The following is a 172,011-nucleotide window of genomic DNA, read 5'->3' as shown; positions in this document are numbered from 1 at the left end:
CCGCCGCGCCGGCCGGAGCGAGGGCCGGCCGGCCGGTGAGCGTGGGGGACGCCGCCGAACACGCGCTGACCGTGGCCGAGGCGTGCGTGTCGCTGGGCGGGCCGCTCGACGCGGGGCGGCAGATCCGGGCCGCGCTGCTGACGGCCGACGCCCATCTCGCCGCCGACCGGCCGGGGGACGCCGAGCGGGCGGCGCGGCTGGCGGCGGGGCTGTTCGCGGTGCGGCCCCGGCCGTGGTGGGGCGGCGCGGACCCCGGGCGGCCGTGGGTGGTGATCGCCCGGTCGGGGGCCCGGGCGGACGCCGCCGGGCACGCCGCCCGGGCCCTGTCGGAACGGTCCCGGTGGTACCCCGCAGACAGTCTCCGGATGGTGGAAGTGACCAGACTTCTGCACCTGCTCGACGGGCGCTGATGACAGGAGAGCGTATTCCCGCAGCTCAGCGGTGCTGATAGTTGTTCACACGGTGAATTAATTCGGAAACTTTCCTATTGACAAGGGTCAGTGGGAGGGTGTTCCATCCGAGTTAATTTAAGGGGAAGAGCATCCCGGCCGGGCTCTCCTCTTGCTTCGCTTCCGTGTGAGAAAGAGATCCCCATGCGCCTTCGATTACTGCTGCGCGCCGGAGCCGTGCTGAGCGCCGCCGCGCTCGTGCTCACCGGTGTCGTCGCGGCCCCCGCCCAGGCGGCGGTCGGCCAGATCACCGGGTTCGGCGGCAAGTGTGTCGACGTCGCCGCCGCCAGCTCCGCCAACGGCACCGCGATCCAGCTCTACACCTGCAACGGCACCAACGCCCAGCAGTGGACGACCGGCCAGGGCCAGACCATCCGGGCCCTCGGCAAGTGCCTCGACGTGGCCGCGGCCAGCTCGGCCAACGGCACCCGCGTCCAGCTCTACGACTGCAACGGCAGCGCCGCCCAGAACTGGACCGCCCAGTCCGACGGCACCCTGCGCGCCCTCGGCAAGTGCCTGGACGCCACCGGCAACACCTCCGCCGACGGCACCCCGCTCCAGATCTGGGACTGCTTCGCCGGCGCCAACCAGCGCTGGACGCTCCCGACCGGCACCGGCAACCCCGACCCGGGCAACCCCTCCAAGTTCCCCGGCACGCCCTACCTCTACCTCGGCTGGGGCAGCCCGCCCAGCGCCACCTCGATCATGAGCCAGACCGGTGTGCGCTCCTTCACCATGGCGTTCATCCTCTCCGGCGGCGGCTGCGTGCCGCGCTGGGACGGCTCCCGCCCGCTGACCGGCGGCACCGACCAGTCGACCATCAACGCCATCAAGGCCGCGGGCGGCCAGGTCCAGATCTCCTTCGGCGGCTGGTCCGGCAACAAGCTCGGCCCGAACTGCTCCACTCCGGCGGCCTTCGCCGGCGCGGTGCAGCAGGTCATCAACGCCCACGGTCCCAACGTCGTCGACTTCGACGTCGAGAACACCGACGAGATGGGCAACTACACCGTCCAGGACCGCATCCTGAACGGCATCAAGATCATCAAGCAGAACAACCCGAACACCAAGGTCGTCGTCACCATCGGCACCAGCCAGAGCGGCCCCGCCGGCGCCGAGGCCCGCTTCCTCCAGCAGGCCCGCGCGCTCAACGTGCCGATCGACAACTACACCCTCATGCCGTTCAACTTCGGCGCCTCCAACATCTACAACGCCACCGTCAGCGCGTCCGAAGGGCTGAAGAACCAGCTCAAGTCCCTGTGGGGCTACACCGACGCGCAGGCCTACGCCCGCATGGGCATCTCGGGCATGAACGGCTACTCCGACAACAGCGAGGTCACCACGGTCGCGACCTGGACCCAGATCCGCGACTGGGCCAAGGCCCGCGGCCTCGGCCGGCTCGCCTTCTGGTCGGTCAACCGCGACCGTCCCTGCTCGGCCGGCCTGAACGAGACCTGCTCGGGTGTAAGCCAGGCCAACTGGGACTTCACCCGCATCACGGCCGGCTTCTAGCCCGGCGTCCACAGCGCGGGGTCCGGAACCCGAGTCGCCAGGCCCGGACCCCACGTCGGGGACGGCCCCCCTCGTCCACGGAACGAGGGGGGCCGATCCGCGTCCACGGCAGGGGGAAGCCCCCCTCGCCCGCAAGACGAGGGGGGCCGCTCAGGTGTTCCTAGGAGCCGTAGACGTCGAACTCCCAGAGCGAGTAGCCCCAGGCGGTGGCGCGCTGGGTGCCGTGGATCCGGACGTAGCGGCCGGTGCCGGTGACCGTCAGGTCGTCGACGCCGCCGTCGCTCGCGGTCTGGGTGGAGACGGTCGTCCAGGTCGCGTTGTCGGGCGAGGTCTCCACGCGGTACTGGCGGCCGTAGGCCGCCTCCCACTGGAGGCGCACGCGGGTGATGGAGCGGGACTGGCCGAGGTCGACGGTGATCCACTGCGGGTCGGCGTAGGCCGAGCCCCAGCGGGTGCCGGTGTTGCCGTCGACCGCGTTGGCGGCCACGTGGGCGCTGCCGGGTTCCACGCTGGAAGCGGTCACCGGGCGGCTCCGGGAGAGCAGCGCCGGGCCGCCGGAGGCGGGGGTGCCGTAGACGTTCAGGTCCCACAGCGAGTAGCCGTAGGCGGTGAGGGCGCGCTGGGTGCCGTATATCCGGACGTAGCGGCCGGTGCCGGTGACCGTCAGGTCGTCGACGCCGCCGTCGCTCGCGGTCTGGGTGGAGACGGTCGTCCAGGTCGCGTTGTCGGGGGAGACCTCGACCCGGTACTGCCGCCCGTAGGCGGCCTCCCAGTTCAGGCGCACCCGGTTGAGGGTGTACGACGCGCCCAGGTCGACGGTGATCCACTGCGGGTCGGCGTAGGCCGAGCCCCAGCGGGTCGTGGTGCTGCCGTCGACCGCGTTGGCGGCCACGTGGGCGCTGCCGGGCTCGACGCTGGAGGCCGTCACGGTCTTGCCCCGGGCGAGGTCGGTCGCGGGCGGCTGGCCGGTCTCGCCCTTGACGCGGATGTTGCGGTAGTTGATGTCCAGGCCCGCGCCGTCGTTCTGCACGCCGATGTGGCCGTTCTGGATCGCCCGGGTGCTGGTGTAGTCGTTGATCCTGACCCCGTTGAGGAAGATCTCGACGCGCTGGCCGGTGACCTTGACCTCGTAGGCGTTCCAGGAACCCGGCGGGTTCAGCGCGGCGTCCCGGAGCGCGGTGTCGGGCGCCCGGAAGCTGTAGACGCTGCCCGTCGTGCGGGTCGGGTCGGCGTCGGTGGCGTCGATCTGGATCTCGTGGCCGGTGTCGACCGGCTTCCACGGGTCCCCGGCGGGGTCGGGGAAGCCGATGAAGACGCCGCCGTTGTCGTCGCCCGGCATCATCCAGTCGAGCCTGAGCGAGTAGTTGGAGAAGGGGGTGACCGGATACCAGAGCAGGCCCATGCCGCCGAACGAGGTCAGGGTGCCGTTCGCCAGGGTGAAGCCGCCCGGTCCCGCCTGCCGCCACTGGTCGAGGCTGGCCTGGGTGCCGTCGAAGAGGGGGGTGTAGCCCGATTCGGGACGGCAGTCGGCCGCCCGGGACCCGGCCGCGATCTGGATGCCGCCCAGCAGCATCTGGCGGAAATTCGCGTCGGCGAAGGTCTCCTGGGTGTGGCCCATGCCGGTGTACCAGCTCCGGCCGCCGCCGTAGTTCTGGCACCAGGTGATGGGGTGGTCGCCGCCCATCGAACCGCCGCTGTACGTGGTCTCGTCGAGCGAGGCCAGGACGCGGGCCACCGACCGGGGGTTGGTCCGGTAGTTGTACCACTCGTCCAGGCGGGTCCAGGTCTGCGGCAGGTGGGAGGTCGACACGTTCGACCGGTCCTCGACCTTGACCACGGCGTTCTGGTTGGCGGGGTGGCTGGCGAAGTAGGCGCCGACCAGGCCGCCGTACCAGGACCAGTCGTACTCGGTGTCGGCCGCCGCGTGGACGCCGACGTAGCCGCCGCCCCCGGCGATGTAGGACTGGAACGCCGTCTGCTGGGCGGCGTTGAGCACGTCGCCGGTGGTGGAGAGCCAGATCACCGCCTGGTACTGGGCCAGGTTCGCGGTGGTGAACTGGGCGGCGTCCTCGGTGGCCGTCACGGTGAAGCCGCCCGCCGCGCCGAGCTGCTGGATCGCGGTGATCCCGTTCGGGATCGAGTCGTGCCGGAAACCGGCGGTCTTGCTGAACACCAGGACCTTCGTGAGCGGTGCCGCGCTCGCGGCCGTGGGAACGGCGGAGAGCGCGCTCCCTAACAGGACCGCCCCGAGCAGCGCCATGAGTAGTCGGCGCATGCGGTGACTCCTAACTGTGCTCGCAGGAGCGCGCGCCGACCGCTGCCTCGGTGGATGGGAACGTCCGCCCGGACCCGCGGAGCCACTCGCGGCACCGGGCGTTTCCGAAACAGTCGCACAGTCGCCCGGACACCGTCAACGGATGATAACGATCGCGAGACATCGGAGGTATTTAGGACCGGTCCCGTGGAGTTACGTGGCGTACCCGACATAAAAACCGGCTGATAGTCGGTCTGTACGGGGACTCCTGATCGGTTTTGAGGATTCGGTGAGCCTTGATGGGCCTATTGACGCCTGAAGACATCCAATGTTAACTGCGCCTGACAGTCCTGGCTTAGTAACAGTGAGTCGGGCCTGTGCCTGTGCAGAGGGGCCGTCGGGCTGTCCCCATACCGGTCGCCGATCGCCGGTAAGGGGGCCCGGCGGCCCCCCTGCCAGAGGGACGCACCCCCCAAATCTGCTGTGGTGACCAGGAGTTCGATGACATGAGATTTCTGAGAGCGCTCCCCGCCCTGGCGCTCGTCGGCGGGCTGGCGGCCGCGGGAGTGGTGACGGCGCCCGCGCTGGCGTCGACGACCGACCACGCCTTCGACCAGTCGGCCGGCGCCCTGAACGTCAACCGCGCGGGTTACCTGTCCAAGCACGACGTCGTGTACAACCGGCCGAACACCAACCCCAACTACGGGCTGACGGTCGGCAACGGCAAGACCGGCGCGATGGTCTGGAGCCAGAACGGCATCACGATGCAGGTCTCCGGCGCCGACCTGTCGCAGCAGTCGACCTACGCGGCCGGCACGCTGACCCTGAACACCAGCCCCGGGCTGGAGTCCAACTACACGACCTACCAGCAGCGGCTGAACCTGTACGACGGCACGCTGACCACCAAGTACGACAACAACCGCACCGTGACGATCCTGGGCCAGCCCGGCTCGGAGGTCATGGGCATCCGCGTCGAGGACTCCCGCGCGGGCGTCGGCACCACCACGGTCGACCTCGGCCTGTGGGACCCGAACACGGTCCAGAACATCGCCGACACGCCCGACCTGAACACCTGGCGGACCGTCTCGACGTTCAACGACTCCTCGGTGGCCGGCTTCAGCCGGGGCCAGACCGACGCCAACGGCTTCGGCTACACCTTCGCCGCCACCGTCGAGGGCGCCAACTACACGACCTCGACGGTCAACGGGCGCACGGTCCGGCTGAGCATCGCCGCCGACAGCGACTACACGATCTGGTACACCGCCGCGTCGCGGAAGAACGCTCCCTCGGCCAACTCCGTGCAGCAGGCGCGCAACCAGCTCACGAATGTCAAAAGCGCCGGAATCACCACGACGCTGAACAACTTCAAGAACTTCTGGCACGACTTCTGGGCCAAGTCGTTCGTCCAGTACGGCGGCAGCGCCGACAACGACTACCTGGAGAACTTCTACTACCTGAGCAACTACATCGTCGCGGCGGGCGGTTACGGCAACTACCCGTTCCACTTCATCAACGGGGTCTTCCGTGCCACCGGAGACCAGTCGAAGTGGTCCAACGCCTATTGGTACTGGAACATGCGGCACGTGTACTACTCGTTCTACGCGTCGAACCACGTCGACCTGATGGACGTGTTCAACAACCTCCATTCGAGGAATTACAACGCGCTGAAGTCGTACACGCAGACCAGATACGGCATCGACGGCATCTGGCTGCCGGAGACCTACGGCTGGGACGGCAACGCGCGCGGCACCATCAACTCCGACTACACCAAGAACACGATGTCGACCGCCGCCGAGGCCGCGTACAACATGTACCTGCGCTACCGGTACACCAACGACGCGACCTACCTGGCGAACACGGCCTACCCGTTCATGCGCGAGGCCGCGAAGTTCTACCGGAGCTTCGTGTCGCGGGACGCCTCGACCGGCCAGTACTACATCGCCAACTCCAACGCCCATGAGACGTACTGGAACGTGCGGAACGCCCTTACCGACCTGACCGCGATCCGCAGCCTGTTCCCCGTGACGATCCAGGTGGCGCAGCAGCTCGGCGTCGACGCGACGCTCCGCACCGAGCTGCAGAACATCCTGAACAACCTGGTGCCCTACTCGGTGGTCAACAACGCCTACCAGCCGCACCAGCCGCCGATCTCGCAGACCCGCAACAACGAGAACGTCGCGGCCGAGATGATCTGGCCGTACAACCTGACGGGCATCGGCTTCCCCGACTACCAGACGGCGCTGAACACCTGGAACGTGCGCCCGCACCCCTACGGCAACGTGTGGGCCAACGACGCCGTGCAGGCCGCCCGCCTCGGTCTGGGCGACCAGACCTTCCAGGGCATGAAGACCATGGCGCAGCGCTACCAGAACTACCCGAACAGCTTCACCAGCAACACCAACGGCGTGTTCGAGTACCACGGCGTGCACATGGCGGCGATGAACGAGTCGCTGATGCAGTCGTACAACGACAAGATCCGGGTCTTCCCGGCCGCGCCGAGCAGCTCCTCCTTCATCGGGAAGTTCTCGCTGCTGGCCAAGGACGGCTTCATCGTGTCGTCGGAGCGCGAGGGCAACGAGACCAAGTACGTCGGCCTCAAGTCCCTCTACGGCAAGCAGGCCACCGTGGTGAACCCCTGGGGCACCCAGCAGGTCCGCGTGCGCCGCACCTCCGACAACGCGATCATCACCACCAGCTCGGCCGCCGAGGTCAGCTTCGCCACCGCCGCCAACACGACCTACGTCGTGGAGCGCACCGCGAAACTGCTCTCCGCCTACAGCTACACGCAGCTCACCGGCACCGCCAACCAGGCGGCCAAGTCGCTGAGCGGCACCGCCTCCACCCTCGGCATCAACGGCGCCGGCACCCCGGGCCTGATCAACAACACCGAGCTGACCTACGACGGCAACTGGCACCTGACCACGGGCCGGGGCTACGGCGACTACAACGACGACACCCACCACAGCACCACCGTCAACGCCGCCGCGACCTACACGTTCACCGGCACCGGCATCGAGATCCTCTCGGAACGGTTCTCCGACATGGGCAACATCGACGTCTACATCGACAACGTGTTCCAGCAGAACGTGAACCTCTACCAGAGCGGCGCCCGGCAGGCGCAGCAGGTGGTCTACAGCAAGACCGGCCTGTCCAGCGGGACCCACACGCTCCGGGTGGTCAACAAGACCACGTCGGTGGGCATGATCGACGCCGTCCGGGTGACGACGGGCGGCTCGAACCCACCGGCCGGGACGGTCACGCTGCGCTCGCGGGCCAACAACCTGTTCGTCTCGGCCGCCAGCGCGACCACCCCGCTGATCGCGAACAAGACGACCGCCGGGGCGACCGAGCAGTTCGTCCGGGTCGACCTGGGCGGCGGCAACATCGCCCTGCGGTCGGTGGCCAACAACCTCTACGTGACCAACCAGGGTGGCGGCAACGTGCCGCTGCTGGCCGACCGGCCCTCGGCCGGTGCGTGGGAGACCTTCACCGTGGTGACGAACGGTGACGGCTCGGTCTCCCTGCGGGCCACGGTCAACAGTCAGTACGTGTGCGCGGAGGGCGGCGGGGCGCAGAACCTCGTCACCAACCGCCCGTCCATCGGACCCTGGGAGCAGTTCGATCTCATCGCGGTCTAGTCCGCGAAAGGGGCAGTAAGCGCGCCGGTGACCGTCTGTGGCGGGTGGTCACCGGTGCGTTCTCTATCGGCGGGTCTCGGTGACCTTCGTCCCGCTGTCACGTCCCCATCCGTTCCTGCTTTGGGAGCATCCATGTCAGGTCACCCGCGCCTGCGCGCGATCCTGGGCGTCTTGGCCCTGGTCATCGTCGCCCTGGTGCCCGCCGCGCCCGCGTACGCGGCGCCGCCACCCACCAGCGGTTTCGAGAAGGTCCGGCTCGACAGCGGCCTGTCGATGGGCGAGCCCATCGAGCTGTCGGTGCTGCCCGACGGCAAGGTGCTGTACATCAACCGGGGCACCAGCGCCGGCGGCGGCCAGGTCCGCCTGTACAACCCGGCCACCCGCTCGACGACGGTCGCGCTGACCCTCCAGCTCGACGCCCGGTTCGAGGACGGCCTCATCGGCATCACCCTCGACCCGGCCTTCGCCGCCAACCGCTGGGTCTACCTCTTCTACTCGCCGAAGGTGACCCCCCTGGTGAACCGGATCTCCCGGTTCACCTTCAATACCGGCACCGGCACGCTCACCAGTGAAGACATGATCATCGAGTGGCCGACCGAGCGGAACCTCTGCTGCCACTCGGCCGGGTCGATGACCTGGGACAGCGACGGCAACCTCTACTTCGCGGTCGGCGACAACACCAACTCGGGCGGCGACTCGGCCGGCATGGCGCCGATCGACGAGCGGACCAGCCGCGACCCCCAGTACGACGCCCAGCGCACCTCGGGCAACACCAACGACCTCCGGGGCAAGATCAACCGCATCCACCCGGAGGCGAACGGCACCTACACGATCCCCCCGGGCAACCTGTTCGCGCCGGGCACGGCGCAGACCCGGCCCGAGATCTACGTCATGGGGACGCGCAACCCGTACCGGATCTGGGTCGACAAGCAGGGCGGCGACACCCTTTATTGGGGCGAGGTCGGGCCGGACGCCGGCGCGACCCTCGCCAACCGCGGACCGGCCGCCTACGACGAGTGGAACCGCGCCACCAGCGCGGGCAACTACGGCTGGCCCTACTGCGGCGGCCCGAACGTCGCCTACAACGACTGGGACTTCGCGGCCAACGCGCCGCGCGGCTGGTTCCCCTGCGGCGGCGGCACCGGCCCGGTCAACAACTCGCCGCGCAACACCGGTCTCCAGCAGCTCCCGCCGACGCGCGGCGCGCTGGTGTGGGAGCAGCACGGCGGCAGCAAGGAGTGGCCGGCCCTCGACCAGCCCGGCGGCTGCGGCTCGCCGAACCACGCCGAGGTCTACCACTACGACCCGAACCTCGACAGCGCGGTGAAGTGGCCGCAGTACTACGACAACAAGCTGATCATCACGGAGTACTGCCGTAACTGGATCAAGGAGGTCCAGTTCGGCAACGGCAATCCCGCGACCGGCACCCCGACGGTCATCGAACCTGTCCTCGCCGGGATGCCGTTCGTCCACCCGATCGACATGGAGTTCGGCCCCGACGGATCGCTCTACCTGCTCGAATACGGCAGCGGGTACTTCTCCGGAGCCGCCGACGCCGCTCTCGTGAAGATCAACTACGTGCAGGGCGGCCGGTCGCCGGTCGCGGTGGCCACGGCCAGTGTCGACAACGGGCTCACCCCGCTGACCGTGCAGTTCTCCAGCGCGGGCAGCAACGACCCCGACGGCAACCCGCTCACCTACGCGTGGGACTTCGACGACAACGGCACCACCGACTCGACGGCGGCCAACCCGTCGCACACGTACACGACCAGCGGCGACAAGAGAGCCCGGCTGACCGTCAGCGACGGGACCATGACGGGGACCACCCTGATCCCGGTCGTGGTGGGCAACAACCGGCCGGTCGTCAACGTCGGCGGGCTGCCCAACGGCGGCCTGTTCTCGTGGGACGAACGCCTGACGGCCTCCGCCTCGGCCACCGACGCGCAGGACGGCACGGTCCCGTGCGCCAACGTGGTCGTCCGGGCCGCGCTGGGGCACCAGGAACACGCCCACGAGGAGGGCGAGGGCACCGGCTGCGGCGCGTCCTTCGACGTCGGCCCGGTGCACGCCGGTCCCGACTCGGTGCTGTTCTGGGTGATCAGGGCCTCCTACACCGACCGGGGCGCGACCGGCACGGTGCCGCTGACGGGCGAGCGGGAGATCACCCTGTGGCCCAAGCAGTGGCAGGCCGAGCACTACGTGACCCTCAACGGCCCGCGCGTGGTCGACCAGGCCCAGGCCGAGGGCGGCAAGCGGCTCGGCGACATCCAGCCGGGCGAGTGGGTCCGCCACCACGGGGTGAACCTCCAGGGCATCACCGGGGTCAAGGCCCGCGTCTCCTCCGCCAACGCCGGGGGAGTGCTCTCCTTCCGGTACGACAGCCCGACCGGCACCGAGGTCGCCAGGGTCACCGTGGGCAACACCGGCGGCTGGGACAACTACGTGGAGGTCACCGCTCCGGTGACCGCCCCGACCGGCACGCACGACCTCTACCTGACCTTCTCCGGCGCGGCCGGGACGGCCGTGTTCGACGTCGACAGCTACACCTTCACCGGACCGGGCGTCTCCACCCCCGTGGGCGGTTCGGACCTGGCGCGGGGCAGGCCGGTGACCGTGTCGAGCACCGAGGCCGGGGCGAACGTCGCGGCCAACGCGGTCGACGGCAACGGCGCGACCCGCTGGTCCAGCCTCTACAACGCCGACCCGCAGTGGATCACGGTGGACCTCGGCGCGTCCTACGACATCAGCCGGGTCAGGCTGAACTGGGAGGCGGCCTACGGCCGCGCCTACCGGGTGGAGGTCTCACCGAACAACAGCACGTGGACGGTCCTGTCCAACCAGACCGCCTCCGACGGGGGAGTGGACGATCTGTCCGTCAGCGGCACGGGGCGGTACGTCCGCGTCTACGGCACCCAGCGGGCGCTGACCCAATACGGCTACTCGCTCTGGGACCTCAACGTCTACGGCACCCCGGCCACCGGGACGCCGCAACTGCTGTCGAGGGGCCGCCCGGTGACGGTGTCGAGCACGGAGGCCGGGGCGAACGTCGCGGCCAACGCGGTCGACGGCAACACCGCCACCCGGTGGTCCAGCCTCTACGCCGACCCCCAGTGGATCACCGTCGACCTCGGCCAGTCACGGTCCCTCTCCCGGGTCCGGCTCCAGTGGGAGGCGGCCTACGGCCGGCAGTACCGGGTGGAGACATCCCATGACAACAGCTCCTGGACGGTCCTGAACACCCAAACGGCCTCGGACGGCGGGGTCGACGACCTCACCGTGTCCGGGACAGGCCGATACGTCCGAATCTACGGCACGCAACGGGCTCTGACGCAGTACGGCTACTCCCTCTGGGAGTTCGACGTCTACGGCGTCTAGCCACATATCCGCAGGTCAGAGACGGGGCCCCGGCGAACTCCACGGTTCGCCGGGGCCTTTCGAAATCATCGGATCTCTTTCTCGTTGCGGCTATTGACACGCCTGTAACATGCGGGGCATTCTTCTTGAGAACCAAACATCGGATGTCTGGAGAGTAACCGAGAAGGTGGCCCCGGGGTCTTCCACCCGGCGGCGACCTGCGGAATTCTGATCCCACCTGGGATCGGTCCACAGCCCCAACGAGGGCCGTGTCCGCATATTAATCGGATCTTTATCTCGAAAGGCTTTCGAAGACGACCGCCCGGCGGTAGCGCCGGACTCTTACATTAATCGGATGTGTCTGGAGCTCGCATGAGGGTCATCTCCCTGGAGACGCATGACATCCGGTTCCCGACCTCGACGGAGCTCGACGGTTCCGACGCGATGAACCCCGACCCCGACTACTCGGCGGCCTACGTGGTGCTGCGGACCGACGAGGACGAGAAGGGACACGGATTCGCGTTCACGATCGGACGCGGCAACGACGTGCAGACCGCCGCCATCAAGGCGCTCGACGGCCACGTCGTCGGCCGTGACTGCTCCGACCTGGGCGCCGTCTACCGGGATCTGATCGGCGACTCGCAGTTGCGCTGGCTCGGGCCGGAGAAGGGCGTCATGCACATGGCGATCTCCGCCGTCATGAACGCCCTGTGGGACCTGAAGGCCCGCCGCGAGGGCAAGCCGCTCTGGCTGCTGCTCGCCGAGATGAGCCCCGAGGAGCTCGTCTCCCTGGTCGACTTCCGCTACATCACCGACGCGCTCACCCCCGATGAGGCGCTGGAGATCCTCCGCGCCGCGCAGCCGGGACGGGCCGAGCGCGTCGCCCTCCTGCGGGAGCAGGGCTATCCCGCCTACACGACGTCGCCGGGCTGGCTCGGCTACGACGACGACAAGCTTCGGCGCCTGTGCAAGGAGGCCCTCGACGAGGGCTTCACACAGATCAAGCTGAAGGTCGGCGCCGACCTCGACGACGACGTCCGCCGCATGCGGATCGCCCGTGAGGTCTGCGGCGACGGTTTCCCGATCGCGATCGACGCCAACCAGAGATGGGATGTCTCCGACGCGATCCGCTGGGTGAAGGCGCTGACCGAGTTCGACCCCTGGTGGGTGGAGGAACCCACCAGCCCGGACGACATGCTCGGCCACGCCGCGATCGCACGCGCGGTCGCCCCCGTCCCGGTCGCCACCGGGGAGCACGTGCAGAACCGGATCGTGTTCAAGCAGCTCCTCCAGTCGGAGGCCATCTCCTACCTGCAACTCGACGCGGCCCGCGTCGGGGGCGTCAACGAGAACATCGCCATCCTGCTGCTGGCCGCCAAGTTCGGCGTCCCCGTCTGCCCGCACGCGGGCGGGGTGGGGCTGTGCGAGCTGGTCCAGCATCTGGCCATGTTCGATTTCGTCGCCGTCAGCGGGTCGAAACAGGGCCGGGTGATCGAGTACATCGACCACCTGCACGAGCACTTCGCCGACCCGGTCGTCATCCGGGACGGCAGCTACGTGGCGCCCGAAGCAGCCGGATTCAGCTCGGCGATGCGTCCTGAGTCGCTCGCCGCGTTCACCTATCCCTGGGGTCAGTACTGGACCAGCGCAGTGGCCCAGAGCTCCCCGGCGGCGGAGGCGCGCAGAACCTCCTCCGTCAATCACCCCCCCGTCCTGAAAGGCCGATCGGCATGAAACTTCTGTCCGTCGCCGCCAGCGCCGCCGTGCTCGCATTGGGCCTGGCCGCGTGTGGGTCGTCCGACACCCCCGAGACCGCGACGAGCGCCGCCCCCGGCGAGTCCGCGCCCGCCGCGGCCGCCGGCGGCGGCAAGGTCGGCGTCGACTTCCCGCGCGCCGACTCCGACTTCTGGAACTCGTACAACAAGTACGTCCCGGAGATCGCGAGCACCGACGGCGTCGAGCTGATGCCGCCGACCAACTCGCAGAACGACGTCGCCAAGCTGGTCGCCAACACCCAGGCGCTGGTCAGCCAGGGCGCCAAGGCGATCATCATGGCCCCGCAGGACACCGGCGCCATCGCCTCGACCCTCGACCAGCTCGCCGGCAAGAAGATCCCGGTCGTGACCGTCGACACCCGCCCCGACAAGGGCAACGTCTACATGGTCGTGCGCGCCGACAACCGCGCCTACGGCACCAAGGCCTGTGAGTTCCTGGGCGAGCAGCTCGGCGGCAAGGGCAAGGTCGTGCAGCTCATGGGCGCGCTGGCCTCCATCAACGGCCGCGACCGCGCCGAGGCGTTCCGCGACTGCATGAAGGAGAAGTTCCCCGGGATCACGGTCTTCGAGGAGCCGACGGAGTGGGAGGGCAGCAAGGCCGCGTCCATGCTGCAGACCCGCCTGGAGCAGAACCCCGACATCAAGGGCATCTACATGCACGCCGGCGGTGTGCACCTGGCCCCGACCCTCCAGGTCCTGAAGGCCAAGGGCCTGCTGGTCAAGCCGGACGACCCCAAGCACATCTTCGTCGTGTCCAACGACGGCATCCCGGCCGAGTTCGAGGCCATCCGCGCCGGCGAGATCGACGCGACCGTCTCGCAGCCGGCCGACCTCTACGCCAAGTACGCCGTCTTCTACGCGAAGGCCGCCCTGGAGGGCAAGACCTTCCAGCCCGGCCCGACCGACCACGACAGCAACATCATCCAGCTCCCCAACGGCCTGGAGGACCAGCTGCCCGCGCCGCTGGTGACCAAGGAGAACGTGGATGACCCCAACCTCTGGGGCAACCAGGTCAGCTAGATGACCACCTCATCGCAAGCGGCGGCGGTCGAGGCGCTCGGGATCACCAAGCGCTTCGGCCCCACCGTCGCACTCAACGACGCGGGCCTCACCATCAAGCAGGGCGAGACGCACGCCCTGATCGGCCGCAACGGCGCCGGGAAGTCGACCCTCGTGTCGATCCTGACCGGCCTGCAGCGGCCCGACGCGGGCGAGGTCCGGTTCGCGGGCGAAGCGGCTCCGCCGATCGCCGACCGCGACGCGTGGAAGGCCCGGGTGGCCTGCGTCTACCAGAAGTCCACGATCATCCCCGCGCTGACCGTGGCCGAGAACCTCTTCATCAACCGCCAGACCGACGGCAGGGTCATCAACTGGCGCGCCATGCGCGCCCGCGCCGTCGCCCTCCTCGACCAGTACCACGTCGACGTCGACCCGTTCGGGCTCGCCGGCGACCTGGGCGTCGAGCAGCGGCAGCTGGTCGAGATCGCCCGCGCGCTCTCCTTCGGCGCGCGGTTCATCATCCTCGACGAGCCGACCGCCCAGCTCGACGGCCCGGCCATCCAGCGCCTCTTCGACCGCATGCGCGACCTGCGGGAGCAGGGCGTCACCATGATGTTCATCTCGCACCACCTCGAAGAGGTCTACGAGGTCTGCCAGAGCGTCACCGTCTTCCGCGACGCCCGCCACATCGTCACCAGCCCCGTCAGCGAACTCCCGCACGACGCGCTGGTGGCCGCGATGACCGGCGAGCACGCCGTGACCTACGAGGCCAGGGCCCGGAAGATCGACCCCGCCGCCAAGGTCGTCCTGGAGGTGCGCGGCCTCACCTCCGCGGGCCGCTACGAGGACGTCGACATCTCCGTCAGGGCCGGCGAGATCGTCGGCCTGGCCGGGTCCGGCAGCAGCGGCAAGGTCGGCCTGGCCGAGAGCATCGTGGGGCTGCGCCGTGCCGACAGCGGCGTCATCACGGTCAACGGCAGGCAGCCGAAGCCGGGCGACGTCCCGTCGGCGCTGGCGGCCGGGATCGGTTTCGTCCCGCAGGACCGGCACCACGAGGGCTTCGTCGCCCTGCTGTCGGTCGGCGAGAACGCGACCATGCCGATCGCCGGGAAGCTCGGCCGGTTCGGGATGGTCTCGCCCGAGAGGCGCCGGGCCCGTGCCCGGACCATGATCCAGGAGCTCGACATCAAGACCGAGGGTCCCGACCAGCCGGTCGGCGACCTGTCGGGCGGCAACGCCCAGAAGGTCGTGATGGCCCGCGCCCTGGTCGACGACCCGGCCGCGCTGGTCGTCATCAACCCCACCGCCGGCGTCGACGTCAAGGCCAAGCAGTCGCTGCTCGGCTCGGTCGAGGACGCCGCGCAGCGGGGAGCGGGAGCCGTGCTGGTCAGCGACGAACTCGACGACCTGCGAATCTGTGACCGGGTCCTGGTGATGTTCCACGGCCGGGTGATCAAGGACGTGCCACGCGGATGGTCGGACAACGACCTCGTGGCCGCTATGGAGGGTGTCAGTCATGAGTGATCGGCAGGGGCGGCGCGCCTCGACGCTGCCGAAGACCCCGGCGGCGTCGGCGAACGGCTCCGGCCCGGCCCCGGCGATCGCCGCCCGGCCGGGCTTCCGGCTGAGCCGGTTCCGCGACCTGACGCTGGTGCCGGTCATCGTGGTGCTGCTGATCGTCGGGTCGTTCATCGACCCGGTGTTCCTCACCATGGGCAACCTGACCAACGTGCTGCAGCAGCAGTCGGCGCTGGCCCTGGTCGTGCTGGCCGAGGCGCTCATCCTGATCGCCGGCAAGTTCGACCTGTCGCTGGAGTCGATCGTCGGCATGGCCCCCGCCGTGGCGGTCATGCTCGTCATCGCCACCGGCGACGGCGGGTTCGGCCTCGGCCTGCCCCCGGGCCTGGCCGTGCCGCTGTGCCTGCTCATCGGCGCGCTGATCGGAGCCTTCAACGGCTTCCTCATCCTGCGCTACCAGCTGTCGGCCTTCGTGGTCACGCTGGCGATGCTGATCGTCGTCCACGGCCTGCACCTCGGCCTGACCGGCGGCAAGAGCCTGTTCGCCCTGCCCGAGTCGTTCACCTACCTCGGCAGCGCGGTCTGGCTCGGCCTGCCCGCCGCCATCTGGATCACCGGCGTCCTGTTCGCCGTCGGCATGGCCGCCCTCGGCTACTTCCGCGGCGGCCGTTCCCTGTACGCCATCGGCGGCAACGCCGACGCCGCCAGGGCCGCCGGCATCCGGGTCGAGCGCGTGGTCCTGGTCGTCTTCGTCATCGGCGGCACCCTGGCGGCGCTCGCGGGCGTGCTGGAGACCGGCCGCCTGGGCGGCATCAGCGCCAACCAGGGCGTCGGCTGGATCTTCATGGTCTTCGCTGCGGCCGTCATCGGCGGCGTCAGCATGGACGGCGGCAAGGGCACCATCCTCGGCGCCCTCACCGGTGTCCTGGTCATCGGCCTGGTCGAGAACATCCTGACCCTCCAGGGCGTGCCCGGCGAGTGGAAGCAGCTCGTGTACGGCGGCATCATCCTGGTCGCCCTGATGATCAGCCGGCTGGCCGGCGGGAGGGCCCAGGACTAGCGATGACCGGCCGCGCCACCCTGCGCAGGGACAACCTGTCCCGCGTGCTCCGGCACCTGCGTGACCACGGGACCTGCTCCCGTGCGGATGTGGTGGAGGCGACCGGTCTTCACCGGGCCACCGTGTCCTCCCTGATGACCGAGCTCATCGCCATGGGCCTGGTCCGGGAGGCCGGGACCTCGACGACGGGGGCCATCGGGAGGCCACGCCGCGACGTGGCGCTCGACGGCTCCCGCGTGGGGGCGCTGGGCCTGGAGATCAACGTCGGCTATGTGGCCGCCCACGGTTCCGACCTGGGCGGCCGCGTCCTGTTCTCGGCCCGCTCGGGATTCGACGCGGCCGGCGCGGGTGTCTCCGGGTGCGTCTCCGAACTGGCGCGCATGGCCGGCCTGGCCGCCGCCGAGATGGGCACCCTGGCGGGCGTCGTGGTGGCCGTGCCCGGCCTGGTCTCCCAGGGGGTCGTCACCTTCGCCCCGAACCTCGGCTGGCGGCAGGCGCCCCTGGCCGACCTGCTCCGCGCCGAACTGGGCGTGACCGTCGAGGTGGGCAACGACGCGAACCTGGCCGCCCTGGCCGAATACGCGTGCGGCGTGGCGGCCGGAACGCCGGACATGGTCTACCTGACGGGCGAGGTCGGGGTGGGCGGCGGCATCATCGTCGGCGGCCGGCTGCTCCAGGGCGCCGACGGCTTCTCGGGCGAGACCGGGCACCTCCCCGTCGACCCCGAGGGCGCCCGGTGCGCCTGCGGCCACACCGGATGCTGGGAGACGAAGGTCGGCCTGGCGGCCCTCGATCCCCCCGGGGCGACCGGCCTGGGCCTCGACGCCCGCGTCGACCAGATCGCCTCCGCCGCCGAGGCCGGCGACACCAGGACCCTCAACGCCCTGGCCGAGGTCGGCCGCTGGCTCGGCCTGGGCGGCTCGATCCTGGCCAACCTGTTCAACCCCCGCGCGATCGTGGTCGGCGGCTACTTCGCCAAGCTGGCCTCCCGCCTCCTCCCGGCGGCCCAGGCCGAACTCGAACGCCGCGCCGTGGCCGGGGGCCGCTGCCGGATCGTGGCGTCGGAACTGGGCTTCGAGGCGGCGGCGCGCGGCGCGGCCGGGACCGTGGTCGACCGCGTCCTCGACGACCCGCTGATCCTGTCACCCGGGCCGCGTGAGCTGCTCCGGGACCACCACCCGGTCGAACAGTGACTCGCTGACGCCCGACCTGAGCGCCGCCTCTTTCAAGGTCAGGTCCTCGTCGAGCGCGCGGTGGGCGATCTCGGCCGCCTTGTCGTAGCCGATCTCCGGGCTCAGCGCCGTCACCATCATGATCGAGCGTTCGACGTTCTCCTTCAGCCTGCCGGTGTCGAGCCGGGCGTCGGCGACCAGGAACGCGCGGAAGTGGTCGGTCATGTCGGTCAGGAGGCGGGCCGAGTGGAGCACGTTGTCGATGATCAGCGGGCGGAAGGCGTTGAGCTCGAAGTTGCCCTCAGCGCCCGCCGTCGAGACCGCCGTGTCGAAGGCCATCACCTGGACGCACACCATCAGCATCGCCTCGGCCTGGGTCGGGTTGACCTTGCCCGGCATTATCGAGGAGCCCGGTTCGTTGGCGGGCAGGATCAGCTCGTGCAGGCCGGTGCGCGGGCCCGACCCGAGCCAGCGCATGTCGTTGGCGAACTTGAACAGCGGGACCGCCAGGGCGCGCATCGCCGCCGAGACCCGCACGAGCGCGTCGCAGGAGGCCTGGGCGGCGAACGCGTTGGGCGCGCCCACGAACGGGCGGCCGGTGAGCCGGGCGAGTTCGGCGGCCATCTCGGCGGCGAAGCCGGGCGGCGCGTTCAGGCCGGTGCCGACAGCGGTGCCGCCGATGGCCAGCCGGTAGAGGCCCGTGCAGGTGGCGGCCAGGTGGTCGGCGGCGTCGTCGAGCTGGGCGGCGTAGCCGGACCACTCCTGGCCGACCGTCAGCGGGGTGGCGTCCTCCAGGTGGGTGCGGCCGATCTTGACCACGTCGGCCCACTCGCGGCTCTTGTCCGCGGCGGCCTTCCGCAGGCGGTGCACCGCCGGGATCAGGCCGCCCTCGATGGCGCGCACGGCGGCCAGGTGCATCGCGGTGACGAAGGTGTCGTTGGACGACTGGCCCATGTTGACGTGGTCGTTGGGATGGATCGGGTGCTTGCTGCCCAGCTCGCCGCCGAGGAGCTGGATCGCCCGGTTGGAGATGACCTCGTTGACGTTCATGTTGGACTGGGTGCCGGAGCCGGTCTGCCAGACGTACAGGGGGAACTCCGTGTCGAGCCTCCCGGCGATCACCTCGTCGGCGACCCGGACGATGACGTCGGCCATCCACTGCGGCAGCCGCCCGGCGCGGGCGTTGACGATCGCGGCGGCCTTCTTGATGAAGCCGTACGCGTGGTAGACCGCCTTGGGCATGCGGTCGTCGCCGATGTCGAAGTGGATCAGCGACCGCTGGGTCTGCGCGCCCCAGTAGTGGTCGGCGGGCACGTGGATCTCGCCCAGCGAGTCGCTCTCGGTGCGGGTGCCCCGCGCCCTGAGGCCGATCGGCAGGGCGCGCGGCCGGTGGTGCGTCGTCATCGCGGCTCCCCGGCTCGGACCGGCCGGTAGACCGGCTGCCACATCGCGTCCCGCACCCGCTGGACCGGGTCGCGCAGCGACGTGCGGGCCAGGTGCTCCTCGGCGGCCTGTCTGGCGACCGCGACGGCGACCGTGGCCGAGACCTCCCTCAGGTTGTCGACCTGCGGCAGCAGCGAGGCCCCGGGCAGGGTGACGTCCACCAGCCCGGCGACCGCCTCGGCGGCGGCCTGGAGCATGCCGGGGCTGACCCGCCGCGCCCGCGACACCACCACGCCCAGCCCCAGACCCGGGTAGAGCAGCGCGTTGTTGGCCTGGCCGATCACATGGGTGACCCCCTTGTACGTGATCGGGTCGATCGGCACGCCGGTCGCCACCAGGGCGCGGCCGTCGGTCCAGGAGATCAGGTCGGCGGGCATCGCCTCGATGCGCTCCGTCGGGTTGGAGATCGGGAAGATGATGGGCTGTTCCACCCCGGCGGCCATCGCCCGCACGATCTCCTCGGTGAAGGCGCCGTGGACGGTCGAGGCACCCAGCAGCATCGTCGGTTTCACCCGCTCCACCACCTCGGCCAGCCCGCCGCCGCCCTCGCTCGCCGGGCGGGCGTAGGGCACCTGGAAGTCCCGCAGGTCCGTGAGGTCGTCGGTGAGCAGCCCCTGCCGGTCGATGGGCCAGATGCGGCGGGTGGCGGTCTCGTGGTCGAGGCCGTCGCGGATCATCGCGTCCCTGAGCTGGTCGGCGATCCCGATGCCGGCCGTCCCCGCCCCGAAGACCACGATCCGCTGGTCGCGCATCGGCGTCCCCGACGCCCGCACCGCCCCGAGCATCGCGGCCAGCACGATCGCGCCGGTGCCCTGCATGTCGTCGTTGAAGGTGCAGATCCGGCCGGTGTACTTCTCCAGGATCCGCCGCGCGTTGGAGGGCCCGAAGTCCTCCCAGTGGAGCAGCGCGCCGGGGAACATCCGAGTCGCCGCGGTGACGTAGGCGTCGATGAAGTCGTCGTAGCGCTTGCCGCGCACCCGCGAGTGGCGGTTGCCGACGTAGGCCGGGTCGTTGAGCAGCGCCTCGTTGTCGGTGCCGACGTCCAGCGCGACCGGGATCACCCGGTCGGGGTCGATGCCCGCCGCGGCGGTGTAGACGGCCAGCTTCCCGGCCGCGATGCCGGCCCCGCCGCCCACGCCCCAGTCGCCGATGCCCAGGATCTCCTCGGCGTCCGAGGCCACGATCAGGTCGACGTCGTCGGGGCCCACGCCGAGGTTCTCGAAGGCGGTCTCGATCCCGTCGGGGTGGTCGATGGACAGGAACACCCCTCGGGGCCGCCGGAACTCGTGGCTGTACGTCTTGATCGCCTGCGCCACGGTCGGGTCGTAGACCACCGGCAGCATCTCGCGCAGGTGGGCGCTGAGCAGCCCGTAGTAGAGGGTCTCGTTCCGGTCGCGCAGCGACTCCAGGTAGACGTTCTTGAGCAGGTCGGTCGGCTGGGCCTGGTACTGCGCGTACGAGCGGCGCACCTGCTCGTCGAGGGTCTCGGTGACCGGCGGGAGCAGCCCGTCGAGCCCGAGCCCGGCCCGCTCCTCCGGCGTGAACGCCGTGCCCTTGTTGAGGAGCGGCTCCCGCAGCACCTCGAGCCCCCGCAGGGTGGTCGTGTAGCCGCCGTCGGGCTGCTCGGTGAACGCTGGCCTGCTCGCGCCCGGCTTCCTGTTCCCTGGTGACATCGTCACCATCTCCCGTCGTGTGGAAGTCACCTTCCACCCGGGCACTGCCCCGCGACACGCCGGGCAAAGTCAGGGGAGCCCCACGACTCGTTCCGGATCCGGGCACGATCGGCTGGTCACGGTCGTGCGCACGCCCCCGGATACCCCGTGGCCACAGGGGATGGCGGGATCGGGGGCCAGCTTTTTCGCAACCGCCGTGATAAATGTTGCGCGTACCGTGATAGTGTCGTTGCCAGTTGCAGTTGTGGTTCCCAAAGACTTCAAGTGCCTCACCGATCCGAAATGGTGGTGGCACTTTTGTATTTCCGGAGCAATTCCGGACGGGGTAATCATCGCGGCGACGCGAGGTTCGCACAGTGCGGGCCTTACGGGCTCAGCCCCGAAGGAGATTGCAAAATGGCTACCGGTACCGTGAAGTGGTTCAACGCGGAAAAGGGCTTCGGCTTCATCCAGCAGGACGGCGGCGGCGCCGACGTCTTCGCCCACTACTCCAACATCGCCGCCCAGGGCTTCCGTGAGCTCCAGGAGGGCCAGCGAGTGAGCTTCGACGTCACGCAGGGCCAGAAGGGCCCGCAGGCCGAGAACATCGTTCCTGCCTAATCTTTGAGCAGGGAGAACCGGGTCCGCGCCACACGGCGCGGGCCCGGTTCGTCGTTGTCACCCTATTTCGCTCGAAGCGATACAAGCATTTTCCTGGTTTAATCCCAGAAAGTTGAGTTCGCTTCATGGAGCGTCCCGGGCGGATCCTCCAGCACGCAGAATCGCAGCCCCGCCGGATCGCGCATGATCCACCATCCGCTCTCGGTGAACCTCTCCTTCACGGCCCCCAATTTCTCCAGCCGGGCCACTTCGGCGTCGAGATCGTCGGTGTGGATGTCGACGTGGATCCCCGGCGCGCCCTCCCGGAGCCGCTGCGTGATGAGGATGACCTCCTGACCGGGCAGAGTGGTCCGGTGGAAGTCGGGATGGGCCGGCACGACCGGCATCTCCCGCCCGACCGCCCCCTCCCAGAAGGCCAGTTCCTCGTCGTGCACGTCGGCCGGCACGTCGACGGAGACGGTGTAGAGCCGCGATCGGTGTGCCATCAGGCCACATCCCCGGCGAACACGTCGAAGTGGCCGACGGTGAGCTCGCGCTCGACGAGATAACGGTCGTCCTGAGGGTAGAAGACCGCCTTGCCGGGCTCCTCCCCGGCGAAGGCGCGGACGGCCTCCCCCGACTCCCAGAGGGAGACCAGCAGGAACTCGGTCAGCTCGCCGTCGTCACGCCGGGTGAAGGTGACGCCCCGGTTGCCGGGGGTGGAGGTGTAGCCGGGGTAGCCGGTCTCCATCATGTAGGCCGCGTAGGCGTCGGCGTCTTCGGCCCGCGTCCAGCCACGCCAGGTTCGCATAATCACGACACCAGTAAAGTCGTTTAGGCGGTGACAAGGCAAGCCGGCCCGCTTCGCGCCGCACGGGTCACACGACAGTGAACGTTTCACCTCTTCCGGGAGGCGACCAGCGACGACGCGGGCCGCGCTGGTCGGTGGTGCGCGCAGACCGCATGCTGCCCCCACGTTCCCGAGGCAGCAGGAGGGCAGCACATGCTGCGTACATGGCGCCGGAAGGCGCTGCTCGTTCTGACGGCGGCGGTGGCCGCCGTCCCCGTGACGGTGGTCGCGGCTCAGGCGGCGGTGGGGTGCCGGGTGACCTACGCCGTCCAGTCACAGTGGGGCGGGGGGTTCACCGCCGACGTCACCCTGGCCAACACCGGTGACCCGCTCTCCTCGTGGCGGGTGACCTGGACGTTCGGCGCGGGGCAGACCGTCTCCCAGGCGTGGAACGCCGCGGTCACCCAGAGCGGGAGTGCGGTGACCGCGTCCAACCTGAACTACAACGGCAGCCTCGCGACCGGCGCGTCGGTGTCGTTCGGGTTCAACGGGACGTGGAACTCCAGCAACCCCGTCCCGGCGTCCTTCGCCGTCAACGGCGTGACCTGCGGAGGGGGCGGCCCGACCACGTCCCCGACGCCCACGCCCTCTCCGAGCAGGACACCCACGCCCACTCCCACCCCGACGCCGCAGCCCACCGGCTGGCCCACGCCGACCGGGCAGGTCTCCGTCAACGGCACGATCTCCGTCTCCGGCACGTTCGACGGCGGCATGCGCCGCTACTGCTGCATGGGCGACGGAGGACAGGAGGAGAGCCAGGACCCGGTGTTCCAGCTCGCCAACGGCGCGACTCTTCAGAACGTCATCATCGGCGCCCCTGCCGGTGACGGCGTGCACTGCTCCGGGTCGTGCACGCTCAGGAACGTCTGGTGGGAGGACGTCGGCGAGGACGCCGCCACCTTCCGGGGCAGCGGCGACCCGAGTTTCCTGGTCGACGGCGGCGGCGCGCGCTACGCCGGCGACAAGGTGTTCCAGCACAACGGCCCGGGGACCCTCACGGTCCAGAACTTCCAGGCGACCAACTTCGGGACGTTCTACCGCTCGTGCGGCAACTGCTCCACGCAGCACCAGCGCGACGTGGTCATCCGCAACGTCACGCTGACGCGGCCGGGGAACACGGTCGCCGGGATCAACGTCAACTACGGCGACACGGCCCGGTTCTCGGGGGTCACGATCGTCGGCGACTCCGGCCGGTCGATGGTGATCTGCCGCAAGTACAACGGCAACAGCAGCGGCAGCGAACCGACCCAGGTCGGCACGGGGGCCGACTCCAGGAACTGCTTCTACTCGTCTTCAGATCTCACGTACCGCTGATTCCGGGAAGGGCCGGTCCGGCCTGGACCGGCCCTTCCGTCGAACGATCAGGAGGCGTAGGCCTCCAGTTCGTAGATGCGGGCCGCCGTGTCGGAGTTGCTGGTGGGGGCGATCACGTTCAGCCGGATGTAGCGGACGCTCTGCGGGGTGAACGTGTGGGTGGTGACGTTGGCCGTGTTCCCCCGTGGCTGGGCCACGTTGGTCCACGTCGTGCCGTTGGTGCTCACCTGCACGTCGAAGTCGCGCGTGTTCCAGACCGCCTGTTCGCCACCCGCTCCCGAGTGCTTCAGGACGATCTTGCCGACGCTCTGGCTGGAGCCGAGGTCGACGCGGAGCCACTTGCTCGACCCGACCGAGCACCACTTGTCGGCGTTTCCGCCGTTCACGGTGCCGTTGACCGCCTTGGCGGGGGCCTCGGTGGAGGCGCACTGCGAGTCGGCGGTGGCGGTCTTGTTCAGCGCCAGGTTGGGGTTGCCGGCGGTCTGTGGCACGTACAGCCGGACGTCGGTGAGCGAGGCGCTGCCTTCGTAGACGTTGGTGTAGAGGTCACCGATCACGAAGTAGTCGGGGTAGGCCGATCCGGCGGGCCACTGGTTCGACCAGGTCGTGGAGCCGTTGTTGTCGTTCTGGACCAGGTTGCCGTTGAACTGGCCGTTGTACTCACTGGCCTTGACGTTGTAGTGCCAGATCGGGTTGTTGTTGACGACGAACGGGCGGTGCATGCGGATGGTCCGCTGGCCCGACCGGGCGAAGTTGCCGGTCACCTCCAGGACGTAGCCCGTCTGGTCGCGTTCGATGGCGAAGGTGTAGAACTCGTTCGGCATGAGCTCCGGCTGGAGTTCGGCCGCCGACGAGAGCTGCTGCTCGGCGACGCCGCCCGAGCACGGGGTCATGAACCACTGGGAGTTGCCCGCCAGGCCGCCGGCGCCGGGGTTCCAGTTGGGCATGCCGCTGATCCACATGTTGACGGTGTTGAAGTTGCCGTCGCGGTAGTTGTAGTAGGTGTTGTTGGCGGCGTTGCAGACCCGGCCGCCGGTGCCGCTGCCCACCCGGTCGGGGTGCTGGGAGAAGGCGTCCATCAGGACCTTGCGGCGGTAGTGCCAGAAGTGGTTGTTGCGGGGGGCCGGGTTGGCGAAGTCGACGATCGACAGGAAGTGGAACCCGTTGTAGCCGTAGGTGCCGCGCCGGACGTCCTGCCACTCGCAGTAGGGCGCCGAGGCGTTGCCCGACCAGCCGGGGGAGTTCTCGCCCTCGCCCCACGGGTGCTGGGTCTTGCAGCCGGTGTTGCTGTAGCCGTTGGTCCGGCCGTTGTACTCGATGGAGCCGTTCCGCTTGCCGCCGAAGTCGAGGGTCTTGAGCTTGTACTCGATCCGGTAGTAGTCGGGGAGTTTCTGGGTCGGCCGCAGGATGACGCCGCCCGTGTGGTCGGGGACGTTCATCACGGCGACCTTCTCGCTGCCGAGCGTCTGGGTCGTCAGGGTCGGCGGCTGCTCGATGTTGCCGTCCTTGTTCCAGTCACGGGCCGACAGCGAGGCGGTCAGCCAGCCGTTCTGCCCGACCGGGAACTCCTTCCGGTAGGTGTAGAAGGAGTTCAGGGCGGTCGTCCAGGCGGGGCCGTAGTCGTTGCGGTACCACTGGCCCGGGTCGTCCATGATGGTGTCGAACGGCTGGGAGTAGTCGTCGCGCACCCACGGCGCGTTGCCGGTGTTGATCGGATTGACGAAGTTCTCGTTGTAGAGCAGCGTCCAACCAGGCCGGGTCGGGTCGTCGGCCTGGGCGGGGGTGCTCGTCAGCGTCAGCGCCGAACTGGCCAGGAGCAGCGCCAGCGCCGCTCGGCGTGCGGCTCGGTTTCGTGTACGCATCCAGTACCTCTCTGTGGGGGGAGAACAGGGGTGGCGGCGCCGCCCGCCACCCCGGCCGGGAAACAGGGGGTCAGAAGCTGCCGTCCGGGTTCTGGAACTGGGCGGCGTTGTCCTTGGTGACCATGGGCGAGTCGACGACCGTGTCCTTCTCGACCGTGGCGCCGCCGAGGATCTCCACGGCGCGGTCCAGGCCCTTGGCGCCGATGATGTCGGCGTCGTTCAGGCCGGTGACCTTGTAGTTGGTGTCGTCGAGGATGGCCTTCAGGGCCTCGGCCTGGCCGTCGACGCCGGCGATGATGATGCCGTCGGACAGACCGGCGTCGGCGATGGCGCGCTGCGCGCCCAGGCACATCGCGTCGTTCTCGCAGAACACCGCCTTGATGTCCTTGTTGCCGGCGAGGAGGCTCTCCATGACGGTCAGCCCGCCGTCGGAGCCCCAGCCGCCGAAGTCGGGCGCCTCGACCAGGGTGAACTTGGAGTCGGCCGACAGGACCGACTTGACGCCGTTGGTGCGGGCCGAGCCGATGGTGTTGTCGGCCGGGCCGCCCTTGATGATGGCGACCTTGCCGCCGTCGGGCAGCGCCTTCGACAGGAACTCGCCGTTCTGGCGGCCGATGGCCTCGTTGTCGGGGCCGATCCAGCTGGTGTACTCGCCGGGGAACTTCCGGTCGACCAGCACGACCGGCTTGCCGGCCGCCTTGAGGCTGTTCAGCACGGCGGGGGCCGACTCCAGCGGGCCGCCGGAGATGATGACGGCGTCCACGTTCTTGGTCAGCAGGTCCTCGACGTTGCTGGCGAGCTTGGCGGCGTCGCCGTTGGCGTCGGTGCTGATGATCTCGATGTTGCCCTTCTTCTGGGCCTGGGCGGCGATCGCCTTGTCCATGCCGCTGAAGTAGGGGCCGCTGAGCATGAAGTTCGCCACGCCGATCGTGTAGCCGTCCGCCGAGGCGGCGGCGCCGGTCGTCGGCTCCTCCGCGGGGGTGGAGCAGGCGGTCAGCAGGGCGAGAGACAGGCCGGCGCCGGCCAGGATCCGCTTGGAAATCATGGTGTTTCTCCTGGGGGGTGTTACGCGCGCACGCGATTGGTGCGCTGGGCGAGGATGACGGCGATGATGATCAACCCCTTGAGAACCTGCTGCCAGAAGCTCTGCACGCCGTACAGGTTGAGCAGGTTGTTGATCAGGACCAGGACGAGCACGCCGCCGAAGGTGGCGCGCACGGAGCCCTTGCCGCCGGCGAGGCTGGCCCCGCCGATGACGCAGGCGGCGATGGCGTCGAGTTCGAACGCGACGCCCACGCTGGGCTGGGCGATGCCGACCCGGCTGGCCAGGATCACGCCGGCCAGGCCGGCGCACAGGCCGGAAATGGTGTACGCCAGCACGATGTGCCGCCGCACGTTGATGCCGGCCAGCCGGACGGTCTCGGCGTTGCCGCCGATCGCGATGATCGACCGCCCCGCCGGTGTGCGGGTCAGGAACACCCCGCCCACGAGGAAGACGGCGAACATGATCACCGTGCTGACGGGGATCGGCCCGGCCATGGCCGACCCGAGGGAGAAGAACGCCGGGTCCTCGGGCGCGATCGGCACCTCGGAGTAGACGAACGCGAGCCCTCGGATGGTCGTCAGCGAGGCCAGCGTCACCACGAAGGGCGCCAGCCCGAACCGGGCCACCAGGACGCCGTTGACCAGCCCGAACCCGATGCCGGAGACGACCCCGACCGCCATCGCGGCGGGGATCGGCAGGCTGGAGACCAGCCCGGCGGTGAGGATCCCGGAGAAGGCCACGACCGACCCGACCGACAGGTCGATGCCGCCGGTGAGGATGACGACCAGCATCCCGTAGGCGAGCAGGCCGGTGGTGACCATCTGCTTGAGCAGGTTGGTCAGGTTGGTCTGGGTGAGGAAGTTCTCCGTGGTGATCGCGGCGACCGCGATCATCACCACGATCAGGCCCACGAAGGCGGCCGTGACGAGCACGTCGCGGGAGACCTTGGGCAGGGCGTTCACGCTCACGCGGCCACCCCGATCGCGTGCGCGAGCACCTCGTCCTCGGTCGTGCCCTCCGAGCGCAGCTCGCCGGCCAGCCGTCCCTCGCGCATGACGAGCACCCGGTCGGTGGCGCCGAGCACCTCGGTCAGGTCGGAGGAGATGAGCAGCACGGCCAGGCCCTCGCGGGCCAGGGCGTCGATCATCCGGTAGATGTCGACCCGGGTGGCCATGTCGACGCCTCGGGTGGGCTCGTCGAGGATGAGCACGCGCGGCTCGGCCAGCAGCCACTTGGCGAGCACGGCCTTCTGCTGGTTGCCGCCGCTGAGCGCGGCCACCGGCATGGTGGCGCACCGGGCGGGCTGGATGCTGAGCCGGTCGATCATCCCGGCGACCCTTTCCCTGCGCCCCGGCACGTCGATCAGCGGCCCCTTGGTGGAGGCCCGCATGGTCGCCAGGGCGATGTTGTCGAGCACGGTCATGCCGCCCACGAGGCCGGTCCGTTTCCGGTCCTCGGTCACCAGGGCCAGGCCGTGCGAGATCGCGTCGGCGGGGGAGCGGAACGCCCCGCTGCCGGAGGAGGCGGGCTCGGCGCCGAAGACGCACCGGGCCATCTCGCTGCGCCCCGAGCCGACCAGGCCGAACAGCCCGACGATCTCGCCGGAGCGGAGTTCGAAGGACACGTCGGAGAACTCGCCCCGGCGCGACAGCCCGGCCACCGTGAGCCGGGCCTCGCCGGGGGAGTCGCGCCGTTCGGGATAGATCTGTTCGAGCTTGCGCCCGGCCATCAGCCGGATCAGCTCGTCCTCCGACGTGCGGGCCGGTTCGGTGGTCTCGATGATGACGCCGTCCTTGATGACCACGATCGAGTCGGCCAGTTCCATCACCTCGGCGAGGCGGTGGGAGACGTACACGACCAGGACCCCGCGCGCCTTCAGGCGCCGGATCAGGTCGAACAGGGCGTCGAGGTCGCTCCCGGCCAGCACGGCCGAGGGCTCGTCGAGGACCAGGACCCGCACCTCGCCGGCCAGGGCCTTGGCGATCTCCACCATCTGCTGGCGCGCCACGGTGAGCCGCCCGGCGACGGTGCGCGGCTCGATGGCGCCGAACCCGGCGGCGTCGAGCAGCTCCTTGGCCTTGCGGTGGGCGGCGGGCCAGTCGATCAGCCCGCTCCGCCGCTTGGGGAACCGCCCCATCAGCAGGTTCTCGGTCACCGACAGGCCGGGCACGATCGACAGCTCCTGGTAGACCGTGCGGATGCCGCGCTCGTGCGCGTCGTGGGGCGAGCGCAGCCGGACCGGCTCGCCGTCGATGAGCATCTCGCCGGAGGACATCTCGTGCGCCCCGGCGAAGATCCGGATCAGCGTCGACTTGCCCGCGCCGTTGGCCCCGACGACGGCGAGCACTTCGCCGTCGCGTCCGGTGAGGTCGACGCCGTGGAGCACTTCCACGTCGCCGTAGCTCTTGCGGACGCCGCGGAGCTCAAGGCTCATCCGAAGGCCTCCATGACCAGCACGGTCTTCTGGCGGGTGAAGTCGAGCACGGTCTCGTGCAGGCCCTCGCGGTAGCCGCCGGTGTCCTTGGTGCCGCCGAACGGCAGGTTCTCGGCCCGGATCGCGGTCGAGCCGTTCACGATCACCCCGCCGACGTCGAGCAGCTTGGCCAGGGTGAACGCGCGGGAGACGTCCCGGGTGAACACCGAGGCGTGCAGGCCGTAGGGGGAGTCGGAGACCAGCGCCGCCGCCTCGACCGGGTCGGAGAAGCGGGCGATCGGGGCGACCGGCCCGAAGATCTCCTCCGCGAACGTCGGGCTCTCGACCGGCACGTCCACCAGCACCGCCGGGTCCACGAACGACCCCCGGCGGCCCCCGCCGACGACCAGGCGCGCGCCCTCGCCGACCAGCTTCCCGACGGCCTTCTCCACCTCCTCGGCGGCCTGCTCGGTGATCAGCGGCCCGACGTCGGTGCCGTCGTCCATCTGGTCGCCGACGACCAGCTTGGCCGCCTGCGCCGAGAGCTCGGCGACGAAGGCGTCGTGGACGCCGTCCTGGACGTACACCCGCTTGACCGCGCAGCAGATCTGGCCGTTGCCACGGGCCAGCCGCCCGAGGGTGACGGCGGTCGCGGCGGCCTCGATGTCGGCGTCGTCGCAGACGATCATCGCGTCGTTGCCGCCGAGTTCGAGGAAGACCTTCTTCAGCGTGCCGGAGGCCAGCCTGGCGATGGCCCGGCCGGCGTTGGTGCTGCCGGTGAGCGTGATCGCCGCGATGCCCGGGCCCTCGGCCAGGGTGGTCGAGACCGCGACGCCGCCGGTCACGACCTGGTGCGCGTACTCGGGGGCGCCGGCCTCCTCGACCAGTTCGGCGACCCTGATCAGGGCCATCGGGCACTTGGCCGGCGGCTGCACGATCACCGCGTTCCCGGCGGCCAGCGCGGCGGCGGCCTTGTGGGAGTACAGCTCCACCGGATAGTTGAACGGCACCAGCGCGGCCACCACACCGAGCGGCTCGCGGATCGTCACCGCGAGGTGGCGCTCCATGCCGGGCACCGCGTCCATCGGGGTCTGCCGCCCGAACAGCCGGGTCGCCTCGGCGGCGTAGCCGCGCCAGATGCGGATCGCCGCCTCGACCTCACCCCGGCACTGCGTCAACGGCTTGCCGTTCTCGCTCGCCAGCAGGCTCGCCAGCGACTCGGTCTCGCCCTCGATCAGGTCGGCCACCCGCCGTAACAGGGCCGCCCTCTCGTGACCGGGCATGGCCGCCATCGCCCGCTGCCCCTTCTGCGAACTGCCGATGGCGGCCATGACCGCGTCGGTTCCCAGGTCGGGCACCTCGCCGAGAGGCTCACCGGTCCCCGGATTCCGCACCACAATGGTCATCTGTCACTCCTTTTAGTGGTTGCCGCTCAGTGGTTGCCGCGCGGCCGTGAGCCCTTGGGCGGGCCGTAGCCGATGCGTTTGCTGATGTCGTCGGCCATCGCGCGGGCCTTGGGGGCGAGGCGGTGGCAGTCGTCGCGGCTGAACCGCGCGGCCGGGGCCGAGACGCTGAACGCGCCGACGGGCTCGCCGGAGGCGTTCTTGATCGCCAGGCCGACGCAGCGGACGCCTTCCTCGTTCTCCTCGTCGTCGATCGCGAACCCCTGGTCCCGCACCACGCCCAGCTCGGCGAGCAGGGCGTTCCCGGTGAGGGTCCGCGGGGTCCGGACCTCCAGAGGCCCGGCGAGGATCTCGTCGCGGCGGGAGGGCTTGAGCAGGGCGAGCATCGCCTTGCCCATCGCCGTGCAGTGCAGCGGCGCCCGTTTGCCGATGTGCGACACCAGGCGGATCGACTTGGCGCTCTCGACCTTGTCGACGTAGACGATCTGCTCGCCGACCAGCACCCCGAGGTGCACGGTCTCCCCGCTCACCTCCACCAGCTCGGACAGGTAGGGCCGGGCGGCGGCGCGCAGGCCGTCCTCGTCGAGGTACTGCCCGGCCAGCATGATCAGGGTCACCCCGAGCCGGTAGGACCCGGCCGGGTCACGGTCGAGGACACCGAGTTCGAGCAGGGACGTCACGTACCGGTGGGCGGTGCTGACGGCGATCCCGGCGCGGCTCGCGAGCGCGCCAAGGGTGATCCCGTCGCGCCCGGCGTCGGAGACGGCGTGCACCAGCTCGAAGGCTTTGTCGACGCTTGCTGATTTACGACCACTCTGCATTCGAGTTACTCGAATCTATTTTCATATTCTTGTAACATGCTTGCGAGAGTTGCATTGCCCTCAGATCCTGTCAAGCCCTTGTAGTTTGGGGCTTTTGTCGTGTATGTGGCTATTTGCGTCCAGTGCTGTCCAGTATTTGCGTATGAGTTTGTCGTTTTTGCAGACAAGAAAGGCCGGCCACGCGTGGTGACCGGCCTTCCTGGTGATCTAGTTAGGTGTGATCGAGTACGTCGCCCCCGCAACCGTGGAGAAAGTGATGACATCGTTGCTCACCGACGGCGACGCGCCGCCGGTGACGGTGACGCCGCGGCCCGGCCACGGGTTCTGCAGCCGCAGCTGCCCGCCTACCGTGCTCGTCACGTCGACGTAGCTCGCCTGGCCGCCGGCGCGCGCCGACGAGACGACGAACCCGCCCGGCGCCCGCAGCCGCACGAACGAGCCGTTCCGGCTCGACGGCCAGACCGGGAAGACCCGCATGATCCCCAGGTCGCTCTGGAGCAGCATGCTGTTGATCGCCTCGACCGCGCCCGACTTCTCCAGGCCGTGGTGCGGGTCGGTGACCCGCAGGTTGGCCGCCGACCGGTTGGCGATCTGGGTCTTCAGCCGGTCGATCAGCGACTGGGCCGGATAGCCGACCCGCGCGGCCTGGGTGAAGACCTTGGGGAAGGAGTTGTCCTGGCCCCAGGAGTTCATCGCGTCGAGCGTCTGGATCGCCACCTGGCGGTCGGCCGCCGGGCCGTTGATGCCCAGCGCCTCGCCGGGGTGGACGAACTCCAGGTTGACGGTGTTGTCCCCGGGCCGGATCGCCCGCCCGTCGGAGAGGGTGCCGGGGTCGCCCAGGGCGAACACCTGCTGGTTGTTGTACGTGGTCCGCGGGATCGGCGCCAGCCGGTTCAGCATGTCCTGCCAGGTGGCGCGCAGGCCCGCGTCGACGCCCAGGCGGTTGCTCGCGTCGATGGTCGTCGTGAGCAGCGTCCTCAGCATGCCCAGGTCGGCGCCGGAGTTACGGGCCCAGGTGCCCTCGTGGGGGCCGGAGTAGAGGTTGAAGCGGTTGTTCTCCAGCTGGAGCCAGTGCTGGAAGAAGGTGACGACCTCCTTCATGAAGGGGTAGCCGCGCTGGGACAGCCAGGTCTGGTCGCGGGTGTACTGCCAGTAGGAGACGTACTGGGTCGCGGTGAACAGGCTGTTGCCGACCTGCTGGTGGTAGTTGTCGTCGGCGGTCGCGCCGTTGGGCGCGATGCCCACCGGGAACAGCACCCCCGACGGGACGCCGCCGCTGGGGAACCGGCCGTTGACGTAGCCGGAGTTGACCCTGCGCAGGTCCTGGGCAGCCCTTCTCCTCGCCTCGGGGAGATAGGCGCTGACCAGGTCGAAGAGGGGCAGCGCGAGGTCCGCGCGGTTGGAGGAGTAGACGCCGTAGAAGTTGGCGATCCAGTTGTAGTTGAGGTGCATGTCGCCGCCCCACAACGGATAGTCCGTGGTGGCCCAGATGCCGAACAGCCCCGGCGCGGTCCTCCCGGCGCGGCTGGCCGAGCCGATGAAGTACTGGGCGGCGTAGTAGTAGCGCTCCAGCACGTCGTCGTCGAGGTCGACGTAGGACTTGAGCCAGTACTGCTTCCACCACTCGACGTGGTTGTCGTACTGCGTGGCGATCGACCCGCCGCTCTGCGCGTCGGCCAGGCTCCGGGCGGCCGGGGCCGGGTCGTTTCCGCTGGTCCCGCCGCCGGCGACGGCGGTGACGACGTCGACCGCGCCGCCCGCCGGGATGGCCACGGTGATCTGGTTGCCGCTCACGGTCTGGGCGCCGCCGATGACGCGGGTGGCCAGGGCCGCGCGGGAGGTCCACTGGCCCAAGGCGGTCTGGCGGGCGGCCCAGATCGTGCTTCCCGAGGTCCCCGCCGTGCTGGTGAACCCGGCCCGGCCGTTCTGGATCTGGGTCGTGTTGGAGACCCGGACGGTGGTGGCGGCCCCGGCCTGGACGCGGGTCACGACCAGGTTGTCGGTCGCGCCGACCCACGTGCGCAGGGTGACGGGCGCGCCGCCGAGGCTCATCGTGGTGTCGATGTCGCCCTTGAGGATGTTCTGCTCCTCGGTGAACGACGTGCCGCCGCCCCCGCCGCCGCTGCCGTTGTAGAGCTCGAACTGGCCGATGCGCGCCCGGGGGTTGGTGACGCTGTCGGAGGTGGTGCCCTGGGTCGGTTCGGAGATGCTCAGCCGGACGTAGCGGGCGGTGACGCCGGAGATCGTCCGGTCGGTCGTGGCGGCGGTGTTGTTCGTGACGGTGTCGCGGGTGGTCCAGGTGGCGTTGTCGGTGCTGGTCTGGAGGGTCCAGTTCTTCGTGGTGTTGGCCGTCTCGGCGGGGCGGGCGGCGGCGTCGTGGCGCAGGACGTACCGGCTGAAGGTCCTGGCCGAGCCGAGGTCGAGGGTGAGCGTCTGCGGCTTGCCGATGTCGGACACCCAGCCCTCGTAGCCGGAGCCCCAGCCGCCGTTGACGGCCCGGCTCGGCGGGAACGAGGAGTGGGAACTCGACGCGGTCGCGGCCGAGCCGAGCGCCAGGTTCGGCGAGCCGCTGCTGCTCACCGGATGGATCGACACCGACCCGAGGGCGACGAGCGACCGGTTGGGGCTGGCGGTCCAGAAGTCGCCCTTGGCGATCCGGAACGTCTTGAACCCGTCACCCCCGCCCGAGGTGACGCCGACGTCGCCGTTCCCGATGACCGCGGTGTCGGGCATCGTGTCGGTGACGGAGCCGGTGTAGGCCTGGTTGGTCCAGCGCCCCTTCACTGCTCCGACCAGGGACTGTACGGCTGCCCACTGCTGGTCGGGGGTGGGTGTGGCGGCCTGCGCTGAGGTCGCCGTGGACAGGGCGGCGAGCAGGGCGAGCGCGCTGACCATGGCTAAGCCACGCGTTCTGGTCATGGGGGTTGCCTTTCCGTGGTGGCCCGGCGAGGCTCGGATAACGTTATCCGGAACCGTAGATTGTTGCCGGGAGGTTTCACAGAGCGCCGAAAGTCACAAATTGACAACGCTGTTCGCTGATGACCGGCATGATGATCACGACGATCGAGGAGGCCTCATGGGCGTGGACGTGACGATCATGCGCGTCACCCGCCCGGGCAGCAGCCCGCGCAGACGCCGCCTCGACCCGGTCGACGCCTTCCTCGACGTGCGGGACGTGTTCGCCGATGTCTGCCGGGAGAGCCGCCTGCCGATGGTGCGCCGGGCCGACCCGTACGGATCGCTGATCCTGACCTCGGCGGAGATGCCGCAGTTCGTCGCCGAGCTGACCCAGACGCTCGCGCGGACCGAGGACGCGTCCGTGCGGAGCGTCGTGACGGAGATCCTCAGGCTGGGCGAGCTGTGCGCGGCCGACGCCGATCTCGAACTCCACCTGGAAGGCGACTAGGGCATGAGCGACGAACTCGCCGCGAGACTGGATCGGCAGGCCCTGCGCCTGCGCGAGTTCCTGTTCTTCTGGACGAGCGTGCTGAGCGGGGAGTTGTGACGGGAATACTCGGGCTTTGAAAACGGTTTTCGATCCCGTGAAGCGAAGTGACCTCCGTCCGCTGGTCCGGTTGCGGTCGAGTGCCGGAACAGGCGTGACCTACGTGACCAGGAAGAACCGGCGCAACGACCCCGACCGGATGGAGTTGCGCAAGTACGACAACGTCATCCGGCAGCACGTGACCTTCCGAGAGGAGCGATAGCGCATGAAGAAGGGCATCCACCCCGAGTACCGTCCCGTGGTCTTCCGCGACCCGAGCGCGGGCTTCGCGATCCTGACCAGGTCGACGGTGCGGTCGGACAAGACAGTGGAGTGGGAGGACGGCCAGACCTACCCGGTCGTGGACGTCGATGTCAGCTCCGCGAGCCACCCGTTCTACACGGGCAAGAGCCGCGTGGTGGACTCCGCCGGACGCGTCGAGCGCTTCCGCCGCCGCTACGCCAAGTGACGTCCTGAACTCCGGAGCCGGTCGGGCAGCAGCCCGGCCGGCTCTTCCAGTTCACAGAGCTTCTCGCCGCCGGTGATCTCGCCGAGCACCTGCTGGAGCTGGCTGATCCGGCGGTGGGCCTCCGCGACGAGGCTCTCGGCCAACCTCCGCCAGTCGCCGGGGGCCGGGTCCGGCGGGAGGTCGTCGAGGACCTGCCTGATCTCCGCGACCGACAGGCCGACCCGCTGGGCGACGCGGATGACCTTGGTGCGGCAGACGTCGGCGTCCTGGAACCGGCGCTGGTTCCCGCTGGTCCGCTCGGCGGACAGCAGGCCGTGGGCCTCGTAGAAACGTACAGCCGAGGGATTGACGCCGCTCGCACGGGCCAGGTCTCCGACCGTCAGGGCCATGCGGGCCTCCCGGGGTTGACTTCAACAAATGTTGAACTCCTAGTCTGCCCGCCATGACGACACAAGCGGTGCGGGTCTCCCGGTTCGGCGGCCCCGATGTGCTGGAGACGGTGGAGATCCCCGACCCGGTCGCGGGGGAGGGCGAGATCCTGGTCGACGTCGAGGTCAGCGACACCCTGCTGCTGGAGACCGTGGTGCGGTGGGGGCTGGGGCAGGACTACTGGCCGGTCCGGCCGCCGTACGTCCCCGGCGGGGGAGTGGCCGGGCGCGATCAGGACGGCCGGAGGGTGGCCGGATACACCGGCGGCTACGGCGGCTACGGCGGTTACGCCGGGAAGGCGGTGGCGGTGGCGGCCGTCGAGGTGCCCGGTGGCGTCTCGCTCCGGACGGCCGCCGCGCTGCTCCACGACGCCACGACCGCGCTGGCGCTGTTCGAGGCGACGAGGATCGGGCCGTCCGACACGGTGCTGGTCGTGGGGGCGAGCGGCGGGCTCGGGGCGCTGGAGGTGCAGCTCGCGAAGGCGCGCGGGGCCACCGTGATCGCGGTCGCCCGGGGGGTGAAGCTGGGCCGGCTGGGGGAGCTCGGCGCGGACGTGCTGGTCGACTCCGGGCGGCCGGAGTGGCCGCGCGCGGACGTGGTGCTGGACAACGTCGGCGGCGCGCTCGGCGCGGCGGCCGTGCCCCTGGTCAACCCCGGCGGCCGGTTCTCCGCGCACGGCGCGGCCGGTGGGGGGTTCACCACGGTCGACCGGCCGGACGTCACCGTCACCGGGATCGAGGTGGCGCAGCTGCCGGACCCCGACCGCCTGCGGCACCTGGCCCACGCGCTGGAGCTGGCCGCCGAGGGCGTGCTCCGGCCGCTCGTCGGGCAGACGTTCCCGCTGGCCGAGGCCGCCGCGGCGCACGCCGCCATGGAGGCCAGGACTGTCGTGGGCAAGACGTTGCTCATCAGCTGACCGGCCCCCCGGGTGGCACCCCGGAGGGCCGGCGATTCGGTTAGCTGATCCGGGTCAGCCGCCACTGCTGACTGGTCGCGGTCGAACAGGTGTTCTGCCGCAGCTGGGTCAGATCAGTTGAGTTGGGCACTTCGAGGCACAGGTTGCTGTGCCCCGCCTGGATCCTCCAGTTGGATCCCTGCGCCGTGAACCGGTAGGACTGGTTCGCGTTGGTGTGGCAGGTCCACTGGACGAGCAGGGCGCCCGTCGCGGTCGAGGCGCCCGACACGTCGATGCACTTGTTGGAGTGCGTCGGCTGGAGGCGGAAGGCCCCGCTGCCCGCGTCGACGAACCGGAACCGCTGGTTCGTCCCGCTGCCGGGCGACCACTGGACGACCCTTGCCCCGTCGGCCGTGGAGGCGCCCTCGATGTCCACCGCCTTGCTGGAGCCGACGTTGACGATCTGGTAGATCCCGCCGGCCACCGGCCCGGTGGTCGTGGGCGTCCCGCCGACCCCCTGACCCTGGAGGGTGAAGGAGTCGAGGTCGAACTGGTTGGCCGTCGAGTGCTTGAACACCAGGTAGAACGTCTGGCTGCCGCTCACCCCTGTCACGCTGCTGACGGCCGTCGAGGCGTAGGTGGTCCAGCCTCCCGTCGAGGGCACCGAGGTGGTCGAGAGCAGGGTCCCGGTCGGCGAGCCGGCCCGCAGCTCGATCGAACCGCCCGTGGAGATCGAGGACACCCGGTAGGAGATGCCGGTCACCCCCTGGGTCGCCATGGGCGCGAACGAGATCCAGTCGTTGTTGGAGATGTCGCCGACCCGGTTGCCGTCCTGGGCCGTCGTGTCCGCCACGACCCGGACCCCGGAGGAGCTCGCGAAGTGCTCGGCCTGCTTCATCTTGGGCTGGAGGATCAGCTCCGCGCCCTTGCTGAGGCCGCCACTGTCGGTGTAGGTGGCCGAGAGCACGTAGAACACGTTCTGCGTGGCGTCGTGCCCCGACTGCTGGGTCGTGATGGTCGCCGAACAGCCGGTGCGCTGATCGACGTCGTGACTGTGCGTGTCGTGCCCCAGGGCGATGATGACCTGGACGCGCGAGCAGTCGATGGCGCCGTCCTCCGCGTCGCTGCCGGTGATCGTGTACGAGATCGTGTCGCCGAAGTCGAACGCGCCGCCGTTCGGCGGTGCGCTGAACTGGAGGGTCGGCGCCGTGTTGCCCACGACGATCGGCACGGTGGCAGTGCCGGTCTTGCCGCCGGCGTCCCGGACCGTCAGGCGCGCGGTGTAGTTGCCGTTGGAGGAGTAGGTGAAGCTCGGGTTGGCCGACGTCGAGTCGACCGAGCCGTTGTCGGTGAAGTCCCACGCGTAGGTGATCGCGTCACCGTCGGGGTCGGCCGAGCCCGACGACGAGAACTGCACCGTCAGCGGCGCCTGGCCGGAGGTCGGCGTGCCCGACGCCCGCGCCTGCGGAGCCCGGGAGCCGTTGATGTAGTCGATGCGGTAGACGCCGTCGTCGGTGTTGGTGCCGCCGAAACCGCTACCCCAATCGATCATGTAGAGCGAGCCGTCGGGCCCGAACTTCATGTCCATCGGCGATCGGAACTGCATCGACGACAGGAACCGGTTGACCTTCAGCAGGTTGCCCGAGTTGTCCAGGCGCATCTCGGCGAGGAAGTTCCGGCTCCACTCGTAGAAGAACGGAGTGTCGTCGAAGTACTGCGGGAACTTCGTGTCCGAGACGAGGTTCGGGTCGAAGTGGTAGAACGGGCCGCCCATCGGGGCCGCGCCGCCGCTGTTGCCCATCTCGGGCCACGCGGTGTTGCCGCTGTAGGAGTACCAGACGTTCGCCGCCCGCGCGGCCGGGAGCGTCTGGAGACCCGTGTTGTTGGGCGAGGTGTTGGTCGGGTTGGAGCAGTTGAACAGCGCGCCCGACTGGTTGGTGGCGAAGTTGAAGTCGTTGTACGGGGTGTTGTTGCCGGTGCAGTAGGGCCAGCCGTAGAACCCCGGCGACTTGATCAGGTTGTACTCGACGATTCCGGCCGGGCCGCGGCTGGAGTTGGCCGAACCCGCGTCGGGGCCGTAGTCGGCCATCGAGATCCAGCCGTTCTCCTTGTTCACCGCGAACCGGAACGGGTTCCGGAAGCCCATCGCGTAGATCTCCGGGCGGGTGTTGGCGGTGCCCTGCGCGAACATGTTGCCGCTCGGGATCGTGTACGTCCCGTTGCTCTCCGGGTGGATGCGGAGGATCTTGCCGCGCAGGTCGTTGGTGTTGGCGGCGGTGCGCTGCGCGTCGAAGTGGGCGCGGCCCGAGCGCTCGTCGATCGGCGCGTAGCCGGACGAGGCGTTCGGGTTCACGTCGTCGCCGACGCCGATGTACAGGTTGCCGTTCGGGCCGAACGTCAGGTAGCCGCCCGTGTGCCCCGGCTCGTCGATGCGCTCGGCCGGGATGGTGAGCAGGATCTGCTCGTTGCTCAGCGCGTTGGGCGCGTTGGCGGCGGTGTACGTGAACCTCGACACCCGCACGATCGACTGGCTGCCGGTCGGCGAGTAGTAGAGATAGATGTACCGGTTCGACGCGAAGTTCGGATCGAGGGCCAGGCCGACCAGGCCGTCCTCACCGCCGGTGTAGACGCTGAGGGTGTGCGCGGTCGCGATCTGGCCGTTCGACGGGTTGATCGTCTTGAGCTGGCCGGCCCGGCTGGCGTAGAACACCGTCTTGTCGGGCGCGATGTCGAGCTGCATCGGCTGGTTGGGCGCCGAGTCGAGGGTCACCTTCTGGAAACGGTTCCAGACGGTGCCGCCGCAGTCGCCGGCCAGTTCGCCGCCGGCCCAGCGGATGCCGCCCAGCACGTGCTGCTGGAAGTAGGCCTCGCTGTAGGTCGAGGCGGTGTGGCCCATGGCCGTCGCCCAGACCTTCGCCGTGCCGACCTCACGGCACCACGAGATCGGGTGGTCGTGCCCCATGGCGTTGCCGCCGGGGGAGTAGGTCGTCTCGTCGGCCGTCACCAGGATGTGGGCGTCGCCGCGGATGCTGCGGTCGAAGTTGTACCACTCCTCGGTCCGCGTCCAGCGGTCAGGCAACCCGGACGTGGACGGATGAACGTCGTCGGCCACCTTGGCGGTGCCCTGGACGATGTTGGAGTGGGCCGGCATGTGCGCGCCCGCCTGGATCAGGTTGTCCCAGTAGGGGAACGTCGACTCGATGCCCATGTCGGTGGCGTTGTGGATGGCGACGATGCCGCCGCCGCCCTCGACGTAGGCCTGCAGGGCCTGGCGCTGGGAGTCGTTGTCCCAGACCATGCCCGAGTTCTGCAGCATGATGACCACGTCGAAGGTGGCCAGGTTGGACGTGGTGAACGAGCTGGAGTTGTTGCTCTGGACGACCTCGAAGTTGTTCGCGGCCGCCATGTTGTTGATCATCGTGACGCCCGCTGAGATCGAGTCGTGCACGTAGCCGGCCGTCTCGGTGAACAGCAGCGCCCGGAAGTTCGGGGCCGCCGCGGCGGGGGCTGGTAGCGCTAACACCAACAGCAGCGGGGTCAGGAGGGCGATCAGGTACCTGCGCATTGCGCTCCCTGGGAGGGTGCGGGATGGTTCAGAGAGCCCGGAGGAAAGCGAGCCCGTCGGTTGCCAGGGCGTCCTGGCTCCGGGCCAGGGGCCGCCAGATGGAGGCGGCCGTGGCGATGGTGCGGTTCTCGGCGGTGAACGACTCGATCACGAGCGGTCCTGCGTACCCGATCTCGGTCACCGCGTCGATGAAGGATTTCCAGTCGAAGTGGTCGTCTCCGGGCGCTCCCCTGTCCGTCCCGCACACCTGGATGTGCGCGACCCTCTCACCGGCGAGGCGCACGGCCTCGGCGGGACTCTTCTCCTCGATGTTCATGTGGTACGAGTCGAGCATGATCCCGCAGTGGTCCGGGATGGCCTCAAGGGCCTGCTCGACGGTGTTGACCAGGCTGGTCTCGTACCGGTTGAGCGCCTCGACGCCGACCCGCACGCCACGTTCGGCGGCGTAGTCGACGACGGGCGTCAGGTTCTCGCGCAGCTCACGGTAGGCGGCCCGGCGCTCCTCGGCGGAGAGCAGCCAGGTGCGGCCCACCGACGAGTAGGCGGGCCCGCCGATCGCGGGGGCCCCGACCCGCGCGGCCACATCGACGACGTGCCGCAGGTAGTCCTGGGTCTCCCGGACCACGTCGGCCGAGGCGGCGACGAGCTCGCGGCCCGGCGGCATCACCAGCGCCACCGACGCCGCCAGGCCGTGTTCGGCCAGGACGTCGGCGGCCCGTCCGGGATCCCAGTCGCCCGGGTTCTCCACGGGGAGTTCGAGCACGTCGAACCCCCAGCCGGCGACCCGGGGCGCGAGCGCCGCCAGGTCGCCGTCGGTCAGCGGCGACACCCAGACCCAGGTGTTGACGCCGATGGGGAGCATCTACTTCCCGCCCCACTTCCCGGGGAAGCCGGGCATGGACTCGCAGCCGCACAGCGCGTAGTGCAGCAGCGGCATGTCGGGCTGGAGGTAGGTGTCGAGGGACTCCTGGGTGATCTTCGGCTGGGGCAGGTTCCACTGCTTGGGAACCTCCTCGCCCTTGAGGATCTTCAGGGCCGCGATGATCGGGGTCCGCCACTGGTAGGTGGGATAGGTGGGCGCGACGGCGGTCAGCTTGCCGTCCTTCCACTTCTGCAGGAAGTCCTGCTGGTCCTCGCCGACGAAGGCGGGGACGGGCACCCCGGCGTCCTCGAACGCCTCGATGGCGGCCACGGCGGTCGCGCCCGCGTCCATCCAGACGCCGTCGATCTTGCCGTGGCGGGCGATGTAGTCGGACACGATGCTCTTGGTCTTGGCGGCGTCGCCGTCGGTGAACTCGACGCCGACCACCTGGAGCTGCGACTTGTCGAAGGCGACCTTGGCGGCGGCCCAGCGGTTCTCCAGCACGTCGACGCCGGGCAGGATGCGCAGCGCCAGCACCTTGCCGCCGGCCGGGACCTTCTCGATGAGGAACTCCGCGCCGTCGGCGCCGAAGGCGTACCCGCCGATGGGCTTGATGAAGGTCACCGGGCAGTCGGTCTCGACACCGCGGTCGAAGACGATGACCGGGACCTCGGGGCAGGCGCCCGAGACGGCCGGGGTCAGCGTCGCCGTGGTGTTCGGCGAGATGATCAGGGCGTCGCAGCCCTTGGCCTGGAGCTCGGCGATGTCGGAGATCTGCTTGTCGTCCTTGCCCTCGGCGTCGAGGGCGGTGAACTCCTTGATGTCCTTGTGCAGGGCGACCTCCTCCTGCATGGTCGTCCAGCCGACCTGCCGCCACGGGTTGTTGACCGCGGCGTTGGAGAAGCAGAGGTGGTAGGGGCCGTCCTTCTTGTACTTGGCGGTGTCGACCATCTGGGGCGCGATGGCCTGCTCCCACGGCTTGTCGGCGGGCCCTTCGGCCGTCTGCGACCGCATCGCCAGCTGGGCGTCGTAGTCGGCCTGGACGAAGAACTCCGACTGCTCACCGGTCCCGGCCGAGGCCGGCGCCGAGGTCGTGGCGGGGGCCGCGCTCGCTCCCGGGTCCGCGGGGGCGCTGGCCCCGGTGGGCGGCAGGTCGCTGGCACATCCGGCGGCGAGCAAGGCCGAGGCGGCGAAGGCCACCAGTAATCGACGCATGGACGTCACTCCTTACACTTTCGAGGGAGATAACCGCAGGGCCGGGAGCCGCAGACCCCCGGCCGCCACGGCGGCAATGATGATCACACCCTGCACCGCGTACTCCAGCGCGCCGGAGATGCCGTGCAGGTTGAGGAGGGTGAACAAGGCTTCGAGGGTGAACGCCCCCGCGATGGCGGCGACCACGTGGCCGCGTCCGCCGCCGAGCACGACGCCGCCGAGCACGACGGCCGTGATCGCCTGGAACTCCAGACTCTGGCCGACCTGCGCGGACACCCCGGCGAACCCGCCGAGCAGGATCCCGGCGATCGCGGCCGACAGGCCGGAGATCATGAAGGCCAGCACCCGCGCCCGGTCGACCCGGACTCCGCTGAGCCGCGCGGCCTTCTCGTTGTCGCCGACGGCGACGAGGGTGCGGCCGAAGTCGGCGCGCATCAGCAGCACGGCCGTCGTCACCACGACGAGCAGGATGAGCACCGCCCACACGCCCTCGCGGCCGAAGACCCGGAACCCCTGCGAGAGCGCGCCGCGCGGCGCGCCGCCCGTCCACAGGAAGACCGCGCCCGACAGGATGAGCATCGCGCCGAGCGTGGTGATGAACGACGGCACCCGCAGCTTCGTGGTGACCAGCCCGTTGACCAGCCCCACCAGCAGGCCGATGACGATGAGCAGGGCGAGCACCGGCCAGGTCATCGACTCGTCGCCGTCGATCAGCCGGGCCGCGACCACCACCTCGACGGTGACCAGAGACCCGACCGACAGGTCGAACTCGCCGGAGACGATCACGAAGTACTGCCCGGCGGCCAGGATGGCCAGCGGCGCGACGCGCTTCAGGAACGCCAGGAACCCGGCGGGTTCGAGGAAGAACGGGTTGGCGGCCGCGATGGCCACCAGGAGCCCGGCCAGCACGAGGAAGATCGGGATGGCCCGCTTCACGACGCCCTCCTGCCGGTCCGGCGGGCGTAGACCGCGACCGCGACGACGATGACGACGCCGCGTACGACGTCCTTGAAGAAGGAGTTCACTTCGAGCTGGTTGAAGACGCTGTCGAGCACCGCCAGCAGCAGCACCCCGCCGACCGTCCCGGCCACCCCGCCCCGGCCACCGGCCAGCGCGGTGCCGCCGAGGACCACGGCCGCGATCGACTCCAGGTCGTAGCCGCCGTCGGTGCCGACCGTGGGCGCGCCCGCGCCGAGGCGGCTGGCCAGCAGCAGCCCGGCCACGCCCGCGCACAGCGAGCAGAGCACGTGGGCCGCGATGACCACGCGGTCGGTGCGCACCCCCGACAGCCGGGCCACCTCGACGTCGCCGCCGACGGCGTAGATCCGGTTGCCCAGGCGGGTGCGGCGGAGCAGGAACCAGACGGCCACCGCGACCGCCGCCCACAGCAGGGCCGCGACCGGGATCGGGCCGATGCGGGCGTATCCGAGTTGCTGGAACTCCACCGGCACCCGGCCGGCGGGCCCGTCGTAGAGGTGGTCGAGGACGCCCCGGATCACCAGCGCGACCCCGAGGGTGGCGATGAAGGCGTGCACCTTCAGTTTGGTGATGACGATCCCGTTGACCAGCCCGACCAGCGCGCTCACGCCGAGCGCGGCGACGACGGCGGTCAGGATGTTGGACGGCTGCCCGGCCATCGTCTCGGCCGCGACGAGCGAGACCAGACTGATCAGGTAGGCCACCGACAGGTCCAGCGACCCGGCCAGGATCGCCAGGGTCTGGCCGACCGCGACGATGCCGAGGGCGGCCGACCGCTGCTGGATGCCGACCATGTCGTTGAGGGTGAAGGTGCCGCCGTCGAAGGCGACGAGGACCCAGCCGATGGCGAGGGTGGCGACGAGAGCGGCGTACACCGCTCGGGTGGGGTTGGCGACCAGGGCGATCACGCGGCGGCCCCGTCGGCGGCGGCCAGTGCCATCACGGCCTCCTCGGTGGCCCCGGCGGGCAGGTGACCGGCGATCCGGCCGTCCCGCAGGACCACGATGCGGTCGCTCATGCCGATCAGCTCGGGTAACTCGGAAGAGATCATCAGGATCGCGGTGCCTCCGTCGGCGAGTTCGCGCATCAGGTCGTGGATGGCGGCCTTGGCCCCCACGTCGACACCGCGCGTCGGCTCGTCGAACAGCAGGACCTTGGGCGCGAGGGTCAGCCACTTGGCCAGCACGACCTTCTGCTGGTTGCCGCCGGACAGGTACTTGACCTCGGTGTCCTGCCGGGGCGGCGTCAGCCGGACCCGCTCCAGCAGGTCGGCGACCGCGGCGCGGGACCGTGAGCCGACCGCGCGGACCACCAGCAGGGCGTTGTCGCGCACCGACTGGTTGAGCACCAGCCCTTCGGCCTTCCGGTCCTCGGTGACCAGGCCGATCCCGGCGGCGATGCCCTCCCGGACGTTCCCGGGCCGGACCGGCGTGACCTCGCCCCGGGTGAAGGGCTCGGCCCCGAAGATGGCCTTGACCAGGGACGACCGGCCCGACCCTTGGAGCCCGGCGACGCCGACGATCTCCCCGGCGCGCAGCTCGAGGTCGATCCCGTCGAGCTTGCCGTTGCCGGCGTTCCGCAGGGTCAGCCGGGGTTCGCCGACGGCCTGCTCCCCGGCCCTCGGGGGGAAGTAGGCGTCCAGCTCGCGGCCCACCATCATCTTGACCAGGGCCGCGGTGGTCACCTCGCTCGCCTGGACGGTCCCGACGTGCGTGCCGTCCTTCAGCACGGTGACCCGGTCGGCCAGGTCGAAGACCTCGCGCAGCCGGTGGGAGATGTAGAGGACGGCGATCCCGCGGCTCTGCAGCCGCCGGATCAGCCGGTAGAGCAGTTCGACCTCGTGCTCGGCGAGGGCGGCGGTCGGTTCGTCCATGACGACGATCCGGGCGTCCACGCTGAGCGCCTTGACGATCTCGACGACCTGCTGCTGCGCCACCGACAGGTCCTTGACCATGTCGCGCGGCCCGAACGAGTGCTCGTCGAGTTCGTCGAGCAGCCGTGCGGTCGCCGCCTCCATCGCGGCCCGGTCGACCAGCCCCCGCCGGGTGGGTTCCCGGCCGAGGAAGACGTTGTCGGCCACGCTGCGCTCGGGCAGCAGGTTGAACTCCTGGTAGATGATCGCGACCCCGGCCCGCTGGGCCTGCACGGGGTGCGCGAACGACCTGGTCTCGCCGCCGATCTCGATGACGCCCTCGTCGGGCTGGTGCACCCCGGCGAGGATCTTCATCAACGTCGACTTGCCGGCGCCGTTCTCGCCGACGACGGCGTGCACCTCTCCGGCGTGCGCCGACAGGTCGATCCCGCGCAGGACGCGGACGCCCAAAAAGCTTTTGCCTATGCCGGTCATACGTATGATGACTTCCGGCGCTGAGGGCTGTTTCCGGCCCGTGTCCTCCATATTGCGGGATGTTAAGCGCCTCTTTTGACGACGGTCAAGCAAAAGTCCGCAAGGTTGAAACCTAAACCAGGGGGCTTTGGGCACCGGTGCGGCGTTTGGTGCGGGGTTCCGGCAAAATCTTGCGCCCTGACTTCCAGAACTGACGTGCGGGATCGAGGAGAGTGGAACGCGCCAGGAACTTCGATGGTTAGTTCAAGGCTTGCGGCGAACGGGTTTTGGTGTGACCCAAATCACGATTTAGGGCTCGATAACGATTTTGAGACCCTGCCGCGACTGCGCCTCGGCGAACGCCTTGGCCGCGTCCTGCAGGGCGAACCGCCCCGACACGAGCGAGAGCAGGTCGACCTTCCCCTGGGCGACCATCGTGATCGCGCGGGGGTAGACGTCGTTCATCCGGCGCGCCATCGCGATCGTCAGTCCCTTGCGCCGCGCGGTCGAGGCCCGGAACGAGGTGCGGTCCTCGTCCGGGATCCCGGCCAGCACGACCCGCCCGCCCGGCCGCGCCATCTCGAAAGCCGTGTCGACGGCCTGGTCGGTGCCCGCCACCTCGAAGACCACGTCGAGATCGCCGTGGGGATCGGTGTCGGCCCCCAGCTCCCGCGCCTTGGCGGCCCGGTGGGGCAGCGGCTCCACCGCCGCGACCATCGACGCCCCGGCGATCTGCAGCAACTGGATCAGCATCAGCCCGATGGGCCCGCACCCGACCACGCCGGCCCGCCCGCCGAGGGGGAGATGCCCAAGGTCGTAGGCGTGGATGGCCACCCCGAGCGGCTCCAGCAGCGCCCCTTCGAGGTCGGACACCGAGTCGGGCAGCGGGAACAGGCAGGCGCTCGGCCAGGCGACGTATTCGCGGAGCCCGCCGTCGGTCGCGCCGTGCCCGGCGAACCGTACGTAAGGACAGAGGTTCCGGTAACCGCGCAGGCACGACGGGCACTCCTCGCACGGCACCGCAGGATCGACGGCCACCCGCCGCCCGTCGAGCGTCACCCCGGCGAACTCGTGGCCGACGACGAGGGGCTGCGTCAACTGGGCGTCGCCGATGCCGCCCTCGCCGAACCAGTGGAGATCCGACCCGCACACCCCCACCGAGGTCACCCTGACGAGGGTCTCGCCGGCCTGCGGGACCGGGTCGGACTCCTCGTGGATCCGCAGATCCGCCGCGCCGTGGAGCCGGGCCACCAACATGGGTTTCTCCCCTTGAATCGGACGTGACGGCAGGTCGTACGGTTGCCGCATGTGGACGATCGGCCAGCTCGCGCAGGCGACCAGAACGACCGTACGCGCGCTGCGCCACTACGACCAAATAGGCCTTCTACGACCGACCGAAAGGACCCAAAACGGCCACCGCCGCTACGGCCCCGACGACCTCCGGCGGCTCTACCGCATCCGGGCCCTGCGCACTTTCGGCCTGTCCCTGGACGAGATCGCCACCGCCCTGGAGGCCCCCGCCTCCATGACCGCCCTCCTGCACGCCCACCTGGCGGCCCTGTCCCGGCGCGCGTCCGAGATCGAGGCCCTCAGGACCCAGCTCACCCGCCTGCTCGACCACGACGACCCGACCGGCTACCTCAAAGCCCTGGAGATGATGGCCATGCTCGACCCCTACCTCACCCCCGAACAGCAGGACTCCCTCGCCGCCCGCCGCGAGCACCTCGGCCCCGAGGCCGTGGAGAACGCCAAGACGGAGTGGCGGACCCTGGTCGAGTCCCTCCTGGAATGCGTACGGACCGGCCGGGCCCCCGACTCCGAGGAGGCGCGCGCCCTGGTGGCCCGCTGGGACGCCATCGGCGCCCTGTTCCACGCCGGGGGAACGGGCACCGAGGCGGCGGCCCGCCGGATGTGGGCCGAGAACAGCGAGGAGATCAGCGCCCGCCTGCCGTGGAGCGCCGACGACATGCGGGAACTGGTCGCGTACGTGACCCGCGTCCGCGAGAACGGATGAAGGCGTCAGCGGGTCGCCTCCCGGGCGGTGGTGAACAGTCCCGCCATGCCCGCGTCCCCTCGCCCGTGGCCACATGGGCGGCTCTGAGCACGTCGGCGCAGCGCATGCCACTTTCGACGTGGAGGTGGAAGACGTACAGCTCGTCCGCCACCGCCTGCGAATGGCGTTCCGCGAAGCGGGCCAGACCAGATGAGCCCGTCGAGAATGATGTGATCACGGATCCGCGTCGAGGAGATGTCCAGGTCCCGGGCGTCCAGATACACGAGGCCCAGACGGAGGGCCGTGCGCAACCTCTCGGCTAAATCGGTGGCGGTTCGTTCACTGGGCCGGTCGGCTCTCCCGAAGGTCGAGTCGCGTGAGCAGCCACTCCGTCCGAAGAAGGCGGGCCGTGGCTTCGCGGGCGGCGAGGCGGGCTCCGATCAGCCTGGCCCCGAAGATCTTCACGCATCCGTCTCCACGGTCCATCGGGGGATCGCCGTGCGATGTGGTAAGCCACCTTGCGCATCCAGCCTCGCGGGTGCTCGACGAGCTCCCATTTGCCGTGGTGCATCAGTACAGAAAAATTCCTGGGCGGTGTCTTCGGCTGAATCCTTCCCTTGGCGATGCGCCATATGAGGGGCTCATGTTCTTCAGGAAGATCATTGAATGGGGTCGTTCAGTCGCTTTGTCGGTCCAGTGCCGTGGAGGGTCGGGTCCGGCCTGGTGGGGTCTCCGCGATCTCGATTGTGATCAGCGTCATGGCTGGCGAGGGAGCCCGCCTGGCGCGTCATGCGTGCCGGAACGTCCGGCGGAGACCCGTGATCGCCGGCACTCTCGACGAGTTCGGCGGCCATCGTCAGTATGTGCTCCTGATCGGGGACAGCCTGACCGCTTAGTGGCCATTCAAATGATTGAGGGGAGAATTTCTTTGATGGATAGGCGTAATGGACAATCAGACCTTGCTATATCGAAATAGTGCTTAGGGACCTATAGCTTGATTCAAGCCTCGCGTGGTGCCGCTTGTCGGTCGGCGTCGTTAGGGTGTTCGGGTGGCTTCCCCCGACGAACTCGCCCCCTGGCCCGACGCCTGGCCCGACGCCGAGGCCCCCGACTGGGACGACGAAGACGAACCGCGCCTCGAGATGGCCCCCTGGGCCGAGGAGACCCGGTTCACCGACCCTCATGACGTGCTGAACCGTGTGTTCGGCTACGCCACCTTCCGCGACGGTCAGCAGGAGATCATCGATCACGTCGTCGGCGGCGGTGACGCCCTCGTCCTGATGCCGACCGGGGGCGGGAAGTCGCTCTGCTACCAGATCCCCGCCCTCGTGCGGCCCGGCGTCGGCGTGGTGATCTCGCCGCTGATCGCGCTGATGCAGGATCAGGTCGACGCGCTGACCGCGCTCGGCGTCCGGGCCGGGTTCCTCAACTCGACGCAGGACATGGGGGAGCGGCAGGCCATCGAGGCGCTGTTCGTCGCCGGTGAGCTCGACCTGCTCTACCTCGCGCCCGAGCGGCTCCGGTCGGAGCAGACGATGGCGCTGCTCGACCGGGCCAGGATCTCGCTGTTCGCGATCGACGAGGCCCACTGCGTCTCCCAGTGGGGCCACGACTTCCGGCCCGACTACCTCGCGCTGTCGGCCCTCCACGAGCGCTGGCCCGACGTGCCGCGGGTGGCGCTGACCGCGACGGCGACCCCGGCCACCCACGCCGAGATCGCCACCCGGCTCAAGCTCGACGACGCCCGCCACTTCGTCGCCAGCTTCGACCGGCCCAACATCCAATATCGCGTCGTCCCGAAGAACGAGCCGAAGAAGCAGCTCCTCGACCTGCTCCGCAACGAGCACAAGGGCGACGCCGGGATCGTCTACTGCCTGTCGCGCAACTCGGTGGAGCAGGTTGCCGCCTTCCTCAGCCAGAACGGCATCCCCGCGCTGCCCTACCACGCGGGCCTCGACGCACGGACGAGGGCCGCCCACCAGGCGCGCTTCCTCCGCGAGGAGGGGCTGGTGATGGTGGCGACGATCGCGTTCGGCATGGGCATCGACAAGCCCGACGTCCGGTTCGTCGCCCACCTCGACCTGCCGAAGTCGATCGAGGGCTACTACCAGGAGACCGGCCGCGCGGGCCGCGACGGGCTGCCGTCCACGGCGTGGATGGCCTACGGCCTGCAGGACGTCGTCCAGCAGCGCCGCATGATCGACACCTCGGAGGGCGACGACGCCCACCGCCGCAGGCTCTCCAGCCACCTCGACGCGATGCTCGCGCTGTGCGAGTCGGTCGGCTGCCGCCGCGTCGGCCTGCTCGACTACTTCGGCCAGAAGGCCGAGCCCTGCGGCAACTGCGACACCTGCCTGACCCCGCCCGAGTCCTGGGACGGCACGGTCGCCGCCCAGAAGGTCCTGTCGACCGTGCTGCGCCTGCACCGCGAACGCCGCCAGAAGTTCGGCGCCGCCCACATCACCGACATCCTGCTCGGCCGCGACAACGAGAAGATCCGCCAATACGGCCACCACAGTCTGAGCGTCTACGGCGTCGGCACCGACCTGCGCGAGCCCGAATGGCGCGCGGTCATCCGCCAGCTCCTCGCGCTGGGCATCCTCGACGTCGAGGGCGGCGACTATCCGACGCTGATCCTCACCGACGCCAGCGCCGACGTCCTCAAGGGCCGGCGCACGATCGACATGCGCAAGGACCCGGAGCGCAAGACCAAGGTCTCCGTGGCCAAGTCGGCCCCCCAGGCCGCCGCCGACCTGCCGTCGGAGGCCAAGCCGCTCTTCGAGCGCCTGCGCGCCTGGCGCGGCGCCACCGCGAAGGAACAGGGCGTCCCGGCCTACGTCGTCTTCCACGACGCCACCCTGAAGGAGATCGCCACCCGCCTCCCCGCCGACCTCGCGGCCCTCGCCACGATCAACGGCGTGGGCGAGAACAAACTGGCCAAATACGGCGAGTCAATCCTGGAGGTCCTGGCAGACCACCCAACGGAGTGACCACCCGGCGGGCAGCCGCGTCTTGCCCCAAGGAACAGATCCATTCCCGATCCGGGTGGCGGAGCTCCACCGCCCCGGCTAGCTACGTCTTGCTGCGGACCTTGGTCCGGGCGGTGATATCCGCGTGATCTGTCCGCGCGGACATGTCTCGGATCATGGATCGGGACACGGGGGACCGGGATGGCGGATCTTTCTGACCTCCACCCATGGCAGCGACGCTCGATCCGCGCGACCTCTCCGGGAGGCGAAGTTCCGGTTTCCCGGCAAAGGGCAGCCGATCGTGCGGTCCCGGCCCGGAAGTGGTCAGAGAGGGCGCCTCGGCATTGCCAGGGGACTTCGGGCGACGCGTTCAGGCCTCGCCGGTCGCGATCGCGGACAGGGCTCGGAACCCGGCACCCCCACAGGCCGAGTTCCGCGATCCGGTTACTGCTGGGCGAGACGTTCGAAGAGTTCCAGGGCGGCGGCCCGGACCTCCTCCGGGGATACCCCCTCCAGCACCGATCGGGCCTGGTCCTCGTCTCGGGTGGTCGCGCACGTGATCGCCACGGAGGTGGCAGCGGCGTGTTCCAGGGTGCCCGCGGGCTGGTTGTCGGCCAGTTCGCGGGCGCTGAGGGCGAGGTCCAGGATGTCGCGTGAAGTGCCCAAAGTGATCTCCTCGGCCAGTGGGGGGTTTGACGCCATTCTGCGGTATGCGTGCCCTCACGTTACGGAAATCCGTAAGGTCAGCGCGCCGAACTAGCTTACGGCGGGCTCCCGCGACACTGACGCCGAGGTGGTGCTGAGGAGGAATTCGTCGACGACGAGCGTGGCCGCGCCCAGGGCGACGGCGTCGGGGCCGAGGCGGCCGAGCACGATCGACGCGGTCGAATAGGGCTGGGTGAGGCAGTTCTCGGCGGCCTTCTGCTTGATCGTGGTGAGCAGGTGCTGGCCGAGGAGCAGGCCGGCCCAGCCGCCGACGACGATCCGCTCGGGGTTGAACAGGTTGATCAGGTTGGCGAGGCCGGCGCCCAGGTATTCGACCGTCTCCTCGATCACGGGGGAGCCCGAGGCCACCAGGTCGGCGAAGGCGGCCTGCTCGGTCGAGGTGTTGAAGTCGATCCCGGCACGTTCCAGCACGGCCTCGGCGCCGATGTAGGCCTCCAGGCACCCGCGGCCCCCGCATCGGCAGCCCCGGCCGCCGATGGCGATCTTGGTGTGGCCCCACTCGCCGGCGGAGCTGTTGGCCCCCCGGTAGGTCACGCCGTCGGCGATGATGCTGGCCCCGACGCCCGACCCGATCAGCGCGATGACGGCGTGGCGCGAGCCGCGGCCGGCGCCGAACCACATCTCGGCCTGGCCCATCGTCTTGGCGCCGTTGTCGATGTGCAGGGGGAAGGGGGTTCCGGCGCGGAGCAGGGTCCCGAGCGGGACCGAGTCCCAGCCGAAGGTCTGCGCGTGGATCATCGCCTCGGGGCCGCGCTCGACGATGCCGGGCACGCCCACGCCGATGCCGAGCACCTTCGACGGCGGCACCCCGCTGTCGGCCACGACGGCCTCGATGCCGGTCAGGATGTGGCGCACCACGACGTCGACCTCGTGGGCCCCCGGGCGCAGCGCGAACTCGCTCTTGGCCAACTCGTTCATGTCGAGGTCGAACAGCTCGACCCTGACGTGGGTCTCACCGACGTCGACGCCGACGGCGAAGCCGTAGGTCGGGTTGACGCGCAGCAGCACGCGCGGCCGGCCGCCGTCGCTGTCGACCAGCCCGGCCTCGATGATGATGTTGTCGGCGAGCAGGTCGCCGGTCACGTTGCTGACGGTCGCGGCGCTGAGCCCGGTCAGGGCGGTCAGCTCGTGACGGCTCGTCGGGCCCGCGAAATAGAGCGCGCGCAACAGGACCGCCCGATTCCCCCTTCGGAGATCGCGGACGGTACGTCGCTCGGGCCTCACCATGATCTTCCTTCCCCCACGTCTGCGCCCATGTTAGATCAGAGCCAAAAATAAGTCATCCTCCGTGGTCGGAGCGTTACCAATGATCCGTGGGTGACTTTTTTCAAGATATAGACTATGTATTAGAGCAATTGGGTGTTCCAGCGAAGGAGTGAGCGTGGCCATCGAGGTCCGCGACGGGGTGACCGTCATCGACGGCGAGCCGCAGGTGCTCGTAACGGCCGACTATCCCTACTACCGGGACGACCCTTCCGTGTGGCGCGACCGGCTCATCGCGATCCGGGACGAGCTGGGCATCCGCGTGATCACCTGCTACCTCCCGTGGCGGCACCACCAGCCGACGCCCGACGGGCCGCCCGACTTCGCCGGCGAGAGCCAGGGCAACCGGGACGTGGTGGGATTCCTGGCGCTCTGCCACGAGCTCGATCTCCGGGTGGTCGCCAAACCCGGGCCGTTCATCCACGCCGAGACCAACTACGGCGGTCTGCCCGACTGGGTGTGCCCGAGGAACAACCCCGCGATCGAGGCGGTGCTCGACGCGACCGGGGCGAGCTCCGACTGGCTCGGCGAACCGCTGCCCGCGCCGCTGGCGCCGCTGTTCGACAGCTGGGTCACCCAGTGGCTGAACGCCGCCGGCAAGGAGGTCATCGACCCGGCGACCTGGCCGAACGGCCCGATCATCCTGATGCAGATCGCCAACGAGGGCATCTACACCAACGGCGCGCTGCCGCTGAGCGCCTACGACTACAGCCCCTCGGCGCTGGCCTTCTACCGCGAGCGGGTGAAGGAGTGGTACGGCACCGTCGAGGAGTACAACCGGGTCCACGCCGTCGCGGTCGACGACTGGTCGGACGTCGAGCCCCCGAGGGAGTGGACCGGGCCTGCGCGATCGGAGGAGCTGCAGACCTATTCCGACTGGGGACGCTTCCACGCCGAATACCTGGCCGAGGTCTACCACCGCTGGAGCGCCGCCGTCGGCCCGCGCGTCCCGGTGGTCGTGAACCTCAACCCGCCCGCCGAGCACCACCACTCGTTCGACGACTGGCTGGCCCGCGTCCGGCCGGAGATGTGGGACGGCATCCACTACGGCTTCACCAACTGGATGGGCGTCGTCTCGGCCAACCGCGACTCCCACGCCCGCTACGTCACCGCCGCCAAGCGCGCCCCCGGCCCGAACCTGGAGGAGAACTGGGGCTTCTCCAAGCTCTACGACCCCGCCTACGCCGACGGCGCGACCTCCTACCACCAGACGCTGCTGGCGCTGGCGGCCGGCGCGACCGGGTTCAACGTCTACACCGGCGTCAACACCGCCGGCTGGACCGACGAGCTCGACAGCCTGCACGAGTCGCCCTACCCCGACTGCGCCCCCATCGACGAGAACGGCGAGGCCACCCCCAAGGCCCACACGCTGAAGTCGATGTCGGACTTCCTGGCGCTGCACGGCGCGGAGTTCCTGGAGTCCCGCCCCGAGCGCGCCGGCGCCTACGGCCTCTACCTGCCCTACGCCGGGATCGCCGCCTTCTCTCCCGAGGGCTCGCAGGCTCCCCAGCTCGGCCGCTCCCTGCGCGCCTACCACGAGCGCCACCGCGCCGAGGGCACCGACTACGCGCTGGTGGAACTCCAGAGCGCCACCGTCGAGAGCCTCGCGGTCCACGGGACCGTGACCGTGCCGGGCGGCCCGTTCATGCACCGCCACGTGCAGGCGCTGCTGGCCGCGCACATCGCCGGCGGCGGCTCGGTCGTCGTCGACGGCCCGGCGCCGACCCTCGACGAACATCTCAATCCCTGTACGGTCCTCGCCGACGCCCTCCCCTCGGAGCCCGCCGCCGCCGAGTCCCGGGTCCGGGTCACCCACGGCCACGCCGACGCCTACCTGCGCGTCCACCCCGACCGCGACGTCGCCTACCTGACCGTGCTGACCCAGAGCGACCACGAGGGCGCCGTCTGCCTCGAACTCGACGGCCGCACGATCGAGCTGATCACCGCCAAGGGCGGCGCGGCGCTGCTCCGGCTCGTCGACGGACGGCTCGACGACTTCCTGGTCAAAGGAATCAACACCTACCTCGACTCGGCCGTCCCGGCCGGGGTGAAGGACGGCGACCGCATCCACATCGCCGACCACCCCGCCGACCTCGACCGGGTGGGAGGCCGGTTCCGGGTGTCCTGAAACGCCCTGACATCCTGTGCGGATGAACGAATCCGCGCTTGAACTCCACGGGGTGAGCGTCCGCGTGGTCGGCCGCGCGCTGGTCTCCGACGTGGACCTCACGGTCCGGAAGGGCGAGCACTGGGTGGTGCTCGGCCCCAACGGCGCCGGGAAGACCACGATGCTGTCGGTCGCCGCGACCGTCCGCCACCCCACCTCCGGCACCGCCCACGTGCTGGGGAAGCAGCTCGGCAAGGTCGACCTGCGGGAGCTGCGCCGCCACATCGGCCTGGTGGCGGCCAGCCAGCGCCTGGTCGACGAGTCGCTGCTGGAGGAGGAGGGCGCGACCGCCAGGACCGTCGTCCTGACCGGCCACTCCGGCACCAGCGCCCCCCTCTGGGAGCAGTACGGCCCGGCCGAGCGCGCCAAGGCCGAGGCCCTCCTCGCCGACCTGGGCTGCAAGGACCTGGCCGACCGCCTCTTCGTCGTCTGCTCCCAGGGCGAACGCGCCCGCGTCCGGGTGGCCCGCGCCCTCATGGCCGACCCGGAGATCCTGCTGCTCGACGAGCCCTTCGCCGGGCTCGACCTGCCCGCCCGCGAGGACCTGATCGAGGCGCTGGAGGACCTGGCCGCCCGCCCCGGCCTGGCGACCGTGCTGGTCACCCACCACCTGGAGGAGGTCCCCGCGACCACCACCCACGCGCTGCTCATGCGCGACGCCCGGGTGCTGGCCGGCGGTCCGGTGGAGGAGACGCTGACCGGTGAGCACCTGTCGGAGTGCTTCGGCCGCCCCCTGCGGGTCGACCGCCACGACGGCCGCTACTACGCCCGGCGCGGCTGACCCCGCACCAGCAGCGCGACCAGAGCGGTCCGGGAGGACACCCCCAGCTTCGCGAACACGTTCGACAGGTGATACTCGATCGTCTTCACGCTGAGCGCCATCCGGCGGGCGATCTCCTTGTTGGTCAGCCCGGCCACCACCAGCCCGGCGACGGTGTTCTCCTGGGCCGTCAGCGCGTCGTTCGACCGCCCGCACGCCGCCAGCTCTTGGGTGGACCGTTCCAGGAACGGCAACGCCCCCAGCTTCCCGAACCCGTCGCAGGCCGCCCGCAGATGGGCCGCCGCCTCGGTACGCCGCCCCGACCTGCGCAGATGGGCCCCGAAGGCGAACTCGGCCCGCGCCCGCTCGAACGGATCGGGGGAGCGGAGCCCCTCCTCGAACAGCGCGGTCACCTGTGCCGCGTCCCTCGGGCGGAGCTGTGCTCGGGCGTCACCCTCGCCGAGGCCGGGCCAGAAAGCGGAGAGCGACAGCCGGGCAGACGAGCCGAATCCGGTGTGGGGCGATATTTCGGCATTCGGGGTTCCCCTCTCGACCTGATCCGCGAAAGCCGCCACCGTGTCGAGGAACGCCCGCGCCGGCTCACCGACCGTTCCCCGGCCCGAGAGCAGCGTGCGCGCCTTGCCGACCTCCCCCCGTGCGGCGTGAACCATCGCCTGGGCCGCGGCCGTGAACGGCGCCGTCCAGGTGCCCGTCGCGTGGGTGAGCGCCTCGTCCCACGCGCCGGTGCGCACCTCGGCGAGACAGCGCAGCGCGCCGGCCACCTCGCCGGAGGCCCCGCGCAGGTCTGTCAGCGCGCCCGCGGCATCGCCCGTCCACAACCGCACGGCGGCCCGGCCGGTCAGGAGATCGAGGTCCGCGGGGGAGGCCACCGCCGGGTCCGGCAGCGGGGCATGGAGAACCTCGTCCCGCTGCCCGACGGCGAACAGCGCCACCATCCGGACGAAGCCCGCTCCCGCGCCGGACGCCCGCGACGCCCACCGGTGCCCTTCCGCCCAGTGCCCCCCGGACAGGGAGAGCCGGGCCAGGGCGGTGGCGATCGGCCCCGCGAGGGCCGGTTCCCGGTGACGCCACGCCAGGTCGAGCAGTCCCCGGGCCCGCTCCACGTCTCCGCACGCCTCCGCGACGATGCCCGCCGCGAAGGCCCGCGCGCCCTGGTGGGCGTTGGGCTCCCGGGCCAGTTCGGCGGCCCGGCCGGGCTGACCGGCGAGCAGGAGCGCGTGCACCGCCTCGGCCCGCAGCACCCCCCGGCCCGGCGCGGAGGCGGTCAGCCGGGCGGCCCGCTCCAGGTGGTCGGCCGCCACCTCCCAGTTCCCGGCCGCCCCCTGCTCCCGTGCGAAGGCGGCCACCTCCTGGGCGAAGGCGTCGTCGGCCCGCGAGAGGGCGCTGATCCGGTGGCGCAGCCGGTCGACCGGGTCGGGGCAGATCGCGGCGGCGTCCAGGTGCAGCCGCGCCCGCTCGCACGGCCGCAGCCCTTCATAGACCGCCGCTCTGGTCAGCGGGTCGGGGAAGGCCACCAGCAGCTCCCCGCCGCCGAGCCGGTGGACCAGCAGACCGGCCGCCACCGCCTCGTCGAGCAGCAGGATCGCGTCGGGCGTCCCGGCCAGCCGTTCGGCCTGCCAGAGCGGGCACTCCCCGCCGAGCGCGCTCGCCGCCCGCACCAGCGCGCGGGTCTTCTCGTCGAGAGCCGAGAGCCGGTCCTGTACGTCCATCGCGTAACCCCGGGGCGCGGGCAGGAACCCCATGGGGTCGGCCAGCACCTCGGGCGCCTGCCGGAGCAGCGCCTCGGCGTGCAGCGGGGAGCCGCCGGTGTGCGCGCGCAACCGGGCCAGCGCGGCGGGCCCGAGAGGGACGGGACAGACGTGCGCCGCGAGCTCGCCCAGTTCGTCCTCGCTCAGGCCGGTCAGCGACAGCCGGGTCGCGTCCCGCAGCAGCCGCCGCAGCCCGTCGGGCGGCTCGTCGCGGGTGACCACGACGACCAGCGCGGCTCCGGTGTGCAGGCGGCGCAGCGCGAACGCCAGCGCCTGGACCGAGGGGAGGTCGGCCCACTGCGCGTCGTCGGCGACCAGGGCCACCGGCTCCGGCGACGAGGTGAGCGCGCCCAGCAGCCGGGCGCCCACCTCTACCGGGTCACCGGCCGGTTCGTCGTGGAGCCACTGCTGGGCGAAGCCGTAAGGAAAGGAGCTTTCGAGGGGATCGCCGCTCGCGGCGAGCACCCTGAAACCGGTCAGCGCGCCCCGGACCAGGGCGGTCTTGCCCACGCCCGGCGGGCCGTCGACCAGGACCAGCTCGGGGCGGCCCGAGCGGGCCCGCGCGGCGCATGCGTCGAGGGCGGCCCGTTCGCGGTCACGTCCGACGAAGGAGGCCCTCAGTTCAGACACGATTGTCACGGAAGGTAGGAGGGTGACCGGCCGATCCTGATACCTACTCGGGGTCGCCGAGTTTCGCGCGCAGGGACTTCAGGCAGCGGGCGCGGGTCGGGCCGATGCTGCCGACCGGCATGTCGAGGGTGGCCGCGATCTCCAGGTAGCTGGGCGGCGGCGTCGCCGACAGGATCCGCAGCAGGTCGCGGCAGCGCTGGCCGAGCTGTTCGAACGCCGCCAGCAGCCGGGTCGCCCGCGCCGCGTCGAGCGCGGCCTGTTCGGCGTCGAGGAGGACCTGCTCGGGCGTGCGGTCGGGGGAGCGGACCTCGCCCATGAAGTCGTCGCCGGCCGGGGTCACCCGCCCGGCGGCCTTGGCCAGCCTCAGCGCCTCGCGCCGCGCGGTCGTGGCCAGCCAGCCGCCGACCTTGTCGGGCTGCTCGATGCGGTCGAGCCGCTCGGCCAGCCGTAACCAGGCCTCCTGGACGACGTCGCGCCGGTCGTCGTCGCCCAGCCCGAACCCGGCGGTCACCGCCCACAGCAGCCCGGTGAACCGGGCCACGAGAGCGTTCCAGGCCGCCTCGTCCCCACCCGCGGCCCCTTTGACGAGGTCGGCGACGTCCATGGGTGTCCTCCTCCGACGAGGGCCATCTAACACCGGTTACACCCGGTTCGGTACTCGATATGACCACCCTCCGCAGGAGGCTGGAATCACCGATTTCCCCGCTGTCACAGGGGTTTCACGCGCATGGCACGCGACATTCTGGAATGATCGCGTCGTTATACCGTCGGACGCCGAGATTGATGGTTCCGTATGCCTGAATTCGAAGAGATCTCCGGCTGGGTCTCCGCCAACCCCGTCGGCGCGGCGATCATCGCCGTCTTCGCCCTGGTGGCGCTCGTCATCCTTCTTTATGTCTTACGCGCCGTCTGGCGCGGAGCCGGCCGGATCTGGCGCAACTACGTCGCGCCCCGCCCGACCGAGGACATCCTGACCGTGGTGGCCGCGAGCATCGCCACGGGGGTGTCCGCCCAGGGCATGTGGCAGTTCGCCGGTGACGTGCTGGGCTTCGACGGCCCGCTGCGGCTGCTGCTCTTCGCGTTCATCGAGGTCGCCGTCATCACGAGCGCCGTGCGCGCCCGCCGCAACATGCGCGAGAACTACGCCGCCGGCATCGACGGCCTGGCCGTCTGGGTGCTCACCTGCCTGTCGGCCGTGCTGTCCGCGATGGACGCCGCCAGCGTCGCAGAGGCGATCTTCCGCCTGGCCGCCCCGCTGGTCGCCGCCTGGCTGTGGGAGCGCGGCATGGCCATCGAGCGGGTCCGCCTCACCGGCCGTCACCGCATCCACTGGCGGCTCACCCCCGAGCGCGCGATGGTCCGCCTCGGCCTGGCCGAGTCGAGCGACCGCACCGCCAGCGACGTCGACGCCCACCGCCGCCTCACCCGGGTCGCCCTGGCCGCCAAGCGCGCCCGGCACCTGCGCGAGACCGGCGCGTCCGAGCGCCGCATGCGCGTCGCGCTGGCCCGCCTCGACCGCGCGATGGACCAGGCCGTCGAGCACACCGGCCTGGCCAACGACAGCGAGCGCCAGGAGGCGCTGCTCTCCCAGATCGGCGCGCTGTTCAACACCAGCGCCCTGCTCGACCTCCACCCGCCGGTCCCGTGGGAGCCCGAGCCGCCGCAGCAGGCCCTCGCCGTCCGCGCCCTGCTGGCCCCCGCCGACGAGGAGGACGAGCAGCGCCGCCCGGCCATCGCCCCCGTCGACACCATGCAGCGCGCCTCGTGGATCAAGGCCGCCCGCGCCTACTGGGACCAGGCCATCGAGGAGCGCTTCGTGCCCCGCGCGGCCGACATCGCCCGGGAGACCGGCGTCCCGATCGACATGTGCAAGGAGTTCCGCTCCCTCTGGAAGCTGGAGGCCAAGGCCCACGCGCTCATCGAGGCCGCCTACCTGGAGCACGGCATCGTCGACACCGGCCAGTTCCCGGTGATCCCGCCGGCCGAGAAGGTCCTGTCGGTGAACGGCAGCCACGTCGGGTAGCACCCACCTCTCTGATCAGGGCCTCGCTCGTCCGAGCGGGGCCCTTTTCGGTAGGTTTCCGAACATGAGCAACCTCGAGAACGACCCCCGCGAGGCCGTCTGCGGCGGCGAGGGCCCGGGGGAACCCGAGCTGCTGACCGGCCGGGACGTGGTCCTCGGCGGGACCCGGGGGATGAAGGTCACCCGCACGCTGCCCACCGCCGGGCGGCGGATGGTCGGGGCCTGGTGCTTCGCCGACGCCTACGGCCCCGAACCGGCCGCGATGACGGTGCCGCCCCACCCGCACACGGGGTTGCAGACGGTGAGCTGGCTCGTCGAGGGCGAGGTGCTGCACCGCGACACCCTCGGCAGCGAGCAGGTGATCAAGCCGGGGCAGCTCAACCTGATGACCGCCGGTCGCGGGATCGCCCACTCCGAGCAGTCCGACTACGGGCGGCTGCACGGCGCCCAGCTCTGGGTCGCCCTGCCGGAGGCCGCCCGGCAGATCGCCCCCGCCTTCGAGCACCATCCCGATCTGCCCGTGCTCAGCGAGCCCGGCTGCTCGGTCACCGTCCTGCTGGGGGACCTGGGCGGGATGGCCTCGCCCGCCACCGTCCACACGCCCATCGTGGGGGCCGAGATCGTGGTGACCGCGCCCGCGCGGCTGCCGCTGAAGCCCGCCTGGGAGTACGCCGCGCTCGTGTTGTCGGGGACGGCGCGGGTCGCCGGGACGGCGCTGGAGCCGGGGCCGCTGCTCTACCTGGGCGCGGGCCGCTCCTCGGTGGACCTCGCGGGCGACGCCCGGCTGCTGCTGCTCGGTGGCGAGCCGTTCGAGGAGCGGATCGTCATGTGGTGGAACTTCGTCGGCCGGTCGCACGACGAGATCGTCGAGTTCCGGCGGTCGTGGGGCGAGGGCGCCCTCGGCCCGGTGCCCGGCTACGACGGTGATCCGCTCCGCGCCCCTGACCTGCCCTCTCTCCGGCTGAAGCCCCGGGGCCGCGAGCGCTGAGCCGGGTAGGTTTCCGGTATGGGGGGAATTGTCGGAAAACTGCTGTCGGTCAACGTCGGCCTGCCCAAAGACGTGCCGTGGGAGGGCCGCACCGTCCACACGGGCATCTGGAAGACCAGTGTCGAGGGGCCGCGGCGGGTGCGGCGGCTCAACCTCGACGGCGACGGCCAGGGCGATCTGAACGGGCACGGCGGCGAGCAGCGGGCCGTGCTGGTCTACCAGGCCGACTCCTATGACCACTGGCGTCGTCACCTCGGCCGCGACGACCTCGTGCCGGGGCACTTCGGGGAGAACTTCACCGTCGAGGGGCTGCCCGACGACCGGGTCTGCATCGGCGACCGCTACCGCATCGGCAGCGCCGTGTTCGAGGTCACCCAGCCGCGCGTCACCTGTTTCCGGGTGGGGATGCGGCTGGGCGTGCCGGAGATGGCCTCGCTCCTGGTCGGCCACCGGCGGCCCGGGTTCTACCTGCGGGTGATCACCGAGGGCGTCGTCGAGGCCGGGAACGAGATCGAGCGCCTGTCGGCCGGGGCGGGGGAGGTCTCCGTCGCGGAGGCCGACGCGCTCCTCTATCTCCCCGGCCCGCGCGATCCCGCCCGGCTGCGGGCCGCGCTGGACAACCCCGCGCTCAGCCCCGGCTGGCAGGGGTCCTTCCGCGAGATGCTGGCGGCCCGGCCGGTGGCGCGGCCCGCGTGGGCGGGGTTCCGGTCACTCGTCGTCACGCGGGTGCGGCGGGAGAGCGAGGACACCGTCTCCTTCTACCTCGGCGCCGCCGACGGTTCGGCGCTGCCGGTGGCGCTGCCCGGCCAGTACCTGACGGTGCGGATCCCCGGCGGCACCGTGCGCAGCTACTCGCTGTCGCTTGGATCGTCCGGCTATCGAATCACGGTCAAGCACGAGCCCGGCGGCGACGTCAGTGGATACCTGCACTCCCGGGTCGCCGAGGGCGACACGCTGGAGGTCGCCGCGCCCCGGGGCGACTTCACCCTGGCCGACGCGTCGTCGACGGTGGCGTTGATCTCCGCCGGGATCGGGGTCACCCCTGTGCTGGCCATGCTCCACACCCTGGCTGAAACGGGAGCTGAAACGGGGGCTCATCGGGGGGTCTGGTGGCTGCACGTTACTCGTACAGTCAGATCACAGGTGTTCGCCGACGAGGTGAGCGCGCTGCTCGGCGAGATCCCCGGTGCGCGCCGGCACGTCTTCTTCACCGCCCCCGAACCCGGCGCGCAGCTGCCGCCCGGCGGGGAGATCGGCAGGCCAACGGCCCAGCGGCTGGCCGAGCTGGGGCTGCCCGCCGACACCGACGCCTATATATGCGGCCCGTCGAGCTTCATGAGCGCGGTGACCGACGCGCTGGTCGGGGCCGGGCTTCCGGCGTCGCGGGTGCACACCGAACTGTTCGGCACGCTGGCCGCTGTCAACCCCGGTGTCGTGGGTTCCCGGCAGGTCCGGCCGCATCCGCCCGCCGGCCAGGGGACCGGGCCGGAGGTCACCTTCGCGCGCAGCGGGCTGACCGTGCGGTGGAGCGAGGAGTACGCCAGCCTGCTGGAGCTCGCCGAGGCCTGCGACGTGCCGGCGCGCTGGTCGTGCCGGACGGGGGTGTGCCACACGTGCGTGACGGGGCTGCTCGCCGGTGAGATCGGCTATCGGACCGAACCGCTCGAACCGCCCGCGCCGGGGGACGCGCTGATCTGCTGTTCCACGCCCGTCGGGGAGGCCGTGGTGCTGGACATGTAGTCACACCGAGAGACCAAGAGCACACATGTGGTGAAATTTCGGGCTTTGGGTGGACGGCAATCTTGTCTTCTGCCCTTCTCGCCACAGGGTTAAAACCGTGTCGCTCTACCAATTCGCTAAGTAAGGTCCGTGTCACCTTCAGGTTATGGTCATTAGGCGTTCTCTATGACTACTTTCGGTGGGCGATATACCACGGAAAGTAAGGGGGAGCCGTGCCAGACCTGACTCTCACTCGACGTGTCGAGGGCGCGATGGAGGGGGCCGCAGTGCGGCTGCGCGCCTTCGCCGACCGTCACGAGACGCCCAGTCCCTGCCTGCTCATCGATCTGCCGACACTGGAGTCGACCTACCGCGCGATGAGCCTGGCGTTCATCGGCGCCGAGATCCTCTACGCGGTCAAGGCCAACGCCGCACCCGGCGTCATCACCACGTTCGCCCGTCTCGGCGCCGGTTTCGACGTCGCCAGCCTCGCCGAGATCGAGCTCTGCCTGGCGCGCGGGGTGCCCGCGTCCAGGCTGTCGTTCAGCAACCCGGTGAAGAAGCGCTCCGACGTGGCCGCCGCCTACGAGCGCGGCGTCCGCACGTTCGCCTTCGACAACCCCGGCGACCTGCGCAACATCATCGTCGAGGCGCCCGGCTCGAAGGTCTTCTGCCGCATCCAGGTGACGCCGCCGGCCGCCGCGATGCCGTTCGGGGCCAAGTTCGGCTGCCCCGAGGAGGCCGCGCCGGAGATGCTCGCGGAGGCCGCCGACCGCGGTCTGCGGCCTCAGGGTGTCACGTTCCACGTCGGCTCCCAGCAGCGCAACCTCGCCGCCTGGGACGCCGGGATCGCCGCCGCCGCCAAGATCGCCAAGATGCTGGAGCCCGAGGGCGTCCGGTTACCCGTGATCGACATCGGCGGGGGCTTCCCGATCTCCTACCGCGAACAGTCGGCCTCGCCCGAGGAGTTCGCGCGGGCGGTCGACCTGTCCCTCGCCCGCCACTTCGAACCGCGTGAGCGCCCGCGACTGGTCATCGAGCCCGGCCGATCCCTCGTCGGCCCGGCTGGCATGATCCGCGCGGAAGTGGTCGCGGTGCGCGGGGGAGTGCCGGCGGATCCCCGCCGGTGGGTGTTCCTCGACGTCGGCCGCTACAACGGCCTGGTGGAGACGGAGAACGACACCATCGCCTACCGCATCCACGCCCCGTCGGGCTTCGGCCCCGACGGGCCCGTCGTGCTGGCCGGGCCGACCAGCGACGGCGATGACGTGCTCTACAAGCACACCGACTACGCCATGCCGCTGTCGCTCGCCCCGGGCGACCCGGTCGAGGTCATGGACGCGGGGGCCTACACCTCCAGCTACTCCTGCGCCGCCGTCAACGGCCTGCCCGCGCTGCCGACCTTCTGCGTGCCGGGCTGATGACCATGACCGCGCAGATCGGCCGCTTCAGCGGCATCCACGTCATCGTCGAGTTCGAGGACGCCGACCCGGCGCTCCTCGACGACGAGTCGCTGTTACGCACCCTGCTGCCCAGGGCCATGAAGGAGTCGGGGGCGACCGTCATGGAGGTGGTCTCCCACCGTTTCGTCCCCCAGGGGGTCACCGTGCTGACCCTGCTGGCCGAGTCGCACGCCTCGTTGCACACTTATCCCCAGCACCGAGCTGCGTTCGTCGACGTTTTCACCTGCGGTGACCGGGCCGACCCCCGGAAGGCCGTGAGCGTTCTGGCCGCCGAGCTGACCCCCGGCCGGGTGACGACCAGGATCATCGGCAGGGGCGGCCAGCGGGTGGAGGTACCCCTGTGATCCAGCACGACGGACACCTGTGGATCGACGAGCCGACGACCCGGGGCACGCGCCGGCTCTGGCGGGTCGACGAGGTCCTCCACGAGGAGGCCACCCCGTTCCAGGACGTCGTCGTCGCCGTCACCGAACAGGGCGCGAGCCTGTTCTGCGGCGGCGAGCGCCAGTCGACCGAGTTCAGCCAGCTCGTCTACCACGAGGCCCTGGTCATCCCGCCGGCCCTGCTCGCCGACCGCCTCGACCGCTGCCTGGTCATCGGGTCGAGCGAGGGCGTCGCCTGCCAGATCCTGGTCGCCGCCGGCGCCCAGGCCGTCGACCACGTCGACATCGACCGGCGGGCGGTCCGCATCTGCGCCGACCACCTGCCCTACGGCTACACCGTCGCCGACCTCGCCGCCGCCGAGCGGGCCACCGGCCCGATCAGGATGCTCTACGAGGACGGCTACGCCTTCCTGGAGTCGGCCGCCGGCTACGACGTCATCGTGGTCGACCTCCCCGACGAGAGCCCCGAGGGCGACGCGCAGCACGACCGCCTCTACGGAACCCCGTTCCTGGAGATGTGCCGCAAGGCGCTGGCGCCCGGCGGCGTCGTCTCGACCCAGGCGGGCTGCATGACGATGTGGCGCAACGACACGCTGCGCCGTTCCTGGGACCGCTTCACCCAGGCGTTCCCGTCGGTGGTCTACTACGGCTCCGACGAGCACGAGTGGGCGTTCGTCAGCGCCCGCGCCGACACCCTGGCCGACCCGGTCGGCCTCATGCGCCAGCGCCTCGAGCGCCTGCCCTACCGCCCCGTCTCGATCGACGACGCGGCCCTGACCGGCAACACCGTGCCGCCCCGCTCGCTGCGGGGTTAGGGGACCTCGGAGGGGATCTCGGCCGTCCGTTCGCGGAGCCGGTCGCGGATCTCCTCGGGGGTGTAGGCCCGGCGGCGGCGCTCCGCGCGCACCGCGACGACTCCGCCTGCCGCTACCCCGGCGAACGCGGCCAGGCCCAGGATTTTCCACCAGCGCATGTGCTTAGGTTACCGATATGAGCGGCATCACCCTCGACGAAGCGCTGACCCAGACCCGGACCGGAGACGTCTGGGTCTTCCGCGGCCGTTCGGTCCCCGACCGGGCCATCCAGATGACGACCAACAGCCCGGTGAACCACGTGGGGATGTCCGTCGTCATCGAAGACCTCCCGCCGCTGATGTGGCACGCCGAGCTGGGCAAGTCCCTCGTCGACATGTGGACGGGAACGCGCCAGCGCGGCGTGCAGCTCCACGACCTGCGCGAGGCCGTGACGACGTGGTCGAACAGGTACGGCCAGCGCGGCTGGCTCCGCCAGCTCCAGCCCGACGTGACCCGCGAGATGGAGGACGCGGTCCTCCAGACGATCGCCCGCCTCGACGGCACCCCCTTCCCCTCGACGGCGCGGCTGGCCGGGCGGTGGATGCGGGGACGGCTGCCGTCGCGGCGGTCGCGGGACATGGCGCTGGAGTCGGCCTACTGCGCCGAGGTGGTCGCGGTGACCTACGAGGCGATGGGGCTGCTGACCGGCCGCAAGGCGGCCAACTGGTACGACCCGGGCCGCTTCTGGAGCGGCGACCGGCTCGACCTGGCGACGGGCTACCGGCTGGGCGACGAGATCGCGGTCGAGATCCCGAAGGTCGACCTTCCGAAGACCTGACCCCGCGCGGTAGGTTCGGCGATGGCGGGCTCCACCGCCCAACCTCCTTCAGCGGGTCTCCACGCGGCCCGTCGTTCGCGGGGGCAAAGGGGACATCATCGCCTCTGGAGCGCGGCGGATCCCGTTCATCTGGCGAGAACCGAAGCGGCTGGGCCGGACATCGCGGGCGTGGGCCGGGTGCCGGCGTGGGCCGCGATGGAGTCGTCATGACCGGGAAGAAGCAGCTCAAGGCGCGCATCCGGGCGCGGATGGCCAAGACGGGCGAGAGCTACACCACCGCCCGCACCCACGTCGCCGGCGCGACGGGGCCCGAGACCGACCACGGCTGGACCCTCCACGGCGGGCGTCACTCCGCCTCGGCCGCGGTGGCCGGCATCCTGCGCAACGGCGGGTTCCCCGTCAGCGAGCCGCTGGTCTACGTGGCCGGGGGAGGGATCGGCGCGGGCTACATCCTGTGGGAGTTCAAGCGCGACGACGCCGCCACCCTCGTGCTGGGGTTCCGGAACCGGTGGCAGTATCCGCTGAAGTGGATGGACACCACGCTGACCCGGCTCGGGGTGCCCTTCGACGTCCACCTGACCGGCGGGGCCAAGGGGGCGTCGGCGCGGTTGTCGGCCGAGCTGGCCGCCGGGCGGGCGTGCGTGGTGCTGCCCGACCGCTTCCACATCGGCTACTGGCACCTCCCCGCCCACCTCGACGGACACGGCGGGCATCCCGTGGTCGTCTACCGGGAGGACGAGGGCGGGGTCTACGTCGACGACCGCAACCTCGCCCCGCTGCGGGTCGAGCGGGAACGGCTGGACGCGGCGCGGGCGCGGGTGGGGTCGTACAGGAACATGCTCCACGCCATCACCCCGGCCAAGCCCGACCTGGAGGAGGCGGTGCTGGCCGGGCTGCGCGACTGCGCGGAGCATCTCAGCGGTTCCTCCGACTCGTTCTCGCTGCCGGCGTGGCGCAAGTGGAGCCGCACGGTCGTCGACGGGTCGGCGGCGAAGGGCTGGCCGAAGGTGTTCGCCGGGGGGCGCGGGCTGGCGGGCGCGATGCTGTCGGCGTGGGAGGCGGTCGAGCCGGTCGGCAGCGACGGCGGCAACCACCGCGACCTGTTCGCCGACGGCCTGGCCGAGGCCGGGGACCTGCTCGGTCTGCCGCTGCACGACCTCGCGGCCGAGTTCCGGCGCATCCACGGGCTGTGGCACGACTTCGCCGAGACGGCGCTCCCCGAGGCGGAGAACCGGCGGGTGCGGGAGCTGCTCGTGGCGATCCGGGCGGCCGTGGCCGAGGGCTCGTCCGGCACGGCCGACGCCGAGGCGGCGGCCCGGGAGCTGTGGGCGCTGAAAGCGGAGGCGATCCCTCCCTCGCCCGGCTTCTTCCCGGCGCTGAGCGAGCGGCTCGCGACCATTCACCACGCGGAGACCGCCGCCGTGGCGGCCCTCCGCGAGGCGCTGCCGCCGGTTGGTCAGCCGGGGCGGCCCGTGTAGAGAACCTCGCCCTGCCATTCCCCGCGCGGCTGGGTGTGGAGACGCCAGTAGTGGCCGGCGATGTCGTCCGGGTCGAAGGCGCCGCCCGGGGCGACGGCGCCGGCCACGGTGACGCTGGCGAAGTGGACCCCTCGGCCGCCCCACTCCGCGTCGAGCAGCGTGACCAGGGCGCGGACGCCGGCCTTGCCGAGCGAGAGGCTGACCCGGCGGGGGTCGGGCTTCGGCATGCCGCTGGTGACGAGGAAGGTGCCGCTGCCGCGCTCGGCCATGGCGGGGGCCACGTGGGCGGCGGCGACCAGGGCGCCGACCACGTTGACCGCCCAGGCGTTCTTGTGCTCCTCGACCGACAGGTCTCCGGGGCCGTCGGTGCGGACGATCGCGGCGTTGTAGACCACCACGTCGGGCAGGCCGTGGCGGTCGGCCGCCTCGTCGAGCGCGCGGCGCAGCGCCTCCTCGTCGGTGCTGTCGGCCACCAGGGTCGAGGGCGCGCCCACCGCTTCGGCCGCCGCCCGCAGTGTCCTCTCGCTCCGGGTGATCAGGGTGAGGGCGTATCCCTCGCGGGCGAACCGGCGGGCCACGGCCTGGCCGATTCCCGGACCGGCCCCGATGACGACTGCTGAGGGCACCTGCGTCTCCCCTTCTCCCACGGACGGTCTGAAGGGCTCATCCCCGGGGGACGGTCAAGCCGAAGGTGCCGGTCAGGCTGATTTGGGTGGGGTCTCGCCGGATCCCCGGGGGCGCAGGGTCACCGGGACGGTGACCTTCCGGACGGGCGTGGCGGGGTCGGCGATCCGGTTGCGGAGCATCGTGATGGCCGTGTCGCCGATCGCGGCGTCGTCCTGGGCGACCACCGTCAGGTCGGGGCGGAGCAGGGTCGCCAGTTCCGAGTCGTCGAACCCGACGACGGCCACGTCGTCGGACCGGTCGCGGAAGCGGCGGACGATCTCGACGCTCAGTGTCGCGTTCCCGGTGATGATCGCCGTGGCCGCGCCGGGGCCCGACAGGGCGCTCTCCAGGGCGGCCTGGATGCGGTCGGGCAGTATCGGGCCCGTGTGGATCATGTGGTCGGCCGCGCCGCCGCTCGCCCGGACGCACGCCCGGAACGCGGTGGCGCGTTCCTGCGCGGTGAAGATGCGCTCGTCGTCGCCGATGTAGGCGATGCGGCGGTGGCCGTGGGCGACCAGGTGGGAGTAGGCCGTCTCGATGCCGGCCACGTTGTCCGACAGGACGCAGTCGACGTCGAGGCCCAGGACCGGGCGGTCGACCGCGACCAGCGACAGACCGGCCGCCAGTTCGGGGACCAGGTAGCCGTGGTCGGCCCCGATGGGTTCGAGCAGTATGCCGTCGAAGCGGCGGCGGCACATCGACTCCACCACGTGGCGCTCGATCTGCTCGTCGTCCTCGGTCGAGGCGGCCAGGACCATGAGGTCGGCCTTCCTGGCGGCGCGTTCGACCGCCCGCAGGACCGGGTTCACGTGGGACAGCTGGCGGACCGCCGCGCCGAGGGTGCCGGTCACGCCCAGGCGCAGGTGCCTGGCCCGTTCGTCGGGGCGGTAGTCGAGGTTCGCGATGGCGGCGCGGACCCGTTCGACGAGTTCGGCGCCGACGGTCGCGTCGTCGTTGACGACCCTGCTGACCGTGCGCAGCGCCACGCCCGCCTCGCGGGCGACGTCGACCATGGTGGGTCTGCGGCCTCTGCGCGGCCTCGGCTTCTCCTGCATCCGCCCATCATGCGCATGATCGCCCGCTGACGCCATTCGGCCCGTGACCAATTCGTTGCCCGCCTCGCTCTTGAAACCTCCGCGCAACACTCTACGGTATCGGGATAACGTTATCTCAATCGGCTTCGGGGAGCCGGATCAGCGACGAGGAGGGCTGTGCTGATGCGCAGAACTTTGATATTCGGCCTGGCCGCGGTGCTGGCGGCGGCCGGTTGCGGGGTGGGCGAGACCACCCAGCCCGAGAGCGGCGCCGCGGCGTCGGGCGGGAAGGTCGAGTTGAGCTTCCTGGTCTTCGAGACGCCCAACCTGGACGCGGCGTTCTGGGACGCCGCCATCGCGCGGGCCTCTGCGAAGGTCCCCGAGGTGACCATCAAGAAGCTCGTGACGCCCAACATCGACCGCACGGCCTACGCCAAGCAGCTCGACGCGGCCGGGAACCTGCCCGACATCCTGCAGTCGGTCAACCCCGCCGGTTTCGCCCAGGCGGGCAAGCTCGCGCCCTTCACCGACGAGGAGCTGAAGAACTTCATCGCGCCGAAGGCGGGGGCCATCGGGGGCAAGGTCTACCAGCTCCCGTACAACACGCAGGTCATCCCGGTTGTCTACTACAACAAGGACCTGTTCGCCAAAGCGGGCATCACCGCGCCGCCGACGACCTACCAGGAGCTTCTCGACATCTCCAAGAAGCTCAAGGACGGCGGCACCACCCCGTTCGTCGTGGGCGGCGGCGGCGCCGACACCTGGGCGGACATGTACCCGCTGACCGGCACGGTCGCCACCGACGTCTACAAGAAGACGCCCGACTGGCTGCTCCAGCGGGCCCAGGGCAAAGTCAAGTTCACCGACCCCGACTTCGTCGCCGCCGCGAAGAAGATCGAGGACCTGGCGAAGAACGAGTACATCGACCCGGCGGGCCTGAGCAGGTCCTACGCCGACACCGAGCAGGCCTTCCGCGACGGCAAGGGCGCCATGTACCCCATGGGCTCCTGGTTCGCCACCTCGGCCGACGCCAACAAGCCGTCCTTCGAGGTCGGGGCCTTCCCGTGGCCGACCGACGACGGCTCCCCGGTCACGCCGACCTTCACCGGCGGCGGCACCCTGGTGAGCGCGACCGCGAAGAACGTCGAGCTGGCCAAGAAGTGGGCGCTGGCGTTCGACGAGGACAAGGAGAACAACGACGCGTTCGTCCGCAAGGACGGCTCGATCCCGGCGATCAAGGGCTACACCCCGCCCGCCGACATGGGGCCGGTCTACAACGCGACCGTCGAGATCTACACCAAGGGCATGGCCGACGGCTCGATCTTCGACGCCTTCTCCCAGGAGGCCGGCGACGGCGCGCTGCCCCCGGGCCTGGCCGACAAGGCCGCGCTCGGCGTGCAGGACCTGATCACCGGCAAGAAGAACGCCCAGCAGTTCGCCGAGTTCCTCGACGACGAGTACGCCAAGGCGACCCAGTAACCTCCATGCCCCAGCAGACCCGGCACCGCGGGGCGCGCGTCCGCGCGCCCCGCGCCCTCCCGATCGGCCGACCGGTACCACGATGACCCAGATCCAGCAGAGCGGGGCGACCCGATGACACAGACCATGCGCCCCCCGGCGCGGGTGAAGGCGCGGCCCGCGCCCCCTCGGAGGAGATCCGGCAGGTTCCTGCCCGGCCTGGGCAGATTCGCCCTGTTCGCGCTCCCCGGCCTGGTGGCCTACGCACTCTTCGTGCTCGTGCCGATCGGGATGACGGCGTACAACAGCCTGACCAACCTCAACCCGTTCAACCCGCCGACCCGGTTCGTGGGCCTGCGGAACTACGTCTCCCTGCTGGGCGACACCGAGTTCCGGCAGGCGCTGGTCAACACGATCATCGTCACGGCCATCATCACGGTGCTGGCCAACGTGGGCGGGCTGCTGATCGCGATGCTGCTCGACCGGCCGACCAGGCTCTACGTGCTGCTGCGCGGGGTGTTCTTCACCCCGGTCGTGCTGAGCTCGGTCGTCATCAGCGTCATCTGGCAGGCGATCCTGACCGACGACGGGCTGCTCAACTCGGCCCTGCGCGGCCTCGGGGTCGACGAGCCGCCGGGCTGGCTGTCCGACCCCGGCCTCGCGCTCTACTCGATCGCCTGGATCATGACCTGGCAGATGCTCGGCTTCTGCGTCGTGGTCTACCTGGCCGGGCTGCAGGGCGTGCCGCGCGAGCTCAACGAGGCCGCCTCGATCGACGGCGCGGGCGCGCTCCAGCGCTTCCGCAACGTGACCTGGCCGATGCTCGCCCCGGCGCTGACCATCAACGTGGTCATGCTGCTGATCACCGGCTTCAAGGCCTACGACCAGGTCCGCGTGATCACCAACGGCGGGCCGGGCAACGGCACGACGGTGACCATGGCGTTCCAGGTCGTGCAGACGGCCTTCGTGAGCAACCGGATCGGCTACTCCTCGGCGCTGGCCGCGGTGATGCTCGCGATCGTCGCGTTCATCTCGGTGGTCGTGCTCCGGTTCCTGCAGAAGAGAGAGGTGTCCCAGTGAACGCGCGGCCGATCGTCGCCACGTTCGTGGGTGTGGTGTTCTTCCTGCCCCTGTACCTGGTGCTGGTGAACATCTTCAAGCCGAGCGCGGCCGTGGTGGCCGACCCGGCCGGGCTGCCGTTCCCGCCCACGTTCGACAACCTGGCGGCGGTGCTGAACCGGCCCGACCACCTGTTCACCTTCGGCCTGATCAACTCGATCGCCGTCACGGCCCTGTCGGTGACCGTGCTGACGATCTTCTCGGCGATGCTGGGCCACTACCTGGCCCGCTCGCGGCACTGGGGCGCCAAGGTCGCCATGGGCACGCTGCTGTGCGGGCTGATGATCCCGGTGCCGGTCATCATGGCCCCGATCACGACCGTGCTGAAGTGGTTCGACCTGATGACGACCCTGCAGGGGCTCGTGCTGGTGAACGTCGGCTACTACGTGCCGTTCGGGGTGCTGCTGTTCACGGGGTTCGTGAAGAGCGTGCCGCTGGAGCTGGAGGAGGCGGCGGCGCTCGACGGCGCGAACCGGTTCCGGGTGTTCTGGCAGGTGGTCTTCCCGCTGCTGCGGCCCGCCTCGGCCAGCGTGACGATCTTCCTGGGCGTGTGGATCTGGAACGACTTCCTGACCCCGCTCATCGTGCTCGGCCCCGACAGCGGCACGACCGTCACGGTCGGCGTCTACCGGGCGATCGGGCAGTACCAATCGGACTTCGGATCGGTCTTCGCCTTCATGTTCCTGGCCACGCTGCCGATCCTGATCTTCTACCTGGCCCTGCAGAAGAACTTCGTCAAGGGCCTGACCGGCGGGGCGGTCAAGGGATGAGCCTGACGATCGAGTCCACCGAGCTGTTCGCCGGGCCGGCCGAGGCCCCCCGCCAGATCCTGCGGGTCACGACGTCGGCCCCCGGCCTGATCGACATCGAGGTCACCGGCGAGGCGCAGGGGGAGCTGCGGGGTGTCCCCGGCAGGGGAACCCATGAGGTCCCGGTCACCACCGACGCCGAGCCGGGACAGATCGCGAATATCGCGGTCCGGGCGGGCGACGTCCACGAGCGGGCGGCCATGACGGTGGCCGAGCCCGGCTGGAGCGTCTACCTGGTCTCCCACTTCCACTACGACCCCGTCTGGTGGAACACCCAGGCCGGGTACGCCAGCGAGTGGGAGGACCAGCCGGACGCCCAGGAGATCCGGATGAGCTTCCAGTTCACCGCGTTCCAGCTCATCGACGCCCACCTGGAGCTGGCCCGGCGCGACCCCGACTACAAGTTCGTGCTGGCCGAGGTCGACTACCTCAAGCCCTACTGGGACACCTTCCCGGAGAACCGCGCGATCATCGCCGACCTGGTGAACCAGGGCCGCCTGGAGATCATGGGCGGCACCTACAACGAGCCCAACACCAACCTGACCGGGGCCGAGACGACGATCCGCAACGCCGTCTACGGGGTCGGCTTCCAGCGCGACGTCCTCGGCGGCGAGCCCTCGACCGCCTGGCAGCTCGACGCGTTCGGGCACGACCCGCAGTTCCCCGGCATGATGGCCGACGCCGGGCTCACCTCGTCGGCGTGGGCGCGCGGGCCGTTCCACCAGTGGGGGCCGATCCTGGAGGTCGGCACCTACGACACGCCGCACGGCGACCCGTCGGACATGCAGTTCCGCACCGAGTTCGAGTGGATCTCCCCGTCCGGGCGCGGCCTGCTGACCCATTACATGGCCGCCCACTACGGCGCGGGCTGGTCGATGGACTCGGCGCAGACGCTGGAGAAGGCCGAGGAGTCGGTGTACGGCCTGTTCCTCGACCTCAAGAAGGTCGCCGCCACCCGGAACGTGCTGATCCCGGTCGGCACCGACTACAGCCCGCCGAACAAGTGGCTGACCGACATCCACCGCGACTGGAACGCCCGGTACGCGTGGCCGAGGTTCCTGTGCGCGATCCCGAGGGAGTTCTTCTCGGCCGTCACCGCCGAACTGGCCGCCGAGGGCCGCCGCCTGTCGCCGCAGACCCGGGACATGAACCCGGTCTACACCGGCAAGGACGTGTCGTACATCGACACCAAGCAGGCCCAGCGCGCCGCCGAGAACACGCTGCTCGACGCCGAGCGCTTCGCCACGCTGGCCTGCCTGGCCGGTGGGGCCGAATATCCGGAGGCCGCGCTCGACAAGGCCTGGCGGCAGCTCGTCTTCGGGGCGCACCACGACGCCATCACCGGGACCGAGTCCGACCAGGTCTACCTCGATCTGCTGGCGGGCTGGCGGGAGGCCTACGACCTGGCCGAGGAGGTCCACACGGCGGCGCTGGCGCACCTGGCGGCCCGCACCTCCACCGAGGGCCGCAGCGTGATCGTCTACAACGCCAACGCCTGGCCGCGCACCGATGTCGTGCGGGTGACGGTCCCCGCGCCGTTCACCGGCCTGGCCGCCGAGGGCGGGAGCGAGATCCCGTGCCTGGTCGAGCGGGCCGACGACACCAGGGCCGAGATCGTCTTCCTGGCCCGGGACGTGCCGTCGGTCGGCTACCGGTCCTACCGCCTCGCCGCGTCGGGAGCCGGTGAGGGGTGGGCGGCCGAGGAGACGTACACGATCGAGAACGAGTTCCACCGGCTCACCGTCGACCCGCTGCGCGGCGGCGGGGTGGTCTCCCTCGTCGACCTGACCACCGGCGACGAGCTGATCACCGCCGGCGAGGTCGGCAACGAGCTGGTCGTGTACGAGGAGTACCACGAACACCCGGTCTTCCGTGAGGGCCCGTGGCACCTGCTGCCGACGGGCGCGTCCACGGGCAGCGCCGCCCACCCCGCGCGTTCGGTGACGACCGAGCGGTCGCGGCTCGGCCGGCGGATCACCGTCACCGGCTCGCTCGGCCCGGTCGCCTACACCCAGACGGTGACGCTGTGGGACGGCCTCGCGCGGGTCGACTGCGCCACCCACGTCGACGCCTTCGACGGGGCCGACCAGCTGCTGCGGCTCCGCTGGCCGTGCGCGGTGCCGGGCGCGGTGCCCGTCTCCGAGGTAGGCCACGCGGTCGTCGGGCGGCCCTTCGCGCACCCCGACGTCGACACCGCCGAACACCCGTGGACGCTCGACAACCCGGCCTACCAGTGGTTCGGCCTGAGCGCGCCGGCCCGGATCTCCTTCGCCGACGGGACGGGCGTGCCGATCGCGGTCGCCGAGATCGTCGTGCCGCACGAGGAGGACACCGCCGACGCGCGCGACCTGGCCGTGAGGCTGGCCCAGTCGGGCGTGACCTCGACGACCTCCCACGCCCACGGCACCCGCTACGGCCTGCTGTCGTTCGACTCGAACCTGCCCGACGTGCGGTTCTCGCTCGGCGGGCCGCTGGAGAACACCTTCACCGCCGAGGCGCTGCGGGCCGCCGGGCCCGCCTACACCGAGGAACTCGACCGGCAGCTCGCCGAGAAGGGCTCGGCGGTCGTCTGGCTGCCCGCCCGGTTCACCCGCGAGCAGGCCTTCCACCCCGAGTCGGACCTGCGCGGCGCGCTCGATCTGCCCGTCGTGGTGGTCGTCGGCCGGCCGGACAACGTTATCGAGGACCACGTCGTCCGGATCGACCAGGTGGCCGGCCACACCGGCCACGCCGGCAACACTGAGGAGCGCCGGACCGTCGCCGTCCTCAACCGGGGCGTGCCCGGGTTCGCGGTCGACCTGAAGGGGCGGCTGCACCTGTCGCTGATGCGGTCGTCGACCGGCTGGCCGTCCGGGATGTGGATCGACCCGCCGCGCCGGACCGCCCCCGACGGGACCGGGTTCGGCCTCCAGCACTGGAGCCACACCTTCGACTACGCCATCGCCTCAGGCGGCGGCGACTGGCGCGACGCCGGGATCGTCGCCAAGGCGCACGACTACAACCATCCGCTGCGCCCGGTCGTCGAACCGGCCCACGACGGCCCGCTGCCCGCGACCGCCTCGCTCGTCACCGTGGAGCCCGCCGGGGCGGCGGTGCTGGCCGCGTTCAAAGCGGCCGGGAACCCGACGGCGGGCGGCGGCGCGCTTCCGGCCGACCCGCGCGCCGGGATCGCCGCGCGGTTCTACGAGCCGCACGGCAGGCCGGTCTCGCTCCGGGTGACCTCGCCGTTCCCGCTGGCCGAGGCGGCGGTGGCCGACCTGCTGGAGACCGCGTCGAGCGAGGCCAAGGTGCGCGACGGCGCGCTGGCCGCCGACCTCGGGCCGAGCGAGATCGCCACCTTCGTCCTGAGAACCGGCACGCGGGACCCCGAGGGGCCCGGCGACCGGCTGGGCCGGTCGGCCGAGCCCGCCCAGCCGGTGTACTCGCGCTACTGGCTGCACAACCGGGGGGCCGCGCCGCTGGGCTACCAACCGCTGAGCGTGCACGCCCGGCCCGCCGCCGGGACGGTGACGGTCTCGCTGGCCAGCGACCTCGTCGACGCCGCCGCCGAGGGCGAGGTCCGCGTGGTCGTGCCGCCCGGCTGGGCGGCCTCGCCGTCCCGTCGTCCGGTACGGCTCCCGCCGCGCGGCTGGACCACCTTCGACGTCGCGGTGACCCCGGCGGCCGACGCGGGGGAGGGACCCTGGCCGGTGGCCGTCACGCTGGAGCACGGCGGCCAGGTCCACGAGGACGTCGTCTTCTTCGACGGCTCGGGGAACCCGATCGGCCCCGGTCCGGCCTCGCTGCTCGTGGTGGACGTGCCGCAGGAGGGCCTGTCGCTGTCCCCGGGAGAGCGGGCCGCGCTGCCGGTGAGCCTGACCAACCGGGCCCGGTACGCCGTCCGGGGCGAGGTCCAGGTGCTCGGGCCGTGGGGCACCTGGGAGGTCACCGGGCCGCTCATCCACCCGCTGGACATCGGGCCCGGCGAGAGCCGGACGCTCGACGTCGTCGCCGACGTGCCGCTCGGCATGCGGGTGGGGGAGTGGTGGCTGCTGGTCAAGGCCATGTGGTTCGGACGGGTGAGCTACTCGCCCGCCGTGCCGTTCGAGGTGCGGGGGGCATGGTGATCGCCGCCCTCGTGGAGGGCACCCCTGTCACGCTGGAGCAGGTCACCGCGCGGATGGCCGCACTGCGCCGCGGTCCCCGCGGTGACCTGCTTCCGGCCGACGGCACCACCGAGGGCCGCCAGCTGCGCCGCTGGGTCGTCCAGCTCCTGGTGGCCGAACGCGTGGTCGCCGCCGAGGCCCGCCGGCGGGGGCTGCGCCCCGGCGGGCCGCCGATGGAGCTGTCGGCCACCGCCCGGCTGGAGCTGGGCAGCGTCATGGCGGCCGTGCTGGCGGGCGACCCGCTCGCCCAGGCCGTCTACCGCGACCTCACCGCCGACGTCACCGTCCCCGACGAGGCGGTGGGCCGCTACTACGCCGCCAACCCCGACCGCTACCGGCCGGGACCGGCCCGGCTGGTCACCCACCGGGCGATCACCTACGCGGTGACGGCCGCCGAGATGGTGCCGGAGGCCGTCTTCACCGCCCCGGAGGGGGCGCGGGTGGGGGAGTTCGTCGTGGGGGCGTACACGCGCCGGGATCTGACCCTCGCCGAGGCGGCGCCGCGGATCCGGGCGCTGCTCCTGGACGCCGCCCGGCGGCGGCGGTTCGCGCTCTGGGCGGACGCCCGGTGCGCGGCCGCCGTGTTAACGCCCGGTTACGAGCACCCCGGCGACATCAGCCATCCGGATCACACGCACCGTCACTGAAGTGCCAAGTTCAAGGGGTGTCCAGGCAATTCTCAGCAAAAGTCCGTAAGGTCCACCCATGAACTGGAAACAACGGGTGAACGTTGCACTGGGCGAGTTCACCGGGTTCCATCTGACCAAGATGGGTGAGACACCGTCGATGAGCGCCACCAAGGCCGGGAAGGCGACGAAGGCGGCCAAGCCCGCCTCCGCGCCCGCCTCGGAGGTCCGGCCGCCGGCCGACGTCCGGACCGACCGGCTGCTGCGCGCTCCGATCTTCGTGATGTCGCCGGTTCGGTCGGGCTCCACTCTGCTGCGCTCGATCCTCAACGCCCACTCGCTGCTGCACGCCCCCCACGAGCTGCACGTACGCCGCCTCACCGTCGGATTCGGCACCGGGCTGGCCGAACGGGCGATGCACGCCCTCGGCCACAACCAGGCCGACCTGGAGCACCTGCTGTGGGACCGGGTGCTCCACCGCGAGCTGCTGCGCAGCGGCAAGAGCCACATCGTCGACAAGACCCCGGCCAACGCCTTCGCCTTCGAGCGCTTGGCGACCGCCTGGCCCGACGCCCGGTTCGTGTTCCTGCTGCGCCACCCCGTCTCGATCGCCCGCTCCTGGCACGAGGCCGACCCGGAGAAGCGCGACTTCGAGGCGGCGGCGGCCGACGCGCTGCGCTACATGAAGGCCGTGGAGCGTGCCCGCAAGGGGCTGGAAGGTCACACGGTCCACTACGAGGAGCTCACCGACGACCCCGAGGGCCAGGTCCGCAAGATCTGCGAGTTCCTCGCCATCCCGTTCGAGCCCGCCATGCTGCGCTACGGCTCCTCGCAGACGGTGGTGCAGAAGGGCCTGGGCGACTGGAAGGACAAGATCCGCTCCGGTGAGGTCCAGAAGGGGCGTGAGCTGCCCGACGAGTCCGAGATTCCCGACCTGCTCCGCCCGATGAGCGTTAGCTGGGGGTACCTGTCCAAGTGAAGATCCGCTATATGCTCCTCCACGCGTTCGGCATGGGTGGAACAATTCGGACCGTCATTACCCAGGCCAACGCCATGGCAGCCCGCGGCCACGACGTCGAGATCGTCAGCACCGTCCAGCGCCGTGACCGCCCCCAGTTCGAGATCGACCCCCGCGTCAAGATCAGCTCCATCGTCGACGAGCGCGGCGGCGTCGAGCCGGTCACCTTCGCCGACCGCGTCATGCGGCGGCTGCGCGGCAAGGCGGTGCCCGAGGGCGAGTTCGCCGCCCACTGGTTCACCGCCCACGTCGAGAAGGCGGTCACCGAGTACGTCGCCGCCCTCGACGACGGCATCCTGGTCACCACCCGCCCGGGGCTGAACCTGATCGCCGCCCGGCACGGCCGCAAGAGCGTCGTGCGGGTCGGCCAGGAGCACATGAACCTGCGCACCCACAAGGAGCCGGTCCGCCAGGACATCGCCCGCCACTACGGCCGGCTCGACCTCGTCACGGTGCTGACCCGGACCGACATGCACGAATACCAGCGGCTCGCGCCGGGGGTGAAGACCCGGCTGATGCCCAACTCGGTGCACATCGGCGGGCGCCGCCAGTCGGACCTGGTCAACCCCCGCGTCATCGCGGCGGGCCGCCTGAAGGCGCAGAAGGGCTTCGACCTGCTCATCCCCGCCTTCGAGCAGGTCCCGCACCGCGACTGGACCCTCGACGTGTACGGGGAGGGCTCCCTGCTCCCCAAGCTGCGGGGCAAGGTCACCCAGACCGACCGGATCCAGTTCCGGGGCCGCACCGAGAAGCTCTGGGACGAGCTCGCCGACTCCTCGATCTACGTGCTCAGCTCCCGGTTCGAGGGCCTGCCCATGGTGATGCTGGAGGCGATGGCCCACGGCCTGGCCGTGGTCAGCTTCGACTGCCCGACCGGCCCCGGCGACGTGATCGTCGACAACGTCAACGGCGTGCTGGTGCCGCCCAAGGACACCACCGCGCTGGCGGAGGGCATCACCCGGCTGATCGAGGACGACGCGCTGCGCAAGCGGCTCGGAGCGGCGGCGCTGGAGACGGCCAGGAACTACACGGCCGACTCGATCATGCCCCGCTGGGAGGCCCTCTTCACCGAACTGCTCGCGAGGCGTTAGCCCCGGTATTACCCTTCATCGGTGATCCACGGCATCGACGTGTCCGACTGGCAGGGCCCCGTCGACTGGACGGCCCACGCGGAGAGCGACGCGGTGTTCGCCTTCGCGCGCGCCACCGAGAGCGACCGGCTCACCGACACCCGTTTCGCGGAGAACTGGACGGCCATGGGCCGGGCCGGTTTCGTCCGCGGGGCCTACCACGTGGGTCGCCCGCTGGGCGACGCCCGCGCCCAGGCCAGGCACTTCCTCGACACGGCCAGGCTCGCCCCCGGCGACCTGGCCGCGCTGGAGTTCAAGGCCACCGACGGGCTGCCCGCCCCCGAGGTCGCCGAGTTCGGCCGCCGCTGGTGCGCCGAGGTCACCCGCCGGACCGGGCTGCGCCCCTTCGTGTGGACGCACCTCCACTTCGCGGCCGAGGGCTTCTGCGACGGGCTGTCGGGCTACCCGCTGTGGATCGCCGACCCCGCCCGCCCGGCCGGGCAGCCGAGGGTGCCGGCCCCGTGGACCGGCTGGGCCATCCAGCAGTACGCCGCCAGCCCGCTCGACCTCGACGTCTTCGCGGGCACCGTGGCCGAGCTGATCGCCCTCGGCGCACCGGACCGGCGCGGGAAATAGGGATGCGGGAATCCCGGTAGGCTCGGCCTGTCATCCGCGCTCGTTCGTCTGAGGAGAACCATCGTGTCCGCAATCACCGTCACCGTCGCAGGGGTCGAGCGTTCGGTAACGGAGGGCACGACGTACGGCGAGCTGCTGGAGGCCGACGGGCGGACCGTGATCGCGGCCCGCGTCCCCTCCGGGTTGAAGGACCTGGCCGCTCCGGCGGAGGAGGGCGACGCCGTCGAGCCGGTGGAGATCGGCAGCGACGACGGCCGGGCGATCATGCGCCACTCGGCCGCCCACGTGATGGCCCAGGCCGTCCAGGAGCTGTTCCCCGAGGCCAAGCTCGGCATCGGGCCGCCCGTGGAGAACGGCTTCTACTACGACTTCGACGTGAAGGCCCCGTTCACGCCCGACGACCTCAAGCGCATCGAGAAGCGCATGCGCGAGATCGTCAAGCAGGGGCAGACCTTCTCCCGCCGGGCCGTCTCCGACGACGCGGCCCGCGAGGAGCTGGCGGCGGAGCCGTACAAGCTGGAGCTGATCGGCCTCAAGGGCGGCGCCGACCAGTCTGACGTGCAGGGCGACAGCGGCGAGAGCGTCGAGGTCGGCGGCGCCGAGCTGACGATCTACGACAACCACGACCCCAAGAGCGGCGACCTCAAGTGGAAGGACCTCTGCCGGGGTCCCCACCTGCCCACCACCCGCGTGATCCCCGCCTTCAAGCTGATGCGGTCCGGCGGCGCCTACTGGCGCGGCAGCGAGAAGAACCCGCAGCTCCAGCGCATCTACGGCACCGCCTGGGAGTCCCGCGAGAAGCAGGACGAATACCTCGCCTTCCTCGAGGAGGCCGAGAAGCGCGACCACCGCAAGCTGGGCGCCGAGCTCGACCTGTTCTCCTTCCCCGACGAGCTGGGCTCCGGCCTTCCGGTCTTCCACCCCAAGGGTGGCGTGATCCGCAAGGTGATGGAGGACTACTCGCGCAAGAAGCACGAGGAGGCCGGCTACTCCTTCGTCAACACGCCCCACATCACCAAGGACAACCTCTACAAGGTCTCCGGCCACCTCGACTGGTACGCCGACGGCATGTTCCCGCCCATGGAGCTCGAGGGCGCGCGCTACTACCTCAAGCCGATGAACTGCCCGATGCACAACCTGATCTTCCGCGCCCGGGGCCGCTCCTACCGCGAGCTGCCGCTGCGCACCTTCGAGTTCGGCACGGTCTACCGCTACGAGAAGTCCGGCGTGGTCCACGGCCTGACCCGCGTGCGCGGCCTGACGCAGGACGACGCCCACATCTACTGCACCCGCGAGCAGATGCGCGGCGAGCTCGTCTCACTGCTCCGCTTCGTCCTCGACCTGCTGCGCGACTACGGCCTCAACGACTTCTACCTGGAACTGTCGACCAAGGACCCGGTGAAGTTCGTCGGCGACGACGCGACCTGGGAGGAGGCGACGACGGTCCTGCGCGAGGTCGCCGAGGGCGAGAACCTCGAACTGGTCCTCGACCCGGGCGGCGCGGCCTTCTACGGCCCCAAGATCTCCGTCCAGGCCCGCGACGCCATCGGCCGCACCTGGCAGATGTCGACCATCCAGCTCGACTTCAACCTGCCGGAGCGCTTCGAGCTCGAATACACCGCCGCCGACGGCTCGCGTCAGCGTCCCGTCATGATCCACCGGGCGCTGTTCGGCTCGATCGAGCGGTTCTTCGGCGTGCTGACCGAACACTACGCGGGCGCGTTCCCGGCGTGGCTGGCCCCCGTCCAGGTCGTCGGCATCCCGATCTCCGACGACCACGTGGCCTACCTCCAGGACGTCGCGAAGAAGCTCAGGGCCCACGGCATCCGGATCGAGGTCGACTCCTCCTCCGACCGGATGCAGAAGAAGATCCGCAACGCCCAGAAGTCGAAGGTGCCCTACATGCTGCTCGCGGGCGACGACGACGTGGCCGCCGGGGCGGTGTCGTTCCGCTACCGCAACGGCGAGCAGAACAACGGCGTCCCGGTCGACCAGGCCGTCGCCGAGATCGTCGACGCCGTCGAGCGCCGCCTCGCCTGACGTCTGACACATCGGCAAGGCCGGGCCCCCGGGGGCCCGGCCTTTTCCACGTGCGCGGGCCTCGTGCGCGGGCCTCGTGCGCGGGCCTCGACGTGGGCCTCGACGTGGGCCCAAAGTCCCAGGGGAACACGGGGGCTGGGCCCAGTTTCCGGGACGGCGGCGCCCACCTGGCGAATCGGGTGACATGTCCGCACATGGTGGTGCGAACGTGGCGGAAGATAAGGACGTGAACGTGACCTGTGGCGGCGTCGGGACGGCGGACCCGTGCTGAGCGACGACTTCTCGCGCCCCGGTTCGGGTGGCCGTCATGACGAGATCGCGCACCGCGATCCGCGACCGGCCACGCGCTTCGGCCAGCGCGCGCGGTACGTCCTGGTCATCGCGGCCGTGATCGGCATCGCGGTCGCGGTCCCGCCGCTGCTGATCCCCAGGGAGGGCCTCAACGCGGAGGCCGGCGCGCGGGCGACCCCTCTCCCCGGGAGTTCCCCGCCCTCGGCGCCGGCCCCGGCTCAGACACCGGCTCAGACACCGGCTCAGACGTCGGCCCGGACGCCGGCTCCGTCTTCCGGCGCGGAGCCCTCCGAGAGGGCCACCACCGTCGTCCGGGTGACCGTCACCCCCAAGCCGCCGCGTCCTCGCCATCCGTCCTGTGCCGCCGCCGGGAACTCGGCGGTCACGGAGGTCACCGCCGTGCCCGCCTGCCTGATCTACGCCGCCGCCCTCGGCAGCGGCTGGCAGGCCACCGGCAGCGGCACCAACGTGGACCCCGGCCGGAAGGTCCCCGACGGCCATGAGGCCGCGGTCCGGATCCAGAAGCGCACCCACAGCCGCGAGCAGCCCGCCACCATCACCCTGCTGGCCGACTCCGCCGTCGCGACGCGGCCGGACACCCGGCTCCGGTTACGGATCTTCGGCGGACGCCAGTACGGCACCATCCTGCGGCTGTCGGCCTCCCCGTCGGCCGGGCGGCCGGGCGGCCGGTCGGTCACGCTCCAGGCGCCCCCGGAGAAGTGGGCCACCTTCGTCGTGCACGTCGGGGCGCTCTCCCCGTCCCGGTTGCGGCGCATCGACATGGCCATCGCCACCGACCAGCTGCCCCAGGCCTACGAGTTCTACCTCGACGACATCACCCTGGGCCGGTGAGATGGCCCAGGTCGTGGATCCGCTCGTCGCCCCCGCCGCGATCTGCCGGACGGTCCTGCTGGGCCGGGCGGCCGTCGTGCTCACCTCGGCCGGGGCGGGCCTGCTGCTGGTGCCGGGCACCTGGCGGGTGCTCTCGGTCGTCGCGCTGACCGTGGTGGCCACGGTCGCCGAGGTCACCGTGCTCACCCGCCGCCCGGCGATCGTGCGCCGCGCGCTGCCGGTGATCGCGGCCGACTGGGTCGTCGCGTCGGGGGTGCTGCTGCTGAGCCGGGGCGGCATGGCCTACTTCTGCTTCGCCGCCGGTTCGGCCGCGCTGGCCGGGGCGCTGATGGGCATGCGGGCCCTGCCGATCTGGGCCGTCCAGGCCGCCTTCGGGTTCGGCGCCGCCGCCTGGGCGCTGCGGGCCGCGCCCTACAGCCCCGACGTGGCGGCGTTCGTGATGGCCTTCCCCATGCTCAGCGTGCTGGCCGGGATGGGCGGCGCGGTCGCGGCGGCGGCGCTGGTCCGATACGTGGACCTGAGCGTGGAGGCGGCGTCCTCCGCCCAGCGGTCGGCGGCGGCCGACGAGCGGGCCCGGCTCGCCCGTGAGCTGCACGACTCCGTCAGCAAGACGCTGCGGGGCGTGTCCTTCGCCGCCCTCGCGCTCCCGTCGTCGCTGCGCCGCCACCCGGCGCTCGCCGAACAGCTCGCCGACACCGTGTCCAAAGGCGCGGAGGTCGCCGCCCGGGAGGCCAGGCAACTGCTGGAGGGGCTGCGCGGCGACTCGCCCGACCGTTCGTTCGGGGACGTCGTCCACGAGATCTGCCGTTCCTGGCAGCAGGACATCGGCCTGACCATCCGGGTCACCGTCGCCTGCGCCGAGCCGGGCGTCGCGGTCCGCTACGAGATGATCCGCCTGCTCCAGGAAGCGCTCACCAACATCCGCAGACACGCCCACGCCTCCCATGTCACCATTCGCCTGACCCAGTCCGGAGGTGTCCTGGAGCTGATCGTCGGCGACGACGGGGTCGGCTTCACCATGCCGGAGGAGCTGTCCCGGTTGCAGTCCCAGGGCCATTTCGGCCTGGTCGGCATGGCGGAGCGGGCCCGCGCGGTCGGCGGTCACCTGCGGGTGCGGTCGTTCCCCGGGGCGGGCACCGTGGTCACGGCCGTCGTGCCGGTGGCCCAGTTGACGGAGGTGGGCGAATGAGCCAGGTGATCGACGTCCTGATCGTCGACGACAACCCGATCGTGCGCGCCGCCATGTCGGCGTTCCTGGCCGCCGACGCGCGGCTCCGGGTGGTGGGCGAGGCCGGCAACGGGTACGACGGCCTCGCGGCGGCCCGCCGCCTGCGCCCCGGGGTGACCCTGCTCGACCACCGCATGCCGCTGGCCGACGGGCTCTCGGTCGTGTCGGAGATGAGCCTGCACACCCGGGTGCTCGCGCTGACCAGCGACGACACCGAAGACGTCATCGCCGCCATGCTGCGGGGCGGGGTGCGCGGCTACCTCGTCCACGGGCAGTTCGACCCGCCCGAACTGCTCAGCGCCGTGCTGGCCGTGGCGGAGGGACGGGGCTGGCTGTCGCCGGTGGCGGCCTCGGTGGCCACCTCGCTGGTGCGGGGACAGGCCGAACGCGACCAGGAGCAGCGGGACCGGGCCGAGCGCAGGCATGCCGTGCAGGCCAGGTTCGGCATCACCCGGCGGGAACGCGAGGTGCTGAACCTGCTGGCGCAGGGGCTGAGCAACGCGTCCATCGCGATCCGGCTCGGGCTCACGGAGAAGACCGTGAAGAACCACCTGAACAGCGTCTTCGGCAAGCTCAACGTGGGCAGCCGCACCGAGGCGATGGTGGTGTGGACGGGCGGCCCCGGAATTGGGCCGTGACGGTCAGCCGTCCTGGGACTTAGGGCCTAATCCGCCGGGCGGGCGGGTGGCTAACGTTCGACGCGCACCGAACGTCTCCCCACTTCAAAGGACATCGATGTCTCCCCTCAGCCCATGGCGCAGAGCCGCGACGATCGTGCTGGCCGCGGTCCTGCTGCCCTCGTCGGCCGCCATGGCCAACCCGCACGCCGCGCACCGGGCGGCGCCCGCGGCGGCGTCCACAGCGGCGTCCACAGCGGCATCCACAGCGGTGGCCTCTCCGTTCCCGACCGCCAAGCCGCTGCCGGTGCCGACCTTCACCACGCCGCCGCCGTTCGCGCAGTACCGCGAGATCCACGCCAACTGCAAGCCCACCCACCACCTGGCCGACGACCCGATCGTCTACCCGGGCCTGGCGGGCGCGTCCCACTTCCACACCTTCGCCGGGAACACCACCACCAACGCGAAGTCGACCCGCGCCTCCTTGCTCCTGGGCAAGTCGAGCTGCGAGGACGTGAAGGACAAGTCGGCCTACTGGATCCCGACCCTGTACCAGAACGGCACGATCGTGAACCCGCAGATCGTGACGACCTATTACAAGTCGGGCGTGAAGGACTACCGCACGGTGCAGCCGTTCCCGGCCGGTTTCCGGCTGATCGTCGGCGACATGCGCACCACGTCGGCCGCGGCCTTCCAGGGCACCTGGACCTGCGGCGGCGGCACCTTCAACGACTTCCCGAAGTCCTGCCCGTCGGGCAGTTCGCTGATCGTGCGGCTGAAGGCCCCGAGCTGCTGGAACGGCCGTGACCTCGACTCGGCCGACCACAAGAGCCACATGGCCTACCCGGTGAAGAGCGTGTGCCCGGCGGCGTTCCCGGTCCCGCTGCCGATGCTGGAGATCAAGGTCCCGTACAAGCTGCCCGGCGGCCGGACCGACGGCCTGCGCTACTCATCGGGCGGGAGCTTCACCTTCCACTACGACTTCATGGAGGCGTGGGAGGGCAACCGGCAGGCCGAGCTGGTCAAGCACTGCATCAACGGCGGCCGCCAGTGCAACGGCTACGGCATCGACAAGGGCAAGCCCTAAGCAGCGCCAAGCAAGAAGGCCGGGCTCCCCGCGGGGCCCGGCCTTCTCCGACGTCTCAGGCGGCGGCTTCGCCCGGCTTGGCCTCGCCCGGGAGGCGGACGTCGTCGACGGTCACGTTGACCTCGACGACCTCCATCCCGAGCATCTGCGACACCGAGGTGGCCACGCTCGACTGCACCTCCGCCGCGACCTCCATCACCACGTGTCCGTAGACGATGACGATCGTGATGTCGATGGCGACCATGCCGTCCTGGATCTCGGCGCGGACGCCCTGGCTGGCGCGCTTGCTGCCGAGGCCGATGGTGTTGCGGGCCGACTCGAAGATCCGGGCCAGGTCGCCGCCGAGGTCGGCGACGCCGGGGACCTGCCTGGCGGCCAGGGCGGTCACCTTCTCGACGACCTCGTCGGCGACGGTGATCTTGCCCTTGAGGCCCGCGACGGAGATCTGCGGCTCCTGGGGGGCCTCTCCCTCGGACTCCGCGGAGGGGGACTCGTTCTGGTGCTCGTACGCGACGTCGGTCACACGATCATCTCCTCAGGTCAGCAGGATTCTGCCGGAAGATCGAAGGGTTTGTCCGGCGTTAGACCCGGTCGGCGGGGGTATCGCCGGCGGGTCCCCCATATGCTGGCCGACATGACAGACGTGCCCGACGCTTTCGGACGGCTCTGGACGCCGCACCGGATGGCGTACATCAAGGGAGAGAACAAGCCGACCGGTCCGGGCGCCGGTGACGGGTGCCCGTTCTGCGAGATCCCGAAGATGGACGACGCCGACGGGCTGATCGTGGCCCGGGGCGAGGTCGTGTACGCGGTCCTGAACCTCTACCCCTACAACTCCGGCCACCTGATGGTCTGTCCCTACCGGCACGTCTCCGACTACACCGACCTCGACACCGCCGAGACCGCCGAACTGGCCGGCTTCACCCAGAAGGCCCTCACCAGCCTCCGCGACGCCAGCGGCGCGCAGGGGTTCAACGTCGGGATGAACCTCGGGACGGTCGCCGGGGCGGGCATCGCCGCCCACCTCCACCAGCACGTCGTGCCCCGTTGGGGCGGTGACACGAACTTCATGCCCGTCGTGGGGCTCACGCGCGTTCTACCACAGTTGCTCCGGGACACCCGTGACTTGCTCGCCCAGGCATGGCCTGAGAAAACGTCGTAAGGCTGCACTACCCTGCCCAGGGTGACGGATGGGTTCTCTGGTGCCCCTGCTGGCGAGGCTGTCGGCCGTGTGCTCGGCACACAGTCGGCCTCGCCCCTGTCGTTCTGGATCGGCCTGGAGCCGGGGAAGGTCGTGCAGCTCGACGAGGTGGTGGTGACGCGGCGCGAGGTGCCCGGCCACGGCACGGTGCTGGTCGCGGGGGTGGTCACCCACGTCGAGGCCCGCCACGAGGGGGCCGCCTACGACTCCGACGTGTTCCTGATCGCCGGGGGGTCGCTGCCCGCCGCCGTCGTCGAGGTCGCGGAGGTGCGGGTCACCCGGGTGGAGCCCGAGGTGTTCGTGCCGCCGCTGCCGGGGGCCCCGGCGTTCCGGGCGAAGGGGGCCGACCGCGACCAGGCGCTCTATTTCGACGTGATGGAGCGGCGGGTGCCGATGGGCATCGGGCGCGACGGCGAGGCCGCCTACCTGAACTTCGACTTCCTCGACGGCACCCGCGGCGCCCACGTGTCGATCTCCGGGGTGTCCGGGGTGGCGACCAAGACCTCGTTCGCGACGTTCCTGCTCTACTCGGTGTTCAACTCCGGGGTGCTGGGCGCCGAGGCGGCCAACACCAAGGCGCTGATCTTCTCGGTCAAGGGCGAGGACCTGCTGTTCCTCGACCACGCCAACACCCGCGTCGACGACCACGCCCGCTCCGGCTACGCCACGCTCGGGCTGCCCGCGCAGGCGTTCCGGAGCGTCCACGTGTTCGCGCCGCCGAGGCCCGGCGACGTCCACGGCGTGCCCCACGTCACGGCCCGGACCAAGGGCGTCAGCTCCTTCTACTGGACCCTGGCCGAGTTCTGCGACAACGAGCTCCTGCGCTACGTGTTCGCCGACGCCGACGACGAGAAGTCGCAGTACAACCTGCTGATCGGCCAGATCGCGGCCCGGCTGAAACTGCTCGCCGAGCCGCTCGGCTCCTCGGGGGCGGTCAAGGTCGACGACGCCGAGTGCCGCACCTACCCCCAGCTCGTCGACCTGATCGACGAGCGGCTGGCCGACGAGTCGACCCGGGCCACCTGGACGGGCTTCCCGACGCCGCTCGGCACGATCAACGCGTTCCTGCGGCGGCTGCGCAGCTCGATCAGGTCGCTCACCCCGATCGTGCGCGGCGACCTGCCGGCCGGGCGGCCCCACTCGATCGGCGTCTCCGACGCCCAGGTGACCATCGTCGACCTGCACAACCTGCCCGAGCGCGCCCAGCGGTTCGTCGTCGGCGTCGTGCTGCGCGGCGAGTTCGCCCGCAAGGAGCTGTCGGGCTCGGCCCGGCCGCTGCTGTTCGTGGTCCTCGACGAGCTCAACAAGTACGCCCCCCGCGACGGCGACTCCCCGATCAAGGAGATCCTGCTCGACGTGGCCGAGCGCGGCCGCTCGCTCGGCGTCATCCTGATCGGCGCCCAGCAGACCGCCTCCGAGGTGGAGCGGCGTATCGTGGCCAACTGCGCCGTCCGGGTCGCGGGAAGGCTCGACCCGGCCGAGGCCACCAGGTCCGAATACGGCTGGCTGACGGGCACCGCCCGCGACCGGGCCACCATCGCCAAGCCGGGCACCATGTTCGTGGTGCAGCCGGAGATCCCCGTCCCGCTGGCCGTCAACTTCCCGTTCCCGGCCTGGGCCACCCGGCCCTCCGAGGCCGGGGCGGCCCCCGTCTCGTCCCCGGCGTCGATCGCGGCGCACGACCCGTTCGCCGGGCTGCCCGCCCCCGAAGACGACGTTCCCCCATTCTGAAAGGCGTCCATGAAGATCCTGCACACGGCCGACTGGCACGTCGGCAAGGTCCTCAAGGGCCGGGGGCGCCACGACGAACACCGCGCGGTGCTCTGGGAGCTCGTGGGCGTGGCCCGCCGGGAAGACGTCGACCTGGTGCTGGTCGCGGGCGACCTCTTCGACACCTCGGCCCCCACGCCCGAGTCGCAGGGTCTGGTCGTCAACGCGCTGATGCAGTTGCGGGAGGGCGGCCGCGAGGTGGTCGTGCTGGCCGGCAACCACGACAACGCGCAGCTCCTGGAGGTCTACCGGCCGGTGCTGGGGGCGCTCGGCATCCACGTGTCGGGGCTGTTCCGGCGGCCCGACCAGGGCGGGCTGATCGAGTTCACCGCCCGGACCGGCGAGCCGGTCAAGTGCGCCGTGCTGCCGTTCCTGTCCCACCGCCACGTCGTCCGGGCCGCCGAGCTGATCACCGAGACGGCCGCCGAGCACAACCGCAGCTACGCCGACCGCTTCGGCCGCCTCGCCGAGGCGCTGACCGGCGGCTTCACCGGCGACACCATCAACCTGGTGACCACCCACGGCACCCTGCCGGGCGGGAAGATGGGCGGCGGCGAACGCCAGGCCCAGACGATCTTCTCCTACTACTTCGAGTCGACCGCCTTCCCCCCGACGGTCCAGTACGCCGCGCTGGGCCACCTGCACCGCCGCCAGCAGATGCCGGGGCCGTGCCCGATCTGGTACAGCGGCTCGCCCCTCGCGGTCGACTTCGGCGAGGAGAAGAACCAGCCGGGCGTCTTGGTCGTCGAGGTCTCGCCCGGCGCGCCGGCCCAGGTCCGCGAGGTCGCGCTGGAGAAGCCGAAGGTGCTCACGACGGTCACCGGCAGCCTGGAGCGCCTGGAGGCGATGGCCGCCGACCTGGGCGACGCCTGGCTGAGAGTGATCGTGGCCGAGAAACCCCGGGCGGGCCTGGCCGACACGGTGCGGGAGCTGCTTCCCGGAGCGCTCCAGGTCGACCTGCACCCCGACTTCCGGCCCGCGAGCGTGCGCCGACGGCAGGCCACGGGCGCCGGCCGGGGGCCGCGTGACCTGGTCCGCGAATACCTGACCGCCTCCGGCAAGGACGTCGAGGCCCTGGGCGCTCTCTTCGACCGCCTGCACGACGAGGTGACGCGCTCATGACCGCGGAGGTGGGTTCCTGATGCGCCCGATCCGGCTCCACATGGAGAACTTCGGCAGCTTCCGGGCCGCCACCGAGGTCGACTTCGCGGAGGTCGACTACTTCGCGCTGGTCGGCGCGACCGGCGCGGGCAAGAGCACCGTCATCGACGCCGTCTGCTTCGCCCTCTACGGCAGCGTGCCCCGGTGGGGCAAGGAGAACGTCGTCGCCCACGCGCTGGCGCCCTCCGCGACCTCGGGCAAGGTGGCCCTGGTCTTCGAGGTCTCCGGCCGCCGCTACGCCGCTGTCCGGACCCTGCTCCGCGACGCCAAGGGCACCGTCCGCACCAAGGAGGCCCGGCTCGACCTGCTCGACCCGTCGATACCGGCCGCCTCCGACCTGCTCGCGCTGACCGGGACCTCCCAGCCGGTGGCCGAGGGCGAACAGGTCGCCGCCGAGGTCACCAAGGTCACCGGGCTCGAATACAAGTTCTTCACGCAGTGCGTCGTGCTGCCCCAGGGCCGCTTCGCCGAGTTCCTCCACGCCACCCCCAGCGACCGCCAGGACCTGCTGGTCCAGCTCCTCGACGCCGACGTCTACGAGCAGGTCCGCAAGGCCGCGGTCGTCGAGGAGACCCGGCAGAACCAGGCCGCCGAGTTCGCCAGGGGAGAGCTGGCCCGCCTCCGCGACGCCGACGAGAAGGCCGAGGAGATCGCCCGGGCGAGGGTGGCCGCCCTGCGCGACCTGTCCGAACGGGTGGGCGCCGACCTGGAGAGGCTGAGGGTCCTCGACGAGACGGCGAAGAGCGCGGAGGAGGAACGGTCGGCGCTGGTCCGTGCCCTCACCCTGCTCGGTGCGCTCGCGCTCCCCGGTGAGGTGCGCGGTCTGGCCGAGTCGGCTCGCCGGGCCGGGGAACAGGCCGAGGCCGCGGCGGCGGAGCAGGCCCGCCTCGACGCGCTGGAGGAGAAGGCCGACGGCGACCTCGACGCGCTGGGCGACCGGGCCTCGCTCCTTCGCGAGCTGGCCGACCTGACCGACCGCGCGCGCCGCACCGCCGAGGCCGTCGAGGCCCAGCGGGAGGCCGACGGCGTCGAGGGCGATCTGGCCAAGGCCGCCGAGGAGCTCGCCCAGGCCTTCCGCGACTACGAGGAGGCCGACCGCGACCTGACCGAGGCGCGGATCGCCCATGCCGCGGCCGACCTGGCCCGCACCCTGGTCCAGGGCGACCCGTGCCCGGTCTGCCACCAGGTCGTCCCCGTCCTGCCCGCGGACAGGCGGGACGACCGCCATGCGCACGCCTTCCGTCAAGGTCCGGGGCCGGAGGCGCTGGCCGCCGCCGAACGCCGCCTCGCCGCCGTCCGTGAGAAGGGGCAGCAGGCCCGCACCCGCCACGACGGGCTCGCCGCCAAGGCCGAAGTGCTCACCGCCCGCGCTCTCGACCTGGCCGCGACCGCGCCGCCCGACCCCGATCGGGCCGCCGCGATCGAGGCGCTGCTCGCGCGGATCGACGAGACCGCGCGACGGGTGGCGACAGCCCGCCGTGAGGCCCGCGAGGCCCGCCGCGTCGCCACCCAGGCCGCCCGCGCCGTCGACGAGGCCAGGCGCAAGACCGACCAGGCGTGGCGCGACCTGAACACCGCCCGCGACACCGTGTCCGCCTTCGGCCCGCCGCCGCTCGACCCCGGAGACGTCCACGCCGCCTGGACCGTCCTGCTCACCTGGCGCGACCGGACCGCCGACGGTCAGCGCGCCGACGCGCGGGCCGCCGACGCCCGCTTCGAGCGGGCCGAACGCGACGCGCTGGAGGCCCGCCGGGCGCTGGCCGACCTGACCAGGGCCCACGGGGTGGACATCACGGAGAAGACCGCGCCGACCAAGGTCGCCGAGCTGGTCGCCCGCGCCGCCGCCCAGGCCGACGAGCGGCTCGCCCGGGTCCAGGAGGCCCGTGAACGCGCCGCCGACCTGGCCGGACGCGTCGCGGCGCACGAGAGCGAGGCCAGGGTCGCCCACGAACTCGCCCTGCTGCTGCGGGCCAACCAGTTCGAGCGCTGGCTCTGCGCCGAGGCCCTCGAACTGCTCGTGGCCGCCGCGTCGGAGACCCTGAAAGACCTCTCCGACGGTCAGTACGAACTCGTGCTGGGCGGCCGGGGCGACATCGAGGTCGTCGACTACGCCGAGGCGGGGCTGCGCCGCAGCGCCCGGACCCTGTCCGGCGGCGAGACCTTCCAGGCCTCCCTGGCCCTCGCGCTGGCCCTGTCCGACCAGGTCGCGGGCCTGGCCGCCGCTGCGGCCCGCAGCCTCGACTCGATCTTCCTCGACGAGGGCTTCGGCACCCTCGACCCGGCCACGCTCGACATGGTGGCCGCCACCCTCGAACGGCTCGCCTCCGGCCACGAACGCATGATCGGCGTCGTCACCCACGTTCCGGCTCTGGCCGACCGGGTCCCGGTCCGGTTCGAGGTCTCCCGCGACGCCTCCGGCTCCCACGTCAGAAAGGTGGTTCGGTGACCACCACGTTCCACGCCCCCGGGTTCAGCGTCGATCCCTGGGACCCCGGCTACGGCGCCAGCCTGGCCTTCGAGGCAGAGATGGAGGGCAGCTCCGCCGCCCTCACGCTCGACATCGAGATCCCGATCCCGCAGTGGCGGCCGATCACGCCGTGCTCCTCGGCGAAGGCGCCCGACACGCTGCTGATCGCCGACGGCGTCCGGCGGATCGACGCCCGGGTCTGGGTCGACGACCCGCAGGGCGGCATGCCCGCGCCCGGCATCGCGGCCTCCTACGCCGCCGGGATCGTCCGGTGCGGCGAGCAGGGGGCCGAGCCGGTGGCCGTCGAGGTCATGAGAGGGGTGTTCAGCCCGGCCAAAGGGGTCGCCGACCTGGTGGCGGGGCCGGTCACGTACACGGCCTTCGAAGTGACCGGCGACGACGACGGGTCACTGGCGCTCCAGCAGAAGCTGACCGAGCTGGAGGTCGACACGGTCCGCGACTACCGGTCGGGCACCGGCCACGACGAGCTGCTGCTGGTCGACGGGCCGCTGCGGGGGCGCACCCACCTCCACCACGCGGTCGGCTACGTGAAGACCCACCACACGTCCTACCTGCCGCCGGCCCAGTCGGCGGTGGTGTCCGACCTCAAGCCGGGCCAGCGGACGCCGGTCTTCTTCATGGGCACGAACTGGAGCCGCTACGCCTGGTATCTGCGGCTCCCCACCGTCTCTGCCGCGCCGTGGGCCGGGATCGCCCGGTGCGAGGCGGGCGCCGAGCTGTCGGTCGAGGAGGCCGTCGCGCTGGCCGACCAGGTCACGGTGGCGCTGCCGCCGATCGCCGGGGTCGACTACAAGGACCCGAGGGCGCCGCAGAACCTCGTCCCGATCGGCGGGCTGGAGAAGCTGCTGCGCCACCGGCTAGGCGACGCGCGTCTGCTTTACCGCGCCCTGCGGACGGCCGCCGTCGGCTGACCCGCCGTCGAGCTGGATCGCCCGGATCCCGGCGCTCAGCACCAGCGGCACGGCCAGCGCCAGCGCCATCGACAGGACGGCCGCGCCCGAGTCGTTGACCAGCATGCCGACGCCGCCGCTGACCAGCGCGCCGAGCAGGCCGGCCTTCAGCATGGGCGCCCGCTCGAACGCCACCGGCAGCACCCCGGCCGTCGCCTGGTCGGGCCGCAGCACCGCGAACACCAGGAACGCCACCGCCGCGATGACGACCGGCATCAGGTTGGGGGACAGCAGCGTGCCCAGCATGGCGTCGAGCTTGCGCGCGATGACCGGCCAGAACGTGCCGTCGAAGATCTGCCCGACGAACCGCCCGAGGTGGGTCTGCGACCCGGGCGGGCGGCGGTAGTCGAGGTAGGCGATGGACAGCACGATCACGCCGCCCGCCACGCAGAACAGGCCGAGCTTCCAGACCGACACCCGCCGCCCGGCCACGATGAGCGCCGCGACCGCGATGCCGGGCACGAACGCGATCACGCCGCCGAAGTCGCTGCCGACCCCGGGCCAGCCGCCGAGGATCATCGCGAACACCCCGAGCCCGGCGATCAGGGCGACCGCGATCGACCGGCGGCCGTGCCGGACCAGCGTGTCGGCCACGCCGGTGGCGACCAGCAGCACGGCCGTGGCCAGCAGCGCGAACGGGATGTTGCCCAGGCCGTAGTAGCGGGCGCCGACCACGCCGGTGTAGCCCATCACGCTGTTGAGCTGCAGATGCGTGCCGGAGAGGAGGTCGCCCAGCAGCACGGCGGCGGTGACGCCCGCGACGACCAGGAGCGGCGCGAGGATGTTCTCGGGCCTGGTGAGCCGGGCCGCCCGCAGCGCGAGCACGGCCAGCACGACGACGCAGGCGGCCAGCCCGCCGACCAGGGTCAGCGTGGGCGCGGGGCTCGCCTCCCACGGCGTGAGGTTGATCAGGTAGGTCGACACCGGGATCGACGCCAGCGCCACGGCGGCCACCCTGACCGTCCCGAGCGCCGAGCGGCGGCGCAGCAGCAGGAACGCCGCGACGTAGAAGAGCACCTGGAGCACGGCCAGCGCGGTGAAGAAGATCCCGCCCATGTTCCGGATCGTCTGCCCGGCGGTGTCGGCGTCGCGGAGGCGTTCGAGGGCCTCCTCCCGGGGGATCGGGTCGCCCACCCTGAGCGGCTGGCCGATGACGGTCGGCGGGGTGGCGGCGGCCTGCCCGGCCGCGCTGAACAGCGTCGCGGTCAGGTCGGGCAGGATGATCATGTCGTCGCGGTGGGTCGAGCCCGATCCGAGCAGGCTGGTGCCGGTCGTCCCCGGCGCGCGCATCATCGCCACCCGCAGATGGGGGACCGACCCGTGGTCGGCGAGCCCGGCCACCAGCACGGTCGTGCTCGGCGGCAGCTTGGCCAGCACCGCGCCCACCTGCGCGTCGGCCTGCCGGACCGCCGCCGCCCGGACGGCCGGGGCGACCGATTCGGGGTCGCGGGAGACCTTCCCGTCGGCGGCGATGTAGGGCCGGATCAGCACGTCGACGTCGACCGCGATGACGGGCGCCGACCAGTCGGTGACCTCGTCGATCGTGGCGTGGTAGCGGCCGACGGCCCCGTTCTCGTCCGACAGCGCGAGCACCCCGCCGGGGCCGACCGCCATCGTGCCGCCTGCCGCTCCGACCGATCCGGCGGTCGGCACCCCGGCGACCGAGGCGAACCAGCCGAACTCGTGGAGCATGTTGGTGCCCTCGACCGGCTCGGGCGGCAGCCCGCACCGCTGCCCGACGGCCGACCGCACCCCGGCCGAGACCGTCAGCCAGCCGTCGTAGGGGCAGGTGATCGTGCCAACGGACTTGACCGACAGCGACCCGACGGCGCTCTCACCGGCCAGCCGCCAGAGATTCGGGGTGTCACCCTCGGTGACGTCGGTCCACATCAGGCCGGGCACCCCGACGAGCGCCACCTGTCCCGGAGCCGAGGTCCGGGCCGCCGCCGGCGCCCCCCACGCGAGCGTGACCACTATGGCCGTGACCATCCCCGCAGCCCACCGCCGCACGGTGTTCCCCCTCTGTCGACGCACCAGGCAAGGGGCACCGTAGGGGGTCGGCGCATGCCGCGTCCACCCGTCCGGCGTCAACGGGGCATGATCGTGGAAGGGTCCCGGTATGCGTCTCGGACTCGGCCTGCCCACCTTGGGCCCGCTCGCCACACCGGCCTTCATCGCCTCGGTCGCCCAGCGCGCCGAAGCGCTCGGATATCACTCGCTGTGGGCGGGCGAACGCCTGCTCGACCCGGTGAACCCGCGCAGCCGCTATCCCGGCACGGCGGACGGCCGCCTGCCACGGGCGATGCGGACCGCCCTCGACCCCGTCACGACGCTGACCTTCGCCGCCGCCGTGACGTCGCGGATCACGCTCGGCACCAGCGTGCTCTGCATGCTGCTGCACAACCCCGTCGTGCTGGCCAAACAGCTCGCCACCCTCGACGTGCTGAGCGGCAACCGGCTGCGGGCCGGACTGGGCCAGGGCTGGTCGCTGGACGAGATCGAGGCGGCCGGGAACTCGCCCGAGGGCCAGGGGCGGCGGTCGGAGGAGTTCGTCACGGTGCTCCGGAGCCTCTGGACCGAGCCGACGACGGCGTTCACGGGCCGGTTCTTCACCGTCCCCGAGACGGGCTTCGAGCCGAAGCCGGCGTCCTGCCCGCCCGTCTATCTGGGCGTGTACGCCCCTCCCGCGGTCGAACGGGCCGGTCGAATGGCCGACGGCTGGCTCCCGGGGGGCCTGCCGCTGGAGATGTTCCTCCCCCTGCGCGCCACCCTGAACGAGGCGGCGGCCAAGGCCGGGCGGCCGGAGCCGGAGGTGATCGTGCGCGGCAACGTCGCCTTCACCGAGCACCGGAGGCGGCCGTTCCAGGGCACCTGGGACGACATCATCTCCGACCTGGAGAAATACGTCGAGGCCGGGATCGACGAGGTGTTCCTCGACTTCACCTTCGATGACACCACCGCGACCGAGGAGATCTTCCTGGAGCGGATGGAGGAGGCGGCGCGGATATGGCACGTCACCGGATAGGTGCTCTGTCTAGTCCTCGGGGTCGTCGGCCAGCAGGCGGCGGAGGAGATCCTCGTCCTCGGCGCCCAGGTCGCTGACGAAGCGGCGGAGCACGCCCGCGCGGTCGGACTCGGCGCTGAGCAGGGCGCTCATCCGCTGGGCGACGAGGTCGGCGGCGTCCACCAGGGCGCCGTACCGGAAGGAGCGGCCCTCTCGCCGCCTGGTGACAGCCTGCTTCTTGTGCAGGCGGTTCAGGGTGGTGACCACGGCGCTGTAGGACAGGCCGCCCTCCGGGGCGATCAGCTCGCGGACCTGGCCGGGGGTCAGGGAGCGGCCCGCCTCGCGGAGGGCGGTCACGATCGCCGCTTCCAGTTCGCCGGGTTTGCGGCGCTCGTCACGACTGTCCATCGAGGCACACCCTATCCGGACATAGTGGATCTCATGGCAGGCTGATGGCCGTTCCAGACGGTCGCCGGAGGTGCGGGATGTTCGATCACTTCGTGGTCTCGGTGGTGGTCGTCCCGCCGCTGGTCGTGCTGGCCGCCCTCCTCGTCGCGGGACGGCTGCCGCCCGCGCTGGCCGCCCGGGTGCTGGCCTGGTCGGCCGTGGTGGTCGCGGTCGCCAGCACCGTGAACCTGGCTCTGTTCGCCCTGCACGCCGTCGCCGAGGTGCCCACCGTGGCGCACCTGATGGGGTGGTCGCCGGGGGTCGTCGCCGCCGACACCGCGCAGGTGCCGTGGGTGCCGTGGGGGTCGATGCCGCTGCTGGCGGCGGTGCTGGCGGCGGTGGGGTGGACGCATCGGCGGCACCGCCGTGACCTGCGCGCCGGGCGGCTGTTCGCCCAGGGGGAGGGCGACGTCGTCGTGGTCGACGACGAGGCGGCGACCGCCTTCGCGGTGCCCGGTGGCGGGCGGCGGGGCTGGGTGGTGGTCACCACCGGGATGCGCGCGGCGCTGACCGGGCCCCAGTACGCCGCCCTGCTCGCCCACGAGCGGGCCCACCTGGCCGGGTCGCACCACCGGCTGGTGCGGCTCGCGGAGCTGGCCGGGGCCGCGCATCCCGCGCTGCGCTGGGTGAGCGCCCGGGTCGGCTTCCTGGTCGAACGAGCCGCCGACGAGAGCGCGGCGGCCGAGACGGGGGACCGGGGGCTGGTGGCGCGGGCGGTCGGGCAGGCCGCGCTGGTGGCGGCCGGACGCCCGGGGCTGGGGGCCCTGCACGCGGCGGCGGGCGCGGTGCCCCGGCGGGTGGCGGCGCTGCTCGGTCCGGTGCGGCCGACGCACCCCCTGCTGGCGTCCGTGCCGATCGCGCTGGCCGCCGGGACGGTCGTCTGGACCGGCGAGGCGGTCGAGGACCTGCGGGAACTGCTGGAAGCGGCGGCCCGCTACCTGAGTTAGGTGAGCCTATGTTAACTTCTACCGCGTGTAGCTGAAGCTCGCCCACGGTAGGAGTGTCATTTGTTCGCGAGTTATCTCATCGGCCTGCGTGAAGGTCTGGAGGCGACTCTGGTCGTCTCGGTCCTGGTCGCCTTCCTGGTCAAGAGCGACCGCACGGACAAGCTGCCACACGTGTGGGCCGGGGTATTCGCGGCCGTGGCCCTGTCGGTCGGCTTCGGCGCGGTCCTCACCTTCACCGCCGCCCACCTCGGCCACACCGGCCAGGAGCTCTTCGACGCGATCACCTCGCTGCTCGCGGTCGTCTTCGTCACCTGGATGATCTTCTGGATGCGGCGGGCCGCCCGCGCGCTCTCCGGTGAGCTGCGCGGCAAGCTGACCAGCGCGCTGGAGATGGGCTCCCTTGCCGTCGTCGTCATGGCGTTCCTGGCGGTGGCCCGTGAGGGGCTGGAGACGGCGCTGCTGTTCTTCGCCTCCGTCCAGGGCGCGACCACCACGGCCCAGCCGCTCGTCGGCATCACGCTCGGCCTGCTGACCTCGGTCGTGCTCGGCTACGCCCTCTACAAGTCGGCCGTGCGCATCAACCTCACCACGTTCTTCACCTGGACCGGGCTGCTGCTCATCCTGGTCGCCGCCGGGATCTTCAAATACGGCGTGCACGACCTCCAGGAGGCCGCCATCCTCCCCGGGCTGAACACCTACGCCTTCGACATCACGGGCGCCCTGCCGCCCGACTCGTGGTTCGGCGCGCTGCTGGCCGGGATGCTCAACATCACGCCGCAGCCCAGCGTCCTGGAGACCCTCGCGTGGGCGCTCTACCTGGCGCCGACCCTCTTCCTCTTCCTCCGGCCGTCCCGGCCGCAGCTCGCCGCCGCCCGCGTGGCCTGAACAGGAGCACCATGTCCGCCATCACCCGCCTCGCCGCCGGCGCGCTCGCCCTGGCCGGACTGGCCGCCCTGACGGCCTGCTCGGCCGGCGAACCCGGCGCAGCCGCTCCCGCGAAGGCTCCGGGCAAGGTCTCGGTCGCCGCCAGCGACACCGCGTGCGACGTGGGCGTCACCGAGATCGCCGCCGGCACCAGCACGTTCGCCATCACCAACGGCGGCAGCAAGGTCACCGAGTTCTACGTCTACGCGCCGGGCGACCGCGTCATGGCCGAGGTGGAGAACATCGTGCCCGGCCTGACCCGCGAGCTCATCGCCGAGCTGCCCGCCGGGACGTACGAGACGGCCTGCAAGCCCGGCATGGTCGGCAAGGGCATCCGCAACGCGCTGACCGTCACCGGCGAGCACCAGCCGCTGACCGCCGACGCCGCGCTCGCCGAGGCGACCGCCAGCTACAAGCGCTACATCAAGAGCCAGAGCGACACCCTGCTGACCAAGACGCAGGAGTTCGTCGACGCGGTCAAGGCCGGCGATGTCGAGAAGGCCAAGGAGATCTTCCCGGTCTCCCGCACCTACTGGGAGCGCATCGAGCCGGTCGCCGAGATCTTCGGCGACCTCGACCCGGCCATCGACGCCCGCGAGGCCGACCTGGCCGACGGCGAGGAGTGGACCGGCTTCCACAAGATCGAGAAGGACCTCTGGATCACCAAGGACATCAGCGCGGACGGCCCGGTCGCCGACAAGCTGATCGCCGACGTCACGACCATCGTCGAGAAGTCCAACGCCGCCGAGCTGACCCCGCTCAACCTGGCCAACGGCGCCAAGGAGCTCCTCGACGAGGTCGCCACCGGGAAGATCACCGGTGAGGAGGACGTCTGGTCCCACACCGACCTGTGGGACTTCGCCGCCAACCTGGCCGGCTCCAAGGCGGCCGTCCAGTCGCTCCGCCCGGTGCTGGAGGAGCGCGACCCGGAGCTGGTCAAGACGCTGGACGAGAAGTTCGCCGCCGCCGAGACCGAACTGGGCACCCACCAGGCGGGCGACGGCTGGCGGCTGCACAACGAGCTGTCCAAGGACGAGCTGAAGCGGCTCTCCGACGTGATCAACGCCCTCGCCGAGCCGATCAGCAAGATCGCGCCCCTGGTGGCCCAGTAGATGATCAGCCGCAGGAAGGTCTTCGGCCTGGGCGCGGCCGGCGTCGTGGCGGCCGGCGCGGGCGTGCTCGCCACCCGCGCCGACGAGCCCGAGCAGCCGAAGCCGCCGGCCCCGCACGACGCCTACCCCTTCTACGGCGAGCACCAGGCCGGGATCGTCACCCCGGCCCAGGACCGGCTCCACTTCGTCGCCTTCGACGTCATCACGACCGACCGGGCCGAACTCGCCGAACTGCTCCAGGAGTGGACGGCCGCCGCCGCCCGCCTCACCCAGGGCAAGGAGGCGGGCGCCTTCGGCGCGGTCGGCGGCTCCCGCGAGGCCGCGCCCCACGACACGGGCGAGGCCCTCGGCCTGCCCGCCTCCGGCCTGACGCTGACGATCGGCTTCGGCCCGTCGCTGTTCGACGACCGCTTCGGCCTGGCGGCCAGGCGTCCGGCGGCCCTGGCCGACCTGCCCAGGTTCCCCGGCGAGACGCTGACCCCGGAGATCTCGGGCGGCGACATCTGCGTCCAGGCGTGCGCCCACGACCCGCAGGTCGCCGTGCACGCCATCCGCAACCTGGCCCGCATCGGGTTCGGCAAGGTGTCGGTCCGCTACTCGCAGCTCGGCTTCGGCCGCACCTCCTCCACCTCGCGGGCCCAGGCCACCGCCCGCAACCTGATGGGCTTCAAGGACGGCACCAACAACCTCAAGCTGGAGGACGCCGACCTGCTGCGCGACCAGCTCTGGGCCCACCCCGACGACGGCGCGGCCTGGATGACCGGCGGCAGCTACCTGGTCACCCGCAAGATCCGGATGACCGTCGAGACCTGGGACCGCACCTCCCTGCGCGAGCAGGAGGAGATCTTCGGCCGCGACAAGGGCGAGGGCGCCCCCATCGGCAAGAAGAACGAGTTCGACCCCGTCGACCTGGCCGCGATGCGCCCCGACGCCCACGTCCGCCTGGCCCACCCCTCGGCCCACGGGAACGCCCACCTGCTGCGGCGCGGCTACAACTACGTCGACGGCTCCGACGGCCTGGGCCGCCTCGACGCCGGGCTGTTCTTCATCGCCTACCAGCGCGACCCGCGCACGCAGTTCGTGCCGATCCAGATGAGCCTGGCCAAGACCGACCCGCTGAACGAGTACATCCGCCACGTCTCCAGCGGCCTGTTCGCTTGCCCGCCCGGCGTCGTGGACGGCGGCGACTACTGGGGCCGGGGCCTGTTCGCGTAGGGGAGGGGCCGCGCCGGGTGGCATCGGCGCGGCCCCTGCGTCACCCGAGGGGACTCAGGACGCGTACACCTCGAACTCCGAGAGCTGACCGGCCGGCCAGCCGGTGTTCCCGGTGAACCGCAGCCGCACGTACCGCTGTGACGACCCGGTGAACGTGACCGTCGCCGTGTTGCCGGTCGACGGGTTGAACGTCCGGCCCGACGCCGCCGACAGGGTCGAGAACGTCGAGCCGTCGGTGCTGCCCTGGATTTCGATCGTCTGGGTCCGGGTCTGCCAGGCGCTCGCCGGGGGCAGCTTCAGCACGACCCGCGACACCGCCGTGGCGGCCCCGAGGTCGACCTGGACCCACTGCGGCCACGCGTTGTTGGGGGACTCCCAGTAGGTGTTCGCGTTGCCGTCGACGACGTTCCCCGAGCCGTAGCTCTGCACGTGGCCGCTCTCCGACGTCGGCTTCCCGGCCGCCAGGTTCACGTTCGCCGCCGCGTCGGTGGTCACGGTCACCGCGTTCGAGGGCTGCGAGGCCGCGTTCTGGCCGTCCAGGGCCTTCACCGTGAAGGTGTGGGAGGTCCCGGGGGCCAGCCCGGTCACCGTGTGGGTGAGCCCGGCAGGCGAGGCGACCGGCTCGCCGTTGCGGAGGACCTGGTAGCCGGTGACCGCCACGTTGTCGGTCGAGGCCGTCCACGACAGCGACACGCTGGTCGAGGTCTTCCCGGTCACGGTCAGGTTGCCCGGCGCGGTGGGCGGGGTGTTCTCCACCGTGTCGGCGGCGTAGACCTCCAGCTCGGAGAGCTGCGCGGCCGGCCAGCCGGTGTTGCCGCTGATCGTCACGCGGACGTACCGGGCGTTCAACCCGGGGATCGTGACGGTCGCCTGGTTCCCGGTCGCCGCGTTGAAGGTGATCCCGATCGGGCCGGTGACCGTCGTCCAGGTGCTCCCGTTGGCGCTGACCGCCAGGGTGAGCGTCTGCACCCGCGAGCCCCACGCGGCATTGGGCGGCAGTTTGAGCACGGCCCGGCCGAGGACCGAGGCGGCCCCCAGGTCGACCTGGAGCCACTGCGGCAGGGCGCCGGAGCTCTCCCAGTAGGTCGAGGCGTTCCCGTCGACGGCGTTGGCCGGGACGAAGCCGTTGTTGGTGCTGCTGGCGCTGGTGGCCTTGTTCAGCGCTAGGTTGCCCGACTGGGGCGGCTGCCCGCCGACGACCGGCTGGGTGGGCCGGGTCGCGGTCAGCGCGATCTGGCCCTTGAGCATCCGCCCGCCGTCGCCGGTGATCCGCAGGTAGTAGTCGGAGGAGCAGAACGTGCCGTCCTCGTCGAGCGCGAGGATGCCCGACCCGGCCGGCACCCAGGCCTGCGTCTCGGCCGTCTTGGCGATCTGGTTGCCCTCGTTGTACTCGTCGAACATCGAGATGTAGATGGCGTGCGACCCGGCCCGGATCGTGTTGTAGAACATCCGCCACATGAAGTCGCCGTGGGCGCGGGCGCGCGACTGGAGGTCGCCCGGCATGACGCAGGGCTGGTAGTCGATGCCGTTGGCGTTGCAGTCGGCGACGTCCGGGACGACGCAGTTGTCGTAGAAGTGCTGGAGCCCGCCCACTGAGTTGGTCCGGCCGACCATCCACGGCGAGATCATGTTGAACGCGTGGTAGACCTCGCTGAACCCGGTGCGCGAGTCGTTGATGCCCTGCCGCCAGTAGGTGGGCACGCCGCCGATGACGTAGCAGCCCTGGGCCTTGAACCAGTTGATCACCTCCAGGCAGGGCGCCGGGGGGAAGGGCCGGCCGGGGTCGTTGAACCCGAAGCCCCAGATGCAGACGACCGGCTTGCCGTTCTGCCTGGCGTAGGCGCTCGACGACGTGTACGCCGACATCTTGGTCGTCCAGTCGGTCTTGATCTCCGACTGGAAGTTCGTCCAGTTCGTGACGTCGTACATGATGTAGAACTTGCGGCCGTAGGCCTCGGCGGCCTGGCGGACCTTGGCGGTGATGCCGTCGCGGATGGGGCCCTCGGCGCCGAAGGGGTTGAACCGCTGGAGGGCGGCGGTGTCGCAGTTGTAGTCGCGCATCCACTTGAAGTGGGTGTCGATCGTCTGCTGGTCCCACGAGGAGAACAGGTTGGCCGTCTGGCCGTTGTTCAGGTTCTGGTAGAGCGTGGGGTAGGTCCGCGTGTAGTCGCGGTTGTCCGGCCACGACACGATCGTGGTGTTGGACGGCGAGGGCGGCACGGTGTTGTCCTGGCCGCTCCAGTGCCACCAGCGGTCGATGGGGGAGCCGTCGCCCCGGCAGGCGAACCAGCCCTGGTAGCCGACGGTGATCTTGCCGACCACGTCACCGGGTGGGCTGGCCGCGAACGCCGGGCTGCTGGTCAGGTGGGTCGAGGCCGCCGCGAGGGCGGACGCCGAGATGGCCGAGGCGAGGAAACTACGGCGCGAGACAGCCACGTCCGATGATCCTTTCTGGCAAGGACCGGGCGGACGCTACCCGGTAAGGGGGTGCCCTCATCCTGACAGAAACGGATCATCGGACGCAATAAGCCAGCAACATCGCCGCAAAAAGCGCGCAACCTCACCCCACGCGGGCCGACACCGGGGTGCTCTCGTTGTAGAGGCGGTCGAGCGAGGTCACCTGGTAGGTGCCGTTGGCCCGGGTCTGGAACGACGACCGGGTGGTCACCGCGACCAGCTCGCACGAGCTGCCGGTGCCCCGGTAGACGGCGTAGGCCCGCGCTCCGGGCACGCCCGTCCAGGTGAGGGTGGCGCCCGCGGCGCGCAGGGCCTTGACCGGGCCGAGCGGCCTGGTCGGCAGGCCCTTGATCAGCGGCAGCAGCGCCGGACGCCGGTAGTAGTCGTCGGCGATCCGGGTCATCACCTTCAGCGGGTTCTGCACGACCTGCTTGGCGCTGAAGTAGACGTCACCCTCGATCTCCGGGTAGCGCTTGTTCACCGCCAGATGGGACGGGATCTCGTTAGGCCGGTTCCAGGCCCCGCCGGTGCCGACCTGGTAGAGCGCCTGGCCGATGTAGAGGTCGACGCCGCTGCCCTTCACCGCGTTGGCCCACCACGGCGCGAGCACGTCGTAGTCGGCGGCGGCGAAGCCCCGGTTCCAGTAGAGCTGCGGGGTCAGGTAGTCGACCGTGCCCGCCTTGATCCAGGCCTTCGGGTCGGCGTAGATCGCGTCGTAGGCCGACATGCCGTTGGTCTTCGACCCGGCCGGGTCGTTGCTCTTGTTGCGCCAGATGCCGAACGGGCTGATGCCGAACTTCAGGTAGGGCTTGGCCCGGTGGACGGCCTTGTCGACCTGCGCCACCAGCTGGTTGACGTTGGCGCGCCGCCAGTTGGCCAGCGACTTGCCCTCGCCGTACTTGTCGTAGGCGGCGGTGTCGTTGAACTTCGTGCCCTGGCCCGGATAGGGGTAGAAGTAGTCGTCGAAGTGGACGCCGTCGACGTCGTAGCGGTTGACCACGTCCATGATCACCTTGGTGACGTGGTCGCGGACCGACGGAAGGCCCGGGTTGTAGTAGAGCCGCCCCTCGTGCTTGACCACCCAGCCCGGGTGCCGGCGGGCCGGGTGGTTGGCCGGCAGCGAGGCGACGTTGTCGGTGTAGGCGGCCCGATAGGGGTTGAACCAGGCGTGGAACTCCATGCCGCGCTTGTGGGCCTCGGCGATCAGGAACGGCAGCGGGTCCCAGCCCGGGTCCTTGCCGGCCTTGCCGGTCAGGTACTGCGACCAGGGCTCCAGCGACGACCGGTAGATGGCGTCGGAAGCTGGTCTGACCTGCAGGAAGACCGCGTTGATGCCACGGCTCGCGGCGGTGTCGAGCATCTTGACGTATTCGGACCGCTGCTGGGCGGGCGACAGCCCCGCCCGCGACGGCCAGTCGATGTTCTGCGTCGTCGCGATCCACATGCCGCGCATCTGGCGCTTGGCGGCCGGGCAGACCGCCTTCTTGGCCGCGGCGGTGCTCGTGGTCACGTAACTGGCACGCTCCAACCCAGGGGTCGCCGTGGGCATGAGCAGATAGGCCCCCGCCGAAGCGGTCGCGGCCACGGCACCGGCGGCGATCAACTGACGTTTCACTTGCCCCTCCCCGAACGCGATGGCCGTCACAGTGTGGCATCGGTATGGCAATGCTTCGCCCCGAAGACGAATTTGGTCTGCGGGGCCGGCGTGACGGCGCACAACGGGCGAGGAGATGCCCCGGCGCCGTTCAAACGAAACGACCGGCGCCGGGAAACCCCTAATCAGCGGGGGTGGCGACCTTCTCGGCGAGATGCGAGGGCAGCGGTTCGTAGCGCAGGAACGCCCGGGTGAACGTCCCGGTGCCGTGGGACATCGAACGTAGATCTATCGCGTACCGGGTGATCTCCAGCTCCGGCACCTCGGCCCGGACCAGCGTCCGGCCGACCCCCACGGGCTCGGTGCCGAGCACCCGTCCGCGCCGCGACGACAGGTCGCTCATGACGTTGCCGACGTAGTCGTCGTCGACCAGGACCGACACCTCGTCGACCGGTTCGAGCAGCAGCGCGGAGACCTTCGCGGCGGCCTCCCGGAGCGCCAGGCCGCCCGCGACCTGGAACGCCATGTCACTGGAGTCGACCGAGTGGGCCTTGCCGTCGTACAGGGTCACCCTGATGTCGACCATCGGGTAACCGGCCACCACCCCGCGCTCCATCTGGCTGCGCACGCCCTTCTCCACCGACGGGATGAACTGGCGCGGCACCACCCCGCCGACGATCTTGTCGACGAACTCGAACCCCGAGCCCGAGGGCAGCGGCTCGATCTCCAGGTGGCAGATGGCGTACTGGCCGTGGCCGCCGGTCTGCTTGACGTTGCGGCCCATGCCCTGGGCCTTCCCGCCGAAGGTCTCGCGCAGCGGCACCCGCAGATCGATCTTCTCCACCTCGACGCCGTGACGCCGCGACAACCGGTCGAGGAGCACGTCGGCGTGGGCCTCGCCCATGCACCACAGCACGAGCTGCCGGGTCTCGGCGTTGTTCTCCAGCCGCAGCGTCGGGTCCTCGGCCACCAGGCGGCCCAGGGCCTGGGAGAGCTTGTCGTCGTCGGCCTTCGACCTGGCCCTGATCGCGACCGGGAGCAGCGGCTCGGGCATCCGCCACGGCTCCATGACCAGCGGATTGTCCTTCTCCGACAGGGTGTCGCCGGTCTCGGCGTGGCCGAGCTTGGCCACCGCGACCACGTCGCCCGCCACGCACTTGCCCACCGGCCGCTGGGTCTTGCCCAGGGGCGAGGACAGCGCGCCGACGCGTTCGTCGACGTCGTGCTCGTGCTGGGGCACGTGCCCGGAGACGTGGACGGTCATGTCGGGCCGGAGCGTGCCCGAGAAGACCCGGACCAGGCTGATGCGGCCCACGTAGGGGTCGCTCGTGGTCTTGACCACCTCTGCCACCAGCGGCCCCTCGGGGTCGCACCGGCAGACCTTCATCGCCTTGCCGTCTATGGTCGAGACCTCCGGCAGCCGGTGCTCCGGCGGGCACGGGAACCCCTGCGTGATCACTTCGAGCAGCTCCGGCATGCCCACGCCCGGCGCGGTGACCAGCACCGGGTGGAACGTGGCCCGCGCGACCGCCTTCTCCAGGTCGTCGATGAGGACCTTGGTGTCGATCTGCTCGCCTTCGAGGTAGCGGTCCATGAGCGATTCGTCCTCGCTCTCCTGGATGATCCCCTCGATGAGGTCGCCCCGGTACTGCTCGATCAGCATCGCCTCGTCGGCGTCGGGCTCCCTCTCGGTGCGCGTGCCGCCCGAGTAGTCGAAGACGCGCTGGGACAGCAGCCCCACGAGCGCCTCGCCACCCACCGGCAGGTAGAGCGGCGCGACGCCGTCGCCGAAGGCGTCCTGGCAGGCGGTGAGGACCTCGTCGAAGTCGGCCCGCTGGTGGTCGATCTTGGTGATGACGACCGCGCGCGGCATGCCCACGCTCGCGCACTCTTCCCAGAGCTGGCGGGTCAGCCCGTCGACCCCGTCGGTCGCCGCGACCACGAACAGCGCCGCGTCGGCGGCCCGCAGCCCGGCCCGCAGGTCACCGACGAAGTCGGCGTACCCGGGCGTGTCGAGCAGGTTGATCTTTATCCCGTTGTGCGTCACCGGCGCCAGCGCCAGGTTCACCGACCGCTGCTGGCGGACCTCGACCTCGTCGAAGTCGCTGACCGTGGTCCCGTCCTCGACCCGGCCCGTCCTCGGGATGGTGCCGGTCGCCGCGAGCAGCGCCTCCACCAGGGTCGTCTTCCCCGATCCGGAATGGCCGACGAGCACGACATTGCGCACCATGTCCGGCTGGTCGGCCGATGGTGCCCTGCCCGCGGCTCCCGATGTCCCTCCGTTAGCCTTCTCCGCCACTTTCGCCTCCTGGATGGGAGGGGAGACCGCAGGCCGCGCGAGCGACCGGCGGCCGCCCGGCCGCCTGAGTGACGCGCCCCGCACCCCGATAGGAAAGGCGCGTGTAACCCACACTCAACGTTTGTGGCCCAGATCACAAGAGGCCGACCGGGAATGTGAGCGTGGGCGCATGCCCTACGATCAGACGCGCCATGCTGAACGTTCTGCGTCCCGCTATGACCAGACTCATGAGCCCGCTGGGCCGGTTCCTCGCGCGCCATGGCGTCACTCCGAACATGATCACCGCGCTCGGCACGCTCGGCACGGTGACCTCTTCCCTGTACTTCTACCCACGAGGGCAGCTCGTCGCCGGTTCGCTGGTGATCACCTTCTTCGTGCTGGCCGACCTGCTCGACGGCATCCTGGCCCGGATGACCAAGGGCTCGACCTGGGGCGCCTTCCTCGACTCGACCCTCGACCGGGTCGCCGACGCGGGCGTCTTCTCCGGCCTGATCGTCTATCTGGTCCTCGACGACCAGGGGGCGCTGGCCCTGGGCGGCCTGCTCTGCCTGGTCGGCGGCGCGGTCGTCTCCTACGCCAAGGCGCGGGCCGAGGGCCTGGGCATGCACGCCAACGTGGGCATCGCCGAACGCGGCGAACGGCTGCTGGTCGTCCTCGTGGTGGCCTTCCTCGACGGTTTGGGCGTGCCGTACGTTCTGGCTGTGGGTCTTTGGGGGCTGGCCGCGGCCAGCGTGATCACTGTGGGGCAGCGCATGCATGTCGTCCACAAGCAGGCGGTGGAGCATGACGCTCACTGATCGGATCGTCGCGTCGGCCTACACGGTCGGCTGGGCCGTGGTCCGCCACGTCCCGCTGAAGCTCGCCGCGCTGGCCTTCCAGGCGATCGCCGACGTCATGTGGCGGCGGCAGGGCAAGTCGGTCCGCCGCCTGGAGTCGAACCTGGCCCGGGTGACCGGCCGCGAGGGGGCTCCGCTCCGGGAGCTGTCCAGGGCGGGCCTGCGGTCCTACATGCGCTACTGGATGGAGGTCTTCCGGCTTCCGGCGATGGATCCGGCCGACGTCCACGCCCGCACCCGCGCGATCGACGCCCACCACATCTTCGACCACCTCGACGCCGGGCGCGGCGTGGTGATCGCGCTGCCCCACATGGGCAACTGGGACGCCGCCGGGATGTGGATGATCCAGTGCGGCCACCCGTTCACGACCGTGATGGAGCGCCTCAAGCCCGAGTCGCTCTTCGAGAGGTTCGTCGCCTTCCGCACCGCCATCGGGATGGAGGTGCTGCCGCTGACCGCCAAGGGGGGCGGCACCGCCCACGCCTTCGGCACCCTCGCCCAGCGCACCCGCGCCGGGAAGCTGGTCTGCCTCCCGGCCGACCGCGACCTGACCGACAGCGGGATCGAGGTCGACTTCTTCGGCTCCCGCACCCGCATGGCGGCCGGGCCCGCGCTGCTGGCCCTGCAGACCGGGGCCGCGCTGGTGCCGGTGACCATCTGGTTCGACGGCCCCGACTGGGGTTTAGACGTTCATCCGGAAGTGCCCGTGCCGGCCGAGGGGACCCGGCAGGAGAAGGTCGCCGCGCTCACGCAGGGCATGGCGGCGGCCTTCGAGAAGGGCATCGCGGAGCACCCTGAGGACTGGCACATGCTCCAGCGGCTCTGGCTGGAAGACCTGGAGCCCCGGGAGCCACGGCCGTGAGGATCGGGATCGTCTGCCCGTACATGTGGGACGTGCCGGGCGGCGTCCAGGCCCACGTGCGCGACCTGGCCGAGGCGCTGATCGACGACGGCCACCGGGTCTCGGTCATGGCCCCGGCCGGCGACGACGCGCCGCTGCCCGCCTACGTGGTGTCGGCCGGGCGGGCCGTGCCGGTGCCCTACAACGGGTCGGTGGCCCGGCTGACCTTCGGGTTCCTGTCGGCCAACCGGGTCCGCAAGTGGATCCGCGAGGGCCGCTTCGACGTGCTCCACGTCCACGAGCCCGCCGTGCCGTCGGTCGGGCTGCTGGCCTGCTGGGTCGCGCGCGGCCCGATCGTGGCGACCTTCCACGCCTCCTACGAACGCTCGCGCGCCGTCACGGCGACCGCGCCCGTCCTGAACACCGCCCTGGAGAAGATCACCGGCCGGATCGCGGTCTCCGACGCGGCCAGGAAGACCCTGGTCGAGCACCTGGGCGGCGACGCGGTGCTGATCCCCAACGGCGTCACCGTCGACCGCTACGCCGAGGCCGAGCCGCTCCCCGGCTGGGGCCCCGACGGCACGGTCCTCGGCTTCCTGGGGCGGATGGACGAACCCCGCAAGGGCCTGGCCGTGCTGCTGGAGGCGTTCGCGAAGCTCTCCACGGACCGGCCCGACGCGCGGCTGCTGATCGCGGGGCCGGGCGACTCCGACGACGTCTACGCGAAGCTTCCCAAGAACCTGCACGACCGGGTGAGCCTGCTCGGCATGGTCAGCGAGGCCGACAAGATCCGCGCCTACCACTCGGTCGACGTGTTCGTCGCGCCCAACCTGGGCGGCGAGAGCTTCGGCATCGTGCTCACCGAGGCCATGTCGGCGGGCGCGACCATCCTGGCCAGCGACATCCCCGCCTTCCGCAAGGTGCTGGGCGACGGGCAGGCCGGCGCGCTGTTCACCACGGGCGACCCGGCCGCGCTGGCCCGCGAGGCGGCCCGGCTGCTCGACGACCCGCAGCGCCGGGCCAAGTACTCCGACGAGGCCCGCGTCGCGGTCCGCAAGTACGACTGGTCGACCGTCGCCCGCGACGTGCTGCGGGTCTACGAGACCGTCACCGGCGGGCCCGTCGGCGTGGAGGACGAGTAAGTGAACAGCACGGTCATCCTGATCGTCGGCGTGGTCATCGTGCTGGCGGCCGTCTACATCTCCTGGCGGGCTGGGCGGCTCGACCGGCTGCACATCCGGCTGGAGACCGCCCACGCCGCCCTCGACGCCGCCCTGCTGCGGCGGGCCGCGGTCAGCCTGGAGCTGGCGGGCTCGCGGCTGCTCGACCCGGCCACGTCGCTGGTGCTGGCGGCGGCGGCCCACGAGGCCCGTACGGCGGGCCCCGACGAGCGCGAGCACGCCGAGAGCGACCTGTCCCGCACCTTGCGGGCGGTCGTCGACCAGGAGACCTTCGCCGAACGGGTGCAGGCCCCCGAGCTGCTGGCCGAGCTCGACGCGGCGGTGGCCAAGGTCGTCTACTCGCGGCGGTTCTACAACAACGCCGTCGACGTCACCCGGGTCGCGCAGCGCCGTTTCCTGGCCCGGGTGCTGCGGCTGGCCGGGCACACGCCCTACCCCGGCTTCTTCGACATCGACGACGACCCGCCCAAGGCGATGGCGGGCGCCTGACCGACTTGACGGACTCTGACCGATTCACCAGCTAGCGCCGGTAAGCTAGCGCCGATTTTTCGGGACTCGGGAGGAGTTGTCCGTGCGGGCACATCGGATGGGCGTTCTCATGCTCGCTGGGGCGACACTGCTGACGACGGCGTGCTCGTCGGGGAGCGAGGGCGGCAGTCCGGGCACGACGCCCCAGGCCGCCGACGTCGCGGCGTCGGACTCCCCGAGCAAGCCGCCGGAGCACCCGTTCACCGGCATGCCGGTCGCCTCCCGCAGGCCGGTTCTGGCCGTCAAGATCGAGAACACCCACTCGGGCAAGCCGCAGATCGGCGTGAAGTCCGCCGACATCGTCTACGTCGAGCAGGTCGAGGGCGGCCTGACCCGGCTGATGGCGATCTTCTCCTCCAAGCTGCCCAAGGAGGTCGGGCCGGTCCGCTCCGCCCGCATCTCCGACCTGCACATCCTGCCGATGTTCGGCAAGCCCGCGCTGGCCTACTCGGGCGTGCAGACCAAGATGATCCCGTTCGTGCAGCAGGCCTCGCTGGTGGACGTCTCCGACAGCTCCTCGCCCTCGGCCTACTTCCGCTACCCGGGCCGCGTCGCCCCCTACAACCTCGTCGGCCGGCCCGCCCAGCTGCTCAAGGGCTCCAAGGCGACCAAGGCGGCCGACATCGGCTTCACCTTCTCCGACGAGGCCCCGGAGGGCGGCACGCCGAAGAAGCAGTACACGGTGAAGTACCCGGCCGCCAGCTTCACCTTCCAATGGGCCCCGAACGCCAAGAAGTGGGCCGTCATCCAGGACGGCCAGAAGGACATGGCCGCCGAGGGCGGCCAGATCGCCCCCGCGACCGTGGTCGTGCAGTACACCAAGACCGAGCGCTCGCAGTTCCACGACTTCACCGGCAGCTACACCCCGCTGGTCCACTCGACCGGCAGGGGCACCGGCGTCGTGCTGCGCGACGGCAAGGCCTACAAGGTCCGGTGGAAACGCCCCACCGAGGAGGACGGCACCACGTTCACGATGGCCGACGGCTCCCCGATGCCGTTCGCCCGTGGCCAGGTCTGGGTCGTGCTCGCCTCGCGGACCCCGATCGCCCCGTAGACATTCCGTCCGGGTCCGCCAGTCTTTCGGTACGAAATGGACTGTCGTTTTGGTTCCCTGGAAGCGCCTAACATAGAACCAATTCACCTGTCCCCTCGAGTGAGGTATCGCCGTGTCCAGCCCTGAAACGACCCCGTCCGTCGGCACCGCCCGCGTGAAGCGCGGCATGGCCGAGATGCTCAAGGGCGGCGTGATCATGGATGTCGTCACCGCCGAGCAGGCGAAGATCGCCGAAGACGCCGGAGCGGTCGCCGTCATGGCCCTGGAGCGGGTGCCCGCCGACATCCGCGCGCAGGGCGGCGTGTCCCGGATGAGCGACCCCGACATGATCGACGGCATCATCGAGGCCGTCTCGATCCCGGTCATGGCCAAGGCCCGCATCGGCCACTTCGCCGAGGCCCAGATCCTCCAGGCCCTCGGCGTCGACTACGTCGACGAGTCCGAGGTGCTGACCCCCGCCGACTACGCCAACCACATCGACAAGTGGCGCTTCACCGTGCCCTTCGTGTGCGGCGCCACCAACCTGGGCGAGGCCCTGCGCCGCATCACCGAGGGCGCGGCCATGATCCGGTCCAAGGGCGAGGCCGGCACCGGCGACGTCTCCAACGCGGTCACCCACATGCGCACCATCCGCGCCGAGCTCCGCCGTCTGTCCTCCCTCCCCGAAGACGAGCTCTACGTCGCGGCCAAGGAGCTGCAGGCCCCCTACGAGCTGGTCGCCGAGGTCGCCCGCGAGGGCAAGCTGCCGGTCGTGCTGTTCACCGCGGGCGGCATCGCCACCCCGGCCGACGCCGCGATGATGATGCAGCTCGGCGCCGAGGGCGTGTTCGTCGGCTCCGGCATCTTCAAGTCGGGCAACCCCGCCCAGCGGGCCGCCGCGATCGTCAAGGCCACCACGTTCTACGACGACCCCGACGTGATCGCCAAGGTCTCGCGCGGCCTCGGCGAGGCCATGGTCGGCATCAACGTCGACGACATCCCGGTGCCCCACCGGCTGGCCGAGCGCGGTTGGTGACCGGCTCTTGACCACGCCCACGATCGGCGTGCTCGCGCTTCAGGGCGACGTCCGCGAGCACGCCCGTGCCCTCGTCCAGTCGGGCGCCGTCACGGTGGCGGTCCGCCGCCCCGAGGAGCTCGACCAGGTCGACGCCCTGGTCATCCCCGGCGGCGAGTCGACCACCATGTGGAAGCTCGCGGTGGCGTTCGAGATGTTCGACCCCATCCAGCAGCGGGTCAAGGCGGGCATGCCCACCTACGGCTCGTGCGCCGGGATGATCATGCTGGCCGACCGCATCGAGGGCGGCATCGAGGGCCAGCAGACCCTCGGCGGCCTCGACATGGTCGTGCGCCGCAACGCCTTCGGGCGCCAGGTCGACTCCTTCGAGTACGATCTGGACCTCCCGGGGATTCAGGGCTTCCGGGCGATCTTCATCCGGGCGCCCTGGGTCGAGTCCGTCGGAAACGATGTCGAAGTGCTGGCCCGCGCCGGGGATAGGATCGTCGCGGTCCGCCAAGGCCCCTTGCTCGCCACCTCGTTCCATCCGGAACTGACCGGCGACGCGCGGGTCCATTCGTATTTCGTTGAGATGGTAAGGGAGCTCTAGCCGATGTCCGGCCACTCCAAATGGGCGACGACGAAGCACAAGAAGGCCGCGCTCGACGCCAAGCGCGGGAAGCTGTTCGCGAAGCTCATCAAGAACATCGAAGTGGCGGCCAGGACCGGTGGCCCCGATCCTGACGGCAACCCGACCCTCTACGACGCCATCACCAAGGCCCGTAAGAGCTCGGTGCCGGTCGACAACATCGAGCGCGCCCGCAAGCGCGGCGGCGGCCTGGAGGCCGGCGGCGCCGACTGGCAGACGATCATGTACGAGGGCTACGGCCCCAGCGGCGTCGCCCTGCTCATCGAGTGCCTCACCGACAACCGCAACCGCGCGGCCTCCGAGGTCCGGGTCGCGCTGACCCGCAACGGCGGCTCGCTGGCCGACCCCAACTCGGTCTCCTACATGTTCAACCGCAAGGGCGTCATCATCGTGCCCAAGCTGGTGTCGGAGACCAAGGCCGGCCGGGTGGAGCTGACCGAGGACCAGGTGCTCGAGGTCGTCCTCGAAGCCGGCGCCGAAGAGGTCAACGACCTCGACGAGTCGTTCGAGATCGTCACCGAGGCCAGCGACCTGGTGCCGGTCCGCAAGGCGCTGCAGGACGCCGGCATCGACTACGACTCGGCCGACAGCAGCTTCATGCCGACGATCAACGTGCCGGTCGACGAGGACGCCGCCCGCAAGGTCTTCAAGCTGATCGACGCGCTCGAGGACAGCGACGACGTCCAGAACGTCTGGGCCAACGCCGACGTCTCCGACGAGATCCTGGCCAAGCTCGACGCCTGAACTCAGGCCTGCGTAGGTTGTGGTCCCGTGGACATCCGTGATCTCGGCGTAGACGATCTCGACGCGGTGCTCGACAACCGCAAGCGGGCCTTCGGGCCGCTCTCGGCGGGCGACGCCGCGATGTGGCGGCGCATGGTCACGCCGCTGGCGGCCCAGGGCCGCTACCTCGGGGTCGTCGACGGCGCCCGGCTGGTCGCCACCGCGCGGATCAACCCGTACACCCAGTGGTGGCACGGCCGCCCGCAGCCCATGGGCGGCGTGGCCGGTGTCACCGTGGCCCCCGAGGACCGGGGGAGGGGCGTCGGCCGTCTGGTGATGGGCGCCGCGCTGGAGCGGTGCGCCGACCTCGGCAACGCGGTCTCGGTGCTCTATCCGGCCACCACGCCCCTCTACCGGAGCATGGGCTGGGAACACGCCGGGACCCGCTCGATCGCGACCCTGCCGACCGAGCTGCTGCGCACGGTCGCGCCCGGCGACCCGGTCAAGCTGCGCCGCATGGGCCCCGCCGACGCCGACGACCTGGTGGCGCTGATCGGCCGCCTCCACGCCGCCGCCCGCGCCTGCGGCCCGCTCTGCTACGACGCCGACACCTGGCGGGTCTGGCTGGCCGACGACGACGACTTCTGCTACCTCGCCGACGACGGCTACGTGATCTACCGCTGGTCGGGCGGCGACATCGAGGTCGACAACCTGGTCGCCGCCTCCGAGGCGACCGCGCGCGCCCTGTGGGGGCTGGTCGGCACCTCCTCGTCGGTCGCCAAGCGGGTCACCGCGACGATCGCGCCCGACGACCCCGTCCTGTGGCTGCTGCGCGAGCGCTCCACCGACGTCGTGGCCTCGACCCGCTGGATGTTCCGCCTCGTCGACGTCGCCGGCGCGATCGCCCGCCGCGGCTACTCCCCGGCGGTGACCGCCTCGGTCCCCTTCGAGCTGACCGACCCCGCCCGCCCCTCGAACAGCGGGCCCTGGCGGCTGGAGGTCGCGGCCGGCGCGGGCGCCCTGACCCCCGGCTCCGGGGGAGGCCCGGCCCTCACGATCAACGGCCTGTCCGCCCTGTACGCCGGTGTCCCCGCCGCCACTCTTCGCATGTCGGGCGCCCTGACCGGGCCGGCCGGGTTCGACGACGCCCTCGACGCCGTGTTCGCGGCGAAGCCGTACCTGCTCGACTACTTCTAGTGTAAGATCGCCGAACACATGTTCGGTAGGAAAGGGGGCCGCCGGTGCGGGTGCTGGGTGTCGACCCCGGGCTCACGCGCTGCGGCGTCGGCGTGGTCGAGGGCCGCCCCGGATCCTCCGTCCGCCTGGTGGCCGTCGGCGTGATCCGCACTCCCGCCGACGACGACATCGGGGCCCGGCTGGTGGCCGTGGAGCGCGGCATCGAGAAGTGGCTCGACGAGACCGCGCCCGACTCGGTGGCCGTGGAGCGGGTGTTCGCGCAGCACAACGTCCGGACCGTCATGGGCACCGCCCAGTCGGCCGCCCTCGCCATCCTCTGCGCCGCCCGGCGCGGCCTGCCGGTGGCGCTGCACACCCCGTCCGAGGTCAAGGCCGCCGTCACCGGCAGCGGCACCGCCGACAAGAAGCAGGTCGGCGCCATGGTCACCCGCATCCTCCGGCTCGACGCCATGCCCAAGCCCGCCGACGCCGCCGACGCCCTGGCCCTCGCGATCTGCCACATCTGGCGCGGGGGAGTGCAGAACCGGCTGGCGACCGCCGTGGCGACCGCCCGGGGCGAACGGGGTCTCCGGTGAGCTCCGGGGCGCCGGGTCCGCGGCCCACACCTCCTAGGAGCCTTTGATGATCGCCTCGGTGTCCGGTCAGGTCACCGCTCTCGCCCCCGACGCCGCCGTGGTCGAGGTCGGCGGGGTGGGGGTCCTCGTCCACTGCACTCCCGGGACGCTCGGGCTGCTGCGGGTGGGGGAGCCCGCCCGGCTGTCGACCTCGCTGGTCGTGCGGGAGGAGTCGCTGACCCTCTACGGGTTCGCCTCCGACGACGAGCGGGTGATCTTCGAGATGCTCCAGACCGCCAGCGGCATCGGGCCCCGGCTCGCGCTGGCGATGCTCGCCGTCCACTCGCCCAACGCGCTGCGGATCGCGGTCGCCTCGGGCGACCTCAAGGCGCTGACGATGGTGCCGGGGATCGGGCAGAAGGGCGCACAGCGCCTCGTCCTGGAGCTCAAGGGCAAGCTGGGCACCCCGGAAGAGGTCGTCAACGCCGCGATCAACGGGCCCGCCCGCGAGGCCGTGTGGCGCGAGCAGGTCCACTCCGGGCTCGTCGGGCTCGGCTACTCGGCGCGCGACGCCGACGACGCCCTCGCGGTGGTCACCCCCGACGCCGAGGCCGAACTGGCCGCCGGGCGGCAGCCCCAGATCGCCCCGCTGCTGAAGGCCGCCCTGCGGGCGCTGAGCGTGCGATGAACGATTCATTCGCGAGCGACGGCTCCTACGAGGTCGAGATCGAGGGCCACTTCGAGCGCGACCTCGTCTCGGCCGACGCGGTGGGTGACGAGCGGCTGATCGAGGCCGCCCTGCGGCCCAAGCGGCTGTCGGAGTTCATCGGGCAGCCCCGGGTCAGGGAGCAGCTCTCCCTGGTCCTCCAGGGGGCGCTGCGGCGCAACCGGCCGCCCGACCACGTGCTGATGAGCGGTCCGCCCGGCCTCGGCAAGACCACCCTCGCCATGATCATCTCAGCCGAGCTGGGGGTGCCGCTCCGGGTCACCTCCGGGCCCGCCCTGGAGCGGGCCGGCGACCTGGCCGCGATCCTGTCCACGCTGTCCGACGGCGAAGTGCTGTTCATCGACGAGATCCACCGCATGGCCCGGCCCGCCGAGGAGATGCTCTACCTCGCGATGGAGGACTTCCGGGTCGACATCGTCGTCGGCAAGGGCCCCGGCGCGACCGCGATCCCGCTCGACGTCGCCCCCTTCACCCTGGTCGGGGCCACCACCCGCGCCGGTCTGCTCCCGGCGCCGCTGCGCGACCGCTTCGGGTTCACCGCCCACATGGACTTCTACGACCAGGCCGAGCTCGAGACCGTCCTGCGCCGCTCGGCCCGGCTGCTCGACGTCGACCTGCCCGACGAGGGGGCCGCCGAGATCGCCGGCCGCTCCCGGGGCACCCCCCGCATCGCCAACCGGCTGCTGCGGCGGGTCCGCGACTTCGCCGAGATCCGCGCCGACGGGCTGATCACCAGGGAGATCGCCGCAGCCGCACTGAATCTTTACGAAGTGGACGCCGAAGGCCTCGACCGGCTCGACCGGGCCGTCCTGGGCGCGCTGCTGCGCAAGTTCGGCGGCGGCCCCGTCGGCCTGTCGACACTCGCCGTAGCCGTCGGCGAGGAGCCCGAGACGGTCGAGGTGGTCGCCGAGCCGTTCCTGGTCCGCCAGGGGCTGCTGGCCCGGACCCCGCGCGGGCGCGTGGCCACAGCCGCCGCCTGGACGCATCTGGGGCTGGTCCCGCCGCCCGACGCGTTCGGGGCGAACCTCGCCCTCGATAACCCACAGTGATGCCGGAAAGGGCCTCAGGGATCACGGAATGGTTGCAATAGGCGGTAAATCGGAACTTTCCCGCGCGGCGGATCGTGGCTTCGTTGCCGGGCTTCTGACAGCTCGCCTACACTGCGTGGCTTGGCTGGGTGGCTAGGCTCGCTGTGTAAGGTGACGTGCCGAGCGTGTGGCCCGGACCGGTGTCCAACCTTGTGTGACCTCCGGCGAATGGCCGGTCATCTCTTCAACGAAGGAGAGCCCCGTGGAAGGGCTTGCGCAGCTACTCCCGATCGTCCTGCTTTTCGTGGTCTTCTACTTCCTGCTCATCCGCCCGCAGCGGAAGAAGCAGCAGGAGGCGGTCGCGATGCAGAACTCGCTCACTGTGGGATCCCGCGTCATGACCACCACGGGTCTCTTCGGCACCGTGGTCGGCTTCGCCGACGAGGATGTCATCCTCGAGGTGGCGCCCGGGGTCGAGACCCGCTGGGTCAAGGCGGCCATCGGCCGCGTCGTCGTCGAGGACCAGCCGGTCGACGACGAGCACCACACCGATGAGACGACCGACGGCGACAACGTCGCGGAAAGCCCGGAGACTGGAGACTCCAGCACCCGCAAGTCCTGAGTACCCTCATTGAAGACCCCTTGACGAAAGACTGACCACCAGTGGCCCCACCGACCAGCAGCCAGATCAAGCCGGGACGCACGCTCCTGCTTCTTCTGGCGATCATCGCCGCCATGGGCGCGGCCGTGGTCCTGCAGAACGCGTTTATCCCGAAGTTCGGTCTCGACCTCGCGGGCGGAACCACAGTCACGCTCTCGCCCGTGACCCTCGACAACAAGGCGCCCTCGCAAGAGAGCCTCGATCGGGCCGTCAACATCATCCGTGACCGCGTCAACGGGCAGGGCATCTCCGACGCCCAGGTCGCGAGGGCCAGTGACAACATCCTGATCCAGATCCCGGGCGCGGGTCAGGAAGAGGCGTTGAAGCTGGTGGCCACCACCGCCGAGCTCCGCTTCCGCCAGGTGCTCGCGGTCGGCCCGGCCCAGGAGCAGCCGGCCGCGCTGCCCAGCGACGCGGCCTCGCCCGCGCCGTCGGGCTCGCTCCCGGCCGTCACGCCGTCGGCCGCCGCCTCGCCCGCGGCCTCCCCGGCCGCCAGCCCGGCGGGCCGCGCCGTCTCGAAGGCCCTGCAGGCGCCCTCGCCGACCGCGAGCGCCCAGCCGTCGGGGGAGAAGAAGAGCAAGAAGGCCGGCGCCGAGCCCAGCCCGGCCGCCTCGTCGCTCGTGACGACGCAGCCCTCGGCCGACCCCAACGCCCAGAGCAGCGACCCGCTGGCCGGGCAGGACCTGTCGGGCATCGACCCGGCCGTCCTGCAGCAGTTCAGGGACCTGAAGTGCACCGCCAACAAGAAGAACGCGGGCGCGGTCGACGACCCCAACAAGCAGTTCGTCGCCTGTGACGAGAGCGGCACCGCCAAGTACATCCTCGACGTGGCCGCCGTGCAGGGTTCGGAGATCAGCTCCGCCTCCTCCGGCCTGCGCCAGGACACCGGCGAGTGGGTCGTCAACCTCGACTTCAAGAGCGCGGGCGCCACGAAGTGGTCCGAGCTCACCAACAAGACCTTCAACAGCCAGCCGCCGCGCAACCAGATCGGCGCGGTGCTCGACGGCGTCGTCGTGACGGCCCCGGTCTCCAACGGCCGCATCACCGGCGGCAAGACCGAGATCTCCGGCAGCTTCACCGCGCAGACGGCGACCGACCTGGCCGACCAGCTCAAATACGGCGCGCTGCCGCTGAAGTTCCAGGTCAGCTCGACCGTGTCGGTCTCCTCGACCCTCGGCGCCGACCAGCTCCGCGGCGGTCTGATCGCGGGCGGCATCGGCCTCGTGATCGTCATGCTCTACCTGCTGCTCTACTACCGCGGCCTCGGCCTGGTGGGCATCGCCAGCCTCCTGGTCGCCACGGTCTTCACCTACCTGCTGGTGGTGGTGCTCAGCGCCAACGCGGGCTTCCGCCTGTCGCTGCCCCACATCATCGGCCTGGTGGTCTCGATCGGCATCACCGCCGACTCCTTCATCGTCTACTTCGAACGCATCCGCGACGAGATGAAGGAGGGCCGGCGCAGCCTGCGCACGGCCGTCGAGGTGGCCTGGAAGCGGGCCCGCCGCACGATCCTCGTGGCCGACGCGGTCATGTTCATCGCGGCCCTGGTGCTCTTCTTCCTGGCCGTGGGTGACGTCGCCGGCTTCGCGTTCGCGATGGGCCTGACGACCGTCATCGACGTCGTGGTGGTGTTCCTCTTCACCAAGCCGCTCATGTCGCTGGTGGCGCGCATGAAGTTCTTCGCCAAGGGCCACCCCTTGTCCGGCCTCGACGCCGAGCGCATGGCGCGCACCGACGCGTCGTCGTCCACCTCGACCCTCCAGGAGGCATGATGGCCGCCGGCCTCGCGCGCCGCCTCTACCGCGGCGACATCGACATCGACTTCGTCGGTAAGCGCAAGCTCTGGTACGGCCTGTCGCTCACGCTGCTGATCGTCTCGATCGCCGGCCTGTTCATCAAGCCGCTCAACATGGGCGTGGAGTTCACCGGCGGCTCGGTCTTCGACTTCACCCGCACGCCCGGCTCGTCCATCGAGCAGGTGCGTGAGGTGGTCGGCTCGGCCGGTCCCCACCAGGTGATCGTCCAGGAGGCCGGGCCGAACTGGCGGGTGACCACCGAGAGCCTCGGCGGCGCCGAGGTGACCAAGGTCCAGCAGACGGTCGCGGGCGAGTACAAGCTCCAGCCCAACGACGTCAGCTCGCAGGTCATCGGGGCGACGTGGGGCGGTGAGGTCTCCAACAAGGCCTGGATCGGCCTGGTCGTCTTCATGTTCGCGATCATGCTCTACCTGAGCATGGCCTTCGAGTGGCGGATGGCGCTGGCGGCGATCGTCGCGCTCATCCACGACCTCGTGATCACGGCCGGCGTCTACGCCTGGTCGGGCTTCGAGGTCACCCCGGCGACCATGCTGGGCTTCCTGACCATCCTCGGTTACTCGCTCTACGACGCGGTCGTCGTGTTCGACATGATCAAGGAGGTCACGACCCCGCTGAAGACGTCGGCGAAGATGACCTACACCCAGGCGGCCAACAACGCCCTCAGCCACACCCTGATCCGGTCGCTCAACACCTCGCTGGTGGCGATCCTGCCGGTGGCGGCGATCCTGTTCATCGGGACCACGCTGCTCGGCGCGGGTGTGCTGAAGGACCTCTCGCTGGCGCTGTTCGTCGGCATGCTCGTCGGCACCTACTCCTCCCTGTGCGTGGCGACGCCGATCCTGGTGTCGCTCAAGGAGCGCGAACCGCAGTGGATCGCCCTCGCCAAGAGGGTGGCCCAGCGCGAGGCCTCCGAGGCCAAGCAGGCCTCCGCCAAGGAGAAGAAGGAACACGCGAAGAAGTAGCTCGCGTCAGGAATCTGCCTGATAGACACGAAACGCCCCGTGGGCGCCCGGGAAGATCGGGGGCCTGCGGGGCGTTCGCTTATCTAAGACGGGTCTTGACCCGTCGGCTTGCTTTCCAGGGCGGGTATGCCTCGCCCCGGCTCGCTTGGGGTAGCCATTAAAGTTGGCAGGTGACCGACTGGATCTCGCTGATCAGGGACATTCCCGACTATCCGCAGCCTGGCATCCTTTTCAAGGACATCACCCCGCTGCTGGCCGACCCGGCCGCGTTCACCGCGGTCGTCGACGACCTGGCCGAGGGGTTCACCTTCGACAAGGTGGTCGGCATCGAGGCCAGGGGTTTCATCCTGGCCGCCCCTGTGGCCCTCAGGAGGGGCGCGGGATTTGTGCCGGTACGCAAGAAGGGCAAACTGCCCGCCGAAACGCTTGAGGCGTCCTACGATCTGGAATACGGCTCGGCGACGATCGAGGTCCACACCGACGCGTTCGCCCCGGGCGAGCGGGTCCTGGTGGTCGACGACGTCCTCGCCACCGGCGGCACCGCGGCCGCCGCGGTCGACCTGGTGCGGCGCGCGGGCGCCGACGTGGTGGCCGTGACGTTCCTGATGGAGCTGTCCTTCCTCCCCGGTAGGGAGAGGCTGCCCGGTCTCGACGTCAGAGCCTTGGTTACCGTTTGACCTACACTGAGTGATCTGGACTCGAATGTGAGGAGTCTGAGTGCCCCGTGATGTGGCCCCCGGAAACGCGCCCGCCGAGACACCCGGCGTGCCGGTTCCCGACGCGCCCAGCGAGACGGCGCCCCCGGAGAAGGGGCCGGCCGTCCGGCGCAGGCTGGGCCGGTTCGGCGGGCAGTGGGGTGCGATGAACCCCGTCCTCGAGCCCCTCTTCAAGACGGTGCGGGCCACTCACCCCAAAGCCGACCTGCGGCTGATCGAGCGCGCCTACGAGACGGCGGCCTACCACCACCGCGACCAGAAGCGGAAGAGCGGCGACCCCTACATCACCCACCCGCTGGCCGTGGCGACGATCCTGGCCGAGCTCGGCACCGACGACGAGACCCTGTGCGCGGCGCTCCTCCACGACACCGTGGAGGACACCGCCTACGGGCTCGACGAGCTGCGGGCCGACTTCGGCGACAACATCGCCCTGCTGGTCGACGGGGTGACCAAGCTCGACAAGGTCAAGTTCGGCGACGCCGCGCAGGCCGAGACGGTCCGCAAGATGGTCGTGGCGATGAGCCGGGACATCCGGGTGTTGGTGATCAAGCTGGCCGACCGGCTCCACAACATGCGCACCATGCGCTACATGCCCGAGCACAAGCGGCAGCAGAAGTCCCGCGAGACGCTGGAGATCTTCGCGCCGCTGGCCCACCGCCTGGGCATGAACACGATCAAGTGGGAGCTGGAGGACCTCGCGTTCACCATGCTCTTCCCCAAGCGCTACGACGAGATCGCCCGCATGGTCTCCGAGCGGGCCCCCCGGCGCGACCTGTTCCTCCAGGAAGTGATCGAGAACGTCCACTCCGACCTGCGGGAGCAGAAGATCCGGGCGACCGTGAAGGGCCGCCCGAAGCACTACTACTCGATCTACCAGAAGATGATCGCCAAGGGCGTCGCCTTCGACGACATCTACGACCTGGTGGGCATCCGCGTCCTGGTCGACACGGTCCGCGACTGCTACGCCGCGCTCGGAACGATCCACGCACGGTGGAACCCGGTGCCCGGCCGGTTCAAGGACTACATCGCGATGCCCAAGTTCAACATGTACCAGTCGCTCCACACGACGGTCATCGGGCCCGAGGGCAAGCCGGTCGAGCTGCAGATCCGCACCCGCGCGATGCACCACCGCGCCGAATACGGCGTCGCCGCCCACTGGAAGTACAAGGAGGAGATGGTCGCCTCCAACCCGGGCGGCAAGGTCAAGGACGTCAACGACATGGCGTGGCTGCGCCAGCTCCTCGACTGGCAGAAGGAGACCTCCGACCCGGGCGAGTTCCTGGAGTCGCTCCGCTTCGACCTGTCGGTCTCCGAGGTGTTCGTCTTCACCCCGCGCGGCCAGGTCATCGCGCTGCCCGACGGCGCCACCCCGGTCGACTTCGCCTACGCCGTCCACACCGAGGTCGGCCACCGCTGCATCGGGGCCCGGGTCAACGGGCGGCTGGTGCCGCTGGAGTCGCGGCTGGGCAACGGCGACACGGTCGAGATCTTCACCTCGAAGTCGCCCGACGCCGGGCCCTCGCGCGACTGGCTGAAGTTCGTCAAGTCGGGGCGGGCCCGCAACAAGATCCGCCAGTGGTTCTCCAAGGAGCGCCGCGAGACCGCGATCGAGGCCGGCAAGGAGGCCATCGGGCGGGCGATGCGCAAGCAGGGCCTGCCGCTCCAGCGGCTCATGTCCGGTGAGGCGCTGCTCGCCCTGGCCAGGGATCTCCACTACCCCGACGTGTCGGCGCTCTACGCGGCCGTCGGCGAGGGTCACATCGCGGCCCAGTCGGTCGTGCAGAAGCTCGTACAGGCGCTGGGAGGGGTGGAAGGGGCCGAGGAGGACATCGCCGAGGCGGCGGTGCCCACGCGGCTCAAGGGGACTCCCAGGGCCGGCACCAACGCGGGTGTCATGGTGGCGGGCGACCCCGACGTGTGGGTGCGCCTGTCGCGCTGCTGCACGCCGGTGCCGGGTGACGAGATCATCGGCTTCGTGACGCGGGGCCACGGCGTGTCGGTCCACCGGGTCGACTGCGCCAACGTGGGGGCGCTCAAGGAGCAGACCGAGCGGCTCGTCGAGGTGGCCTGGTCGCCCGGCGACGACTCGGTGTTCCTGGTGGCGATCCAGGTCGAGGCGCTCGACCGGCCCCGCCTGCTGTCCGACGTGACCCGGACCCTGTCGGACCACCACGTCAACATCCTGTCGGCGTCGGTGACGACCTCGCGCGACCGGGTGGCGGTCAGCAAGTTCACCTTCGAGATGGGCGACCCCAAGCACCTGGGCCACGTGCTCAAGACGGTGCGCAACATCCCGGGCGTCTACGACGTCTACCGGGTGACCAGCGGCGCCTGACCGGAAACCGGTCAGGCGCCGCCGGCCCGGGTGTCACGAGAACTCGGCGAGCGTGCGCTCGGCCTCCTCGAGCCAGGAGCGGCGGGCCGCGATGCCCTCTTCGGCGTCCTTGGCCTGCTTGCTGCCCGGCTGGGCCTTGGCCAGGCGGGTCTCCAGCTGCTCGATCGAACGGCGGAGCTGGTTGACCGTGTCCTGGGCACGCGCGCGGGCCTCGGGGTTGGAGCGCTTCCACTCCGTCTCCTCGGCCTTGCGGACCGCGTCGTCGATCTTCCGCAGCCCGCCCTCGAGCCGGTCACGCTGCTCGCGCGGCACCGGCCCGACGGCTTCCCACCGCTCGACCAGGGCCCGGAGCTGCCCGCGCGCCGCGCGGACGTCGGTCACCGGGAGGATCTTCTCCGCCTCGACGAGCAGCAGCTCCTTGGCCTCGGCGTTGGCCGAGAACGACGCGTCGCGCTCGGCGAACACCGCGGACCTGGCCTGGAAGAACTGGTCCTGGGACGCCTTGAACCGGTTCCACAGCTCGTCCTCGGACTCGCGGGAGGCCCGGCCGGCCGCCTTCCAGCGGCGCATGAGCTCGCGGTAGGCCGCGGCCGTGGCGTTCCACTCGGTCGAGGACGAGAGCTGCTCGGCCTCGGCGACGATGCGCTCCTTCTCGGACCGCACCTGGTCGCGCTGCTCGTCGAGCGAGGAGAAATAGGCCTTGCGGCGCTTGGCGAAGGCCGTGCGGGCCGTGGACAGGCGCTTCCACAGCGCCGCCTCGGTCGCCCGGTCGATCCGCTCGGCCGCCTTCCACTCCTCGACGAGCTGGCGCAGCCGCTCGCCGCCGGACTTCCAGTGGGTGGCGTCCTCGGCGATGCGCTCGGCCTCGCCGACGATCCGCTCCTTGATGTCCTTGGCCTGGGAGCGGGCGACCTCGCGGGCCGCCTTCACCTCTTCGCGGCGCTTGCCCACGATCTCGGTCAGGGCCTGGAGACGGTCGTTGAGCGAGTCGAGGTCACCGACCGCGTTCGCCCCCGTGATCGCCTCGCGCAGCTTCACGATGCCGGCCTCCGCCTGAGCGGGCGGCAGATCGGTGCCCTTCACCCGCTGCTCGAGGAGCTGCACCTGACCGGCGAGCTCGTCGAACTTGCGGTGGTAGTAGGCCAGCGCCTCTTCCGGTTCGCCGGCCTGCCAGGACCCGACGGCCCGTTCTCCCTCAGCCGTACGCACGTAGACGGTGCCGTCGTCGTCTACCCGGCCCCACGGGTCGGTGGTCACCGTGTCCTCCCGCACTCGAATCAGCCTCCAGGGCGTTTAGCCCTTGGTTGTATTACGTCAGCTCTTGCCGGTAATTGTCACGTCTTTGATTTCCACGGCCTGCTTCGGCGCTCCGTCGCCGCCGCCGCCCTCGACGCCCGCCTTGGCCACCTTGTCGACGACGTCCAGGCCCTTGGTGATGGTGCCGAAGGGCGTGTACGAGTCGGGCAGGGTGTCGGTCTCATCGCCGTAGACGATGAAGAACTGGCTGCCGTTGGTGTTCGGGCCGCTGTTGGCCATGGCCAGGACACCGCGCTTGTAGGCGGCGCCCTCCAGGTTCTCGTCCACGAAGCGGTAGCCGGGGCCGCCGCTGCCGGTGGCGGTCGGGTCGCCGCACTGGAGGACCTTGATGCCCTCGGTGGTGAGGCGGTGGCACTTCGTGTTGTCGAAGTAGCCCTTGCTCGCCAGGTGGGTGAACGAGCCGACCGTGCAGGGGGCCTTGGCCCCGTCGAGGTCGGCCTGGATGACGCCCAGGTTGGTGTCGATCTTCATGACCGCCGGAGCCGCGGCGACCTTGGGGTCGGGCTTGCCGACGTCCTTGGCCCCGCCCGCCGGGTCGCTCACGTAGTCGCACCGGCCGGTGCCCTTGTCGTAGGGCAGCGGCTGGGCGGGGGCCGCCGCGGCGCTCTCGGCCGGGTTGGCCGACGCCGAGGCCGCCGCCGTGGCCGGATCGTCGTCGTTCCCTCCCGTGAGGAAGATCGCCGCGGCGACGATGCCGGCGACGACGACCACGACGCCGGCGGTGGTCCCGATGGCGGCGGTGCGCTTCGCCGCGCGTTCACGTTGGAGGCGTGCGGCCTGCTGGCGCTCGTGGTGTTCGCGCGCGAGTTGCTTCTGCCGGTCCTTCCCGGTGACCACTTCGTCCTCCCGACTGTCCAAGAATGACTATTGAGGTGGGCGAATCGTATCGGCACACAGGTATTGGTTCGCAGCCCGCCGACCCGCACCGGTACCCTTCGGTTACATTCGCTCGCTCATTCCTTTGAGACATCGAGGCCGCTCCGTTGTTGATCGCAGGGTTCCCAGCCGGGTCATTCCAGGCCAACTGCTACGTCGTCGCGCCGGCCGCGGGCGAGGAATGCGTGGTCGTCGACCCAGGTCAGAACGCTGAAGAGGGCCTCGACGAGCTGATCCGCGAGCACCGGCTGAAGCCGGTCGCGGTGGTCCTGACCCATGGGCACATCGACCACATCTGGTCGGTCGGTCCGGTTTGCGGCGCTCGTGAAATTCCTGCCTGGATTCATCCGGATGATCGGGTTTTGCTGAGCGATCCGGGCCGTGGCTTCGGCTCCATGAGCAAGCAGATGTTCGGCGGGCTGGAGTTCAGCGAGCCCGACGACGTCCGCGAGCTCGCCGACGGCGCCGTCCTGGAGCTGGCCGGTCTCGAACTGGTCGTCGACCACCGGCCGGGCCATACCGGCGGGTCGGTGACCTTCAGGCTCGACCGGGAACAGGTGCTGTTCACGGGCGACCTGCTGTTCAGAGACTCCATCGGCCGCACCGATCTGCCGGGCGGCGACCACACCGCGATGCTGAGCAGCCTTTCCAAGACGTTGACGCTGCCGGACGAAACGGTGGTTCTCCCCGGTCACGGACCCCAGACGACCATCGGCCGCGAGCGCGCCTCGAACCCCTTCTTGAAGGACGCGGCGCCCGGCCCGACCCGAGGACTGTAATGAGCTTCCAGGCGCCCAAGGGCGTTAGTGAATACGCGCCGCCCCGCTCGGCGGCCTTCCGGCGGGCGATCGACACCTTCGCCGCCGCGGTGACCAAGGCGGGCTACGGCTACCTCGAACTCCCGGTGTTCGAGGACACCCAGCTCTACGCGCGCGGCGTCGGCGAGTCGACCGACGTCGTGACCAAGGAGATGTACACCTTCCAGGACCGGGGCGGCCGTTCGGTCACCCTGCGCCCCGAGTTCACCGCCGGCGTGCTGCGGTCGGTGCTGGAGAACGGGCTGCACCACGGCCAGCTGCCCGCGAAGGTCTGGGCCGTCGGCCCCGCCTTCCGCTACGAGCGGCCCCAGGCCGGGCGCTACCGGCAGTTCTACCAGGTCGACCTCGAGGCGATCGGCAGCGACGACCCGCTGGTCGACGCCGAGACGATCGCCATCGCATGGGACTGGTACCAGCAGCTGGGCCTCCAGCGGCTGACGCTGCTGCTGAACACCCTCGGCTGCGCCGAGTGCCGCCCGATCTACCGCGCCGCGCTGCAGGACTTCCTGCGCGCCCTCGACCTCGACGAGGCCACCCGCGCCCGCGTCGAGATCAACCCGCTGCGCGTCCTCGACGACAAGCGGCCCGAGGTGAAGGCCCAGCTCGAAGGGGCGCCGCTGGTCACCGACCACCTGTGCGCCTCCTGCAAGGCCCACCACGACCAGGTGCGCACCGCCCTGGCCGACCTGTCGATCCCGTGGACCGACAACCCGCGCCTGGTGCGCGGCCTCGACTACTACACCCGCACCACCTTCGAGTTCGACCACCCGCTGCTGGGGGCGCAGTCGGCGGTCGGCGGGGGCGGCCGCTACGACGGGCTCTCCGAGTCCATCGGCGGGCCGCCGCTGCCCGGCATCGGCTTCGGGCTCGGCCTCGACCGCACCGTGCTGGCCATGGAGGCCGAGGAGGTCGCCGCGGCGGCCGTCTCCTCGGTCGGCGTCTTCGCGGTGCCCCTGGGAGAGGAGGCCCGTCGCCGGGCGTTCGCGCTGCTCACGGAGCTGCGCCGGGCGGGCCTGTCGGCCGACATGGCCTACGGGTCCCGGGGGCTGAAGGGCGCCATGAAGGCGGCGTCGAAGTCCGGGGCCAGGTTCGCGCTCATCCTCGGTGAGCGCGACCTGGAGGCGGGGGCCGTACAGCTGAAGGACCTGGAAACCGCTGAACAGACCGAGGTGTCCCTCGCCTCGATCGTCGACACCCTGAAAGGGAAACTCTTGTGATCCGCACCCACCAGGCCGGGACGTTGCGCCCCGAGCACGCCGGCCAACAGGTGACGCTGGCCGGATGGGTCGCCCGTCGTCGTGACCACGGCGGCGTGGTCTTCATCGACCTGCGCGACTCCTCCGGCTCCGCCCAGGTCGTCTTCCGCGAGGAGGACGACGCCCACGGCCTGCGCTCCGAATACTGCGTGAAGGTCGTCGGAGAGGTCCGGGTGCGGCCCGACGGCAACGAGAACCCCGACCTGCCCACCGGCGGGATCGAGGTCGTGGCCACCCAGGTCGAGGTGCTGAGCGAGGCGGCCCCGCTGCCGTTCCCGATCGAGGGCGCCTCCGGCGTGTCCGAGGAGGCCCGGCTCAAGTACCGCTACCTCGACATCCGCCGCCAGCAGCTCGGCGACGCGCTGCGCATCCGGTCGAAGGCGACCTACCTGGTCAACGAGGTGATGAACGAGCGCGGGTTCGTCTACGTCGAGACGCCGAACCTGACCCGTTCGACCCCCGAGGGCGCCCGCGACTTCCTGGTGCCGGTCCGGCTCCAGCCGGGCAACTGGTACGCCCTGCCCCAGTCGCCCCAGCTGTTCAAGCAGCTCCTCATGGTGGCCGGGCTGGAGCGCTACTACCAGCTCACCAAGTGCTTCCGCGACGAGGACCTGCGGGCCGACCGGCAGCCCGAGTTCACCCAGATCGACATCGAGATGTCGTTCGTCGACCAGGACGACGTCATGGAGCTCGGCGAGGCGATCATCGGGCGGGTGTGGAAGGAGACGATCGGCTACGAGCTGCCCTCCCCGCTGCCCCGGATGACCTATGCCGACGCCATGGCCCGTTTCGGCTCCGACAAGCCCGACCTGCGGTTCGGCTGCGAGCTGGTCGACCTGACCGAGTTCTTCAAGGACACCACGTTCCGGGTCTTCCAGAACGAGTACGTCGGCGCGGTCGTCATGCCGGGCGGGGCCTCGCAGACCCGCAAGGAGCTCGACGGCTGGCAGGACTGGGCCAAGTCGCGCGGCGCGCGCGGGCTCGCCTACGTGCTCGTCCAGGAGGACGGGTTCGGCGGCCCGGTGGCCAAGAACCTGTCCGAGACCGAGATCGCGGGCCTGCGTGAGGCGACCGGCGCCGAGGTCGGCGACGCGATCTTCTTCGCCGCCGGGGCCCGGCACGCCTCGCGTGAGCTGCTCGGCGCGGCTCGGCTGGAGATCGGCCGCCGCAAGGAGCTGATCGACGAGTCGCAGTGGTCGTTCCTGTGGGTGGTCGACGCGCCCATGTTCGAGGACGACGGCGAGGGCGGCTGGACGGCCGTCCACCACCCCTTCACCGGCCCCAAGCCCGAGTGGAACGACAACTTCCAGGACCACCCGGGCGAGGCCCTGGCCTACGCCTACGACATGGTCTGCAACGGCATGGAGATCGGCGGCGGCTCGATCCGGATCCACCGCGCCGAGATGCAGCAGCGGGTCTTCGACGTGCTGGGCATCTCCAAGGAGGAGGCCGAGAGCAAGTTCGGCTTCCTGCTGGAGGCGTTCAAGTACGGCCCGCCGCCGCACGGCGGCATCGCCTACGGCTGGGACCGGGTCTGCATGCTGCTGGCGGGCGGTGAGTCGATCCGCGACGTGATCGCCTTCCCGAAGACCGCCTCCGGCTTCGACCCGCTGACCGCCGCGCCGACGCCGATCACCCCGGCGCAGCGCAAGGAGGCGGGCGTGGACGCCACGCCCAAGGCCTAGCAAAGCGAAAGGGCCGGTCCGTAAGGACCGGCCCTTTTCCGTCTTTACCGAAGCTTCCCCACTGCCCCGAAGAAGCCCGCCTTGCGGGGGTCGGCGTCGGCCAGACCCTTGATCTCCGGCCGCCAGACCCCCACTTGGACGATTCCTGGTTCGAGCAGCTCCATGCCCTCGAAGTAGGCCGCGACCTGGGTCGAGGTGCGGGCCGTGATGTTCCCGCTGGTGGTCTGCCGGTACGTCTTGTAGACGACCTCCTGGAGATCGTCGTCGACCTCGCCCATGTGGCCGTGCGACAGGACCAGGTAGCTGCCCGGCACCATCGGCCCCCGCAGCTCCCGCACGATCCGCGCGGCCTCGTCGTCGTCGGGCACGAAGTGCAGGATGGCCAGTAACAGGATCGCCACCGGCTGGGAGAAGTCGATGAGCTCCCGCACCTCGGGGTGGTCGATGATCGCCTTGGGGTCGTGCAGGTCGGCCTGGACGACGGCGGTGTTGCGGTTCTTGGCCAGCAGCGCCCGCCCGTGGGCCAGCACGATGGGGTCGTTGTCGACGTAGACGACCCGGGCGTCGGAGGCGACCGACTGGGCGACCTGGTGGGTGTTCTCCCTGGTCGGCAGGCCCGAGCCGATGTCCAGGAACTGCCGGATGCCCTGGGCGGCCAGCATCCGCACGGCCCGGGAGAGGAACGCGCGGTTCTCCCGGGTGAAGTCGCGGACGTACGGCATGCGCGCGAGGATCTCGTCGGCGGCTTCCCGGTCGGCCGCGAAGTTGTCCTTGCCGCCGAGGTAGTAGTCGTACATCCGGGCGACGCTGGGCTTGTGCGGGTCGATGACCCACGACGGTGCCGGCTCGTGCTCGGACAACGTGGTCGCCTCCGGTCAGGGGGGAACTGTCGCGCGCGTCCTAAATTCGCATAAAGGATCGCCTTTCGCGAGATTCTAGAGGGTCTGTTGGGATTCATGGCTCCAGAAACGCCGAAGGGCGGATCCGCGTGGATCCGCCCTCCGGTGCTGAGGTGCTACTTGAGCACGACGTCCTTGATCTCGACCCGCAGCTTGGGCGCGTTCGAGCCGCCGTCCTCGGACAGGATGTCGTCCTCGTTCTTGATGACGCCCTCCTTGGCGATCTTGTCGACCACGTCGAGGCCCTTGACGACCACTCCGAACGGCGTGTACGCCGCCGGGAGCTGGGCCGCCTCGTCGCTGTAGGAGATGGCGAACTGGCTGCCGTTGGAGTTGGCCGCGTCGCCGCCCTGGGCCATGAAGACCACGCCGCGCGAGTAGGCCGGGCCGAGGTTCTCGTCGGGGAACAGGTAGCCGGGGCCGCCGGTGCCGTCGGTCTTGTTCTTGCCGTCGCCCTTGGCCTGCGGGTCACCGCACTGGAGCAGGTCCAGGCCGTTGCTCTCGGCCGTGGTGAGCCGGTGGCACAGGGTGTTGTCGAAGTAGTTCTTCTTCGCCAGGAAGTAGAACGAGTTGACCGTGCACGGCGTCGACTCGGGGACCAGCTCGATGACGATGTCGCCCTGGTTGGTCTTGATCGTCATGTTCTTGGCGGCCAGCGCCGCCTTCATCGGCTTGGCCGGGGGCATGCCCACGAACTTCGCCGGAGCGCCGGAGTCGTCCTTGCGGTACTCGCACTTGACGTTCTTCGGGTCCACCGGCGTGGGGGGCGCCGTCGGCTGGTCCGGCAGCGTCGAGGGGATCGACGTGATCGACGGCGCGGGGGTGGCGGGGCCGGTCTCCTCGCCCTGCGCCGCCGCGTTGCCCTCGGCCCCGCTGTCCGTGCAGCCCGTCAACGCGACGAGCGCGAGGACCACTGCGCCGACCCCCAATCGGACGCGACGGGCCTGGCCCAGGGCCAGGGGTTTCTGCCGATTCGTGTCGGTCACCGCGTTGCCTTCCATTTATTCGTCCATTGCTGAAGTTTCGCGTCACTCTATCCGTGATCGTGTTTGCTTCGCGTAAGCCCAGTCCCAGGGGCCACACAGGTAACGATCTTGCCTTCACCAGGGCTGGGATTAGCATTGTGGAGGTGCCTAGTGGGTCATACCTCCGCTTTCCTCACATCCATCGAGAGCTGCTGACGTTCGTCGCCGAGGACGACGTCTGGATCGCTCCGCTCGACGGCGGGCGGGCCTGGCGTCTCACGGTCGAACAGGTCGGCGCGGCCCATCCGCGCCTGTCGCCCGACGGCGCGCGGGTCGCCTGGGCGAGCGGCCTCATCCCGGCCGAGGTGCACGTCGCGGGGGTCGAGGGCGGCCAGATCGAGCGGCTGACCCACTGGGCCGACCACCACACGCGGGTGCACGGCTGGCTCGACGCCCGGACCGTCGTGGCCGGCAGCTCCCACGACCAGCCCTTCGGCCACTGGACCTGGGCCCGCACGGTCCCGCTCGACGGCGGGCCGGGAGAGCGGCTGCCCTACGGGCCGGTGGGCGCCCTCGACCTGCGCGACGGTCACACCCTGCTGCTGACCGGCTCGGCCAGCCACGACCCCGCCCACTGGAAGCGCTACCGGGGCGGCGGCATGGGCCGCCTGTGGCTCGACGGCCGCCGCCTGCTCGCCGGTCACGAGGGACAGCTCGCCTCCCCGATGCTGGTCGGCGGCCGGATCGCCTTCCTGTCCGACCACGAGGGGACCGGCAACCTCTACTCGGTCGCCCACGACGGGAGCGACCTCCGCCGCCACACCCACCACGAGGACTTCTACGCCCGCCAGGCCGCCACCGACGGCGCCCGCGTCGTGTACGCCCACGCCGGCGGCCTCTGGCTGCTGCCCGGCCTGGACGCCGAGCCCGAACCCCTGGAGGTCCGCCTGGGCGGGGCCGGCCGGGGCCGCCAGCACTACTGGGCCGGATCCAGGCCCGACGACCTGGCCTGCGACACCACCGGCCGGGCCAGCCTCGTCGAGGTCGCCGGGACCGTCCACTGGGTCACCCACGAGGACGGCCCCAGCCGCGCCCTGTCGGCCCGGGGCCGCGCCCGCCTGCCGATCGTGCTGGGCAGGATGGAGCGCGCCGACGACGCCGACGACGACGACCTGGGCAAACGGGTCAACGGCCCGGCCGCCTGGGTGACCGACGCGCCCGGCGAGGACGCCATCGAGCTCGGCGTCCCCGGCGCGGTCACCCGCACGATCGCGGCCGGCGAGCTGGGCCGGGTCGAGGCGATGGAGGCCGCCCCCGACGGCTCGGTGATCGCGGTCGCCTCCCACGACGGACGCCTGCTGCTGGTCGACCCGGAGACCGGCGAGGTCACCGAGCTCACCCGCACCGAACACGGCCACGTCAGCGGCCTCGGCTTCGACCCCCGGTCGCGCTGGCTGGTCTGGTGCCACCCGATGGCGCGGGGCGCGTCCATCCGCCTGGCCAGGCTGGAGGACGCCGAGATCGTGCACGTCACCGACGGCCGGTTCACCGACAGCTCGCCCGCCTTCACCGGCGACGGCCGCAACCTGGTGTTCCTGTCGCGGCGCGGCTTCGAGATGGTCCACGACTCCCACTCATTCGACCTGGTGATCACCCACGGCACCCGCCCCTACCTGCTGCCGCTGGCCGCCGGGGCGCCCTCGCCCTTCGCGCCCTCGGTCGAGGGCAAGGCCGCCGACGGGGGAGAGGCCGGCGACGGCGCGGTGGTCGTCGACCTGGCCGGGCTCGACGGGCGGATCGTGCCGCTGCCGGTCCCCGAGGCCCGCTACTACGGCCTGCGGCCGGTCAAGGGCGGCCTCACCTGGCTGCGGCGCAACGCCGACGGGACGACCGTCCTCGAACGGTTCGACCTCGACAAGCGCAAGACCGAGGAGCTGGCCTCGGAGGTGCGGCTCTACTCGGTCAGCGGCGACGGCTCGCGGATCGCGCTGCGCGACGGCTCCGACATGCGGGTGATCTCGGCGACCGGCAAGAACGGCGACGGCGTGGCCGTCGACCTCGACCGGGTCAGGGTCCGGGCCGACCCCGACCGGCGCTGGCGGCAGGCCTACTCCGAGGCCGGGCGGATCATGCGCGACTACTTCTGGGTCGCCGACATGGCCGGGGTGGACTGGGCGGCGGTGCTGGAGACGTACCGGCCCTGGCTCGACCGCATCGGCGGCGCGGACGACTTCGCCGACCTGATCCGGGAGGTGGTGGGGGAGCTGGGCGCCTCGCACGCCTACGTGCGGGCGGCCCGCCACCACTGGCGGCGGCTCACCGGGCTGCTCGGGGCCGACCTCGCCCCCGACTCCGAGGGGCTGTGGCGGGTGCGGCGGATCTTCCCCTCGGAGCTGTCCGACCCGGCGGCCCGCTCGCCGCTCCAGGGCTCGGGGGTACGCGCCGGCGACGCGATCCTGGCCGTCGACGGCACCCCGGTCGACCCGGTGACCGGCCCCGCGCCGCTGCTGTCGGGCGCCTTCGGCCACCCCGTCGAGCTGACCGTGGAGTCGGGCGCGAAGGTCTTCCGGGCGGCTGTGGTCCCGCTGGCCGACGACCGCTCGCTGCGGTACCACGCGTGGGTGACCGACCGCCGCCGCCGGGTCCGCCGCCTGACCGGCGGCCGGATGGGCTACCTGCACGTGCCCGACATGGGCCCCTCGGGCTGGGCCCAGCTCCACCGCGACCTGTCCCACGAGCTGGCCAAGGACGCCGTGATCGTGGACGTGCGCGGCAACCGGGGCGGCAACACCTCCCAGCTCGTGATCGAGAAGCTGTCGCGGCGCATCGTCGGCTGGGACCTGTCCCGCCGCCAGGAGCCGATGAGCTATCCGATGGACGCCCCGCGCGGCCCGGTCGTGGTGCTCTGCGACGAGGAGACCTGCTCTGACGGCGACGTCATCACCGCCGCCGTGCAGGCCCTCGGGCTCGGCCCGGTCATCGGCACCCGCACGTGGGGCGGCGTGATCGGCATCGCCGCCGCCCACCGGCTGGGCGACGGCACCCACATGTGGGTGCCCGGCTACGCCTACTGGATCGAGAACTACGGCTGGGAGCTGGAGAACCGGGGCGCGACCCCCGACGAGGAGGTGCTGATCACCCCGGCCGACTGGGCGCGGGGGGCCGACCCGCAGCTCGACGCCGGGGTCCGGCACGCGCTGCGCGCCCTGGAGGGGCGTCAGGCGAGCCTGCCGCCCGACCCGGCCACGCGGCCGTTCCGGGGACGGGCCCCCAGGATTTAATCCCGTTCTCAGATATGTCTGGAAACCTTCGCTCATGTTCGATTCGGTCTTCGGCCTCCCCTTCCACCCGCTGGTGGTGCACGCCGCCGTGGTCTTCACCCCGCTGCTGGCCGCCGTGGCGGTCGCGTACGCCGTGCTGCCCCGGTTCCGGCCGAGGCTCGACTGGGCGCTGGTCCTGCTCGCCCTGGCCTCCCCGGTCAGCGTCTTCGTCGCCAAGGAGAGCGGCGAGGCGCTGAAGGAGTCCCGTTACGCCGGGCAGACCCCTCCGCCGATCGCCGAGCACGAGTCGTTCGCGAACCCGCTGCTGCTGACCTCGCTGGCGCTCGCGATCGTCGGGCTCGCGCTGGTCTGGGCGGTCAACCGGTCGCAGAACAAGGTCCTCGCCGGTGTGCTCTCGGTGCTGGCCGTCGTCGGCGCGGTCGCGGTCACGTTCTACGTCGTGCGCGCCGGGCACACCGGCGCCACCGCCGTGTGGGGCCTAGGCTAGGGGTTTGTGGAGAGCCTGTTCGATTCGGCCGCCCGGGACAACACGCCGGAGCCGCTCGCCGTCCGGATGCGCCCGCGCACCCTCGACGAGGTGATCGGGCAGCGCCACCTGCTCGGCTCGGGCACCCCGCTGCGGCGGCTGGTCGAGAGCGAGGCCCCCATGTCGCTGTTCCTGTGGGGGCCGCCCGGCACCGGCAAGACCACGCTGGCCTACGTCGTCTCCAACGTGACCAAGCGCAGGTTCGTCGAGGTCTCGGCCGTCTCGGCCGGGGTCAAGGACGTCCGTACGGCCATCGAGAACGCCCGCCGCGAGCTGGGCATGACCGGGCGGCAGACCGTCCTGTTCGTCGACGAGGTCCACCGCTTCAACAAGGCCCAGCAGGACGCGCTGCTGCCCGCCGTGGAGAACCGCTGGGTCACCTTCATCGGCGCCACCACCGAGAACCCGTTCTTCTCGGTCATCTCGCCGCTGCTGTCCCGCTCGCTGCTGCTGACCCTGGAGTCGCTCACCGACGACGACGTCGCGGCCGTCCTCGACCGCGCGGTGACCGACGAGCGCGGCCTCAACGGCGCGGCCGTCCTGCGGCCCGAGGCCAGGGAGCAGCTCGTCCGGCTGGCCGGGGGAGACGCCCGGCGCTCCCTGACCTACCTGGAGGCCGCCGCCCTGCTGGCCGACGACATCACCGTCGAGGTGGTCGAGAAGGCCGTCGACAAGGCCGCCGTCCGCTACGACCGGCAGGGCGACCAGCACTACGACGTGATCAGCGCGTTCATCAAGAGCATGCGCGGCTCCGACGCCGACGCCGCCCTCCACTACCTGGCCCGCATGGTCGAGGCGGGGGAGGACCCGCGCTTCATCGCCCGCCGGATCGTCATCTTCGCCTCCGAGGACGTCGGCATGGCCGACCCGACCGCCCTCCAGGTGGCCGTGGCCGCCGCCCAGGCGGTCGACTTCATCGGCATGCCCGAGGGCCGCATCAACCTGGCCCAGGCAGTGATCCACTGCGCCCTGGCCCCCAAGTCCAACGCGGTCGTGGCGGCCATCGGGGCGGCCTCGGCCGACGTGCGGGCCGGGAACATCGGGCAGGTCCCGGCCCATCTGCGCGACGCCCACTACCCGGGCGCGAAGAAGCTGGGACACGGGGAGGCCTACCGCTATCCCCACGACTTCGACCACGGCGTGGTGCGCCAGGACTACGTGCCCGAGGAACTGCGCGACCGGCGCTACTACCAGCCGACCACCCACGGCGCGGAGGCGCCGGTGGCCGAGCGGTGGGCCAGGCTGCGCGCCTTTCTGCGCGGCGATCCGCGATAGGGTTTCTGCCATTCGTCGCAGGGGCCCGCCAAGGAGGTCTGCCCATGCTCACCGCTGGAGAGGTCGCCGGCCTGATCGTCGCCATGTTCTGGGCGATCCTGGTCTGCTTCCTGGCCTACGTGCTGATCAAGGTGGCCCGGCTGCTGACCGCCACCACCAAGGTCGTCAACGAGCTCGGCGACAAGGTCGTGCCTCTGCTCAACGAGGTCAGCTACACGGTCAGCGAGACCAACCGCCAGCTCGTCGCGGTGGAGGCCATCGCCTCCAACGTGAAGGAGGTCAGCGACGACGTCGCGAAGATCACCGGGCTGGCCTCGACGGTGGTGACGGGGCCGATCATCAAGATCTCCTCGATCGCCCACGGCATCCGCGGCGCCCTGTCGCGGCGCGGCGGCCGCGGCGGCCGTCGTGCCGTGGAGCGCCGGCCGTGATACGCCGCCTCTTCTACATGACCCTGGGCGCCTCCCTGGCGGTCTGGGTGATGCGCAAGCTGGAGGCGCTGAAACCCGAGCACGTCGCCCGGCGCACGGCCAGCCACCTGCGTGACTTCGCCGGTGACGTCCGGGCCGGCGCGGCGACCAGGGAAAACGAGTTGCGGGCCCGCCACGGGCTCGGAACAGTCGGACACAGACCAACGAACAACGACGTAAAGGATGGCCGCTGAAATGGAGTCGGCAGAGATCGTCCGCCGCTTCCTGCGCTTCTTCGAAGAGCGCGGGCACACCGTCGTGCCCTCGGCCAGCCTGGTCGCAGAGGACCCGACGCTGCTGCTGGTCAACGCGGGCATGGTCCCGTTCAAGCCCTACTTCCTCGGGCAGCAGAAGCCGCCCTACAAGAGGGCCGCCAGCGCGCAGAAGGTCATCAGAACCCTCGACATCGACGAGGTCGGCAAGACCACGCGGCACGCCAGCTTCTTCCAGATGCTCGGCAACTTCTCCTTCGGCGACTACTTCAAGGAGCAGGCGATCCCGTTCGCGTGGGAGCTGCTCACCAACCCGGTCGACAAGGGCGGGTTCGGTTTCCCCGAAGAGAAGATGTGGGTGACGGTCTACCTCGACGACGACGAGGCGATCGAGATCTGGAAGCGCGCCGGCGTCCCCGCCGAGCGCATCCAGCGCCGCGACCTGGCCGACAACTACTGGCACATGGGCGTTCCCGGGCCCGGCGGCCCCTGCTCGGAGATCTACTTCGACCGGGGCCCGGAATACGGCCGTGAGGGCGGCCCCATCGCCGACGAGACGCGCTATCTCGAGGTGTGGAACAACGTCTTCATGCAGTACACGCTCGGCGCGGTCCGCACCAAGATCGATTTCGACGTCGTGGGCGAGCTGCCCGCCAAGAGCGTCGACACCGGCATGGGCCTGGAGCGCATGGCGGCGATCCTCCAGGGCGTCGACAACATCTACGAGATCGACACCACGTTCAAGATCCTCAGCCGCGCGGCCGAGCTGACCGGCACCCGCTACGGCGCCGACGGCCGCAACGATGTGTCGCTGCGCGTCATCGCCGACCACCTGCGTGCGGGCGTCATGCTCGTCGGCGACGGCGTGCTGCCCTCCAACGAGGGCCGGGGCTACGTGCTGCGCCGCATGCTCCGCCGGGCGATCCGCAACCTGCGCCTGCTGGGCTCGGGCGAGGAGCGCTACATGCACGAGCTCACCGCCACCACGATCGGCGTGATGGGCCAGCAATACACCGACCTGATCGCCGACGCGGCGCAGATCCACGGCGTGATCGACGCCGAGGAGACCTCGTTCCTGGGCACCCTCCGCACCGGCACGACGATCTTCGACACGGCGGTGGCCGAGAGCAGGAAGAGCCACACGAGCGTGCTGTCGGGCGACAAGGCCTTCCAGCTCCACGACACCTACGGCTTCCCGATCGACCTCACCCTGGAGATGGCGGCCGAGCAGGGCCTGAAGGTCGACGAAGAGGGCTTCCGCCGCCTCATGGGCGAGCAGCGCGACCGCGCGAAGGCCGACTCCAAGCTCAAGAAGACCGGCAACGCCGACATTTCGGTGTTCGGCCAGATCCTGGAGAAGGCGGGCAAGGTCGAGTTCCTCGGCTACGACCACCTGACCACCGACACCGAGATCGCCGGCATCCTCGTCGACGGCGCCACGGTCCCGGTCGCGGGCGCGGGCACCACCGTCGAGGTCGTGCTGCTGCGCACCCCGTTCTACGCCGAGGGCGGCGGCCAGCTCGCCGACCAGGGCGTGATCCGGAGCGAGAACGGCGAGATCGAGGTCGTCGACGTGCAGTCGCCGATCGCGGGCCTGGTCGTCCACCGCGGCAAGGTCACCTCGGGCGAGGTCAAGGTCGGCGACGCCGCCCACGCGGCGATCGACGTCGACCGCCGCCGCTCGATCTCGCGCAGCCACACCGCGACCCACCTGGTCCACCGCGGCTTCCGCAACGCGCTCGGCGAGACCGCCGCGCAGGCCGGTTCGGAGAACTCGCCCGGCCGCTTCCGGTTCGACTTCACCTCGGCCGGCGCGGTGCCCGTCAGCGTGCTGCGCGACGTCGAAGACGAGGTCAACGCGACCCTGATCGACGACCTCAAGGTCAACGTCGTGCACACCTCCCAGTCCGAGGCGCGCAAGATGGGCGCGCTGGCGCTGTTCGGCGAGAAGTACGGCGACGTCGTCCGCATCGTCGAGGTCGGCGACTACTCGCGTGAGCTCTGCGGCGGCACCCACGTCGCCAGTTCGGGCCAGCTCGGCCTGATCAAGGTACTCGGCGAGTCGTCGATCGGCGCGGGCGTGCGCCGCGTGGAGGCGCTGGTCGGTCTCGACGCGTTCCGCCACCTGGCGCGGGAGAGCGTGCTGGTCTCCCAGCTCAGCGGGGCGCTCAAGGCGCGGCCCGAGGAGCTGCCCGAGCGCGTCGACGGCATCGTCACCCGGCTGCGCAACGCCGAGAAGGAACTGGAGAAACTGCGCTCCGCGCAGGTGCTCGCGGTGGCCGGGGAGCTCGCCTCCGGGGCCTCGGACATCCAGGGCGTTTCCGTCGTAACGCACCGCGCGCCTGCTGGAACCACCCCAGATGACCTGCGTAAACTCGCTCTCGATGTGCGCGGCCGGTTCCCCGGTGATCGCGCCGCGGTGGTCGTCGTCGCCGGTGTCCCCTCGGACCGTCCCGTCGTGGTCGCCGCTGTCAACGAGGCGGGGCGCGACCGAGGGCTGAAGGCGGGCCGTCTGGTCGGTGTTGCCGCCAAGGCACTTGGGGGTGGCGGTGGCGGCAAAGACGATGTCGCGCAGGGCGGCGGGACGAACGCGGGCGCTGTCGACGACGCGTTGCGTGCGGTCGTCGAGGCGATCTCTTCCAGCCTGTGACCATATGAGATTCGGCACACGACTCGGCGTCGACGTCGGGTCGGTCCGCATCGGCGTGGCCCGCAGCGACCCTTCGGGGCTGCTGGCCACGCCGGTCGAGACGGTGAGGCGGGGGCGGGGCGACCTCGACCGGCTCGCCGAGCTCGTCACCGAACACGAAGTCCTCGAAGTCGTCGTCGGACTGCCGACCTCGCTGTCCGGCCGGGAGTCCCACGCCGCCGGCGCCGCCCGCGAGTTCGCGGCGGCGCTGGCCGCCCGGATCGCCCCCGTCCCGGTCCGCCTCTACGACGAGCGCCTGACCACCGTGACCGCGCAGGCCAACCTGCGCCAGAGCGGCCGCAAGGCCAAGAACCAGCGTGACGTCATCGACCAGGCGGCGGCCGTCGTGCTGCTCCAGGCCGCTCTCGACGGCGAGCGCGCGTCGGGCAAACCACCAGGTCATCCCCTCGACCCACCATCCGGTGGAGAAACGAGCACCGGGACCGGACGGTGAGCCCGCAGGAGTGGGACACCTTCCTGCTCGCCGACGAGGCCGAACCCGTCGACCACGACGCGCGGCGCGAACGGACCAGGAAGATCGTCCACGCCGGGCTGGCGGCCGTCGCGACCGCCGGGATCGTCGGCCTGTTCACCCTGGTCCGGCCCTTCCTCGGGCCCGACGACTTCGAGGGGCCGGGCACGGGCGCGGTCGTGGTCCGGATCAGCTCCGGCGACAGCGCGGCCCAGGTCGCCGAGACCCTCGCCAGGGCGGGGGTGGTGGCCAGCGCCGGATCGTTCGTCCGGGTGGTGGAGGACCGCGCCAAATCGGGCAGCCTCCGGCCGGGCGACTACAAGCTGGCCAAGGGCATGGCCGCCTCGGCCGCCCTCGACCGGCTGCTCGACCGCGACTCGCGGGTGTCCCGGCGGGTGACCATCCCCGAAGGGCTGCGGGCCAAGGAGGTGTACGTCCGCCTCTCGGCCGCCTCGGGGTTCCCGGTCGCCGAGTTCGAGAAGGCCGCGGCGCAGCCGGAGACGCTGGGGCTGCCGCCGTACGCCAAGTCGGCGGAGGGGTTCCTGTTCCCGGCGACCTACGAGGTCGAGCCGTCGAGCACCGCCAGGAGCCTGCTGCGCGACATGACCGCCCAGTTCGGGCGGGTCGCCGACCGCCTGGGGCTCGACTCGGCCGAGGGCATGGACCCGCTCCAGGTGGTCACCACCGCCAGCATCGTCCAGGCCGAGGGCGGTCGTGACGACGACTATCCCAAGATCGCTAGAGTGATCTACAACCGCCTCAAAAAGGGCGGGCGCCTGGAGATGGACACCACTGTGCTCTACGCGCAGAACCGCAGGACCCTGAACGTGTCCGAGAAGGACACGCAGGTGCGCTCGCCGTACAACACCTACCGGATCGACGGTCTGCCCCCAGGACCGATCGGCAACCCCGGTGAACAGGCACTTCTCGCCGCGCTGAACCCAGCGAAGGGTGATTGGTACTGGTTTGTCACTACCGATCCAGGCCGTAGAATCACCAAATTCACTGACAACGAAGGCGAGTTCGTGAAATATCGGGAAGAGCTGAACAGGTACCTCGGGACGAACTAGGCCGACTGACGACTGACGGTCCGCGCACCGGGCCGATCCATACCGAAGCTTGATCCCCCCTCGGTTTGGCGCATCGCTTGACGCGAGGCCAGTCCTACCGAGAGATTGGCCAGCGCACTATGAACGACCTCGACATGGACTCTTTGCTTGGCGCACCCGACGAGGGCGGGCCGTCGCGACGTTCGCGCGGGCAGCAGACCCGCAGCCGGCGCCGCAGACGGCGCACCCGGCGCAAGGGTGCGGCCGCGTCCGTGATCGCGATTGTCATCATCGTCGGCATCCTCGGCGGTGGTGGCTACCTGGGTTACCGGTGGCTCAGTGACGCCGTGACGGCCGACGACTACACCGGCCAGGGCAGCGGCGAGGTGACCATCGTGATCGAGGAGGGGGCCTCGGCCGGCGACGTCGCCAACGAGCTGGAGAAGCAGGACGTCGTGGCCAGCGCCCGCGCCTTCGTCCAGGCCGTCGACGCGGCCGGCAAGGGCGGCTCGCTCCAGCCCGGCCACTACGCGATGAGGAAGCAGATGTCGGCCGCCGCGGCGGTGACCCTGCTCGACCCCGACAAGCGCCTGCGCGACAGCCTGACCATCCCCGAGGGCTACCGCGCCACCCGTGTCTACGACACCCTCGCCGAGGCGACCGGCATCCCGGCCAAGGAGTTCTCCGACGCCGCCAAGGGCGACATCGGCCTGCCGTCCTACGCCAGAGGCAAGGTCGAGGGCTTCCTGTTCCCGGCGACCTACGAGCTGCCGCCGAACATCACCGCCGGCGAGATCCTCACCAAGATGACCGACCGCTTCAACGAGGCCGCCGAGAAGTACGACCTGGCCGCCGAGGCCAAGCGGCTCGGCTACACCCCGATGGAGATCATGACCATCGCGAGCATCGTGCAGGCCGAGTCGGGCACCCCCGACGACATGGGCAAGGTGGCCCGGGTCATCTACAACCGCATGGCGCTCAACCCGCCGATGAAGCTCCAGATGGACTCCACCACGATGTACGGCCTCGGCAAGTACGGCATCGCCGCCACCTTCGAGGAGACCGAGAGCAAGTCGCCGTACAACACCTACAAGGTCGACGGCCTGCCGCCCGGCCCGATCGCCAACCCCGGCGACCACGCCATCGAGGCCGCGCTCAAGCCCGCCAAGGGCGACTGGCTGTTCTTCGTGACCACCGATCCCAAGAACAAGGTCACCGAGTTCACCGCCAGCGAGGCCGAGTTCGTCCGCCTGCGCGACAAGTTCCACGCCACCCAGAATTGATCCCGTGAACACGAGAGCAGCCGTCCTCGGCTTCCCGGTCCGTCACTCGCTGTCGCCCCTGCTTCACCGGGCGGCCTACGCGGAGCTGGGCCTGACCACCTGGTCCTACGACGCCATCGAGTGCCGGGAGGAGGAGCTGGCCGCCTTCGTCGGCGGCTGCGGGCCCGAATGGGCCGGGCTCTCGCTGACGATGCCGCTCAAGCGGGTGGTGTTCCCGCTGCTCGACACGGTCGCGCCGCTGGCGGTCGAGGTCGGCGCGGCCAACACGGTGATCTTCCGCGACGGGGCCAGGCACGGCGAGAACACCGACGTCCACGGCATCGTCGCGGCGCTGGCCGAGGCGGGGGTCCCGGCCCCCGCCAGCGCGACCGTCCTCGGGGGCGGCGCCACCGCCGCCTCCGCGCTGGCCGCCCTGCGCGAGCTCGGGCTCCGTGAGGCGGCTCTGGTCGTACGCGATCCGCGCCGCGCCGGGGAGACCCTGGAGGTGGCCGAACGGCTCGGGATGTCGGTCGAGACCCAGCCGTTCGAGTCGTTCGACGCCGGCGTCGACCTGCTGGTGTCGACCCTGCCCGCCGGGGCGGCCGACTCCTTCGCGGCCGAGGCGGCGCGGGCGCGGGCCCTGTTCGACGTGGTCTACTCGCCCTGGCCGACGGTGCTGGCGCAGGCCGTGCGGGAGAAGGGCGGGACGGTCGTCGCGGGGCTGTCGATGCTGCTGCACCAGGCGGTGCGGCAGGTCGAGCTGATGACCGGGCGGGCGCCCGCTCCCGTGGAGGCCATGCGGTCGGCCGTATGGTAAGGTGGTGAATCGATCGGTCCGGCATGTGCCGGACGCGCAAGCGGAGGTCTTCCTCCCACCTGATCAGCCGAGAGGCAGACGGGTTCAAGGATCACAGTAGAGTTCTCGGACTCAGTGGCCCCGCATGCGTGACGTGCCGGGGCTTATTCGTGTTTCCGGCACGGTCGAGCAGACAGGCGAAGGTCCCTTGGAGGTCCCATCAGCACCGAGCCCCGCATCAACGATCGTATTCGTGTCCCCGAGGTCCGCCTCGTCGGCCCGAACGGCGAGCAGGTCGGCATCGTCTCCATCCACGATGCACTGAAGCTCGCCCAGGAGTCCGACCTCGATCTCGTTGAGGTCGCGGCCACGGCACGCCCGCCCGTCTGCAAGCTCATGGACTACGGCAAGTTCAAGTACGAGTCGGCCATGAAGGCGCGCGAGGCCCGCCGCAACCAGGCACACACGATCATCAAGGAGATCAAGCTCCGGCCGAAGATCGACCCGCACGACTACGAGACCAAGAAGGGTCACGTCGTGCGCTTCCTCAAGGCGGGGGACAAGGTCAAGGTCACGATCATGTTCCGCGGACGTGAGCAGTCGCGTCCCGAACTGGGCTTCCGGCTCCTGCAGCGGCTCGCTGAGGATGTCACCGAGCTGGGCTTCGTGGAGTCTCAGCCCAAGCAGGACGGCCGAAACATGATCATGGTGATCGGCCCGCACAAGAAGAAGGCCGAGGCCAAAGCCGAGAAGGCGGCGGCCCGTGCCGGGCGCGACGACGACCTGGCGAGCGATCCCGTCGCCGTCGAGCAGGAATAAAAGCCGCTTCGCGGACGCAGTGACTGGGAGCCCTTCGCGGCTCTTGCGAGTCAGGAACGCCGGGACCCGGCCCCCTGCGGGGCCGGGAGATCGGCTTGGAACAACGAGGGAGAGACGGCTGAGATGCCGAAGATGAAGACGCACAGTGGTGCGAAGAAGCGCTTCCGGGTCACCGGCTCCGGCAAGATCATCCGTCGCCGGGCCAACCGCAAGCACCTTTTCGAGCACAAGCCGTCCACCCGCACGCGCAGGCTTGAGGGTGACGTGGTGATGTCCGCCGCGGACACCAAGAAGATCAAGAAGCTGCTCGCTAAGTAACGACCCCCGGGGAGACAGAACAACATGGCACGCGTGAAGAGGGCGCTCAACGCCAAGAAGAAGCGCCGGGTCGTCCTTGAGCGGGCGAGTGGTTACCGGGGTCAGCGGTCGCGGCTGTACCGCAAGGCCAAGGAGCAGATGCTCCACTCGATGACCTATGCGTACGCGCACCGCAAGGACAAGAAGGGCGCGTTCCGCCGCCTGTGGATCCAGCGGATCAACGCCGCTGCCCGCCAGAACGGCATGACCTACAACCGGCTCATCCAGGGCCTGCGCCTGGCCGGCATCGAGGTCGACCGCAAGATCCTCGCCGACCTCGCGGTCAACGAGTCGCAGACCTTCGCCACGCTGGTCGAGGCCGCCAAGAAGGCGCTCCCGTCCGACGTGAACGCTCCGGTCGCCTAAGCGATCTGTTGCTTTCTGGAAGGGCTCACCGTCCTGGTGGGCCCTTCTTTTCTATCCCGGAGGGCCATGTGACCGAGCTGACCAACACCAAGTCACCGCGGGTCAAGGCCGCGCGGAGGCTGACCAAGCGGGCCTTCCGCGACCGCGACCGGGCGTTCCTCGCCGAGGGTCCCCAGGCGGTGCGCGAGGCGCTGGCGCTCCCCGACGTGACGGTGGAGCTCTTCGTCACCGCCGAGGCCGAGGCCCGTCACGCCGACATCGTCGGCGCGGCCTTCCAGGCGGGGGTGCCGGTCCACCGGGCCAGCGGCGAGGTGATGGCCGAGCTCGCCCAGACGGTCACCCCGCAGGGCCTGATGGCGGTGTGCAGGTTCGTCCACGTGCCCCTCTCGACCGTGGAGGAGACCCGGCTGGTGGCGGTGCTGGCGCACGTCCGCGACCCCGGCAACGCCGGCACCGTGCTGCGCACGGCCGACGCCGCCGGAGCCGACGCGGTGGTGTTCACCGACGCGTCCGTCGACCCCTACAACGGCAAGTGTGTACGGGCCAGCGCGGGCAGCCTCTTCCACCTGCCCGTCGTGACCGGGCTGGCGGTCGACAAGGCGGTGGCCGAGCTGAAGGACCGCGGCCTGCGGATCCTGGCCGCCGACGGCACCGGCACGGCGACCCTCGACGAGGTCGACCTGTCGGCCCCCACGGCCTGGGTGTTCGGCAACGAGGCGTGGGGCCTGCCGCCCGAGGTGCTGGCCCTGGCCGACGAGGTCGTCCGGGTGCCGATCTACGGCCGCGCCGAGAGCCTGAACCTCGCCACCGCCGCCGCCGTGTGTCTGTACGCCAGCGCGCGGGTTCTCCGGCAGACCTGACATTCCGTGTAATAGGTGCGTACCCGGGCGGTGACGGGCTGCCGAAGGGCTCCGGAAACCCGCTATTGTCGGCGGAGACGGCTCGCGGAGCACGGCTGGAGGGGTCCTTTGCGCGGCGAGAACACCCATGGACGGGTCGCCGACCCGTCGAGTGTGATCGCCATCGACGCCCTTCCCGACGGCGTCGTCGTGGTCGACGGCGACGGCGTCGTGATGGCCGTCAACAAGGCGGCCGAACGGCTCACCGGCCTGCACCGCAAGACCTCGGCCGGGCGACACGTCGGCGATGTGCTGCCCCTGCGCGACACCGAGGGGCGCGACTGGTGGAAGTGGCTCGACCCGGGGGGCGGGCTGTCCATCCGCTCGCGCCAGGTCGAGCTCCCCGTGCAGCTCGACGGGCGCGACCTGCTGGTGACGGCCGCGTTCATGCGGGTGCCCGCGCGGGCCGGGAAGGTCATCCGGGTGGTCATCACCCTGCGCGACGCCGGGTCCCGCCGCCGCCTGGAGCGCAGCCGGGCCGACCTCGTGTCGACCGTCGCCCACGAGCTCCGCTCGCCGCTGACCAGCGTGAAGGGCTTCACCGCCACGCTGCTCGCCAAGTGGGACCGGTTCAACGACGCCCAGAAGCTCGTCATGCTCCAGACGGTCAACTCCGACGCCGACCGGGTGACCCGGCTGATCACCGAGCTGCTCGACGTCTCGCGGATCGAGTCGGGCCGGCTGGAGATCCGCCGGCAGGTGGTCGACATCCCGGCCCGGGTGCGCCGCATCATCGCCGGGCGGGTCGCAGCCGGTGAACCCGAAGACCGGTTCTCGCTGACCGTGACGGACGAACTGCCGGAGACCTGGCTCGACCAGGACAAGATGGACCAAATCCTTGGCAACCTGGTCGAAAACGCGGTGCGACACGGCGGTGGGAAGGTCACAATCGTCGTAGAACCCGTGGAATGGGGAGTTGCCGTGTCCGTGCGCGACCAGGGCGAGGGTGTCGCACCCGAGCTGGCCTCGCGCGTCTTCCGCCAGTTCTGGCGCGGCAACGACCGCCGCCGCGGCGGCACCGGCCTCGGCCTCTTCATCGTCAAGGGCCTCGTGGAGGCCCACGGCGGCACCATCACCGTCGAACGCGCCCCCGGCGGCGGCGCCGAGTTCCGATTTATCGTGCCCACCGGGCAACCTGACTTCGCTTGACGCGAGGCCACCCGGTGGGCGCCTGCCACCGACGGTCACCTCTGTGAAGTCGTATACGCCCAAGCTGGGCCTTTTCTGCGGCCAGTCGTGGATATGTGGCCAGACCTCCGGCCAAGCGCGCCGGTGTCCGAGAAGGAGCGCCGGGAGCGCAGCGACCAGAGCGACGCAGGAGGACACCGGGTCCAGAGCGCTTGGCCCGCTGCGCCGGAGGCGCGGCCATCAAACACAACCCATAGAATCAGGGGCCGCCATTCCGGCCCTGGATACGGAGTTCCCTTGTCTGATTACGACCCGGTCGAGGTGACACCGCTGCACGCCGACGAGCTGGCGCGCGCGGAGGCCGATGCCCTCGCCGCCATCTCCTCGGCCGCGGATCTCGACGAACTGAAGCAGGTCAGGCTGGCCCACGCCGGCGACCGGTCCCCGATCGCGCTGGCCAACCGGGAGATCGGCGCGCTGCCGCCGGCCGCCCGTGCCGAGGCCGGCAAGCGGATCGGCTCCGCCCGCAAGGCCATCGGCCAGGCGCTGGCCGTCCGGCAGACCGAGCTGGAGGCCGAGCGCGACGCTCGGGTGCTGGTCGAGGAGACCGTCGACGTCACCCTCCCGTGGGACCGCGCGCCGCGCGGGGCCCGCCACCCGCTGACCACGCTCCAGGAGCGCATCGCCGACTGCTTCGTGGCCATGGGCTACGAGGTCGCCGAGGGCCCCGAGCTGGAGGCCGAGTGGTTCAACTTCGACGCGCTGAACATCGCGCCCGACCACCCGGCCCGCTCCGACCACGACACCTTCTTCGTCGAGTCGGTCAAGTCGGGCAAGGTGCTGCGCACCCAGACCTCGCCGGTCCAGATCCGCGCCCTGCTGGAGCGCCCGCTGCCGGTCTACGTCATCTCGCCCGGCAAGGTGTTCCGCACCGACGAGCTCGACGCCACCCACACCCCGGTGTTCCACCAGGTCGAGGGCCTCGCGATCGACAAGGGCCTGACGATGGCCCACCTGAAGGGCACGCTCGACCGGTTCGCCGAGGTCATGTTCGGCGAGGGCATCACGACCCGGTTCCGGCCCAACTACTTCCCGTTCACCGAGCCGTCCGCCGAGATGGACCTGCGCTGCTTCGTCTGCCGCGGGGCCTCGTCGCTGCCGGGCAACCCGCCGTGCCGGACCTGCAAGTCCGAGGGCTGGATCGAGTGGGGCGGCTGCGGCATGGTCAACCCGCGCGTGCTGATCGCCTGCGGCGTCGACCCCTCGGTCTACTCCGGGTTCGCGTTCGGCATGGGCATCGAGCGGACCCTGATGTTCCGCCACAACGCAGAAGACATGCGCGACATGGTCGAAGGCGACATCCGCTTCACCCTGCCGTTCGGAATGGAGGTCTGATGAAGGTCCCGCTTTCGTGGCTGCGGGAGTACGTCGATCTCCCGCCCGTCACCGCACACGAGATCGCCGACAAACTCACCGCCGCCGGCCTCAAGCTGGAGGCCATCGCCTCCCACGGTCACGACCTCAAGAACGTCGTCGTGGGCCAGGTCATCGAGATCGAGGAGCTGACCGGCTTCAAGAAGCCGATCCGCCACTGCCTGGTCGACGTCGGCGAGGCCGAGCCGCGCGAGATCGTCTGCGGCGCGACCAACTTCGCCGTCGGCGCGGTCGTCCCGGTCGCGCTGCCCGGCGCGGTCCTGCCGGGCGGCTTCGAGATCGCCTCCCGCAAGACCTACGGCCGCCTGTCCGACGGCATGATCTGCTCCGAGGCCGAGCTCGGCATCGCCGAGTCGTCGCCGGGCATCCTGCTGCTGCCCGCCGACACCCCGCTCGGCACCGACGTGGTCGGGCTGCTGGGCCTGCGCGACGACGTGCTCGAACTGGAGATCACCCCCGACTGCGGCTACGCGCTGTCGATCCGCGGCGTGGCCCGCGAGGCGGCCACCGCGTTCGGCGTGCCGTTCCGCGACCCGGCGGCGCTGGAGCTCCCGGTGGCCGAGGGGGTCACCCACCCGGCCGAGATCGGCGACCCGACGGCCTGCGACCGGTTCGTCCTGCGGGCCGTCTCCGGGTTCGACCCGGCGGCCGAGTCGCCGCTGTGGATGCGGGTGCGGCTGACGCGGGCCGGGATGCGTCCCGTCTCGCTGGCCGTCGACGTCACCAACTACGTGATGCTGGAGCTCGGCCAGCCCCTCCACGCCTTCGACAGGAACACCGTCCAAGGCGGGATCGTGGTGCGCCGGGCCCAGCCGGGCGAGCGCCTGGAGACCCTCGACCACGTCACCCGTGAGCTGGCCGAGGACGACATCCTGATCACCGACGACTCGGGCGTGATCGGCCTGGCCGGCACCATGGGCGGGCTGTCGACCGAGATCTCCGCGACGACCACCGACATCGTCATCGAGGCGGCCCACTTCTCCGCCACCGGCGTCGCCCGCATGTCGCGCCGCCACAACCTGGTGTCGGAGGCGTCCAAGCGCTTCGAGCGCGGCGTCGACCGCGAGCTGCCGCTGGCCGCGTCGTGGCGGGCCGTCCAGCTCCTCACCGAATTGGGCGGCGGCGTGGCCGAGCCCGGGGTGACCCACGCGCAGGCCGACGTGGCGCCGGTGTCGATCACCATCCCGTCGGGCCACCCGGCGCGGGTGGCGGGGGTGCCCTACTCGCGCCAGACCGTGGTCGCCCGACTGCTGCAGGTCGGCTGCCGCGTCGTCGACGGCGTGGCCGAGGCGGCCGAGGGCGGCCGCGGCGTGGCCGCCACCGGTGTGGTGACCAGCGGCGACCTGGCCGCGAAGCTGGCCGTGACCGGCGACGACCTGATCACGGTCTACCCGCCGAGCTGGCGTCCCGACCTGACCGACCCCAACGACCTGGCCGAAGAGGTCATCCGGCTGGAGGGCTACGACGCGCTGCCCTCCACGCTGCCGGGCGCTCCGGCCGGGGCGGGCCTGACCGAGACGCAGCGCCTGCGCCGGCGGGTCGGCCGCGCGCTGGCGCTGTCGGGCTACGTCGAGGTGCTGTCCTACCCGTTCATCGGGGCCCGCGACCTCGACCACCTGCAGCTTCCCGCCGACGACGCCCGCCGCCGGGCGACCCGGCTGGTCAACCCGCTCAGCGAAGACGAACCGTACATGCGGACGACGCTGCTGCCGGGCCTGCTGAAGACGCTGGTCCGCAACGTGGGCCGGGGCTTCACCGACCTCGCGCTGTTCGAGACCGGCCTGGTCTACCGCCCCGGGGCCGACGCGCCGGAGACCGCGCCGATCCTCACGGTCGAGCGCCGCCCGACCGACGAGGAACTGGCCGTCCTCACCGCCGCGCTGCCCGAGCAGCCCGTGCGGGTGGCCGCCGTCCTGGCCGGAGAGTTCGAACGGTCCGGCTGGTGGGGCCAGGGCCGCGCCGCGACCTGGGCCGACGCGATCGAGGCCGCCCGCGTGATCGCCCGGGAGGCCGGGGTGTCGCTCGACATTCGCGCCGACCAGCACGAACCGTGGCACCCCGGCCGCTGCGCCGCCCTCTACGCGGGCGACGTGCTGGTCGGCCACGCCGGTGAGCTCCACCCGCGCGTGGTGGAGGCCTACGGCCTGCCGAGGCGCACGGCGGCGATGGAGCTCGAACTGTCCCGCCTGGCCGCCCCGGCCCCGGCGCAGACGCCGTCGATCTCCGCCTACCCGGTGGCGACCCAGGACGTCGCGCTGATCGTCCCGGCCGACACCCCGGTCGCCTCCGTCGAGGCCGCGCTGGTCGACGGCGCGGGCGACCTGCTGGAGTCGGTGCGCCTGTTCGACGTCTACGAGGGCGCGCAGGCGGGCGAGGGCAACAAGTCCCTCGCCTACACCCTGCGTTTCCGCGCCCCCGACCGCACCCTGACCGCCGACGAGATCGCCGCCGCCCGCGACGCGGCCGTCGAGACGGCCGCCGCGCAAGTGGGGGCCCGCCTGCGCGGGGTGTGAACCTGATGTGAGCGAAAAGGGCGCCGGGATCCGGCGCCCTTTTCCTTTGCGCCGATGCGTTCGGTTCGCTGCTACGGCGCCGGATTGCGTCATGGCGCCGGTCCCCATCGTGTCAGCGGTCCTCGCCGTCTTCGGGAAAAGGCCTTCTTTCCGTTACGGCTCCGCCCTCCCCGCCACCCGACCAGCCGGAGCCACCCACCTGGGGAGATCGCCTCTGGCGTCGAGGTCACTGGAAAGGGGAGCTATCTAAGTCGAGCCGCCCGGCAGAAGGAGCGTCGGCGTCTTCGGTATTGCCATGCGGAGGGAGAAAACGACTCCCGGGTGGAAGAGGTGTTTTCCACAGAGGGGCGGGAGCTCTCTGTGGGGGAGACGTCACCGGCCTACGATGGCTCGGCCTAGGGGAGGCAGGTGATTGTCGTGTCCGGAGACGGGCTGGTCGGCAGGGACGCCGACGTCGAGGGGGTCGAGGAGGCCTTCCGCCGCACCCGCCTGGTCACGCTGACCGGGCCTCCCGGCGCCGGGAAGACCGCGCTGGCCCGGGTCATCGCCGCCCGGCACGGCGCGCGGGTCGTCGACGCCGACCAGGGTCCGTCGGCGCTGGCCGAGATCGGGCTGCTGGCCGGAGACGGGTTCCTCGTCGTCGACGGATGCGACCGGGTGCTGGAACTGCTGGTGCCGTACATCGGGGTGATGTTGCAGCGCCATCCCGGCCTGGCGATCCTGGCGACCTGCCGTCAGTCCCTGGCGCTGCCGGGGGAGCGGGTGGTCGCGCTGCGCGAACTCGCGGCCGGGCACCGGGAGGAACTGCTCGGCCGGCTGGGAGTGGTGGCCCCGCCCGAGACGCTGCGGCGGGTCGACGGGCTTCCGCTGACCCTGGTGCTGCTGGCGGCGGCGCTCCGACGCGGCGAGTCCGGCGGGCCGCTGCTCGACCTGCTCTGGGACCTCGGCCACGACGGCCCGCCGCGCCACGCGACGATGCGCACGGCGATCGGCTGGAGCCACGAGCAGTGCACGCCCGAGGAGCGCCTCGTGTGGGCGCGGGCCTCGGTGTTCGAGGGCGGGTTCGACCTGGAGGCGGCCCAGGCCGTCTGCGGTGACGACGACGTGACCTCGGCCGTCGCCGCGCTGGTCGACCGGTCACTGGTGACGAGGTCGGAGTCCCGTGGGAGGGTGCGGTTTCATCTCCCCGAGACCGTCCGCGCGTTCGGCTCCGAGTGGCTCAGCAGGGCAGGTGAGCGAGAGGCGACCGAACACCGCCACTTTCATCATTTCCGCACCCTCGCCCGCCGGGCCGAAGCCGAGTGGCAGGGCGGCCAGCTGCGCTGGTACCGGCGCATGCGGCTGGAGCGCGGCAACCTGATCAAGGCCCTCGACTCCCGGCTGTCCGACCCCGAGGGGGCCGACGACGCCCAGGACCTCGCCGGCACCCTGTGGTTCCTGTGGGCCTGCTGCGGCCTCCAGAAAGAGGGCGCCGCCCAGCTCGCCCGGGTGCGCGAGGCGGGCGGCTCGCCGGGTCCCGAACAGGACAAGGCGCTCTGGACCGCCGCCTGGCTCCATGCCGCCCTGGGCGATCCCGACGCCGCCGAAGAGGCCCTCTACTGCTGCGCGAACCAGGGCCCGGCCCGCCTGACCCAGGTCTCGGCATGGGTGGCCGCCCAGCGCGGCGCCTTTCCCGAGGCGCTGCGCCTGATCAGAGACGCCCGTGAGGGCCACCGCAGAGACGCCGACCTGTTCCCCGGCTTCCTGCCCAGCTACACCGTCATCGCCACGACCCTGATCCGCATGGGCGACCTGGCGGGGGCGACGACCGTCCTGCGCGAGGGCCGCGAGCTGTGCGTGACGACCGGCGAGATCTGGACCCGGTCCCATCTCGACCACCTGCTCGCCCAGGCCGAACACCTGATGGGCGCCGCGTCCGCGGCGCTGACCTCGGCCCGCGGCGCGCTGACCACGGCCCGGCAGTTCGGCGACCCCGCCGCGCAGGCCGCCGGGGTCGAACTCGTCGGCGTCCTGACCCGCGACGGCGCGCTCGTGGCCGCCGCCGACCTGGCCTGGGCCGGCATGGAAGGGCTGCGATCACCCGTGCTGGCCGAGATCAGGGACCGCGCCCCCGCCATCCCACCGGCCGCCGGCCTGGGCCTCGACGACGCGGTGGCGCTGGCCCTGGAGGAGTCACCGGACGAGTCACCGGACGCGAAGAGGGAGGTCTGGTGACCGGCAGCCTGCCCGCCGAGACCAGCAGTTTCATCGGACGCAAAGACGAGCTCGACCGGCTGGCCGGGCTGCTGGCCGAGTCGCGCCTGGTCACCGTGACCGGCCCGCCCGGCGTCGGCAAGACCCGCATCGCGTTGCGGGCCGCCGCCGACATCGCCGACGCCTACCCCGACGGCGCCTGGTTCGCCGAGCTGTCCCCCGAGCAGGACCCCAACCTGCTGGGCAGCGTCGTCGCCCGCGCGCTGGGGCTGCGGGAGCAGTCGACCCGCCCCTACGAGCAGGTGCTGGCCGAATACCTGGCCGGGAAGCGGCTGCTGCTCGTCCTGGACACCTGCGAACACCTGGTCGCCCCGTGCGCCACGCTCGTCGACGGCCTGCTCGCCGTGGCCCCCGGGCTGCGGGTGCTGGCCACCAGCAGGGTGCCGCTCGACGTGCCGGGGGAGAGGCTGCTGGAGGTCGCGCCCTTCGCCCGGCCCGAGCCGGAATCCGACGACCTGCTGGGCTACGACGCCGTGCGCCTGTTCGTCGAACGGGCCCGCGACCGGGTGCCGGGCTGGCAGACGGGGGAGAGCGCGCTCATGGCGGTCGGCCGGCTGTGCCGCCGCCTCGACGGCATCCCCCTCGGCATCGAACTGGCCGCCGGTCACCTCCACGCCCTGTCCGCCGAGGAACTGGCCGACCGGCTGACCGACCCCTTCGACCTGCTCACCGCCGGATACCGGGGCGGCCCCGCCCGCCACCGCAGCTTCCGGACCGCCGTCGGCTGGAGCCACGAGCTCTGCACCCCGGAGGAACGCCTGCTGTGGGCCCGCCTGTCGGTGTTCGCCGGATCGTTCCGCGAGCAGACCGCGCAGGCCGTCTGCGCCGACGACCGGCTCCCCGACGTGGCGTCCGTGCTGGCCGAGCTGGTCCGCAAGTCGATCGTCACCCGCACCGGCGACCGCCACCGGCTGCTCGACGGCATCCGCGAATACGGCCACGAGTGGCTGTGCGAACTGGGCGAGGAGCGCGTGATGCGCAGCGCCCACCTGGCCCACTACCGGGCCATGGCCGAGCGGCTCGACCGCGAGTGGTACGGCCCGAACCAGCTCGAATGGGCCGACTGGGCCGACGCCGACCTGGCCGAGATCCGCCTCGCCCTCGACTACGGCATCGGCCACGGCGGCACCGCCTGCCTCGACCTGGTGTCGTCGTGCTGGATCATCTGGGGCGCCCTCGGCCAGATGCGCGAGGGCCGCTACTACGTCGAACGCGCCCTGGCCAACGGCCCCCGCGAGGGGTCGTCCTACGCGCGGGCGCTGTGGGTCCTCGGCTGGATCACCGTCTTCCAGGGCGACATGGGCCTGGCCGAGCGCAGCTCCCAGCAGGCCCTGGCCGAGGCCCGCCGCATCGGCGACGAGGAGGCGATGGGCCACGCCCTGGTTCGCCTCGGCGGGGTGCGCCTGTTCAGCGGAGCCCCCCACAAGGTCGAGGAGATCATGCACGAGGCCCGCGTTCACCTCGCCGCCGCCGGGGCGGCCGACACGATCGACGACCTGGTGATCGACGGCGGCCAGGCGATGGCCTTCATCTTCCTGGGCGACGTCGAACGCGCATGGGGCGTCCTGCAGGACATGCACGCCAAGTCGCGCCGCAAGGGCGAGATCTGGATGCGCGCCTTCGGCGACCTGTTCCGCTCCCAGCTCATGCTGGCCCGGGGCGATGTCGAGGGCGCCGACGCCGCCGGGCGTGAACTGCTCGCGGTGAAGTGGCGGCTCAACGACGTGCTGGGCGTCGCCATGGGCGCCGACCACCTCGCGACGGTGGCGATGGCGCGGGGCGAGGCGGGGTCGGCGGCGTGGATGCACGGCGCGGCCGAACGCCTGTGGCTGACCTTCGGCCTCACCGCGATGGGCTCCGACGAACTGGCCGCGCCCAGGGTGGCCACGGCGGAACGCGCCCGCCTGGTGCTGGGCGACGCGGGCTACGAGAGGGCCTTCGAAGAGGGGTTCGCGGCGTCCGTGGAGGAGGTCAGAGAACGCCTGTCCTGACGGTGATCAAAAGGGAAACGCGTATCCGGCCAGCACGGCGTCCATTCCGGCCGCCCAGAGAACCGATCGCGCATATGCCACCTCCAGCGACCCCAGTTCCGCGTTGATGCGAATGCGGCCGTCGGGACAGAGGTGCGCCCCGACGAACCCGTCGAGCCGCGGGGCGACCACGCTGACCTGATATCCGTGCCCGTCGAAATACGCGAACAGCGTGTAGGCCCGGCCCCGGCCGGTCTGAATCGAATACAGCCATCCCCGGTCGGCGAAAACCGTGTTCCTGGGCATGTGCGAGGCGGCGTACCGCGCGTCGTCCTCCGGCGCGGCCACCCCGAAAGCGCAGCCGCGAACCCGGGAGAGCGGCTGGTCATCGGGCAGGTCACCGGTGAAGATCTCGCCTTCGCGCCCCACCGCGACATCGGAGATCGGCCGCGCGTCGTGAATGATCTCCTGGAGCAGGACGGGATTCATCTGGCCTCCCCGTGAGGATTTCTGTCACGCTTGAACAGAGTTTGCCGGGCCGGTCAGGAACGCGGACGGGTTGCCAGGTTGACTCCTGCCAAATGGGCAACCCTCGGGGGAGCGCGATGACCTTCGGCGAGAAACTGCGCGTTTACCGGAACGGCGCGGGAAAATCGCTGAACGTCCTGGCCCGGGAGTCGAGCTGCTCCAAGTCCTATCTGAGCCGCCTCGAATCGGGTGAACGCCGCCCCAGCCCGGAGGTCGCCGGTCACCTCGACAGCCTGCTGGGCGCCGGGGGCGCGCTCAAGGCGGCGGCCACCCGCGACCGCGAACCGGCCACGCCCCTGATCACCGACCCGGCGGCCTACGGCGACGCCCTGCTCCGCCTCAGGGAACTCGGCCGCCGCCATCCGGCCCGGATGGTGCTGAGCATGGTCCACGGCGCCGTCGCCACCCTCGGCGACGCCCGCGTGGCGGCCCACCTGACCGAGTACGCGAGCTGGATGGCCCAGGAGTCCGGCGACACCGCCGGAGCGCTGACCCTGATCAGGTCCACCACGACGCTGGCCCGCCGGGGCGGCGCCCGCGACCTCCACGCCTACGCCCTGGTGCGCCGGGCCGAACTCCTGCTGCCCGACCCCCGCCGGTCCGCCGAACTGGCCGCCGAGGTCAGGGCGAACCGGAGAGTGTCACCTCGCGTCCGGGGCCTGGCCGCGCTGGCCGAGGCGAAGGCGCTGGCCCTGACCGCTGCGGCGCGCGAGGCCGAGGCCGCCCTGGATCTCGGCGCGGCGTTGCTGGCCCGGCCGCCCGGAGATCCGGACCCCTTCCCCATCGGCCCCTCGACGGTCGCCGACGAGGCGGCGGCCACCGGCGGCTGGGCCATGTTCGACCTGGGCCGCGCCGCTGAAGCCGTCACCCGGCTGAGCGCCGCCCTCGCGACCACCCCGGCCGACGGCCACCGCGCCCGAGGCCTGCTGGGCGCGCGACTGGCGCGGGCCCACCTGGACCTGGGTGACCTGGAACAGGCGGAAGAGGTGGTCAAGGCCGGTCTCGACATGGCCCGTCGCAGCGGCTCGGCCGCCGCGTTCGCCGAGCTCCGCCTGTTCGGCCAGGACCTCCGCCGCTGGCCCGGCGACCGGCTGGCCCAGGCCCTGCGGGCCGACGTCGCCGCCGGTCTGACCGGCTGCTGAACAGCGCACGATCCGCGGCGTCGAGCGGTCTCGTCGTCCGCGGCATGCCGGACCTGTCAGACCCCTCAGACCTGTCAGACCGAGGCCCGCGCCACGCGCTGCGCCTCGGCGTACTCGTCGGTGCGGGCGTCGTACTTGCGGAACTTCGGCAGGATCGCGGCCATGGCCAGGACGCCGCCCATGCACAGCAGGCCGCCCGCGCCCAGGGAGAAGCGGGCCCCGCCGTACTCGGCCATCGCGCTGGCCCGCGCGTTGCCGAGCATCGGGCCGGTCGAGTAGGACAGCAGCTCGATCCCGGCCAGCCGGCCCCGGTATTCGTCGGGGATGGTCTGGTTCCAGATGGTCCCCCGGAAGATGCCGCTGATCATGTCCGCCCCGCCCGCCAAGGTCAGGAAGACGATCATCAGCCAGATGTTGGGCATCACCGAGGCCACCGCGACGGCCGCGCCCCACAGCAGCGCCGCGACGATCACCGCCAGCCCGTGGCGGTGGACGTGGGCGGTCCACCCCGAGGTCACCGAGGCGAGCACCGAGCCGATCCCGGCCGAGGCGTACAGCAGGCCGAGGGCGATCTGCTCGTGCCCGCCGCCGAACTGCTCGGCCATGAACGGGTAGAGCGCGTTCGACATGGCGAAGAACATGGCCGCGATGTCGACCACGTAGGTGCCCATCAGGTCGGGGCGGCGGACGGCGTACCTGACCCCCTCGACGAGCGAGGCCAGGGACGCCGGCTGGGTGACCTCGCTCCGGCGGGCCATCGGGGCCACCCGGAACAGCATGATCAGCGAGATCAGGAACGTCGCCACGTTGACGCCGTAGGACGGGGCCACGCCGAACGACACGACGATCAGGCCGCCCAGCGCCGGGCCCGCGATGCCGCCCACGCTGCGGACCAGGCCCTGGAGGGCGAACGCGGCGCCCATCTGCTCCAGCTTGAGCACCTGGTTGATCACGGCCTGCTCGCTCGGCCCCCGCACGCTGTACAGACCGGCGGTGAGGGCGCCCACCACGTACAGAACCCAGATCTGGGGGTTCGGGAGGAGGGCGTTGACCATCAGCAGGACGGCGGTCAGGCAGAGGCCGATCTCCGTGGTGATGATGATCTTGCGGCGGTCCATCGAGTCGGCGATGGCGCCGCCCCACAGTCCGCAGACGACCATTGGGACGAACTCGGCCACGCTCACCAGGCCGACCGCGAGGTAGGAGCCGGTGAGCTCCTTCATCTGGTAGGGCACCGCGACCAGGGTGATGAACGCCCCGACCATGGTGACCGAGGCCGATCCCAGCAACAGGCGGAAGTCGCGGGAGGAGCGCAGGGGGCTGACGTCCATCTTCAGGCGTCGGAGGAAGGCGAGCGAACTTTTGACCACGAACGGCCAGATTGGCCGATTCCCCGAAAGCTTTGCAACCGGTTTTCAGTCGAAGAAGCCGAGCTGCAGCGCGATCCGGTCGCCGTCGAGGACCAGCACGTCGTAGCCCCGCACCACCGGCTCACCGCCCTCGGGGCCGAGGGTCCAGGTGAACCGTACCGTGTCGTGGTGGCCGTCGAGGATCTCGCCGCGCCTCAGCGGCAGGCCGGGGAACCGCTGGTGGACCTGGCCGATGAAGGCGCTGATCTGGTCGTGGCCGGTCAGGTCGGCGAGGGGGTCGGCGAAGCGGGCGGTCTCGGTCCACGACGCCGCGACGGCCTTGGCGCGGGCCTCGGCGTCGGTCTCGTTCCAGGCGGTCAGGCTGCGGTCCACGATGGCGGTGTAGTCGGTCATGTCGTGAGGTCCTTCCTCGTCGGGATGGCCTCACGGTTCCACCGGAGGGTGCGGGCCGTCGATTACCTCCCGAGTACATGCCGGCGGAGCACCGTCTTGAGGATCTTGCCGCCCGGGTTGCGGGGCAGTTCCTCCTCGTGGAACCAGAACCGCACCGGGATCTTGAACTCGGCCAGCCGGGTCCGCAGGAACGCCTGGAGATCCCCGGCCGTCACCGGGCTGGTGATCCGGACCACCGCGCCGACCTGCTCGCCGAGCTCGTCGTCGGGGATGCCGATCACGGCCGCGTCGTCGATCGCGGGGTGTTCGAACAGGGCGGCCTCGACCTCGGCGCAGTAGACGTTCTCGCCGCCCCTGATCACCATGTCCTTGGCCCGGTCGACGATGTAGACGAACCCCTCGTCGTCGATCCTGGCCAGGTCGCCGGTGTGCAGCCAGCCGTCCACGATCGTCTCGGCGGTCGCGTCGGGCCGGTTCCAGTAGCCCATGATCACGATCGGCCCGCGCAGGCACAGCTCGCCGACCTCGCCCCGGGGCAGCTCCACGCCGGTCGGGTCGCAGATCTTCACGTCCATCACCGCGAGCGGGCGGCCGATGCTGTCGGGGTGCGCGGCGTACTCGCGGCCGCTGTTGTAGATCGCCAGCGCGGTCGTCTCGGTCATGCCGTAGCCGTTGGTCGGAGCGCGGTCCGGGAGCAGTTCGTTGATCCGCTCCAGCAGCTTCGGCGGGGCGGGGGCGCCGCCGTAGGAGACGGCGGTCAGCGAGGAGATGTCGTGCTTGGCGAGGGAGGGGTGGGAGATCAGCTGCCAGGCGTTGGTGGGCACCCCGCTCATCGTCGTCACCCGTTCGCGTTCGATGAGCTCCAGTGCGCGGCCCGGGTCCCACTTGTACATCAGCACCAGCCCGCCGCCGGTGAACATGGTCGTCATCAGCACCGCGAAACAGCCGGTGACGTGGAACAGCGGCACGGTGAGCAGGGTGACGCGGCGCTGGCCGGCGGTTTCGGCCGGGTCCTTCCCGGACATGACGACGCCCCGCGTGATCGCGTACGCCACCGTCATCGGCGCCTGGCCGAGGTTGCGGTGACTGCCGAGCGCGCCCTTCGACCGGCCGGTCGTGCCGGACGTGTAGAAGATCGTCGCCGGGTCGTCGGGGGAGAGGTCGACCGGGGGGAGCGTGGTCTTCGGCTCGAAGGAGTCCCAGTCGTGCCCGCCCTCGAAGGATCCCCGGCGCGTGACGATCAGCGGCAGGCCGGACATCCTCTCGGCCCGCTCCCCGTCGGTGATGGCCAGCAGCGCGCCGGAGTCGGTCAGGGCGTGATCCAGTTCCGAGGCCGTCCACCACGCGTTCAGCGGCACCGCGACCGCGCCGATGGACAGCACGGCCGAGAACGAGACGATCCACTCCGGGTAGTTGCGCATCGCGATGGCCACCCGGTCGCCCTTCCGGACGCCGAAGACGTCGCGCAGCGCGTGGGCGAGCGTCGCGGTGGCGCGGAAGAACTCGGCGTAGGTGAGGCGCTCGTCCTCGTACACGACGAAGGTCTTGTCGCCGTGGAAGGCGGTGGTCTCCAGCATGGCCCGGAACGTGGCCGGGGCGTGCCGCCAGATCCGGACACCGCCGGAGGTCTCCGTCATCTCGAAGAGCTGCCCCGGGGCGGTCAGCGCCGCCTGCGCCTGGTCATGCGAGATCGTCACGAGACGTCACGATACCGACCGGTAGGTACGGATCCAAGCGACTCCCTCACAACGTTCGAAGTGGTTCGGTGTCATCTCGCACAACGGACCCCGGCTTGCATGATCATGTCGGCCGATGCATAATCTTCAGGAAGCAAGAAAATGTGGACTACTGCATGAACATGCAAACCATGGGGGGCGGGATGAAGGCGGCCATCGCCGGGGCCAGCGGATACGCCGGAGGCGAGTTGCTCCGGCTGCTCCTGGGCCATCCGGAGATCGAGATCGGCGCGGTCACCGCGGCGTCGAGCGCGGGCACCCGCCTGGGCTCCCACCAGCCCCATCTCGTCCCGCTGGCCGGGCGCGTCATCGAGCGGACCACCCGCGAGACCCTCGCCGGCCACGACGTCGTCTTCCTGGCCCTGCCCCACGGCGAGTCGGCCGCCCTGGCGGCCCAGCTCGGCGACGACACCCTGATCGTCGACTGCGGCGCCGACTTCCGGCTCACCGACCCCTCGGCCTGGACCGAATTCTACGGCGGCGACCACGCCGGAACCTGGCCCTACGGCCTGCCCGAGCTGCCCGGCCAGCGCGAGAGGCTCGCCAAGAGCAAGCGCGTCGCCGTGCCCGGCTGCTACCCGACCACCGCCACGCTGGCGCTGTTCCCCGCCTTCGCGGCCGGCCTCGCCGAGCCCGACGTCGTGGTCGTCGCCGCGAGCGGCACCTCCGGGGCCGGGAAGTCGCCCAAGACCAACCTGCTCGGCAGCGAGGTCATGGGCGCGGTCAGCGCCTACGGCGTCGGCGGCGTCCACCGGCACACCCCGGAGATGGAGCAGAACCTCTCCGCCGTCGCCGGCCGGCCGGTCACGGTCTCGTTCACGCCCACCCTCGCGCCCATGCCGCGCGGCATCCTGGCCACCTGTGTCGTGCCGGCCGCGCCGGGCACCACCCCGGAGTCGCTGCGGGAGGCCTATGAGGAGGCCGTGCGCGACGAGCCGTTCCTGACGCTGCTGCCCGAGGGCGTGTGGCCGTCGACCGCGATGACCCTGGGCGCCAACACCGCCGCCCTCCAGGTCACGCTCGACCAGCGGGCCGGGAGGATCGTGGCGCTCGCGGCGATCGACAACCTCACCAAGGGCACGGCGGGCGGCGCGATCCAGAGCGCCAACCTCGCGCTCGGCCTGCCCGAAGAGCTCGGCCTCCCCGTCGCCGGGGTGAGTCCGTGATGTCCGGTTCTGGAGATGAGGAGACCTCGTCATGAGCGTGACCGCCCCCCTGGGATTCCGGGCCACCGGGATCAACGCCGGCATCAAGCCCGGTGAGCACCGCGACCTCGCCCTCGTCGTCAACGACGGACCCTCGCGCGCGGCGGCGGCCGTGTTCACCCGCAACCGCGTGAAGGCCGCCCCGGTCGTCTGGTCGGAGCAGGTCGTCAGCGGCGGCCGGGTCAAGGCCGTGGTGCTCAACTCCGGCGGCGCCAACGCCTGCAACGGCCCCGCCGGGTTCCAGGACACCCACGCCACCGCCGAGAAGGTCGCCGAGGTCATCGGCGACTCGGCCGGCGAGATCCTGGTCTGCTCCACCGGGCTCATCGGCGAGCGCCTCCCGATGGACGCGCTGCTCGGCGGCGTCGTCGACGCGGCCGGGCAGCTGTCGCGCGACGGCGGCGTGGCGGCGGCCGACGCGATCCGCACGACCGACACGGTCAGCAAGATCGCCTTCCGCCGCGGCGCCGGCTACATGGTCGGCGGCATGGCCAAGGGCGCCGGCATGCTGGCCCCGGCGCTGGCCACGATGCTGTCGGTGCTGACCACCGACGCCGACCTCACCTCCGAGGAGTGCGACACCGCGCTGCGCGCCGCGACCGAGGTCACCTTCGACCGGCTCGACGCCGACGGCTGCATGTCCACCAACGACACCGTGATCCTGATGGCCAGCGGCGCCTCCGGCGTCAAGCCCGACCTGGCCGAGTTCACCAAGCGCCTCACCGAGGTCTGCGCCGACCTGGCCCGCCAGCTGCTCCTCGACGCCGAGGGCGCCTCCAAGGCCATCGCGATCGAGGTCGTCGGAGCCGCCTCCGTCGCCGACGCCGTCGAGGTCGGCCGGGCCGTCGCCCGCAGCAACCTGTTCAAGTGCGCCATGCACGGCGAGGACCCCAACTGGGGCCGCGTCCTGTCGGCGATCGGCACCACCCAGGCCGAGTTCGAGCCCGACCGGCTCAACGTCGCGATCAACGGGATCTGGATCTGCCGGGGCGGCGCGGCCGGCGACGACCGCTCCAAGGTCGACCTGCGCCCGCGCGACATCCACGTCACCGCCGACCTGTCGGCCGGGCCCCACTCCGCGACCATCCACACGACCGACCTGACGGCCGCGTACGTCCACGAGAACTCGGCGTACAGCTCGTGAACCCGCTGCAGAAGTCCGAGGCGCTGATCGAGGCGCTGCCGTGGCTGGCCCGTCACCAGGGCGCGGTCGTCGTGATCAAGTACGGCGGCAACGCCATGACCGACGAGAGCCTGCGGGAGAAGTTCGCCGACGACGTCATGTTCCTGCGCTACGCGGGGATGCGCCCGGTGATCGTGCACGGCGGCGGCCCGCAGATCAACGCCGCACTCGACCTGCACGGCATCGCGTCCCACTTCACCGCCGGGCTCAGGGTCACCACGCCCGAGGCCATGAAGGTCGTCCGGATGGTGCTCGTCGGGCAGGTCAACCGTGACATCGTGGGGCTGATCAACCGGCACGGCCCGTTCGCGGTCGGCATGTCCGGCGAGGACGCCCACCTGTTCACCGCCGTCCGCAAGCACGCGGTCGTCGACGGCCTGCCGGTCGACATCGGCCAGGTCGGCGAGATCGTCAAGGTCAACGCGGCCACGGTCCGTAACCTCGTGTACGACGGCCGCATCCCGGTAGTGTCCTCGATCGCCCGCGGCGAAGACGGGCAGATCTACAACGTCAACGCCGACACCGCGGCCGCCGCGCTCGCGACCGCGCTCCCGGCGGTCAAGCTGGTGGTCCTCACCGACGTCGAGGGCCTGTACGCCGACTGGCCCGCCAGCGACAAGGTCATCCGCCGGATCTCCGCCACGGAGCTGGCCGCGATGCTGCCCGGGTTGTCCAGCGGCATGGTCCCCAAGATGGAGGCCTGCCTGCGCGCCGTTCAGGGGGGAGTGCCCTGGGCCCAGGTGGTCGACGGCCGGCAGCCCCACGTGCTGCTGCGTGAGATCTTCACCGATGAGGGCATCGGCACCCTGGTCGTCCCGGACGAAGTCGAAGGAGACATCGAATGACCAGCCTGTTCGACCGGTACGAGACGGCGTTCATGCCCAACTACGGCGTGCCCCCGGTCGCGCTGGAGCGCGGCGAGGGCTCGGTGGTCTGGGGCGCCGACGGCACCGAGTACCTCGACATGTTCGGCGGCATCGCGGTCAGCTCGCTCGGCCACGCCCACCCCGCGCTCGTCGAGGCGGTCTCCCGGCAGGTCGCGACGCTGGCGCACACCTCGAACCTGATCGTCCACCCGCGCGAGGTCGAACTCGCCGAGAAGCTGCTCGGCCTGCTCGGGGCGCCCGCGAAGGTCTTCCTGGCCAACTCGGGCACCGAGGCCAACGAGGCGGCGCTGAAACTCGCCATCAAATACGGCAAGTCCACCGGCCGCGGCTACTTCGTCGCCGCCGAGATGGGCTTCCACGGCCGCACCCTCGGCGCGCTGTCGCTGACCGGCAAGCCGTCGATCCGCGACCAGTTCGGGCCGTTCCCGCTCGACGTCCGCTTCGTCCCGTACGGCGACGCCGACGCCCTGGCCGAAGCCGTCGACGGCGACTGCGCCGCGGTGTTCCTGGAGCCCACGCAGGGCGAGGCGGGAGTGGTCCCGCCGCCCGACGGCTACATGGCCAGGGCGCGCGAGATCACGTCGGCGGCGGGCGCGCTGCTGGTCGCCGACGAGATCCAGTCGGCCATCGGCCGGACCGGCCACTGGTTCGCCCACCAGTCCGACGGCTACCTGCCCGACATCCTCACCCTGGCCAAGGGCCTGGGCGGCGGCCTCCCGATCGGCGCGTGCGTCGGCTTCGGCCCGGCCGGGACGATCTTCGCCAAGGGCGACCACGGCTCGACCTTCGGCGGCAACCCCGTGTCGTGCGCGGCGGCGCTGGCCGTCCTGGACAACGTCGACCTGGCCCACGTCCAGGCGGTCGCGGCCGAACTGCGCGCCGGACTCGAAGCGATCTCCCACCCCCTGCTCAAGGGGGTCCGGGGAAGGGGACTGTGGCTCGCCGCCGTTCTCACCGAAGACAGGGGCGCCCAGGTCCAGGCCGCCGCGCAGCGGGCCGGATTCCTGGTCAACGCCGTACAACCCGACGCGATCCGGCTCGCGCCGCCGCTCGTGATCACCTCAGCGCAGGTCCAGACCTTCCTGACCGCGTTCCCGTCGATCCTGGATGAGGCCGCAGATGGCTAGACACTTCCTGCGGGACGACGACCTGTCGCCCGCCGAGCAGGCCGAGGTCCTCGACCTGGCCGAGGCCATGAAGAAGGACCGCTACGGCCACCGCCCCTTCGAGGGCCCCCAGACGGTCGCGGTCCTGTTCGACAAGCCGTCCACCCGCACCCGCATCTCCTTCGCGGTCGGCATCGCCGAACTCGGCGGCAACCCGCTGATCATGGACCTGGGCACCTCCCAGATGGGCCGCGGCGAACCGATCGAGGACACCGCCCGGGTGCTCGACCGCCTGTGCTCGGCGATCGTGTGGCGGACCGCCGGGCAGGAGCGCGTCGAGGCGATGGCCTCGGCCAGCCAGGTCCCCGTGGTGAACGCGCTGACCGACGAGTTCCACCCGTGCCAGGTCCTCGCCGACCTGCTCACCGTCCGCGAACGCCGGGGCGGCCTCACCGGGATCACGATCGCCTACTTCGGCGACGGCGCCAACAACATGGCCCACTCCTACCTGCTGGGCGGCGCCACGGCCGGGATGCACGTGCGGATCGCGACGCCCCCGGAGTACACGCCGCTGACCTCGGTGGTCGACGACGCGAGGCGGATCGCGGCGCGGACGGGCGGCTCGGTCGAGGTCCTCACCGACCCGCTGGCCGCCGCCACGTCGGCCGACGTGCTCGCCACCGACACCTGGGTCAGCATGGGCCAGGACGGCAAGGACGCGCGGGTCGCCGCCCTGACCCCCTACCGGCTCAACGCGGAGCTGCTCGCCGTCGCGGCGCCCGAGGCGATCGTGCTGCACTGCCTGCCCGCCTACCGGGGCCTGGAGATCTCCGCCGACGTCCTCGACGGGCCGCGCAGCGCCGTCTGGGACGAGGCCGAGAACCGCCTCCACGCCCAGAAGGCCCTGCTCCACTGGCTGGTCACCCGATGACGATCCCGCTCACCAAGGCCGCCCGGCACGCCAAGATCGTCGAGCTGCTGACCCGCAACAAGGTCAGGTCGCAGCCCGAACTGGCCCGCCTGCTGGCCGAGAGCGGCGTCGAGGTCACCCAGGCGACCCTGTCGCGCGACCTCGACGAACTGGGGGCGCTGAAGCTCCGCACCGACGACGGGACCCTGGTCTACGCGGTCCCGGGCGAGGGCGGCGGCCGCATCCCCATCTACCGGACCGACACGTTCGCCGAGCAGCCGGAGGCCCGGCTGCGCCGCCACGCCGAGGAACTCCTCGTGTCGGCCGAGGCGTCGGCGAACCTGCTCATCCTCCGCACCCCTCCCGGTGCGGCGCAGTTCCTCGCCTCCGCGATCGACCACGCGGGCTGGCACTCGGTCCTCGGCACGGTCGCCGGAGACGACACGATCCTGGTGATCAGCCGGGATCCGCTGGGCGGCGAAGCCCTGGCGGCGGCGTTCTTGCGCCTGACCGCCCGCAACAAGGACCAGTAGGCATCACCATCGGCTAAGGTCGCCGATTGGACACGAACGTATTCGAAGGGTGGGCGTTTGCGGTGAGCTCGGAACGGAAGCCGATGCGGCTGTGGGGTGGCCGTTTCGAAGGGGGGCCGGCCGACGCGCTGACCCGCCTGTCGGTGAGCGTTCACTTCGACTGGCGCTTGGTGCCCTATGACCTGATGGCGTCCCGCGCCCACGCCCGCGTGCTGAACCGGGCCGGTCTGCTCACCAACGACGAGCTGGGCAGGATGCTGGCCGCGATCGACGACCTGGAGGCCGCCTGCAAGGCCGGCGACTTCCGGCCCACGGTCGCCGACGAAGACGTCCACACCGCTCTCGAACGCGGTCTGCTCGAACGCCTCGGCAGCCTCGGCGGCAAGCTCCGCGCCGGACGCTCCCGCAACGACCAGATCGCCACCGACCTGCGCCTCTACCTGCGCGACCACGTGCGGACCATCGTGTCCCGCGTCGTGGAGCTGGAGACCGCGCTGATGAGCCAGGCCGAGGAGCACGCCGACACGGCCGCCCCCGGCATGACCCATCTCCAGCACGCCCAGCCGGTCTCCTTCGGCCACCAGCTGCTGGCCCACGTCCACCCGCTGACCCGCGACATCGACCGCCTGCGCGACTGGGACAGGCGCGCGGCCGTCTCCCCGCTGGGCTCGGGCGCGCTGGCCGGTTCCTCGCTGCCGCTCGACCCGATCGCCGTGGCGGCGGAGCTGGGCTTCGACTCGGCCGCGCCCAACTCGATGGACGCCGTCGCCGACCGCGACTTCGCCGCCGAGTTCCTCTTCGACGCTGCGATGATCGGCATCCACCTGTCGCGGCTGGGCGAGGAGATCGTCCTGTGGGCCTCGCAGGAGTTCCGCTGGATCGAGATGGACGACGCCTACTCGACCGGCTCGTCGATCATGCCCCAGAAGAAGAACCCCGACGTCGCCGAGCTCGCGCGCGGCAAGTCGGGGCGTCTCATCGGCGCGCTGATGACGATGCTGACCACGCTGAAGGGCCTGCCGCTCACCTACAACCGGGACCTCCAGGAAGACAAGGAGCCCGTGTTCGACGCGGTCGACACCCTCAACCTGGTGCTGCCCGCGATGGCGGGCCTGGTCTCCACGATGCGGGTCAACACCTCCCGCCTGGAGTCGAGCGCGCCCGACGGGTTCGCCCTCGCCACCGACCTGGCCGAGCTGCTGGTCCGCAAGGGCGTGGCGTTCCGCGACGCCCACGAGGCCGTCGGCCACCTCGTCGTGTGGTGCCAGGTCAACGACAAGGACCTCGGCGACCTGACCGACGAGGAGCTCCTCAAGGTCTCCCCGCACTTCACGCCCGACGTGCGCGACGTGCTGAACGTGCCCGGCGCCCTCGCCGCCCGCAAGGCCCACGGCGGCACCGCCCCCGACCGGGTCCGCGACCAGCTCGCCGCTCTACGTGAGCTCGTCGACGGCCAGGCCGCATGGGCGACTGGGGCCTGACGCTCGACCGGTCCTTCTTCGACCGGCCGGCCCATGAGGTGGCCCCTTCCCTGCTGGGGAGGGTGGTCGTCCATGGGCCGGTCGCGGTCCGCCTCACCGAGACCGAGGCCTACGGCCTGCCCGGCCAGGACCCCGCCTCGCACACCTACCGGGGCATGACCCCGCGCAACGCGGTCATGTTCGGGCCGCCGGGGCATCTCTACGTCTATTTCACGTACGGGATGCACTACTGCGCCAACCTCACCTGCCTGCCGCCGGGAACGGGTTCGGGGGTGCTGCTGCGGGCGGGGGAGATCGTCGCCGGCCTCGACGTGGCACGGGAACGGCGCGGCCCCGACGTGAAGCCCCGCGACCTGGCGCGCGGACCCGCCCGGCTGGCGGTGGCCATGGGCTTCGGACGGGAGCACAACGGCGAGGACTGCGTCTCCGGAGACATCCGCGTCCACGAGGGTTCGGGCATCTCACCGGAGAAGGTGATGGAAGGGCCGAGAACGGGAGTCTCCACCGGGGCCGACGTCCCCTGGCGGTTCTGGCTCGACGGCGACCCGACGGTGTCGCCCTACCGGCCCCACGTGCCGCGCCGTCGCTGACGGCGCTTATGGTGGCGACGCGGTGTCGTACCGGCCGATAGGGTTTTGGCGACCAGCCCTATTCACGCGAAAGCCAGGAACCGTGACCGACATCCTCGATGAGCTCGAATGGCGCGATGTGACCGCGCAGACCACCGACGTCGAAGCGCTGCGCAAGGCGCTGGCCGACGGCCCGGTCACGGTCTATTCGGGGTTCGACCCGACGGCTCCGTCGCTTCACGTCGGCAACCTGGCGACCCTGCTCATCCTGACCCGCTTCCAGCGGGCCGGCCACAAGCCGATCGGCCTGGTCGGCGGTGCCACCGGCCTCATCGGCGACCCCTCGGGGCGGAGCACCGAACGGTCTCTGAACAGCGAAGACGTCGTGGCCGACTGGGTGAGCCGGATCCGCGTCCAGCTTGAGCGGTTCCTGTCCTTCGAGGGCGACAACGCCGCCCAGGTGGTCTCCAACCTCGACTGGACCTCCGAGATGTCGGCGATCGGCTTCCTGCGCGACATCGGCAAGCACTTCCCGGTGAACCGCATGCTCGGCCGCGAGTCCGTCTCGGCCCGGCTGGCCGGCGAGGGCCTCAGCTACACCGAGTTCAGCTACCAGATCCTTCAGGCCAACGACTACCTGGAGCTCTACCGCCGCAACGGCTGCACCCTCCAGGTCGGCGGCAGCGACCAGTGGGGCAACATCACCGCCGGGACCGACCTGATCCGGCGCGTCGAGGGTGCCCACACCCACGCCTACACCGGCAAGCTGATCACCAAGGCCGACGGCACCAAGTTCGGCAAGACCGCCGGTGGCTCCATCTGGCTCGACCCGGCGCTGACCTCGCCCTACGCGTTCTACCAATACTGGCTGAACGCCGACGACCGCGACGTGATCCGCTTCCTCAAGGTCTTCACCTTCCTCGACCGCGAACGCATCGAGGAACTGGCGAAGGCGGTCGAGGAGCGCCCGTTCGCCCGTGTGGCGCAGCGCGCGCTGGCCGAGGAACTGACCACGATGGTCCACGGCGCCGACGAGGTCACCCGCGCCATCGAGGCGTCCAAGGCCCTGTTCGGGCAGGGCTCGATCCAGGATCTCGACGCCGCGACGCTCGCCGCCGCCCTGTCCGAGGTCCCCAAGGCCACCGCCTCTCTCGGCACGTCCTACGTCGACCTCCTGGCCGAAAGCGGCCTCGCCAAGTCGAAGTCGGAGGCCCGGCGCGCCATCAAGGAGGGCGGGGCCTACCTCAACAACGCCAAGGTCACCGACGAGGACTACGTCCCGACGTCGGACGACCTGCTGCACGGGCGCTTCCTGGTGCTCCGGCGCGGCAAGAAGACGCTGGGGGGCGTCGAGCTCGTCTAGTCCTGTGTGAATTCGTACACAGAAGTTCTGAACGCTCCGGCCTATCGTTGCTGCACCCCTCCCCACCAGCGACGATAGGTGAGCACATGTTCGACAGTGATGTGGCGGGACCGTCGCGGCCGCGCCGCGGCATCGCCTTCGGAACCGACCGTGATCACCGCTCCGCCCTCGCGGAGCTGGACCAGGCCGTGGCCGGAGACCTCTCCGAGGAGGACCTGGCGGCGGCCCACTGCCGCCGCGCGGTGCTCCTGTGCCGCCTCGGCGACCACGCCCAGGCGGAGATCGCCGCCACGGAGTCCCTGGCCACCCGCCTGACGGCGGCCGGCTACACCGCCCGCGCGATGCCCCGCTGCCTCAGCGGCGACCTCGACGGCGCGTGGGCCGACACCGAACGCGCCCTGCTCCTCGACCCGACCTACATCAGCGTGCACGCCGTCCGCGGCCGGGTCTTCCTGGCCCTCGGCCGGCCCGCCGACGCCCTGGCCGACTTCGACGTGTCGACCTTCGCCGAGTCCTACGACGGCGACGCGCGGCTCGACCGGGCGGAATGCCTGCTCATCCTGGGCGAGGCGGCCCGCGCGGTGGCCGCCTGCGACGAGGTCATCGCCACCGGCCGAAGCGGCTTCTTCGGCTTCGCTGGCCAGCCCGCCACAGCCCCCCACCGCGTGCATCTGCTCCGCGCCCGCGCCAACCTCGCGCTCGGCGAACCGCTCACGGCACTCGCCGACTGCTTCCTCGCCGCCGCCCTCTCCCCGCACTCTCCCGAGGTGTACGAGGTCCGCGCGGAGGTCTACCAGGCCGCCGACTCCGCCCGGGACGCCTCCGCCGACCTGGCCAAAGCCGAGGAACTCAGAGTCGCCTGAATGTGATGCGGGTAACAGTCCCGTGTCCCGGGAGTCATGGGCGCCTTAAAAGGCCGCTCTGACCTGCGGAAACGCCGCGTGAACGCTGATTTGACGCGAGGTTCCCCGTTGCCTAATGTTCTCTTCGCCCCGGGAACACGGCAGCGCCGGAACCCAGGGACATCCCACCGAGTTCGATCAGCCGGAAACGGCGACTGGACACGGACGAGATGAAGAGCTAAGCTTGAAGGGTTGCGCCAGAAACGGCGCGGTCCGCTCCGGTCAGATCCGATCGGGAACTGCGGTAAAGTTGAATCACCGCCCAGCAAGTATCTGTGGGCAGACGTGTGCGTTTCTTGAGAACTCAACAGTGTGCTAAAAGCCAGTGCATGATGCACAACCCCGTCATTTGATGACGGATTCCTTTGGTTGACATTCATGACGAATGTTGGCTGGGAGAACATCTCTGAAGACATCTTTTGGAGAGTTTGATCCTGGCTCAGGACGAACGCTGGCGGCGTGCTTAACACATGCAAGTCGAGCGGAAAGGCCCTTCGGGGTACTCGAGCGGCGAACGGGTGAGTAACACGTGAGTAACCTGCCCCTGACTCTGGGATAAGCCTGGGAAACTGGGTCTAATACCGGATACGACATCTTCCGGCATCGGATGGGTGTGGAAAGTTTTTTCGGTCAGGGATGGGCTCGCGGCCTATCAGCTTGTTGGTGGGGTAGTGGCCTACCAAGGCGACGACGGGTAGCCGGCCTGAGAGGGCGACCGGCCACACTGGGAC

The 172,011-nt window shown here is 70.9% G+C and carries 141 protein-coding genes and 1 rRNA gene; 101 read left to right on the top strand and 41 right to left on the bottom strand.

Features of this window, described 5'->3' with window-relative positions; genetic code table 11:
* Both AW270_RS17650 and AW270_RS17645 read left to right on the top strand, forming a co-directional pair.
* On the top strand, positions 1-410 hold a 410-nt coding region (locus AW270_RS17650; RefSeq protein ID WP_218009251.1), incomplete at its 5' end, for a hypothetical protein.
* A gap of 183 nt (positions 411-593) precedes the next feature.
* The gene (locus tag AW270_RS17645) at positions 594-1,958 is read left to right on the top strand and encodes a chitinase (RefSeq protein WP_061295437.1); all 1,365 of its coding nucleotides are present in this window, start codon (positions 594-596) and stop codon (positions 1,956-1,958) included.
* Between the two features lie 160 nt (positions 1,959-2,118).
* On the opposite strand, the gene AW270_RS37040 is transcribed toward AW270_RS17645, so the two are convergent.
* Positions 2,119-4,233 carry a ThuA domain-containing protein gene (locus AW270_RS37040; RefSeq protein ID WP_082801624.1) on the bottom strand — a complete coding sequence of 705 codons (2,115 nt, stop codon included), beginning with the start codon at positions 4,231-4,233 and terminating at the stop codon, positions 2,119-2,121.
* Between the two features lie 485 nt (positions 4,234-4,718).
* Here AW270_RS37040 and AW270_RS17635 point away from each other — a divergent pair, with 485 nt between their 5' ends.
* From AW270_RS17635 to AW270_RS17605, 7 genes are all read left to right on the top strand, one after another.
* Positions 4,719-7,850: a glycosyl hydrolase family 95 catalytic domain-containing protein gene (locus AW270_RS17635; RefSeq protein WP_174549873.1), complete on the top strand. Its 3,132-nt coding sequence runs from the start codon at positions 4,719-4,721 to the stop codon at positions 7,848-7,850.
* 132 nt (positions 7,851-7,982) lie between these two features.
* Positions 7,983-11,225: a discoidin domain-containing protein gene (locus tag AW270_RS17630; RefSeq protein ID WP_061295436.1), complete on the top strand. Its 3,243-nt coding sequence runs from the start codon at positions 7,983-7,985 to the stop codon at positions 11,223-11,225.
* 351 nt (positions 11,226-11,576) lie between these two features.
* Positions 11,577-12,938: an L-fuconate dehydratase gene (locus tag AW270_RS17625; protein ID WP_174549872.1), complete on the top strand. Its 1,362-nt coding sequence runs from the start codon at positions 11,577-11,579 to the stop codon at positions 12,936-12,938.
* Positions 12,935-13,999 (top strand): sugar ABC transporter substrate-binding protein, encoded by a 1,065-nt coding sequence (locus tag AW270_RS17620; protein ID WP_061295435.1) that lies wholly within the window; start codon positions 12,935-12,937, stop codon positions 13,997-13,999. Before AW270_RS17625 ends, AW270_RS17620 begins: the two co-directional genes overlap by 4 nt.
* A complete protein-coding gene (locus AW270_RS17615; RefSeq protein ID WP_061295434.1) occupies positions 14,000-15,502 on the top strand; it encodes a sugar ABC transporter ATP-binding protein in 1,503 nt (500 codons plus the stop codon).
* Positions 15,495-16,556 (top strand): ABC transporter permease, encoded by a 1,062-nt coding sequence (locus tag AW270_RS17610; RefSeq protein WP_061295433.1) that lies wholly within the window; start codon positions 15,495-15,497, stop codon positions 16,554-16,556. Before AW270_RS17615 ends, AW270_RS17610 begins: the two co-directional genes overlap by 8 nt.
* A gap of 2 nt (positions 16,557-16,558) precedes the next feature.
* Positions 16,559-17,749, top strand: coding sequence for an ROK family transcriptional regulator (locus tag AW270_RS17605; protein WP_061295432.1), 1,191 nt, complete (start codon positions 16,559-16,561; stop codon positions 17,747-17,749).
* On the opposite strand, the gene AW270_RS17600 is transcribed toward AW270_RS17605, so the two are convergent.
* Together AW270_RS17600 and AW270_RS17595 are read right to left on the bottom strand one after the other, a co-directional pair.
* A complete protein-coding gene (locus tag AW270_RS17600) occupies positions 17,699-19,132 on the bottom strand; it encodes a class II fumarate hydratase (RefSeq protein WP_061295431.1) in 1,434 nt (477 codons plus the stop codon). The genes AW270_RS17605 and AW270_RS17600 overlap by 51 nt on opposite strands.
* Positions 19,129-20,844, bottom strand: coding sequence for an NAD-dependent malic enzyme (locus AW270_RS17595; protein ID WP_218009250.1), 1,716 nt, complete (start codon positions 20,842-20,844; stop codon positions 19,129-19,131). Before AW270_RS17595 ends, AW270_RS17600 begins: the two co-directional genes overlap by 4 nt.
* Positions 20,845-21,240: 396 nt before the next feature.
* Here AW270_RS17595 and AW270_RS17590 point away from each other — a divergent pair, with 396 nt between their 5' ends.
* Positions 21,241-21,444, top strand: coding sequence for a cold-shock protein (locus tag AW270_RS17590; protein WP_061295430.1), 204 nt, complete (start codon positions 21,241-21,243; stop codon positions 21,442-21,444).
* A gap of 98 nt (positions 21,445-21,542) precedes the next feature.
* Here AW270_RS17590 and AW270_RS17585 read toward each other — a convergent pair whose 3' ends face one another.
* Together AW270_RS17585 and AW270_RS17580 are read right to left on the bottom strand one after the other, a co-directional pair.
* A complete protein-coding gene (locus AW270_RS17585) occupies positions 21,543-21,929 on the bottom strand; it encodes a VOC family protein (RefSeq protein WP_061295429.1) in 387 nt (128 codons plus the stop codon).
* The gene (locus tag AW270_RS17580) at positions 21,929-22,234 is read right to left on the bottom strand and encodes a hypothetical protein (protein WP_063819237.1); all 306 of its coding nucleotides are present in this window, start codon (positions 22,232-22,234) and stop codon (positions 21,929-21,931) included. Before AW270_RS17580 ends, AW270_RS17585 begins: the two co-directional genes overlap by 1 nt.
* Before the next feature lie 192 nt (positions 22,235-22,426).
* Here AW270_RS17580 and AW270_RS17575 point away from each other — a divergent pair, with 192 nt between their 5' ends.
* Positions 22,427-23,587, top strand: a complete 1,161-nt coding sequence (locus AW270_RS17575; protein WP_061295427.1) for a pectate lyase — start codon at positions 22,427-22,429, stop codon at positions 23,585-23,587.
* 47 nt (positions 23,588-23,634) lie between these two features.
* Here the strand turns inward: AW270_RS17575 and AW270_RS17570 are convergent, their stop codons facing one another.
* The 7 genes from AW270_RS17570 to AW270_RS17540 form a co-directional block, all read right to left on the bottom strand.
* The gene (locus AW270_RS17570; RefSeq protein WP_218009249.1) at positions 23,635-25,449 is read right to left on the bottom strand and encodes a discoidin domain-containing protein; all 1,815 of its coding nucleotides are present in this window, start codon (positions 25,447-25,449) and stop codon (positions 23,635-23,637) included.
* Positions 25,450-25,519: 70 nt separating this feature from the next.
* Positions 25,520-26,494: a substrate-binding domain-containing protein gene (locus AW270_RS17565; RefSeq protein WP_061295426.1), complete on the bottom strand. Its 975-nt coding sequence runs from the start codon at positions 26,492-26,494 to the stop codon at positions 25,520-25,522.
* A 20-nt stretch (positions 26,495-26,514) separates the two neighbouring features.
* Complete coding sequence (locus tag AW270_RS17560) at positions 26,515-27,462, bottom strand: ABC transporter permease (RefSeq protein WP_218009248.1); 948 nt, start codon at positions 27,460-27,462, stop codon at positions 26,515-26,517.
* Entirely contained in the window at positions 27,459-28,928 is a 1,470-nt protein-coding gene (locus tag AW270_RS17555; RefSeq protein WP_061295425.1) for a sugar ABC transporter ATP-binding protein, read from the bottom strand. Before AW270_RS17555 ends, AW270_RS17560 begins: the two co-directional genes overlap by 4 nt.
* Positions 28,925-30,313, bottom strand: coding sequence for an aldehyde dehydrogenase family protein (locus AW270_RS17550; protein WP_061295424.1), 1,389 nt, complete (start codon positions 30,311-30,313; stop codon positions 28,925-28,927). The genes AW270_RS17555 and AW270_RS17550 overlap by 4 nt, the downstream gene beginning before the upstream one ends.
* A 26-nt stretch (positions 30,314-30,339) precedes the next feature.
* The gene (locus tag AW270_RS17545) at positions 30,340-31,131 is read right to left on the bottom strand and encodes an IclR family transcriptional regulator (RefSeq protein WP_063819235.1); all 792 of its coding nucleotides are present in this window, start codon (positions 31,129-31,131) and stop codon (positions 30,340-30,342) included.
* Between the two features lie 207 nt (positions 31,132-31,338).
* Positions 31,339-34,050 (bottom strand): discoidin domain-containing protein, encoded by a 2,712-nt coding sequence (locus AW270_RS17540; protein WP_082801621.1) that lies wholly within the window; start codon positions 34,048-34,050, stop codon positions 31,339-31,341.
* Between the two features lie 157 nt (positions 34,051-34,207).
* On the opposite strand from AW270_RS17540, the gene AW270_RS17535 reads away from it, so the two are divergent.
* From AW270_RS17535 to AW270_RS17525, 3 genes are all read left to right on the top strand, one after another.
* A complete protein-coding gene (locus AW270_RS17535; RefSeq protein WP_061295421.1) occupies positions 34,208-34,537 on the top strand; it encodes a hypothetical protein in 330 nt (109 codons plus the stop codon).
* Between the two features lie 136 nt (positions 34,538-34,673).
* A complete protein-coding gene (gene rpmG, locus AW270_RS17530; protein ID WP_061295420.1) occupies positions 34,674-34,838 on the top strand; it encodes a 50S ribosomal protein L33 in 165 nt (54 codons plus the stop codon).
* Between the two features lie 3 nt (positions 34,839-34,841).
* Positions 34,842-35,084, top strand: coding sequence for a type B 50S ribosomal protein L31 (locus tag AW270_RS17525; RefSeq protein ID WP_061295419.1), 243 nt, complete (start codon positions 34,842-34,844; stop codon positions 35,082-35,084).
* On the opposite strand, the gene AW270_RS17520 is transcribed toward AW270_RS17525, so the two are convergent.
* Complete coding sequence (locus AW270_RS17520; protein ID WP_061295418.1) at positions 35,072-35,473, bottom strand: MerR family transcriptional regulator; 402 nt, start codon at positions 35,471-35,473, stop codon at positions 35,072-35,074. The genes AW270_RS17525 and AW270_RS17520 overlap by 13 nt on opposite strands.
* Before the next feature lie 53 nt (positions 35,474-35,526).
* On the opposite strand from AW270_RS17520, the gene AW270_RS17515 reads away from it, so the two are divergent.
* Complete coding sequence (locus AW270_RS17515) at positions 35,527-36,429, top strand: zinc-binding dehydrogenase (RefSeq protein WP_061295417.1); 903 nt, start codon at positions 35,527-35,529, stop codon at positions 36,427-36,429.
* 40 nt (positions 36,430-36,469) lie between these two features.
* Here AW270_RS17515 and AW270_RS17510 read toward each other — a convergent pair whose 3' ends face one another.
* The 7 genes from AW270_RS17510 to AW270_RS17480 all read right to left on the bottom strand — a co-directional run bounded on the left by AW270_RS17510 (position 36,470) and on the right by AW270_RS17480 (position 46,611).
* Positions 36,470-39,973: a ThuA domain-containing protein gene (locus tag AW270_RS17510; RefSeq protein ID WP_061295416.1), complete on the bottom strand. Its 3,504-nt coding sequence runs from the start codon at positions 39,971-39,973 to the stop codon at positions 36,470-36,472.
* Positions 39,974-40,001: 28 nt separating this feature from the next.
* Complete coding sequence (locus AW270_RS17505) at positions 40,002-40,835, bottom strand: sugar phosphate isomerase/epimerase family protein (RefSeq protein ID WP_061295415.1); 834 nt, start codon at positions 40,833-40,835, stop codon at positions 40,002-40,004.
* A complete protein-coding gene (locus tag AW270_RS17500) occupies positions 40,836-42,050 on the bottom strand; it encodes a substrate-binding domain-containing protein (RefSeq protein WP_061295414.1) in 1,215 nt (404 codons plus the stop codon).
* A 12-nt stretch (positions 42,051-42,062) separates the two neighbouring features.
* Entirely contained in the window at positions 42,063-42,986 is a 924-nt protein-coding gene (locus AW270_RS17495) for an ABC transporter permease (RefSeq protein ID WP_061295413.1), read from the bottom strand.
* Entirely contained in the window at positions 42,983-43,936 is a 954-nt protein-coding gene (locus tag AW270_RS17490) for an ABC transporter permease (protein WP_061295412.1), read from the bottom strand. The genes AW270_RS17495 and AW270_RS17490 overlap by 4 nt, the downstream gene beginning before the upstream one ends.
* Positions 43,933-45,351, bottom strand: a complete 1,419-nt coding sequence (locus AW270_RS17485) for a sugar ABC transporter ATP-binding protein (RefSeq protein WP_369408993.1) — start codon at positions 45,349-45,351, stop codon at positions 43,933-43,935. The genes AW270_RS17490 and AW270_RS17485 overlap by 4 nt, the downstream gene beginning before the upstream one ends.
* 312 nt (positions 45,352-45,663) lie before the next feature.
* Positions 45,664-46,611 (bottom strand): zinc-dependent alcohol dehydrogenase, encoded by a 948-nt coding sequence (locus tag AW270_RS17480; RefSeq protein ID WP_061295411.1) that lies wholly within the window; start codon positions 46,609-46,611, stop codon positions 45,664-45,666.
* A gap of 49 nt (positions 46,612-46,660) precedes the next feature.
* Here AW270_RS17480 and AW270_RS17475 point away from each other — a divergent pair, with 49 nt between their 5' ends.
* Together AW270_RS17475 and recQ are read left to right on the top strand one after the other, a co-directional pair.
* Positions 46,661-47,368 carry a MerR family transcriptional regulator gene (locus AW270_RS17475; RefSeq protein WP_061295410.1) on the top strand — a complete coding sequence of 236 codons (708 nt, stop codon included), beginning with the start codon at positions 46,661-46,663 and terminating at the stop codon, positions 47,366-47,368.
* A 1,121-nt stretch (positions 47,369-48,489) separates the two neighbouring features.
* Positions 48,490-50,337: a DNA helicase RecQ gene (recQ, locus tag AW270_RS17465; protein ID WP_061296140.1), complete on the top strand. Its 1,848-nt coding sequence runs from the start codon at positions 48,490-48,492 to the stop codon at positions 50,335-50,337.
* A gap of 423 nt (positions 50,338-50,760) precedes the next feature.
* Here the strand turns inward: recQ and AW270_RS17460 are convergent, their stop codons facing one another.
* Entirely contained in the window at positions 50,761-50,982 is a 222-nt protein-coding gene (locus AW270_RS17460) for a hypothetical protein (RefSeq protein WP_030456848.1), read from the bottom strand.
* Between the two features lie 90 nt (positions 50,983-51,072).
* Positions 51,073-52,209 carry an ROK family protein gene (locus AW270_RS17455; RefSeq protein WP_245674746.1) on the bottom strand — a complete coding sequence of 379 codons (1,137 nt, stop codon included), beginning with the start codon at positions 52,207-52,209 and terminating at the stop codon, positions 51,073-51,075.
* 214 nt (positions 52,210-52,423) lie between these two features.
* Here AW270_RS17455 and AW270_RS17450 point away from each other — a divergent pair, with 214 nt between their 5' ends.
* The gene (locus AW270_RS17450) at positions 52,424-54,433 is read left to right on the top strand and encodes a beta-galactosidase (protein WP_061295407.1); all 2,010 of its coding nucleotides are present in this window, start codon (positions 52,424-52,426) and stop codon (positions 54,431-54,433) included.
* A gap of 22 nt (positions 54,434-54,455) precedes the next feature.
* Complete coding sequence (locus AW270_RS17445; protein WP_061295406.1) at positions 54,456-55,253, top strand: ABC transporter ATP-binding protein; 798 nt, start codon at positions 54,456-54,458, stop codon at positions 55,251-55,253.
* Here AW270_RS17445 and AW270_RS41800 read toward each other — a convergent pair.
* A complete protein-coding gene (locus tag AW270_RS41800; RefSeq protein WP_061295405.1) occupies positions 55,235-57,631 on the bottom strand; it encodes a LuxR C-terminal-related transcriptional regulator in 2,397 nt (798 codons plus the stop codon). The two genes, AW270_RS17445 and AW270_RS41800, sit on opposite strands and share 19 nt — an antisense overlap.
* Positions 57,632-57,674: 43 nt before the next feature.
* Positions 57,675-58,235: an RNA polymerase sigma factor gene (locus tag AW270_RS17435; protein ID WP_061295404.1), complete on the bottom strand. Its 561-nt coding sequence runs from the start codon at positions 58,233-58,235 to the stop codon at positions 57,675-57,677.
* Between the two features lie 189 nt (positions 58,236-58,424).
* Between AW270_RS17435 and AW270_RS17430 the strand changes: the two genes are divergently transcribed.
* From AW270_RS17430 to AW270_RS17405, 6 genes are all read left to right on the top strand, one after another.
* On the top strand, positions 58,425-59,654 hold the full coding sequence (locus AW270_RS17430; RefSeq protein ID WP_061295403.1) for a hypothetical protein: 1,230 nt from the start codon (positions 58,425-58,427) through the stop codon (positions 59,652-59,654).
* Positions 59,655-59,718: 64 nt separating this feature from the next.
* Positions 59,719-60,642 carry a pirin family protein gene (locus AW270_RS17425; protein WP_061295402.1) on the top strand — a complete coding sequence of 308 codons (924 nt, stop codon included), beginning with the start codon at positions 59,719-59,721 and terminating at the stop codon, positions 60,640-60,642.
* 18 nt (positions 60,643-60,660) lie between these two features.
* Entirely contained in the window at positions 60,661-62,382 is a 1,722-nt protein-coding gene (locus AW270_RS17420; RefSeq protein ID WP_061295401.1) for an MOSC and FAD-binding oxidoreductase domain-containing protein, read from the top strand.
* Positions 62,383-62,594: 212 nt separating this feature from the next.
* Positions 62,595-63,782 carry a type III PLP-dependent enzyme gene (locus tag AW270_RS17415; protein ID WP_218009246.1) on the top strand — a complete coding sequence of 396 codons (1,188 nt, stop codon included), beginning with the start codon at positions 62,595-62,597 and terminating at the stop codon, positions 63,780-63,782.
* A 5-nt stretch (positions 63,783-63,787) separates the two neighbouring features.
* On the top strand, positions 63,788-64,168 hold the full coding sequence (gene speD, locus AW270_RS17410) for an adenosylmethionine decarboxylase (protein ID WP_061296138.1): 381 nt from the start codon (positions 63,788-63,790) through the stop codon (positions 64,166-64,168).
* Positions 64,165-65,022 carry a spermine/spermidine synthase domain-containing protein gene (locus AW270_RS17405; RefSeq protein ID WP_061295399.1) on the top strand — a complete coding sequence of 286 codons (858 nt, stop codon included), beginning with the start codon at positions 64,165-64,167 and terminating at the stop codon, positions 65,020-65,022. The genes speD and AW270_RS17405 overlap by 4 nt, the downstream gene beginning before the upstream one ends.
* Here AW270_RS17405 and AW270_RS39580 read toward each other — a convergent pair.
* Positions 65,019-65,180: a hypothetical protein gene (locus AW270_RS39580; RefSeq protein WP_169807327.1), complete on the bottom strand. Its 162-nt coding sequence runs from the start codon at positions 65,178-65,180 to the stop codon at positions 65,019-65,021. The two genes, AW270_RS17405 and AW270_RS39580, sit on opposite strands and share 4 nt — an antisense overlap.
* Before the next feature lie 17 nt (positions 65,181-65,197).
* On the opposite strand from AW270_RS39580, the gene AW270_RS17400 reads away from it, so the two are divergent.
* Both AW270_RS17400 and AW270_RS17395 read left to right on the top strand, forming a co-directional pair.
* Positions 65,198-65,839 carry a hypothetical protein gene (locus AW270_RS17400; protein WP_061295398.1) on the top strand — a complete coding sequence of 214 codons (642 nt, stop codon included), beginning with the start codon at positions 65,198-65,200 and terminating at the stop codon, positions 65,837-65,839.
* Positions 65,840-66,045: 206 nt separating this feature from the next.
* Entirely contained in the window at positions 66,046-67,317 is a 1,272-nt protein-coding gene (locus tag AW270_RS17395) for a BtrH N-terminal domain-containing protein (protein ID WP_061295397.1), read from the top strand.
* Here AW270_RS17395 and AW270_RS17390 read toward each other — a convergent pair.
* Together AW270_RS17390 and AW270_RS17385 are read right to left on the bottom strand one after the other, a co-directional pair.
* Complete coding sequence (locus tag AW270_RS17390) at positions 67,296-67,943, bottom strand: SDR family NAD(P)-dependent oxidoreductase (protein ID WP_061295396.1); 648 nt, start codon at positions 67,941-67,943, stop codon at positions 67,296-67,298. The genes AW270_RS17395 and AW270_RS17390 overlap by 22 nt on opposite strands.
* A gap of 72 nt (positions 67,944-68,015) precedes the next feature.
* Positions 68,016-69,038 carry a LacI family DNA-binding transcriptional regulator gene (locus AW270_RS17385; protein ID WP_218009245.1) on the bottom strand — a complete coding sequence of 341 codons (1,023 nt, stop codon included), beginning with the start codon at positions 69,036-69,038 and terminating at the stop codon, positions 68,016-68,018.
* Positions 69,039-69,200: 162 nt separating this feature from the next.
* Between AW270_RS17385 and AW270_RS17380 the strand changes: the two genes are divergently transcribed.
* The 13 genes from AW270_RS17380 (at position 69,201) to AW270_RS17320 (ending at position 86,013) form a co-directional block, all read left to right on the top strand.
* Positions 69,201-70,496: an ABC transporter substrate-binding protein gene (locus AW270_RS17380; RefSeq protein WP_061296135.1), complete on the top strand. Its 1,296-nt coding sequence runs from the start codon at positions 69,201-69,203 to the stop codon at positions 70,494-70,496.
* Positions 70,497-70,610: 114 nt separating this feature from the next.
* The gene (locus tag AW270_RS17375; protein WP_061295394.1) at positions 70,611-71,555 is read left to right on the top strand and encodes a carbohydrate ABC transporter permease; all 945 of its coding nucleotides are present in this window, start codon (positions 70,611-70,613) and stop codon (positions 71,553-71,555) included.
* The gene (locus tag AW270_RS17370; RefSeq protein ID WP_061295393.1) at positions 71,552-72,364 is read left to right on the top strand and encodes a carbohydrate ABC transporter permease; all 813 of its coding nucleotides are present in this window, start codon (positions 71,552-71,554) and stop codon (positions 72,362-72,364) included. The genes AW270_RS17375 and AW270_RS17370 overlap by 4 nt, the downstream gene beginning before the upstream one ends.
* The gene (locus AW270_RS17365; protein ID WP_061295392.1) at positions 72,361-76,509 is read left to right on the top strand and encodes a glycoside hydrolase family 38 N-terminal domain-containing protein; all 4,149 of its coding nucleotides are present in this window, start codon (positions 72,361-72,363) and stop codon (positions 76,507-76,509) included. The genes AW270_RS17370 and AW270_RS17365 overlap by 4 nt, the downstream gene beginning before the upstream one ends.
* Positions 76,503-77,195, top strand: a complete 693-nt coding sequence (locus tag AW270_RS17360) for a DUF7158 domain-containing protein (RefSeq protein WP_061295391.1) — start codon at positions 76,503-76,505, stop codon at positions 77,193-77,195. The genes AW270_RS17365 and AW270_RS17360 overlap by 7 nt, the downstream gene beginning before the upstream one ends.
* Before the next feature lie 58 nt (positions 77,196-77,253).
* A complete protein-coding gene (locus tag AW270_RS17355; RefSeq protein ID WP_061295390.1) occupies positions 77,254-78,153 on the top strand; it encodes a sulfotransferase family protein in 900 nt (299 codons plus the stop codon).
* A gap of 74 nt (positions 78,154-78,227) precedes the next feature.
* Entirely contained in the window at positions 78,228-79,283 is a 1,056-nt protein-coding gene (locus tag AW270_RS17350) for a glycosyltransferase family 4 protein (protein WP_245674745.1), read from the top strand.
* A gap of 21 nt (positions 79,284-79,304) precedes the next feature.
* Positions 79,305-79,898: a glycoside hydrolase family 25 protein gene (locus AW270_RS17345; protein ID WP_061295388.1), complete on the top strand. Its 594-nt coding sequence runs from the start codon at positions 79,305-79,307 to the stop codon at positions 79,896-79,898.
* A gap of 63 nt (positions 79,899-79,961) precedes the next feature.
* Positions 79,962-81,938: a threonine--tRNA ligase gene (thrS, locus tag AW270_RS17340; protein ID WP_082801618.1), complete on the top strand. Its 1,977-nt coding sequence runs from the start codon at positions 79,962-79,964 to the stop codon at positions 81,936-81,938.
* 264 nt (positions 81,939-82,202) lie between these two features.
* A complete protein-coding gene (locus AW270_RS39575; RefSeq protein ID WP_061295386.1) occupies positions 82,203-83,081 on the top strand; it encodes a hypothetical protein in 879 nt (292 codons plus the stop codon).
* A 1-nt stretch (position 83,082) separates the two neighbouring features.
* The gene (locus AW270_RS17330; RefSeq protein ID WP_061295385.1) at positions 83,083-84,270 is read left to right on the top strand and encodes a sensor histidine kinase; all 1,188 of its coding nucleotides are present in this window, start codon (positions 83,083-83,085) and stop codon (positions 84,268-84,270) included.
* Positions 84,267-84,947, top strand: coding sequence for a LuxR C-terminal-related transcriptional regulator (locus AW270_RS17325; RefSeq protein WP_061295384.1), 681 nt, complete (start codon positions 84,267-84,269; stop codon positions 84,945-84,947). Before AW270_RS17330 ends, AW270_RS17325 begins: the two co-directional genes overlap by 4 nt.
* Before the next feature lie 97 nt (positions 84,948-85,044).
* Positions 85,045-86,013 carry a DUF1996 domain-containing protein gene (locus AW270_RS17320; RefSeq protein ID WP_061295383.1) on the top strand — a complete coding sequence of 323 codons (969 nt, stop codon included), beginning with the start codon at positions 85,045-85,047 and terminating at the stop codon, positions 86,011-86,013.
* Between the two features lie 55 nt (positions 86,014-86,068).
* On the opposite strand, the gene AW270_RS17315 is transcribed toward AW270_RS17320, so the two are convergent.
* Entirely contained in the window at positions 86,069-86,536 is a 468-nt protein-coding gene (locus tag AW270_RS17315) for an Asp23/Gls24 family envelope stress response protein (protein WP_061295382.1), read from the bottom strand.
* A 111-nt stretch (positions 86,537-86,647) separates the two neighbouring features.
* Here AW270_RS17315 and AW270_RS17310 point away from each other — a divergent pair, with 111 nt between their 5' ends.
* The 5 genes from AW270_RS17310 (at position 86,648) to AW270_RS17290 (ending at position 93,544) form a co-directional block, all read left to right on the top strand.
* Positions 86,648-87,175, top strand: a complete 528-nt coding sequence (locus AW270_RS17310) for an HIT family protein (RefSeq protein WP_245674744.1) — start codon at positions 86,648-86,650, stop codon at positions 87,173-87,175.
* A 69-nt stretch (positions 87,176-87,244) separates the two neighbouring features.
* Entirely contained in the window at positions 87,245-88,945 is a 1,701-nt protein-coding gene (locus tag AW270_RS17305) for an ATP-binding protein (protein ID WP_245674743.1), read from the top strand.
* Between the two features lie 9 nt (positions 88,946-88,954).
* On the top strand, positions 88,955-90,106 hold the full coding sequence (locus AW270_RS17300) for a metallophosphoesterase family protein (RefSeq protein ID WP_061295379.1): 1,152 nt from the start codon (positions 88,955-88,957) through the stop codon (positions 90,104-90,106).
* 19 nt (positions 90,107-90,125) lie between these two features.
* Positions 90,126-92,591, top strand: a complete 2,466-nt coding sequence (locus AW270_RS17295; protein ID WP_061295378.1) for an AAA family ATPase — start codon at positions 90,126-90,128, stop codon at positions 92,589-92,591.
* Positions 92,588-93,544 carry a hypothetical protein gene (locus AW270_RS17290; RefSeq protein WP_061295377.1) on the top strand — a complete coding sequence of 319 codons (957 nt, stop codon included), beginning with the start codon at positions 92,588-92,590 and terminating at the stop codon, positions 93,542-93,544. The genes AW270_RS17295 and AW270_RS17290 overlap by 4 nt, the downstream gene beginning before the upstream one ends.
* Here AW270_RS17290 and AW270_RS17285 read toward each other — a convergent pair.
* Positions 93,491-95,593, bottom strand: coding sequence for a hypothetical protein (locus AW270_RS17285; protein ID WP_157522150.1), 2,103 nt, complete (start codon positions 95,591-95,593; stop codon positions 93,491-93,493). The genes AW270_RS17290 and AW270_RS17285 overlap by 54 nt on opposite strands.
* Positions 95,594-95,702: 109 nt before the next feature.
* Here AW270_RS17285 and AW270_RS17280 point away from each other — a divergent pair, with 109 nt between their 5' ends.
* Positions 95,703-96,608: a TIGR03619 family F420-dependent LLM class oxidoreductase gene (locus AW270_RS17280; protein WP_061295375.1), complete on the top strand. Its 906-nt coding sequence runs from the start codon at positions 95,703-95,705 to the stop codon at positions 96,606-96,608.
* A 9-nt stretch (positions 96,609-96,617) separates the two neighbouring features.
* On the opposite strand, the gene AW270_RS17275 is transcribed toward AW270_RS17280, so the two are convergent.
* Positions 96,618-96,995, bottom strand: coding sequence for a BlaI/MecI/CopY family transcriptional regulator (locus AW270_RS17275; protein ID WP_061295374.1), 378 nt, complete (start codon positions 96,993-96,995; stop codon positions 96,618-96,620).
* A 77-nt stretch (positions 96,996-97,072) separates the two neighbouring features.
* On the opposite strand from AW270_RS17275, the gene AW270_RS17270 reads away from it, so the two are divergent.
* The 4 genes from AW270_RS17270 to efeB are packed head-to-tail and all read left to right on the top strand — an operon-like array spanning position 97,073 to position 101,232.
* Entirely contained in the window at positions 97,073-97,981 is a 909-nt protein-coding gene (locus tag AW270_RS17270; RefSeq protein WP_061295373.1) for a M56 family metallopeptidase, read from the top strand.
* A 60-nt stretch (positions 97,982-98,041) separates the two neighbouring features.
* Positions 98,042-98,866: an iron uptake transporter permease EfeU gene (efeU, locus tag AW270_RS17265; RefSeq protein WP_061295372.1), complete on the top strand. Its 825-nt coding sequence runs from the start codon at positions 98,042-98,044 to the stop codon at positions 98,864-98,866.
* Between the two features lie 11 nt (positions 98,867-98,877).
* Positions 98,878-100,017: an iron uptake system protein EfeO gene (efeO, locus tag AW270_RS17260; protein WP_061295371.1), complete on the top strand. Its 1,140-nt coding sequence runs from the start codon at positions 98,878-98,880 to the stop codon at positions 100,015-100,017.
* Positions 100,018-101,232 carry an iron uptake transporter deferrochelatase/peroxidase subunit gene (efeB, locus tag AW270_RS17255; RefSeq protein WP_061295370.1) on the top strand — a complete coding sequence of 405 codons (1,215 nt, stop codon included), beginning with the start codon at positions 100,018-100,020 and terminating at the stop codon, positions 101,230-101,232. It begins immediately after the preceding gene.
* A 54-nt stretch (positions 101,233-101,286) separates the two neighbouring features.
* On the opposite strand, the gene AW270_RS17250 is transcribed toward efeB, so the two are convergent.
* The 3 genes from AW270_RS17250 to AW270_RS17240 form a co-directional block, all read right to left on the bottom strand.
* Positions 101,287-103,668: a galactose-binding domain-containing protein gene (locus AW270_RS17250; protein ID WP_061295369.1), complete on the bottom strand. Its 2,382-nt coding sequence runs from the start codon at positions 103,666-103,668 to the stop codon at positions 101,287-101,289.
* Between the two features lie 124 nt (positions 103,669-103,792).
* A complete protein-coding gene (locus AW270_RS17245) occupies positions 103,793-105,304 on the bottom strand; it encodes a glycoside hydrolase family 10-like protein (RefSeq protein WP_245674742.1) in 1,512 nt (503 codons plus the stop codon).
* Between the two features lie 160 nt (positions 105,305-105,464).
* Positions 105,465-107,582 carry an elongation factor G-like protein EF-G2 gene (locus tag AW270_RS17240; RefSeq protein WP_061295368.1) on the bottom strand — a complete coding sequence of 706 codons (2,118 nt, stop codon included), beginning with the start codon at positions 107,580-107,582 and terminating at the stop codon, positions 105,465-105,467.
* Positions 107,583-107,797: 215 nt separating this feature from the next.
* Here AW270_RS17240 and pgsA point away from each other — a divergent pair, with 215 nt between their 5' ends.
* The 17 genes from pgsA (at position 107,798) to AW270_RS17155 (ending at position 124,385) form a co-directional block, all read left to right on the top strand.
* Positions 107,798-108,379 (top strand): phosphatidylinositol phosphate synthase, encoded by a 582-nt coding sequence (pgsA, locus tag AW270_RS17235; RefSeq protein WP_245674741.1) that lies wholly within the window; start codon positions 107,798-107,800, stop codon positions 108,377-108,379.
* A complete protein-coding gene (locus AW270_RS17230) occupies positions 108,366-109,280 on the top strand; it encodes a phosphatidylinositol mannoside acyltransferase (RefSeq protein WP_157522147.1) in 915 nt (304 codons plus the stop codon). Before pgsA ends, AW270_RS17230 begins: the two co-directional genes overlap by 14 nt.
* Positions 109,277-110,401 (top strand): glycosyltransferase family 4 protein, encoded by a 1,125-nt coding sequence (locus AW270_RS17225; protein ID WP_061295365.1) that lies wholly within the window; start codon positions 109,277-109,279, stop codon positions 110,399-110,401. Before AW270_RS17230 ends, AW270_RS17225 begins: the two co-directional genes overlap by 4 nt.
* Positions 110,402-110,929, top strand: coding sequence for a hypothetical protein (locus AW270_RS17220; protein WP_061295364.1), 528 nt, complete (start codon positions 110,402-110,404; stop codon positions 110,927-110,929).
* A gap of 82 nt (positions 110,930-111,011) precedes the next feature.
* Positions 111,012-112,022 carry a DUF3048 domain-containing protein gene (locus tag AW270_RS17215; protein WP_245674740.1) on the top strand — a complete coding sequence of 337 codons (1,011 nt, stop codon included), beginning with the start codon at positions 111,012-111,014 and terminating at the stop codon, positions 112,020-112,022.
* Between the two features lie 106 nt (positions 112,023-112,128).
* Positions 112,129-113,037 carry a pyridoxal 5'-phosphate synthase lyase subunit PdxS gene (pdxS, locus tag AW270_RS17210; protein WP_218009268.1) on the top strand — a complete coding sequence of 303 codons (909 nt, stop codon included), beginning with the start codon at positions 112,129-112,131 and terminating at the stop codon, positions 113,035-113,037.
* A gap of 7 nt (positions 113,038-113,044) precedes the next feature.
* Positions 113,045-113,626: a pyridoxal 5'-phosphate synthase glutaminase subunit PdxT gene (gene pdxT, locus AW270_RS17205; protein WP_061295361.1), complete on the top strand. Its 582-nt coding sequence runs from the start codon at positions 113,045-113,047 to the stop codon at positions 113,624-113,626.
* A gap of 3 nt (positions 113,627-113,629) precedes the next feature.
* On the top strand, positions 113,630-114,409 hold the full coding sequence (locus AW270_RS17200; RefSeq protein WP_061295360.1) for a YebC/PmpR family DNA-binding transcriptional regulator: 780 nt from the start codon (positions 113,630-113,632) through the stop codon (positions 114,407-114,409).
* A gap of 27 nt (positions 114,410-114,436) precedes the next feature.
* Complete coding sequence (locus tag AW270_RS17195; protein WP_061295359.1) at positions 114,437-115,585, top strand: GNAT family N-acetyltransferase; 1,149 nt, start codon at positions 114,437-114,439, stop codon at positions 115,583-115,585.
* A gap of 44 nt (positions 115,586-115,629) precedes the next feature.
* Positions 115,630-116,160, top strand: a complete 531-nt coding sequence (gene ruvC / locus AW270_RS17190; RefSeq protein WP_061295358.1) for a crossover junction endodeoxyribonuclease RuvC — start codon at positions 115,630-115,632, stop codon at positions 116,158-116,160.
* 46 nt (positions 116,161-116,206) lie between these two features.
* Positions 116,207-116,827 carry a Holliday junction branch migration protein RuvA gene (gene ruvA / locus AW270_RS17185; RefSeq protein WP_061295357.1) on the top strand — a complete coding sequence of 207 codons (621 nt, stop codon included), beginning with the start codon at positions 116,207-116,209 and terminating at the stop codon, positions 116,825-116,827.
* Entirely contained in the window at positions 116,824-117,915 is a 1,092-nt protein-coding gene (gene ruvB, locus AW270_RS17180) for a Holliday junction branch migration DNA helicase RuvB (protein WP_061295356.1), read from the top strand. Before ruvA ends, ruvB begins: the two co-directional genes overlap by 4 nt.
* Positions 117,916-118,156: 241 nt before the next feature.
* On the top strand, positions 118,157-118,516 hold the full coding sequence (gene yajC / locus AW270_RS17175; RefSeq protein WP_157522144.1) for a preprotein translocase subunit YajC: 360 nt from the start codon (positions 118,157-118,159) through the stop codon (positions 118,514-118,516).
* A gap of 41 nt (positions 118,517-118,557) precedes the next feature.
* Positions 118,558-120,327 carry a protein translocase subunit SecD gene (secD, locus tag AW270_RS17170; RefSeq protein ID WP_369408992.1) on the top strand — a complete coding sequence of 590 codons (1,770 nt, stop codon included), beginning with the start codon at positions 118,558-118,560 and terminating at the stop codon, positions 120,325-120,327.
* The gene (secF, locus tag AW270_RS17165) at positions 120,327-121,334 is read left to right on the top strand and encodes a protein translocase subunit SecF (RefSeq protein WP_061295355.1); all 1,008 of its coding nucleotides are present in this window, start codon (positions 120,327-120,329) and stop codon (positions 121,332-121,334) included. The genes secD and secF overlap by 1 nt, the downstream gene beginning before the upstream one ends.
* Positions 121,335-121,504: 170 nt before the next feature.
* Positions 121,505-122,011: an adenine phosphoribosyltransferase gene (locus tag AW270_RS17160; protein WP_061295354.1), complete on the top strand. Its 507-nt coding sequence runs from the start codon at positions 121,505-121,507 to the stop codon at positions 122,009-122,011.
* A gap of 184 nt (positions 122,012-122,195) precedes the next feature.
* A complete protein-coding gene (locus AW270_RS17155) occupies positions 122,196-124,385 on the top strand; it encodes a RelA/SpoT family protein (RefSeq protein ID WP_157522214.1) in 2,190 nt (729 codons plus the stop codon).
* A 33-nt stretch (positions 124,386-124,418) separates the two neighbouring features.
* Here AW270_RS17155 and AW270_RS17150 read toward each other — a convergent pair whose 3' ends face one another.
* Together AW270_RS17150 and AW270_RS17145 are read right to left on the bottom strand one after the other, a co-directional pair.
* A complete protein-coding gene (locus AW270_RS17150) occupies positions 124,419-125,657 on the bottom strand; it encodes a DUF349 domain-containing protein (RefSeq protein WP_245674739.1) in 1,239 nt (412 codons plus the stop codon).
* 42 nt (positions 125,658-125,699) lie between these two features.
* Positions 125,700-126,539 carry a peptidylprolyl isomerase gene (locus AW270_RS17145; protein ID WP_061295352.1) on the bottom strand — a complete coding sequence of 280 codons (840 nt, stop codon included), beginning with the start codon at positions 126,537-126,539 and terminating at the stop codon, positions 125,700-125,702.
* Between the two features lie 146 nt (positions 126,540-126,685).
* Between AW270_RS17145 and AW270_RS17140 the strand changes: the two genes are divergently transcribed.
* From AW270_RS17140 to aspS, 3 genes are read left to right on the top strand one after another with little or no spacing between them, the layout of a single operon-like run.
* Positions 126,686-127,357 (top strand): MBL fold metallo-hydrolase, encoded by a 672-nt coding sequence (locus AW270_RS17140; RefSeq protein WP_061295351.1) that lies wholly within the window; start codon positions 126,686-126,688, stop codon positions 127,355-127,357.
* Positions 127,357-128,613, top strand: a complete 1,257-nt coding sequence (gene hisS, locus AW270_RS17135) for a histidine--tRNA ligase (RefSeq protein WP_061295350.1) — start codon at positions 127,357-127,359, stop codon at positions 128,611-128,613. Before AW270_RS17140 ends, hisS begins: the two co-directional genes overlap by 1 nt.
* Positions 128,610-130,337, top strand: coding sequence for an aspartate--tRNA ligase (gene aspS, locus AW270_RS17130; RefSeq protein WP_061295349.1), 1,728 nt, complete (start codon positions 128,610-128,612; stop codon positions 130,335-130,337). Before hisS ends, aspS begins: the two co-directional genes overlap by 4 nt.
* 44 nt (positions 130,338-130,381) lie before the next feature.
* Here the strand turns inward: aspS and AW270_RS17125 are convergent, their stop codons facing one another.
* Positions 130,382-131,197, bottom strand: a complete 816-nt coding sequence (locus AW270_RS17125; RefSeq protein WP_061295348.1) for an SAM-dependent methyltransferase — start codon at positions 131,195-131,197, stop codon at positions 130,382-130,384.
* Between the two features lie 155 nt (positions 131,198-131,352).
* Positions 131,353-132,222 carry a peptidylprolyl isomerase gene (locus tag AW270_RS17120; protein ID WP_245674738.1) on the bottom strand — a complete coding sequence of 290 codons (870 nt, stop codon included), beginning with the start codon at positions 132,220-132,222 and terminating at the stop codon, positions 131,353-131,355.
* Positions 132,223-132,365: 143 nt separating this feature from the next.
* On the opposite strand from AW270_RS17120, the gene AW270_RS17115 reads away from it, so the two are divergent.
* The 19 genes from AW270_RS17115 (at position 132,366) to AW270_RS17025 (ending at position 155,993) form a co-directional block, all read left to right on the top strand.
* Positions 132,366-135,482 carry a S41 family peptidase gene (locus AW270_RS17115; protein ID WP_061296126.1) on the top strand — a complete coding sequence of 1,039 codons (3,117 nt, stop codon included), beginning with the start codon at positions 132,366-132,368 and terminating at the stop codon, positions 135,480-135,482.
* A gap of 34 nt (positions 135,483-135,516) precedes the next feature.
* The gene (locus tag AW270_RS17110) at positions 135,517-135,969 is read left to right on the top strand and encodes a DUF2231 domain-containing protein (RefSeq protein ID WP_061295346.1); all 453 of its coding nucleotides are present in this window, start codon (positions 135,517-135,519) and stop codon (positions 135,967-135,969) included.
* A gap of 66 nt (positions 135,970-136,035) precedes the next feature.
* Positions 136,036-137,283 (top strand): replication-associated recombination protein A, encoded by a 1,248-nt coding sequence (locus AW270_RS17105; protein ID WP_082801650.1) that lies wholly within the window; start codon positions 136,036-136,038, stop codon positions 137,281-137,283.
* Between the two features lie 44 nt (positions 137,284-137,327).
* Positions 137,328-137,714, top strand: coding sequence for a DUF948 domain-containing protein (locus tag AW270_RS17100; RefSeq protein WP_061295344.1), 387 nt, complete (start codon positions 137,328-137,330; stop codon positions 137,712-137,714).
* Entirely contained in the window at positions 137,711-137,947 is a 237-nt protein-coding gene (locus AW270_RS17095) for a hypothetical protein (protein WP_061295343.1), read from the top strand. The genes AW270_RS17100 and AW270_RS17095 overlap by 4 nt, the downstream gene beginning before the upstream one ends.
* A 1-nt stretch (position 137,948) precedes the next feature.
* Positions 137,949-140,615 (top strand): alanine--tRNA ligase, encoded by a 2,667-nt coding sequence (gene alaS, locus AW270_RS17090; RefSeq protein ID WP_061295342.1) that lies wholly within the window; start codon positions 137,949-137,951, stop codon positions 140,613-140,615.
* A 4-nt stretch (positions 140,616-140,619) separates the two neighbouring features.
* Positions 140,620-141,108 carry a Holliday junction resolvase RuvX gene (gene ruvX / locus AW270_RS17085; RefSeq protein WP_061295341.1) on the top strand — a complete coding sequence of 163 codons (489 nt, stop codon included), beginning with the start codon at positions 140,620-140,622 and terminating at the stop codon, positions 141,106-141,108.
* The gene (gene mltG, locus AW270_RS17080) at positions 141,105-142,196 is read left to right on the top strand and encodes an endolytic transglycosylase MltG (protein ID WP_061295340.1); all 1,092 of its coding nucleotides are present in this window, start codon (positions 141,105-141,107) and stop codon (positions 142,194-142,196) included. Before ruvX ends, mltG (AW270_RS17080) begins: the two co-directional genes overlap by 4 nt.
* 251 nt (positions 142,197-142,447) lie before the next feature.
* Positions 142,448-143,458, top strand: coding sequence for an endolytic transglycosylase MltG (gene mltG / locus AW270_RS17075; RefSeq protein ID WP_245674737.1), 1,011 nt, complete (start codon positions 142,448-142,450; stop codon positions 143,456-143,458).
* Positions 143,459-143,462: 4 nt separating this feature from the next.
* Positions 143,463-144,254 carry a shikimate dehydrogenase gene (locus AW270_RS17070; RefSeq protein WP_061295338.1) on the top strand — a complete coding sequence of 264 codons (792 nt, stop codon included), beginning with the start codon at positions 143,463-143,465 and terminating at the stop codon, positions 144,252-144,254.
* 198 nt (positions 144,255-144,452) lie between these two features.
* Positions 144,453-145,052: a translation initiation factor IF-3 gene (gene infC, locus AW270_RS17065; protein WP_082801616.1), complete on the top strand. Its 600-nt coding sequence runs from the start codon at positions 144,453-144,455 to the stop codon at positions 145,050-145,052.
* A gap of 123 nt (positions 145,053-145,175) precedes the next feature.
* Complete coding sequence (rpmI, locus tag AW270_RS17060; RefSeq protein ID WP_061295336.1) at positions 145,176-145,370, top strand: 50S ribosomal protein L35; 195 nt, start codon at positions 145,176-145,178, stop codon at positions 145,368-145,370.
* A gap of 24 nt (positions 145,371-145,394) precedes the next feature.
* Positions 145,395-145,775 (top strand): 50S ribosomal protein L20, encoded by a 381-nt coding sequence (gene rplT / locus AW270_RS17055; RefSeq protein ID WP_061295335.1) that lies wholly within the window; start codon positions 145,395-145,397, stop codon positions 145,773-145,775.
* A gap of 68 nt (positions 145,776-145,843) precedes the next feature.
* Positions 145,844-146,635, top strand: coding sequence for a TrmH family RNA methyltransferase (locus AW270_RS17050; RefSeq protein ID WP_061295334.1), 792 nt, complete (start codon positions 145,844-145,846; stop codon positions 146,633-146,635).
* Between the two features lie 108 nt (positions 146,636-146,743).
* Positions 146,744-147,823, top strand: coding sequence for a sensor histidine kinase (locus tag AW270_RS17045; RefSeq protein WP_061295333.1), 1,080 nt, complete (start codon positions 146,744-146,746; stop codon positions 147,821-147,823).
* 237 nt (positions 147,824-148,060) lie between these two features.
* Positions 148,061-149,197, top strand: a complete 1,137-nt coding sequence (gene pheS / locus AW270_RS17040; RefSeq protein WP_439649062.1) for a phenylalanine--tRNA ligase subunit alpha — start codon at positions 148,061-148,063, stop codon at positions 149,195-149,197.
* Complete coding sequence (locus tag AW270_RS17035) at positions 149,197-151,749, top strand: phenylalanine--tRNA ligase subunit beta (RefSeq protein ID WP_061295331.1); 2,553 nt, start codon at positions 149,197-149,199, stop codon at positions 151,747-151,749. Before pheS ends, AW270_RS17035 begins: the two co-directional genes overlap by 1 nt.
* 417 nt (positions 151,750-152,166) lie before the next feature.
* Positions 152,167-153,963 (top strand): ATP-binding protein, encoded by a 1,797-nt coding sequence (locus AW270_RS17030; protein ID WP_061295330.1) that lies wholly within the window; start codon positions 152,167-152,169, stop codon positions 153,961-153,963.
* Entirely contained in the window at positions 153,960-155,993 is a 2,034-nt protein-coding gene (locus tag AW270_RS17025; RefSeq protein ID WP_061295329.1) for an ATP-binding protein, read from the top strand. Before AW270_RS17030 ends, AW270_RS17025 begins: the two co-directional genes overlap by 4 nt.
* Positions 155,994-155,999: 6 nt before the next feature.
* On the opposite strand, the gene AW270_RS17020 is transcribed toward AW270_RS17025, so the two are convergent.
* The gene (locus tag AW270_RS17020; RefSeq protein WP_061295328.1) at positions 156,000-156,461 is read right to left on the bottom strand and encodes a hypothetical protein; all 462 of its coding nucleotides are present in this window, start codon (positions 156,459-156,461) and stop codon (positions 156,000-156,002) included.
* 116 nt (positions 156,462-156,577) lie between these two features.
* On the opposite strand from AW270_RS17020, the gene AW270_RS17015 reads away from it, so the two are divergent.
* Positions 156,578-157,642 (top strand): helix-turn-helix domain-containing protein, encoded by a 1,065-nt coding sequence (locus AW270_RS17015; RefSeq protein WP_061295327.1) that lies wholly within the window; start codon positions 156,578-156,580, stop codon positions 157,640-157,642.
* Positions 157,643-157,716: 74 nt separating this feature from the next.
* Here AW270_RS17015 and AW270_RS17010 read toward each other — a convergent pair whose 3' ends face one another.
* From AW270_RS17010 to AW270_RS17000, 3 genes are all read right to left on the bottom strand, one after another.
* Positions 157,717-159,012, bottom strand: a complete 1,296-nt coding sequence (locus AW270_RS17010; protein ID WP_245674736.1) for an MFS transporter — start codon at positions 159,010-159,012, stop codon at positions 157,717-157,719.
* 45 nt (positions 159,013-159,057) lie between these two features.
* Positions 159,058-159,405, bottom strand: coding sequence for a nuclear transport factor 2 family protein (locus AW270_RS17005; RefSeq protein ID WP_061295326.1), 348 nt, complete (start codon positions 159,403-159,405; stop codon positions 159,058-159,060).
* Positions 159,406-159,467: 62 nt separating this feature from the next.
* Complete coding sequence (locus AW270_RS17000; RefSeq protein WP_061295325.1) at positions 159,468-161,102, bottom strand: class I adenylate-forming enzyme family protein; 1,635 nt, start codon at positions 161,100-161,102, stop codon at positions 159,468-159,470.
* 161 nt (positions 161,103-161,263) lie between these two features.
* On the opposite strand from AW270_RS17000, the gene argC reads away from it, so the two are divergent.
* The 11 genes from argC to AW270_RS16945 all read left to right on the top strand — a co-directional run.
* On the top strand, positions 161,264-162,307 hold the full coding sequence (gene argC / locus AW270_RS16995) for an N-acetyl-gamma-glutamyl-phosphate reductase (RefSeq protein WP_439649061.1): 1,044 nt from the start codon (positions 161,264-161,266) through the stop codon (positions 162,305-162,307).
* 31 nt (positions 162,308-162,338) lie between these two features.
* Entirely contained in the window at positions 162,339-163,490 is a 1,152-nt protein-coding gene (argJ, locus tag AW270_RS16990) for a bifunctional glutamate N-acetyltransferase/amino-acid acetyltransferase ArgJ (protein ID WP_061295324.1), read from the top strand.
* Positions 163,487-164,374, top strand: coding sequence for an acetylglutamate kinase (gene argB, locus AW270_RS16985; protein WP_061295323.1), 888 nt, complete (start codon positions 163,487-163,489; stop codon positions 164,372-164,374). Before argJ ends, argB begins: the two co-directional genes overlap by 4 nt.
* Positions 164,371-165,543 (top strand): acetylornithine transaminase, encoded by a 1,173-nt coding sequence (locus tag AW270_RS16980; RefSeq protein ID WP_061295322.1) that lies wholly within the window; start codon positions 164,371-164,373, stop codon positions 165,541-165,543. Before argB ends, AW270_RS16980 begins: the two co-directional genes overlap by 4 nt.
* A complete protein-coding gene (argF, locus tag AW270_RS16975; RefSeq protein WP_061295321.1) occupies positions 165,536-166,453 on the top strand; it encodes an ornithine carbamoyltransferase in 918 nt (305 codons plus the stop codon). The genes AW270_RS16980 and argF overlap by 8 nt, the downstream gene beginning before the upstream one ends.
* A complete protein-coding gene (locus AW270_RS16970; protein WP_061295320.1) occupies positions 166,450-166,965 on the top strand; it encodes an arginine repressor in 516 nt (171 codons plus the stop codon). The genes argF and AW270_RS16970 overlap by 4 nt, the downstream gene beginning before the upstream one ends.
* 83 nt (positions 166,966-167,048) lie before the next feature.
* Positions 167,049-168,446, top strand: coding sequence for an argininosuccinate lyase (gene argH, locus AW270_RS16965; protein WP_061296119.1), 1,398 nt, complete (start codon positions 167,049-167,051; stop codon positions 168,444-168,446).
* The gene (locus AW270_RS16960) at positions 168,428-169,036 is read left to right on the top strand and encodes a DNA-3-methyladenine glycosylase (protein WP_061295319.1); all 609 of its coding nucleotides are present in this window, start codon (positions 168,428-168,430) and stop codon (positions 169,034-169,036) included. The genes argH and AW270_RS16960 overlap by 19 nt, the downstream gene beginning before the upstream one ends.
* Before the next feature lie 82 nt (positions 169,037-169,118).
* The gene (gene tyrS / locus AW270_RS16955) at positions 169,119-170,378 is read left to right on the top strand and encodes a tyrosine--tRNA ligase (RefSeq protein ID WP_061295318.1); all 1,260 of its coding nucleotides are present in this window, start codon (positions 169,119-169,121) and stop codon (positions 170,376-170,378) included.
* A gap of 86 nt (positions 170,379-170,464) precedes the next feature.
* The gene (locus AW270_RS16950) at positions 170,465-171,241 is read left to right on the top strand and encodes a tetratricopeptide repeat protein (protein ID WP_061295317.1); all 777 of its coding nucleotides are present in this window, start codon (positions 170,465-170,467) and stop codon (positions 171,239-171,241) included.
* 455 nt (positions 171,242-171,696) lie between these two features.
* Positions 171,697-172,011, top strand: a 16S ribosomal RNA gene (locus tag AW270_RS16945); the annotation flags it as partial.

The organism is Herbidospora cretacea (genome assembly GCF_001570605.1).
Classification (GTDB): Bacteria; Actinomycetota; Actinomycetes; order Streptosporangiales; family Streptosporangiaceae; genus Herbidospora; species Herbidospora cretacea.
The sequence above is the reverse complement of the archived record's forward strand: the minus strand, read 5'-3'. Positions and strand labels throughout refer to the sequence as shown.

What these genes read in the sequence shown, in the direction of transcription:
- AW270_RS17550 (WP_061295424.1), bottom strand. Translation starts at nt 30,313, where the DNA reads ATGACCATTGTGGTGCGGAATCCGGGGACCGGTGAGCCTCTCGGCGAG.
- AW270_RS17330 (WP_061295385.1), top strand. Translation starts at nt 83,083, where the DNA reads ATGGCCCAGGTCGTGGATCCGCTCGTCGCCCCCGCCGCGATCTGCCGG.
- rplT (WP_061295335.1), top strand. Translation starts at nt 145,395, where the DNA reads ATGGCACGCGTGAAGAGGGCGCTCAACGCCAAGAAGAAGCGCCGGGTC.
- AW270_RS17015 (WP_061295327.1), top strand. Translation starts at nt 156,578, where the DNA reads ATGACCTTCGGCGAGAAACTGCGCGTTTACCGGAACGGCGCGGGAAAA.
- AW270_RS17110 (WP_061295346.1), top strand. Translation starts at nt 135,517, where the DNA reads ATGTTCGATTCGGTCTTCGGCCTCCCCTTCCACCCGCTGGTGGTGCAC.
- AW270_RS17480 (WP_061295411.1), bottom strand. Translation starts at nt 46,611, where the DNA reads ATGTTGGTGGCCCGGCTCCACGGCGCGGCGGATCTGCGGATCCACGAG.
- AW270_RS17310 (WP_245674744.1), top strand. Translation starts at nt 86,648, where the DNA reads ATGACAGACGTGCCCGACGCTTTCGGACGGCTCTGGACGCCGCACCGG.
- AW270_RS17105 (WP_082801650.1), top strand. Translation starts at nt 136,036, where the DNA reads ATGCGCCCGCGCACCCTCGACGAGGTGATCGGGCAGCGCCACCTGCTC.
- AW270_RS16980 (WP_061295322.1), top strand. Translation starts at nt 164,371, where the DNA reads ATGACCAGCCTGTTCGACCGGTACGAGACGGCGTTCATGCCCAACTAC.
- AW270_RS17645 (WP_061295437.1), top strand. Translation starts at nt 594, where the DNA reads ATGCGCCTTCGATTACTGCTGCGCGCCGGAGCCGTGCTGAGCGCCGCC.
- AW270_RS17500 (WP_061295414.1), bottom strand. Translation starts at nt 42,050, where the DNA reads ATGCGTCGATTACTGGTGGCCTTCGCCGCCTCGGCCTTGCTCGCCGCC.
- rpmI (WP_061295336.1), top strand. Translation starts at nt 145,176, where the DNA reads ATGCCGAAGATGAAGACGCACAGTGGTGCGAAGAAGCGCTTCCGGGTC.
- AW270_RS17270 (WP_061295373.1), top strand. Translation starts at nt 97,073, where the DNA reads ATGTTCGATCACTTCGTGGTCTCGGTGGTGGTCGTCCCGCCGCTGGTC.
- AW270_RS17515 (WP_061295417.1), top strand. Translation starts at nt 35,527, where the DNA reads ATGACGACACAAGCGGTGCGGGTCTCCCGGTTCGGCGGCCCCGATGTG.
- AW270_RS17400 (WP_061295398.1), top strand. Translation starts at nt 65,198, where the DNA reads ATGAGCGGCATCACCCTCGACGAAGCGCTGACCCAGACCCGGACCGGA.
- AW270_RS16970 (WP_061295320.1), top strand. Translation starts at nt 166,450, where the DNA reads ATGACGATCCCGCTCACCAAGGCCGCCCGGCACGCCAAGATCGTCGAG.
- AW270_RS17100 (WP_061295344.1), top strand. Translation starts at nt 137,328, where the DNA reads ATGCTCACCGCTGGAGAGGTCGCCGGCCTGATCGTCGCCATGTTCTGG.
- AW270_RS17395 (WP_061295397.1), top strand. Translation starts at nt 66,046, where the DNA reads ATGACCGGGAAGAAGCAGCTCAAGGCGCGCATCCGGGCGCGGATGGCC.
- AW270_RS17005 (WP_061295326.1), bottom strand. Translation starts at nt 159,405, where the DNA reads ATGACCGACTACACCGCCATCGTGGACCGCAGCCTGACCGCCTGGAAC.
- AW270_RS17325 (WP_061295384.1), top strand. Translation starts at nt 84,267, where the DNA reads ATGAGCCAGGTGATCGACGTCCTGATCGTCGACGACAACCCGATCGTG.
- AW270_RS16960 (WP_061295319.1), top strand. Translation starts at nt 168,428, where the DNA reads ATGGGCGACTGGGGCCTGACGCTCGACCGGTCCTTCTTCGACCGGCCG.
- AW270_RS17605 (WP_061295432.1), top strand. Translation starts at nt 16,559, where the DNA reads ATGACCGGCCGCGCCACCCTGCGCAGGGACAACCTGTCCCGCGTGCTC.
- AW270_RS17585 (WP_061295429.1), bottom strand. Translation starts at nt 21,929, where the DNA reads ATGGCACACCGATCGCGGCTCTACACCGTCTCCGTCGACGTGCCGGCC.
- AW270_RS17375 (WP_061295394.1), top strand. Translation starts at nt 70,611, where the DNA reads ATGACACAGACCATGCGCCCCCCGGCGCGGGTGAAGGCGCGGCCCGCG.
- AW270_RS17535 (WP_061295421.1), top strand. Translation starts at nt 34,208, where the DNA reads ATGGGCGTGGACGTGACGATCATGCGCGTCACCCGCCCGGGCAGCAGC.
- recQ (WP_061296140.1), top strand. Translation starts at nt 48,490, where the DNA reads ATGGCCCCCTGGGCCGAGGAGACCCGGTTCACCGACCCTCATGACGTG.
- AW270_RS17200 (WP_061295360.1), top strand. Translation starts at nt 113,630, where the DNA reads ATGTCCGGCCACTCCAAATGGGCGACGACGAAGCACAAGAAGGCCGCG.
- AW270_RS17475 (WP_061295410.1), top strand. Translation starts at nt 46,661, where the DNA reads ATGTGGACGATCGGCCAGCTCGCGCAGGCGACCAGAACGACCGTACGC.
- ruvX (WP_061295341.1), top strand. Translation starts at nt 140,620, where the DNA reads ATGAGATTCGGCACACGACTCGGCGTCGACGTCGGGTCGGTCCGCATC.
- AW270_RS17420 (WP_061295401.1), top strand. Translation starts at nt 60,661, where the DNA reads ATGGGGGGAATTGTCGGAAAACTGCTGTCGGTCAACGTCGGCCTGCCC.
- AW270_RS17635 (WP_174549873.1), top strand. Translation starts at nt 4,719, where the DNA reads ATGAGATTTCTGAGAGCGCTCCCCGCCCTGGCGCTCGTCGGCGGGCTG.
- AW270_RS17565 (WP_061295426.1), bottom strand. Translation starts at nt 26,494, where the DNA reads ATGATTTCCAAGCGGATCCTGGCCGGCGCCGGCCTGTCTCTCGCCCTG.
- AW270_RS17525 (WP_061295419.1), top strand. Translation starts at nt 34,842, where the DNA reads ATGAAGAAGGGCATCCACCCCGAGTACCGTCCCGTGGTCTTCCGCGAC.
- speD (WP_061296138.1), top strand. Translation starts at nt 63,788, where the DNA reads ATGACCGCGCAGATCGGCCGCTTCAGCGGCATCCACGTCATCGTCGAG.
- AW270_RS17280 (WP_061295375.1), top strand. Translation starts at nt 95,703, where the DNA reads ATGCGTCTCGGACTCGGCCTGCCCACCTTGGGCCCGCTCGCCACACCG.
- AW270_RS17365 (WP_061295392.1), top strand. Translation starts at nt 72,361, where the DNA reads ATGAGCCTGACGATCGAGTCCACCGAGCTGTTCGCCGGGCCGGCCGAG.
- AW270_RS39580 (WP_169807327.1), bottom strand. Translation starts at nt 65,180, where the DNA reads ATGCGCTGGTGGAAAATCCTGGGCCTGGCCGCGTTCGCCGGGGTAGCG.
- secF (WP_061295355.1), top strand. Translation starts at nt 120,327, where the DNA reads ATGGCCGCCGGCCTCGCGCGCCGCCTCTACCGCGGCGACATCGACATC.
- AW270_RS17360 (WP_061295391.1), top strand. Translation starts at nt 76,503, where the DNA reads ATGGTGATCGCCGCCCTCGTGGAGGGCACCCCTGTCACGCTGGAGCAG.
- argF (WP_061295321.1), top strand. Translation starts at nt 165,536, where the DNA reads ATGGCTAGACACTTCCTGCGGGACGACGACCTGTCGCCCGCCGAGCAG.
- AW270_RS17230 (WP_157522147.1), top strand. Translation starts at nt 108,366, where the DNA reads ATGACGCTCACTGATCGGATCGTCGCGTCGGCCTACACGGTCGGCTGG.
- AW270_RS17570 (WP_218009249.1), bottom strand. Translation starts at nt 25,449, where the DNA reads ATGCGTACACGAAACCGAGCCGCACGCCGAGCGGCGCTGGCGCTGCTC.
- AW270_RS17425 (WP_061295402.1), top strand. Translation starts at nt 59,719, where the DNA reads ATGAGCAACCTCGAGAACGACCCCCGCGAGGCCGTCTGCGGCGGCGAG.
- AW270_RS17610 (WP_061295433.1), top strand. Translation starts at nt 15,495, where the DNA reads ATGAGTGATCGGCAGGGGCGGCGCGCCTCGACGCTGCCGAAGACCCCG.
- efeB (WP_061295370.1), top strand. Translation starts at nt 100,018, where the DNA reads ATGATCAGCCGCAGGAAGGTCTTCGGCCTGGGCGCGGCCGGCGTCGTG.
- AW270_RS17595 (WP_218009250.1), bottom strand. Translation starts at nt 20,844, where the DNA reads ATGTCACCAGGGAACAGGAAGCCGGGCGCGAGCAGGCCAGCGTTCACC.
- AW270_RS17350 (WP_245674745.1), top strand. Translation starts at nt 78,228, where the DNA reads ATGGCAGCCCGCGGCCACGACGTCGAGATCGTCAGCACCGTCCAGCGC.
- AW270_RS17540 (WP_082801621.1), bottom strand. Translation starts at nt 34,050, where the DNA reads ATGACCAGAACGCGTGGCTTAGCCATGGTCAGCGCGCTCGCCCTGCTC.
- AW270_RS17630 (WP_061295436.1), top strand. Translation starts at nt 7,983, where the DNA reads ATGTCAGGTCACCCGCGCCTGCGCGCGATCCTGGGCGTCTTGGCCCTG.
- AW270_RS17020 (WP_061295328.1), bottom strand. Translation starts at nt 156,461, where the DNA reads ATGAATCCCGTCCTGCTCCAGGAGATCATTCACGACGCGCGGCCGATC.
- AW270_RS17520 (WP_061295418.1), bottom strand. Translation starts at nt 35,473, where the DNA reads ATGGCCCTGACGGTCGGAGACCTGGCCCGTGCGAGCGGCGTCAATCCC.
- argH (WP_061296119.1), top strand. Translation starts at nt 167,049, where the DNA reads ATGCGGCTGTGGGGTGGCCGTTTCGAAGGGGGGCCGGCCGACGCGCTG.
- AW270_RS17580 (WP_063819237.1), bottom strand. Translation starts at nt 22,234, where the DNA reads ATGCGAACCTGGCGTGGCTGGACGCGGGCCGAAGACGCCGACGCCTAC.
- AW270_RS17275 (WP_061295374.1), bottom strand. Translation starts at nt 96,995, where the DNA reads ATGGACAGTCGTGACGAGCGCCGCAAACCCGGCGAACTGGAAGCGGCG.
- AW270_RS17505 (WP_061295415.1), bottom strand. Translation starts at nt 40,835, where the DNA reads ATGCTCCCCATCGGCGTCAACACCTGGGTCTGGGTGTCGCCGCTGACC.
- AW270_RS17300 (WP_061295379.1), top strand. Translation starts at nt 88,955, where the DNA reads ATGAAGATCCTGCACACGGCCGACTGGCACGTCGGCAAGGTCCTCAAG.
- pgsA (WP_245674741.1), top strand. Translation starts at nt 107,798, where the DNA reads ATGACCAGACTCATGAGCCCGCTGGGCCGGTTCCTCGCGCGCCATGGC.
- AW270_RS17615 (WP_061295434.1), top strand. Translation starts at nt 14,000, where the DNA reads ATGACCACCTCATCGCAAGCGGCGGCGGTCGAGGCGCTCGGGATCACC.
- AW270_RS17435 (WP_061295404.1), bottom strand. Translation starts at nt 58,235, where the DNA reads ATGGACGTCGCCGACCTCGTCAAAGGGGCCGCGGGTGGGGACGAGGCG.
- AW270_RS17035 (WP_061295331.1), top strand. Translation starts at nt 149,197, where the DNA reads ATGAAGGTCCCGCTTTCGTGGCTGCGGGAGTACGTCGATCTCCCGCCC.
- AW270_RS17620 (WP_061295435.1), top strand. Translation starts at nt 12,935, where the DNA reads ATGAAACTTCTGTCCGTCGCCGCCAGCGCCGCCGTGCTCGCATTGGGC.
- AW270_RS17385 (WP_218009245.1), bottom strand. Translation starts at nt 69,038, where the DNA reads ATGCAGGAGAAGCCGAGGCCGCGCAGAGGCCGCAGACCCACCATGGTC.
- alaS (WP_061295342.1), top strand. Translation starts at nt 137,949, where the DNA reads ATGGAGTCGGCAGAGATCGTCCGCCGCTTCCTGCGCTTCTTCGAAGAG.
- AW270_RS17320 (WP_061295383.1), top strand. Translation starts at nt 85,045, where the DNA reads ATGTCTCCCCTCAGCCCATGGCGCAGAGCCGCGACGATCGTGCTGGCC.
- AW270_RS17355 (WP_061295390.1), top strand. Translation starts at nt 77,254, where the DNA reads ATGAACTGGAAACAACGGGTGAACGTTGCACTGGGCGAGTTCACCGGG.
- ruvA (WP_061295357.1), top strand. Translation starts at nt 116,207, where the DNA reads ATGATCGCCTCGGTGTCCGGTCAGGTCACCGCTCTCGCCCCCGACGCC.
- AW270_RS17445 (WP_061295406.1), top strand. Translation starts at nt 54,456, where the DNA reads ATGAACGAATCCGCGCTTGAACTCCACGGGGTGAGCGTCCGCGTGGTC.
- efeO (WP_061295371.1), top strand. Translation starts at nt 98,878, where the DNA reads ATGTCCGCCATCACCCGCCTCGCCGCCGGCGCGCTCGCCCTGGCCGGA.
- ruvB (WP_061295356.1), top strand. Translation starts at nt 116,824, where the DNA reads ATGAACGATTCATTCGCGAGCGACGGCTCCTACGAGGTCGAGATCGAG.
- AW270_RS37040 (WP_082801624.1), bottom strand. Translation starts at nt 4,233, where the DNA reads ATGCGCCGACTACTCATGGCGCTGCTCGGGGCGGTCCTGTTAGGGAGC.
- AW270_RS17575 (WP_061295427.1), top strand. Translation starts at nt 22,427, where the DNA reads ATGCTGCGTACATGGCGCCGGAAGGCGCTGCTCGTTCTGACGGCGGCG.
- AW270_RS17295 (WP_061295378.1), top strand. Translation starts at nt 90,126, where the DNA reads ATGCGCCCGATCCGGCTCCACATGGAGAACTTCGGCAGCTTCCGGGCC.
- AW270_RS17430 (WP_061295403.1), top strand. Translation starts at nt 58,425, where the DNA reads ATGCCTGAATTCGAAGAGATCTCCGGCTGGGTCTCCGCCAACCCCGTC.
- AW270_RS17555 (WP_061295425.1), bottom strand. Translation starts at nt 28,928, where the DNA reads ATGAGCCTTGAGCTCCGCGGCGTCCGCAAGAGCTACGGCGACGTGGAA.
- argC (WP_439649061.1), top strand. Translation starts at nt 161,264, where the DNA reads ATGCAAACCATGGGGGGCGGGATGAAGGCGGCCATCGCCGGGGCCAGC.
- AW270_RS17380 (WP_061296135.1), top strand. Translation starts at nt 69,201, where the DNA reads ATGCGCAGAACTTTGATATTCGGCCTGGCCGCGGTGCTGGCGGCGGCC.
- AW270_RS17155 (WP_157522214.1), top strand. Translation starts at nt 122,196, where the DNA reads ATGAACCCCGTCCTCGAGCCCCTCTTCAAGACGGTGCGGGCCACTCAC.
- AW270_RS17600 (WP_061295431.1), bottom strand. Translation starts at nt 19,132, where the DNA reads ATGACGACGCACCACCGGCCGCGCGCCCTGCCGATCGGCCTCAGGGCG.
- AW270_RS17545 (WP_063819235.1), bottom strand. Translation starts at nt 31,131, where the DNA reads ATGCAGAGTGGTCGTAAATCAGCAAGCGTCGACAAAGCCTTCGAGCTG.
- argJ (WP_061295324.1), top strand. Translation starts at nt 162,339, where the DNA reads ATGAGCGTGACCGCCCCCCTGGGATTCCGGGCCACCGGGATCAACGCC.
- AW270_RS16950 (WP_061295317.1), top strand. Translation starts at nt 170,465, where the DNA reads ATGTTCGACAGTGATGTGGCGGGACCGTCGCGGCCGCGCCGCGGCATC.
- AW270_RS17590 (WP_061295430.1), top strand. Translation starts at nt 21,241, where the DNA reads ATGGCTACCGGTACCGTGAAGTGGTTCAACGCGGAAAAGGGCTTCGGC.
- AW270_RS17625 (WP_174549872.1), top strand. Translation starts at nt 11,577, where the DNA reads ATGAGGGTCATCTCCCTGGAGACGCATGACATCCGGTTCCCGACCTCG.
- AW270_RS17510 (WP_061295416.1), bottom strand. Translation starts at nt 39,973, where the DNA reads ATGCGCAGGTACCTGATCGCCCTCCTGACCCCGCTGCTGTTGGTGTTA.
- hisS (WP_061295350.1), top strand. Translation starts at nt 127,357, where the DNA reads ATGAGCTTCCAGGCGCCCAAGGGCGTTAGTGAATACGCGCCGCCCCGC.